Here is a 230,686-nt window from a genome sequence, read left to right as displayed (position 1 = left end):
ATGAGGACAGCGCCAATGCCGCGGTCTCGAACCTGGGGGTCGACGAACACATCGCAAAGCCATGCAAAAGTCACTCCATCCGTGATGACCCGCGCGTAGGCGACTTGCTTGTTCGATTCGGTGTCGTAGACGCCGAAGTTTCGTGAGCCGTCTATGGCTGCATCGTGCCGGGCACGTGACCTCCCTGGCGCCCAATAGGACTGTTCGCTGATCCAGCGGTGCACTTGGTCACGGTCTATATCGGCAACGTCGGCTGAGAACCTATAGTTCGAATCCATCCGCCCATCTAATCGGTCTTGGGCGGACTGCGCCCGACCAATCGCCGTAATGCAAGGAGTATGCCCGCCCGTCGTTCCTGCAATCATTCAATTAGGCGGAGGGTCGTCGCCAGAGTCTCGCGGAGATGCCGGCGCTGAGAGCGACGAAGACGGCGGCTGCCGCAGCTGTGGTGAGGAAAGTTGAACTCACGTTCCAGCTCTCGACGAGGAAGCCGCTGAGCGCGCTCCCGGCCGCAGCACCGACGTTGTGAGCGGTGTTCACCCACGTTGTTGACTCGGTCTGTCGGGTCGTCCCACCAAAATCGTTGGCTGCAAAATACGCCACGATCATGACCGGGGAAAGGAAAAGTCCAGCGGCCGAAATGACCAGTCCCAGGGAGATCGTCGACGTTGCGAGGCCAGCACCGGCAGAGGCCATGATGAACAATATCGCCAGGATCACGAGTTGGCGCTGCGAGGACACCGTGATCTGAAGAGCGCCATAGGCAAGGCCTCCAACGGCGCTGCCGGCCGCGAACAGGGCGAGGACAACCCCCACCGCCGCGGCATTACCGAGGGTGGCAATCATGGCCGGGACCGCAACGTAGATGGTGCCGACCACGAGGCCGACTGCCAGCACCGGCAGGAGCAGCGCGATGAATCGCGGTTCTGTGAGCAGGGGCGCAGCGCTGGCTGCGTCCCTGCGTGACGCGTCGACCGGGGTCGCGGCCATCGCGGGGGAAGACATCATCAGTGCTGTCCCGACCAGAATCAGTGCGGCAGGGATGAGTAGGGCGGTACTCGGCTCGATGATGACCAAGAGCAGGCCGGACAAGGCGGGGCCGACAAGGTAGAGCAACTCCTCGAGGACTGCGTCCAGACTCAAAGCCTTTTTCAGGTGGACTGGAGTCGGGGTCAACGATGCCCAGGCGACCCGCATTGTCGGGCCTAGCGGTGGAGCGAACGCGCCGAGGAGGCCGGCCACCGTCACGCATAACCAAACTGGTGCGCCCGAGGTCGTGAGCAGTGCGAGAGCGAACAAGCTCAACCCGAAAACGCTGCTGAGCAGGAGGAGGACAAGGCGGCGTCCGAATCGATCGATGAGGCGGGCTCTGGCTGGTGCGAGGAAACCGGCACCAGCCCCGTAGGCGCCGACCGCGATACCGGCAGCGGAAAAGGACTGAGTCGCTTCTTCAATAGCGAAGAGAAGAGGCAGACCAACGAGAGGATAAGCGAAACGTCCGGTCAGGGCGCTCGAGAAAACAAAAGGGACGTGTTTGAGTCTGAGAACATCCGCGCAGGTCGCGGACAGAGTCGTTGCGGGCATGGTTAAGCTCCGAGATAAATGGCGCGGCTTTTGCGCGCAGTGAATGAGGACCTGCTAGCTGAAGAAGTCAGACCGGTCTTCAATCACAGATAGGGAGCATGCCGCAACGATATCGGACGGGTGGCCAGACCAACGTCCGCCCACCGACACTGACCGACCCGGCTGGCCAGCGGAGATGCCGCGCAAACCGTTCCCTTATGTGTGCCGTGTATCGTCGAGTGATGCCAAGCTACGAAAGCTCCGACGGTTCAGCACTTCACTACGATGACGTGCGCCGCAAGGGCAGTGACGGCGACGAATGCCCGGTTATTCTCCTTGCCGGAGGAGCGGCCCGCCACCCCAGCTACCTTGGTGATCTGGCCGGGCTCAGCGATCGGCACCGGCTCATCGTGCCCCATCTACGAGGTGTCGGACGCACGGCCGCGCCGGACCAAGAAGAGCGGGGGTCGTTCTGGACTCAAGCCGACGACATCGAGCACCTGCGTGTCCATCTCGGCCTCGATCGCGTCGTCCTGGTGGCTCACTCGGCGGGAACGAGATTGGCCATTGCCTACGCGGCGCAGTTCGCGCTCCGCGTTGCCAGGTTAGTGCTGATCACTCCTCCGGCGGCTTATCTCGTCGATGAGCCATCCGATGCCCACACGCTCAGCGAGAAGCGGCGCGGAGATTCGATTTTCGAAGCCGCTTTCGCAGCTTTGGAAGCGGGGCCCCAGACGGTTGACGATGTCGGGTTCAACGCCTGGCAACAGGAGTCGGCGCCGGCCAGATACTCAAACTGGGGCGCAACCGAGCGCTCCCATGCGACCATCGGGCGTTGGAGCCTGCCCGCCACGAAGGCGTATTTCAGTGTTGCCCCACCTCGCGACCTCACGGTGCGGCTGGGGCAGGTGTTGGCCCCTGTGTTGGTGATTGCCGGAGCCGAGGACTGCCTCACCGGATTAGCGCCGGTGACCGCACTGGCACGCCTCTTTCCCACAGGTGAATGCGTGGTCATCGAAGGGAGCGGGCACTACCCGTGGGTCGAACAGCCGGCGGCCTTCCGGGGAGCGATCGACGCTTTCCTCAAGCAGTCGTCCAAATCGGCTACGACGAGTGGCTGATTGCCCGGAAAAGGTTCCCGACCGAGAACTGGCTAGAGTCCGAAGCCACCGTCCGTCGTCAGGACCTGCCCGACGATCCATCGGCCTTCATCAGTGGCGAGCCATCCGATCAAACGCGCGGGGTCGGCGGGAAACCCGAAACGTCCGAACGGAGTGTTCCGCACGAATTCTTGAATCTCCTCAAGCGGGCGATCCGTCGTTTCCGGATCCAGATATCCCGTATTGACGGGTCCGGGGTTGATGGTGGTGAGAATGATGCCCCGCGCCAAGAGTTCGCTGGCCACGTTGGTGTGACCCCAGCCCGGGCTGCCTTGCTTGCCGCATAGGTAACCTCGCCCTGCATCGCGCCGTGGAGCTGACCCGACGTCATCCAGATGACTCGACCAGTCGCGAATTCGTCGACCGGGACGGCGTGCTCGGGTCGTTCTCCCGGACGTCTTGGTGCGGTGTCTCTGTGACCGGAGAACTGCTCAGCGAACGCTCTTGTCAGCAGAAGCGTGGAGCGGGTGTTGACCTGCCAGTGACCATCGAGCAGCTCCGGGGTCATGTCGAAGATGGAGCCATCGCTCCCGCTGCGGGCGTGGTTACAGGCGAGGATGTCGACTCCCCCGGTGAGCCCGCAGGCAGCCTCCATAAGCAGGCTGGCTGAATCCGGCACGGCCAAGTCGAGGCTTACGTCACCGAAGACTGCGTCTGCAATCTGCGCTGATGTGATGCCTACTAGGACCTCGCCGAGGTCGTCGCTTCCCCAGGGCTGTTCGTCGTCGTGGGGCGAATAGTGCTGAATGAAAACGTTAGCGCCGAGTTCGGCGAAGTGATGGGCCACGGCAAATCCGATGCCCTTGCGACGCGATACGCCCGTCACGAGTGCGGTCTTGCGGAGGAGGGGCAATGAGGAAAACGGCATGTGGAGACTCCAATATGTGTAGTGAAAAACAGCAAGAAGAAGGGATGCTGGCCCGCTGACGCGCGGACTCACTACTGGGCGTCATGCCCTACAAAACCACGTATCTGCCGCACATGCAGTTGAAACTAGCTCTCCCCCGGCCTCGTCAGCAATGGGATCGTCCTGTTTGCCCGCCAACGCAAGGTCAGCACCCTCAACATCGCCACCCTCGGCTCCCTCCTCGAATGGCGCGCCATCGTCTTTAGCTCCAAATGCCAACCCATCATGGTCAACACTGGCCGCTGGTTCCGCGATAATACCCTCACCACCATCATCAACCGCACCCCGACCAGGACACCAAACCCCACGCCAGCGCCGATCCCAGCGCCGGATGACACCACTGCAGCGGAGGCGGCAGCTCATGGCTAAGCACGACGATTACGACTCGGCCCACCCCGAAGACGACGCGGTCGACGTCCGATTGGCCCTGACCCCAGCGAGTCAACAACGAGCTCTTAGCGTTAGGCATAAAGTTCAGATACCTGACCAAACTTTTTATTCGGCGCTGGCCGGCTAGCGCGGCTAGGTTTCTATATCCCGGGTCACGCTGATCATGACCTGGTAATTATCGTCAACGGGTCGGTTGACGATCATTGTGGGTGATGCTGCGCAGGGTCGTGTTCATTTTCGGGCCTATCTGCTTCGTGGCGCGATAGCTCAGCTTGTCGCGATGAAAGTGTCCCCTTCTGATTTGAGCAAGAACGGCACTGTACCTGGTGCGATGTATGCGGCTTCTCCCTGCTTTAGCACCCAAACGTTGCTGCCTTGGGTGACGGTCGTGGATCCAGTAGTCGCGAAGACCACGGCAGATTCGTTCGGGATGAAGTTGACCGTTGTGCCGGCATCGGCCCTCATGAGTTGGAAGTCGGAAACGGGTACGTGGTACTCCACGAAGCCGTCGACACGGGTAACCGGCTTAACGTACGGGACGCGTGTTGGCCGGAAATCCAGCACCCGAAAGAGCTCTGGGACATCGATGTTCTTGCTCGTGAGCCCACCCCGAACGACGTTATCGCTGGCGGCCATAATCTCAACGCCCAGGCCTGCAACGTGGGCGTGGATGTTTCCAGCGGGCAGGAAAAGTGTCTCGTTTTTTCGAAGGCTCACGAAATTGAGTAGGGCCGCGATCGCGATCCCTTGGTCCCCGGGGTAGCACTTGTCGAGGCTTAGCAAGAGCTGGGCCTCGGCTGCCCAGACCTGGCTATCGTTCGATCGTGAGGCGCCGACGAGCGCCCTTACTAGAGTAGCGGGCTGACGTGTGAGGACAGCCCTGACCGTCGGTTCGATCCCGACGTTTTCGAGCTGGTCCCGGAACCCCTCAATGAGGATTGACGGCCTCGCGTCTGCGAGGGCTGCAAGGTGTTGTAGGAGCTTCAGAGACTGGTCAATAGCGCGGAATCCGCAGAGTGCTTGAAACCCATCGGCTAAGGCCACGATGAGCTCAGGCTTGTGCCATTCATCTTTGTAGTTGCGATCTGGGGCGTCTCTCGGTACCCCTCGTCGATTCTCTTCGGCGTAGCCCTCTCGGGCGCGTTCGAGGGACGGGTGTGCCTGCAGGGAGAGCGGCTTTGCGGCGGCGAGAATTTTGAACAGGAACGGCAGCCGGGTCCGTTCGCCCAGCGCTGCCTCCGGTTGTGTTGCGATCCACTCGTTCAGCGTGGCCGGCTGGCCGGCATGAGGATCAAGGATGTAGGTGGTGCTGTCCGGGTGGGCCCCCATCCAGAGCTCCGCCTGCGGTGACCCACCGGGCGCGACGCCGAGACGCTGCGGAAGAGCCGTGGTGGACCCCCAAGCGTAGGTCTTCGGCGTAGCGGTGATTCGGTTGAACATGGTGACTCCAAGGGACGGTAGTTGTACCAGGAGAACTCGAGAGGATGGCGAAGGGAAGCGGACGCTCATCTGCGATGCGTTAGATTACGGAGCGCTCAACTGGGGGATTTGGTCATGTGCGATTCATCGGCCAGTCGGCGAATATTGTCACGCGGGGCGTCTGCCAGCCGGGTGGGGCTGTCAAGAATTAGTGTGCTTCGGCGGTTGGGCTCGTATTCTGGCCAGTAGTCGAGAGCACCTGTCGTTGCAAAAGCGACCCAATATTGGCTAATGACGTCGCGCAGGGAGTATGGGGCGTTGAGCCCCGCTTCAGCGCGGGCCCGTTGCGAGTCATCGACGTGGCGGAAAAGAGAGGGCAATTCGATGGAATGCCCGGCCCCTCTAGCCCACGTTGCGTCCTGTTGTTCCCAAACGAAGAGATATGACCTCGTCGAGCCAGTCGCCTGTGTACGCGCGTCAAGAAGGCGCTGGCTAGGTTGGCGGTATGTGGTGTCCGTAAGGCAGGCTTCGAGTAGTTCAGCGGGTGTTGCGCCGCGGCCGGTGTCGAGTTGAAAGGCATCCCTGTAAGCCTCGAATCGGCTGAGGGATCTTTCCCCGAGTGGTTCTTTGGACAGCAGTGTGCTGAGGGAGCCATCTAGGACTGCTTGTGACGCGTGTGTGCCGCGTTCACGCAGATCCACGTGCCCGCTTGCCTCGTTCAGGTTCGTTCCCACGATCAGGTCAATGGCCGCCGACGCTCCCCCAGCGACAGCGGCCACAGGGTTGCTCAGCAGCAGACGCCCATCGATCGATGGGCGAAAGACCGGAACAGGTTGGGGTCGCCCGGCGGAGTGCTTTGCAAGCAGGTGTTGTTGCGCGCGGATAATAGTGGACCACGGCAGGTCGATGATGCCGGCGGGATCGCCGCCGAGGTGGAGCAGATCGAGCAGTTCGTCGGTTACGGCCTCTCCGTAGGCACGTGAGCCCACCCGTTCGGGATCTCCGCTTTGGACGATGGCGCGGCGCATCAGCCCTGCCGCGCGTGGTGATGCGAGAAGGGTGGCGACCATGGTCGCCCCCGCGGACTGGCCGGCGACGGTGACGTTAAGGGGATCACCGCCGAATTGGGCGATGCTGTCGCGCACCCATTCGAGCGCGGAGATGATGTCGACCAGCGCGAGGTTGCCGGATTGGCTGTAGTCCGGACCGAGCAGGTGGTCGAGAGTGAGGTATCCCAGGGCGCCGAGGCGATAGTTGATTGAGACGACGACGATTCCGCCAGACGCAGCAAGGCGTACACCGTCGCGAAGTGGGTCGGCGTTGGACCCGGAGATGTGCAGGCCACCGTGTATCCAGACGAACACAGGCAGTTTGTGCGCCGACGGATCAGGCGTCCAGACGTTCAGGTTCAGGCAGTCGCGCTCATTGATGAGTAGCCCGCCAGGGTCGTCGACGTGCTGGGGCGAAGCTGGTCCGGCTTGTATGGCGTCTCGAGTGCCTTTCCACGGTTCGACGAGACGTCCGGGTCGGAACCGTTGGGTTGCCACGCGGTACGGGATACCGCGAAACGCAGCCGCTACACCGTCGGGCGTGGTGACGACGCGGCCGCGGAGAATACCGTCTGGTGTGTGGACTAGCGAAGCTGTGGAGTCAGCCACGGTCGATGGCTGATTGATGGAGGACTGGTCCGTGTCCGGGCGACAGCGTGCTTTGCAGGACCAATGAAGACGCGCCGATGGCGGCCGCGTCGCGCGGATTTGCAGAGAGTTCGACGCTGATGGGATGTGCGCGGCGGGCGAATCTCTGCGACTCGAGCCGGGCTCTGATGACGCGGGTGTAAATGGACCCGGCGATGGCGACGCCGGGTCCAGTCAATATGAGGGCGTCGAGATCGAATAGATTCGCCAGAGTCACGGCGCCCTCGGCCAGGTACGCCGCGGATCGTTGTAGGAGTTTGCCGGCTGCAGCGTGTCCGTTGATGGCGGCGAGTCCTATGACGTCGAACTCGCGGGCATTCCGTTCGATTTCGAAGGTGAGGTCCAGGTCGTCGAATGCATGCTTATTCTCCGCTGCTTCCTTGACCACGGCCGATGGGGCGGCGTAGCGTTCCAAGCAGCCGATGTTGCCACAGAAGCACTCGCGACCGCCGGGAACGACCGTTACGTGACCGATCTCAACCGCGTTGGAGCTTGCACCCCGGTACAACGCCCCGTCGAGCACGACCCCGGCACCAATTCCCGACCCGATGTATATGCTGCCGAAAGTCTCGTGCCGGGAGACGCCGCGGCTCCAAAACTCGCCTATCCCCGCCGCAGCGGCGTCGTTCTCGACGAGTAAGGGGACACCGATCCCGGAGCCGATTTCCTCGCGCAGCGGGAAGTCCCGCCAATGTTGGAGCGTCGGAGGGCCAAGCACTCGTCCTGCTTTCTGGTCGATCGGCCCCGGGGCGACGACGGCGGCGCCGGCAATCGTGGTTCGGTCCAGCCCGCTCCCGCGTACAAAGTTTTCGTACCCGCGAACGATGCGGCGAGTGACCTCCTCTGGCGGGTCCAGTGCCGCACCGTCGATCTGTTGGCGTGCGATGACGCCACCCGCGGTGTCGGTGGCCACGAGGGTAATCGCCTCGAAAGCGAGCTGAATGCCGACCGCGATGCGAGCACGGGCGTTGATCTCGAGCATCTGGCGCGGCTTACCGCCGGTTGCGGTGGATCCAGTTAAACGGACTATTCCGTCGGTCAGTAATTTGCGCACGATCAGAGAGATCGCCGGCTGCGTCAACCCGGTCGCCGCAGTCAATTCGACACGACTAATCGGACCGGAGGAGCGGATCAAGTCGACAACTAGGGCCCGGCTGCCCGGCGCCGCCGCTGTGGCCTCAGGACGAGCCATCGTTTCTCCTCTCGATCTGCTCGCTAGCGTACGGTAAAGCAGCAGGCGCACCGGTCTGTCCTCTGGCAACCGGTGTGTCACCATTCTGCCGACTGCTGCTGCGGCGGCATGAGTGCATGAGGCACCTACGCTGGAGATGTCTAACCGAAAGTAGGACCCCGTGAGCGATTTCCCCTTGCTGCGCCCGATCGGCCTCGCCCTCGTTCGGGCGACGGAGATCATGGGCGCAGAGCCGTATTTCCATGAGTTCATTGCGGGCGTGGAGCGGGCCGTGCGACCTGCAGGATATTCGGTTCTCTTGAATGTGCTTCCAGATACGGAAGCGGAGGCGAAGGCGTACCGCCGATGGAGCGCCGACGGCGAAGTGAGCGGCGTCATTCTTGTCGACCTCACTGTCAACGACCCTCGACCCCAGCTGGTCCACTCGCTTGGCTTGCCCGCGATTGTCGTTGGCCCGCCCTCGGCAGCTCCGGGCTTTCGAGCCGTATGGACCAATGACGATATGGCCATGCGCGATGCCGTCGAATATCTTGCCGGACTCGGCCATATCCGGATTGCTCACGTCGGCGGCCCCGCCAATCTGCTGCATAGCCAAATCCGGCGCGACGTCTTCCTCAACGAATGCGCACGTCTTGGTATCGAACCGATCGAGCAAAACGGTGACTACTCCCGCGAATCCGGCGGGCGCTGCATCAGCGCCCTGATCAGGCACAAGAAGCCACCGACTGCCGCCATCCTTGACAATGATCTGATGGCGCTCGGTGCGCTGGACTCGGCGCAAGAGCTGGGGATCTCGGTTCCAGGTGCCCTTTCCCTGCTTGCCTGGGACGACTCCGCGCAATGCCAACTGAGCGAGCCCTCGCTGTCGGCGGTATCGCATGATGTCCAGGTCATCGGAATGCTCGCCGGTCAGGGACTGCTCGAAGAGATTGTCTCGGTCTCGGGGCAATCCATCGCGAGTCCCCCGGTGGTAGTCGTCGCCCGCGAATCGACCGGGGCGCCGATATTGAACGTTTCGAGCTAGCCGTCGAATCTCTTGCATGAAGATACCTCCTCAAAAAGTATTACATAAGTAATTTATATATGTTCTTGACTCCTGCTAACCAATCCGCGACCATGGGTTACGCCACAGCACCGTGCACTCGCTCGGACCGCTCGGCAACAGATACGTCCCCGGTCGAAGGAGCCCTGGCAAAACATGAAATCTGCCACCCACCAGTCCGCGTCACCGCGGCAGCAACATCGCTCATCCATTGCGGGACTAGCTCTCGTTGCGATTACCGCCGCGTCCCTCGTCGTAGCCGCTCCCGCCGGCGCCACCGAAAAGGGGTCCGACTGGAAGAACGAAAACAAGGCCTTCGTGCAACGCGATGGAAGCTCTCTGACCCTCGATGGCGAGCAATTCCGCGCTAGCGGAACCAACATCTACTGGCTCGGTCTCGATGAAAACGTCGGCGGAGTCGACTACCCGACGTTCTTCCGGATCAAGGACGCACTGGATACCGCCGCTGTGATGGGCATCACCGTGGTGCGTTCGCACATGACCACGTCCACCAGTCAGGACAATGCAGATCCGCTGGCGCTCATGCCTAAACTCGGTCAGTACAACGATGAGGCCTTCCGCACCATTGACTTTGCCGTGGCCTACGCCGGAACACTGGGCATCCGCTTGGTGCTACCTCTGACCGACGAGTGGGAGTATTACCACGGAGGCCACCGCGATTTCACAACTCCGCTCGGGCTTAACGCAGACCAGTTCTACTCTGACCCATCCGCCATCGCCGCCTACCAGGACTACGTAGACCACATCCTGACGCACACCAACTCGATCACCGGTACACGCTTCGTTGACGACCCGACGATCATGGCCTGGGAGCTCGGCAACGAACTCGAGGGAATGACCCTCGATTGGATCAACAGCCAGGTCGCCCATATTAAGGATCGGGCTCCGCAGCAGCTCGTCGCAGCGGGTCGCCGCTTCGACATTGACCCGGACACCCTCGCGGCCCCCGACCTCGACATCGTTGACGTTCACTACTACCCTCCAACGGCCGAGCGTGTCTCCGCCGACGCCGCAGTCGTTGCTGCCGCCGGCAAGATTTACATCGCGGGCGAGTACGCCTCCACGGCCGCCACCGGAGAACTCCTGGATGCCGCGGCCGCCGATCCGAACGTCTCTGGCATGTTCTTTTGGTCGCTCTTCGGCAACAACGACCGCGGCGGCCAGGTCCAGCACGACGACGGATTCACCCTTCACTATCCGGGAGACTTGGAGCGGGCGAAAGAAAACGTCGCCGCCATCCAGCACTACAGCGCCGCGACAGGAAGCGAGCCGGGTCGTCTCAAAGTCGGCATTCCTCTCATAACCACAATCGATCAGAATTACGGTATCAACGTGGTCGCCTGGCGCGGGACAGCGGGTGCTGCCGGATACATCGTGCAGCGTTCAACCGACGGGGGAAAATGGGCCGACGTGACTGACGGGCCGGTGTCCGCCTCAGCGTCACCCGTCACCGATTACGAATCTCCGGATGGTGCCGCCTACCGGGTGATCCCGGTCGACGCCAATGACCGACGCCGGACTGCCTCCGACGCGGTCGCGGCACCCAATGAAGGAGCTGTCCTCGTCGACCCGCTTGAAAGCTGGTCACTTACTTCCACACACGACGGGACCGACATCCTCGCCACACCTGCCGGCGGCGTTGCCGCAGGCACAAAGGGCGGCACCGCCAGCATCACCTGGGAGAGCGATGGTCTCCTCAGCGCGACGTTCAAGGTCACCGATTCTAAATCTGTCGTCGTGTCCACGAGCGTCGATGGAGTCAACTGGACTGACGTTCCTACCAAAAACGTGGTGCGAGCAGGGCACCGCTTCGTGATCGCGAACGGTCTCTCCGGAGACGCCGTTCGCCTGAGCTGGAAGGGCAACGGCAAGGTTGAACGCGCCACCATCACTAGCGCAGCAGTGACTATCGCATTGTTCGACCCCCTGAACGACTTCTCGAAGACTGCGCAACACAACGGGAACCTCTCGTTCGACAGCAGCAACCCGACATCATTCGGCGGCGATACCTCACGGGTGAAACGCGACAGCAGTAACCTGGCAAGTCTCTCCTGGGCGTTTGATGACATCAGCGGCGCCGACATCGACGCGTGGTATTGGCCCGACCAAGCCGTGGCCGCGCTCACGGTCGAGGGCTCCGCCGATGGGTCTACCTGGACAACTCTGCAAACGCAGACGCGCGCCGGTGTTGGAAATTGGAAGCCCTACACCTACAGTGTCGAGGACTTGACGGGCGTCAACCATCTCCGAGTTTCCTGGCCCCAGTTCGCGGGCGAAATCTGGACCCCCCAGATTGGCTCGGTCAGTATCTACTCTCCCAACGCAGCACCACTGACTGCACCCGGAGCGGTGGAGCTCGGAACTCCCGCAGCCGCCGCGGCATCGGTCACCGCCACACCAGCCTTCTCTTGGGAATCCGCCGTCTCCGCCGCCTACTACCGGTTCGAGCTCTGGAAGACAAACGCCCCCGGTACGCCCGTTACGTCCGCAACCGGCTTAACCGCGACGGGATATCGGCCGGCTCTCGAGCTGGACCCGGAGACCACCTACTCATGGCAGGTGACCGCGGTGAATGGCGCCGGATCGACAGCGTCAGAACGGCGCGACTTCTTTACCGCAGCCCTACCCACTGAACCCACAGTTGTCGACGACTTTGACGACTACGCAGCTGATTCGGACCTGCAGGCCGCTTACGTCCGAAATGTTGGTGGCGGCGCAATCAACCTCTCGCTCACCGCGAACGACGCCAACGGCACCAGGGCTGCTCAGTTCGATTACGATCTGGGTACCGCGGGCTACGCCGGCACTGTAAAGACCTTTAGCGGCGCACAAAACTGGTGGGGATACTCCGGTCTAACCCTGAACATCGATGCCGACGTCAGCAACTCCCTCTCAGTGCAGTTCGTCGCGAACGGCGCCTACTGGGAAGCGTCTGTGACGCCACTGACTAACGGACCACAGACAGTCAATATCCCCTTCACTGACTTCGCGCCACCGTCGTGGGCACCACAGGCCGATCTTGACCTCACCTCCGTCACCCAGTTCGCGCTGTATATCAACGGGACTGGCACGGGAACCATGACTATCGACGACATCACCACCGTCGTGGTCGCCCACTAACACCAACCTGCTTCTACCCCTCTGTACATCAATCCGAACGCCCCGGCGCCGATGACGGCGACGGCCAACCAAGGAGAATCATCGTGCAACACACGCCACACACCCGACGAAACGCACTGATGGGCGCTACGGCCATCGCTGTGACGGCCGCACTTGCCCTTACCGGATGCACCGGCAACTCCGCAGCCAACGACTCTGGAGAACCGGCCGGCGAGATCACCGTGCTCACCAACCGCACCGACCTCGTTGACACCACCTTCGCCGACTATGCCGAGACCTTCGAGAAGAAGTATCCGGGTACCACGGTGAAGTTCGAGGCTCTCACCGATTACGAGGGCGACACGAAGATCCGCCTCAACTCCAAGGATTTCGGCGACGTTCTGCTCATCCCCAGCTCAAACGTCACCAAAGACAAGTTCGCGAACTACTTTGAGCCTCTCGGCTCGACTGAAGACCTGGCAAAGAAGTACCGCTTCACCAACGAAGGCTCCTTCGACGGCACCGCCTACGGCATCTCCACCTTCGGCTCAGCGATGGGCTACGTTTTTAACCGCGATGTCTGGGCAGATGCTGGCATAACAAGTCCCCCAACGACGGAGGCCGAATACCTGGCGGCTCTGAAGAAAATCAAGGACAACGGCGTCACTCCTTACTACACCAACTACAAGGACGGCTGGCCACTGGCCACGATCGAGGGCAATCTCGGAACCGTTCAGGGCGCCGACGTGCGCAGCCAGATGATCGCTGACGATGCCCCCTGGACGGAAGGTAACGACCAGTTCAACATCGACGGTCTGCTCTTTGACACGGTCGCGGCTGGCCTCAGCGAGGATGACCCCACCACTACCAACTGGGAGGAATCCAAAGACCTCCTCGCCACCGGCAAGATCGGTTCGATGGTTCTTGGTTCGTGGGCCGTCGCGCAGATGCAGGATGCGGCAGAAAAGGCCGGCGAATCGCGCGACCTCATTGGCTTCTGGCCGATGCCCTGGGCGCAGGACGGCACGTTCACCTCGGTGACCGCGTCCGACAAATTCCTCGCGATCAACAAGAACTCCGAGAACAAGGCCACTGCCCGTGCCTGGGTCGACTGGTTCACAGATGAGTCCGGATTCGCCGCGAGCCAGGGCGCGATCAGCCCCGTCATCGACGCCGCTGCTCCCGATACCATCTCCGACTTCACCGAGATCGGCGTTGAGTACCTCGAGCTCGCTCCGGACCCGGTCGGCAAAGAGGCCGTCATCACCGATATCGCCAATGAGGCCGAGATCGACCTCTTCGGCAACTCCTACCGCCAGGGGCTCATTGACGCCGCCCGCGGCGCGGGAGACGGCGACAAGAAGTCACTATTCGATGACTTGAACGAGCGCTGGGCTACCGCCCGCGCCGCCGTCGTCGAATAAACGACTCGACGGGCGGTCCGCCTAGCAGCGGGCCGCCCGTTTCCTCCCACCTTCAACCGCATCCCCCGAAGATGCCGAAAGGATCGACATGTCGATCACCGACACTCCTTCCCTCGAGGTGGGAGCCAGCAAACGGATCCGGCCGGAACGCAAACAGCGGCTGGCCGGCCGACGGATCACGCCGTGGCTGTTCCTGGCAGTCCCGCTTGCGTTCCTCATCGTTCTCACCTACATCCCCGTCGCGAATATGTTCTGGTACAGCGTCACTGACTGGGACGGCCTTGATCCAGAGAAAAGCTTGGTCGGGCTCGACAACTACATCAAAATCTTCACTGAACCGGAGATCTTCCGCGTCTTCTTGGTCAGCCTCTTCTACCTTGCCGGCGCCATCGCCCAACTCGGCTTAGCGCTGTTCTTCGCGGCCCTGCTGAGCTTTCAGACACGGTTCCGTAACTTCTTTAAGGGCGTTATCTTCTTCCCATACCTGATCAACGGTGTCGCGATCGGGCTGATGTTTCTGTACTTTTTCCGTCCTGACGGGACGCTTGACGCCGTCCTCGGCGCTTTCGGCGTGCAGAACACCCCGCAGTGGCTTGGCGATCCGTCGGTTGTCAACACGTCGCTGGCTGCGACCTCAGTGTGGCGATACATGGGGTTGAACTTCGTACTTTTCCTCGGCGCCATCCAATCCGTTCCTGCGGAGCAGTACGAAGCGGCTGATCTGGACGGGGCGAACTCTTGGGACAAGTTCCGGTACATCATCGTGCCGAGCATCCGGCGCATCCTGGGCCTGTCGTTCATTCTCGCCATCGCGGGTGCCCTCTCGGCGTTCGAAATGCCCTACATCATGACCGGCGGTGCCAACGGTTCTGAGACGTTCGTCATCCAAACCGTCGACACCGCATTCCGCTACTCCAAGGTAGGTCTCGCCTCGGCGATGGCTGTTGTCCTCCTCGCAATTGTCCTCATCATTACCGCAGTGCAACGACGCGTCTTCCCCGACGAGAAAGCGGGCCAGGAATGACCAGCACCCAGCCCAGCCCAGTGGACGCCACGGGACTGCCCGTGACGGACCACGCAATCGCAGCGTCTGGGAGTTCGGGTACGAAGAGCCCCCGTCGGCGACGCCGTGCAGGTGGATTTTTCGGCCGGCTTGGCAAGTACGCGTCCCTGGTCATCGCCTGCCTGTTCGCGCTAATTCCGATCGTGACGATATTCATGCTCGCCTTCAAGACGTCTGCGGAGTATCGGAGCACGGGTCCCCTCGTTCCCCCGAGCAACTGGTTCAACTTCGACAACTTCGTCATCGCCTTCACCCAGGGCGACATGATCACCGGATTCGTGAACACGGCAATCATCCTCGTGATCTCGATCACTGGCACTGTGCTCATCGGTACCATGGCTGCGTACGCTATCGACCGGTTCCGATTCCGCGGCCGGTCCCTGGTCACCGCACTGTTTCTGCTCGCGACCCTCGTCCCGTCCGTTACCACCCAGGTGGCGACCTTCCAGGTCATCAACGCCCTCGATCTTTTCAACACCCGATGGTCGGCCATCCTTCTGTTCACCGGCACTGATATCGTCGCGATCTACATTTTCCTGCAGTTCATGCAGTCGATCCCGATCTCCCTCGATGAGGCCGCCACGCTCGACGGTGCCAGTCGATTCACCGTGTACTGGAAAATCATCCTGCCGCTGCTAAGACCCGCCGTTGCCACGGTCGTGATTATCAAGGGCATTGCCGTCTACAACGAGTTCTACATCCCCTTCCTCTATATGCCCTCACGGGATCTTGGCGTGATTTCCACGTCCCTCTTCCGATTCATGGGCCCATTCGGGGCGCAGTGGGAAGTCATCGCCGCCGGAACCATCCTCGTCATCGTTCCCACGCTCATCGCCTTTCTCTTCCTTCAGCGTTTCATCTACAACGGACTCACCTCAGGAGCAACAAAGTGACCGACACCATCACCGATCCGACTCTCATAAGCGCGGCCGTGCGCCCCCTGCACGACGGCTGGAGCGTCCGCGCGCAGCGCGGCCCCATCCCTTCCTCGGTAGCCAGAAAGTCATTCCCCGCAACTGTCCCAGGACTGGTACACACCGATCTGCTTGCCGCGAACCTGATCCCCGACCCCTACCTCGATCAGAACGAGAAGAAGGTGACCTGGATCGGCGAAAGCGACTGGGAATACACCACAACATTCGAGTGGACTGCCGACGGGCACGACCGCCACGAGTTGGTCTTCGAGGGACTGGACACTATCGCCACGGTAACCCTCAACGGTCATCAGATCGCTACCACCCGCAACCAGCACCGCACCTACCGCCTCGCGATTGATGAACTTCTCATCGATGGACCGAACGAGCTTTCCGTGTTCTTCGCCTCCCCCGTTGCTGAAGCCGACCGGGCCAGCCTCGAAATCGGCTACCGGCCGCACACCTACACCCACCCCTTCAACGCCATCCGCAAGGCCGCCTGTAACTTCGGCTGGGACTGGGGATTGGATGCGGCATCCGTCGGCATCTGGAAGCCCGTATCTCTGCACGCCTGGAGCACCGCACGGTTGGCGACGGTGCGACCCGTGGTGGTCGTCGACGAGTCAACCGGGCGAGTCAGCGTGAACGTGGCCATCGACCGCACCTCCGACGAACCAGTCGTCCTCACGGCAAGCATCGCCGGGGAGAGGTCCTCAGCCACCATCCCCGCTGGCAGCACGACAGCAACAGTCGAGATTGCCATCGCCAACGTTGATCTGTGGTGGCCACGCGGATTCGGAGACCAGCCCCTGTATGACCTCGCCGTGGACGCGAGCGTGAGCGGCGCCTCCGTCGACACCTGGACCACCCGGATCGGCTTCCGCACCATCGAAGTGCAACTTGAGCCAGACGTTGAAGGTACCTCCTTCCGATTTGTCGTGAACGGCGAACCGGTATGGATCCGAGGCGCGAACTGGATCCCGGACGACGCCTTCATCACCCGCGTCGACCGCGCCCGCCTGGCACGGCGAATGGACCAGGCGGAATTCGCCAACATGAACCTGCTGCGCATCTGGGGTGGCGGCTACTTCGAGTCCGACGACTTCTACGAACTTTGCGACGAGCGCGGCATCCTGGTCTGGCAGGACTTCCTGTTTGCCTGCGCCTCTTACGCCGAGGAGGAGCCGCTGTGGAGCGAGGTCGAAGCTGAAGTCCGCGACAACGTGACTCGGATCATGCCACACGCGAGCCTGGCTCTCTGGAACGGCAACAACGAGAACATCTGGGGCTACGAGGAATGGGGATGGGCCAAGCGCCTGCAGGGACGCACCTGGGGGCTGGGGTACTACCTCGACCTCCTCCCCCGCCTCGTCTCCGAACTCGACCCCGGCCGCGCCTACACGCCTGGAAGCCCCTGGTCGGGCGACCCGGAAATTTTTGCCAACGACTACAACCACGGATCAGTGCACCTGTGGGAGCTGTGGAACAGAGTTGACTACCCGGCCTACCGCGACATCCACTCCCGATTCGTCGCTGAGTTCGGCTGGCAAGGCCCGGCATCCTGGTCGAGCATCCAACGGTCGATTTCTGACAACCCCCTCACCCCGGAGTCGCCCGGCATGATCCATCACCAAAAGGCGACGGACGGCAACGACAAGCTCACCGACGGCCTCGTCGCGCACCTACCCCTTCCGGACAACACCGAGGACTGGCACTGGGCCATGTCCCTCAACCAGGCGCTCGCAGTCACCCTCGCAATCGAGCACATGCGATCAGAGAGTCCTCGGTGCATGGGCTCTATCGTGTGGCAGCTCAACGACTGCTGGCCGGTCACGTCCTGGGCCGCCATCGACGGTTACGGTGTCGCCAAACCGCTGCTCTACGCGCTCAAGCACGTCTACCAGGACCGCCTTCTGACCGTCCAGCCACGCGCAGACTCTCTCGCAACCGTCGCCGTCAACGACAGCGCCGAGGACTGGGATGGTGAGTACGTGATCCGTCGCCTACGGTTCGACGGGACCGTCCTTGCCGAGAACCGGCAGGACGTGCACGTCGACGCGCGTTCCGCAGCGACGATCGCGATCGATGAGGAGACCGGCACACCTGGAGACGTTAACGATGAGCTGTTGGTCGTCGACTTCGGTGACACGCGTGCATTCTGGTTCTTCGCCGAGTATCGCGACTCCGCCCTCGAAGCCGCCCGCCTGTCGACCACAGTCAAGACGGTCGACGGAGGTGTGGACGTCACGGTGACAGCGGACAACCTCGTCCGCGACATCACTCTGCTGATCGACAAGGTCGACCCCCAGGCAGTCGTAGACGATCAGCTCGTCACCCTGCTCCCGGGCGAGTCCGTCACCTTACATGTCACTACTGACCGCCCAATCGATTTTCGCCAACTGGTGTCAGACCGGGTACTTCGCACCGCCAACCAGCTCGTGGCGGACTGGGCTTAGTTCACCGTCACACACGAGGCCTGACGGATGCCCCCATCCGCCTGGCCTCGTGTGCCCGGATGCGTTACAAACCTAAGGAACACCAATGCCCAACTCACTCGCGCTTGCAATCGATATCGGCGGGACCAAGATCGAGACTGCTCTTGTCGACGATGACGGACACATCGTCGCCCAGAGCAGGCACCGCGTCCCGACCGGCCGGGATATGGATTCACACGGCCTCGGCCTTGCACTAGAGGGCTGCGTGATGGCCTCCACTGCGAAGTCGGGCGGCACGGTGATCGTCGGTGTCGGGATCGGATCCGCAGGCCCCGTCGATCTCGCCGCAGGAATGATCCTTCCGAAAAACCTGCCTCTTCTCCGCGGCTTCCCAGTCCGCTCGTTCGTCGAAGACCTCGTCCCCGACCGTCCTGTCGAGTTGCGCCTCGACGGCACGTGCCTCGCCCTCGCCGAACACTGGATTGGTGCGACCCGCGGGACCTCATCGTCCATGAGCATTGTTGTGTCGACCGGTGTCGGCGGCGGCATCATGTTGGACGGCCGGATAGTCTTCGGCCGCTCCGGCAACGCTGGCCACATCGGGCAGATTCACCTTGACCGCTCGGACGACGGGACCTCGGACGGCGGAACACTCGAAGGGATCGCCTCCGGACTCAGAAGCGTTGACTGGGCTAGGAGGCACGGGTGGTCAGGGCAGACCGGTGAGGACCTTGGACGTTCAGCAGGCGCCGGCGACGCCATTGCTATCGCCGCGGTTCAGCGTTCGGCAGCAGCCGTGGGACGCGCTATTGCGAACGTCGCCACACTCCTTGACCTTGAGGCAGTGGCAATTGGCGGAGGGTTCTCCCATGTGTCCCCCTCCTACCTGGACATAGTCCGCGGATCGGCGCGCGACCATGCGGTGTTCGACTACTCCCGCGACGTCGCGATCCTCTCGTCAGGCTTAGGCAGCGACGGCCCCCTGATCGGCGCTGCGGCCCTCATCCACCGACCACATTTGATCGGTCACCCTGGCGAGGTCACGCTAGCCTCAACCCTCTGACTCTCCGCCATCCATCCCTGGGTAGGTTCTGACATCCCACGACCGGTCACCAACAACATGCGGAGCACCATGGCACCCTTTTGTGAGATCCGACCCGACCAGCTCCTTCGCTCGGCCCTGCGTCCGGCGGCCGGACGCATAATGGTCGCAGCGTCAGCCTTTGTTGTGAAAGAAAGCCCTCTGTGGCTCCTTCCTCTTGTAACGGCGGCAGTCGTCGACGCCCTAGTTGACCAGAAGGCGCCAGACGCGCTGATCCTGCCGGCCGCCGTCGGGGCGGCCACCATCATTGCGAACATCGCCGCCAACAACATCTACGTCCGACTGTATTCGTCCGCGGTGCGTTCGATGGGCTCTCGGCTCCGGGAAGCGCTGGCGGTGCGCCTTCAACTCATGTCTTTCGAATACCACGCCCGCGGCAGCGCGTCGATCGTGCAAACGAAGGTAGTACGCGACGTTGAAAACTTGGAGCTGATGCTTCAACAGGCATCCGGCCCGCTTCTGAATGCCATAACCATCCTCATCGGCGCGGGTGTCGTAACCGCAGCGCGAGTGCCTCAATTTCTGGGGGTGTTCGCACTAACCATCCCCCTTGCAGCCGCTCTCATCATCTGGTTGCGACGCCGAACAGCCGAGAGCAACGCTTCGTTCCGACGCGACGTCGAGACCATGTCCTCGACCGTGGGAGAGATGTCCTCCCTGTTGGAAATCACTCGAGCCCACGGTCTCGAAGGCGTGTCCGTGGGGCGAGTCGTAGATGCCGCACGCCGTGTCGAGACTGCGGGAGTCGCCCTGGATCGGCTCAACGGCCGTTTCGGCGCATTGTCATGGAGTAGCTACCAGCTCATCACCCTGGGGAGCCTATTCGGAGCAGCCATCGTCGCCATGACCGGTCTCCTTCCGATCACCGTAGGCGAAGTTGTCCTCCTCAGCTCCTACTTCGCTCTACTCACTGGATCCATCTCCGGCGCGTTCCAAACCGCGCCTATTATCACCCGAGGGCTGGAATCCCGGCGATCCATAGCTGAGGTCCTGACCGAACCGGACATCGAGGACAACGAGGGAAAGATGGTCGTCCTCGCTACCTCCGGTCGGATCGACTTCGAATCGGTCACCTTCCGCTATGGCGAACACAATGTTCTCACCAATGTGAGCCTTCAGATCCGGCCGGGAGAGACGGTAGCGTTCGTCGGTCCTTCCGGGTCGGGAAAATCCACCCTCACACGTATCGCCCTCGGGTTGCTGCGGCCAACCGACGGCCGCGTATTTCTCGATGGGCTCGACGTCAGCACGCTCGACATGCGCACCGCCCGCCGTTTCATCTCCGTTGTCCCTCAGGAGCCCGTCCTGTTCAGAGGCACCATCAGAGACAACGTTCTTTACGGACTGCCCGAGACGAGCGACACACGGCTCGAGGATGCGCTTCTCGCCGCCAACGCACAATTCGTCCTCGACTTGCCAGAGGGATGGCACACGCCCGTTGGAGAGCGCGGCGCACAGCTTTCCGGCGGTCAGCGACAGCGGTTAGCAATTGCGCGCGCGCTGATCCGTAATCCGCGACTGCTGATTCTGGACGAGGCGACCGCCTCTCTCGACCCAAAAACGGAAGCCGAAGTCCGTGATGCCCTCGAACGCCTTCGTCACGGGCGGACCACCCTTATCGTCGCGCACCGGCTCAGCACCATCCGTGACGCGGACCGCATCGTAGTTCTCGACGCCGGCCGCATCGTCGAAGTGGGCACCCACCAACAGCTCCTTTCCGCGGGTGGAGCTTACGCAGAGATGTCGGCCGCGGCCTAACTAATCTTCCTCGAACCGAATTGCACAAGCAGGGAGGCCCCAGCCTGAGACCTCAACCGGTGCGCCTGTCAGCGCAGAGTCACCTCACCCTGGTTCAGAAAACGCGGATGAAAGTAGGTACTCTATATCGCCGCATTCGTGTTGTTCCCGCATAGCTGCTCAGACCACATCACGAAGTAAGACCAGCGTGTCTGGCTCTAAAGCAAGGCACTATCCGGAACCTTCCCCATTTCCGCGATCGCCGCATAGAGGCCGGCCGCAGCCAGCACATCGCCATCGCCGTGGATGAAGTAGGGCTGTCTCCCGTCTTCCATCTTGCTGCCACTCGTAGTAGCCGGGCATAGGCACCAGGCACCGTTGGCTGGCAAACGGGCTGCGGAACATGCCGTTGCTGGCCACCGATTCCAGGCGTGCGTTGATGGGGGCCGGGCCTCCCGGCTTTGCCCAGCCTCGCTTCAATCCCCACGAGGCCAGGTCCACGTCCCGCTGCACTGTTTCATCACGGGTCCATTCCCGCACGATAGGTGCCGGGTCGGTGGGCGCAACACTGTACGAGGGCTTCCAGTCGGCGGCGTTGGCGCCGGTGGCGTCGAAGAGGCTCAGCAGCTCGTCTGTCGTATTGGGAACCACGTATCTGCCGCACATGCAGTTGAAACTAGCTCTCCCCCGGCTTCGTCAGCAATGGGATCAACCCGGCGCTGTCTGGGTAGTGCGAGGACGGCCAACGTCACACGAAGCGAACGAATCCGCACTCCAGGCAGCATCAGAAAGGGCCTTCATCGGTGCCCAAGATCACCATACGGACCAAGCATCGTTGACAGTTCGGCACACCCAGGTCGTCGTCCATGCCGGTCACACTACGCGCACATCACCCGCCAGCATCTGAGCAGCCGATGCGCCCTCGTTCTGGATCTACAACGAGATCTGGTGCTGGTACATCCCCACCCACGGCGACGACCTCGCCGAACTACGCTCAACCCTGTGGCGCCAACGAATAAATGCCATCTCCGGCCTGCAGCGCCTCACCCCACAAATCGTGGACGCCCTCATCAACCCGCCCCCGAGCCGCCTGACCTACCGGGAGAGTGCGAAAGTCCGCGGTCGGCGTCACCGTTCTTGCACCGTGTAGTAAAAACCAGACCATCAGGAGTTCCGCTATTTTGGAAGCCGCCGCGCTGGAAAGTGTGAAGTCAGTTGTTAATCAGTAGGACGTTGAAATGACCTTGGCAGGAGAGGTCACGTTCACACCCTGCGGGGACCTTGGTCGGGTACGCACGCTCCGAATTCGAAGGGACCACACCTTGACGCGCCCCCTGATCCGACTCCTGTCCATTCCGGCCTTTGCGATAGTACTGGCGGCGTCTGCACCGGCCCAGGCCCAGGCCGCCCCGCCCGATCAGGGCGCCGATGCCGCCAACCCGCGCGCGTCGAATTCCGCGACCCTGCTGTATTTTAACGACGCCCACGAGATCGGACCGGTACTCTCCGGCGGACAGGACCGCGGCGGTGTCGCCCGTCTCTCCGCTGCGATCGACACGGTGCGTGAGGACAATCCAGCGACATCCGTCGTCTTCGGCGGCGATCTGGCCGGAGGCACGCTCTTCGGCGGGCTTTACAAGGGGTTCCCGATGGTCGACGCCTTCAACAAGATCGGCGTAGACCTCGCGAATTTCGGCCAGCACGACTTCGACTTCGGGATCGATATCGCCCGCGAGCTCGTTGCCGCGTCGGAGTTTCCGTGGATCACCTCCAACCTGGTCGACGCTGAGGGCGAGCCGTTCGTGGCGGGAGGCACGTGGGAGGTCCAGCGCATCGGCAAGGTGCGAGTGGGCTTCATCGGCCTGACCGACGCCATCGATACGACCTTGGCCAGCGACCAGCTCGACGAGACCGATCCCGTCGAAGCCGCACGGGCCGCCGTGGCTGACATGACAGCGACAGAGAAGGTGGACGTCGTGGTGGCAGTGACTCAGCACTCGATGGACGACAACCGGGTGTTGGCGCAGGCCGTACCGGAGATCGATGCCATCTTCGGCGAGGAGATGGCTGAGTACGAGTCCGTCATCTCCTATTCCGGCGCGGTCCCTCTGATGGCTCCCGAGGGGAACATCGGCTCGCTCATCCGGCTCGACATCACCAAAGAGGGCGGCGAGTACATCGTCGCCCCGTCCGTGATCGAGGTGGACCACACGGTCACCCCGGACCCGAGTCTGCGCCAGCTCGAGAAGTTCTACGAGGCCGATATGGCGGCCAACCTCTCCACGGTCCTCGCCACTGTCCAGACCCCGCTGCTCAACCCTGAGAACGCCGCCCGCCGCCAGGAAACAGCTCTCGGCAACTGGGTTGCGGATGCCTTCCGCGCGTACCACGGCACCCAGATCGGGTGGATGAATGGTGGTGGCCTGCGCGCAGAGGCACCAGGGCCGGACTTCACCACGCGGGACGCGTACTCCATCGCACCCTTCGATAACAAAGTCATGGTCGTGCAGGCGTCCGGGGCCGGGATCGTCGCAGCACTCGAGCAGGGCGTTGGACACGTGGACATTCTGGGAGGCGGCTTCCCCCAGGTGTCGGGGATTTCCTACTCCTACTCCCCCAGTGCTGCCGTCGGCTCACGCGTCAGCGACGTCCGGGTCGCCGGGGAACCAATCGACGTCGGATCCACGTACTCGGTGGCGGTAACAAACTACGTCGTCGGTGGCGGCGACGGCGTCGCCGGGTTCTCGGGAGGATCAGTGCTGGTCCCAGCTTCGGGAGCGCCAAGCGACGCGGAGGCGATCATGGCCCACGCAAAGTCGCTCGGCGTCGTCGACGCGACGACGGAGGGACGGATCACCGTCCTGCCGTAAGACCGACGCCGAAATCGGCGGCCTCGCGCACGGCGTTCATCAAGGAAGCTCACTACCGCGAGGGCTGGCTCGTGACCAGCGCGCACCCGTTGGCATCAGTCGCCTATGCGATTCTTCGTCAAGCCTGGAAATCGGGCGAGACCACAAACTTCGTTTGGGAAGATCTCACCGTCTGAGGGATAGACCGTCCCGATAAGGGTTCCGAAATGGCACCCCGCCGGTCAACGTCGGCTCGGAGCCCTGGCGGCGAATTCCGTGCCAATGAAGCGTTCGTCTTACGAGCTGCTCCGGATGTTCCCTCCTGGCGAAGCAATCGACGGCATATTTCCCCGAACGACCTCGCGGTCGTAGGCTCGCGCTGAGTAGGGCACTCAGGTGTCCGCGAATCGAGGGCGGGGTCGAAATGGAATTCAGTGCTCTTTTTTGGTGGAACTTCTGGGTGGTAGTCCAGGTTCTCGTTGTGGTTGGGGTCTTCGTGGCTCTGGGGCTTTTCATCCGCTGGGGGCGGCGCAAGAGCGCCATTCTTGAGGCGAGCCAACCCACGGAAGGTCACGGGCCCGCTGCCGGTAAGTAGCGAGTGCAAGTCCCCCACAGGAGGTTCCGGAGACGCATCTTCACTGGGGCCCTATCTTGAAGTATCCAAACGAACGGAACCGTGGTGGACAGTCCAGCCGCACTTGCAGTCGCTCTCGCATCCGTCGTCGCCGTCCTCTACCTCGCTGCGATCGCGTACGCCATCGTCCAGATTGCGCGAACCCGCGACCTGTCCGAGGTGGAGAAGGCCCTCTGGATGATCGCCGTCGTATTCGCGCCTCTGCTCGGCGCGCTCGTTTGGTACCTCGCCGGGCCACACCCATTCGGCCTTCGACTCACACACAAGGTTCGGTAGACCTCGACCTTCATTTCTCTTCGCGGAGGGGGTTGGGTGACTGCCCACGGGGCAGGAAGGGCGTTGTAGCGCGAACAACCTCTGTGAAACTCCTTGTATCCGAATGCGCCGGCAACGGCCGCCTGACCGGTAGGTTCGAGCGCATGCGATTCGCTCTGCGTCAGACATCGGCACTAGTGCTGGCTGGGGTGATCGTGCTCTGCTCCAGCGGCTGTGGCAGCGCCCCGAATCCGAGCATTGAATCGCAAGCTTCAACGCCAACGCCAACGCCCACCTCAACGCCTTCAACGTCTCCGATGACGGAGACGAGCCAAAACAATTCCGCCGGAATGAGCGGATTCGAGCGGCAACTCCCGCTTGCAGGGCAATTCGTGACTCAATGGACCGAGACCGTCGGCTCCGTTGAGATCGAACGTCGCAGCGATGGCACTGTCTGGGCGACCCTCAGCGACTTCAGCACGGGAGCCTCTCCGAACTTGAGGCTCTACCTCAATGAAGGGGAGCTGGTCAAGAACACTGATAGCGCCTGGACCACCGATGGCGGCCTCAGTTATGACATCTCCACCGTCAGGGCATCAGCCAGTACGCAAGAGATCGAGATTCGGGGAAGCCAACACATGGACGAGATTCACAGCGTCACAATTTTCGACTACACAGGTCCCGACTATCTACATTTTGGCTCGGCCCCACTCGGGTAGCGCACTATCTATCCGGCGACACTGCAGTCGCTCCCGTATCCGTTGTCGCCGTCCTTTACGTCTCAGCGGCGCCTCGGCGTGCGGAATTCATGCCAGGTCGCCCAATCGCGCCGCGATGCTGTTGTCGTCCCCGGCTCGACGCTCATAGGTGACGGCGATGATGAGCAGCACGGCGCCGACGACGGCCAGCGTGATCCACCACGGCACCGATTCGATGCCGCGGCCGATCTGCGCCACGAACACGAAGATGTTCTCGATGGGCAGCACGATAATGCCCAGCAGGAAGGGTGCCGCGAGTTTCCGGCTCGAGCCGACGAGAATGGCGACGAGCGCAATCGCGATCACGAGGATGGCCCGCCAGGTCTGGGGGTCGGTGAAAGTCGCGAGGATCGAGGCCAGGAACATCACGCCGAGCCCGGGGGCGAGCAGCGGCCACGAGCCGTGCCAGCGGGCGGGCCAGCTACTGAGCGTGCCGCGCTGGGTGTCAGCTGTATCCCGTTGCCTGCCGCGCATGGCGGCAACGCCGGCGAAGAGTAGGAAAAGGCCCAGGGGCAGCGAGAACCACTCGACTCGCAAGTCACGCGGACTCCAAGCCACGATCGCAGTGACGAACGCGAGCGTGAAGATGAACCAAACGGGAGGCAGGCTTGTCCGCCCGTTTCGCAGCCGCACCGCGACAATGACCATGGCGGCGAGGTAGGCGACCATGAGCGACCACATCAGCCAGATCGTGAACCAGTCTCGTTCGATGGCCGTCCAGGTAGCGAGCCCGACGTACAGGGCGGCGGGGGCATAAAGCCAGCGAGCAGACAGGCGACCGAAAGACCACCCTCGGATGCGCGCCGGTTGAGATATCTCGGCATGGGACAAGATGGCCCGCGCCGCTGCGGCAGCTGGCACGGCGCCGGCCAGGCCAATCCCGAGACACACCACGACCAACGGTATTCCTGCGATCTGGACCACGTCGGCACCGACGCCGAAGCGCACGCCCTGGATAGCCCCGGCAGCCCCGGCGATGATCGCGACCGCGTGGGTCGGCGTGCAGAGTGTGCGCAGCCGTTCGGCGCGAGGCGACACGCACCGGTCGAGCAGCAGGCCGAGCCCGAGCAGCACCCACGACGCGGCGACCAGCCCGAAGCCGCGCCATGCTGCACCGACGGTTTCACCTGCCTCCGACACCGCCAGTACCACCAAGGTCGGCACGACGGCGACGAGGAGCCCGCCGGTGTACAGCGGCACGCCTTGTGCGCCGCGCGCGGTGAGGAGCAGGCCGATGGTCGTGGCTGCGAGGCTCGGCGGGAGCAGGTATGGCTCGAGCAGGCCGATACCGATCAGAGCCCACACACACCACAAGGCTCCCGTGAGGCAGGCAGCCGCGGTCCACCATCCGTAGCGGCGCTTCGCCCAGAACGATGTCGCCGCTGCGCCGAGGGCGAGGATGATGAGGACGAGGAATGTCGTCGGCAAGCCAGCCGCCACCCGAATGAGCGCGAGCCCGACGGCGATTACGCCGGTGAGCATGGCAGACACCTCGAGGGCGATCCGCGCGACCGTGGCGTCCGGTTCGCCGATGCCGCGTCGCTTGAGGGCCGAGCGAATCACCCCAGTGCTCGGGAGCGCGAGAGCGACGATCGCTGCGATGACCGGCAGCGTCACGGGTGAGGCGCTGCCCACAAGCACCTGGGCGCCGAGGCATACGACGACGACGGCCAGGGACGGGATGAGCAGGCCCGCGGCAATCGCGCGCAGCACGATGCCGAGTCCGGGCCGGCGGGAAACGAGGAGGGTCATCGCAAGCAGGAACATGATGCCGGTTGAGAGAGCGGTCCAGCCACTGCGCTCGAAGACCACCTGGATCACGCCGATCACAAAGGGCACGGATGTCACGACCAGGATCGAGTACCAGGCTGCGGGTTTTACTTGCGGAAGGGCGGTCGCGACGATTGCGCCGATCAGCCCGATCGACGTGGTGAGGCACAGGAGCGCGATCGTGCCGATGCCGAGCTGTCCGAGCGCTGTCGCCACGACCACGAGGGCGTAGGCGTAGCCGACAGCGACGTGGAGAAAACGAGTCCCGGCGGGCACGGGTCGCGCGAGCGCGATGATGGCCGTGACGACTGCGATGCCCGCCCACGCCGCGAGGCGAACGTCGGTCCACGAGATGATGCCGGCGAGAAGGACCGCCACATGAGCCGCGAGGATCAGGGGAAGGCGAAAGCGGAGCGAAGCCGCCCGGATGCCCGGGACGAGAACGAGCGCGGCGCTCGTGGCCACCGCGAGCCCAAGGGCGATCGCGATTTGAGCCCAGGGCAAGAGGCCGGGGGCACAGACGACCACGAGCCCTGAGAGCGCCGCCAGCCAGATAGCGAGCGCTGCGCCCCCGTTCGCGAGGGGCGCCTGGGCGATGTCCCGGTGCAGGGTGATTGCGGCGAAGACCCCGAAGCCAATGGCACCGGCGGCGAGGCCGAGCACGACCGCGAGCACGCCGCCTGTGTCAATCACTGAGGCGACGAGATCGGAGCCGTTGAAGGAACCAAGCACCTTCGCGGCGCCGATCAGCAGCGCCACGAGCACCGTCGCCAGGACACTGACCACGGCCATCCCGAACGCGCCGCCGGTGAACCGTCGCCGCTCGATCGTCGCCGGGGTCGGGGCCAGGGCGCCGAGGACGATGAGTCCTGCGGCGCCCGCGACAGCGATGAAGGCGAAGTACCACTGCTCGGCGCCATGGGCCCCGAGGTCGAGGGCGAATGGCAGCCCGGTGAATGCGGCGACGCCGGCAGCCCCGGCGACGAAGCTCCAGAGACCGCGTGCGAGATAGCGGCTGGCGAGGCCGGCGAGCACCGCAATCGCGGCAAGGATGGCGCAGATCCCGAGCCAGTATCCCGTGGTGCTGTCGGCCTCGATCAGTCTCGCCTGAGCGAGCACGATTGCGACGGCGACCACCTGCACCACCGTCAGCGTCACCTGTTCCGCCCGGAGGCGCCCGTCGAATCTGCGTGCCGTGGCGCGGACGAGTGCGACGAGTGCGAGAGCGACGAATGCGGTGCCGAGGTGTCCGATGACCGCCGACAACACGGTGCCGCCCGCGTACCCGAGCATCGAAGGCACCACGGAAAGGCCGAGCAGGGAGATCCAGAGCCAGGTCCGGATGCGCACCACCCGCGACAGTGCCACCATGACCGAGCCGCTGGCGAGTGTGCCGACCGCAGTGAACACCCACGGGCTGAGGCCGCTCACGGTCAGTTCGGAAAGCGCGTACACGTCGAGGGCGACGAACAGCATTCCAAGCGCACCGACGGCCTCCGCTGAGAACTGCAGCCTGCGCCGCGCGAGCAGCCAGGCGCCGCCCAGGAACAAGAGTGTGATGAGGCCGACGATCACGCTGCGCAGCGCACGATCGCTGAGGTCGGGGTTGAAGAAGGTGAAGACGATCGCCGAGATCGCGAACAGCCCGGCACCCGCTACCGCCAGCACCGACTGAACTGTGGCGCTCGAGCGCGGATCAGCGGCAGCTGGGCTGGCTGCGGCGGGCGCAGCGAGGGCGGCAGATGCTGGCGGAGTCGCCGCCGGCGACGGTTCGGTTGCACTGGCTCCAGACGGCTCGGCGAGCAAGCGCGGCACACGCTCGAGCACCGCCTGCCGCGCTCGCAGGGCGGTGGCCGCGTCCCGGGAGGCGCTCCAGAGTTCGAGGCCGATTCTCCCGTTGAGGTCGGCGCCGCAGTTGCGGCAGCGCCTGTTCTGCAGGGCATCGACCCCGCAGGACGGGCAGGACGCATCGTCCAGAAGACGCGCGACGGCGATGTCGCTCCACTGGCTCATCGGGGCAGGCGTGCTCACGAGGCTTCCGCCGCATCGCTCGTTCGCGCCGGGTTGTGCGGATCCGAGGCATCTGGCCCCGAGTCGTCCGGCACCCAGATGAGGATGTCGCCGGGCTGGCACTCGAGTACGCGGCAGATCGCGTCGAGGGTCGAGAAGCGCACCGCTTTGGCCCGGCCGTTCTTGAGCACAGATACGTTCACCGGCGTGATGTCAATCGCGGCCGCGAAGTCAGCGACGGACATCTTCTTCTTGGCGAGTTCGACGTCGAGGTTGATGACGATGGGCATCAGACCACCTCCGACAGGTCCTGCTGCAGTTGTCGCGCGTTTCGCAGGAGTCCCCGGAGCACCAGGATCAGCAGAGCGAGTCCTGCGCCGACGACGACGCCGAGTGCGCACAGCAGCATCACCGATGGGGAGGCGACATTCGCCGATGCGAGGGTGGCCATCGACACCCCGATGAGGAGGGTCGCTAGGACCATGGCGCAGAGGATGACGTCGACCCATAAGAACGCGTTGTCGCTGAAGATGACGGACGTGCGCACCATTGACAGGAGCCGCCACACGCACACGAGCACGACCTGCACGCAGAGCAGGAAGAGCACGGCAACGATGATGCCCGGCGTCTGGAGATAGCCGAGGTCTGCGTAGGTCTCGGCGGACTGCCGTGCCACACCGGGGACCATGAATAGCTGGCAGGCCAGGAGAAGGACGATCATCGCGACGATGAGGGCCTTCAACGAGACGATGGTTGCCTTGTGCATGTGAGTCCTATCGATAATCGGTGCTCTGCTATCGACAAACGATACATCCTGCCTGCGCTGAATGGAAGCCACGGCACCCTGCGGCTTAACCGCAACGCGAGAAGGCGTAACCGTCGACGCCGTGGAGGTGTCCCGGTGAGGGTTCCGCAAAAGAGTTCGGGAGTGCAGAGGGGTGACACTGAACCCAGCAGCATCAGCGCAGGGGGAAAGTTGACGAATCACGACGTACTTATGCGCCTGAGGCGGGACAAGAGAACCCAGGGTGATTCCAACCGTAAGCACGGAATCGTGCGCTTCTTCCGAGACCTTTTCGTCATATTCTTTGTTGCCCTGCTCATATCGTTCCTGATCAAAACATTCCTCATTCGCTCTTTCTATATCCCTTCGGGATCGATGGAAAACACCCTGCAAGTCAAAGACCGAATCATGGTCAACGAACTCGTCCCCGACCTCATCCCCATCGCCCGTGGCGATGTCGTTGTGTTCACAGACCCCGGTGGATGGCTAAGCGCAACCGAACACGGCACTGTCCAGCCGGGCAATCCTGTAGCCGATGGCATCCGATGGTATTTTTCCGAGGTGGGCCTGGGCGCGCAAGAAACGAACGACCATCTCATCAAACGCGTCATCGGCCTGCCCGGCGACAAAGTCGCCTGCTGCGACGCCACCGGCCACATCACCGTCAACGATGCGCCTCTCAGCGAGCCTTACCTCAAAGCATCTCCCGGGACGACGCGTTCTCCTGAGAAGTACTTCACCGTGACAGTCCCCGCAGTTTCTCTATGGGTCGAGGGCGACAACCGCGACAACTCGGCGGATAGCAGGCTCCACACCACCACGCCCAGCAAGGGTTTCGTGCCCATTACCAATGTCGTCGGCCGGGCGTTCGTGATCACCTGGCCCGTCGGTCACTGGTCCTGGCTCGACAACTACCCGAACACCTTCCGAGAGACTGGCCAGGACCGATGATGCACACGACTCAGGGTTTCGTCCCATGACCGAGAGGGATTCCCGATAGCCGTTCCCAAACGCCACTCCCCCGAGATGTCGAAAATTCGGCGGGTTGGCGCCGATTCTGCGTCCATGGACGTCCGCCTTACGGATGCTCGCAGTTCGCGTTGAGCCAGTCGATCGCGCCGGCCCAGGTCGGATCCTCGCCAAGGGCGGCGGCGCCTGTTTGCTGGTCGGGGTCGATACCGTCTGGATAGGTGAGCCCAGTGCGGTCCGCAATGCGGGCTACCGTCAGCACGATAACTGCGCCGTCGGACATCGTCTTTGACGTGTTCCCGGTCGCGAAACCCGCGGTCGTCGTTTCTCCGAAAGTGCGCACGCCCGATTGACCCCGGAATGCCAGGAGTGTCGACTCGCCTGCGCTGGCGGTTTCAGGACCCTGCAGGACGGCGATGTTCCGACCGGCTTGCGATGAGCCGGTCACGGGTGACGTGGCAAGCGTTTCGGTTGATCCGTCCGATTCGTATGTTACGGCGGAGCCATCTATGCGCACGACTTCCGACTTGCCATTCCGGCGGATGAACGACAACACGGTGCCCTAGGAGAGCAATGGCGTCACAGCCCCGAGCATGGGGAAGGAATCTCCGCCCCCATTGCCGCGCAGGTCCACGATCCACCCGCACCGTGCCCGCGTTTCTGCGTCTGAAATCCCCCGCGCACCAGCGTCGATGTAGGACTGGCCTTCTCTCGTGTCGCTGCTACTGAACCAGGGAACATCGATCGCAGCGATGCTACCCGTGGCAAAGCTGACGACTGGCCGGTTCTCGCCCGTCGGCGGCAACTGGACCGAGCCCAACTGGCCTGGGGGCAGGACGAAGCGACTATGCGCTCTTCCTCCGGCGGCCGACACTGCCCGCATCAGTGGACTGTGGGTTTCCGCGATGGTCTCTGCGGAGGACGCGCTCACCGATGCGAGAGCTCGAGCTTCTTTCCACTTCCTGCGAGTGGCGTAGAGGCCGTTTTCATCCATGAAGTCGAGGGCAGACTCCACGTATTCGCGCACCGCGGGATTTCCCGAAGGCGGAGGTTTGCCTGGCACGGCCGGCACGCAACCTGTCACAGGAACAGTCAGGCCGAAGGCCAGTGCGACTAGAACGAGAGAGCGGAGACCAGAGCATCTACTGGCAGCCATGGCACGTCTCCCCAATATAAAGCCCGCTCGCCATGGAGCGACTTGTCCTGTTCTGCCGCAAGCATAGGGGGCACCTACTTGCGCCGCGTCCTAAAACACCTCGACTCGGCTACCCGCTGACCGTTCCCCACTAGGAGCCTCTGGCGGGGGTGCTCCCAGGTCACCGCGAGCGGAACACGATTCGCGGAAATCAAGCTCTCGACAGCCCCCATCCTCCGGCGTCGGTTTCACCGGGCTTCGCATCGCCCGCACCGCAGCAATCGGCGCAGGGCTTTATTATGTTTGGCCGTCGTGCGCTCGGCCACCGCACCACCGCCGTCTAGAAGTCAGTCACTTTCTTGGCATGCCACGCACACCTTGCGGGAATACGATCTTTCTATCGGGCTTCCCGTCACGTCGGCAGCCCGCGACGCACCGCCTCACAGCAGCGTCGAAGCATCGCTGCACCACAGATTGACGCTGCTGCGATGCGGCGGCTGATCGTTAAATTGTGACTCCGACGACACCGTTTCTCATCCAGCTAAAGCACACAGGGAGCATCAATGGGCACTGACGACCAGACCAACACATGCAGTTTCCACATGAGCGGTGCGCTGCCAGCAGGTGGCGACCACCTCGGTGGCACCTTCGGTCAGTCGCCGACCCTGGACAGTTGGTACCCGCAGCGTCTCCGGGTTGAGCTTCTCCACCGGAATGGCGTAGACGCCGACCCGCTCGGCGCGGACTTCGACTACGCGGCGGCTTTCGCCACGATCGACCTCACGACGCTCAAGTCGGACATCAAGCGACTGCTCACCACATCGGTCGACTGGTGGCCGGCGGACTACGGCAACTACGGTCCACAGATGATCCGAATGGCGTGGCATGCCGCCGGCACGTACCGAATTGCCGACGGCCGTGGCGGAGCGGGCACCGCGATGCAGCGGTTCGCACCAATCGGAAGCTGGTGGGACAACGGCAACACCGACAAATCACGACGACTCCTACAGCCGATCAAGCACCAGTACGGCAACGCTCTGTCGTGGGCCGACCTGATGGTCTTGACCGGCAACTGCTCCCTCGAGTTGATGGGCCTGCCGACGTACGGCTTCGGTGGTGGACGACTCGATGCGTGGGAACCGGACGACGGCACCTGGTGGGGCCCGGAGGTCTGGAACCCGCACGCGGTCGCGAGCCCTGACGAGATGGTGAGCCGCGACGAACGCTGGCATGGTCAGAACGGCGACGCGGACTACGACCTGCAGAGCCCCCTGGCCGCGTCGCACCAGGCGCTCATTTACGTCAACCCTGAGGGGCCCTATTCGAACGGCGACCCGCTGGGCTCAGCACGCGACATTCGCATCACGTTCACGCGGATGGCGATGAACGACGAGGAAACGGTGGCATTGATCGCCGGTGGCCACGCGTTCGGTAAGAGCCACGGCCAGGTACCCGCATCCGACATCGGACCGTCACCCGAGAAAGCCCCGATCGAGTCGATGGGGCTCGGTTGGCACAACCCGGTGGGTACCGGCAGTGCCGAGCACACTTCGACCAACGGCATCGAGGGCAGCTGGACTCCGAACCCGACACAGTGGGACAACGCCTACCTCGAGAACCTGTTCGCGTACGACTACGAGCAGACGAAAAGCCCGGCCGGCGCGCTGCAGTGGACACCGACTGACCCGGAGGCGCCGAAGACTCCGGACGCCCACGTACCCGGTCAGATGAACCCGCTCATGATGATGACCTCGGACATCGCACTCAAGGTCGACCCGGAGTACCGGGCCATATGCGAGCGTTTCCTGGCCGACTTCGATCTGTTCACCCTCGCGTTCTCGAAGGCCTGGTACAAGCTCACGCACCGCGACATGGGGCCGAAGCACCGGTACCTCGGCCCGGAGGTCACCATCGCCGACGACCTGCTCTGGCAGGACCCGCTCCCGGACGCAGCAGGATCCTCACTCGACGAGGCCGACGTGGCAGCGCTCAAGGAAGCCGTCCTCGCGACCGGGCTGTCCGTGTCCGACCTCGTCTACACGGCGTTCTCCGCCGCCTCGACCTACCGCGACAGCGACAAGCGCGGAGGGGCGAACGGTGCCCGCCTGGCCTTGTCGCCGCAGAAAGACTGGGCGGTCAACCGACGCACCGTCCCAGTCATCGACGCGCTGCGGAACGTGCAGGCGGCTTTCACGGCGACGTCGGACGGACGGAAGGTATCTCTCGCCGACCTCATCGTCCTCGCCGGCAGCGCCGCCGTGGAGCAAGCGGCACGGGCAGCAGGATCTGACGCCAGCGTGCCGTTTACGCCAGGCCGTGTCGACACGACGCAGGAGTTGACCGACATCGAGATGTTCGAGTGGCTGCGACCCATTGCGGACGGGTTCCGCAACTTCGTGTCGGAGCGCTTCGAAGAGTTTGCTCCGGGCGTCGCGCCCGAGGCGGCATTCCTCGACAAGGCGAACCTGTTCACTCTCACCGCACCGGAGTGGACCGTCCTGCACGCCGGGCTCCGCGTGCTCGGCAGCAACTGGGACGGGTCCGACGTGGGTGTGCTCACGGATCACGTCGGAGCCCTGACGACCGACTTCCTCGTGAATCTGACCGACACCGACCTCATCTGGACGAAGGACGACGAGACCGCGATGACCTTCGCTGGTCGGGTTCAGGCGACCGGCGAGGCTCGCTGGAGGGCATCCCGGAATGACCTGGTATTCGGCTCGAACGCGCAACTGCGGTCGATCGCCGACGCCTACGCGGGCAGCGACGGGCAAGAGCGGTTCGTCCGCGAATTCATCCGCGTCTGGTCGAAGGTCATGATGCTCGACCGCTACGACGTCAAGGGCCACAAGCGTTACGGGGCGATGGCCGCCTGACCCCGGAGGTCGCGTCCCGGCGAGCTGACGGCGTGGAGGCACGGCGCGGTCACGCGCTGAGCCTCCAAGCCGTCGAGGCCTTGACCGAACGACGCTTGAGGCCGCGAGCCGAACGTTGCACGGATTGATCAGGCTGGGGACGGCCAAGGAACCTCCGCGGGCAGCACGTGGTCGACCACACTCGCACCTCGACGGCCTGCGAGGGTGGACGGGCCGCTATGCCCTGGAAGCCGTTGCCCCCACTCGTAGAGACGCCGGCCGGATTTGCTTTGGCCTCGAATCGCGAGAGGGTGCCGCTGATGTTCTCTGTGGCGGCTCGTAAGGCCTGAGCCTTCCGGGGTCATGTCCCGCTGAGGAATGCGCGTGACCGGTAGAGGTTCCCAAGTGACACGGCATGGGACTGCTGACGGTTTGGTTGCGGGGGTTGCAGCACTGTGTCGAAGATCATGAATCGTCATGGGTGGGAGTTCCGCAATGCGGAGTGCGCGCTCGAACCAGGAGCCGTTTTGCTTGGTGGGTGTGATCAGATGCTGACCGAAGCGACCTGGCAAAACCGGGTTGTCTTGGCCATTTCCTATTACAGCCGCATCGAACGCCTCCGCAGAAAGGGGAACGGTACCTGTCCGGTCGGCCTCGTCAATCGAGCCGCTGCTTAAATGCTTCACCCGGTAAATATTCTCGGCCTGCCGGTCGGCGGTACTCATCAAGCCCTTGAAGTATCGGTGGTCTTCCGGTTGACTGATGTCATGTCAAGCAACGGCGCTCGGGTATCCGCGCAGCCGGTGGCGTTCTGCCTTCATGCCTTGGGCGCGAGCTCTGTCGAGTTCGCTCACCTTCGGGATGCCCTGGCTGGTGAGATCGAGGTAGTCGCTATCGATCTACCCGGGTTCGGTGACACGGCGTGGGTCGACGGGGCCTCGGTGGAGGAGACGGTCGAGTTCGTCATCCGCCGGATCCGTGCGCATGATTCTGCGCGATGGATGCTCGTCGGCCACAGCATGGGCGGAAAAATCGCCTCGATCATCGCCGCGCGAACTCTGTCTGGTCGGGCGCCCCTTTTCGGCCTCGCCGGCGTCGTGTTGCTGGCCGCATCTCCCGTGACGCCCGAGCCGATGTCAGAGGACCACCGCGAGTTGATGATCGGCTGGGCTTCAGAAAGCCACTCGGCTTCCGACGGCCACTTGAGCGACGAATCGGCGCGCGAGTTCGTCTACGCCAACATCGCCGAGCCACTCGCCGAGACGGACATGGCAAGTGCGGTGTCGGGCGTGCGGCGCACGGACCCGCTGGCTTGGCGCGCCTGGTTGGAGAGGGGCAGTCGCGAAGACTGGTCTTCAGAAGTCGGAAACCTGGCTGTGCCAGCTCTCATCGTCTCGGGCGCCCAGGATGGGGATCTGGGGTACCCCGCGCAGCGCCGCCTCAACGGGGCGACCTACCCGACGGCGAAGTTCATGACGATCGAGCATGCCGCCCATCTTCTGCCGATCGAGCGTCCTCAGGAAGTCGCCGCCGCGATCCTGACCTTCTGGCATAACCATGCAGGGACGTCTCCGAGGGTTCCCCCGAGCACCGGGCGGGTCATCGCGTCGGAACGGACGAGCGAGCGAACCCGCGGCATCCTGTCCCGGCGGGCGGTGGCGGATGACCCTGGTTACCAACCCTCCGTCTTATCGAGCGAGCAACTAGCGACACTGCGCGACATCGCCGAGCGACTTGTCCCGCAGGGCGATGACGCGATCGACCTCGCCGCTCGTGTCGACCAGCAGCTCGGTCGCGGAGGCGGCGACGGTTGGCGGAACGCGGCGTTGCCCGCCGACCTGGACGCCTATCGCCTCGGCCTCGACGCGCTGGTCGGATTCGGCGTTCACACCCCGGAGCGACAGGCCGGGATGATCGCGCAGCTGATCGACGGCAGCTTCGTCGCCGAGGGCTCAACGCTGAGCTCGAAGCAGCTGCAGCTCTGGTTCGAAGACGCCCGCGTGGATCTGGCTCGTCAGTGGATGGCGCACCCGGCGACCTTCTCACGCGTTAAGTACGACGGCTTCGGCAACGGCGGCGACGGCGTCCGCAAGCAGGGGTTTACCCTTCTCGAAGCCGGCCGCCGAGAAGTCTGGGAACCGAGCGGCGGCGGCACCGAATGAACCTGAGCGGCATGCGCGTGTTCGACCACGCCGACGAGGTCGACGTGATCGTGGTCGGGTCAGGGGCTGGCGGAGCCCCTCTGACCGCGTCCTTGGCGTCGGCCGGATTGAGGGTCGTGGTGCTGGAAGCCGGCCCGAACTTCGAGCCCGGCAACCACACGCCTGACGAGACCGAGGCAGTCGACATCATCTGGATGGATGAGCGGCTCAGCGGAGGCGAAACACCGACCGCCTTCGGGCCCAACAACAGCGGCCGCGGTGTCGGCGGTTCGACGTTGCATTGGGGTGCCTTTACGCCGCGCCCCGACGCGCGTGACATGTCGTTCCGACGCGAGACGGGTCAGGGTGTCGACTGGCCGATCTCCCCCTCAGAGCTCATGCCCTATGTCGCCCGCGTCGAGCAGTACCTCGGTGTTTCCGGGCCGTCCGACTATCCCTGGGACCCTGATCGGCACTACGCGATGCCGCCGGTTGCGCGCAACGCCTCGTCGGAGATGATGATGCGTGGATGCAGGGCGCTCGGCATCCGCGCGACCGATGCGCCCGCCGCTGTCATCAGCCAGGACTGGCAGCAGGAGGGATTCGGACTGCGCCAGGCTTGCGTCAACTGCGGCGCCTGCCACCAAGGATGCCGCAACGGTGCGAAAGTATCGATGGATACCAGTTACCTCCCGGTGGCTTTGTCGCGCGGAGCTGAGATCCGCGCTGATTCGACAGTGCACACCATCGAAACGGACGAATCCGGCGCCGTCACCGCCGTGATCTATCGACGTGATGGTGTCGACCACCGCCAACGGTGCGCGATGTTGGTGCTCAGCGCCGGCGGGATCGAGACTCCGCGGCTGCTGCTGCACAACGCACTCGCGAACAGCACCGGCCAGGTCGGCCGAAATTTCATGGCCCATGGTGGCGTGCAGGTCTGGGGACGATTCGACCAGCTGATGCGGTCGTATCGCGGCTATCCGTCGTCGATCATCTCGGAAGACATGGTGCGGCCGCCCGACGCCGCTTTCGTGGGCGGCTACCTGATGCAGAGCCTCGGGACGATGCCGTTGACCTTCGCGACGACGCTGATCCGAGGCAGCTCACTGTGGGGTCCGGAACTCACCGAGGCGCTCGCGCAGTACCCGTACATGGCGGGCCTGGGGATCAACGCGGAATGCCTGCCTTCCGACTCAAATCGGCTCACCCTGTCTGACGAGGTCGACGAACTCGGCGTGCCCAAGGCGCACGTAAGCTTCACTGCGGGCAAGAACGAGAAGGCGATCGAGGCTCACGCGGTCACGACGATGACCAACATCGTGTCGGCGGCGGGCGGGCGCGACATCCTGGTTCTGCCGCGATCTGCTCACACCCTCGGGACCTGCCGGCTGGGCGAGACGGCCGACGTCGGCGTAGTTGACGCCGACGGTCGGAGCTTCGATATCCCCAATCTCTGGATCTGCGACACCTCGGTGTTCCCGAGCTCGCTGACCGCGAACCCGGGCCTCACGATGATGGCACTTTCGCTCCGCACCGCGGATGCCATCCTCAGCGCAGCGCGGTAGGTTGCCGCATGGCCGCCATGAAAGCCCGCACCGACGGTTATGTCGATCTGCGGGATTATGCCGCGATCGGGGATGGCAGGACGGTCGCGCTCATCGCCCGGGACGGCAGCATCGACTGGCTCCCCATTCCCGATATGGATTCCACCCCGGTCTTCGCCCGGCTGCTGGATGCCGAAGGCGGCGGTCAGATCGAACTCGCGCCGACCGAGCCGTATACCGTTCGACGCAGCTACCTCAGCGGGACGAACGTGCTGCGGACAACATTCACCACGGAGTCCGGGGTCGCACGCGTCACGGACGCGCTAATCACGGGCTTCGCCGGACGCCTGCCGTGGGTTGAGCTGGCGCGTCGCATCGAGGGGATCCGGGGCGCCGTGAAGTTCCGCTGGAACATCGCGCCGGGCACCCGTTTCGGCTCGTCGTCGCCGTGGGTCGAAGATGGCCCCCTCGGCAAGATCCTGCGAATCGACACGGTCAACCTCACCGTGCAAGGCATCCAGCACGGGCCACGCGGCGGCGGCGATCGCACGATAGCGGGTGGATTCACGACGTCGAAGGGGTCGCGACACCTGCTTGTCGTCGCGGGAACGGCGGATGGTCCGCTTCCCATTCCGGTTGGAAAATATACGGATGCCGCCATCGACCGCTCCATCAGCGCGTGGCGCGCCTGGTCGAAGGAGTTCAGTTACGACGGCCCCTGGGCGCTCCACGTGCACCGCAGCGCGCTCGTACTGAAGCTCCTTATGTACGCCTCGACCGGTTCAATCGCTGCGGCGGCGACGACCTCGCTGCCTGAAAGCCTGCGCGGGGGCAAGAATTGGGACTACCGCTACGCGTGGGTGCGTGATCTCGCCTATACCGTCCACTCGTTGGTGCGGTTCGGTCTGCGGGAGGAGACGCATTCGGCGGTGGACTGGCTACTCCGGACGCTCAAGAATCACGGTCCCGAACTGCAGATCCTCTACACACTCATCGGTGAGCTCCCGGGGGAGGTCACCACGCACCAGGTACCCGGGTGGCGGGAGATCGGCCCGGTGGTCTCAGGAAACCGGGCGACCGATCAGGTGCAGCTCAGCGTCTACGGCGACCTCTTTGACGTGATTCGCATCTACGTCACCGCCGGCAACGTGCTGGACGGAGAGACAGGCCTGCTGCTAGAGTCCCTCGCCGAACACACCGCTGGAGTCTGGCGACAGGAAGACGCGGGGATCTGGGAGCTCGAGGAGCAGCACCACAACACCTCCTCGAAGATGGGCTGCTGGCAAGCGCTGGATGCTGCGGCCCAGCTGTGCGAGGCCGGCCACATGCCCGGCGATGTGAAGCGATGGCGAGCCGAATGTGACGAGATCCGAACTTGGATCGACGAGCACTGTTGGTCCGATACGCTCCAAGCCTACGTCGCCCACGCCGGGGACGAGAGCCTGGACGCCTCAGTACTGCGGCACGCTACGAGCGGCTTCGACCGCGGGCCCCGCATGTCGTCAACCATCGACGCCATCCGGAATGAGTTGGGCAGGGGCCCGCTGCTCTATCGCTACAGCGGAGCCGATCAGGAGGAGGGAGCCTTCGTCGCCTGCTCCTTCTGGATGGCGAGCGCATTGGCTTGCGTAGGTCGCCACAACGAGGCCACGGCGCTCATGGACGAACTCGTCCAGCTCTCGAACGATGTGGGTCTTTTCGCCGAGATGATCGAGCCGAGCGATCACTCGTTCCTCGGTAATCTGCCCCAGGGCCTCAGCCATATAGGACTCATCAACGCGGCCATCACCATCGAAGAGCTCTCGGGTGCCGACGGAGCATCCCGCTCGGCAAGGAGACAGAAATGACAGAGCCCACCGCAACACCCGCCCCTGTGAAGCCCGACCAGTACACCTTCGGCGATCCGCGCACCCGCTACCCCGTCATCAGCCCACCCGTTCAGCAACAAGACGAGCCCGGTATCCAGTCGCAGATGACGCCAGTGCCCGACCTCGGCGAGGCGACGTACCGCGGAACCGGCCGACTCACCGGCCGGCGTGCCTTGATCACGGGAGCAGACTCCGGCATCGGTGGCGCAGTGGCTATCGCCTTCGCCCGCGAGGGAGCCGATATCACGATGTCGTACCGCCCAGAAGAGGAGTCGGATGCGCGTCACATTGCCGACGTCATCAAGCGGGCCGGTCGGACCGCGACGTTGGTGCCGGGCGATCTCACCGACCCGGCCTACTGCCGAGCGCTCGTCGACACGGCGGTGAGCGCCATGGGCGGACTCGACGCGGTCGTCAACGTCGCCGGCAAGCAGGTGTGGCAACCAACGCTCGCGGAGCTCAGCGATGAGCAGTTCGAGCAGACCTACGCGACGAACGTCTTCGCACTCTTCTGGATCATCAAGGCGGCCGTGCCCCACCTCGAACCCGGTTCGACGATCATCAACACCGCGTCGCTCGAGGCCTACACCCCCTCACCGGATCGATTGGACTACGCGAGCACCAAAGGCGCAATCAACAATCTCTCTAAGGGGCTGGCCCAGCAGCTCATCCCGCACGGCATCCGAGTCAATGTCGTCGCACCGGGGCCGACCTGGACCGCGTTGCAGGTCACGCGCGGCGTGGACCCGGAGACGCTTCCCGAGTTCGGATCCAGCGAGACGTCGATGGGACGAGCCGCGCAACCGGCCGAGCTGGCGCCGGCATACGTGTTTCTCGCCTCCGCGGAATCCAGCTTCGTCGTCGGGGAGACCCTCAACGTGAACGGTGGGATGAACACGCCCTAAGAGCAGCCGCCGGCCAAATGGCCGAAGATTGTTCCGTTGTACGGCGACCGGTTTTTCCGGCTGATCCCACCGGACCTTCCGCACCCGTGTTTTCGGTGTACCAGACCGACGTGATTATCTACGGCGATGATCTGCTCGACTACGTCCAGCACGAATTCGGCAGCCAGAATATGGCTTCCTCCCGGCTCAACGCGCATAGTCTCGCGCCTTGGACACTTTTCGCCTTCGACATGGACCTGGAATAGTCGACGATGAGATTCGGACGTCCCGCTAACCGTTGGCCAGCTGCGACGAAATCCTCCCGAAGAATTTGGCGCAGGATATCCTCGGGAGGTCCGGCACGGTCGTGCAACTCCACGAAAAGGAGCCTGACGCAGTAGACCCCCCTCGTCGACAGAATGGTCACCGATGGCATAGCCTGCGGTGGCATTGTCACGAGGCCCAGATTAGCGACGGTGCTGTCATGATTGGCCAACTGGCCAACTGGCGAACCAGTAACTCGTCGACATGTATTCCGCAGGCAACGACACCATCGTCCGGGAGCAGAAGGCCGAGAGCTTGAGCGCAAGATTCCCTGAACCAGCCATATTCGATGCAATCGATTCTTGGCTCGCTTCATTCTCCACAAGGCTCGATGAATCGGGCGTGTCCTAGACACCGACTCCCCGCCCAAAGGGAATAGCGACCGGGTCGCTGGCTTCAGCCGTGGCGGCCAAGAGTCCATGTCTTTGGGAGCGGCTCTGGAGGGAGCAGCTTGTGAGTCTTGTGAGTTTGGTCGCACCGACATTCCTGCCGATTGCAGGCAGGCGAGAACTTGTCCGGCCGCGCGCCTGAGCCGTGATGAGTTGATTGACCGATCTTCGCGATCCGTACCGGTCCTAAACTGTCAACATGGCGACGGAACGCAAACTAAACAGCGCCCCGAGAGTCGTTGCACACAAGGTGCTCAACAACAACGTCGTCATTTCGATTGACGTGTCTGGTCAGGAACGGGTCCTGATGGGCCGCGGGCTGGGATTCCAGCTGCTCCCCACCGATACGATCGACCCAGCGAAGGTCGAGAAGACCTTTATCCTCGACCAGGGCGCCGGGGCCGAGCATGCTCGTCAACTTCTGACCACGGTGCCGTACTCGGTCATCGAGGCTGTCACCACAGCCGTCGACGAAGCCGAACGGGCGTTGGGGCGCAGTCTCGGGCGTCGGCTACAGCTCGCCATCATCGATCACATCCAATATGTGCTGGAGCGAATGCAGAAAGGCATCCGCATGCCGACAACGTCGATGCCCGAATTGAGAGTTCTGCACCCGCAGGAATTCGCCGCCGCGACCGTGATGTCCCAGTCGGTGGGCGCTAGCTTGCAGACCGCCCTCCCCGAAGAAGAAGCGCTCTTCCTGACGATGCACATTCTGAACGCGACCCGGGATGAGCCGAACGGGACCGCGGCGCTGCTGTTTCGCCGGGTGCAGCACGTGGTCACGACCGTCGAGGGCGGCCTCGGAGTGAAGCTGGACCCGGTGAGCCCCGATTACGCGCGATTCATCCTGCACATCCAGTTCCTCTTGCAACGGCTGGTAGCGAAGGCGATGCTGCGTGGCTCGGACACGTCGTTTTTCGAGTTCGCCAAGCACAGCTACCCGCGCTCCTACGCCATCGCTGCCGACATCAAGTCCTACGTGAGTGCGGCCACCGGCTCGGACCTCACTGATGAGGAACTCCTGTACGTGATCGTGCACGTGGAACGGCTCGCCAACCAGATTGTTGATGCAGCAACCGCCTGACGGCGTGCTAGCGTTATCGATGCAGGGCGAAGATGCCCTGTGAAAGCACCACGGATTGTTACCGCATTAGCGGGCAAAACCTGTACTCACGTCGCCATCACGGCGGCGAACGAGTTCAGGTCTTTTTTTTGCCCAAAATCCCCGTGAGGTGATTTCTGGAGATGGAAGCCGCGAGGTCGCGGCGGGAGGCGAATGACACGGATGGATTACTCAAAGACCGCTGCTGCGGTCCTGAAAGGCGTCGGCGGCGAGGAAAATGTTTCGTCAGTCATGCACTGCGCGACGCGGCTGAGGTTCGTCGTCAAGGACGATGCAAAGGTGAACAAGGCGGCGGTCAAGGCCGCGCCCGGCGTCATCGCTACGGCCGAGGCTGGCGGTCAGTTCCAGGTCGTCATCGGCAACGAGGTACCAGAGGTCTTTGCCGAGATTGGCAAGATCTCGAAGCTGTCGGGCCCCGGCGAGAACCAGAAGTCGGTGTCCAGTGGCCCGAAGGGCAACCTACTGAACCGCTTCATCGCGATGATCTCGGCGATCTTCACCCCGTTGCTCTGGGCTATGGCCGGAACCGGTCTGCTCAAGGCATTCCTGGCCGCATCGGTCACCTTCAGCTGGATCGACAACACGACGACGACCTACGTGATCATGAACGCCCTCTCCGATGCGTTCATCAATTTCCTCCCACTGGCTCTGGCGATTACCGCTGCGAAGTACTTCAAGGCGGCCGAGTTCACCTCGCTAGCGATCGCCGGTGCCTTCGTCTACCCGTCGATCGTGGCCCTCAACGGCGTGCCCGACATCACCTTGTTCGGAATCCCCGTCACGATGGTCAGCTATGTCTCAAGCGTCATCCCGATCATCGTCATCGTTTGGCTGCAGAGCCACGCCGAGCGGTTCCTCTACGCCAAACTCCCCGCCGCGATCCGCCGTTTCTTCACACCGATGCTCCTCGTCCTCACGCTCGTCCCTCTGACCTTCCTGGTCATCGGCCCGCTGTCAGGTCTGATCAGCGGCGGTCTCGCGGCCAGCATCGGCTGGGTCTTCGCCGTCGTCCCGTGGCTCGGTGGTGCCATCATGGGTGGCCTCTGGCAGGTTTTCGTGATCTTCGGCCTGCACTGGGCCTTCGTACCGCTGATGGCCACTGAAATGCAGACGAGCGGCTTGATCTACCTGGCAGCTCCGCTGTTCGCCGCCGTGCTGGCGCAGGCTGCCGCTGTCACGGGCGTCTGGGTGCGCACGAAGAACAAGGACTTGAAGTCCCTCTCCGCCCCCGCGGCATTGTCCGGCTTCCTCGCCGGCGTTACCGAGCCCGCCATCTACGGCGTGAACCTACCCCTCGAGCGCCCATTTGCGTTCGGGATCATCGGTGGTGTGCTCGGCGGTGGCCTGATCTCGGCCGGAGGCATCGCTGCCAACGCTTTCGTCCTCCCGTCCGGATTGTCCCTTCCCGCCCTGTTCAGCCAGGGCAGCATCGTGATGCTCATCCTGGGCCTCTCCGTTGCCATCATTGTGCCGTTCCTCCTTACGGTCATCCTCGGCTTCAAGGACCCGGTCGATGAGGCGGCAGCCCCCATCGCGAGCAACGATGTCCAGGTACTGAGCCCGCTGGACGGCACCGCGGTTCCGCTTACCGGGGTTCCCGACGCGGTCTTTGCCGGTGGCGCCCTGGGAACGGGCGTCGCGATCATCCCCCGAGTCGGAGCCTTGTACGCACCATTCGACGCGGTTGTGGTGGCGGCCTTCCCAACCGGCCACGCCATCGGGCTCAAGCACGCCAATGGAGCGGAGGTGCTCATCCATGTCGGGATCGACACCGTCAAGCTCGCCGGCAAGCACTTCACCTTGAAGGTCGAAAAGGGCCAGCAGGTATCAGCCGGCGACGTCCTAGTGGAGTTCGACATCGCCGCGATCACCGCGGCGGGATACGACATCACAACGCCGGTCATTCTGACGAACCCCAAGAAGTACCCGACCATCGGCTCGCCCGCAGCGGGCCCGGTGGCGCACGGCGATTCCCTCTTCCTCGCCATTGCCGAGGAAGAACTGGCGCTCGCCTAAACAGCACTTGACGCACGAACCGGTGGAGGAGCGGCCCGTCGGCTCCTCCACCCCATGCATTGAGCAATAAAGGAGTACACGAATGACCTATTCATCAACTTTCCCCGCTGACTTCCTCTGGGGCGGTGCCACGGCCGCGAACCAGATCGAGGGCGCGTATATCGAGGGCGGTAAAGGCTTGTCGATCCAGGACGTCATGCCGCAGGGCATCACCACGCCCCGCACCGAGGGCCCGACCGACGACAACCTCAAGCAGGTGTCCATCGACTTTTATCACCGCTACGCCGACGACATAGCCCTTTTCGCCGAGATGGGCTTTAAGACGTTCCGCTTCTCGATCGCCTGGAGCCGGATCTTCCCGCTGGGCGACGAGGCCGAGCCCAACGAGGAGGGTCTCGCATTCTACGATCGCGTGATCGACGAGTGCGAGAAGCACGGCATCGAGCCGCTTGTGACGATCTCGCACTATGAGACGCCGCTGCACCTGACGGAGACCTACGACGGCTGGGTCAACCGCGACCTCATCGGTTTCTACGAGCGTTACGCGCGGGTGTTGTTCGCCCGCTACGGTGCCCGGGTGAAGTACTGGCTCACGTTCAACGAGATCAATTCGGTTCTGCACGCCCCGCTCATGTCGGGTGGCATCAACACGCTGAAAAAGCAGCTCTCCAAGTCCGATCTTTACCAGGCCGTCCATAACGAACTGGTCGCCAGCGCCCTGGCCACCAAGGCCGCCCGAGAGCTTGCCCCCACCGCCCAGGTCGGCTGCATGATCCTCGCGATGCCGACCTACCCCCTGTCTCCCGACCCGGACGATGTGATGGCATCGCTCACAACCGAGCGCACGAACCTCGCCTTTGGCGACATCCACGTGCGCGGCGAATACCCGGGCTACTACCTGCGGAGCCTGCGCGACCAGGGCGTCGATCTCACGATCACCGAGGAAGACCGGTCACTGCTCAAGGAGAACACGGTCGACTTCGTTTCCTTCAGCTACTACGCGAGCATCTGCGAGACGGCTGACGTTTCGCAGCGTGTCATGGGCGAGGGAAACCTCTTCCCCGGTGTGCGCAACCCGACGCTAAAGGCATCCGAGTGGGGTTGGCAGATCGATCCCGTGGGTCTGCGTATCGTGCTCAACCAGTTCTGGGACCGCTGGCAGAAACCGCTCTTCATCGTGGAAAACGGTCTCGGCGCCCAAGACGAGCTCGTCACTATGGACGGCCGCAAGACCGTCATCGACGACTACCGGATCGCCTACTTCAACGATCACCTTGTACAGGTCGGCGAAGCCGTCGCCGATGGCGTCGCCGTCATGGGCTACACGTCCTGGGGCTGCATCGACCTCGTCAGCGCCAGCACAGCACAGATGAGCAAGCGGTACGGGTTCGTCTACGTCGATCGCAACGATGACGGTACCGGAACTCTGGACCGCTTCAAGAAAAAGTCGTTCGACTGGTATGCCGAGGTCATCCGAACAAACGGTGAGAGCCTCACGCGGTAGCGGCAAAAATTGCGGACATGAGTATTCCTGCTTCCGCCTTGCAGTGAGATCACCGCGTACGAGGAGTCTGTGTGGCCGGATACCGGAGGGATTATCACGGGTCTGCTCGTGTTCGGGTGAGAATGATCGGGCCATCATTTGTGATCGCGATGGTGTGTTCGGAGTGCGCGGTGCGACTTCCGTCTGCACTGCGCAGCGTCCACCCGTCGGGGTCCATCCGCAGCTTGTCCGTGCCACGGTCCTTGACGCTCAGCCACGACGTAACCCGCCCATTCAAGTTCCCGTTGAAGGTTCCAATACGCCACTCCCCCGAAACTTCGGAACCACGGCAAATTGGAGGCGAATCTGAGCCTGTAGACAACACTCCGCGATACCGGCTCAGAGACCAAGTCACTCCCCCGTCGCACTCAACCCCCCCCCCCGCCTGAAGACATCCCTCTGGCGGGCGATGCTCCATCCGCGCCCGAGCTTGATGTGGCTCAGCGGATCGGCTGACAACGACTCCTTTCTCGCCGTCTCTGAGCCTAGAGACATCTGAAACGGCTACACGCACGAGAAGGAAATCAAGCCGCTGGCGCAGCGCAGGCACCCTTCGAGTTCGCGCAGTATGACGGTGTCTAACGACGCCGTCGCCCCACCGCAGAAGCCGGGCCGCATCTACGAAGGCGTGGCCATCTTCCGCATGCCGGAGTTTCACAAGTACATAGGGGCGATCGTAAATACGTAAGCGAGCATGACGACGTAACCGATCCCACAGGTCCAGGTGTAAGGCCACCTGATTCTTTCCTGCTCAGCCAACGGCTTCGCGCGTTGCCCCCGTGCAGGGAAGATTCTGACGCGAAGGCTGAGCAGCTTCAATGGGTATAGGAATAGTGCGCCGATGACCAGCGCGGCAGCAATGTAGGCAAGAATCGGCGCCCCTGCGAATTGAGTAAGGGGTGGCAGCCCAAGAGCAATGAAGGCGACCAGGATGTTGTAAGTCCGGTTGATTCGTCCCAAGACCCTGTGCGTCAAGGAGCTTTTCTTGATGGGAAGCCTGAAGTTTCCTCCATAACCGATCGCGTACGCCACACCGCAGAAGAACACACCTGTCAGGATCTGGATCACTAGCAGTACTTTCGAACGTAGCCGAACGCGTCGTAGGCTGGGCAGTCACGCTGATTTCCTGTTCTTCCTCGCCGAAGAAAACGTACCTGGCCGACAACGTGGACGCGGTCACTGCTTCGTGGGATGGACAGCGCCACGATGATCGGGGCGCCTGCACCCGCTTTCAAGGCTCGTCTTTCCACGGTGACAATGTAGCGCGCAGACTGAAGCGGCCTCGGGAACGGCGCGTTCCCGACTACGAGCGACGGCCGGGACCAGCCGGAAACCACCAACACGTCCCACGTCTGTCCCGGAAAGCGTTCCTAAATGCCACTCCTCCGAGATTTCGGAACTTCGAGGAGTTGGCGTCGAACCTTCGGCCGTAGACGTCCGGTCTACGTGACGTCGACCGGAATCTCTGCCGCTGGAATCATCAGTGGTGTGTCCAACTACAGCACGAACTGCATAGGTGAGCCGGGAGGCGGCGGACGTGTTTGCAGCGCGACGGTTCTCTACGCGCCGGTGACAGAACTGATGGCAAAAGGCTACGGGCTCAACTACGTCACCTAGTTCGATCTCGGGCGAAGTATGTCGGTGATGTGTGGCCATGGCGGAAATATCCGTCGAGGTCACACCCACGTAGTGAACTTATGCGCGCCAACTTAGAAGACTCGAAGCGCGGTCAAGCCCCTGTAACGATCGCCTCTCGTTTCCGTGAGGGGGTATTCATCGCCCGTACATTGTGACCATGAGTCAGAAACGACGGGGGCTGATCGTGATCGCGATTGCCGTAGCAGTCGGCCTGTGTGGGTGCACGACTGAGCCGTCGACGGATATTCCGGAAGGCGTCGCAACGACCGCGTACCCTGGCGAGCCAACACCTCGGCCGAGTGGTCTGGTCGACCCATCTGCGGGCTACGCAACAGTGGTCGATGGGCGGCTGGCGATTGTTCTGTTGGGCAGCTCAAGCTGTCCGCCCCACGCGGACTCGGCCGATCTAGAGACGATGACGTTCGGGTTTTCGGTCGATACCGAAGGACCCTGCACGGCAGATTCTGCCCCAACGACATTCGAGTTCGACGTGCCATCAACCGAGAATTTGACCACGTTCATCACGATAAATCTCACGGCCGGCGACACCTCCAGCTCTCAGCTGCCGGTACTGCGGTAAGCGTCCCCTCTTCAGGACGCACCCTTCGATATCTGCGGCTTTTTCCTGAACTGCGACAACGAATGGGAGGATGCGCAGATGACCCCTGCTCCACCACCCAGCTCTGAACGGGAAGTAACGAAGCAAGGCGCGCGTCTTCAGGACCCTGTGATGTCGGGTTCCGGAGGAAGTCAGTGGCTCGCTAGTCTCTGCGGTCAACGAGGCCCTTCACTATGCGCAGCTGGCATGGAAAGAACAAGTCTCCGAAAGCGTCGGCAGGCGCCAGCATGACATCCGGCAGCACCGCAAAGCTGCATCACTATGTGCCACAGGGTTACCTGCGCGGCTTCGCAACGGGGCAGGAGAGAATCACCGCGATACCACTCGACCGTGCGCGCAAGCCGTTTACGACTTCGGTGAAGAACGTCGCCGCGCAGACGCACTTTCACACGGTCGAAGGCCACGAGGAGCCGGATGCATTCGAGAAAGCACTCGGTTCCGTCGAGGGCGACGCGATCGGGCTGATCCGACGGATGCAGGGCGGAGAGTTCCCACTTCCCGAGGAAGACCGAATGGCGCTCTCCTTCTACCTCGCCCTTCAAGCGGTTCGTGGGCCCGATACTCGACGCACGATGGAAAACCTTCAAGCGAAGATTACTCGCGTCGAGGTAGGCGCGGGAGGACGGAAGAACGTCGGGAAGTGGATCAGAAATAGCCTTGGATTTGATGCCACGGCGGAACAGGAACAGTTCGTTTGGGATGAGGCGACCCAACCAGGTGGCCCCCCGATCAAGTTTTCAAATCTGGCCCACATCCGTCACATGGTCGGAACCGCCGAGGATCTTGCAAAGTATTTTGAAACGCGTCCTTGGTTGCTCGTCCGCTTCGACAAACGTTCGCTCATCACGTCCGACGCGCCGGTGAGTTTGATTGCAAAACCGACGGAGGAGCCATGGCAAGGCGTCGGGTTCGGTACGGCGTGGGGGATCGCCTTTCCGATCACACGTAAGCTCGGGCTGCTAATGAGCGACCCGATGGTCATGATCGAACAGTTTGAGCTGGACGACCCGCGCATTCAGACGGTTCGCGCCGCAGCGATCAGCGGTCGCTTCGACCGAGTCGAAACGGGCTCGACGAAGATGGAACGCCTGTTCAACGAGTACAGTGCGGCCAATGCGCGTGAGTACGTCTACCGACATCCTGATGATGCGGCGTTCGTGCCCGATGAACTCCCCGAGCCGACACTCGTCAACATGGAGGTCGGTGGCTTCACCGACACGGAGTTTGATGGTAAACCGTGGTTCCCTGCGGCCACTTCGCCCGTTCCAGCGGAAGCGGACTGACGTAGCCGTCGCCCAAGCCGCGCCCCGTTTGCAGTCGGTAGACGGCTGGCCCGTAGAGGACGAATGTTCAATTCCGAGTATCACCCGCAGAGACGAAAAAGTATTTGGAGCCCCTTGTGCTTCTAGTAGTCGTCGGGGCCGGCCTTGAGCGGCCTATTCCGGTTATCTGGAATCGGGTGTTCCTCTTTTTGTCCCCCTCATCGCTGCTCTGGTAGCAATCCCGGCGATCGGTCTCCTCTGGTGGGGCCAGGTACGCAGGTGGCCTCCGAAGGACGTCTGAGCTGGGGTTCCCTTTCTTGTGCCGTGTACCGTCGAGTGATGCCAAGCTACGAAAGCTCCGACGGGTCAGCACTTCACTACGATGACGTGCGCCGCAAGGGCAGCGACGGCGACAAATGCCCGGTTATTCTCCTTGCCGGAGGAGCGGCCCGCCACCCCAGCTACCTTGGTGATCTGGCCGGGCTAAGCGATCGGCACCGCCTGATCGTGCCCCACCTACGAGGTGTCGGACGCACGGCCGCGCCCGATCAGGAAGAGCGGGGGTCCTTCTGGACTCAAGCCGACGACATCGAACACCTGCGTGTTCATCTCGGCCTCGATCGCGTCGTGCTGGTGGCTCACTCAGCGGGAACGAGATTGGCCATTGCCTACGCGGCGCAGTTCGCGCTCCGCGTTGCCAGGTTAGTGCTGATCACTCCTCCGGCGGCTTATCTCGTCGATGAGCCATCCGATGCCCACACGCTCAGCAAGAAGCGGCGCGGAGATCCGATTTTCGAAGCCGCTTTCGCAGCTTTGGAAGCGGGGCCCCAGACGGTTGACGATGACGGGTTCAACGCCTGGCAACAGGAGTCAGCGCCGGCCGGATACTCAACCTGGGGCGCAACAGAGCGATCCCATGCGACCATCGGGCGTTGGAGCCTGCCCGCCACGAAGGCGTACTTCAGTGTCGCCCCACCTCGCGACCTCACGGTGCGGCTGGGGCAGGTGATGGCACCCGTGTTGGTGATTGCCGGAGCCGAGGACTGCCTCACCGGATTAGCGCCACTGACCGCACTGGCACGCCTCCTTCCCACAGGCGAATGCGTGGTCATCGAAGGGAGCGGGCACTACCCGTGGGTCGAACAGCCGGCTGCCTTCAGGGGCACGATCGACGAGTTCCTCGAGCAGCCGTCCAAATCGCCCGCGACGAGAGGCTGATTGCCCGGAAAGGGTTCCGCTTACAGCCCTTAGGTTGGAGGAATGGATGAACAGGTTCTAACCGGGGGAAACTCGAGCATGGTCGTGCGGGTAGGCGACACCGTTCGCCGCCCCACCGGACCTTGGACTCCCGCGGTACATCAACTTCTGACCACACTCCGCGCGGCGGGAGTGACGGAAGTACCTGAGCCCTTTGGCCTGGACGAGCAGGGCCGCGAAGTGCTCTCTTACCTTCCGGGAACAGTCGGCAACTACCCAATGCCCAGCTGGATCTGGTCGCCCACGATCCTGCACGAGGCTGGGTCCTTGCTTCGGCGGGTGCATGACGCGAGCGCTCCCCTCGCGCACGCGGCCGCCACATGGCAGCTGCCTGCGCACGACCCAATCGAGGTGGTGTGCCTGAACGACGTCGCACCGTACAACATGGTCTTCCAAGACGGGCACATCACCGGTCTTATCGACGTCGACATGGCTTCCCCCGGGCCTCGGATTTGGGATCTCGCTTACCTCGCATATCGGCTCGTCCCGCTCGGCGAGTACGCAGACGATGACGCTCCAGGCTCGGATGCTCGCCCCGGCCGGCTCGATGCGCTCATTCGCTCCTACGGCCATGAGTTCGACCAGGCTGCCGTGCTCCGGACCGCAGCGGATCTCCTGGAGGATCTTGCCGTTCTCACGGATCAACGTGCCGCCGACACGGGTCGCCGTGATTTCGTGGAGCATGCCGCACTATACCGACGCGATCGCGTCCGACTTCTCGACATGATTGCAAGCCACTAGTCCTCGTGAACGCAGATATCCAGGTAATCCAAGTCAACGATCCGCGCCTGCAACACTCAACCCAGGCGGGGTACGTCGTTGTCGGCGAATCTTGGGGCGCCCGCCTGCGCCTGAGCGATCCGCCCGACCTGACGGTGCTAAATGCGGCGGTCGTGGTGGCAACGGACCAAGGATTCCTGATCGAGGAACTCGACGTCAGCTGGGCGCCTCAGGTCACAGCGCTCGAAGCTTTGAATCACGCCGATTACCCCTACACGCCAGCGACGGCCGTGCCGGAGAGCGACGAGTACGACGTGCTCGAACTGTGGAGATCCGGGTGCCGCCTCTTTGGCGCCATCCATGACGGGCAACTCGTGGCCGCCAGCGCACTTTGCCTGACTACCGCGCGCGCAGAAACCGAATTCACGTCCGTCCACCGCTCTTACCGCCGCAGAGGGCTCGCCGTTGCCGTCAAGGCTGCATCGATCACGGCGTTGGCCAACGACGGCGTCAGGATCTTCGGCACAGGAGGAGCTCAAATCAACGCCGGCAGCATCCGCATGAATGAACATCTCGGCTATGCCATCGAAGAACGCTGGCTCAGCCTCACGATGCCGCAATAGAAAAAGAACGCACGCCCGGATGAGGTTCCCCAAGGAAATGGAGTGATCCTCTGTCTCCATTACTGATGGGCCTCGCCGCGCACACGCGAGAAGGCTTGTCACATTCACTTGACGCAAACTGCAACCTCCTTGTATCGTCAAGTCGACACAAGGAGGATATGTGGAAAACATCGGGATTGCAGAGATGTCATTAGGCCTGGTCGGTCTCTTGTTCGTCCTAACGGTGGCGTTCGCCGGCGTGGCGATGGCTGGACGGCGCGGACAGCCGCAGCCGCTCGTGCGTGCGCGGCGTGTGAGCGCGCTGCGGTCCGTTGTTGCGGTCTCAACGGCTCTCGCGGTTTTCGCTGTGGCAATCCTGGTCCATATTGCCAATCCGGTTCTTGAGCTGGTCCCGTTCTTCCTCGGACCACTCGCGGCGGCCGCGGCCGGCCTCATCGCGTTCACGTTAATGCCCGCACCAACGATCGATGGCGCACTTCGACGGCGGAGTAGTAGCGTCAAGCCGCGTACCCTGAGCAACTATTCGCCGTCAGGTCAACGGACGAGGTTCGGGGTCATCGTCGGAACAACGGTCCTGGCGGCCGTAGCCGCAGGGTTGTTGTCGAAAGCCGCGCCGGATGGTCGGTCTCTCTGCACCACCCTATTTCCGGCCGAGTGCAAAGCGGGCGGGCCGTACCTCTTCCCCGGGTGGATGTTTGCGCTCCCGGTGCTGGTACTCACTGGCGTTCTGGTTCTCGCCACTGTTCAGGCTCTGCGCCGCGTTATTGATGCCCCGGCCACTGCCTGGGCGGAACTCAGCGACGCTGACGCAGCCCTGCGTCGAAGCGGCGTCCGGCTGGTCTTTCGCGTCGCGAGCGCACCGTTGGCACTCACCCTCGGCCTTCTACTCGGAATGGCATCCCTGCCGCTGGTCAACGCGCCCCTTCTGGAGACGGGCCTCGACGTGAACGCGGCCGCGACGTTGCACACGATCGGAATGGTTCTGTTTGGGGCTGCAGCCGTAACCCTCATCTACGGCCTCTCACTCGCCTTTCTCGCCGTCATCGGGGCGATCAAACTGCCTCGGACGGCCTTCGCTGGTCCGCGGTCGGAACTCGCGGGATGATCACAGTCGACGCGGATGATCCGACGCCGCCCTTCGAACAAATCCGAGCCGCGCTAGCAGCGGAAATTACCTCGGGCAGACTCGCGGGCGGTCACAGATTGCCCACCGTACGCCAACTCGCCGGCGACCTACACGTGGCAGTTGGAACGGCGGCGCGCGCATACCGCGAGCTCGAAGAGACCGGTCTCGTCGAAACTCGACGCTCCCAAGGAACCCTCGTCCGCCACGACCAGATCGAAGCGTTCGACCTCGACCAAGCAACGGCCGAACTCGTAAGAACAATTCCCCGCGACAAAGTAGCCCTCGCAGAAGTCCTCAAAGCAGTCGAAACCGCCTGGAACCTCGCCAACAGTGATTGAACGTCCCGCAAAGGATCCTGGGCACCCATCGCTCTGAAGAAGCAGGCCCAGACCGTCCCGATGAAGGTTCCCAAACACCACTCCCCCGAAACTCCGGAACCTCGGAGACTCGGCGTCGAATCTGCGTCTGTGGACGTCCGGCTTGCGGGCACGGATACTGGGTCGCTATCGAGAGTGAGTATTCGGCAACAAGTGCGCATCGTTCGCGCTGACGCACACGCGCCGGACAGCGCCACTAAGCAACCAGGCGACAACTGCGTGGCTGCTTCTGCAGTCGTGACGGCGCTTTCGGACCTGGCTATCGCGACACATTCAGTTGCCAGAAGCGATGCCCCCTCGAACCGGTGACCTCTTGCTATCCTCGGGCCCATGGAGCAGACAAGCACCACAACCCGCGTTTATCTCAGCGCCGCAGCGCTCATCATCGGAGGATTTGTCGTCGGGATAGGGATCGTGGGTGCCGGGATCAGCTCCTCATACGGCGGAATGTTCGATTCTGTTCGATGCACCGACCCGAACGTCCCCGCATGCACTGGCCTGTACTACTACTACGGCATGCCGGGCGTCATCCCGCCCTCTGCCGGCATCTTGGGCCTGGCCATGATCGTCACGGGCATACTGGCTCTCCGTAGATCGTTCCAGCGACAAGGTCATGGCCACGCGATCGGGATGTGACAATCTCCCGCCCGCCTTCGTCTCGCTCATCGTTCGCCTAGCGACACGTCTCCGCTCCCTGGCAGGATGAGCGAATGCGAATCGATCCTGATCCAAACTGCGCGGAATTCGGCATGCTTACGCAGTACCTCGATTATCAGCGTGAGACGTTGCTTTCGAAGACCGACGGCCTGACCCGGGAGCAGCTGGCACAAAAGCACTCCCCGTCCGAACTCACCCTCGCGGGCCTGCTTTGCCATCTGGCGCTGGCGGAAGAGGACTGGATGGAGGTCCGCTTTGCTGGCCTCCCTGATCGAGAGCCATGGGCCAGCGTCGACTGGGACGACGACCCGAATTGGGAGTTCCGCACTGCCGCTCTTCTCGATCCTGTGCAGTTGCGGAGTCGCTACCGCGAAGCCTGTGATCGGAGCCGGGCAGTCGTGTCCGAATCGACAGGCTTGGATCAGCTGTCGGTCAAGGCGCTGGGCGATGGCCGCAACTTCTCGCTCCGATGGGTGCTGCTGCACCTTGTCGAGGAGACCGCTCGCCACGCCGGACACGCCGACTTTTTGCGCGAAGCGATTGACGGCACGGTCGGCGAATAGCGAACCGAGACTTCAGAATCCTCGCCAGAGGAGACGTCTTGGAAAAGCATCGATCCGTTTAGTCATTCGGTGATCGGCCGTTGACCAGTCGCGTTGCGGGTTCCACCTACGGGTGTCCATCTCGACGCTGCCCTGCAGTGACGCCAACCAGCGTTAGCGAAGAGAAGGCTCAGTCGAGCTTCTTGAGCATCTTCACCGAGGTTGTCTCGTAGCCGAGGGAATCGTAAAGTCGCCTGGCGCCGGTGTTGAATCCGAAGACGCTGAGGCCGAGAGAGCGCGCACCGTGGGAGCGTGCATATTCTTCGCCGAGCAGCATCGTTGTTCTCCCATGACCCTGGCCACGCTGGTCGGCGTTGATGAAAACGTCCCAGACCCACCACGCCCCCGGGTCGGTGGTGACATCCTGCCCGATCCACAGGTATCCCACTGCCGTACCAACCTCGTTCGTGACGTGAAAGACCTCATTGCCGGGGCTCTGAGTGCCCTCCGGGAACGAACGAGCCATGCTCTCGACCGCTATTCGCCGAGCTTCCTCGTGTGATCGACCCTGGGCAAGTAAGTCACCGACGTACTCCGCGCTGCTTTGCTCAATCCACGTCGGGAAGTCGCTGGCGAGGATTCGCTGAAGGGTTACGGTCATCTCTCAATTCTTCCAGGCCGACCGTCGAGTTGCACCGACGGATTCCGAGGGCGGGGCGCGGACAGGCACGAGGGCATGAACTCTTGGGTGAGGCACAGGCCCCCGATCTCTCGCGCTTAGCGCGTCCCCGTTGGGGCGAGATCCGCTCCACCAATGGCCCAGGTGATTCGTCCAACCGCGCCTGTGCCATTCTCAGGAGATGGATTGGCCTCAACCTGAACCCGTTTGCTCTGAGCGGCTCCTGCTTGAACCACTCGCGGTGGACCATGCAGCTGGGATGGTCGACGTTCTGGCCGACCCGTCGCTATACGAGTACACCGGCGGCGAAGCCCCGTCATTAGACCTGCTCCACAGCAGATATGCCGCACAGACCGTGGGGCAGTCTGATGACGGTTCCCAATGGTGGCTGAACTGGATAGTCACCTACCGAGACACCGGTGAGCCGGTCGGTTTCGTGCAGGCAACCGTCGAGTGCGACGGTTCAACGCTCGTGTCTGAGATCGCCTGGGTCATTTCGCCGAGGCGCCAAGGCCAAGGCATAGCCTCCGAAGCTACCCAGATGATGATCGGATGGTTGCGAGCACACGAGGTTAACCGTTTCACCGCACATATCCATCCGGAGCACCAGGCCTCGATGGGCGTCGCTCGATCAAGCACTACGCCCGACCTCCACCCAGAAAGACGGCGAGACCCGGTGGGTGTCCTAACAAACGCCGAACGCCGCTAGAACGCTCCGGAGAGGGTTCGCCGATCGGACACGAATGGTCCCGCGCTTACTTGCACTGTTTCGATAGCACAATCTTGTGCTACTTTACAGCACAATGCTCGCGATGCTCGCGAGGGATTCGATCTTCTGGGGGCCTAGATGAACTTCCTCTTTCTCTTCGTGCACGCCGTTCAAGATCTACTACCTCTGGAAGTGGCCATCACCTTCGGCCTGGTCCTCTTCGCTCTGTCGTGGGTTCGACCCCGGCGCATGGTTTCACTCCCCCAGACCGGGCGGCGCACGGCCACTCTCACCTGGGCGGGAGTGGCGGGTTCCTTGCTCGTGGTTGTCGTCGCGACGGCAGTCAGCGCGATCGCCGTGTCAACGCCTGACGTATCCGGGTATGACGGTTGGTGGCGCAAGCCGGCTCCGCTATTCGCGGCGACACTCGTGGTGGCTGCGGCGGCCGTAGCGCTTCGACGGATGCCACTTCCCGCGCCGGGAGAGCGTTCAATTGTTCCCCGCCGCCCGTGGCATGCGTTTGCGTCTCGTACCTTGCTCTGGATCTCCGGAATCACCGCGACGTTGCTCGCACTGACGGCAGCGTGGCAGATTGCGATCGCCAGGACGGCGCCTGCAGACGGACCGTTTTTCGGGAACGTTCCCGACTACACCAACCTCCCGATCTACATGAGCTTCAACAGCGGCTATGGGTACCTGTCCGGAGCAGGATGGCCGAACCATCTCGCCACTCTCGTCGTGCTGGCACTGGCCTGCACCGTCTTTTTCGCCGTGCTGCACACGGACGCCAACCGGCCCGTGTTCGCCCGATCGACCGCCTCCAGCGTGCGCTCGGAACGAGAACTAACCGCTCGACTGTTCACGTTCATCCTGCTCGGTGGACTCATCACAACGCTCGGAGCCGTGTGGATGCACACCGGTTCCTCCGGGCAAGCTCTGGTCGGATTAGACGAGCAGTGGGTATCCGACAATGCGTCCTACCCGCGCATTCTCGTAGCCGGCGGCTACGACGCAATCGCCCGCCCTATGAACCTCCTGGGCTATGCACTCCAGGCCGGCGGAGTCGCGTTCCTCCTCCGACTTGCAGTCGACACCGCCCGAGCCGCACTCGCGACACGACGCTCACGCCTCGCAACACCGGAGCATGAAGTCTCGACCAACGGACCACGGCGATGACCGGGACCACGCCAAGCTCTGCGGATGAAATCGATGCGCTCTTCCGCGGAGCGATCCGCTCCGGACAACTCGGTGACGGCGAACGCCTGCCAACCGTCCGACAAACCGCTCGAGATTTCAGCGTCGCACAGGCCACAGCCGCAAAGGCCTACAAATCTTTGGAACGCGACGGACTCATCGTCACCCGCACCGCCGCCGGCTCCCGCGTGGCCCCTGGCGCATCCCGGGCGCCACAGGCGGTCATCGAGCACGCCCGCGCACTCGCGGAAGCAAGCGAAGGCGCACTCGTCACCCTCGAAGACACCATCGCAATCCTCCGCGCAGTCTGGCGAACAGAGGCGACGCACCCGCCCGCATGACGTTCCCGCGCAGGGCTCAGCAGTCGTCCCCACTGCGAGAATCAGAACATGACCTCAACCGCCGCTCGTGAAGCCATCGCGATCATTCATCTGCGCGGCGGCACCTCATGACCACCTGGTGGGAAGTCGCGCTCGGCGTGTTTGGCGGGTTGCTGGTGCTGTGGCTCGCCCTCGTTCTGGTCCTTTGGATCGAACAGCGCAGGCATGCCGGCGGTGCTTCGCTTCGTGACCTCCTTCGTCTCGCGCCCGACGTCGCACGGCTACTCAAACGCCTCACGGCCGATCCAACCCTGTCGATTGGCGTTCGAATCTGGCTTACCGTTCTCTTGGTCTACCTGCTGTCGCCGATAGACGTCATTCCGGATTTCGTCCCTGTTCTCGGCTACGCGGACGACGCCATCGTTGTCGCGATCGCTCTTCGATTCGCGACTCGTCGGGCAGGCAGCGATGCGGTCCAACGGCACTGGCCAGGAACACCCGAAGGGCTAACGGCCGTTCTCCGTCTGGCCGGTTTGAAATCCTCCGCATAACGCGCGTATTCGCTCGTGGGTCCGCACCCGTCGGGCAAGCACCGGTGCACTCCCATGATCGGTACTACTCAACGGCTCCGGTGCGTCTGTCACGGAATCGATCCTCTGTGGGCGACCGCTGAGGGTTCGTTATTTGGAGAGCCACGACGGGTCGGAAAAGAGCGCTTGCAATTCTTGAACAAGGCGAGCCGTATGGAAACCGTCAGCCGCCGCATGGTGCACCTGAATGGCGACAGGCATCACGGTTCGCCCCCCAGTCTCCCGGTACCGACCCAGGGTGAATATAGGCAAGAGATGCTTCCAGCCGTCGCGTATCTGCAAACTGAACCCAGTGAATGACGTCCACGGGATACTCGATATGTCAAACACATTTGCGGGCATATCCGGCTGCGGCTGAAACGACGTGGCATTACGGTATCTAGCCAAGACGTCGACCGCCTGCTGGTGGAAGGTCGAGAAGTCAGCGTGGAAGGGAGACCAGACGTTGGCAAACGTCTCTCGCTCGGGGTTGAAAACGGTGAACGCAGGGTGCACAACATCCCAGGTCGCCGGGACCTTCTCGCCAGTGAGGGTCATCCGAAACTCGACGTGACGATTCACTACTGAGGCAATGGCCCAGATCTGCGCGATATAACTTTTCCACGGAACGACGCGGAGCGCCGCCACCATCTCCGTGACGTCGAGTTCCACCGTGATGGCGTAAGTGCACTCGACGCGCGTGAGGTAGTGCTCGAAGTGCTCCCGCCGAGGCCACTTGTCCAGATCGATCGCGCGCGCTTCTGTCATGCCCACGAGCCTAAGGCTGGCCCCCCTCCCCATCGGTCAGCCCAGTGAACGTTCGACCTACGGGTAGGTCCTGAGCTGGAGTGGGAGGATCGAACGGTGCGACGTCTTTCCAGTCTCGAGGACCACTTCCGGATCACCGAGATCGAGCGAGCTGCTGGCGAAATGTTCCGCAACATCAACATGGCGATAATCGCCGATGATCAACCGATCAGCAGGCAGGATTTCCAGCACTTCGTCACGAACCATGGAGCGTTTGTATGGCTGGTCGACGATGTGATCGTCGCCTACGTGCTCCTCGAGCAGGTTGACGGAGCTGCCCATATTGAGCAGGTCACGGTCCACCCGGAGCACGCGCGTCAGGGCATCGGAGCGCAACTGATTGCCGTGGCTGACTCGTGGGCACGGGAACGCGAACTCCCCGCCGTGACGCTGACCACATTCCGAGACGTTCCGTGGAACGCGCCATACTACGAGCGCCTCGGCTTCCGTGCTTTCTTGCCACGTGAATGGGGCCCGGCGATGAGCGCTCGAATGAATTCAGAAGCTGCGCGAGGGCTCGAAGCCTGGCCGCGCGTGGCGCTGATCCGAACCGTGAGTAAACTCAGCGCACCAGAAGCCAACGTTCACGAGTAATCGCCCGCACGGCGTCGGGCTGCCGGTTTGAGGGCTATCGCTTTGCTTGGCCGAGCGCCTCAATCAATTGGAACCGCTCCAGCACGACGAGCGTGTCGTCATCGACTGTGAAGGTTGGGCTGTTGAGGAAGGCCCGCATCTCCGTGCTGTGCCAGAAGGCTTCGTGACCGCGACGCCAGGCTGCTATGGAGACGAATCCTTCGCCCTCGTCGTGCGCATGCTCGAGGCCGACGTCAGCGAGTCGGACAATCTCGACCCCAATTGTCTGAATGGTCGCCACGGCGAAATTGTGTGAATCAATGACCGTCTGCTTGTTCCCGATGACCGGCAACGGTTCGTCCTCTATCGAGTACTCCACGCGGGTCGAGCTTGTCGATGTCTTTGTGCCGGCCAGGATTGAGGCGACCAGCCGATCCCGAATCGGGCCTGGAAAACCGAACTCAGCAATCGGGAATTCTCCGTGGTTAGTCATGAGGTGATCCTAGGTGCCGAGACTCGCGACCCTGTGCCGTAGGGCGTTCCTTTCTGACACTCACCAGGTGGGGCCACTACTTCTTCGATAGGAGCTTCGCACCGTCCGACCGCAGCTCCCCCGCAGGTGAGACATGGCGGTACAAGGTCTGCCGGGTGATCCCGAGCTCCTTGCAGAGGTCGCCAACCTTCGTTTCCTTCTGACCCATCGCGGCCATGGCCAGGTGGACCTTGGCCGGCGTCATCTTGAACGGCCGCCCGCCCGTCCTCCCCCGTGCTCAAGCTGCGGCAAGCCCGGCGACAGTGCGCTCAGAGATGAGCGCCCGCTCGAACTCGGAGAGAGCAGCAAAGATTCCGAAGACGAGCTTCCCCGGTGCCGTCGTGGTGTCGATCGCTGCGCCCTCTCCGGTGAGCACCTTGAGGCCGATGCCACGGTCGGTGAGGTCATGCACCGTATTGACCAGATGCCGCAGGTCTCGACCGAGCCGGTCCAGCTTCCAAACCAGGAGCGTGTCACCATGACGCAGCGCCTTCAGGCAAGCCGCCAGGTGTGGCCGGTCGTCCTTCTTACCGGATGCCATGTCCTCGTAGAGATCCCCTGCAGCGACGCCGGCGGCCAGGAGTGCGTCTCGTTGTAGATCAGTGCTCTGCGAACCATCAGCTTTTGACACGCGCATGTATCCGACGTGCATGCTCGACCCCTGTCATTTAAACGTCCGATTGAGCGACCGAGTAATCTCGCCCCTCGAGGTAGGCAGACACTGTCACACCACCCGTCATTTAATCTCCATATCGCAAACAATGCACAACAGACCAACGTGACGCCTGCATAGCCCCCAGCGCTGTCATAGTCCGCCCTATCACCTGGTGCGCCGTGAGCTGAGTCCGCGAGACTCCACAGAGGCCCGAATACCTCGTGTCATGGGTCAAGAGGCGCTGGGGTTTTGAGACACTTCGCATATTGCGGTTGCAGCTTCAGACCACCCGCACTGGAGCATCGTTTGCGGCCCACTCGGGCCGTGAAGAGTTTGAGGTCACATCGGTCCATCCGGCTCCCTCGGTCGGGAAGCAGGCTGGCGGCTCTACGCCTTCGTATTGCCACTCGATCGCGAGATTCCCGTCTCCTCCGACCCCAAAGAACCACCCGCTAGGAGTTTCCCGCCAGGCGTACCAGGCTTGGCTGTCGCTGCGGACTCTGAGCTCAATGCCGTGCTTGAGCGGCAGGCCATCCTTCGTGACGTCGCCGAGGAGCTCGAGCATGTCGGACTTAAAGTGACCAAGGCGATTCCGGTGCCATCCCATTTGCATGTAGAAGAGGTGTTTGAGTACTTTCTTGGTGGCCGCGAACTCGCGTCGATCTCGACGAAGTCCGTTCTCGTCCGTTCCGGCGACACCTGACATGGTCAGCAGCCGCTCAAGTCGATCTTTCTCTGCATTGACGTTGCGTCGAATAGCTCGGCGGTAATCCCGCATTACTTGCTGGGCACCCCGAAAGGTCTTCTGTCGGGCGAGTCGTCCTAGCCATTGACCCGCAAAATGGGCGGCGTAGAAGGTGCTGAAATGGATGCCCATCAGAAAGGCCAGACGAACACGGCGCGGCGGTTCCACCTTGTTGTTGTGCCAGCTAAGGAGGCTCAATACCGTCTCTGCGCTCATGAGGATTGCAAGGGCAATAATCAACGGTAGGAGCATGAGCGGGAGCCAGATCGAGAGCGCAAGCGAAAGCGCGATGTCGCGGATGCTAAGCGCATCCCACGACGAGACCAGCGTGTATGTGGTGAACGCTGCGAGCCCAATCCCGATAAGGCTGAGAAGTACGTCGCATCCCCTGGCGAGTTTGTGTGTTTCCGGCGCGCGCTTGCCGTACACAGAGAGCATCGCCAGTACAACGAGCACTGACTGGAGGAAGAGCTCTCCCGGGATTGAGAATGAAGCGAGCGCCACATAGAAAGCAAGAAAGCCTGACAAGCCGATCGTCTCCCAGCCAACTGATCGGACGAGCTTCACTCCTGACTTCACTTTGGGGGCGCTGACGATTAGAGGAAGGCCAACGAAGAAGATTGTGATGAGGGTGTCCTTAAGGATGCCAACACCCCAGAGATCTAGATGCGCAGCCAACGCGACGCAACCTGTCGCATAGAGGAGATATACGGCCACGACGACAAGGATTTTCCAGTTGAAGAACGCCCCAAACAATTCTCGAACTGCTAACCGAATCTCAGATCGGTTCTTTGCGAAAAGAAGCAGTGCCATCACAGTAAGAGCCCTGAGTATGAGGGATGCGATTTCTCGATTCGATAGCGCCATGGCGCCATGGCGCCAGATTACGGCCCGCAACGACCCCAATCGACGACATCTCTGGTCCGTTAGTCGTACTGACCGCAACAACTTGGCAGCGCAAACGAGACGATATTCGTCCTGCAGTGCCCATACTGCGTGGAGCGTCTCGTTACCCTAGGGATAGGCGTATTCAAGTGGTGTCTGCAACACCGGCTTTATTTGTTGATTTCGAGATTAGCTCGTCGAGGACTTCCGCGGGTGTGAGGTAATCGTGGCGCTTCCGAGGCCGACGGTTGAGTTCCGCGGCGACGTTCTCGAGGGTCCCGGGGCCGTGGAACGAGAGGTCGGTGCCCTTGGGGAAGTACTGCCGCAAGAGACCATTCGTGTTCTCGTTGCTGCCGCGTTGCCAGGGCGAGTGTGGGTCGCAGAAATAAATCGGCATCCCTGTGGCCATGGTGATTTCTCGGTGGCGCGACATCTCGGATCCCTGATCCCAGGTCGTCGAGCGGCGCAGATGTTCGGGCAGGGTGTTAATCGCTGCGATCATTGCGTCGGCGACAGTTCGGGCAGTGTGATCGCTGGGCAGGTGCAATAACATCACGAACCCGGTGGTCCGCTCAACAAGGGTTCCGATCGCAGATGCTGACGCCGTCGAGCCGAGGATGAGATCTCCCTCCCAGTGGCCGGGAACGGCGCGGTCCTCGATCTCGGCAGGACGATCAGAGATCATCACCATGTCCCTGAATCGCTGAGGGCGAGGGCCGTCGGGCCGCTGAGGGCGCCGCACGCTCCGTCCCGACCGCAGCGCGGCCGTCAGCTCCGTCCGCAACGATCCGCGGCCTTGGACGTAGAGGGCCTGGAAGATCGTCTCGTGCGACACCTGCAACTCCGGATTCTTGGGATGCTGAAGCTTCAGCCGGCCCGAGATCTGTTCGGGGCTGAACCGGTTGGCGAGCATCGCTTTGACCTGTGACCGTAACGCTAACCCGTCTAGCTTCTGAGATCTCGGTCTTAGCGCGCGCTCGTTAGTGCGTTCCTGCGCGATGGAGGGCAGATACCGGTCGTTGACGCTGTTCCTCGCCACTTCTCGGCTGATGGTCGATGGTGCCCTGCTCAAGGTGGCCGCGATGTTCCGCACCCCGGAACCACGAGCGATCTGGAACGCGATCTTTTCCCGCTCTCGCAGCGACAGCAACCCGGTACGGGCGATTCCGGGATCTAGAACGAGAGAGAGCGACATGACTCGATGCTTGCGCAGCCAGCGGTACCCAGTAGCGCGCGACACTCCCGCGGTGCTGGCCGCGGTCGCGACCGAGAGACCCGCGTCTAACCCCTCCCAAAACGCCAGACGCATGAACAACGGAGAATCAGGCCGACCCATCGACAACACCCCACAGAACTCAGGGTGTTGCTTTCACCACCTGAACTCGCCCGCCATCCAACCAGCAGGTTATGCGTCGTAGTTATGCGAATCGCCGCGCCCCGAGATTCCGGTCAATTCCGGCGATCTGCAAAGGCGAAAAAAAGCGTCGTGAGACGCCATATATCCCCGGAGATACGAGACACCGATCCGCAGAATGACCTGTTGCAGATATGCGGCAACGAGTGCGAGTCAGCGGCCGGCGGTCTTGCGGGACCCAGCTCCGGAGCGCAGCTGCCACTTCGCCGTCTCCGCTTGGCGGAGTTCCGTTCTGCGGGCAAGCGGGGTGACAGACCCGAGCGGGTGTAAAGTAAGAAAGGACATAGTTCAGTCTTTTCCGGTTCGCTACCGGAGTGTCCACAGAAATGGGAGACCCAGGTTCGATTCCCGGCAACGTACCGTTGGTGCGATGTAGCTCAATGGAAGAGCATCCCATTTTCTTATAGAAGGCGCCGTACCGCCGCAGAAAGCTCCGCATCTGTCAGAGCCAGAGCATCGTGAAGTCCGCGAATATAGCCGCCCACAGACCGCACGGCGGTCGGGTCGCGTGGAGACTTCTTGTGATTCGCAAAGTAATCACTCACCGCGATGTCTGCCCAAGTGTCCCGGGGAATCGCCGATTGCAAACCTGCGTTTATCTCACGACCGAGCCTCTTTCCAATGGCCAGAGTTGCAATCAATCCACCGACTCCAACCTCGGCCGGATCACCAATGGCCGGAGTGCTTAGTGGCTCTTTGATGAGCCTTTCCCACAACGTTGCTTGTGAAGGGGTGAGGGAGGCGTACGCGTTCACTAGTGCATTGCTGACCTCGCCGCCCGCGTGAATATGACAATTGCGTATGAGCCGCGTCAGGTGAAATAACGAAAGCGAATCGGCGTTTAGTAAGGCGCTAGCAGCTTCTTCGAAAACTTCGTGCACGTTGCTGGTCGTCGTGTTCTTGATCTTCGTTGCACTGATCAGTCTGTGTGGCACAAGCAGACAAAGGCATGACTTCACAAAGTCTTCATGTAAGGCAATCGCATAGGCCATACCCATTGTGCATAGATCCTCCTCGGCAGCGTTAAGAATTGCGCGTGCCTCGTTTGTCCGCAGATTGAATCGCTGAATGTGCTCGACAGCAGGAAAAATTTCGCCCAGCGTACGTTCTGAGCCATCGGTCAGCGACAGTGTGTTTGCGGCGACTTTCGAGCCCGCCAGCGTCGCCCATATCGTGTTGCTCGACGCGACGCGCCGCTTTTCCAGTGTGCGGAATTATGGAAACTTGATCTCGACCATCTCGCGAAGTGTAACGCGTCACGGCTCATTGCCCACGCTTTAGTCCGTGACCGGTCATTTCACGCTGCGGGGTGTCTCGAAAGTCAACTGTGTCGAAACACATGGGTTGTGAGACAACGGGATGACGTGCGCGAGCTCGTGCGTATGACGCCCGGTCATCGGGCTTAATGTCGGGACAGTCAAACGGGCACCGTCGCAATCCGGCAGTGTCAGAACCGCCAGCTTCCGGGCGCGTGCCCGTAGGAGGTCCCTCTTGCGGATCGATGGGACTGCCTACCCAAGCTGCGATTGAGCGTTGGATGCGCTGCCTAACGGCGTATCGCTGTGCCGTCGGGCCTCTGGCCAGATAACCTCTGGCCAGATATGTTGCACTGCCCCTACAGTGAAGTCATGTTGCACTCAACTCGGCAAGGCTCCGGTAAGCCACTCCTGCTGATCCATGGGGTCGGTTCCAGTATTGGCAACTGGAACCCGGTAATCCCGGCGCTGGCCGCTGAACGTGATGTCATCGCCGTCGACCTCCCCGGCTGCGGCGAATCCGCGCCGCTGACCGGCGAAACCACCATTGCCACGCTGACCGATTCCGTCGAAGCCTTTATCCGCGACGCGGAACTGGGTGACCTTGATCTGGTAGGCAGCTCCATGGGCGCCCGGATGGTAATGGAAATGGCACGCCGCGGGCACGCTGGCACCACGGTCGCACTGGACCCTGGTGGATTCTGGAATGACCGCCAGGCAGCGATCTTTGGTACAAGCATCAAGGCATCCGTCGCATTGGTGCGCCGCATCCAACCGGCGCTCCCCTTCCTCACGGGCAACCCTGTGGGTCGCACGGCCCTGTTTGCACAGTTCTCCGCCCACCCCTGGAAGCTGCCACAGGATCTGGTCCTGCACGAGCTTCGCGGGTTCAAGACATCGACCAGCCTGGACCCGGCCCTCAACGCGCTGATTCACGGACCCCGCCAGGAAGGCGCACCGGCCGGTTCACTCAAGGGCAAAGTGGTCATTGGATGGGGGCGGAAGGACAAGGTCACCGTTCCCAGTGAGGCGGCGCGGGCCACGGAGCTGTTCCCGGATGCAACGCTGCACTGGTTCGAAAACTGCGGTCACTTCCCGCACTGGGACCAACCAACGGAAGCGGCGCGCCTGATTCTCGATAGCACCGGCTGAGCTGCGGCTGAGCGCCCGGGCGGAGCCACCTACGGCTGAGTTGGCTTCAGACAGGTGGAACCGGCGACGGCTGGGGATGATGCATGCAGGGAACAGCATCAGTTCCCTGCTCGGGCGCGACAGCGGGCAACTTGATCGGAGATGTTGATTCGTGCGCCTCGGCGTCCGGGCCGCCAACCGTGACCGGCACGCCGCCGGAATCTGCAGGGCGGGATGCTGCGGTCGTTGGAGCCGGTGACGGGCTGGTACCGTCCGCTACTTTCTCCACCCGCACAGCCGCATTTTTGAACAGGGGCTGCTTGGATACCGGATCCCACTCTGTCATCGTCAGTTCGTTGGCTGCGGTGGGGTGACCGTCCGGACCGGGTCGTCCCGAATCCCAATAGCCGTAATGAAACGGTGCGAATACCGTACCCTCGCGCACATTGCTGACGCGGGCGGGAACGACAAGTGCACCGCGACGGGAGGTGACTCGTACAGTGTCACCCTCCACGATATCGAGCCGGCCAGCATCCAACACCGAGATCTCTAACCACGCCGACGGTGCCGCGTTGTTGAGCTGCCGGGCACGACCGGTGCGAGTGCGCGTGTGGAACTGGTACGCCGTGCGGCCGGTCGTGTACCGCAACGGAAAGTCGGCATCCGGCTCTTCGGATGGTGGCGCATAGGGTGCAGCCTTGAAAACGGCGCGCCCGTGAGTCTCCAGCGCACGGAACGCCTGCTCACCGGCCGAGGCACCGGTGAGCAGGTCATGGCCGAACGTTTCGCAGTCGTCTGGCTCGGTGGCGAAGACGCCGTCACCGTAGAGTCGAACTGTTCCCTCCGGATGCTCGTCGTTACACGGCCACGGAATGCCGCTTCCTCCTCGAAGTCGCGTGTAGGTGATGCCGGTGTAGTCACACGGGCGGCCTCGGCTGCAGTCCTGCCACGCGCGGAATCCGTCCTCCGGTCCGGCCCAGTCGAGAAGTGGCGCGCCCGAATTCGTGCGAAAATTCATCCGCGCCGAATAGTCAAGAAAAATATCCAGATCGCTCCTTGCCTCACCAGGCGGCTCGACGGCCTTGTCGGAGAGATGCACCGTACGATCCGCGTTGGTGAAAGTTCCTGTTTTCTCGCCCCAACCCGCGGCCGGCAGCACGACATCGGCAAACAGCGCCGTTTCGGTGAGATATAGGTCCTGCACGACGAGGAAGACGTTCTCTTGGCCGAGGATGGCGCGGATACGTTCCAATTCCGGCATCGAAATCGCCGGGTTCGTCGCCGAGATCCAGAGAAACTCGATGTTGCCTTGCTCGACATACTGAAAGATTTGCATCGCATGGGTTGGGGGAGCTTGGTGCGCAATGATCGAAATATCAACGTCCCATAGGGTCGCGAGCTCGCGGACGTGCTCCGAATTCTCCCAGTTGCGGAATCCGGGAAGGTCTCCGTCCGCTCCGCACTCCCGGTTGTTCTGCGCGGTGGGCTGGCCGTTCATCTGCAGCACCCCGCTTCCTGGCGCGCCGAGTTTTCCTCGCAGCAAGTGCATATTGTTCACTTGACACGATGCCGCGGTTGCCTGCGCCGACTGGTAGAAGCCCTGCAAAACGGTGGAGAGCACTCGGGCGCTCGTGCCGAAAATTTGTGCAGCTTCTCGCACATCGTCGACCGAGACACCGCAGGTTTCAGCTACTGCGTCTGGCGTCCATGGTTCCACGACGGCCCGCAATCTGTCGACTCCGATGGTGTGGGCCGCGATGTAGGCCTCATCAATCCATCCGTTCATGAACAGTTCCCGGATCAGACCATTCATCAGTGCCTGGTTCGTCCCTGGACGCACCGCAAGGTGCACGTCCGCGACCCGCGCCACCTCAGTCTCACGCGGGTCGATACAGACAATACGTGGCCGGTCGGGCCCGGCGATCCGATCGAGCACCCTCGCCCACAGCACCGTCTGCGTCTCGGCCATGTTGTGCCCGAATAGAAACATCGCATCACATTCGTCGATGTCGGCGTAGCTACCAGGCTGGCCATCCGCACCAAAGCTCTCCTTCATCGCCGCCGCCGCGGTCGCCGTGCACAATCGGGTGTTGCCATCCATGTGCGGGGTACCGATACCAGCCTTGCCGAGAATTGCCAGCGCGTAGTACTCCTCGAGAAACAATTGGCCGCTGGTATAGAACGCGTGGCTCAGTGGACCCTTGTCCGCCAAGAGTTGTCTGCTTCGCTCGACGATCCGGGACATCGCCGTGTCCCAGTCGGTCTCGACCAACTCGCCACCGATCCGGATGAGCGGACGAGTCAGCCGGTCGCCGTTCGACATACCCTGCCAACTGCCGAAGAGGCCCTTCGGCCCGAGTCGCCCATGATTGACGGTGTCGATGGCTCGACCCCGCACTCCGACCATCCGCCCGTCTTTCACCGCGATGTCGCACGCGCAGCCATTGCTGCACAGCGTGCAAGCCGACTGCACCCAACGATCAACGTCGTCCTCACCGAGGCCATCAGCCAACTTCTGATCAACACGCACCGGCCACTTCTCGCCGCGGCCAAAAGGCGTCCTGGTGCCCCAGATGTCGCCGATCCTGTCCACCATCACAACACCCTCTTCCGCTCCGACTTGTAGTCTGCGCCCGCGAGCAGCCCAGATCAACGTCCAGACGAGACTCATCCACAGTGCTCCGACACCGCCGTCGGTGAAGTGAAGCCGACCGTTTCGAGGGTCAAGTAGGCGAATGCCATGTTCTCGCCCCGCAGGTAGGGAACGATGACCTGAGCGACACGATTCATGTTTCGGTACAGCAACCTTCACCCGCACCACCCTTGGCTCCCTGAGAAGGCAATATTCAGCGGTGGTTCAATGAGCGCGAGCGCGGGGCTAGCCAGCATTATTGAAAGCCCGTGCTGCCGCCATGACGCCGCGCGCTCGACCGGTGGACGGCACCTCGGCCAGGGACTCGTCATCCAACTGGGGGTTCATCCTATGAGCCACGCACGAGCTACTTTGCCCGGTTCCACCGCGGGCGGTAACTCAACAACTTGGAACGTATCGCACAGCAGCTACTCGCTCGTCTACGGCGGATGAACCGTTCCGTTGGCCCACCGTATGAGACCCCGCGCGTTCTTCGTGACGATCACTCCGAGCAGTGCCTGACCAAGTTGGGACTGCAAAGCACCAACGATGTCGCTGACTCCACGTCGCCCTCATCCGCCTGATATCCGCAACCGTGCCGAGGCTCAGAAACTCCAAAGTCGCGCCCGTCATGGGATCAATTGCAATCGGCGTAGATGAAAAGAGAACCCCAGCACCGCGATGGCGAGTGCCCGTAAGACGTTCCTCCAAGAAACACGTCCGGGCACTGGGATCCGTTCGAGGCTCCGCGATCGCGATTCTGAATGGACGAGCTACCGATTCGTTTCCAAGGCGCTGCAGGCTGGCTGTGGTACGTTAATTTCATCACGATCAGCCCGCTCGCCTCACGGCTCGGGCTGATTTTCTTTAACCAGGAGATTCGTGGCTGAGTACATCAAAAAATGGCTGTCGCTTGAAGACCAAATGGCCAAACTCGCGTCTCGCGGCGTCGAGGTGCGAGACCCAGAGAACTGCCGGCAGATACTCCAAGCCGTCGGCTACTACCGCCTCACTGGCTACCTCTACCCGCTTCGCGAATCTGAAGCGTACGTGGATGATGAAGGCCGACGTCGGGTCCGCATCCTCAACCACTATCGCTCTGGTACCTCGGTCGAATACGCCGCCACACTCATAGATTTTGATCGCCGCCTACGGCTGCTCGTCCTCGACGGCATCGAAAGAATCGAAATATCTTTTCGCATGCAGGTCGGGTATGTACTCGGCAGGCAATCGGCGTTCGCTCACCTTGATCCCTCCAACTTCGTGGGTTCATTCACTGAGGCGCAGACCGACACCAGAACGGGCGACACCACGCCGAGCAAGCACCTGCAGTGGATCGAGCGCGTGAATGCGCGTCAGTCAGAGTCTGACGAAGCATTCGTTGCGCACTTTCGCGATAAGTACGACGACGAAATGCCCATCTGGGCCCTCACCGAAATCTTGGAGCTGGGGCAACTTGGGCGACTCTACTCAGGATTGAACAATTCGATCGCGACCGAAATTGCGACTGCCTACGGGGCACCATCCAAGAAAGTAATGAGCAGCTGGATCTCAAGCTTGAACTACGTCCGGAACGTCTCAGCGCACCATGCACGCCTCTTCAACCGCAAACTCGTCAGCGCACCCGCACGCCCCACCCACACACAGGTTCCTCTTCTCGGTCATCTCAAGGAGGCAACGGTCGCGAAGCAGGTGTTTGGCCTGTACAACGCCCTCGCGGTAATGGCTTACCTATTGCGTTCGATTGACCCGGATAGCGGATGGCTCGCCCGCGTAGTCGAGCCCATTCAGGCCTTCCCCGATTCTGATTATCTGACTGCGGAGTCAATGGGCGTGCCCCCAGGCTGGTCGCAACTCGCGCTCTGGTCCTCGGAATAGTCGGCTCAAGTTCATTCCCAGTCGGCGCTCCCCGAGGCTTGTGTTACCAGTAACCGAGCAGGGCAACCTACTGAGCGCACCCGACCGAGCCCTCATCAGCTCACCAAACACAGGCGCGAACGTGTTGATCGTCGTGACCGCTGAGAAGACGTCATCAACTCGGCGGTGGATTCGCCCTTCAGGGTTCCTCGGCTGGCATTCCGTCGCGTGGTGCTCGGCCCCTCAGCGCAGCAATTGAAATCCGTGTCGTGGGGATAAAGTGGGGGCCACTGATGATCGCCTGGTTTCACGCCCACGTGTGAACGGTCGAGGGCGTGGGAGGCAACCGATGGGCACCTTCCTGAGGACGTTTCTCGCCGATTCGGCGGAACTTCCGGAGCTAGCCGATCATGTTCGTTCGGCCGGGCCGGTGCCGCATTCGTCGCCATTGCCTGTCGGGAATCTTGCCGCGGACAGCATCGCGGCGACCAAGCTCATGGCTTCGCTGCTGCACCTTGTCCGCACGGGAGCGCGGGACCCGAAGGCGAGCGAAGTTCCGCAGGTGAGCGTTGCGCCGCAACTCGTCGCCGGCGCCTACCGGAGTGACCAACTGTTCCGGTGGAACGGGAACCCTGCGCCGGCGTGGGCTCCCCTATCTGGTTTCTTCGCCTCGAGCGACGGCTGGGTTCGCACTCACGCCAACTACCCCCACCACGAAGCGGCTTTACGCTCACTTCTGAGACTGGACGGTTCCGCCACCACCGAGACTGTCGCTCACGCGATTTCGCGACGCAGCGCCCTCGATCTGGAGAATGAAGCCGCAGACTCTGGCGCGGTCATCAGCGCGGTTCGCAGCCCGAGCAGCTGGAGAGGACATCACCAAGCCCAAACCCTGGAAGCAGATCCCTTCATCAGCCTGAAGCAGCAGGCAGGAGACTCAGACCTCCATGGCCTGGGGTCGGCCGACACTCAGGCGCCGCTGGACGGGGTTTGGGTGCTCGATTTGACCCGGGTCATAACCGGGCCGTTGGCCACTCGCAGTCTCGCTTTCTTCGGGGCAGATGTTTTGCGCATTGATAGCCCTGGCATGCCGGAACTCTCCTGGCAGTACCTCGATACCGGGCAAGGGAAGCGTTCCGCACTCCTTGACCTCCGCCGCAAACCGGATCGAGACTGCCTCGAACAGCTACTGACGGACGCCGACGTTATTGTCACGGGATACAGGCCGAACAGCCTCGACCAGTTCGGCCTCTCGCCGGTCGAACTCCACAACCGCCATCCAGGGCTCGTCATTGGCCGGGTGAGCGCGTGGGGGCAAAGCGGACCTTGGGCCGAGCGCCGAGGATTCGACAGTATCGTCCAGGCAGCCAGCGGCATCGCCCAGATCCACGCGGACGGCACCGGCAGACCAGGCGCCTTGCCCGCCCAAGCTCTGGATCACTCCGCCGGGTACCTACTTGCCGCCGGGATCATCTCAGCACTTCGACATCGGCACCTCGACGGGCACGGGTGGACCGTCGACATTTCACTGGCCCGGATCGCTCAAGAGCTACTCGCCCAGCCTCATTCCCCGCCAACCGAAGCCGCCCCATACGAGATTCAAACCGTGAACGCGGAAACGCCAGAAGGAACCCTCACCTGCGCCGCACCCGCGATCAGCATCAACGGCGGCACGAAAGGCTACAGATGGATCGGCCGCCCGTGGGGAGCAGACCGGCCAGAATGGGCCGAGCCACGATCCGCCAACGCCCTCCGATAAAGCCCACCCGAAAGGTGCGCCATCGGCAGGTGCAACATGGCGAAAGCCGCCCGCTGAGGGTCCCGCCTACGGGCACGCCAGCTAGGAGTTGGATTCGGTTCGATCCATAGGATTACACTCATGCTCCCAAACGCTGAACTCGCAGTGCCGACGGCCGAAGACCTTGAGCTCGTTGACCTCGCAAGAGAGACCATCGACGCAAACACGGATGCCGGGCCCGATGAAGATGGTGCACACACTATGGGCGCGGCAGTTCGAGACGCCGACGGCCGCATGTTCGCTGGCGTGAATCTGTTCCACTTCACCGGCGGTCCGTGCGCCGAGCTGGTTGCACTTGGCGCGGCGCGTGCACAAGGCGGGCGAGAAATCACGACAATCGTCGCTGTCGGCAATCACGGGCGCGGGGTTGTCGGACCATGCGGGCGTGACAGGCAGGTCCTTTTCGACTACTACCCAAGTATCAGGGTGCTGCTCCCGACCGCCGAGGGCGTTCGCGTCGCCACCATTGAGACCCTGATGCCGTTTGCCGCGGCGTGGACTATGGAAGGTGGCACTCAGAAGTTCGACGAGGAGCGTTTTCGTTGAGGTCCAGGGGAATGGATGAAGTTGGCGGCGCAGTCGGGCCTCCCCGCGGCCCTGCAGCGCGTAGCCTCAAGAGGTGGTCCCCGAAAATGAGAACACGGTCGCGTTGCGTGAATACGAGGCTTTAGACGAGCATGCGATTGTTGATTTTGGCCTACGGGCCTGGGCGCCCGCCTACGACGCTTGGCGGATCATCCTGGGCGATTCGCTCTACAAACATGAGTACCCGAACTGGCGAGCCTCGCAGGCGGCTGCAATCCGACACTCCACTCACGCGCACCACGCCTGGGTAGCGATCGAAAACGGTGCCCCTATCGGTTTCGTGACCGTTGTCGTCCACGACGCCGATCGAGGAGAAATCGACATGCTCGCCGTTGACCCGGCTCGGCAACGCAATGGCATCGGGCAAAAACTTATCGATACTGCCCTGGACTTCATGCGAACTCACGGTGTGACGCATGCTGAGCTGGGCACCGGTGGCGACCCAGGGCACGCCGCCGCGAGGCGCGCTTATGAACGCGCCGGCTTCGTCGGCCTGCCCCTGGTGCACTATTACAAGCAGCTCTGAGATCAACGAACGGAAAATACGCCGTGGGACACGCGCTTCCGACACTCACGCTTTTCTGTGGTCTTCCCGGTTCGGGGAAGACAACGCTTGCGCGGCGTCTCGAAGCTGAGGGCCATGGGGTGCGCCTTGCGACAGACGAGTGGCAAGACTGCATCGGTATCCCCTATTCCGACGCTGAACGCCACGAGCGGCTACAAGCGACGCTCTACCGCCCCGCCCTCGTGCTACTGCGGCGAGGCGTTGACGTGATCCTCGAAGACGGGCTGTGGATGGAAGGCGAACGAACAGAAAAGTTCGCCGACGCTCGATCCTGTGGTGCACTCATCGATCTGCACGTATTCGAAGTGGATTACGACACCCTCTGGGAACGACTCCGAGAGCGGAACAAGCAGTCGCCATCTGGGGCCGCGCCGATCACCCGAGAACAGCTCCTCACCGCCTGGTGCCTATTCCAACCCGTCTCCGACGAAAAACTGAAACGGATTGATTCCTACACCAGGCACCACGGCGGACTCGATTGACAGCAGCAGACGTCCGCACAGCCCTGAACAAGCGCTGAAGGTTCCGCTTGGGAACAGTGCGAACGCACACTCACCAACCTGCCTTCTCCTTGACTTTCGTTGCCGTCACCATGGGTGCGTCTCCCGAAGCGTCCACGACGAAGTGATCGATGGCCGCGGACTGGAGGATGGCTGCGAGCTCTCCTGCTCGCCGCAAGTGCCAATCCAGCTCAGTCGGGCTGTCGGCGTGGCGCGAGCGGAGTCTTCTTCTCAGCGTGGCGGCGTCGGCTTCCAATCGGCAGATAAGAAGGCCGCGACTCTGTAGCGCGGCTTCGTATCGGGGTACTTCGGTGGCGTGCTCGATGACGCCCGCGAGGATGAAGTGCTCGATACCGACATTTCGATAGTTGACAACCACGTCGCGCAGATTCACCAATTCCAGTTCGTGATTGAAGCGGTCGTCCTTCAGGGCTGGCCATGCGCGTCTGATGTGGTCCAGGTCGATCACGGCATGGCGGTACCCACTCTCAGCCGCGAGGGCACTGAGAGCGTTCGCGATGGTCGACTTCCCGACGCCGACCGTTCCGTTGAGAAATACGGCGTCGATCATTTGTCGAGACTGTCACATCGCATGCGCTCCGGCGGGCTTTCGTTGGACTGGGTTGGCCCAAAGGTTAGATTGTCTCGCTCAAGGTTCCTTTGTTACGCAGCATCGGCGCCCTTGGTGATTGGTTGGAGAGGCCGGCTCAAGGCATCGAGCCGTTCCAGTTCTTTCTTCGATGCCACGGCCGATATCTATAGGAAGACCGTTTGCTTCGGCCTGTTACTTTGGACGGCTTCTGCAGGGTCGCTGGCGTAGGACCAGAGAAGCATGCTCATCAGAAACGCCACGAGACCGAAGACCGTCAATACAGCTAACGACAAAATGATCGGGTAATGCACAGCACGCCAGCCAACAATGACGGGGACCAGCCCGCTAAGAAAAGCGGTCAGGCTCAACAGTGGAGCGGTGGGACCGAAGCGGAGAAAGTGCCACCGGCCGACTTCTCGCTGCCTGCCCGCTTCTCGACGGAGGGAATTGACCCTTTGCGCGAGGGCCCACCAGGTGAACATCGCGGGGATGAGCAATAGCGCCACACCGATGATGCCGTAGCACGTGATGGTCTCGCCGAGAGTGCTGGCAATTGGCTCCATCAATTCTCCTCAGTTCCTGTCTGCCCGAGAGCTCCAGCGGAAGGACGTGGGCGCTCATCGTGACGACCCGTGGCTCTGCGTCCTGGGCGGCCCCATCTTCTGTCCTCTTCACCGAATCGTAGAGCAGGTACGACGGACGCTGCGCTTTTGGCGTTTCCCGCTGAGGCGGGAGGGCGCCGTGCGTGTTCGGGTGCGATTCCGGCGAGGCGTGCACCACGGTCGGCTCTCCTGACCGACTGTGCAGTTTCTGCGGCGCGCACGGGTTCTTCGGACACCGCGCGTGCCACGGGGCCTGCCGCACCGCCCTCTCTGTCAACCTTCCTCTGAGGCGAACTTGGCCAGCGCCCTCTCCGAGATGATCGGTTGTCAGCGAACGACCCCAGCACGTCAACATCGCCACCTTGACGAAGAGACCGGCCTGACCTCAGTGGGCGTATCTTCGGTCGGAAGGAGGATCCTGAAGGAAGATGCCTCAGCCAGCCGGGCTTCCGCAGGTGCACTCATCAACTAGGCAAGGACTCAGATGTTGACACACGCGGCTACCGGTTGGCTCATCAACAGCGGTGGAACCTTCGCCTTGATCCCTCGATTCACGCACGATAGATCGCCCACCGATGCCTCGGAGCAGGAGATCCACACCTTCGGCATCCCCCTCGTCCTCATCCCCGGAGTCACCGGTCAACAGCCGGACTCGTGGGTATCAGTTTCAGGCGGCTGGGACGGAACGAAGTTCACCGTCGACGCATTCGGCGCCCCCGAGTCCGATGACGGCTTCACGGTCGAACCGGCCAACACCGAACCCGGACATCGGACACCACCGCGATACGACGAACACTCACGCGCAGTCGAAAGAGCCTTGCTTGCCAGCGGTGCGATCGTCAGTCGCCGCTATCTGAGCGCCCCCGACAAAACCTGGAGAGTAGTCATCTCCGCACCGGACCCCGATGCCGTACGGGAGTCTCTCACCGAGCTACACGGCGATCTCCTCACCCTGGTTCAGTCGAGATGGACCCAACAGCAGTACCGCGATGCCGGCGAACACCTCGCCCACCAGGTCGAGCTCTGGGCGCTCTCAACACTCATCGACCAAATCAACGACGACGGTGTCGACCACATCATTGCGACACCACGGGCGATCACGGCCGAGATCGAAGCGTGGCACCGCGACCTGCCTGCAGGACTCGTCACTCTCAAACCGATGATCCGCCTCACCTAGCGCGACCCAGCGCAAGACCTGCCCGCACAAGGTTCCCCTTGCGGGCGGGGAGCCGCGGTACCGTCGATGACATGATTACTACCGCTTGATTTCGCCTTCGGCGTTGACGCCGTGCTGATGTGGGCCATCCCCGCGCAACAACATCCGGCCGACTTGTGGTTTGATCAACAACGTGCGCCATTCCGTTTCGAACCGACACCGTCCGAGCCCCGTCGCATGGTTGTCCTTCGCGGTGTGCGGCACGCTCACTGGTTGCGCGGGAGCAGCAGTCCCGGCGTCGGACGCGGTGTCGCAAGTGTCGGCGCGCAAGGCAGTCGCTGACGTCTCTCGGGGTCTCTACCGTGAGGGGACGGACGTGATCGATGACTATGCCCGCTGGGCTGACACCGACACCGAGAAATCGACCGTAGTCGAGTTGATCGGCTACGAACAATATCCCGGCGCGATCCACGGCGAACCAGTTGGAGCGCTGCAGTTTCGTGCGACGATACAGCCCACCCCGAACGAAGGGCTGCACGTCGCTTGCTTTGAGTCGCAGTTCGATTTCTGGGGCGTCGCGACCGAGGAGCCCGGCGAATGGAGCGACGACACGGCGGTCGCCCACGACATCGCTTGCCCGCCGGACGCAAAGCGCATCCCCCCTCCGGTCGACACCCGCTTGGTTGACGTTGTTCCCGACGGAGCGGAGGCTCTCGTCGTCGAGGTGCTGACAAACGCGCCGTCCGCGGCATCCGCTGACGACATAGTCGCCGAGATCGTCAAGCGGATGCCGCAGCCGACCGGTGAGCGTGAGGTCGCGTTCGATCCCGAGGCGACGGTAGTCGACGGCGACATCGGCTTCGCGATGGGCGATGGGGACGACTGCCTGCTCGTGAAACGAGGCGTCGACGGCGTGCAGGTGTTGCAGGTGCCCAAGATTCTGCTTCAGCCCGGAGAGCTCGGGTGCGCAGCCGGCACGGCGCTCCAACCGGGCGACCAGCTACGGTCCCCCCACTGACCCAGAATTTGGGCGCTCGGCAATCGGCCCGATTGGCCGCGGATCCGTCGCGCAGGAGTTCCCAAACGCCACTCCCCCGAGGCCTCGGAACTTCGGCGCCGCTAACAAACGACCACCACGACGAACTAACTGCGCTGGACACTAGTTGCCCTTCGTGCAAGTTTGCTCGGCTGCGGTTTGTCCGGTGACGCTGGTCGGCAGCACCGCATCAGTCGGAGCGGGAGCAGGGGCCGCCGCAGGCGTTGACACGGGTGGCGACGTCGAGGTGGCTTGTGGGGTCGCGCTTGTCACGGGACCGGGGACGACCGGTGCGCTGCTCGCGAGTACCGCCCCTGGTCCCGGGTCGCCGGTGAGCTGCAATGGTTGATCCGCGACTAACGCCATGTTCAGAACTTCGGCGGCGCTGGACTCGGCGATGACCCGTCCCCACTCGGCCGGGTCAGACACGGTGGGATACTGCAGGAAAACCATGTTCGAAAGACCGGTGTCTTTGAGCGCAACAGCGATCTGGACCAGGGTCGTCGGATTCGTCAACGTGTCAGAGAGGACCATGTTGTTGGTCACGGCCTTAGCCAGGGAGAACAGCGCGATCGGGTTACCGAGGACGCCGCCGCTTACGACCTTCCGGGCCAAGGCGGCCATGAAGACCTGCTGGTTGCTGATCCGACCCAGGTCGCTGCCATCGCCCACACCCTTTCTGCTGCGCAGAAACGAGAGAGCGTCCGCACCAACGAGAGTCTGCTGGCCGGCCGCCAAGTGCAGCGGCGGATTCGTATACAGGTCGTTGACCGGTGTTGCCAGGCAGACAGTGACCCCTCCGACGGCGTCGGACATGGCGGTTACACCGTCGAAGCTGACTTGAGCGGCGTAGGGAATCTGGATACCAATCAGCTTCTCGATCGTCAGCACTACGCAGGACAGGCCGCCACGGGACAGAGTTGTGTTGAGCATCACCCGGCTGGATGCCGGTGTGGTTCCGCCGTCCGGCTGCGGGCACGCTGGCACGGCCAGCATCAGGTCGCGGGGAAAACTGACTACGCTCACGCTCTGATGATTCTGTGCAATGTGCAGCAGAATTGTGACGTCGTTGTTTCCCGCGCCGGAGCTACCCTCCAACCCGACGCTGGTCTCGAAGGCCGTGCCTTGGCGGGTGCGGGTGTCAGTGCCAGTCAATAGCAGGTTCACCCCGCCGGCGATCGCGCTTACCTCCACGCCGGGAGCGGCCTTGTCTCCGGGCGCCTGGGCCAGGTGAACGCCTGGCTTGACACTGCTCGCAAGGTCCCAGGTGGCAACCGCGGCAACGGAACCCCCACTGACCAGAAGGACACCTAAGGTGAACCCAAGCGTTTTCGCTACCGTCCGCCACGGCCCCCGACGCGTCAACTGTCCATGCCGGATTGGCTGATCCAACTGCCTGCCACGCCGTCTCGCGGACTCACTGTTTTTCACGAACTAACCTCCCGACCGGCCAATGAACCGGCCCCCCTTGGAAAGCGACCGCTTGGGCACGCCTGTTTCCCCCGGAACAGCGGCTCGTCAGTGGTTGTTGTCGTTGCCCATAACGTGGACGGCGTAGCCCCAGCATCCAGCGTCGTCCCAGTGGTAGTCGGCGCCGCCTCCGGTGTCACCGTCGAGTGCGAGGCGGGCGGCTGCCCGCTCGGAGGTTGGAAGAGTGTCCTCCCACATCACTGGAAGCACAGCGCTGTCTCTTTCCCAGAACGGTTCGAAGGTGTACTCGTATCCCTTGTCTTTCATGCAGGCGGCCGTGATCGTCTGCGTCTTCATCCATTCCCTGCCGTTGGCCTGTTCATCGGGGGTCATCGCTTTGAACGCCTCGGATGCCATCGGATCAGCGTTGTCGGCAGCTTCGATAGTGCCCGCGTCCGACGTCACCGACGTGCCCGGGGTGCCGGTTGGTGTGGGGGTAACCGCTTCGGCAGGAACGACGGCGGCTTCGGCCGCGCGTACGGATGGTGAGTCCGGGGCTGCAGGATTGAGCGTCGCCGCCGCGCCCATCCCGAAGACAGTCAGTGAGAGAGCCAGAAGCCCGGCTCCGGCCAAACCGATTCCGAGTGCGAGTTTCTTCTTCATCGAGCCATCTCTCCAATTGTCTTGAGTCGGGTGCCGGTGTCGGCAGGGGCGGTCCGGTGTTCCGGCCACCACCAGATCGCTGCCGCAGTGAAGAACAAGCCAAGTCCTGCGATGAGGCTGTTGCTGGCGAGTCCCCACCCTGGCATCGTGAAGGTCAGGGCACCCACCGTGGCGCTGAGGGAGTAGAGCTGAAAAAGGCCGAAGTGAACGAGTCCAAAGCTAGCGAGCACCATGACGAGCGCACCCAAGATACGTGTCAGGCGCCGAGACAGCAGCACTAGTCCGCCGACAGCGAGGACAGTGAACGAGGCGATGGTCAGTGCGGTTGCGGAGCCCGGCCGGATCTGTTCCCCGATCACGCTGAGCGCAATCCGGGTGAGTACGAAGAGACCCCAGCCGAGCACGGCGGAAGCCACGACCAGAACGAGCGCCGATACGGCGCCCTCGACCCGATGTTGGCGAAAGCCGGTCGGGTCCGTCAGGGCGACTTGTCTTCGCTGCGCGTGACGCCAGCTCAGGTCAGCGGGAGCGCCCCTCAGCGCACGGCTGAGGATTGCGCGAGCCACCGCGCGCGGCGTGGTTCCCGATTCATCGGCCCAGATCGCGTGCTCATACAGGTCCGAGGCGAGTTCGTCGCGACGACCAGCGGCGACCTGGGCATCAACTTCGCGTGTGTACCACGAGCACCAGCGAGAGACCCGGCGAACGGCGTGATGGTAGGGCATAGACGTCAGAACGCTCATGCGAAAGTCGCCCCTGTTTGCGCAATGCGAGGCACGTTTGCCTCTTTGCGGTTCGTTTCCGCCTGCGCCCTGACCAGGGCGCGTGAACCTTCCGCCGTCACGGTGTACAGCCGGCGTCGGGGCCGTCCCTCGGACTCGGCACTGGCCGGGTCTTCCCAGCTGGCTTCGAGGATGCCGGATTCCGCCATCCGAGACAACGCCTTGTAGAGCGTGCCGTGAGCCGTGAGCGCGAAACCATCATGGGAGGAGAGTTGCTTCGCCAGGGCGAAGCCGTAGAAGCTGCCCTCGCTCGCTTGGAGCGTGAGCCCGCTCTGCAGAATGTCCACCTCGATTGGAAAGAGAGTACCTGGTCGTCTGCGTGCCATAGACCTAACTATAGGAAGATAGCTTCTTATAAGAAAACCCCCGTTGAGGGGGCACGAAGCTCATGGCCGGTCCTGGCTGAGAGTCATGATGAGGCGGTGCGCCGAGTTGTCCTCGTCGCCTCGCCGACCCGGGAACGGGGGCGGCCGCGACTGCGAATGGCGCTGCTTGCCGGGCGGCGGATTGGCGCTCTATTGACGGGTCAGTTGCGCCAGCAGAGTCTCAGCCACACTGAAGATGCTGCCGATCGAGGAGAAAGTGACGATGCCAGCAACACCCCAGAACCAGTAGCGGTCACTCCGACCCGCTCTCATCCGGTTCCACGCCAGCCACCACGCGGCCACCGTCGCCAAGGTGGAAGCGATTACGGTACCGAAGGCCATCCGGACGAAATCTGCTCCGTCTGGTGCATCCCAGGAGGTCGTCGCGAGCACAATACAGAGTGGAACGACGATCATCCCGACGAACCCGATAAGCACCGGAGACACAGCACGTCGTTTCTGAGTACTCGTCTGGGTTGTCATGCGGTGAGTCTCTCAGGTCTCGCCCTTGCAGACGACGGAATCACTCCAGCGATCCGTAAAAGTGTTGGGCTGCCGGTATGAGGGCTATCGGTTCGCTTGGCCGAGCGCCTCAATCAATTGGAACCGCTCCAGCACGACAAGCGTGTCGTCATCGACTGTGAAGGTTGGGCTGTTGAGGAAGGCCCGCATCTCCGTGCCGTGCCAGAAGGCTTCGTGACCGCGGCGCCAGGCTGCTACGGAGACGAATCCTTCGCCCTCGTCGCGCGCATGCTCGAGGCCGACGTCAGCAAGTCAACAATCTCGACCGCAACTGTCTGGATGATTGCCACCGCGGCATCGTGGGAATCCACGACCGTCTGCTTGTTCCCGATGATCGGCAACTGTTCGTCCTCAATCGAGTACTCCACGAGGGTCGAACTTGTGGAGGTCTTCGTACAGGCCAGGATTGCGGCGATCAGCCGCTCCCGAAGTGGGCCCGGAAAACCGAACTCAGCAATCTGGAATTCGCCGTGGTTAGTCATGAGGTGATTTTAGGTGCCGAGGCTCGCGACCCTGTGCCGTAGGGCGTTCATCTTACGAGCTGCTCCGGATGTTCCCTCCTGGCTAAGCAATCGACGGCGTACTTCCCCGAACGGCCTCGCGGTCGTAGGCTCGCTCTAAGTAGGGCACTCAGGTGTCCGCGAATCGAGGGGTGGTCGAAATGGAATTCGGTGCTCTTTTTTGGTGGAACTTCTGGGTGGTAGTCCAGGTTCTCGTTGTGGTTGGGGTCGTCGTGGCTCTGGGGCTTTTCATCCGCTGGGGGCGGCGCAAGAGCGCCATTCTTGAGGCGAGCCGACCCACGGAAGGTCACGGGCCCACTGCCGGTAAGTAGCGGGTGCAAGTCCCCCGCAGGAAGTTCCGGAGACGCATCTTCACTGGGGCCCTATCTTGAAGTATCCAAACGAACGGAACCGTCATGGACAGTCCAGCCGCACTTCCAGTCGCTCTCGCATCCGTCGTCGCCGTCCTCTACATCGCTGCGATCGCGTACGCCATCGTCCAGATTGCGCGAACCCGCGACCTGTCCGAGGTGGAGAAGGCCCTCTGGATGATCGCCGTCGTATTCGCGCCTCTGCTCGGCGCGCTCGTTTGGTACCTCGCCGGACCACACCCGTTCGGCCTTCGACTCACACACACGGTTCGATAGACCTCGACCTTCATTTCCCTTCGCGGAGAGGGTTCGATTCCAGAGAGACGAAGTCGATGGCGTGCGTCGCGCAGGGCCCTGATGAGGCCGTCGGGGTCGGCGTCCTTGAGTAGGTAACCCCCGCCCCGGCATCAAGGGCAGACACACCTTGGTCGCAGGCCGAACCGCAAGCACTTCGCGGGTCGCGTCGATGCCGTCAAGACCCGGCATCGACGGGTCCAGCTGCACGATGTCAGGGGAAGCGGCGTCCCCGAACAGGTCGGCCTGGCTGACCTGGTGGCCTGCGTGTTGGAGGTCGGCACGCCGGTCCTGGCTGTCGTCCTCCTGCGTGGCGAGGGGTGGCTACGACGAGCACCTTTCTCCACCTACGTCCGGGCGCTGAGCCTGGTCGCGGTCATCGCCGTCACCACCATCGGACTCTCCGGTATGTTTTGGCTTGACGGTGTCGAAGGCTCCGAGCACCAGAGCACAACCACCTCACCCTGATCGAGGTCGGTGAAGAAATCACGTGCGGACAAGGGCAGAACGGGGGCGTCAAGAGAGGAATTCCGTGCACTCAAACGAACGGCTTAGCCCACTCTGTGTGCGTCAGAGCGAGGCCGGTTATGACGCCCTGTGCGAGCTCCTCCGGAGAGGCCTGCACCCCTTCGCCAGCCAACGTCCCGAATGTTTGCGGATCCCAGTCGAGCGACATGGCCGCGTACACGGCGTCCACAACGGAGCGGAGTCGCATCGCGGGACCCAACGCGACAGACGCCGTGACGAGCCGAGCTCCTCGGGTCACCCTCTGGGCGATTCCGACGAGCTTCACCTCTCCGCGTGCATTCACGCTGTGAGGCCCCGCGCAGTATTCGCGTCGGACCGCCCCCACACGCGCGTCGACGCCCAAATCCACGAGTACCCGCCGCATTGACTCGGACACCACGTCGAAAACGAGTTCATTGGCTATGTGCCGATCGGACGGCGTCAGCAGATCAATGACGAGGCAGCTTTCGTCGTAGGCCACCGCCCTCCCGCCCGCGAGCCGGATCACGGGCGCAAAGCCATGGTCGCGAGCCGCCTCCTGTGCGGCTGCAAACGACGGCATGAGGCTTTCCCGACGGCCAAACGCCACCGTGGGGCGCGGTGCGTACACCCTCAGGATCGGGCTGGGGACCACCACGGCCTGCATCTCCCGCATAAGCGCCAGCGTGTGGTCGATGTCGGATTGCGCGTCGGTACCTACTTGTCCGCACATGGTGATCGGTTTCACGTGAGCGGCTCCGTTGTTTCGCTCCTGCGGTGCGGTGTCCGTGGCCGCTCATCCGTCAACTCACTCAACCTGGCCATCGCGGCGGGGTTCACCCCAGCGTGCGTGGGGTACGGCGGCCGCACTCACTCGGAGTACCTGGCGTCGATCTCCACAAGGTGCCCGTGAGCTTCGTCCTGAGTGCTGACTCGCCGGTAGCTGTTCGTTGGAGGCGCCATGATCATTCGATTTTATCTCTCCACGGGCAGTGTGCTCGGCTGCTGTCCAGCCACCGGCCGATGCATGCCACCTCGGTAGCTTCCGCCCACACGTACCTGACCACGAAATCGGCAGCCGGCCGAACAAACCGTTCTGGCTCCCGCGTCAGTAGCCGGTGCCGAAAACCGAGGCCGCAGCCGCCTGCCGCGACTTCGCCCGAGATACCTTGAGGCCAGGTCACCTGGTCGCGATCATCCACCGCGACAACAGAGCCTCCACATGAGCAGCGGAAAAGATCGGGCTGGAATTCGAAGAGGACGGCTATGGCGGGGCGATCGACGTCCGATCGGTGCACGGCTCACGCCTTTGATGTCCGCTTTCCGTTCGGCTACGGGCCTTGACTCTGTAGGCCGGCGACTTCCTTCGTTCCAGTCTTAAAGCGCTTACCCGGTGTCTGGCAGCACGTAGTTTATTCAGGAGGGGGTAGACGAAATGCAACTGCAAAGACCGGCTTTTCCCGTGCTCCTCGCCGTGACTGCGCGGTCTTGGATCCTCGGCATTTCTTCGATGGCCCTCATGGCCTTGGCTGGGCTGCAGTTCGCGTTCATCTCACATGCGGGTATCGGTGAATCCTGCTATCAGAATCCCGAGCTAGGCAACCTGGCTCTGCCCTCAGCAGGATGGACCGCGGACGGTGCATTTTCGTTCTTTCCCGTTGGAGTCCGATGCTCCTATTTCACGACCGATCACGAACTCCTCCTGGTGCACACCCAGTCGAGCGTGTGGGACTGGGGAATCACGTTCGCCGCAATCCTCGGAGTCATTGGCGTTGCGCTCTTCCTGACCGCACTCCTCGCCACTCGGCGAACCTGGCCGGCATCGCTCTGAAGAATCAGACCCAGACCGTCCCGATGGCGGTTCCGCTTACACACCACGGAGCAGCCAGTCATTGTCAGGGTTCCTGCCACCCTCAGGGTCCGGTGCATCCGAAGCTGGAACGGACAAGCTCTGGTCCTCCACTCGCACCCGAGCTGGCAAGGCTCGCCAACGGTCCAGAGGAACCGCCAGACCTGGGACAGGCTCGTCCTCCCGAACGTCCTCGTCCTCCCGAACGTCCTCGTCCTCGTCCTCCTGAACGCTCTCAGCCTCTTGAACGTCCCGGTCCCGGTCCCCGATCATGTTGCCCACCTTCCGCTTGTAGCCTTCAGCGTCCGACATGGTGCTGTGTCCAGCCGACTGCAAAGCACGCAGGACTGGGCAGACCGTGGAACGGCGCCGTTCAGCCTTGCCGCTAAGTGTAGGCCCGCCCCTGAAAGCCTGCCTGCTCACGAAAGGTTCCCAAACACCACTCCCCTGAAACTCCGAAACCTCGGAGACTGGGCGTCGAACCTGCGACCGTAGACGTCCGGCCTGCGGACAGAATCGGCGAGCAGCTCGTCACGCCTCAAATGCGGCATTGATCGCGTGGGTCGCCGCGACGAGCTGCTGGACGGTCTGGTCCGGCGCCTTCACGTAGCGGTACACGAACAACGGAGCGAAGTGCCCGAAGCGTTCGCGCGGCATGACTTGCCTATCCGGCGATGCGAGGACCTCGTAAAGCGGCGCAAAATCGAACAGCTCCGGGTGCGATGTGGCGAATTCCTCGCGGGCGTCTCTGTCCTCTCCGGAGCGACCCTCGAGGTGTGGCAACACGACACACAACCGAAACTGTCCTTCCTGGTACTGCCACCCCGCTTGGATTTCGACGCCACCAACCCGAACGTGACGTCGCCAGCCGACTAGAGGCTGGCCGTGGCTAATGGCGGCCTCCGTCCATCCCACCGCCGGGCCTTCCGCCGCGATCACAGCCTGCACCCGCCGCGCGCGGAGCTTTCGAAGCGCGGTACGGGTTTGGGTCGAGTCAATCTCTGCGAGTTGCGAACTGTCCAGCCACGCAGACTCCTCCATGGAGTGCACGACAGTGGTGTCGAGTAGCGCGCTCAGGAGCCTCACGACTCGCGAGTACCGTCTGACCGTCTCGACCTCGTAGCTGCTGTCCTCATTGTCAAAGAGGGCGAGGTCGATGCGTTCAGCGAGTTCCTGATAGCTCAGGTAGGTCCAGCCCTCGACAGGCTCATGCGGTGGGGACATGCTCAGCAGGATGTGATGCGCGGGCTCACCCTTCCACCGCCCAGTCTTGGCGCGATATTCGTCGAGCTGGGCTCGCTCGGGAAGCGAGAACACCTTGTTCTCGATGACCAACGGCGCCGCGTCCGGCCAATGGAGCACGAGGTCAAGGTTCTCTCGCTCTCGTTCAACGCGCCGCACTTTGGTGAAGCCTGTGACGTCGTCGGTCGTGAGATCGCGGAACACAGCATCGGCCAGCTTCGGCAGAGCGTCGAAGAACCAAGCGAGGAAGTTGCTGTGGAACAACTCGCGTTGGCCGTACATGATCCGCGCGAGCGGCTCCACGTTCAGTTCCCGGGCGATCGCCTGCACCGGCTTCTCATCGCTCGTTGGGATGCCGTCGAGGTAACGACGCACAGGGTTCGCCGCGCCCCTGGGCGGTGCAAGCCGTTCGACGCTCGTCCCTACGGCGCCGAGTTCTGGCGCAGGCACTCCATCGAAGCCCCACCGCCCCTCTTCGTCACCGGAATGCCAGGATTGGATTCGATATGCGCCTCGGACAACACCGCCTGCGACACCGAGCGCGTAGACCGCACGGTGCCGAGTGTCCGCGCCCACGCGCCAGTACATGCGGGTCGCATCGTACGTCGCTCTCGCGTTTGCGTCGGGGGACCATTCCCGGTTGATCACGAAGATCACCGTGGGCTCGGCGACTGCGGGGATCGAGTCAGGTGCTTGCACGAAAGCAACCTAGCAGTGGCGCGACGCCTCTCGCTATCTGCAACGAGACGGTGGGGGAACTTCGTCGGGAGGCGTTCGCCCGGGAATACGGTCAGCTCATTAGGCGAGCCGTCATCAGACGTCCGCAAGCGGACCGGCTTCCGTGCGGTCACACACTGGTTACGTCGGAACAGTGCCGTTGGCATTCAACGGCTGACAAACGCGCCGCCTACGCCTTGCCCTCCGTAAGGAGTTGATTCATTGCCGTGGCCGCACGCTTAGCCTCCGCAATGGCTTGCTGCGGAGTCAGCGTGCCTGACCGCCACTCCGCGATGGTGCCAACAAGGCTCTGTCCTATGACGATCCCCTTGCGACGACGAGCGCACCGACCTGGCGCGGCTGAATCAGCCGCCGAAAGCGTCCGCAGCAGGTTCCCTTGTGACGCAACATCGGCACGCTCGACCCTTGGGTGGGATCGCACAAGTGCTGCCGCGGTTATCGTCCGTCTTGCGGGACAGCGGATGAGTCCACGCGTGACGGCAGAATGTCACGCTCTTTTAGATGCTGGTGCCACCAGGGAGACGTACAGACGATCTTGTACTTGTGCCTACTGGTCACACGTTGGTCACCCTCGTAGAGTGGCAAGCACGCGCCGAGAAGTAGCTGCGCGATCGTGCAGGCTTTCGACGCCGAGACGCACACGACCTAGAGATCGAGGTACCGCATGACTCAGTCACGTGGCCATGCGGGGCTATGGCAAGTACTTGGGGCAATCCTGTCGTTCCTCGCCAAGGGCATCGGTGCCGGGCTGTCCTCGATCGCCACCATGACTTTCGGAGGCCGAGCTGCGCCAGGCGACCTGCCAACATCGCCGCCGCCCAAAGAGTATCGACCGTAAACGACCAGCACCGCCTCAGCGGATTCGGCTACTGACCCAGACCGAGGAACTTCGGCAGCTGGCTGGCGTCCTGGACCTTCCTCTTGCGGGGAACATCACGACAGTGGGCAATTTACTCTTGGGTTATAGGACGCTGACGCCCCGGAGCGTCGTGGGTGTACAACTCAATGCGCCAAATAGCGATCAAAGAACGCCGCCACAGAGCGCAAAAAGTCACAGTCCTGCCGGGTATATGCGACTGCGAGCACGGTGCTGCCTACTGTCCGGCTTACGGGCACCCCAGCACACCTTGTTGCCTGAATTGCCGGTGCTCACTTGCCGATAGCAAGATTGTCCGCCACCTGGGTCCAGCTATCTGACGAGGGAAGGTTGGACTCGGAGATCAACTGCGCAGATCCAACCCCGGCCAAGTAGAGCTCAATCGGCAACTCAGTCGAGCACGCACTTGTCCACGCAGAGAGTGACGCGAACACGATGAGACAAACCTCCTTGCCGGACGCGGAGCGCGCTGCGAAGTAGTCCACTCCTGTTTGCTCCGAAAGCAGACGAGAGGAGTCGGGTGCCACTCCCAATTCTTCATCGGCGTCGAGGCCGGCCGGCAACTCATCCGTTGAAGTCTGAGCGCGTCCAAGGGCAGTGACCTCAGTACCTGGCTGCTGACTGCACGCCGAAAGCAACGCTGCTGATGTCACGACCAGCAGCGTTGCGAGAGCCCTGATGGAGCGACTTTGCTTATCCATTTCCACATCATTGCAGCCACTGTTCCGAAAACGTTTCATTGAGACCGCGTCGGCCGGCCGCGGTCCAACCACGCGAAGCCGGCCGCGCGGCCGCCCCCGGTGAAAGTCTTCATACGTCTTGGGATGACCACTCACACTGGGTTCCGCTTCCGCAGCGACGTGCTGGTCAGCGTTTCGTGGGTTCCTCGGGTGGGGTCACTCTGGCGAGGATCGTTCCAGATTCGTCACCGATTGAGAGCACGAACGTAGTGTCATTGAGCCAGACGGCACCGTTCGTGTTGCAGGAAAACGGCAAGGACGTCGATTCTTCACCTGTCAGAATTCTGATTCCCTGCTCACTTGACTGCGGGCAGTCGCCCTTCTTGGCCATGACGCCTCTGGCCGGTGAAGACGCGCGAACCATCTTCCAATCGATTGGCCTCTCGGTGGCATCCGTATTCGTCGGTGCCGCTGTGAGCACATAGCCGACCGCGTTCACGGCGAGCACGGGATTTCGAGGCGGGTATGTGGCTATCGGTGAACGAGTTCCATCGGCGCCGATCGCAAACGTTTCCCTCTCCGTACTGACGTAGACCGTGCCGGCGGGATCGATATCGATAGCAACAGCGGCGGCGGTGACCCCCGATTCCGCACCAAGCACAGTCGTTTGCTGCCCGTTCTTCGCCACGGTTCGAATCGCGAAAGGCCTCATGAAAGCCGACTCGAGCGGAGTCATCGCACCTTCGGGCACCATCTCGCCCAGAAAATCGACAAAAACCAGTCGCCCATCAGCCCCGGCCGCCACGTCGCCAATCGTGGTCGCATCGACGTCGACAGGTGTCCACGTCTCAGCATCCGTGTCGTAGAGATAGATTCCCGTCTCGATCTCGGTCCCTGCCTTGCCCGTTCTGGACACAGCGAGGACCGATGGGGAGATGGCTGATATTCCATGAACTCTCGTAAACATCTCGTCATTGAATCGGCGCAGGGTGTCGCCAGCACTATTCAGGTGCAACCAAGACCCGGCGGACTCGGTCCAGAACCCGCCCGCAGTGTCCTGGGTCATGTTCGTCATGGAATAGGTAACGTCAATCCGGTCTTCTGGACCGACGTCCAAGGCGTTGTCGAACTCGATGGGCACGACCCGCCACGAGGTCGACGGAACATAAGAACAGGCGCTGAGGGAAGCCAGAACCACTGCAGCGCCCCAAATCGACAACCAGCTTCTGTGCACCATGCATTCAGGATGGCCTAATTCACCGACGACCTCCCAACGAACACGGCCCGAGGCATCGAACGTTCCGTTCACGGTTCCCTGCGAAGTCCTGTCAGACCTCTCGTCGGCATTCAGCGACGACAATTCGGCCAACAGCACCTCCAGTGCCGCTCGGTCGGTCGGTCGGTCGAGATTTTTTACCACGCTTCGGGGAGATCGACGATCTGGGGGTCATCGAGGTCCCCAAACCGTCCGACGCTGCGGCCCTCTCGCTCCTGATCAATTTGACGGGATCCGTGACCGTGACGTTCCCCGGTCCGCGTGGACGACCTGCGGGGTGCCGTGGATGCCGAAGGTTTCCGTCATCATTTCCGCGGCCAGGACCGCGGACTCAGACGCGTGGACCACGGCGCCGACGATGTAGCGGGAGTAGATATCGATCATGACGTAGCAGTCGTAGTACTTGCCCTTGATCGGGCCAGGCAGCTTTGTAATATCCCACGAGAACACGAGCCCGGGGGCGGTGGCTAGCAGTTCCGGGATCGCCCGCGGCGGGTGGCGGGCCAAGCGGCGGCGTTCCTTGACCTGTTTGTTCTCGGCCAAGATCCGGTAGATCGTTGAGATCGACGCTAGGTAGACGCCCTCGTCCAGCAGCTGCGCGCTGATCTGGATCGGCGGTAAGTCCACGAACCGGGCCGAGTTCACCACGGACAGGATCCGGGCCCGCTTCAGGACGCCCAGCTTGTTCATTGGCACCAACGCCGGCCCGGCAGCCGGGGTTCGTGGCGCCCGGGTTGCCGTCGCCCGCGGTATCCCCACCAACGTGGCAGCGGTGCGGGTCGAAATACCCCGGCGGGTCAGTTCACGGTAGGTGGTCATCACGGTTTCGTCTGCGGTGTTTCGTCCCGCGAGCTCTTCGAAAGATTTTCGAGTAGCTCGTGCATTTTTGACATGATCTCCAACGCCACCTCCGTCGTGGCCAGGCGCTGTTCGGATTGATCGAGCTGGCGGCGGAGCCTGGCGATCTCGGATTGCTCTGGCGTGAGCCGGCCAATCTTCTCTCCGGCTTTCTTGCCCTGCAGCACGCCCGCATCACGAAGCTTTCGCCACTCGGTAATCTGCGAGGAATAGATGCCCTGCTCCCGCAGATACGCCCCGCCCCCATTCCGGGAGATCGCGTCCTCGTAAGCGGCCAAGTGCTCTAGCTTCTGCGCCGGCGTGAACGAGCGCCGCGCGCTCGGGCCACCCGCACGCGGGCCAGGACTGCTGTTCTTACTCATCGAACTATCGTCGCGCACGGCGATCAACGATGGGGCTGGACATGGTGGGACTTCCTGGTTCTCGCCCTACGTCAAACGGCGGACTTGCTCTGAGCTACTGGCCTCAACTCACCCTGACGGTAATGATGAGAAGAGTCTTGAGGCTGCGTGACTCTAACCCTGACTGACGTCCTTCAAGGATTGTCTTTTACGTGATCTGTCCGCGGTCTTGAGGCTGCTCAAGGTGCGCTGACCAGGCGGACATGACTTTATAGGAGCCTGAAGCGAATTCCCATTACCGTCTTGTCTGCCCACCTGGCCAACGTGCTCATCTTTTACCCAGATGGACGCAATGGAAGGGCAACTTCATCATGGCAACAGACCCACCGAATGTCATCGTCGGCGTCGACACCCACTCCGATACTCACTTTGTCGCCATCATCGACGAGCACGGCAAACACCTAGCTGCTGAAGAATTCCTGGCAGTCAGTTCGGGTTACCGGAAGATCCTCGCCTTCATTACCCACTTCGGTCTGATCATCGGCGTGGGCGTCGAAGGAACCGGCAGTTACGGGGCGGAACTGAGTCGAGTTCTGCGAACAGCAGGACTCTCTGTCCACGAGGTCAACCGACCCAACCGTCAAGCACGGCGTCTACGCGGAAAATCGGATCCCTTAGACGCCTATCAGGCAGCAGAATCGGTCTTGGCCGGACGAGGCACGTCGACGCCGAAAACCAAGGACGGCCCCGTTGAATGCCTCCGCGTCCTCCGTGCCGCCCGCAGTTCAGCGATGAAGGCCCGCACAATTGCCATCAACCAGATCAAGGGGATACTCGTCTCCGCTCCGGAGCACGTGCGCAGTCGGTTCCGCCCGCTGACCACCGCGCAACTCATCCCGGCGTTGAAGCGTTCCCGTCCAATGGGAAACCTCACGGACACTGAGATCGCAACGGCCCTCACTTTGAAGAAACTTGCTGTCCGATACCGATTTCTCGAGCGGGAGATTCTTGACACCGATGCAGTGATGGCAGAGATTCTTCGGGACTGCGCGCCTCTGTTACGGAATGTCCCCGGTGTTGGCATAGAAGTAGCCAGCCAGCTCCTCGTTACCGTGGGCGACAACCCTGAACGCATCGCCACGGAAGCGCAGTTCGCAGCACTCGTCGGCGTAGCTCCGATACCCGCCTCGTCGGGCAAGACAAGCCGGCACAGGCTCAGCCGCGGCGGCGACAGAGCGGCCAACGCGGCAATCCACCATGTCGTCGTCTCACGCCTCGCAACCGACTCCCGCACGAGAGACTATGCGGCCCGACGAACGGCTCAAGGCAAGACCAAAAAGGAAATCATGCGCTGCCTGAAACGATACGTCGCCCGGGAGCTCTACCGTCAACTCACCAACCCACAAGCGGCACCCTCGATCACCGACCTACGCACCGCGCGCGAAGACCTCCACATCACCCTCCGCGAGGCGGCCGGACATTTCAATACCTGGCCTGGCACCCTCTCCCGAATCGAACGAGGACTCAGCCGAGACGACTACCTCGCGAGCCAATTTCGGGACTGGCTCCACGAGCAAAAAGCCGTCCAAAATATCAATTGACAATTATAGGGGCATCACGTTGGGACCAGCCGACGCGACCGGGCCGACCACCGTGTGCACTGGGCGGGCTATCAAGGACGGTTATGAGTATCAGCTGACGGTGAACAGCGAGGATCCCCAGGGGAATCCGCGGGTGGCATTGGACGTGCGCCCGTCCTGATTCCTCTTTGGTCTGGGCTGACGCGCCTCCAGGAGTATCGGCTCCGGCTTCGCCCAGCCTTCCCTCGCGGGTCCCGGACGAGATCATCAGCCGCTACCCCACCTCGGGCAAAACGAATGCCGGGAAACGTCCGGCTTGCGAACCCCGCTCGGGGAATGGCCTGAGGCCGGTCTCAGACTCCGTTGCGGACGCTCTTCGCTGATCTGCGCGGAGTGCATCACTCTCAGTCAGAATTGCGGGGACGAAGTGAGTTGTTCCAGCGCTCTGGGCCGTGGCGCTAGGCCGAACGAGTAACCGGGGAATCCACCCCACGCGACGGAGAGCCGGAGGTACTCCACAACGGTGATGCTCGGTCGTCCCGCAACACCAAGAAGCACTGGATCCGCGTGAGTGTCGGGCAACCAGATGTCATGTGTTGCGCCACTGATGTTCGCCTTGTGCAGTTCATCAGGAGCGAATTCGAACGATGAGGTCGACAGCTCTAGCAAGTCATGGCCTCTCTCGTCCCACTCGGACTCGAGCTGATCAACGCACGGCAGCCACAGCGGATCGGGGTAGTCAGAGCCAGGCGGCATCGTGCTCACTCGCGCGGGTGGGGGTTGGTGATAGTAGAGACCAATTGCAGGGCAATCACCCAACAGAGAAACGGCTCCAATCTCTCCCATACTTGCCTTGAGCGCTGCGGGGAGCGGCCCCAACAAAAGTTCCAGTTTCGCGACCCGTTCGCTCACGTCGCACGGTGGCGGGGTGACAACGGGAATACCCGAGGACGCTGGTTCGAATCCGAGAGCGAGGAGAACCTCCACGATGCGTTCGATTTGTATTCCCGCCCGCTTCATGGTCGAACGTGCTACGTCTTCCACCTCGGTCTGACGCGCGTGCGGGACTGGTCCCAGCTGCCTTATCTCAGCCCAAACCTCAGCCCACTCGCCAGACTCATATCTTGTAGCCAGAGACGTCATGTGCACAGGTTACGCAGAAATGCCGCGCCGTCGAGGGCGCGGGGTGACGTCCGTCCAGGGTTCATCTAGCGTGCGTCGGAGCGCCATCTAGGCTCGCGATAGTTGGAGTCTCACTTGCTCGTGCGGCCGGGGCCCTGGCCGGCGTAGGCCGAGCGCAATCAGGATGATGCCGACGATAGCGATGATGAGCCCGATGGAAAGCCACATGCGGCTACCTGTCATGAAACTTCCCGGGATCAGATTTATGCCCTGCCCGGCCCACACTCCACCAAGGATCAGAGCGATCACGCCGCCGGTGATCAGGGCGATTCGCCCATTACGACTAGTCACGTCACCCAACGTACCCTCGACCGACTCACCCATCGCCCGGTAGAGGTTCCCTTGTGACACGAGAGCGCCATGTCCGGCGCCACTCGTTGGCGGCGCCAGAATTCGTATCGATAGGGGTCCGGCTTGCGGGCATCAGAGCGCGTGGATGATCACGGCCGACGCAGAGTTCGTACCGAAGACAGCTACACCTCATGGGTGCGTTGTTTCCTTCCCTCCGCCCAGTCAGTGCAGCGGCGATGTCGAACCGCTGATGGAGATGGTGTTGCCCTCGCGCTCGCCCCTGAATCGGTACTCGCCCCAGCGGATCGTTTGCGACTGCTCGTGCTCGACCGCGGCCCAATCCCACCCGGTAATAGCATGGGAGTCGGCGCCGCATTGGGGCGGGTAGGACTCCATGATCGTCGTGCAGAACACCGGTCCGTCTCCGTCATCGAGCACCATGCCGGCGAACGATTCCTCGGCGGGGCCGCTCAACGCGATCAGCAGCGCGAGGATCGCGAGCGCGAGGGCGACCGGTGTCATCGCATACCGCTCCGGTTTGGACCGGGAGATCGCATTCATCACCACCCCGAGGGTGAGGTATCCAAAGACCACCCAGATCCCCACTTGCGAGAACGCGTTGGGAAACACGTCAGCGACACCCGCCCGGTCGAGGGCGATCAGGGCGATGAACCCGTAGATCAGGATGGAGACGCCGGAGGCGATCCGATACCCGAGCGGCAGCACGCCGGGATGCTGCCCGCCCCACGCGAATCGTCCCCACGGCGCGCCGAAGGCGAGGGAAAGCTGGAAGAGAACCAGCAGGCCAATCAGAGTGACGAAGGCGATGGCGGCGATCACGGATGCAAGCATACGGGGCGCGCAGGTAAACCCACCCTTGCCGGCAGGGAGCACCTCTGCCGCGCTGTGCTTGGTTGCGCTACCAATATGCCCGCAACTGACCAACCGCAGGGGACCGCGGCAGAGCCGAGACCGATCAGCTAACTTATGCCAACTTACTAGTGCGTGGCGAGAAGAGGGCACCCGCTCTATGGCGGTGCGATTGAGCACTACGCCGACGCGATCATCGTCCGGCTTGCGGGCAAGGATGACTTGAGTCGCGTGTGGGAGCATTCTCTAATGCCTGCTACTACTCGACTCATATCCGTCAACGATGTGGAGCGCCTTGCCGACCTTCAGCTAACAGGCCGGCTCTTCTTCGCTCCGTGGGACCCAGTCCGCGCGGACTCCTACTTCACGGTGGCAGGTCAGCAGGCGGAAGTTGAAAACGCGCTCGCTCGGCACAGCCGAGGCGAGGCCTTGCCACACGTGATTCTCGACGAGGATTCGCAGGTTGTAGGTCGGATCACGTTCAGCGGGATCACCTACGGAGCTTTTCAGTCCTGCAACATGGGGTACTGGGTCGCACAGGAGAGCAACGGACGTGGCTATGCCACCGACGCAGTTCGAGCAATGACCGCGCTGGCATTCAAAGAATTGAGCCTGCACAGGATTCAGGCCGAGACGCTGATCCCCAACGCGCGCTCCCAACGAGTCCTCGAACGTGTGGGCTTCGTGGGCTATGGAACGGCACCCGAATACCTGAAAATAGCGGGTCGGTGGCAAGACCACCTCATGTATCAGCTGCTCACCGATTCCCGTTAAACGGGCAATTTCGCCCACGCCGTTCCATCGCATCCGCTACCGTCGCGCACCCGGCGCACAGGTCCTGGCAATCCACAGTCAGAGGCCATGGCGCACCCGGACCCAAGCGCATGCCATGCCGCCCGTAGCAACGTCACCGACTGTCGGGGAGTCTCCGCAGACACAAGCCTGACGTCCCCAGGACGGAGCCCAACGAGCATTCGTTGGGCTCCGGCTTGCGGACAATCGAGCCCAGGCAGATGGCCTGATTCAGCAAGGCCTATCTCCCGAATGAGAAACCGCAAAAGAACGATTTGGGGGTCGAGTCCGGTTCGGAATATCGTGTGAGCATGCCGGATGCCACCACACCCAACAATCTCGATGGCCTGCGGGTCGTGGCCCACCCGCTGCGCCTGCGCTTGCTTTCGATTCTGACGGCGGAGGCTCTTAGCGCTACTGAGGCAGCACGAATTCTGGGTGAGAGCCAGGCGAACGTGAGCTACCACCTACGTCGTTTGGCTCAGGCCGGACTCGTGCAGCTTGTCGAGGAGATGAGCATCCGCGGCGGGACCGCCAAACGCTACCGGCACGACCCAGCCAGCGGCGAAGTGCTCGGCTCGGGACATGCCGACGAGCACAAGGCTCTGATGAGCTCTCTCGCGGCAGAACTGATTGCCCGCAGCGCGCGCTACGTGTCGGAATCCGAATTCGTGTTCACCGAGGCCGAGGTCACGGTCTCCCCCGAGGCATGGAATCGCATCCGCGAGATGTCCCGCGAGGTTGGAAGACTAATCCACGATGAGGCGATGCCCTCTGCCACGCCAGAGGGCATCCGGATCAGTGCAACTCTTGCCCTGTTCGAAGTCTCGAACCATGACACGGCCCCGCGCACATGACTGGCGGCTACCTAGAGGTAATGCGTACAGCCGGCGCACTCAGGGTCTTTGTTCCCGCGCTTGTCGGACGCCTCTCGTTTGCCATGGTGACCCTGGTGCTGCTCTTCGCTGTGCAGCGGAGCACCGACTCGTTCGCTGTCGCTGGCGCGGCCACCGGGGCGTTCGGACTCGCGAACGTGATCGCATCCCCCTACCGCGCACGGTTCGTCGACCGACGCGGGCAGCGGTTCGCACTCAACTCACTAGCCATCGCCTTCGCCGCCGGCCTCAGTGGTATGGCTGCGCTGACAGCCCAGTCCGAGCCGCCAGCAGGGGTGCTGGTTGGCCTCGCGGCCGTGGTGGGGTTGTTTCCGCCACCGCTCGGCGCCTCGATGCGTGTGCTCTGGGGTTCCATTACAGAGCCGGGAGCTGTGCGAACCAAGGCGTTCAGCGTCGACGCGGTTTGTGAGGAATTACTCTTCACGACGGGACCGTTGATCGCGGCTGCGGTCGTGAGTGCGGCATCGCCGCCGGTTGGACTGCTCACGACAGCCCTGGTGGCACTTCTCGGAACGCTCGGCATGACAAGCAGCCCGCTCTCGCTAGGGCACGGCGCCGTCACCACTGCCCCGCGCAACAGTTCACAGCCGCTACGACAGAGCGGGTTCGTCGCAATCCTGATCGCACTTCTCGGCGTGGGAGTCGTGCTCGGAACCGTGGAGGTGGTCGCACCCGCAGTCGCCGACAGCCAAGGATCGGTGGGCCTGGCCGGGATCCTGCTCGCCGCTTTCGCCGCCGGAAGCGCAGTCGGAGGTCTGCTCTTCGGCCAGCGGACGTGGAGGAACTCGCTCGTGAAGCGACTACTCATCTCGAGCACTCTCATGACCGTGCTGTGCGCACTTCTAGCGACTCTTGGGTCTGTCGTGGTTCTCGGGTTCGGGCTCGTCGTGGTGGGCTTCTTCCTGGCCCCTTCGCTCGTCACCGGCTACTTACTCGCCGACGACATCACCGCCGTCGAAGTACGCACCGAGGCATCCAGTTGGATCAACACCGCAGTCAACGCTGGTGCCGCCGTTGCCGCCGTCATGGTGGGGTTAGCCATGGACGCCGTAGAGTCCCGTCTTGGATTCATCATCGGCGGCGGAATGGCCCTCATCCTCGTGATGGCCGCCTCCGTGCCGCTGCTCAGAAACTCCAAAGCCGCGGCCGTCGCGGATCAATTGCAATCGGCGTAGATGAAACGAGAACCCCAGCACCGCGATGGCGAGTGCCCGTGGGACGTTCCCTTAGATCCTTGCTGAGCATCCGGTCTCACACACCGTTTGCTCGAACTCCGAGTGGTCTCGTCGATGCGAAATTCTGTTCGGCGTGAGCCAACTGGATCGAAGTGGTCACAGTCGGTGACGCCAATTGAGGATATGCTACGTCCACGTTTGGCCGCAGCCGGTCGAGTTGCCTAAGTAGGCTCCGTCCGGGAATCTTCTTGGACCACAACCGCACGGTGTCGCGGCGGACACCAAGAAGACGAACCGCGCCTCGCCTCGCCGCGCCGCGCACGAACCTCGCGGAATTCTGAGAGCCATGTTCACAGCCAGACAGATCACGCGTCACACCATGACCGCTTTCGGCGTTGCGCCTTCTGTCGAGCCCAAGATCCTGCTCTCTCCGGGAGGGGAGGAAGGCCTGCCGTCGCTCAACCTGATCGAATGCGATAACATCCCCCAGTTCGGCGTGACCTCCTACGCCACTATCGGAATGAGTCAGTACACGAACCTCTCAACCGGTGGCGGGAAAAACCTCGGGGTAGAACTCCTGGCTGCGGCTGGAACCAATTGGAAAGTGATCCAAAGCGGTTTGATCGGAAGCGCACTCAATATCGCCTCCGGCAAGCATTCAATTTGGCCAGACACGATCTTCCCTGACGTGATGTCGGGATTTGATCAAGCCGTTTCAGTGCCACACGCACTGTTTGTATTGCCTTTTCTCTGGAACGACATTGAGGACCTGGAGTCGGACGACCTGGTCATCACGTGGCTCATGATGGTCCCCGTTTCCGATCAAGAATTTCTGTTTGCCGAGCTGAATGGGGTCCAGGCCTTGAACACCCGGCTCCTCGAGGCCCAGCCAGATGTCTTTAACCTGATGCGACCCTCGGTGATCTGAGTCCAGAGGCCATTGCTGCGCTTGCACAGCACGATTTGCCGAAGGTTCATCAAGGTGGCGGTGGCCCGTGCCAGGCGCTGCGTCTGACAGCTTCTAGGAGGTTCCGTCGGTGGCGTCGTAGAAGCGACCTCACCGGCGTTCCGGTAGAGGGTTCGACGACAGGGCCTACGAGCTGCACCAGCTCCGCACCGAAGTCGCCACCCTCCGGGACAGGGTGGACACCCTCACCCCTGAGGTTGAGTGAGGTAGGGGCGGTTCGGACGCACTTCCAGTGACACCTGCTGGGGCTCCTGCGGACGGTCGCTCACCCAGACCTGGTAGTGGTTCTCACTGCGGACACCGTACAAGGTGCAAACCCCCGTTTCGGAGAACGCCGTCGGCGGCCGCTGGCAGGTGCCCTCCACCGAGAATCTGAGGCCCGCGCCCGTCGCCATGCGCTCCAAGTCGTGGACGCTAACGGGGGTGTCCGTCACCCACCGCCGGGAGATGCTCGGGCACGGGTTCGTGCTCATACACAGGAACTGTTCGCGGCGAACCGTGTCGTTCACCTGCTCCCAGTCGGCGGGGACAGCCAGCTGCGTGGCCTGCGCCTCGACGGCTTCGGTGACCCGGTTTTCCAGGGCGAACACGACGAGAAGCGCGGCGACACCCAAGGCCATCAGCCCGGCCGCGACGGCACCCAGAACCTTCACACCATCCCCCAATGCACTCGGCCCCGCCGTGCCTGCAGCGTAGCGCGCAGGATACGCCGTTGTCACTGCTTCGCTGGCCCACGCTCCCGGGCGGGAGGCACAGCCGACGCGGCCGTGCACGGCTCACCGCTCAGGTAGGAGCAGGGCAGCACCGCCCGCTGACCCTCCGCCTTGCGAGTAAGGCATGCAGGAGGTGCATCCGGTCCAATCCGTAGGATTGCACTCATGCTCCCCAACGTTGAACTCGCGGTGCCGACGGCCGAAGACCTTGAGCTCGTTGAGCTCGCAAGAGAAACCATCGACGCGAACACGGATGCCGGGCCCGACGAAGATGGTGCACACACTATGGGGGCGGCAGTTCGAGAAGCGGACGGCCGCATGTTCGCTGGGGTGAATCTGTTTCATTTCACCGGCGGTCCGTGCGCCGAGCTGGTTGCACTTGGCGCGGCGCGTGCACAGGGCGGGCGAGAAATCACGACAATCGTCGCTGTTGGCAATCATGGGCGCGGTGTCGTCGGCCCGTGCGGGCGTGACAGGCAAGTCCTTTTCGATTACTACCCGGGCATCAGGGTGCTTCTACCGACCGCCGAGGGCGTTCGCGTCGCCACCATTGAAACACTGATGCCGTTTGCCGCAGCATGGACCATGGAGGGCGGCACTCAGTTGTTCGACGAGGAGCGTTTTCGCTAACGTCGAGCGGAATTGAATGGGGATCGATAGTGAGAAGCTGCCACGTGATGCTGACACGCGGGCGCAAGTGGGGTGCTCTCTTGGTGTTCTCAGGGATTGCACTCTCCCTCACCGGTTGCCACACCGAGTACCACGGATACGACAGCGGGATCGATGGCACGCTGTGAAGACAGATCGCCTCCTTCGAAGACCCATTGAGCCGGAGCCTCTACCAGCCTTCAGTAAACGAACCGGTACGCTACCTCGACTCACTCCGGGGCGAGCGATGGAGCGGTTCGGTTGCGTCAACATCCGATCTTGATCTTCGGGAGGGCGGTGTGGTCCTCTACGACATCTCCTCGACGGATTCTGCTGCCGAAGTTTCGGTCTTCATTGCTTCCGGACCTCGACCCGATGTTTTAACCGATGATGGTCAGCACTACAACGGCCCAAGCCAGGTATTCACGTGTTACCGGGTGGAAGCCGCCTTCTCCTCGGGAGCGGCGCCTTCTGTGGGTCGAGTCACGTTTGATGACTGCCCGGCGGCCCTCGTCGAACTGATGCCTGAAGGCGCGGCGTTCGCCAGTGGCGAGGTATTCGACGGCTGAAAACGCATCTAGGTCACGCCCGCAACTCCTAGCCGCCGTGATGATGCCGTTAGATCTTGATGCCGCTGGCCCTCGCGAAGGGTCGGTGCGGCCTCGGGCCACTCGAGGTGTGCGCGTTCGACCTGATGTACATCAGAGTGAAGGACGCCACCGCGACGAAAGCGAGGATGCTGGCAGCGCCACCGAACCCCACGGTCGCTGTCTGGCCGAGGAAGGCGAACAGCCCCAGTCCAGGGAGGACCGCACCGATGCCCGCGATGACCCCCTGCACGACACGTGGACGCTGCAAGCGATGATCGATGATCCAGAGCGCTAAAGAGGCACCAACAACTGCGGCCAAACTGAACACGAGACCACCAAATGTGCTGAGCATAAGTTCAACCATGAGGGAGGGGGCCGCAACTTGGGGATGGGCCAGTGCGGCAACGAGATGTGCCCCGGTGGCCAGGGCTGCGGCTGAAGCCACGCCGAGAATAACCCTCAGCAACATTGTGAACACGACCGCTTCCGGATTGCAGACGGCCGCATCTTGTCGATTCAGTCTCCCCATGGGAGACAGGATCGCACATGCTCGCGGGCCGGGCAGGAATTCCCATTAGACGTTCGCAACTGGCACCCGGAGTGAGTGATGCATTGTTCTATTGGTCTGTAGAACATGTTGTTTCGGGTGGATCATGCGTCCAGGGTTTCGCTTGTGGAGCAGATCGCTGTTCAAGTGCGCGCCGCGATCCTCAATGATGAGCTCAAGCCCGGCGAGCGTCTTCCACCTGCTCGCGAGTTGGCCACCGCGTTGAGGGTCAATATGCACACCGTGCTCCGCGCCTACGGCGAGTTGCGCGATGAACGCATAATCGAGATGCGCCAAGGCCGTGGAGCCTGGGTCCGCCAGGACATCGAACCCGGTTTCGTCCGATTGACCGAGCTCGCCGAACAGTTCCTCACCGAGGCACGGAAACTGGGATTGTCCCAGCCCGAGATCCGTCGACTGATTGAAGGAAGCTAGCTATGGATGCAGGCAGTTCCGGCCAGACACGCGCTCGTGACGTCATCGCTGCGGTCACGCTTTGGGCGCCTCTCGCCGTTGTCGTCACGACTTGGCTCCTCTGGCGCGAGGAGCTTCCGACCGAACTGCCCCGTCAGTGGGACAGCGATGGGGTCAGTTCGACCTGGCCGACGGGGTCCGCGATCGTTCTCTTTGCCTCGGTGTGCTTCGGTTCTGCCCTCATCGCATCCTTCGCGCTCCGTCAGGGCGCGGCCGCCGGGCGCCGCAAGACATATCTGTGGAGAGGGTTCGCGGCCGGCCTGGCATGCGGATCCTGGCTGATGGTTGCCGGATCAATAATCACCTCCGGCACCAGCACCGAACCGCACGTCGGAGCATGGCTCCTGCTTCTCATGGCGTTGATGGGGTACGGCATCATCTTCTTCCTTATCGCGCATCGGTGGGTGAACGCTGAACCAGAACAGCCCCCGGTGGAGGTCGTACTTGCGCCGACAGAGACCGGTGCTTGGATCACGAACGTCACGGTCCCGTTGTTCGAAATGGTGAGCCTTGCGATGCTCGCCGCAGCACTGAGCATCCTCATTTTCACGGCCCGTGAAGACACGGCCGGAGCAGACATCCTTGGCGCAGTGGTCTTACTTGTTCTGGTTGTCCCCATGCTGGCGTTCGCACGACTGCGAATCAGCGTGGACTGGCGCGGGCTGAAAGTCGTCACTTGGACACTGGGCATACCACTCAAAACAGGTTACGTCCCCGTGAGTGGTGTGGTTTCCGGCTTCTGAGTGTTGCTTCGTCAACGTGAAGAGCCACCGTGGGATGGTCAGTGAGTACCGACTAAAGCAACTCACAAAGGACACCACACGATGGCTCTAGACCAGTCTGCCCTGCTTGACCTGCTGGGAGAACTCAAACTCACCTATGTCACCGACCGAATCCGCGTCGCGACCGAAACCTTGTATCAAGAACTGATCGATGCGGAGGCGACCGCGTTCATCGGCGCCGCCCCGTTCGAACGCTCCGGCGACCGCACCACCCACCGCAACGGCACCCGGCCGCGGACGTTGACGACGACGGCCGGGACCTCGACCTGAAGATCCCGAAGCTGCGCGCCGGCTCCTTCTTCCCGGCGCTTTTGGAGCGGCGCCGCCGGGTCGACCAGGCGTTGTTCGCGGTCGTGATGGAGGCCTACGTTCACGGTGTATCGACCCGGAAGGTCGACGACCTCGTCAAAGCGCTCGGGGCTGACACCGGGATCTCCAAATCGGAGGTGTCCCGGATCTGCGCAGGCCTGGACGCTGAGGTGGCCGAGTTCCGCGACCGCACCCTCTCCGCGCAAGACTTCCCCTACGTGTTCCTCGACGCGACCTACTGCAAGGCCCGCGTCGGCCACCGGATCGTGTCCCAGGCCATCGTCGTCGCGGTCGGCGTCGCGGCCGACGGACGCCGGGAAGTCCTCGGCTTCGACGTTGGTGACAGCGAGAACGAGGGCTTCTGGACCAGCTTCCTGCGGTCGTTGAAGACTCGCGGCCTCGACGGGGTCAAGCTGGTCATGTCTGACGCTCACACCGGCCTGAAGAAGGCCATCGGGACCGTGTTCCAGGGCGCCGGTTGGCAGCGCTGCCGGGTGCACTTCATGCGCAACGTCCTCGTCGTGGTGCCGAAGGGATCGCAGGACATGGTCGCCTCGATCATCCGCACCATCTTCGCCCAGCCCGACCGCGAGCACATCGAGAAACAGTTCCGCGAGGTGACCACGATGCTCTCCCGCTCGCACCCGAAGGTCGCGGCGATGCTCGTCGACGCGCAACCCGACCTCCTCGCCTTCGCCGGCTTCCCGAGGCGGCACTGGCGCCAGATCTGGTCCACGAACCCGCTCGAACGGGTGAACAAGGAGATCAAACGCCGCACCGACGTCGTCGGCGTGTTCCCCAACGCGGCGGCCCTGCTGCGCCTGGCCGGGTCGGTGTTGATCGAGCAGCACGACGAGTGGGAAGCCGGCGAAAGACGCTACTTCTCCGAGGCCTCGATGCTCGAGCTGGCCGTCATGAACAACCCCATCGAGGTCCTCGACGAGGCGGTGATCCTCCCCGAACTCGCCGCCGCCTAAACTACTGACCTGCATGGTGTTGAGAAATTCCACCACTCAGCGGGACGTGACCCGGCACGGAAACGCTTCCCCGAGCGATTCAGCACCAATCAGGCACCAAAGATCCTGTCCATTCCCGAGACGGCATGGATCAATAAACCAGCCGACAAACCCACCGCGTGCTCGTCGGCTTCCGTGCCTTCGGGCTCTGGTTCGTACGCCGAGCAGCGCACCGCACAGGCTGACGACGCGCAAGTCGAGAACGCGGAGGCGTTGCTTGCCTAGGTCGAGGCGGAGAGGGCAACCATCCCGCAGTTTAGGGGCCAGTTTCCGGGGCTGTACTCCGAAGTGAGCATCAGCGGATCATTGGAGGAATCCACAGGCGACCGCGGGCTGCCGGCTGCCGGCTGCCGGCTGGAGTTTATTCAGTTGTGTTCTACGAGTACACGTACCTAGAGGCCATGGACTGGTCGTCCACGAAGGACGCTCTCGACGCACAACGATCAACGATCGACGGCCTCTGCAGGACGTCGTTGTTCCCTCCGATGAGGAACGCTGGGATCCCAGGTCCACTCAGCGTCGTCTATTCCTATGAGGATCGAAGAAGCCGGTTTGGGGCGAAGTGGCATCACACTTGAACTGACTACTAGGGCCGGCGTCGAGAACTCCGCCCGGCTGATCATCATCATCGACCGCCCACCGGAATCTGTACTTGCGTGCAGCGCGTGTTCCCAGTGCTCTTTGAGGAACAGATGCGTCCGTTTAGCAGGAGTTCGAGGACGTCGCCGTCTTGCTCCACGATGAATTCGACGATCCGGGAATGAGGTCGTTGTCGCGCAGCCCCGCAGCGGGAACGATCACCGTTCCCGCCTTCCCGTGTTCTACCAGCCAAAAACTCATCAAGAATGAGGCCCGAAAGCAGCTTCTCCAAAGCCTGGTTCCGCGGACATCAGTCATTCTTTGGGGATTGAAAAAACGCCCACGAAATGACCCAGGTAGCTGCATAGGTAGCTGATTTCAAACATGAAATAAACAAAAACAGAAATATGACATCTGACCAGCATATTGCAGTAGGGCGGCCGGGACTTGAACCCGGGACCGACGGATTATGAGTCCGCTGCTCTAACCAGCTGAGCTACCGCCCCAATCGACGCAACTGCTCTGACGAGTGTGCGACCGATTCTGTGGTGATCGGGTTGATCACCGGGTTCAACGATACAGGCTCGAAAGGCGGGCTCGCCCGCCTACTCCGCGCCGCGGGCGGCCGCGTCGGAAGTGACCGCGTCGATAACCGGTTCCCCGCGATACAGGCACTCAAACGTGTTCAGGGTGCGGTTGATGTCGTGCACACCGATGAGCCGGAGGGAACTGTTTTTGAGCGCGTTCAGGTCGTCGGGTGCGGCCGTCAGAACTGTCGTGAGCTTGTCGGCGAGGTCCTGAGCGTTTCCGGGCTCGAACAGGTAGCCGTTCTGGCCATCGTGCACGAGGTGTGGGAGCGCCATGGCGTTGGCGGCCACGATCGGCAATCCAGACGCCATCGCCTCCATAGTCGCGATGCTCTGCAACTCCGCGATCGACGGCATCGCGAACACCGTCGAGCGGGTGTAGGCGGTCGCCAGTTCGGCATCCGTCACATAACCCGTGAACGTGACCCGACCACTGAGTCCGAGCGCCTGCGACAGATGTTCAAGGTTGCGCTTCTGGTCGCCGCCACCGACGATCTCCACCTTCACATTGAGGTCGGGCGAGAGCAGGACCACGGCCTGCAGCAGCACGTCGATCTGTTTCTCGCCGGTCACGCGGCCAACGAAAAGGATGCGGTTCTCGGTGCGTGGCGCGAAAGTCGGCGAGTAGTTGTGGGCGTCGATGCCGCATGAGATCGCCAGCACGCCCTCGAGGCCGGTGTAGCGCTCCAGGAACTGGGCGGCTCGCAGGGTCGGTGTGGTGACCGCTTCCGCCCGGCCGTAGGTACGCCTCGCAGCCCGCCAGGCGGCCTTGATGAGGCGATCGTGCAGGCCCTTTGGGACAAGGGTGAATTCCAGCATGTTCTCTGGCATGAAGTGGTTCGTGCCGATGATGCGGATGCCGCGCTTCGCTGCCTCGATCGTGACGGCACGACCCACGTTGATGTGGGACTGGAAATGGACGACATCCGGCTTGACCGTATCAAGGATTTTCCGGGTCTCTCGCGGAATGAACCACGGCAGGGCGTACCGCAGCCAATCGTGCGGGTACCAGCGCCAGCTCTGCAGACGGTGCACGACCATCGGCTGGCCTTCATGCACCTCGGTCCACGTGCCGAACTTGCGTGACGCGGCTGGAGCCATGATGTGCACTTCGTGCCCGCGGCCCACCATCCCGGCGGCAAGACGCTCGGCGAACCGGGCCGCGCCGTTCACGTCGGGGGCAAAGGTGTCCGCCGCGATCAGGATGCGGAGAGGCTTCTTCGCCGGCTCGCGGGGGCACGACTCGCTCGGCAAATCGGTCAAATCTGACAAAAGACAATGTCCCAACGTAAGTGAGCCGGAGTTCGTCATCCGGCGAGAAATCATGTTTTCGACGGCGCGTACGCTGACGAAGTCTTCTAGAACCCTATTCTAATCCGGTGCTGCAACAGCCATACCGGGGGCGGCGCGCCCACGCGGACGCCCAACGGAGTGCTTGGAGCGCCGTCAGTCGTCGGCGAGAGGGTGATACCGGGCCAACAGGAAGACCCCGACGATGGCGACGACACCCGCGACGAGGAAGGCGACAGCCGCCCACGGCGGAGCCTGTTCGATCTCGCCCAGAACGACGATGCCGATGCCGACGGCGATCAGCGGATCGATCACGGTGAGTCCGGCGATGACCAGGTCCGGCGGGCCGGACGCGTAAGCGTTTTGCACGAAGTAGGCGCCGAGCACCGCCGCCAGCAAAAGCCCGATGACGCAGGTCAGGGTCAGCCACTCGAAGTTGCCGTTCTGGGTTCGGTTGATGACGACCTTGGCCAGCGTCGCGACGAACCCGTAGAGCACCCCGGCGCCGACAATGTAGAACATCGCCTTGAACTGGGTACGCAGCTTGAGGAACGCGACGCCGAAGAGGGACAACACGACGCCGAGCACGATCAGGATCGTGATCAGGTTGCCGTCGGTGACTGGTTTGTCCACGGCGGTGAACGCGGCCACTGTGACGAAAAGGGCCACGCCGCCGACGCACATCGCGATCGCGATCTTCGACGCGCGGTTGACGGGGACCCGGGTGATGCGGGAGTTCAGGATGGACGTGATCACGAGGGCGACGGCGCCGAGCGGTTGAACCATGATGATGGGGGCGAAGGCCAGACTGGAGAGCTGGAAAACGATCGCCAGCCCGAGCATTATCGTGCCGAAGACCCAGGAAGGCCGACCGAGCAGCAGCATCAACTGGCGCGGGTTGAGTCCCCCGGTGACCTCAGCCGTTTTGGCCTCGACCTTCGTGACGCCGCGATGCTGGAATTGAGCTCCCAGCGACAGGAATACGGCACCCACCAGGGCGAGCGGAATCCCGATTGCCTGACGCGGATTGATTGCGATTTCCGCAGCCAGGTCGGTCAGGTCGGGGTTCACTCAAACGAGCCTATCGAGAACCGGCCCGTTATCCTTGAAGAATGGCCGTTCGTTCGATAGCAATTTCAGGAGATCCCGTTCTCCACTTCCCCGCCCTTCCCGTCACTGATTTCGACGATGATCTGCATGAACTCGTGCGGGACATGTTCGAGACAATGGATGCCGCGCCCGGCGTCGGTCTGGCGGCGCCGCAGGTGGGAGTGCCGCTCCGGCTCTTCACCTACAACTACCTCGATGACGACGGCCACCTGTGGCGTGGCGCGGCCATCAACCCGGAACTGTGGATCACCCCGGTTCCCTCGGGCGAGGCCGACGAGAACGAGGACGTCGAGGGCTGCCTGTCTTACCCGGGCGAACGCTTCCCGCTGCTACGCTCCCCCTCCGCCAGCCTGCGCGCGGTGGACCTTGAGCAGAAGCCCTTCGAGATTCACGCCGAAGACTGGCTGGCCCGCATCTTCCAGCACGAGTACGACCACCTCGACGGCACCCTGTACGTGGATCGCCTCGAGCACTTCTACGCCAAGATCGCCTTCAAGGTGACCCGCAAGCGTGGCTGGGGCACGCCCGGGCTCAGCTGGATGCCCGGCGTCGACAACCTTGAAGATTGACTAGGTAGGCCCGGCCTGATCCGCTGGCCCGGCGAAAGAATCAGCCGCGGTCGAGGTCCACTCCGTGGATGCCGTTGTGGAAGCGCAATGACGGGAAGATGGCCGTGACCGTGAACCCGACGCCGGGCACGGTCCCGGCGTTGAAGATGCCACCGAACATCGCGGTGCGCTCGCGCATCTGGGTGATGCCTGCCCCGGCTACGTTCGCACTCAGCGCCTTGAGGTCGTCGTCGATCGTGTACTTCGTGCGCGCGGCGAAGTCGGCGGCGTCGGCACTGTCCCGGCGAGCCACCGCACGGATGCCGTCATCCGCGACCAGCAGCTGCAGCCCGTCCTGAGTCCACGAGATCGTGACCCGAGCCTCCGTGCCTCGTCCTCCATGAGTGAGGGTGTTGGCCAGCGCGCTCTGCAGGATACGGATGACGGCCAGCTCGGCGCCCGGCTTGAGCGGGAACCGCTCGCCTGACTCGGTGAAGACCACGGTGACGCCCGCGTCACGCATGACTCGGAACAGGTCCTTCGCCGACTGCAGGCCCGGCTGGGCGGCGGAGACAGATTCACCCTCGCGCACGATCGTCAGCACGCGGCGCATGTCGGCCAGCGCCACCCGGCCATCGTCGACCAATGCCGTCGCCACCCGCACGGCGCTGGACGGGTCGCTCTCGGCCGTGTAGCGGGCACCTTCGGCACGGGTGATCAGCCGCGCGACGGACAGCACGGCCACGTCCTGAAGATCCCGGATGATGCCGAGCCGGCCCTGTTGTTCGGCAAGAGACAGTTGCAGGTCAATGCGTAGCCGTTCGGCCGCCGTGCGGTCGAAGACCACGCGCCGGGCCCGGACAAGGGTGACCAGCCAGAGGGCGAGCAGCCCGACGACGAGCACGGCCAGAACGGTGCTCACGGTGAGCCAGGACTCCACGGATGCCGCCTTTTCTGCGACCGCGTCGCACGGAAGTGAACGGGATACAAAAAAGGCCACCAGGGGTGGAGCCCTTGGTGGCCTTTCGCTCCCCGACTTGGACTCGAACCAAGAACCTGCGCATTAACAGTGCGCTGCTCTGCCAATTGAGCTATCGAGGAATGTCGCTTGAACAGCTCTATTACTTTATCAAAAGTTGGTGATCTGCCAAATCGGCGTCAACCGTCAGTAGCCGATTTGAGGGTCAACGACCCCGACGTACCGCCCATCCGCAAGGAAGGCACCCACATTCAGGCGAATCCGCTCGGCCAGGAGCGGGGCGGTCATCTCGGGCGTGTCGGCCGAATGCGGCGTGATCAAGCACCGCGCCTCGGCCCAGAGCGGATGCCCCTGCGGCAACGGCTCCGGATCCGTCACGTCGAGGGCCGCGCCGGCGATGGTTCCTGCGGCCAGCGCTGCCACCAGAGCGTCCGTGTCGACGAGCGGGCCGCGGGCGATGTTGACGAGCACGGTCTCGGGCCGCATCAGCTCGAGTTCGGCCCGGCCGATCAGGTGGCGGGTGCCGCCCGTGAGCGCAGCCGCCACGACGACGACGTCGCTGGTCTGGAGAACGCCGGAGAGGGCGTCCGTCACCACCGTCTGAGCCGCACCGGGCACCGGCTCGGTGCTGCGGCGCACCACTGTGACGTGGGTGCCGAACGGCGCGAGCAGGCGGATCAGCTCACGGGCGATCCCACCAGCGCCGATGATGGTCACGTTGAGGCCGTAGAGCGAGCGCCCCTCGGAGAGCGTGCTCCAGCCCTCGGCCCGAGCGCGCTTCGGCAGCACCCGCAACAGCGCCAGGGTGAGAGCCAGGGCGTGTTCGGCGACGGGCTGCGCGTACGCGCCCTTCGCGCTGGTCCAGAGAAGGTCCGGGCGGTCCAGGCCGGCAAGCACCCCACTGAAGGCGTCGACGCCCGCCCAGGGGAGCTGCACCCACCCGATGCCGGGATGCGCGTGCAGGGTGGCGCGCAGCTCGTCGGCCCGGCCGTAGTCCAGCCAGATCAGTCCGCGGGTCTCGCCGGAGAGCTCCGTCACGGTTCCCCCGGCAGCCTCGACCGCCCGGGAGAAGGCCGGTTCCGGCCGCGGCAGGATGGTGATCGGACCGGGGGCCGGTCGTCGGTGCGCCGGAAGGGGCGTGACCTCGTCGGTGAGAACGGCCTGGTGTTGCACGGATTCAGTTTTCGATGACATGTTCGTCGGATTCACTCTCGTAATCGTAGTTGTCGTCGTCGTTCTCCTCGTCCGGCGCCTCCCCCATCAGAGCCGCAGCCAGGCCGGCGACATACGGATGCCACGGGTCGTCGAACACCTCGTCGATCGTGCCCAGCCCCACCAGCACGCCCTGGTGCAGCACGGCGATTCGGTCTGCGACCCGGCGAAGCACGCTGAGATCGGAACTGATCACCAGCGCCGAGAAGGCCCGCTCGCGCTGCAGCTCGCCGATCAGGTCGACCACGGCGTCCCGGACGGTGGCATCGACGCCGGCCGTCGGCTCGTCCGCGATCAGGACCGACGGCCCGAATACCAGCGCCCGGGCCAGCGCCACCCGCTGACGCTGACCATTGCTCAGCTCGTAGGGGAATTTGGTGAGCACCGACAACGGAAGCCGCACCGCGTCGACCATGGTCGCCACTTGCTCGTCGAGGATGTGCCGGTCGTAGCGCCGGTCTCGGTCGAGCACGGGCTCGGCCACGATCTCCGCCACCGTCAGAGTCGAGGGCAGCGTTTCGGCGGCATCCTGGGCGAGGTGCCCCACCCCGAAGGTGAGCCGGGCCAGCTTGCGCCGACGGATGCCGCGGAGCCGGTACCCGAGCACCGTCGCCTCTCCCCCGGTGATCTCTGGTCGAACGTCGCCGGTGCCTCCGCCGCCGTGGCTGAACGCGGCGCCCGACAGAACCCGGGCCAGCGTGCTCTTGCCCGAACCGCTCTGCCCGAGAAGTCCGAGCACCTCGCCGACCCCGACCTGCAGGGTAAGGCCACGCACGGCCGTGAATGCGCCGCTGGCACCGTGGGGCGGGTACTCGACCGTCAGGTCACTGGTGGAGATCGGACTTGTCGGACTGGTCGGACTTGTCGGTGCGGCGCCGCGGATCATGTGTCTATCCTGCCTCACGCAGCCGGCGCAGTCCCTCCCGGCGCAGGGCCTGCTCGGCCGGGTCCGGCACGGGCAAGGAGGCCAGGAGCCGCTGGGTGTAGGGATCCTTGGGTGCACCGAGAACCTCGGCGCTGGTGCCCTCCTCGACCAGTTTTCCTCGGTACAGCACCGCGATCCGGTCCGCGACGAGGTCGACGACAGCCAGGTCATGACTGATGAACAGCGCGGCAAAGCCGAACTCCCGCTGGAGTTCGGCGAACAGCTCCAGCACCCGCGCCTGCACGGAGACGTCGAGAGCGCTGGTGGGCTCGTCGGCGATCAGCAGTGGCGGCTCCAGGGCGAGCGCCCGCGCCAGGCTCGCGCGCTGGCGCTGGCCGCCGCTCAGCTCGTGCGGGTAACGGTCGCCGTAGGCACGCGGCAGCTGCACGGCCTCGAGGAGCTCGTTGACCCGCGGGCGAGCGTGGGCGGCGTTCTTCGCCCGACCGTGCACCACCAGCGGTTCAGCGACGCAGTCGGCGATGGTCAGCAGCGGGTTGAAACTCGACGCCGGGTCTTGGAAGACGAACCCGATGTCGCTGCGGAACTTCCGGAACGCACGCTCCTTGAACCCGTTCATCTCGTGGCCCATCACGGTCAGAGAGCCACCGGTCACCCGGGTCAGGCCGGCGATGGCCCGCCCGATCGTGGTCTTGCCAGAACCGCTCTCCCCCACCAGACCGAGAACCTCACCGGGCCGGATCAGGAAGCTCACGCCGTCGACGGCGGTGAAACCGGACCGGCCGAGCCGGCCGGGGTATTCGATTCGGAGCTGGTCGGCGACGACGACCGGCGCCTGCTGCTCCCAGCCGGCCGCGCGGGCCGTGGCACGGGCGGCGGCGTGCACGACCCCCTGGCCCACGTGAGGCACGGCGGCGAGCAGCTTCTTCGTGTAGTCGTTCTGCGGCGAGCGGAAGAGGGTTTGGGCATCCGCCTCTTCGACGACCTTGCCCTGGTACATCACCGCAACCCGGTCGGCGAGGTCTGCGACCACGCCCATGTTGTGGGTGATGAGCACGATCGCCGTGCCGAATTCATCGCGGCAGCGGCGCAGTAAGTCCAGGATCTCGGCCTGCACGGTCACGTCGAGCGCCGTGGTCGGCTCGTCGGCGACGATCAGGCCGGGGTCGAGCACCAGGGCCATGGCGATCACGACGCGCTGCTTCTGGCCACCGGAGAACTGGTGCGGGTAGTAGTCGACGCGGGTTTCCGCGTCGGGGATACCGACCCGCCCGAGGATCTCGATGGCCTTCTTGCGGGCTTCCTTGCGACTGAACTGGCCGTGCGCGCGGATGCCCTCCATGATTTGCCAACCCACCGTGAAGACGGGGTTCAGCGCGGTCGAGGGTTCTTGGAACACCATGGAGACGTCGGTGCCGCGAACCTGCCGCAGCTGGGCTGTGCTGAGCGCGATGACGTTGCTCTCGCTCGAGCCGTCCTTGCTGCTGAGGATGACGGCCCCGGAGGCGGTCGCCGTCTCCGGCAGCAGCCCGAGGATGGTCTTGGCGGTGACGGTCTTGCCGCTCCCGCTCTCGCCGACGATGGCCAGGACCTCGCCGGGAGCGACCCGCAGGGTGACGCCGTCAACGGCCCGAACGGCTCCGGCGTCGGTCGCGAACGAAATGCCCAGATCGGTGATGGTGAGCACGTCGGTCATGGTCGGTCCTCGAGTCCTTCGGTGGGATGGGTTGCGGTGCCTTCCAGTCCGCCGAGCCCGCCGGGGCCGGCGACGAGGGTGCCACCGGGAACGACCGAGGTCTGCGCGACGATCCCGGCCGACTGGCCGACTGCGCGGCGTCCGCGCAGGCGGGGATCGGCCAGGTCGTTGAGGCTTTCGCCGACCAGCGTAATGCCGAGCACGACGAGCACGATGGCCAGGCCGGGGAACAGTGACGTCCACCAGATGCCGCTGGTGACGTCCGAGAGGGCCTTGTTGAGGTCGTAGCCCCACTCGGAGGCGGCCGTCGGTTCAATGCCGAACCCGAGAAAGCCGAGGCCCGCGAGGGTCAGGATGGCCTCCGACGAGTTCAGGGTGAAGATCAGCGGAAGGGTGCGGGTGGCATTGCGGAACACGTGCCGGAACATGATCCGGCCGCTGCCGGCACCCAGCACGCGTGCGGATTCCACGTAGGCCTCCGCCTTGATCCGCACCGTTTCGGCGCGGATCACTCGGAAGTACTGCGGGATGAAGACCACGGTGATCGAGATCGCCGCCGCCAGCACACCGCCGATCAGGTTGGACTTGCCCCCGGAGATGACGATCGACATCACGATGGCGAGAAGCAGCGATGGGAACGCGTAGACGGCGTCGGAGACGACCACCAGGATCCGGTCGAGCCAGCCGCCGAAATAGCCCGACACCAGTCCGAGGAACACCCCGGCGAAGATCGACAGCAGGACGGCCACAATGATCACGAACAGGGCGGTCTGGGCACCCCACAGCACCCGGGAGAGCACGTCGTAGCCGCTGACGGTGGTGCCCAGCGGATGCGCGCCCCCGGGCGGCTGCTGGGCTCCGAAGGCGCCGTCGGCGTCGCGCAGTTGGCTGAAGCCGTAGGGCGCGAGCACGGGGGCGAAAATGGCGGTCAGCACAAAGAGAGTGGTGATCACCAGGCCGGCGACCAGCATCCCGCGCTGGAGTCCGATGCTCTGCCTGAGCTGGTGCACGACGGGGAGGCGGGACCAGACGCTGCGCTTCTGCCGGGCGGAGATCACGGTGGCGTCACTCATCTCAGTACCTCACTCTCGGGTCGATCAGTGCGGCGATGATATCGACGACGAAGTTGGAGAGGGCGACGATCACGGCGAGCAGGGCGACGATCCCCTGCACGGCCACGAAGTCCCGGGCCTTGAGGAACTCGGAGAGCATGAAGCCCAGGCCCTTCCATTCGAAGGTGGTCTCGGTCAGCACGGCGCCGCCGAGCAGCAGGGCGATCTGGAGGCCGATCACGGTGATGATCGGGATCAGGGCCGGCCGGTAGGCGTGCTTCCGCACCAGGCGGAACTCGCTCACCCCACGCGAGCGAGCGGCGTCGACGTAATCGGTGCCGAGGGTTCCGATCACGTTGGTGCGCACGAGGCGGAGGAAGACCCCCGCAGTGAGCAGCCCGAGCGTCAGCGCGGGGAGCACGGCATGCTCGAGAACGTCCCCGAGCACGGTCGGGTCCCCGGTCAGGATGGCGTCGATCGTGTACAGGCCGGTCTGGTTCGGCAACAGCTGCATCTGCAGCTCGGAACCGGTCGAGGCCCGCCCGGAGACGGGAAGTACGTCGAGGTAGACGGCGAAGACGAGTTTGAACAACAGCCCGGAGAAGAACACCGGCGTGGCGTAGCAGAGGATCGCGAAAACCCGGAGGAAGGCGTCCGCGGATTTGTCCCGCCAATAGGCGGCGACCATGCCCAGGGGAATCCCGACGATGAACGCGACGACGAGGGCGTAGAACACGAGCTCGAACGTGGCCAGCCCATAGGTGACCAGGATCTCGGAGACGGGACGGTTGGTGCTGATGGTCGTGCCGAAGTTGCCGGTGAACACCTGGCCCAGGTACTCGATGTACTGCACGAAGATGGGCCGGTCGTAGCCGGCGGCCTGGATGCGCTCGGCCAGCTGTTCGGGCCCGAGACGCCCGCCGAGAGCGGCCGTGATCGGGTCACCGGTCGTGCGCATCAGCCAGAAGACCATGGACACGAGGATGAAGATGGTGGGAAAGATCAGCAGAAAACGGATCAGGATGTACCGGCCGATCCCGCCGTCAGTTGCGGGACGTTTCTTGCGTCCCGTCGCGCGGGGCGACGGGGGGCGCGTGGTCACAGTGGTCATTCCTGCCTAACGATAGGACTGTGCGATTAGAACGTGACGGGGGCACCCAGCGCGCAAGCGGCTGGATGCCCCCGGGTTTCAAATTAGAAAATGCTAACCGGTTGACGAACTAACCTTTGACCAGTGCCGCGTAACGGAACTTGAACGACGCGTCGAGCGTGTCGCTGGTTCCGGTCACATCGGGGCCGGTGACGGCAACCTGGGCGCCCTGGAGCAGCGGCACGGTCGACAGCTGCGCGGCGACCTTGTCCTGGATCTCCTCGATCAGCTTCGTGCGCTCGGCGGGATCGGCGGTGACGGCCTGCTTCAGGATCAGGGCGTCGACCACCGTGTCGCTGTAGTGGTTCTTGAGGAAGCCGCCTTCGAGGAAGAACGGGGTCAGGTAGTTGTCGGCGTCAGAGTAGTCCGGGAACCAACCGAGCTGGTAGATGGGGTAGACATCCGTCGTGCGGTCCTTCGAGTACTGAACCCACTCGGTGGTCTGCAGGTCGACGGTGAAGAGGCCCGAGGCTTCCAGCTGGTCTTTGACCAGGGCGTACTCGTCGCCGGACGACGGGCCGTAGTGGTCGTTACTGTACTGGAGGTTGAGCTTTACCGGACCGGTCACGCCGGCGGCCTTGAGGGTTGCCGCGGCCTTGTCGACGTCGGGGGCACCCTCACCGTCGCCGTAGAGGCCCTTGAGGGACTCGGTGGCACCGGTCAGTCCGGCGGGAACGTAGGAGTACACCGGGGTGTACGTGCCCTTGTAGACCTGCTCGGCGATTTCGTCGCGGTCGACCAGGTCGGCCACGGCCTGGCGCACGGCAAGGGCCTTGGCCGGGTCGGCCTCGGCGGTCTTGGCGCCGAACGGCTGGGTGTCGAAGTTGAAGACGATGTAGCGGAGTTCGCCGCCGGGTCCGTCGACGACCTTGACCTTATCGTTGCCGCGCAGGTCCTCGATGTCGGTGGCCGACAGGCTACGGAACGCCACGTCGATATCACCCTGCTGCACTTCGAGCTTCAGATTGGAGGCGTCGGCGTAGTACTTCACGTTGACGACGTCGGTCTTGGCCGCGCCCAGGAGACCCTCGTAGTCCGGGTTGGCCTTGTAGCCGACCAGGTTGTTGAAGTCGTAGCTGGTGATGACGTACTGGCCGGCGAACGCGTTGGCGTCGACGATGTCCTGGTCCGGCGTGAGCTTCGTGGCCGAGAAGGTGTCCTCGTCGACGATGGGGCCAGCCGGGCTGGACAGGATCTGCGGGAAGATCTGGTCGTCCGCCTGCTTGAGGGTGAAGACAACCGTGGTGTCATCGGGGGCCGCGACGCTGTCCAGGTTGTAGAGCAGCGAGGAGGGGCCGTTGTCGTCCGCGATCGCCAGCTGGCGGTCGAAGGTGAACTTGACGTCGGAGGAGGTGAGTTCGTTGCCGTTGGCCCACTTCAGACCGGGCTTGAGGGTGACCGTGTACTCGTTGGGGCTGGTGAACGCGGCGGCCGTGGCGATGTCGGGCTCGACGTCCGGACTGCCGTAGGGCGTGTTCATCAAGAATGGGAAGACCTGGTTCTGCACCGCGAACGAGCCGTTGTCGTAGGAACCGGCCGGGTCGAGCGACGTGATCTTGTCGGTCGTGCCGATCGTGATGGCTTCGCCACCCGAGCTGGTCTCGTCGTCGGTTCCGCCGGCGGAGCAGCCCGCCAGGGTCAACGCGGCGACCGCGACAACCGCGGCGGCACTGAGCCCTCTCGCGCGTGAAGTGGATGAGAATGCCATAGCCGTGAGCCTCTTCCTCTAGAAAACCGATGCCGGGCGCAGGAATCGTGCACGGCCAGCATTGCTGTAGGAAAAGAAATAGCACAGAATGCGCGGTGTCCCGGCGCAATACGATGCATCTTTATCGAGCTGCAACCAAGGAGGAGCCGGGCGAGACGAGCCCGGTCTAATCCTCCCGGAGGTTGCGGCGCTCGGCCTCGACTCGCACCAGCTCCCGCTGGAGTGCCACATAGACGTCGCGATTGGTCGCATCCGCGCGCTGGAGCCGACCGAGCAGTTCGGCTTTCTGGCGAAGCAGGTCCCGGTCGATCAGGGCCACGGTGATGTCGCGCACGTAGCGGCCGATTTCGCGTTCGGACCGTTCGGGCAGGGAAGCCATCGCCAACTCCTTGACCAGGTTTTCCAGCGTGGCCGGGACCTCGGCGACGATGCGGTCGAGCCAGTCGACGGCGTCGTGGTGGGGCGCGGTGGCCGCGATGGCGTCGCGCACCACTGCCAGGGAGGTGTTCACGAAGTTCGTGGCCGCGGCGCGCTGGATCAGATCCACCCCGACGACGGTAGGGCGCTGCAGCATGGCCATCAGGCCGTCGCGTTCCAGCCGGGTGACGGGGTCGGTCGCCAGGTCGATCATGGAGAACGGCTGCTCCCGGGGCACCGGCTCGTTCTCCCCCGGCCGAGCTCCCGGAGTGGCCGTACCGATGCTCCGGGAGCGCGACAGGGCGGCGGAGACGGCCTTGCCGACCTCGCCGAGCTCCATGCCGAGCATGCGCGCCAGCTCGTGCGTGTAACCGGGTCGCAGGGTCGGGTCACGGATGTCGCCGACGATCGGCGCCGCGGCGCGAAGCGCGGCGACGCGACCCTCCACCGTGTCGAGGTTGTATTGGCCGAGCAACTGCCGGATCATGAATTCGAACATGGGCTTTTTCGAGTCGATCAGTCGGCGCACGGCGTCATCGCCGCGGTGCAGTCGCAGGTCGCACGGGTCCAGTCCCTCGGGCGCGACGGCCACATACGTCTGGGCGGAGAAACGCTGCTCCTCGCTGAATGCGCGCACGGCGGCCTTCTGGCCGGCGGCATCCGGATCGAACGTGAACACGACCTCGCCGACCCCGCTGTCGTCGCCGAGCACGCGACGCAGCACCTTGATGTGATCGACCCCGAAGGATGTGCCGCAGGTGGCGACCGCGGTCGTCACCCCGGCAAGGTGGCAGGCCATGACGTCGGTGTATCCCTCCACGACGACGACCTGGTGGCCTCGGGAAATGTCGCGTTTGGCGAGGTCAAGCCCGTAGAGCACCTGGGACTTGTGGTAGATCGGCGTTTCGGGGGTATTCAGATATTTGGGTCCCTTGTCGTCGTCGAGGAGCCGACGCGCCCCGAAGCCGATGGTCTGCCCGGTGATGTCCCGGATCGGCCAGACCAGGCGGCCGCGGAACCGGTCGTACACGCCGCGGTCGCCGCTGGAAACGAGACCGGACAGCGTGAGTTCCTCGGTGGAGAACCCCCTGGCGCGCAGGTGGTTGGTGAGCTCGTCCCAGCTTTTCGGGGCGAAGCCGACCCCGAACCGGGCGGCCGCGAGGGAGTCGAAGCCGCGTTCGCCGAGGAAGGTACGCCCGACCAGGGCGCCGGGGCTGCCGAGGCGTTCCACGAAGAAGTCGGCCGCGGCCTGGTTGGCGGCGTACAGGCGGGCCCGATTGGTGTGGTCGGGAGCCTCGCCGGCGCCGCCCTCGTAGTGCAACTCGATACCGACCCGGCCGGCGAGCCGTTCGACGGCCTCACTGAAACTGACGTGGTCCATTTTCTGCAGAAAGGAGTAGACGTCGCCGCTCTCGCCGCAACCGAAGCAGTGGTAGAAACCGACCTGTGGGCGCACGTGGAAGCTTGGGCTGCGCTCGTCGTGAAAGGGGCACAGCCCCTTCATCGATCCCACGCCGGCGGACTTGAGACTCACGTAGTCGCCGACGATGTCGGCGATGTTGGTGCGGGACTTGACCTCTTCGATGTCGTTTTGTCGAATCAGGCCTGCCATAGCTGAATGTTAGTCCTGCCCGTGTCGGTGTTCGGTGTAGTGTCGTCGTTCTGTGCGGTGCTGCCCGTGCTGTCCGTGCTGTTGTTCGCGCGGGTCAGTGCTTTACCAGGCGTTCGTACCAGGCCAGCGCGGACTGGTCGGTAAGGCTGGCGACCTGGTCGACGACGACGCGTTTGCGGGCTGCGGCGTCGGCGGCTGCGTGCCAGTCCTCCCGGTATCCCGCGTCGAGGTGTTCGTCCCCCGTCGCGTGCAGCGTGCGCGCCAACAGGGTGAGCACCTGCCTCTGCTCCACATAGATGGGCTTGCGGGTCTGTCGCGTCATCACGAAGGTCGCCACGATGCCCTTGAGCACGGCGATCTCCGCCTCGACCTCCCGCGGCACGACCACGTGGGCGCCGAACCGAATCAGGTCGCCCCCCGGGTTGGCGTCGCGGGTGGCGCGCACGGCGGCACCGCTGAAGCGGCCGATCAGCTGGCTGGTCAAGTTCTTCAGCAGGCCTTGGTCGCGGCGGCTGCCCGACCAGGTCTCAAGCCAGGCGTTGAGCGAGTCCAGCCGGTCGAAGGCGTCGGCCAGGTCCTCCTCGGAGAGACCATCGCCGGTCCACTCGGTCATCGTGGCCAGAAGCGACTCGTGGTTGGTCCGGCTGCCGAGCTGGCCGACGTCGATGTAGCCGTTGACGACGGCGTCCTCGAAGTCGTGCACGGAATACGCGATGTCGTCGGAGAGGTCCATCACCTGCGCCTCGATGCAGCGCCGGCGCTCCGCGGCGCCGGAGCGCATCCACTCGAAGGCCTCCCTGTCGTCCGGGTAGAAGCCGTACTTGGCGCGGCCGCTCGGATCGGCGACCGACGAGTCGGCCGGCCAAGGGTATTTGCAGCTCGCGTCGAGGCTCGCCCGGGTGAGATTGAGCCCATAGCTGCGGCCGTGACGGCCGAAGACCTTGGGTTCGAGTCGGGTGAGCAGGCGGAGCGTCTGCGCGTTACCCTCGAAGCCGCCGATGTCTGCGGACCAGGTGTTGAGGGCCTTCTCGCCGTTGTGGCCGAAGGGCGGATGGCCGATGTCGTGCGCCAGGCAGGCGGTGTCGACGATGTCCGGGTCGAGGCCCAGCCGCAGAGCGAGTTCGCGCCCGACCTGGGCGACCTCGAGAGAATGGGTGAGTCGGTTGCGCGCGAAATCGAGACCGGCGGCCGGGCTCAGCACCTGGGTCTTCGCGGCCAACCGGCGCAGAGCGCTCGAGTGCAAAAGCCGGGCCCGGTCGCGAGCGAAATCGCTGCGCCTGGAGCCGTGCTCCTCAGGCAGCCAGCGTTCCTCGTCGTGCCTGCTGTATCCGGTCTCATTAGCCACCGCTTGTGTCCCCTTCACCTTCGGTCAGATTGGCGCGTTCCGCCGACACCAGCTCCTGGGAGTCGAGCCAGTGTTCAGGAAGTGAGGTTTTCTTCGGGCTGCCGGCCCGACCCCGGGGCCCCTCGGCGCCCTCGCCGGGGTAGTCCTGATCGCCGTCGAGGGTGCCCAGCAGATCGTCGAGCTGCGCGAGCGAGACGACCGAGGCCAGGCTCGCCCGCAGGTCGCCGCCGACCGGGTAGCCCTTGAAATACCAGGCCACATGCTTGCGGATGTCCCGGCAGGCTCGCTCCTCGCTCTCGAAGAATTCGGTCAAGAGCACCGCGTGGCGGCGGAAGGCGTCGGCGACCTGGCCCAGGTTGGGCTGGATCCTGGCAGCCGCCGCGCCGAACTCGCCGCCGCGGAAAGCCGCGGCGAGGTCACCAAACAGCCAGGGGCGGCCCAGGCAGCCGCGCCCGACGACGACGCCGTCACAGCCGGTCTCCGCGACCATGCGCAGGGCGTCCTCGGCGGACCAGATGTCACCGTTGCCGAGCACGGGCACGCTGGTGACGGTTTTCTTGAGGGTCGCGATGGCGGACCAGTCGGCCTGGCCGGAGTAGTACTCGGCGGCCGTGCGGGCATGCAGGGCGATGGCCGCGACACCGGCGCCCTCGGCCGCCTTGCCAGCCTCCAGATAGGTCAGATGATCGGAGTCGATGCCCTTGCGCATCTTGACGGTAACCGGCACGTCACCGGCCGCGGTGACGGCACCCTCGACGATCTGACGGAAGAGCCCGAGCTTCCAGGGCAGGGCGGCGCCGCCGCCCTTGCGGGTGACCTTGGGAACCGGGCAGCCGAAGTTGAGGTCGATGTGGTCGGCCCGGTCCTCGGCCACAAGCAGGGTGACCGCCTCGGCGACGGTCTTCGGGTCCACGCCGTACAGCTGGATTGAGCGGGTCTTTTCGCTCTCGTGATGGTTGATCAGTCGCATCGACTCCGGCGTGCGTTCGACCAGCGCACGAGAGGTTATCATCTCGCTGACATATAGGCCTGCGCCGTATTCACGGCACAGACGACGAAACGCCGTGTTGGTAATCCCTGCCATGGGCGCGAGAACGACGGGCACGTCGAGCGTGAGCGGGCCGATCGTGAGGTTCGCCGGGCTGGTCTGGGTTACGGAAGTCATCCGTTCAATTCTCCCCCACGCCGGGACGCCTACCTGACGACCCGGCTAGACGCCGCAGGAGCCGCCGCCGCAGCATCCGCCGGCCGCGGCTTGGCCGAGAAGTTCGATCGTGGGAACGGACGCGGCCTCGGCGGGGGCGACCGGGGCGGTGGTATCTGGTGCGTCGCTCATTTGTTCTTCTCCTCGGATTTTTCGGTGCGCGCCTGGCGGAGGGCCTGGGCGAAGGTGTCGGGGTCCTGGGCGCCGGAGATCCCGTATTTGCCGTCGATGACGAAGAAGGGCACCCCCTGGATGCCGTAGGCGTTGGCCTGAGCGACGTCGGCCTTGACATCCGCGAGGAAGTCGTGGGCGGTCAGGGCGCGGATGACGTCGTCACGGTCCAGGCCGATTTCGGCGGCGAGGTCTGCGAGGTCGGCGATCCGGCCGACGTGGCGGCCGTCGACGAAGTAGGCCTTAAGCAGTCGTTCTTTCATGTCGAGCTGGCGGCCGTGCGCCTTCGCGTAGTGCAGCAGCTCGTGCGAGATGACAGTGTTGGTCTGATGCACGGAGTCGTAGTCGTAGTGCAGCCCGACGCTCTCGGCAATGCCGGTGACGCGCTCGAGCATCTGCTCGACCTCGGCGACCGGCAGGCCCTTGCGCTGACTGAGATAGTCGACGGGGCTGCCATCGAAGTCGACCGGGGTATCCGGGGCGAGTTCAAAGCTGTGATATTCGACCTCGACGTTCCCGTCGAACAGGGCCGCCCCGGCCTCGAACTTGCGCTTTCCGATGTAGCACCAGGGGCACTGAACGTCGGACCAGATGTCTACTTTGATGGCTTCACTCACTGTGAGGTCAACCGATGGAGCCCCACGTTGTATTCCCGGCCTAGACGGTCGGCGCGTCCACGGCGCCGCCGTAGCGGCGGTTACGGGCCGCGTAGAGCTCGATCGCCCGCCACAGGTCCCCACGGCCGAAGTCCGGCCAGAGGGTGTCCAAAAACACCATCTCCGCGTAGGCGCTCTGCCAGAGCAGAAAGTTGCTGGTGCGCTGCTCCCCCGAACTGCGCAGGAACAGGTCCACGTCGGGGAGGTCCGCGGTGTACAGGTACCGCTGGATCGACTTCTCGGTGATCCCGGCGGGCTTCAGCCTGCCTGCGGCCACGTCCTCAGCCAAGGCGCGCACGGCATCCGCGATCTCGGTGCGCCCGCCGTAGTTCACGCACATGGTGAGGGTGAGCACGTCGTTCCCGGTGGTCAGCCGTTCGGCGAACTGCAGTTCCTTGATGACGGATGCCCACAGCCGGGGCTTGCGTCCGGCCCACCGCACGCGCACCCCCCATTCGTTGAGCTGATCGCGCCGGCGGTGCAGGACGTCCCGGTTGAATCCCATCAGGAAGCGAACCTCGTCGGGTGACCGCTTCCAGTTCTCGGTGGAGAACGCGTAGACGCTCAGGTGTTTGACGCCGATCTGGATGGCCCCGGCGACGACGTCGAGAAGCGCGGCCTCCCCCGCCTTGTGGCCTTCCACCCGAGGCAGCCCGCGCGCGTTCGCCCACCGGCCGTTGCCGTCCATCACGACCGCCACGTGCTCGGGAACGGCCTGCTTCGGCAGGGCGGGCGGGTACAGGCCCGTCCAGTCCAAGGGTTTGAACGGCACCGCATCCTTGTGGGTCAGGGGCTTCTGGCCGAAGGGATTGAGGAAGGGCGCAGGGGTCATCGACTCACGTGTTCCAACGATCGAAGGCCGCGCCCGAGGTGCCACTGCGTGTAGGCGGCGACAACCCCGGTGGCCTGGGCTCTGGTCTGGGGAGGGGTGGATTTGGTGTGCTCCCAGTCGCCGGTCAGGAGGGAGCCGAGCAGGGTGATGGTGGCCGGATCGAGCCTCGGCGAACCAGGGGCTGCGCAATCGTCGCAGACGATCCCGCCAGCCTGCACAACCATCGCTGAGTGGGCTCCCCGGGCTCCGCACCGTGCGCAGTCCTGGAAACTGGGTGCCCAGCCGGCCATCGACAGTGCTCGGAGCAGATAGGAGTCGAGGGTGAGGCCGGCGCCGTGCTCACGGCGGGAGAGCGACCGGAGGGCACCCACGAGCAGCAGGTACTGCTGCAGCGAACCCTCCGCCTCGGTGAGTTTGTCGGCGGTTTCGACCATGGCGCTGGCCGCCGTGTAGCTCGGGTAGTCGGCCGTGATCAGGGCTCCGTAAGAAGCGATGGACTCCGCCTGCGTGATGACGTCGAGGCTCCGCCCCTCCCAAAGCTGCACGTCGGCGACCATGAACGGTTCGAGCCGGGCCCCGAATTTCGACGCGGTGCGGCGCACACCCTTGGCTACCGCGCGCACCTTCCCGTGCTGGCGCGTGAGCATGGTGACGATGCGGTCGGCTTCGCCCAGTTTCTGGGTGCGCAGCACGACGACATCATCACGGTAGACAGGCACCCCTGAATTCTCCCACCTGGCGGGAGCGCGGGGTCGTCAAGCGCGCCGATACCCACCGTTTCAGTGGTTTCATTAGGGGTGCCCTCCACCTCATTCTTCATCCCGCTCTGGCTCGACCTCACGGCCGTGGCCATCGGAGCCGTGCAGGGCGCCATGTTCGCCGGTCGCTTCACCGACCGCCGCTTCGACCTGCTCGGCATCGCGCTGATCGGCGTCACCGTGGGGCTCGGCGGCGGTTTGCTCCGCGATATCCTGCTGGGCGGCGTGCCGGCCGCGCTGCAGAGTAACTGGTACCTGCCGGTGTGCGCGGGGGCGGCTCTGCTCGGCATGCTGCTGCAGAGCCTGTTCAACCGGCTCGGCCCGTTCATCATCGCCCTCGACGCCGTGACCATCGGGCTGTTCGGCGCCCTCGGCACGAGCAAGGCACTCGCCGTCGGCCTGCCGGAGATCCCCGCCCTGTTCGTCGGGGTCGTCACGGCGGTGGGTGGGTCGGCCCTGCGGGACATGATGCTGAACGTGCCGATCGCCGTGATGCACGTCGGCTCGTTCTACGCCGTCGCGGCCGGGGTCGGCAGCGGCCTGCTCGTGGTGCTCTTCATGCTGCAGGTGCCCATCACCATCGCCGGGATCGCCTGCGTCGTGGTGACGACGGTCATCCGGATCCTCGCTGCGCGGTACGGCTGGAGCCTGCCGCAGCAGCGCGCGATCGGCAGTTGGCCCCGGTGGCGGCGCGACAATATCGTCGCCTTCCGGCGGCGCAGGAACCGCGGGGCCTGAGGCCCCGAACGGGCCCGAAACTGGTCCACAAACGACGGATTCCGCTCTCGCCTTTCATTGCGTCCCGGGTCAGACTGGTAAGAAGATCTCACGTCGTTTGGAGGAACCTCATGAACATGATGAAGGGCAACGTGCCCGATTCGATGCCGGATTTGATGCCGGTCCTGTCCCGAGGCAAGCACAGAAACCCACGTTCCGGCGCCTGTTTCATGGAGTTCGCCTCTTATCTCGCCGGAGTGGCCTGGAGTGATCACCCTGCCTGCACTCATCCGTTACTCGCTTCCGTCGCTCGGATGGTGAACGACTGCACGTCGGACACCGCCCGGGCCCGGCTGGTCCCGCTGATCCCGTCGGTGATCGGTCTGCGCGGGGACAACGCACGGGTGCGCTTGCTGATCGCTCTGCGGGCGGCCACATCCGCGCTCCCGGTCACGAGTGCAGACCACCAACGGGCCCTTGCCGTGGGGATCCTCAACTGCGCACGGTACCTGACCGAGGCCAACGGCACCATTCCCGACGACGTCGCCCTGCGCATCCGCAATTCGTTTGACGCGGCACCGGCGACCGAACGGTGGGCGCGAGACTTCATCGCCTCGATGGGATCCTGGTCTCGGAGCAAGTTCACGGACCGCACGGCGGAGACCATCATCCGGGTGTCCGTGCAGGGCATCGCGGAAGCGTGCGTTCCCGACCCGGACGGCCAGCTCTACGACCTGCTCGCCGGCGCGATCGACGACTGCACGATGGTGCTGACCCCTGCGCCCAAGGCACGACCGGCCAGGGCGACTGCCAACCCGACTCACGTCGCTCCGACGCACCGGGCGAAGACGAAGGACACGGCGCGGGTCTAGAGCCGGACTGACAGCACGCAGCCGAGAACCATCGCTCCGGCCGAGCGCCTCCCCCGGGGAAGGCACTCGGCCGGGCTGACGATTTTCTGCTCACGCGCCGACTGAGTTCACGTGCCGGCTGAGTTCACGTGCCGGCTGAGGCTACCCGGGGTCAGGCGGTCGCGTCCGCCAGAGACCGCTTGCCGGCCTCGGCGCGGATGCCGCGGTTGACCGCCGACACCACCGACTTGAGCGAGGCGGTCGAGATGTCCGCGTCGATGCCGACGCCCCAGAACCGCGTGCCGTTGACGTCGAGTTCGACGTAGGCCGCGGCGAGGGCGTCGCCGCCTGCCGACATGGCGTGCTCGACGAAGTCGTAGAGGGTGATGGCGATGCCGCGTTCGGCCATCACGCCGAGGAACGCCGCGATCGGGCCGTTGCCCGCGCCGACCGCGCTGGACACGGTCGTGTCGTCGCGCAGGTCAACGGACAGTTCGACCGAACCGGAGAGGTCGCTCGAGGTGCGCGTGGCGTGCAGCTCGAACCGACCCCACTTGGCGTCGGGCGTGGTGTGGCTGGCCGGCAGGTACTCGTCGTTGAAGATCTCCCAGATCTGCTCACTGGTGACCTCGCCGCCCTCCTGGTCGGTCTTGGACTGCACGACGCCGGAGAATTCGATCTGCAGCTTGCGCGGCAGGTCCAGGGCGTGGTCGGTCTTGAGCAGGTAGGCCACGCCGCCCTTGCCGGACTGGGAGTTGACCCGGATCACGGCTTCGTAGCTGCGTCCGAGGTCCTTCGGGTCGATCGGCAGGTATGGGACCGCCCAGAGCAGGTCGTCGACGCCGCAGTCCTGCGTGGCGGCATCCACTGCCATGGCCTCGAAGCCCTTCTTGATGGCGTCCTGGTGCGAGCCGCTGAACGCGGTGAAGACCAGGTCGCCGGCCCAGGGGCTGCGCTCGGGCACAGGCAGCTGGTTGCAGTACTCCGCGGTGCGCTTGACCTCGTCGATGTTGCTGAAGTCGATCTGCGGGTCGATGCCCTGGGTGAACAGGTTGACGCCCAACGCCACCAGGTCGACGTTGCCCGTGCGCTCCCCGTTGCCGAACAGGCAGCCTTCGATGCGGTCGGCCCCGGCCAGGTAGCCCAATTCCGCGGCCGCGATGGCTGTGCCGCGGTCGTTGTGCGGGTGCAGGGAGATGAGCACGTTCTCGCGGTGGGCGAGGTGGCGGGACATCCACTCGATGGAGTCGGCGTAGACGTTGGGTGTGGCCATCTCGACGGTCGCGGGCAGGTTGATGATGACCTTGCGCTCCGGCGTGGGCTCGAGGACCTCCAGCACCTGGTTGCAGACGTCGACGGCGAATCCCAGCTCGGTACCGGTGTAGCTCTCCGGGGAGTACTCGTAGTAGACCGTGGTGCCGGGGACGGATGCCTCGGCGGCGCGGCAGAGACGCGCGCCGGCCAACGCGATGTCGATGATGCCCTGCTTGTCTTCGCGGAACACGACCTTGCGCTGCAGCACGCTGGTGGAGTTGTAGAGGTGGACGATGGCCTGCCTGGCGCCCGCGATCGACTCGTAGGTGCGCCGGATCAGGTGCTCGCGCGCCTGGGTGAGCACCTGGATGGTCACGTCGTCTGGAATGGCATTTCCGTCGATCAGGCTGCGCACGAAGTCGAAGTCGGTCTGGCTGGCCGACGGGAAGCCGACCTCGATCTCCTTGTAGCCCATCCGCACGAGCATGTCGAACATGATGCGCTTGCGCTCGGGGCTCATCGGATCGATCAGCGCCTGGTTGCCATCCCGCAGGTCGACGGCGCACCAGCGCGGGGCCGCGGTGATGTGCTTGTCCGGCCAGGTGCGGTCGGGCAGCTCGATCGTGAACTGCTCCTGATACGGGCGGTACTTGTGAATCGGCATCTGGGATGCGGTCTGATTGTTTTTCATGATCTGGGATCTCCTCGCGAATGGTGGGTAGCCAACGACGAACTCCGCGACGAGGGAGGCCTCAGATTAGGACTCGTCGCGGCAGCGAAGAAGCAGCTCACCGAAAAACATAAGTGCAGGCTACCACCCTCGGCAGCACCCTCAGCAGCGGATCGGGTCACGCCACCCGATCGCATCCGGCATTGCACGAATTCGACGGAGAATTTCGGGAAATGGCCGGTTTTCCGGCTGTCCGTGGCCGATACAGGCAAAATCTGCGTCGAATTCGTTCGGGGTGCTGGCGGTTCGGGGTGCTGGCGGAGTGCCGGCTAGAAACCGAGGCGGCCCAGCTGTTTCGGGTCGCGCTGCCACTCCTTGGCGACCTTGACCCGGAGCGAGAGGAAGACCCGCTTTCCCACCAGCGGTTCGATCTGTTTGCGGGCGCGCACACCAACATCCTTCAACCGGCTGCCGTTTTTGCCGATGATGATGCCCTTCTGGCTGTCGCGCTCGACGAACAGGTTCGCGTAGATCTCGACCAGTTCCTGGTCGTCGCGTTCGATGATGTCGTCAATCGTCACGGCGATCGAGTGCGGCAGCTCGTCGGTGACGCCCTCGAGCGCCGCCTCCCGGATGTACTCCGAGATGCGAGACTCGAGGCTCTCGTCGGTGACCGCGTCGGCCGGGTAGAGCGGGGCATCCGACAAGGGCAGCAGGCGCAGCAGCTCTGCGCTGAGGATATCGAGCTGGATGCGGCTGGTCGCCGAGATCGGCACGATCGCCTCCCAGTCACGCAGCTGTGACACGGCGAGGAGCTGGTTGGCGACACTGGTTTTGGAGGACATGTCGATCTTGGTCACGATGGCCACCTTGCGGGCCCGCGGAAAGTTGTCCAGCTGCTCGTTGATGAACCGGTCGCCCGGGCCGATCGGCTCGTTGGCCGGAATGCAGAGGCCCACCACGTCCACGCCGGACAGCGTCGACTGCACGAGGCTGTTCAGTCGTTCGCCCAGCAGGGTGCGCGGCTTGTGGATACCCGGGGTGTCGACCAGAATCAGCTGACCGTTCTTCTGGTGCACGATGCCGCGGATGGCGCGCCGGGTGGTCTGCGGCTTCGACGACGTGATCGCGACCTTCTCCCCGACCAGCGCGTTCGTCAGCGTGGATTTGCCCACGTTGGGGCGTCCCACGAACGACACGAACCCCGCTCGGAATCCTTCTACTTCAGTCATGACCGTTCACTCTCTCATCGTCCGACACTCCGAGGAATGCGTTCTGCGCGTCTATCAGCGCTTGGTCTCGTTCAACCAGCACGGTGCTGATTCGTTTGCGGCGGCCTTCGGTGCGTTCGGCGGTGAGGACCAACCCGCTCGCCCTGGCGACCGAGCCCGCCACCGGCAAGCGCCCGAGGGCCTTGGCCAGCAGGCCACCCACCGAATCAACCTCGTCGTCGTCCAGTTCCAGGTCGAACAGTTCACCGAGCTCGTCGACCGGAAGCCGCGCGCTCACCCGGAAGCGACCGTCGCCGAGTACCTCGACCTCCACAACGTCGCGGTCGTACTCGTCGGAGATGTCTCCCACGAGTTCCTCGATCAGGTCTTCAAGGGTGACCAGTCCGGCGATGCCACCATACTCGTCGACCACCATCGCGAGGTGGTTTGACTCGAGCTGCATCTGGCGGAGCAGCGCGTCGGCTTTCTTCGACTCGGGCACGAAGACGGCCGGTCGCTCGAGCTCCCGCACCGTGAGGCTCTCCGCGTTCGGCGGCCGCTCGTAGACGAGCCGGGCCACATCGCGCAGGTACAGGATGCCCGTGACGTCATCCACTTCGCCGTCGATGACCGGCACCCGGGAGAAGCCCTTACTCAGGAACAGGCCCATCGCCGCGCCGATCGATGAGTCCGCTTCGATGGTGACCATGTCGGTGCGCGGAATCATCACCTCGCGCACGACGGTCTCGTTGAACTCGAAGATCGAGTGGATCAGTTCCCGGTCGTCCTCCTCGAGTACATCGAGCTCGGTGGCCTCGTCGACCATGCTGAGCAGCTGGTCCTCCGACGTGAACGTGGCCAGCCGGGTGCGCCCGGGGGTGACCCGGTTGCCGAGGGCGACAAGCGCGTTGGCGATGGGGCCGAGGAGCACCCGGAGGAAGTGCACCAGCGGGGCGGTCGCGGAGAGCAACTCCACGGGGTGGGCCCGGCCCACGCTGCGCGGGCTGGCGCCGACGAGCACGAAGGAGACCGCGGTCATCAGCAGGGAGGACAGTAGCAGTGCCAGCCACAGCTCCTCGATCGTGGTCGCGAAGACGAGGGTCACCAGCACGGCCGCCGTGGTCTCGGCGATGATCCGTACAAAATTGATCGTGTTCAGGTGCGCCCCGGTGTCGGCGGCGATCGCCGTCAGGGAGCGCTTGGCACGGGACTTCTCGGCCAGGTCAAGAATGTCGGCCCGGGATTGGCTCGTGACGGCGGAGTCCACCGCGGCCATCAGGCCGCCGAAGGCGACCAACAGGATGGCCGCCGTGAGAAACCACCCGATCATCGGTCGCGGAGGCGTTCCTGCAGGGCGAAGCCGATCAGGATGTCTCGCTGGATGCCGAACATTTCCTTCTCCTCGGCGGGTTCCACGTGGTCGAATCCGAGCAGGTGCAGCACGCCGTGCGTGGTGAGCAGCAGGAGTTCCTCGAGGGCGCTGTGCCCGGCTGTCTCGGCCTGGCCCTGGGCCACCTGCGGGCAGAGCACGATATCGCCGAGCAGCCCCGGCGGGGTCTCGGCGTCTTCGGTGCCCGGGCGCAATTCGTCCATCGGGAAGCTGAGCACGTCGGTGGGGCCCGGCTCATCCATCCATTGCACGTGCAGCTGCTCCATCGCACCCTCGTCGACGAGGACGATCGCCAGTTCGGCGTCAGAGTGCACGTGCATGGAGTCCAGAGCGTAGGCGGCCAGACGCAGGATGGCGGCCTCATCGACCGGGATAGTCGATTCGTTGTTGATTTCGATGCTCAAGAGGATCTCCGTTTCGGAAGGCGGTCGCGGGGAGTGTTGGGGCGGCCGGGTCCGCGACCTGCGAATTCCCGCGCCTGATCGCTTTCGTAGCGCTCGGCCTGCTTCTGCGCGTCGTATGCGGTCCAGGCGTCGACGATCCGGCCGACCAGGGAGTGCCGCACGACGTCGGCACTGCTCAGACGCACGAAACGGATGTCGTCGACCCCGTCGAGCACCCGGCTCACCAAGCGCAGCCCGCTCGAGCCCGCCGGAAGGTCAATCTGAGTGATGTCCCCGGTCACGACCATTTTCGAGCCGAACCCCAACCGGGTGAGGAACATCTTCATCTGTTCGGCAGTGGTGTTCTGCGCCTCATCGAGCACGACAAAGGAGGAGTTGAGCGTGCGGCCGCGCATATAGGCGAGCGGGGCCACCTCGATGGTTCCGGCTGCGAGCAGTTTGGGCACGAGTTCCGGGTCCATCATCTCGTTCAGGGCGTCGTACAGGGGGCGCAGGTACGGGTCGATCTTCTCGGTGAGGCTGCCCGGCAGGAAGCCGAGTCGTTCCCCGGCCTCGACGGCCGGGCGGGTGAGGATGATCCGTTCGACCTCCTTGCGCTGCAGCGCCTGCACGGCCTTGGCCATTGCCAGGTAGGTCTTGCCGGTTCCGGCCGGCCCGATCCCGAACACGATGGTGTCGGTGTCGATGGCGTCCACGTATTCCTTCTGCCCGATGGTCTTGGGGCGGATGCTCTTGCCGCGGGAGCTGAGGATGGCCGGGCCCAGACGTTCGGAAGGGCTCGTGGAGCTGTCCGTGTCGAGCATCCGTGAGGAGGTGCTCACCTCGGACTCGGCGAGGTCACGCCCGCCGCGCACCATGAGCAGGAGCTCCTCGATCAGGCGACGCGCCGCCTCGACGTGCTCGGTCTCACCGATCAGGGTGACCTCGTTGCCGCGCACGTGCACGCTGACGCCGGGGTGTTCCTTCTCGACGGCGGCGAGCAGACGGTCGTCGGCGCCGAGCAGGCGCACCATGGCAACGCCGTCGACCGTGATGTGCACCTCGGCCTGGCCCGGCCCGGGCTCACCGGAAACCAAGCGTTCCCTCCCCGAGGGTTCCGCCGGCGGCCTGCGGAGCGAGCAGGTGAGCGTGGACGTGGAAAACGGTCTGCCCGACGCTGGCGCCGGTATTGAACACGAGCCGAAACTGGCCGTTGGACAGCTGGGCCGCCACAGCATCCGCCACCTCGATGAGTTCGGTCAGCAGCCCGGGGTCGCCGGCCGCGAGCTCGACCACGTTGCTGTACTCGGATGTTTTCGGCGTGATGACGACATGCACGGGCGCCTGCGGGGCGATATCGGTGAAGGCGATGATCCGTTCGGTTTCGGCGACGATGGTCGCCGGGACCTCGCGCGCGGCGATGCGAGTGAAGATGGACGGTTCTTGGCCGGTGGAAGACATGTCTCTATCTTAAGCTCACGCGCTACCAGCGGCCGAGCGTCACGTTCAGGATGGAGAGGGCGGCCGGGCCGGCGGTGGAGGTGCGCAGCACATTGTCGCCCAGGCGCACCCGGGTGGCGCCTGCCTGCTCGAGCAGGGTCAGCTCGGCCGGGGAGATGCCGCCCTCGGGTCCGACGACGAGCAGGATATCCCGGTCGTCGGTCGGCGCCGCCTGCGAGGTCAACCGTTCGCTCGCGGTGGGCTCCAGCAGCAGCATCCGGGTGGTGCCGGCCAGCTCGGCCAGCATTTTGGTGCTCGCCGGTTCCCCGACCGTGGGCAGCCACGCGCGAATCGACTGTTTCGAGGCCTCGCGTACGATGCTGGACCAGCGATCCCGGCCCTTCTTGATTTTGGCTCCCTCCCAGCGCGTCACGGAGCGGGATGCGGCCCACGGGATCACCCCGTCGATGCCGAGCTCCGTGGCCGCCTGCACAGCCAATTCGTCCCGGTCTCCCTTGGCGAGAGCCTGGACCAGACGGATGCGCGGCGTCAGCAGCGCGGTCACGGTCACCGTCTCGACGCGCAGGGTCAGCAGCCTCGCATCTGCGTCAACGACGGTGGCGGCGAGCATGAGCCCGGCCCCGTTCCCGATCTGCAGGCGCTCGCCCGGGCGCACCCGGCTGACGGTGACCGCGTGCCGGGCCTCGGCGCCACCGATGCCGACGACCGCCCCCGGCACGCAATCGGCGGCGTGGAGCGCCTCGTCGATGAAGAAGTGTGCCATCGACGCCTAGCCGCGAAACCGATCGCGCAGCTTGGCGAAAAGTCCCTGCTGAAAGGCGCTGAGGGCAGGAACCGGCGCCTTGTGGCGGGCCGCAAAGGCCTCGATCAGCTCCCGCTCCTTGTGGTCGAGACGGGTCGGTGTGACCACGTGCACGCCGACCTTCAGGTCGCCGCGTCCGTTCCCGCGCAGACGGGTTACGCCGCGGTCCTTGACCGTGATGATCTCGGCGCTCTGCGTGCCCGGCCTGAGCTCGACCTCGATGTCGCCGTCGAGCGCCTTGACGGTCGCGGATCTGCCGAGGATGGCATCCGTCATCGGCACCTCGAGGGTGCAGAGCAGGTCGTCGCCGTCACGGCTGAACACGTCGTGGTGGCGCACCTTCATCTCAAGGTAGAGGTCGCCGTTGGGACCGCCGGCCGGACCGGCCTCGCCGCTGCCGGGCATCTGCAGGCGCAGGCCCGTGTCGACCCCCGCCGGGATGTCGACGGGGACCGTGCGACGCGCTCGCACGCGGCCCTGGCCCTGGCAGGTGACGCAGGGAGTGGCGATGATCGTGCCGTAGCCGCGGCAGGAACCGCAGGGGCTGCTCGTCATGACATTGCCGAGCAGCGACCGCACGGCGCGCTGGATGGTGCCGGTGCCGTGGCAGATGTCGCAGGTGACGGGCGCGGTGCCCGGCTGGCAGCACGTGCCGCTGCAGGTCGCGCACATGATGGCCGTGTCGACCTCGAGCTCCCGGTGCGTGCCGAAGATGATCTCATCGAGGTCGAGGTCGACCCGGATCAGGGCATCCTGGCCGCGCTCACGGCGCGACCGAGGCCCGCGGCTGGATCCCCCGCCGCCGAAGAAGGTCTCGAAAATGTCGCCGAAGTTGCCGAAGTTGCCGTCGAAACCGGCGCCTCCGCCGCCGCCCGAGCGGCCGTTGCCGCCACGGTCGTAGTTGTCGCGTTGCTTGACGTCGCTGAGCACGTCGTAGGCGTGCGTGACGGATTTGAAGCGCTCGGATGCATCCGCGCCCGGGTTCACGTCGGGGTGCAGCTGCCGGGCCAGCCTGCGGTAGGCCTTCTTGATCTCGTCGGTCGAGGCGTCGCGGGCAACGCCGAGTACTTCGTAATGGTCAGCCAAAGCTGGCTCTCCTAGGTCTGTTCTGAAATGTGGTGTTCCGCCGGCTTCTGGGCCGAGGGGAACTGGTCAATTCTCGCCGAGAAGGCGTGAAAGGTAGCGGGCGACCGCACGGACGGCCGCCATGTTGTTCGAGTAGTCCATCCGAGTGGGGCCGAGTACGCCGAGGCGCGCCAGGTTGCCGCCCTGCGAGGAGTAGCCGCTGGTGAGCACGGATGTCTCGGCCAGACCGAACGGGGCATTCTCCCGGCCGATACTGACGGACACGCCGTGCTGGTCAGAGGCCATCTCGCCGAACAGCCGCAGAAGCACGACCTGTTCCTCGATGGCCTCGAGCACCGGGAAAATGCTGCCGGTGAAGTCTTCCTCGGTGCGCACGAGGTTGGCGGCGCCGGCCATCACGAGCCGGTCCTGCCTGTTCGCGCCGACCTGGTCCCGCAGGGTGCCGGTGATCAGATCCACCGCCTCCTGCTGCTCGAGCGGGCCGAGGCCGGAGCCGGCGGTGAGAGAGCTGCCGGTAAGGGTGCTGGCGGCCTCGCTCATGCCCAGCCCGACCAGAGCAGAATTCAACCGGGTGCGCAGTTCGATCAGAACGGGTTCAGCCAGAGGCCGGGGCAGGTCGACGACGCGTTGCTCGACCCGTCCGGCATCCGTGATCAGAACCGACAGGAGGCGAGTCTCGGACAGGGGCACCAGTTCGATGTGGCGCACCTTCGCGCGGGACAGCGACGGATACTGCACCAGGGCGACCTGATGGGTGAGCTGCGAGAGCAGCCGCACGCTGCGGGCCAGCACCTCGTCAAGGTCGGCCGACTGACCGAGGAACGTCTCGATGGCTTGGCGCTGCGCCGCCGAGAGCGGGCGCAGATCGGCGAGATGGTCGACGAACAGGCGGTAGCCCTTATCGGTGGGGATGCGGCCCGACGAGGTGTGCGGAGCCGCGATCAACTCTTCCTCTTCGAGCAGGGCCATGTCGTTGCGGATCGTGGCCGCCGAGACCCCGAAGGAATGCCGGTCGACGATAGATTTGGAACCGACGGGTTCGCGGGAGGCTACATAGTCCTGAACGATCACACGCAGGACTTCGAGACTGCGATCGGACACCATGGCGCTCGCCTCCTCCCAGCGTCGCGAGTGCAGCATCGATTGGCACTCGCGGTATGTGACTGCCAATCATACCGCGACCGGCTGGGCTTACCCATTGCTCCCCAATGTTGGGGCGCAGTAACTTAGGCATGTAGCACCTCTTCCCCGGTGCACTGAAAGGCATGATCATGAGTAATTTCACTGGTCCCGGATCCGATGATCCGTACCAGGGCCAACGGCCGCCGCAACCGCCCTACCAGCCTGCCGCCCCGGGACCGTCGGCACCCCTGACGGAGGCGGATGACCGCCAATGGGCGTCCCTCGCACATCTGGGCGGGATCCTCATGTTCGTGCCGTCCCTGGTGCTGTGGCTGCTCTTCAAAGACCGCGGACCTCTGACCAGCGTCGAGGCGAAGGAAGCGCTCAACTTTCAGATCACGCTTCTGATCGGCTACTTCGCGATCAACTTTTTTGCGACGGTTATCGGCTTCCTCACATTCGGCATCGGCGGCGTCATCGGCGGTCTCGCCTGGGTGCTGTACATCCTCGGTGTTGTCTTCTCGGTGCTCGGCTACCTCCAGGCGAAGGACGGCAACCACTACCGGTACCCGTTCGCCCTGCGCCTGATCAAGTAGCCCGGCGCACTCGGTTTTTCTTCAGAAGGAGCACCAATGACCAATTCCACCCCACCACCGCCCGCCAACCCGAACCAGGCTCCCACCCCGATGAACCCGGCCGACGAAAAACTGTGGGCCACCCTCGTGCACGTCGGCGGCATTCTGTTCTATTTCGTGCCGGCCCTGATCGGCTACATCGTGCTCAAGGACCGCGGCCCGTTCATCCGGGCACACACCGCGACCGCACTGAACTTCCAGCTCACGCTCCTGATCGCCTACGCGGTCGGCGGCGTCCTGACGATCATCCTCGTCGGCTACCTCGTTCTCCTGGCTGCCTCCGTTCTGATGGTCGTGTTCGGAATCATGGCCGCCTTGGCCGCAAACCGGGGCGAGTACTACACGTATCCGCTGTCGATCAAGTTCGTGAACTGAGTTCAGTCGGCGAGCAGGCGGCGCACGACGGCATCCGCCAGGAGTCGTCCTCTGAGGGTCAGTTCGATCGAACCGAAGAGGGCTGCTTTCGCATCGATGAGTTCGTCGGCGATGAGTCCCGCCACCTCGTGGCGCCTGAGCGGGCTGAGCGAGTCGATGGGGATACCCTCGCGGATTCGGGTGAGCAAGAGCACCCGCTCCACCTCCTGAGTGGCCGCATCGAGGGTCTCCCGCCCGGCAGCCGGTGAGTCGCCGGCGCGAATCCGATCGCCGTAGGCCGACGGATGCTTGACGTTCCACCAGCGCACCCCACCGATGTGGCTGTGGGCTCCGGGCCCCACACCCCACCAGTCCTGGCTGCGCCAGTAGGCGAGGTTGTGGCGCGAGCGGTGCGCGTCATCCGTCGCCCAGTTGCTGACCTCATACCAGCCGTAGCCTGCCGAGGACAGTAGGTCGTCGGCCAGCTCATAGAACTCGGCCTGAACGTCGTCATCGACAGGGGCCAGTTCGCCGCGCTTGATCTGGCGGGCCAGCTTGGTGCCCTCCTCGACGATAAGCGAGTAGGCGCTGACGTGGGTGGGAGCCTGCCGGATGGCGTGCTCGAGGCTGGTGCGCCAATCGACGAGGGTCTCCCCCGGTGTGCCGTAGATCAGGTCGAGGGACACGTCGAGGCCGGCCTCGCGCGCCCACTGCACCACAAGCGGCACCCGCTCGGGGTCGTGGGTGCGCTCGAGGGTGGCCAGCACGCTCGGTACCGCGGACTGCATGCCGAAGGATACCCGGGTGAAGCCGGACTCGGCGAGGCGGCCGAGGTAGGCGGCGTCGACGGAGTCGGGGTTCGCCTCGGTGGTCACCTCGGCGCCGGGTGCGATCCCCCAGGTGGAGCGCACGGCCTCCAGCATCCGCACCAGGTCGTCGGCCGGGAGCAGGGTGGGGGTGCCGCCGCCGAAGAAGACGGTCGCCGCCTGGCGGGCCGGCACGCCCGACTGAGTCAGGATCCGGCCGGCCGACTGGACCTCGGTGATCGCCTGGCCGGCATAGTCATGCTGGCTCGCGCCCCGCAACTCGGTGGCGGTATAGGTGTTGAAGTCGCAGTAGCCGCAGCGGACCCGGCAGAACGGCACGTGCAGGTAGACGCCGAAATCGCGCTGGGCTGCTCCCACGGCGGCCGAGGCCGGCAGCAGTCCGTCGCTGGGTGCGGGGTCGCCGAGGGGAAGGGCACTGCCCATGCGGTTAGACCGCGCCGATCGGATGCAGCGCGCGTAGGTACCGAGCGGTGATTTTGGCCTGTTGCCGCCGCACGAACGGCCAGCCCAGCCTGTAGAACCAGTTGCCGGGGCGGGAGAAGGCGCGGATGGTCAGCCAGACCGAGTCGTCCTCGCGTCTGTCGACGATGAACGATTCCTCGCCGCTGGCCGGGTGCCCGGCCATGGTGCCGTATGCGAAGCCGAGGCGGTCGGGTTCATCGATCACGTAGACCACGCGCACGGGGGCGTCGATGGTGAAGGGGCCTAACTTGCTCGTGAGGTGCGCGGACATGCCGTTGACGATGTAGGGCGTGCCGTCCTCGGCGAAGACGGCCTCGTCCGGCTCGGGCTTCTGGTCGCGGGCGGCCTGGCCGTCGGCGTCGAAGACGAGTCCCGTGTACTGCTGGCCGGTGCCGTCCAGCAGGTCGGTGACGGTCATTCCGCTCCCCCGCTGCACGCCCCAGGTCATCAGCGACTTCGAGGCCAGCTGGAAGCGCTCCTCACCGCTGCCAAGGCGCACGGTGCGCTCGAGGGGCCGGTAGCCCTTGGGTGGGAACCGGAGCAGGTCCGGGGCGAGGGTGCCGCCGATGGACGCGTAGGTGACGGCGGTATCGGTGAAGGTGGCGCGGCGCATCCGTCTACTTCTTCTTCGGGGGCTCGTCACCGGACAGGGCGGCGATGAACGCCTCCTGGGGAACCTCGACCCGGCCGACCATCTTCATGCGCTTCTTGCCCTCCTTCTGCTTCTCCAGCAGCTTGCGCTTGCGGGAGATGTCGCCGCCGTAGCACTTGGCGAGAACATCCTTGCGGATGGCACTGATGGACTCGCGGGCGATGATGCGGGCGCCGATCGCGGCCTGGATGGGCACGTCGAACTGCTGGCGCGGGATGAGCTTGCGCAGCCTTCCCGTCATCAGCACGCCGTAGTCGTAGGCCTTGTCGCGGTGCACAATCGCGCTGAACGCGTCGACCTGTTCGCCCTGCAGCAGGATGTCGACCTTGACCAGGTCGGCCTCCTGAGAGCCGATGGGTTCGTAGTCGAGCGAGCCGTAGCCGGCGGTGCGGCTCTTGAGATTGTCGAAGAAGTCGAACACGATCTCACCGAGCGGCATCGTGTAGCGGATCTCGACCCGGTCCTCGCCGAGGTAGTCCATGCCGAGCAGGGTGCCGCGGCGGCTCTGGCAGAGTTCCATGATCACGCCGACGTAGTCCTTGGGTGCGAGGATGGCCGCCTTCACGATCGGCTCCTCGACCTTGGCGATCTTCCCGTTCGGGAACTCGCTCGGGTTGGTGACCGTGACAGACTTCTTGTCGTCGGTGGTGACCTCGTAGATCACACTGGGCGCCGTGGTGATCAGGTCGAGGCCGAACTCCCGGTCGAGCCGCTCGGTGATGATTTCCAGGTGCAGCAGCCCGAGGAAACCACAGCGGAAACCGAAACCGAGGGCGACGGATGTCTCGGGCTCGTACACGAGGGACGCGTCGGAGAGTTTGAGCTTGTCGAGGGCCTCCCGGAGGGCCGGGTAGTCGCTGCCGTCGATCGGGTAGAGGCCCGAGAAGACCATGGGCTTCGGCTCGGTGTAGCCCGGAAGGGCGACGGTGGCGGGGCGGAGCGCGGTGGTCACCGTGTCGCCGACCTTCGACTGGCGCACATCCTTCACGCCCGTGATCAGGTAGCCGACCTCGCCGACGCCGAGGCCCTTGCTGGTGGTGGGCTCGGGCGAGGTGACGCCGATCTCGAGGATCTCGTGCGTGGCACGGGTCGACATCATCTGGATCTTCTCGCGCGGGCCCAGCTTGCCGTCGATCATGCGCACATAGGTGACGACGCCACGGTAGCTGTCGTAGACCGAGTCGAAGATCATCGCGCGGGCCGGGGCGGCCGGGTCGCCGACCGGGGCCGGGATGAGGCGGGTGGCGCGGTCGAGGAGTTCGGCGACACCGACACCGGTCTTGCCGGAAACCCGGAGCACGTCGTCGGGACTGCCACCGATCAGGCTGGCGAGCTCCTTCGCGTACTTGTCGGGGTCGGCAGCCGGCAGGTCGATCTTGTTCAGCACCGGGATGATGGTGAGGTCGTTCTCCAGCGCCAGGTAGAGGTTGGCGAGGGTCTGCGCCTCGATCCCCTGGGCGGCGTCGACGAGGAGGATTGCTCCCTCGCACGCGGCCAGGCTGCGAGACACCTCGTAGGTGAAGTCCACGTGGCCGGGGGTGTCGATCATGTTCAGGGCGTAGGTCTGCCCGTCGAGTTCCCACGGCATACGAACGGCCTGGCTTTTGATGGTGATGCCGCGCTCGCGCTCGATGTCCATCCGGTCAAGGTATTGGGCGCGCATCGAACGGTCATCGACGACGCCGGTGATCTGCAGCATCCGGTCGGCCAACGTGGACTTGCCGTGGTCGATGTGGGCGATGATGCAGAAATTGCGGATGAACTCGGGCGGGGTGGCGGCCGGTTCAAGCGCCGTGAGGGGTCTCGGTGACATGGTCTGACAATTCTCCCATAGGTGGCTGGGTCCCGGTTTCGCCGTTGCCGCGCATCGTTCCAGGCTTGCGCGCGGGAACGGCCGCGCCCGGCGGCTCGCAGCGAACCACTGCCGTGGACCACTGCCGTGAACCACTGCCGTGGCTCTTCGGCGGGTAGTGTGGCCATCTCAGGAGATCCGACCGGGCGAGGCCGGACATCCGCACCGGTTCCGCACTGGTCCGCGGTGGCCCGGCCACCCGTGCGACGGATGTCCTGAGTTGGCCACAGACGCAGCGCCCGGCCGAGCACTCACCCACGGAAGAGCCAGAAGTGATTGACGCGAACCGGGTGCTGTCACTGCTGATCTGGTGCGGCTACTCCCTGATGTCTATCATCGGTATCGCCGTCACCCTCTAGTGCGGCTGCTCACCAGGAGGAATGAATGACACCCGCCGTCCCGGTTCTTTTCGTGCACGGGATCCGCACGTCGGGCACCATGTGGCGACGACAGCTGTCCATGCTGGGCGAGGCCGGGCATCCGGCACTCGCGATCGATCTGCCGGGGCACGGCGCCCGCATGGACGAAACGTTCACCGTGGCGGGCGCCCTGGCCGCCATCGACGAGGGCGTCGCTGCTCTGGGCGGCCGGGTGCTGCTGGTCGGCCTCTCCCTCGGCGGCTACTACGCCATCGAGTACGCCGCGCGCCACCCGCAGAAGGTGGCCGGGCTGGTCGCCGCGGGAAGCTGCGCGCTCCCGGCCGGCTGGCTGCTGGACGCCTACCGGGGCCTGGCCCGGCTGATCCGCCGACTGCCCGACCAGGGACTGTGGCTCCACACCACACTCGTGCGGGTGCTCCTCCCATCGGCAGGGGCCGCCGACACGCTCGCCGGCGGTGTGCCGCTGACGGTGATGGATGCCGGGCTCGGCGCCACCGGCAGCCTCCGCCCGCTGGACAGCCTGGCTCGCTATCCCGGCCCGGTGTGGCTGGTCAACGGTTCTCTGGATCAGTTCCGGCTGCATGAGCGCCGCTTCCTCGGCGCCTGCCGGGACGGGCGCCTCGTGATCGTCCCCCGGGCGTCGCACCTCGTCAGCCTGGCCCAACCGGAACGCTTCGCCGCGGTGCTGAGCGGCATCCTCACGGAGGTTGCGATCGACTGGCCCGGGCCGATTGTCGACCTGAACGAATAGCTGGTATCGTTGCCTGTTGGCTTGCGTGTTGGGTCCCACCCCACACGATTATTGCCGTACGGCGCCCTCTACCGCCAAGCGGCCCATCCGAAAAAGAATCTAACGAAAGCGTATAAACGTGGCAAACATCAAGTCGCAGATCAAGCGTATCGGCACCAACAAAAAGGCCCAGGAGCGCAACAAGTCGGTCAAGAGCGAGTTCAAGCGCGCTGTCCGCGCGACGCGCCTGGCGATCGCCTCGGGCGACAAGGACAAGGCTGTTGCCAGTCTCGCCGTTGCTTCGAAAAAGCTCGACAAGGCCGTCAGCAAGGGCGTCATCCACCAGAACCAGGCCGCGAACAAGAAGTCCGCGATCGCCAAGTCGGTCAACGCCCTCGTCTAGTCTGCGCCTGACCGGGATCAGGATCGTTCACCGGCCCTGACCGGCGTACACAACAGCCCCTGCCATCTCGGTGGGGGCTTTCGTGTGTCCGGGCAGAGGCTCGAACCGTCGGGGACCGGTCACCTGAAATTCATCACGGCCGGGCCCGGTCAGGCGCAGCAGCATCGCCCTGACGGCGGTCCTGGCAGCCGTCGTCTCTCTGCCGCTCGCCGCGGTGATCGTGTCGTGCGCGCCGAGTCCGCCCAGGCCCACACCTCTCAGTTCGGACATCAGTCGGCGCGCACCACGGTGAGCGACCCCTCCCTGGCGCGGAGCTCACCGTCGAGGGTAAGGAGGCGCGCGAAAGCCGGGTCTGGTCAGCTCTCACCGCGGCGGGCGATCACACCGATGAGCCGCTCGAGAGCGAAGACGGGGTCGCGCTCGGCACCCTTCACCGCGGCATCCGTTTCGGCCAGCGCCACGACGCAGCGGGCGAGACCCTCGTCGGACCAGCTGCGCAGGTCACGTTGGGCCCGCTCGACCTGCCAGGGGGCGAGGCCGAACTGGGAGGCAAGCTGGGCCGAGCCGCCGCGCACCCCGCAGAGCTTCGCCATGGTGCGGATCTTCATGGCGAACGCGGCCACCACCGGGACCGGGTCGGCGCCGGAGGACAGGGCGTGGCGCAGGATGACGAGCGCCTCCCCCTGATGCCCGGCGATGGCGGCATCGGCTACCTTGAACGCGTTGGCCTCGACCCTACCGCCGTAGTAGCGGTCCACGGTCGTCTCGGTCACTTCGGTGCCGACATCGGCGATGAGCTGCTGGCAGGCCGCGGAGAGTTCGGCCAGATCGCCGGAGAACGCGGCGACCAGGGACCGCAGCGCGCTGGGAGTGACCCGCTTGCCGGCCGTCTTGAATTCCGCGGAGGCGAAGTCGTGCCGGTCGGAGTCTTTCTTCAGCTCGGTGCAGACGACCTCGATGGCGCCGCCGACGCCCGAACGGATGGTGTCGAGCAGCTTCTTGCCGCGCACGCCGCCGCCGTGCCGGAACACGACGTAGGTGTCCTCGGCCGGGTTCTGCAGGTAGTCCAGGGCCTCCGCGAGGAACGTGTCGCTGCACTTCTCGACGGAGCTGACGCGGATCAGCCGCGGTTCGCCGAAGAGGGACGGGCTGGCCATGGTGAGCAGTTCGCCGGGCGCATAGCTGTCGGCCTGCACGTCGCTGATCTCCAGGCTGGGGTCTTCGAGTTTGAGGAAGTCCCGCAGCTGGCGGATCGCGCGTTCGGCCAGGAACACTTCGGTTCCGGAGACCAGGATGATCGGCGCCGGCCGCACCTGGTGCCAGGCCAGCTGCGGGATGGCGGCCGACTTCGGCACAGCGCGGGGCGCGGTCCGGCCGGATGAAGCTGTGCGTGCGGCCACTCGGGGTTCCTTCGATTGAGGCTGTGCGGAATCCATTAAGACTATCCGGGGTCGGTGTCCGGCACGGTCTCGCTCCGCACGGTCTCGCTCCAGACCGTCAGCGCACCAACACCTGGCCCCGGAGCGATCACCAGCAGTCCCTGCTGGTCGGTGCGGAGGGGCAGTGTGCCCGCGGCCGCAAGAATGTCCAGGACCGTGTCGGTGGGATGGCCGTAGCCGTTCTCCCTGCCTACCGAAATCAGCCCCACCGTTGCCCGAAGATCGGCATAGAGCTCCGGGCTTTGGTCTGCCGACCCGTGGTGGGCGACCTTGACGACATCCACCTCGCCCGGGCTGGAGCTGCGCCGGAGCGCGTCCTGGGATTCCTCGCCGAGATCCCCGAGGAACAGGGAACGGATGCCGCGACCGTCGAATCCGATCGTCACGCTCCCCTCGTTTCCGGTCTGCATCACCGCTGAGCCCCGCACCGGCCAGAGGATCTCCCAGCGCAGCTCCCCGAGGGTGCCCGTGTCGCCGCGGGCAGCGCCCCGCAGTTCGGCACCGCCCGCGGCGAGGGCATCGTGCAGTCGCTCATCGTCGGCGTTCTCCGGGATGCCGACCAGCGCCGTGTCGACGCGGCCGATCACGGCGGCGACCCCGCCGATGTGGTCCAGGTCGTAGTGGGTCAGCACGAGGATGTCGATTCGGTCGATCCCCAGCGTGTCGAGGCAGTCGGCGAGCAGGGCCGGGTCGGGCCCCACGTCGACGAGCGCGTACCGGTCGCGGTCGCGCACGACGACCGCATCACCCTGCCCGATGTCGCAGGCCGCGATCTGCCAGTCCGCGGGGAAGGCCACGGCCCGGCCGACGCCTGCCCCGATCAGGCTGCCCGCGTAGCTTCCGGCGGCGAGAACCAGCACCGCGATCGCCGCGATCGGCCAGCGCGCCCGAACCTGCCCCCGGCCCCGCATCACCAGCGCCACCGCGGCCACCGTCAGTAGAACGGTCACGAGAACACCGAGCGGGCCGCCCAGCCAGGGTAGGCGGCTGCCGGGCAGCTCTGCGGATGTTCGGGCGATCGCCGCGATCCAGGCGGCCGGCAGCCAGGCCAGGTAGAGCACTCCCCCGGCGACACCGGGCAGCCAGGGCAAGAGCAGGCACGCGATCAGACCGATGACGGTGGCGGCCGGGGCTGCCGGACCGGCCAGCAGATTCGCGGGCACCCCGTAGAGCGGGAGGGTGGGAGTGAGCAGAACGAGCACCGGCTGACAGGCCAGCTGCGCGGCCAGCGGGATGGCGATCACGGCGGCGAGCCAGGTGGGCAGCCACCGATGCAGCATTCGGGTCAGCGGCCCGGCCAGCACGAGTAGGCCGGCCGTGGCCAGAACCGACAAAGCGAACCCGTAACTGCGGGCCAGCCATGGGTCGGCCGCCAGCAGTAGGATCACGACGAGTGCGAGCAACGGCACACCTCGGCCCGGCCGACCGGAGGCAATCCCGAGCAGCAGGATCGTCGCCATCAGAGCGGCACGCAGCACACTGGGTTCGGGCGTCACGAGCACCACGAACCCGAGCAGGGTGAGGAGCGAGATCGCGATCCGGATGCCGCGGCGCAGTCCCAGAAACCCGGTCAGCAGCATGACGCCCGCGATCACCACGGCGCAGTTCGCTCCAGACACTGCCGTGAGGTGGCTGAGCGAACTGGCACGTTCTAAGATACCGTCAGTGTCATGGCAGTTGCGATTTATACCCGACAGTCCCTCGACAAGACCGGGGACGGTGCCGGCGTGAGCCGACAGCTGAAGGCGTGCCGGGCCCTTGCTGTGAATCGCGGACTAGAAATCGCCTTCGAATTTAGCGATAACGACACATCGGCCACGACCGGTGTACGCCGTCCGGCGTTCGAGAAATTGCTGGAACTCGTGCGCGAGGGCAAGGTCGATACCGTTATCGCGTGGCATAACGACAGGCTGTATCGCCGGTTGACTGACTTGGTTCGGATCACAGAAATTGCCAAAAAACATGGCTTGACGATCTTGACTGTCCAAGCAGGTGATATGGATCTCAGCACGTCAGCCGGCCGGCTTATAGCCTCACTTGTCGGAGCCGTTGCTAGTCACGAAGGCGAGCAGAGAACGGACCGCCAGAAGCTCGCGTATCGCACACGGGCAGAAGCTGGCGAATGGCATTTTTCGCGCCGACCGTTCGGCTACCGGAGGGAGGGACGTGCCGTCGTCCTCGTGCCAGAAGAAGCAGAGGTCTTGCGGGACGTGCTGCATCGCTACTACGACCTCGGTCAGTCACGTCATTCGATCATGCGCGATCTGAACGCCCGGAAGATCCAGACGCCGCAGGGCAAGCCGTGGGGAATAATCCAGGTGCGAGATCTTCTGGGTAATCCACACTACGCAGGCATCTCAACATACAATGGGGAGGTAGTCGGCACGGGTAACTGGGAGCCCATGGTCGACCAGTTCACTTGGAAACGGTGGCAGTCGAGTCTCGCCAAACGCCGCAGAAAATCGACTTTCACGACGGCAACCCACCTCCTTTCAGGGATCGTGAGATGCGGAGTGTGCGGAGGCGTCTGCTACCGAAAGGCGCGCGCGGGCTCGGGGGGTGCCCAGTACACATGCCAAGCTTCGAGTTGCACGTCACGATCAGTGCAGATGCTCGATGAGTATGTCGAAATGGTCATGATTGCACGGCTGCAAAGTCCGGATGCCCTAGCCACACGTGAACCAATCTCGGAACCTGTCGAGCATCTGATCGATGAGGCGCAGGAAACGCATCGAAAGCTTGATGAGCTCGCTGAACTACTCGTTGAAGGCGTATTGACAGCTCAAGGCGTGCGCGACGCCTCGAAGCCGCTGCGGGCAAGACTCATCACGCTGGAACATCGGCTGGATCAGGTGAACGCAGCTACTGCCCGACTCCCATTGACAGGCATGGGTGCCGAAGTGACCCAACAATGGAACGAAACTTTGACTCTCACGGAGAAGCGATCACTCATCCGGTCACTGATGACTGTGACGCTCTTGCCATTGGGGAATGGCGACAATAGGACGTTCCGCCCAGACGCAGTCAGGATTGAGTGGGTGCAATAGAGACAGATGGATGAGGATCATCCTTCGGCCGTTCTAGTCGCTGGGCGGCACGTTCAGTTCCTGCCGCAGCCCCGCGGCATTCACCTCGGCGCTGTCATCCAGGAATTCGAGTTCATCGGCCGACTCGGGCCGCTGCTCCCCAACCTCCACTATGCGTAGACGTCTGCGTTCCGGATCCATGGCGGGATCGTATCGCCAGTGGCGGACTTGGCCTAGGCGTTGGCATTGAGGCCGTCGATTCGGCGCCGTAAATCGACGGGCGTGTTTGTACCCCTGAACAGGATCTCAGCTCATGGGCGCTCCTCCACGCCGACCGAACGGTTCGAGACGTGGTCTGGTCCAGGGGCACGGTGCACCTCCGTTGCCGCCCTAGGAGAGACCCCGACCGCGCCGGGTCGCGGCCCAGTCCATCCAGTATTCCCGTGCTCCGGGACAATCGTGCCTCTGCGTAGGCGTCGGAGCCTGAGTGCAGCGGGAACCCGCCGATCGGGCGAAGACAACGCACCTGTTCTCCGTGCCGCGCATGTACCCACGGCACGGCAACCAGCCGTTTCGAACGAGCACCCACCAGCTCGTGTACGAAACCTGAGAGACCCCGCGCATGTATCACCTGCTGCCGGGCTGAATGACTCAGCCCGGCAGCATCGCTTCTTGAGCACCCCGCACTCGAAGCATCATTGGCCGACTAAAAGCCGGCCCCGCCCTTTGAAGGACACATCATGACACTCATCCCTCGTGAACATGCCTACACGAACCCCGTAGTCTCCGTGGCAATCGGGCTCCCCGCACGGAGTCACTTCATGCTTTTCTGCGAAGACGAGGAGGACGGGAGTCGCTGGACGGCCATCGGCACCGACCGTAAGTACTGGGAAATGGTGGTTTTCGCGGCTCCCAACGTCCGTGCCGGCCTGACGCTGAATCCCCTCAAGTTCCCGCTGAAGCGCTCCGGTTGGCCAGACGAGTGGCCGGAGTCTCTGCCCGTCGAGGATGCCCAACACAACCGCTCACGAGGCTGATTTGACGCGGGGCATCCTCCTCGAGCCATGAAGCTCTCGGTGACTCCTCACTCGACGTGGTTCCCGCGGCTACCCCTGGAGAAGGGCAGCCGCGGGGCCGTAGCGACTCCGAACCCGGACCGCGGGCTTACGGTGCTGGGTCAAGAGCACGAGCCCGATGCTGAACGACCACTGACCCCTGCGGACAACAAGAACTACCTGGTGGCGAACCAGCTGACGCTATCGAACTCGACGGCAAGACTTGCAGATCCGATGGTATTGGTTCAGGGCTCCGCAATTCGGGCACATCGAACCATGCCGGTTGGGGTCCTGTACGAGTGGAGCAGCGACATAGCCGGGCTCCGCTTCTCGGGCCAGCCTCGCCTCTTTGAGCCGTACCTGCTCCAACATGCGCTCTTCTGCCCCGATCAGGGCGTGTGCGGCTTCCCGAGCGAGTCTCTCCGATTTCTGCCGCGCCCTATCCGCACGCCCGATCTCCGCAGCCTGGGCAACTAGATGCTTACGGATCAATTCGTCTTCCGCCCCGGACTCCGCGTCCGCCGCTGCCGCACCTAACATCTGACGTTGATGGCGGAGTTCCTCGTAGAGTGCATCTCGAAGAAAATCCTGAATCTCGAGTGGCGATAACCTCGTCAAATGGCTCTGCCCTCGATAGGAAGACCACTCCGGGTCTGACGGATCCAACGATGCATACAGAGAACTGAGCACGCGACTCAGCCGCAGCATGATCACATTCGGGACGTCCGCCATCTGGAACGGCCAGTCGGCCGAAGTTGAAGTCTCAATCGCCGCGTCCAGGAGCTGGCGCTTGCACTCTTGTCGAGAAACATAGGTCATGCCCAATTATGACGACGGGCAAGCGACCCGGGGTGAATGACGAGGGTAAGAAGCCGCTCACGGATGCGAGGCTCACGGCGGAAGATCGCGCCTCGACCGTTTCGACGCGGATCACCAACAGTGCCCCTCCCCTTCGAGATGTGGCATTCCGATTCCGCGGACGAGGGTGAGATCCACGTTGTCAGGGAAATGCTCGTGATTGGCTCGCGTCAACTTCCACCCTGAATCGGTCATCACCTGTGGGATCGCAGCCGAAAGGACACGAAGCGGAGGTTTCAACCGACCCGGAACGCCAGCCGAACAGGGCTCGAGAGCGGGTGGGAGTCGTGCTGTCTGAGCCAAACCAATTGTGCCGCATGTCTACATGGTGAGGACCGCCAATGGGCCTTTGCAGCGCCGTTCCGCATCATTGCGAACGGCTCGGCCCCACACCACGTCAACCCAATCTCACTGTGACCCCGTCGTTTTACTTGCTGATTCTTCCCCTAATCACTACTATCTGGAGGCACCCCATTCTGAAAGCAGCCCGCCGGCACCCACTGGCGCCGAGCCCGAGCGCCCCGGGCGCCGTCACCCGTCATCGGGACCGCACGTCCTTGGTCTTGGCTGGTGCGGTGCCGCTGATTCCCACAGCGAGCTTGGAGCGCATCCACCACTTTCAGCGAGAGTCCCTGGCGCCAAACACTCGGCGGGCGGTTCGCGGACAATGGGACACATTCAGCCGATGGTGCGCGGTGCAGGGTTTTGATCCTCTACCAGCGGAGCCTCTCATCGTCGCGGCATATCTGACGTACGCGGCTGACCTTGTGGACAGCAATGGAGAGTGGTTCTATGCGCCTTCCACACTCAGCCACTGGCTCTCCTCGATCAATAAGGTGCATTCTTTGGCGGGATTGGCAAAACCGGGAGAGCACAGGGATGTCGCGAACACGCTCGAGGGCATCTGTCGTGAGAGGGCCCGGCCGACCGCGCGCAAGGCGCCTCTTCTCTTGGATGGACTGCGTAGGACTCTGGTTGAAATCGATCGCACGTCATGGCCCCACGCGGTGATCGGCCATCGAGATGCCGCCATCCTTACTATCGGATTCGGCGGAGCATTCCGGCGGTCCGAGCTTGCAGCCCTCGAGCTTCGGGACATCAGCATCCACCCGGAGAACGGGCTGCACATCCGCGTTCGACGCTCCAAGACCGATCAGCAGGGGAACGGTTTCCTCAAGGCCATTCCATTCGGGGCCAGCCCGCTCACTTGTGCGCCGTGCGCATACATCCGATGGCTGATTGCCCTGTCCGCGGGAGCGAGGAGCAGCTCCGACCTTCAGGACGTAGTTCGAGGCACCTCGGTCACGGAACACGCTTGCACACAGAGCGTGCCGGTTCTCGACGGACGACAGCCATTCCTCCGACCTGTAATGAAGAATGGGGCGATCAAAGCGCGCCACATCACCGGAAACGTCGTCAATGACGTCGTCAAGAGAAGGGTGGCAATCATTGGGTTGAACCCTGCGGATTACGGGGCCCACTCGCTTCGCGCGGGCTTCGTCACTGAGGCGTTCCGGGCTGGCGCTACTCACCACGAGATCATGCGTCAAACGGGTCACCGCAGCCCAGACACGGTTGAGATCTACTCGCGGGAGGCGAATCCCCTCGACAGCAATGCTGTCGTTCTGCTCGGCCTCTGACATGGCTGTCGGATCTTGGATTCACTCCGTTAGGGTCAAAGACTCGTTCCCGCACGACGGTGACCTAAGTACTGAGTGCTCGCGCTTTGGCCTACACCAACTGCGACCCCTAGAAGATCAATCCCGAGTCCAGGAGACACTCTCTGTCGCTGGTTCGATCCAAGATTTGCGACCCAGAAGTCTTGCTCCCGGCACCCCCACAGCAGCTCCGGCAGCTTTCGAAGCTGATGTGGCGTTTTCCACTCACCCTCCGCCCCGTGTCTGACCGGGTGAACGGAAGCCGACTCACGAGTACACGAGCCACCCTGTGCTCCAATCGAGCATTCTTTCGGTAGTTCCGCATTCGTCATGCCCGTTCCTGTTGTAGATGACGTGTGCTGACCAGGTGAAAGACGAACCAAGATGAGCGATGTGAGTCGTGGGATACGTGAAGGCCGCATAGCCAGCGCCGACATCCCACGTGTAGTCAGAGATTCTCGTGTCGCCAAGGCTGTGCAGGCCTCCCCACAACGTTGTGCTGATCTTCGAGCCTCCGCCGATGAAAGTCGTCAGGTCGGTGTAACCGTCCTCGCCGGAGAGCGGCTTGAATCCGATGCTGTAGCTAACGTTGTCAGAGCTCGAATAGTGTGTCAGCGCGCTGTACTCCCAACGAACCGTCATCTCATCGCCATTCACCGACAGATCGACACGTTCTAAGTCATAGGCAGTGTCTTGCTCGCTGTCCCCGAGCGCATCCGTACAAGAGTGCGTCACATCGGCAGGCTGCGTTAGTACTCGTGCAGGCGTTGGTGCCGTTTCAGGTGTTTGAACCGATTCAGAAACAACCGGCGAAGCAGCCGTTTGAGATGCGCAACTTGTGAGGGTAATCACTGCTGCGGCCGCGACAAGGAGCATTCGATTGTGATTCACGTCTCATCGTGGCAGACCGCGCACTCGCTGAATCACCAATCGCCGCTGGCGAAGGCAAAGTGCCGCGTCTCCTGGGCCTCCATTGCCGGCCACCATGAGCGAGGCCCTCGAGCGCATCGGGCACCCAACCCGCGTTTCGCTCCGCGTGTCGGCTACGCAACCTTTCGGTAGGTTGCGCGGAAGACCGCATCCTCGAGCCACTTTTTGAAGTCCGCATTATCGGCATACTCCTTGAAGAGCTGGGTCTCGTCCTTTACGAGGTCGAGCATGACCTTCCCGAGGGCATCAACCATCGCCACTTTCGCGTTGGCTTTGTCGTTGTTGCCCATCGCGGTCTTGTAGGTAGGGTCTTCGGCAACCCTGGCCGGAACTTCCTCCGTCACACGCTGACGAATTCGCTCTTCGTCCTGCCACGAGATATTTCCGAACAATGCATTGAAGGACGCGAGAATCTCGCTTAGTCGCTCCAGCTCGGGGTCAGGCCGTCCGCCACTGCCTGCGTCGGGGACGGGATCGATCTCCGCGTCACCGTCCGCCAATGCGATCTTCATCGCCGTCCGCTTTTCAACCCGGAACGAATCTAGGTCGATGCTTTCGAGGACGCCCGCGGAGAGGTCATCGCCCTGAGGCGAGGGCAGCTTCGGCACGAGGAAGCCAAGGTAGATGGACAACTTCTCCCACCAGACGTTTGAGTACGGCAGGATCGCGGAGAGAAACCCGTAGGTTCGCACAAAGGCCTTTGCCGATCCCTTGAACGCTACTTGCTCGTCCTCGTCCAGTGCGTCGACGTACTCTGCCACCGCAGTGTCGAGCAGCGGATGCAATTCGTTGATCGGCGCGTCGGCCAAGTAGCGCTCCGCGAATATGTCGACGTGGTCCTGCCCGAAGACGGCGGCCTTCATAATGTCGGCGGCAAGGTCATTGAGTTTGTTCGGGTCTGTCTCCGCGGCGAGAACAGTGGTCTCGTAGTAGTCCTGAAACGATAGCTGGATCGTGTCGACGTCGTTCGTGAAGTCGAGCACAGCGCAGTCGTGTTTCTGTGGATGTGCTCGGTTCAACCGCGACAGTGTCTGAACCGCCTTGACACCGGAGAGAGGTTTGTCCACATACATGGTGTGCAGCAGCGGCTCGTCGTAGCCGGTCTGGAACTTGTCGGCACAAATCAGAATGCGGTAAGGATCTTCCTGGATGCGGGCCGCGATCGCCGAGCCGGGGAACCCGTTGTATTGCGCCTCGGTGATCTTGTTCCCGGAATCGTCGGTGAAGTCTGAGAACGCGACGATGGCCTTGTATGGCCGCTTCGTTTCGGCGAGGTAGGCGTTGACCGCCTCGAAATAGTCGATCGCCCGCTGAATCGTGCTCGTCACGATCATGGCTCGGGCCTGGCCACCAATCTTGCGCGGCTGATACACCTGCGCGTGGAAGTGATCGAGCATGACCTCGGCTTTCTGCCGAATCGCGTGCTTCTGACCCTCAACGTAGGAGCGCAATTTCTTCGAGGCACGATTTGCGTCAAACTCAGGATCGCCCTCGATGGTCTTGACCAGCTTGTAGTAGGTGTCGACGGGGATGAAATTGGCGAGAACGTCGAGAATGAACTTCTCCTCGATCGCTTGCCTCATCGTGTAGCTGTGGAACGGGCGATGTTTGACTACGCCGTCCACCGTGTAGGGATGACCGAATGTCTCCAGGGTCTTGTTCTTCGGTGTGGCGGTGAACGCGAAATACGATGCGTTGGGCGGCATCTTCTTCGAGTCCATGAGCCGGTTCAGGGCATCCTCTACGTCCTCTACACCGTCGTCCAGCCCATCCTTTGATAGAGCCTGGGCTAGTGCCGCAGAGACTTTCCCCCCTTGGCTGGAGTGGGCCTCGTCGATGATGATTGCGAAGTTCTTATCCCGCTGCGCACCCGCCAGGTCCTGCACGATGTATGGAAACTTCTGCACGGTCGTGATGATGATCTTCTTGCCGGCCTCGATGGCGTCACGCAGATCCTTAGAGCTGTCTGCGTGCTGCACCGTCGAACCCACCTGGGTGAAACCCTTGATCGTGTCTCGGATCTGATTATCGAGAATAACCCGGTCGGTCACCACGATGACCGAGTCGAACGCGCGCACTCCCATATGCTTCACACCGGTCAGCTGGTGCGCCAACCACGCGATCGAATTCGATTTTCCGGAGCCAGCAGAGTGCTGGATCAAGTAGCGTGTGCCTGCGCCATTGGCCGTCACGTCCGTTAGCAGCTTCCGCACAACGTCGAGCTGGTGATAGCGGGGGAAGATCGCCGACGCGGTCTTCTTGCCCGTCTTCGCGTCCTTAGTGCGCACGATGCTTGCGTAGTTCTCAATGATGTTGGCGAGGCTGTGCGGCTCGAGCACGCGCTTCCAAAGGTAGTCCGTCATCACTCCATCGGGGTTGACGGGGTTTCCCGCTCCCCCGTTGTTCCCTTGGTCGAAGGGCAAGAACCACGACGCCGTCCCCGCCAGCTTCGGGCTGAAACGAACGTTGTGGTCATCCACGGCGAAGTGCGCCATGCACCGGCCGAAGGCGAAGATCGGCTCGCGCGGGTCACGATCCGTCTTGTACTGCTTCACTGCGTCTTCGACGGTCTGGTTGGTGATCTGGTTCTTCAGCTCGAAGGTGGAGATCGGCAGGCCGTTGACAAACGCGACTAGGTCGAGGGACTTACCCGCATCGTGTGAGCTGTAGTGCACCTGCCGGGTGATCGTGAGCTGGTTTGCCGCGAACTTCTCTGCCGCCTTCGGGTTCTGAGCGGCTGGCGTCGGGAAGTAGAGGTCGACCTGGTGCGGCCCGTGTGTGATGCCGTCGCGCAGGCACGCAACGATCCCCTGCTTGGTGATCTCTCCTTGAAGCCGGGCAAGGAATTTGTGGGTGATCGGCGAATCACCGTCCAAATCGAGGGCATCGATCAGGGCCGGTTGTGTCTCGTGGATGAATGCGCGAAAAGCCGACAAGTCAAGACAATAGGAAGCGCTGAAAGTCTTTGGGTCGCCCTCGACCCAGCTGGGCGTTCCGCCCAGGGAAACCATCTGGGCGACAACGAGCTCTTCCAGGCTGGCCTCATTCAGGTTGATCGGGGTCATGCACCACTCCCTTGTTCTTGGTCTTCGCTGCTCACTCGACGTCGGTGAGGGCCACGGGCTCCCTTGCTCGGCAGATCACTCATCTGTGCCTGCGAATTCCAGCTCTGACAAGTTCGAGTCGCTCTCGGGCAACTCGTCCTCGGAGGCGGCTAAGACCTCACCAGACAGGTCGGACAGGGTTTCGACAATCTCGCGCACGTCGACCTGTCCGGTCACAACGTCAGACGTGAGACGGGTTCGGAATTCGCGTAGCAACTCGATTTCTCGGCTGACCCGATTCGTGGTTTCGTTTCCTTCCTGCTCAAGCCGCGCGAGCTCGTCGGAGATCTCCATTTGTTCTTCAAGCGGCGGAATCGGCATCGGGATCCGGCCGAAGGCTTCCGAATAGAGCCGCATGAAACCTGACTCGCCTGTTCCAAGGCCTGTCGACTGCTGCCGGAATTGGGTCATCGCCGCACGCGTCTTGAACAAGCGCAGGTAGAAGCGCGCATCGACAACCTCAGCGACCTCCATCGTTGCGTAGTCCGGACTTACCAATCCATCCGTCGACGCAATGGCGAAAAGGCCCGAAGCCGCTCGCATTCGATTCATGACGAGGTGGCCGGGACCCACTTTTTTGTACTTGGTCAGCACCTCAGGACCAATTACTTTGTCCGACACTTCGTCGTGAAACACTAGCCCTGCCAGCGCACGAAGGGAGAGGAGTCGCTCCAGCCCAGTGCCGGAGCGATTGTCAAACTCTTTGAATAGGTACTTCGCCCTACGGACCTCCCAATGGGCGGGGATTTCACCAAACCAAGCGATGCCCGTGCTCTTGAACGGCACGGTCGGGTCGAGCCCGCGAGTCACGGCCCGGTGCATGATGGTCTGCCTCTGCTCTTCGAGCAGCACGATGAGTCTGCGTTTGGCGTCGATGGCGCGGTCGATCCGAGCATGCGCATGCCCGAGGTACTTCACTATGGCTGCCTGCTCGTATTCGGGCGGCACCGGCATGAGGTAGGGAGCAAGACGCGCGTAGTCGATATTCTGGCCTTCGCGAATTCCAGTGATTGTGAGTTTCAGTGCATCGATGAACTCAATCGACTTGAACAAAAGCGCAAGGTAATCACGATCTTCGGGCTTCACCGCTTGAAGGACCGTATAGGCGGGGCTAATGATGCCGCGCGCGTACGCTCGTTCGATTCCGCCCTGGAAAGATCGAAGACTAATAACGAAGTCGTCGACTTCAACGAGCTTGAGCGTCTCAAGAGATTTCTGCGCCTCGACAGTGCGAGCCTCGTAGTCCTTCTTCAAGATGACACCGCGCGACTGAGTCGCAGCAAGGAGTGGCTCATCAGGGAAGCCCTTGACTCTGATTTCCGTAACGATTGTTTTGAGGCGCTCCGAGCCCCAATGTGCGGGAATCGTCGGCAGCCACAGGATGCCGGAGTCTCGGTAGCCAACGTGACGCTCTAAGTTGAGGAACATCAGCCGACTATTTCGCTCAAGAGGTCATCCGTTTCCTCTTCAAGGGCGCGGATGTCTGCGCGAATCTCGTCGAGAGTGCGCATGGGTGTCGGCTTGAAGAAGTGGCGGGTGAAGCTAACCTCGCAACCGATCTTGGTCTTCGCCTCGTCAATCCACGCATCCCCGGCATAGGGAAGCACCTCACGGTGGATGAACGCCTCGATACCGCTCGGATGTTCGCCAGCCGGTTCCGTGAGCGGAATCTGCTCCGTGTCGCTCAGGTCGCTGTCGCGCTCGTACTCCACAACTCTGGTTTTGCCACCCACCTGGGCTTCGAAGAGCCCGCTCAACGGTTTAGGTTGGGTGCCCGGCTTGTGCAGTTTCTTGATAATGGCCGGCGCATCGTCGGCTCGCTCACTGCTCTCCTTGAGCGCCTTAATCTCGGCCGGCTTGTAGACGCGGCCCACCTCAGCGCCCACCAGCCGCAAGGGCCGCTCGACGGAGACCTTGTAGTAGCCGAAGTCGGCGTTGTCGAAGATCTTCGAAACGGCATCGTCCGCCCCCTCGAAAGAATGGAATGTCTTCATGATCGCCTCGGTGTCCACGGAGGACAGCTCGCAGTTCTTGTTGCCCAGGTTCTTGCGCAGCGGAGTGGACCAATTCGTGGCGTCAATGAGCTGCACCTTGCCCTTGCGGCGATCCTCCTTGCGGTTGCTCAGCACCCAAATGTAGGTGGCGATACCCGTGTTGTAGAAGAGGTTCAGGGGCAGCGCGACGATCGCCTCGAGTAAGTCGTTCTCGATGACGTAACGGCGGATGTTGGACTCACCCTGCCCGGCATCCCCTGTGAACAGGGACGAGCCGTTGTGAATCTCGGCGATGCGGCTGCCGGTGACGGTTTTGTGCTTCATCTTTGCGATGAGGTTCGCGAGGAATAGCATCTGTCCATCGCTGGATCGCGTCACCAGGCTGAACTCAGAATCTCCCCTGTGGTCGACCATGAAACGCGGGTCGTTGATCTTCTTCGCCCCGCCCATACGCTCCTGGTCGGTTTTCCACGACTTGCCGTAGGGCGGGTTGGAGAGCATGAAGTCGAACTCCATGTTCGCGAACGCGTCGTTCGACAGCGTCGAGTACTCGGGACCTCCCTTGATGTTGTCGGCGGCACGCCCATCACCCTTGAGGATGAGGTCAGCTTTGGCGATGGCGAACGTTTCGGCGTTGATCTCCTGACCGTAGAGGTGGGTGGAGATCTTCTTGCCTACGGTCAGATCAGCAAGAGTGTCCTCGGCGACCGTGAGCATCCCTCCTGTGCCCATGGCGCCGTCATAGAGGAGGTAAGTGCCGTCCGGGATGGTGTCGGCGATCGGCTCGAACATGAGCCTGGTCATGAGTTTCACGACGTCGCGGGGTGTCCAGTGCTCGCCGGCCTCCTCGTTGTTCTCCTCGTTGAACCGGCGAACAAGTTCCTCGAAGACGCTGCCCATGCCGTGGTTGTCGAGACTCGTCGGCGACAAGTCGAGGGTGGGGTCGAGGAACTTTTCGATCAGCGTGCCGAGCGCATCCGCTTTCGTCAGGCGTGGGAGTTGGTTTCGAAACTCAAAGTTCTCCAGGATCTCCTGCACGTTGGGCGAGAACCCGTCAAGGTAAGCCTCGAAGTTCTGACGAAGCTGCATCTGCGTGTTCGCGGCGCGGAGGTCCTTCAGGAGGAACGCGCTTGTGTTGTAAAAGTCCTGGCCTGCAGCCTGCCTCAGAGCGGCATCCTGGTTGACGATCTGGGCATCATCCAGTCTCTTCTTGGTGTTCAGGACCTCCTGCTTTGTCGTTGCGAGAACGCTGTCGAGTCGTCGAAGTACAGTCATCGGCAAGATCACGTCGCGGTACTTGCCACGCACGTACAGGTCCCGCAATACGTCATCGGCGATATTCCAGATCAACTGCGCGAGACGCTGATTGGTGGTGCTGTTCACTTCGGGACTCTCCATTCGGGACACTGCAATACGACCGGACGCGCCATCACCCTCGACGACGCTGGCGCCCAGATGGGCTTGTTCGACGAAGAATGGGTCATTCTTGTTCTACCGTTTTGTGCCTGCACGTGGCCACAAAACGGCTCTTTCAGGCTATCGGGGTCTACCGACACGCTCAGGCCGATTCATCGACAAGCACAGGAGCCGGAACTGGCATGCCATCGTTCGTGACGCCAAATGGAACGTGGACGCTCGGCACGACGCGGGAAGCCGCCGTGAGATGGCTGGCTTGATCATCGAAGAAGAGGTGCGGCTTCAGGATTTCGAGGACATCCGCCTTCTCAATGCCGCCCAAGAAGAAGGCGTCGTTGACGGTGACGCCCCAGTCCTTCAGGCTTCGGATAGCTCGCTCGTGGGAAGGCGCATTTCGTGCCGTGACGAGTGCAACATGTACACGGATCCGGTAGCTCGGATCATCGCGCTTCAGTTCTTCCTCCCGACGTTGGATACGGTTGATACCCGCCAGGAGGTCGCGCATGAGGCCCGTCGACAGAGGCTCCCGAATGTGCGCAACTTCATGGTCGTGGAAAGCGGCTAAACCGCTCTCCTTCATGACCTTCTCTGATGAGTCGTCCGCCAGGACGCCGTCAAAGTCGAAGGCGATGCGGAGATCGTCGCTGTCGTCGCCGGACGAAGACGTATCGAGAACTTGGCCGGCCGGGTGACCTAGCTCTACAGCACTCCGGACGTCCTTCTTGTCCGCCGAGAGGAAGAGCGCCATTTTAAACGCGGGCATGAACTTGTGCGGGGACCGGCCCTGCATGAAGACGGCCCGAGTTATCGGCAGCCCATGGTGGGCAATGGATCGCATCACCCGAAGGCCGGTGTTTGGATCGTTCTTCGAGAGGACGATCACCTCGACGAATGGGGCCTCACCCGGTGCGGCCAATTCGTTCAATGACAGCAGTCGTCTGATGAACGGGAAGGCGACCCCTGGTAGCAGTGGCTCCGCGATGTTTGTCTCTTGGTACGCCCGGTAGACCTCTTCGCCGTCCTTCTGAAACACGGCGTCTGAATCGGTGAGGTCGAACAGTGCGCTCGAAGCGATTCCGATTACCAGCTGATTGCTCAGGTCATACGACATACAGATTCCCCCCAGAAATATACTTATGAGCGTACGGGGTGTCATCAGGAGTCAGAAATCCCGCTCGCAAATTCATCGTTTCTGCCGGCTTGCGCACGATCCGCGCCTCCGTCCCCCGTGATAACAAGCTGGCTCTGGCTGTGGAGCAGTCATCAACAAGTCCCGGTCGCCATTTCGCCGATCGCGACCGACACCCGCAGCGGCAGTCAAGTCCTTCACGGACCGCAGCCGTCGTTGCAGGCGCGACCCCCATCCTTCGAGAGTTCGATATCCTCACCGGCAAGTACGAGGAGTTCAGAGACGCCCAGCCCTGCCAGGTCTACGCGTCAATGTTCGACCCTGCCCGCCAAGAGATTTGGAGGCAGGAGGAACGGGAACGAACGATGCGACTTTTCCAACGGGTCGCGGACGAGTTGGTAAGTAATGAATCCTGGGATCAAGCAATCGACTGGTACGAGTAGATGCTCGCCTTCGAACTCAAGACGGAGACTCCTCTGCAAATGGAATTGAGTGAGACGCGAAGGAGTCTCCAACGTATCCGCAGCGCTCACCCAGATGCATCGGGCGTTGGCTTCGATGGCAAGTCATAAAGGGAGGGCTGACCGCTTTGGAACTGGTGCAACCGTCTCCCGATCATGTCCGATCCGCGGCTGGGGCGCTGAAGTTCTCCACAGCAGGCCGGCCTGAGGTGCACAGCGGCCTTCTGGCGCGCGTCTGGTGGTAAGTCGACGTCGGGTGAATGATCGGGTCAGAAACGAGTGACGCCCGGTGCGGCCTCCGGCGGATCAGGCTCCGCCCTGGCCCGGAGCCCGGAGCCCGGAGGAGCCGGACGTCCCCGGGCTGGGCCCGATCTTCGATACAAGCGTGTCCACGACATTGGGATAGGTCCCTTTGGCGCGCATCCCGCGCACGCGTTCAGTTCCCGTTGAGCCCATGCTTGCGGGTGTCAAGGGCGTTCTTGAAATGGTTCTCCGCTTCGTTGATCGAGTGAGCCGGCGTCGCTGGATCGAAAACCCTGAGCAGGGAAAACCGGAAGGTGTTCGGGTCGATTTTCAGTAGCTTGACGTTGCCCCCGTGGCCGTTGGCGGCGTAGACGTTCCAGCGCTGGCGAATGCTCTCTGTACCGTCGGCCTTGCCGACGTACTGACGTCCGTCGAGGGTGTCAGTAATTAGATAGATGCCGACTACCGATGAGAGTGCGGTGCGCCACGAGGCATAGCGGTGCTCGCGCATCACCGCCTGAAGCTGTGCATAGTTCAGAACCAGCCGGTCGAAACCGGGAAACGGCACCGGCTCCGCGTCGGCGATCTCCATAACCGGGTATGCGGCGGCGGTGGGGCCGTTGAGTCTCCACGTGCGCGGTGACCTCCAACCGATCACGAGCCTGTTCCGAAGGGCCGTCATGTGCTCTGAGACGGCAAGATCGAAGGTACGGAGTGTGCCATCATTCGAGAGCTCGCCGCGGTTTTCCACCACTGACCAGAGGCGTGCTCGGTCGCCGCCCTCGCGGACGAAGACAACCCAGATTGGCGGCGGGACGGTCGGGAAAGTTCCCGGTTTCGCGGACTGCTGGCTGGTGTAGCTCAGGATCTCCTGGTCGGAAGAGTCGGCATGGATGCCCTGTAGGCCGGTGTCATCGTGCTCGCGCACATATGCGTGACGGATTACCTGCGCCTCGTTTGGATCGATACCAGCGCTGAGAAGGATAGGGCCGAGCGTCAATGTCATGGGCAAGCTGGTTTCCTTGGTCACGGGTTGTACAGCAGGTCAGTGCCCATCCTCGCAGGCGGCGCGTAGTCGCCTGCCCCACCTTCCGCGTCGGTTGTCTTCGAGGCCCCGAGCGAATCGCGCACCGGCACTGCGGTCGGCAGCTGTGCTGAACCTCCTGAGGGTCCTCAGGAGCGACTTCTTGTTGGACAGGCCGGGGGCCTGCTCGAGGTGATGGGGTCTCAACCCCGTCACCACTGGGCCTCGAACTGGGCCTTAGCGGCGGCAAGCACAGAATCAGGATCGTGGAAGTGGTCAGCAGGCCGATCCTGACCCTCGAAAGAGGTCGTCGGCGAGCAGAGCCAGAGCAACAAGTCCTCTTCGTGCCAGCCATTCGCCGCGGCCAGACTGATGAGTTGCTCCATCACCGGAAGAATCGTTCCCTGGGACCGGTCGAACTGGAACCCGGGATAGAGGACAGCGTTGCGCCGGACTACCCCGGCGATCTGATGCGCGGCGCGTCTCCTCGATGCCAGCGTGCGGTTGGACGGACTCGCTCCCAAGAGTTCGGCGACCTGGCCGCTGGTCAACAGACCGTACTCCGCCGAAATGCTTCGCCACACGTTTTCGGTGGCCTGCAAACTGCGAGCGAGCTGCGGCGAAACCGCGGTCGGGTTCGCCGCCATCGCACGCCTCAGCACCCGAATACCGTCCTCGGGCACCGCCGTGGTTTTGTGTTCCGCAGGATGCTCTGTCCCCGGCATGGCTCGCCTCTCGGATTGACTGATTGCGACGCAGCCTAACCCCACGGCAGGTGTGCACGTTCGGTCCCGGCCTCTCGGCACGGAGGCCCGGTCGGTCGGCAGATCTCCGCCCCTGTCGAACCGGTCGCCGACGTCGCTGTCATTTATATCTCGATCCTGCACCCAGTCTTCGCCGACCCTGCAAAACGGCGCTTCATGCATGCCTGCGGGTGGTCCGCGGCGCCTCACGATGCGGCTGCGCGCGTTGCGTGCTCGGCTAGGTACAGCTGGGACCGGGAGGGTCGGCAGAAGGCAATCCTCGACTCGCAATGCGGACTTCTCGTGCACGAAAATACTCGCAGGGGCGCTGTGGACCCGTTGCCCCTAACTGAATCTGCCCAGTTTGGCCCAGTCCCTGGCGGTGCGTGTGGTGTTATCCACGCGTCGCCGGTCGGTCTCGCGGCACTCGAGCCCGGCCCGAGAGACCTGCCACAAGATAGGCACCGGCGCTGCTCCACCGGAGGCTGTCCCGTCCGATAGCCGCTGTGCTCTATATGAGCGGCGCCTGTCGCTGGCGAGGTTGTCCTTCATGATCTGATCCCGCCCCAACCCTCTGTCAGGTGGCGGACAACGGTCGGAAATGTATTCCAGCACGGGAGTTCATTCCCGGCCGTCCCGTGTACCCCAGGTCCAGAAGTCCAGAACGGTCAGAGTCTCCACTCGACTTGGAGACAGTTTGTCGACCCGGTAGGCCAAGCGCGTTTTCGCGGCCCACCCGGCGAGGGTCCGTTCGGACGGGTCTGCGCCGCGGAGTTTCGGCGCGTCCCCGTGTGTCGCGGTGAAATCGGCGTAGGCGGCGCAGTTCGCCTGCCACTTGTCTTCCAACGGATGGAAGCTGAACTCTGGAATACAGAGCAACCGACGTGCCTGGTAGGTGCAGAGGCGCCCCGCAGCGAATGCCCTGCGCTGAGCACGGACGCTGTTGGCACGCTGCCTCTCCTCGGTCGAAATCGCGCCCGCGGGTAGACGACGGTTTTCACGGGGCAGCCGACCCTCACTGCGAACAAAGGATTCTAGCGCGAAGAGGTTTCGGACCCAGCCGACGACGTCCCGAGGGACGTTTGCGGGGCTCTTGCCGGTGCCTAGGGAGGCCAATTCAGCATTGAAGAAGGTCAGAGACCTCCTCTGGTCCGGGGTGAGAGCCGAGGGACGCCGGCGGTGAAGCAGCTGGTACTCGGCGTGGAGCAGTTCCACGGGGCTCTGTTCGGGCATGGGTCCCTTTCCGACCCGCACGTCGTGCGGTGTCGGAGAGGACATGCGCGGGACAGGTCTCGCGGCGCACCAAAACGTGTATTCCTGCACGGACCCGCGGACCGGGGAACCCCGGCTAGCGTCCCAATATCAGTCGTTCACCCGACAGTCGAGTTCATGGGGAGGTTCGCGAATGCCCGCTCAAATAGACAATCCTCAGTCCGCTCCAACCCCTGGCCCAGCACGCTGGACAGTTGCCATCCCGCGCAGCTCCGACATGTCGGGTCGTGCTCGCCACGCCCGCCGCCACGGCTCCACGGAGGTCGGCTCATGCTCTCGATGAGCACCCTGATGGATGAGGTCACCGGCCGGTTCAGGATCCAAACCCAGTCCGGATCGATCTACCTACTTGATCTCGACCGACACGAAATGTGCCGGTTTCCAGCGACGGATGATCCCGACCGGGACCACAACCTACGCCGTGACGGTTCCCCGATCCGGTTGCTGAGGATTATCGAGTGCTCGATCAATCGTTCCATGCACCTACTCATCGACCTCGCCGTTCCGGGTGTGGACGCCACGACGCGCCGCACCACCCCGGTGACCACGATCGAACGCGCAACCCCCAATCTCGACAACTACAGGAGTGAATCATGATCCGCGGGCAGGTGCCGTCGGCTGGGCAGTCAGACTCGTCGGGTATCACCCGGCTGACCACGGAGCACGGAACGATTCTCCTCGTGGCCCGCGACCTGCGCGCTTACCGGCGGATCCCGGGCCCTCGGGCACGGGAGCTTCCCGGAGATCAGGAGTGGTTGAGGTTTACCGACATCGGCCCGATCGAGATCGGCAGCCCCTTGAGAGTCGTGTCGGCCAGCCAGATTGCCGGCCACTACGTCAGCTCTCCCCTCGTGACCGTCGAACCGGTGCGGCCACCGCGGGAACTCAGTGCCGCCGAGATTGAAACCGTTCGATTCGTCGGTGGCTACATCAATTACGGCGTGATCCCGCGCATCCGGTTTGAACCATGAATGCCAGCGAGGCGACTCCGCCGACCATTGATTCGCGCAACGACCTGTCTCCGCTCTTTCAGACGCACCGCCCGGCCCCAAGCTCCTCGTATGCGCCTTACGCTGTGCAGACTCTTTCGACGGTGCGTCGGATCGGAGTCATGGGAGATCTGCATGGGGACATCGAACACGCGCTTCAAGCCTTCGTGACCTTGGCGGACCGCGGCGTGCATGTGATCTTGCAACTGGGCGATTGGGGCGTGCTCTGGCCTGGCAGAAACTGGCAGATCGACCTCAACAAGGTCTCGCGCGCCCTGGCCAGACATCAAATGACCATGTTCTTCGTGGAGGGCAATCACGATTGGCACCCCAAGCTCTCGGAGTATCCCCTCGATCCCGACGGCGTCCGGTGGATCACGGCCAACATCGCCCACCTCCCCCGCGGATACCGCACCCAGATCGGCGGACGGTTCACCTTGGCTGCCCTCGGCGGAGCCAACAGCATCGATCGCAGGCTCCGGAAAGAGGGCCTGTCGTGGTGGCCCGAGGAACAGATATCCGACTCAGATCTCCGCCGTCTCGGCCCCCAGCACGTCGATGTCCTCGCGGGCCATGAGGCACCGCTGATGGACGAGGCCGATCTGGACAGACGAGCCCAGGAATTGGGCTTCTCGACCGACGACATCGCCTACGCAACGGGAAGCCGGGTGATGTTTCGTTGTGCAGTTTTGCAGACCCGTCCCCGGCTGACCCTCGGAGGGCATTACCACCGGTTCTACGACCAAGTTCTGCCCCTGCCCGGGGAGACGCCGCATCCCACCCGGGTGGTCGTGCTCGACATGAACGGCCCCCGCCGCGTGAACTTGGCGATCTTGGACACCGCCACCCTCGACCTGGAATTCCTCTACCGAAACGGTGCCCCCGCCGAGTCGACATTCTCCGCACCAGAAAGGACTGCTGATGACCGACTCGGAAGTTGAACCGGTCCGCGTGATCGAACTCTCTGGCGATGAAGGTGGCGCGTGGCGCGTAATCACGCGGGACAGCAGCCATTATTTTGACCTCGATCTGGGCACCGTCACCAGGGTGCCTGGCACCGGCGCCCCACCGACGATCAACGACCGGACCCGACCGCTCCGGTCGATCGACACTCTCCGGGTCGGCGTCCGCGGCCGATGGACGATGTACACCGACGGCTGGGAGGATGACATTGATTTCTTCTGGGCAAGTACCTCGATCGTGTCGTCGATCGAAGCGATACCACGTGACAAGCTCCCGGAAAGCTCCGCTGGTGAGCCGGAATAACTCCGAGACCACGGACGCCCGGTGCCGAGGTCCTCCCCGCAGAAGAGCGGACCCATCCAGCTCTTTAGAGAGGCACACAGCGCCGAGAGGTGCATGTGTTGCTTCCTCCGCTTGGCTAGTGGTCGGTACAGCAACTTCGTGAACCCCACCTCGCAGCCTTCCCACTACAGACGACCGTCACTGCGCCGACGGACGGTCCGATCCCTCACGTTTTCAGTAGCCTGAGCAAACCACCCATTGCTCAGTAGGCTTCGGCCATGCGCATCTCGAAAGTAGTCTTCGATTGCAAAGCACCTGCTGAAAGGCCGCCGGTGCCGGCTTCCTGCAACGACGATCAGGCGCCGGTCACCAGGTGGCTCGAGCGTCGTTGAGACCTACCCGATGGAGCAGATCCCGAGATGCGGCGTACAAGCTCTAGCTCGAAGCCTGGAAACCGGTGCCGAAGGTCCACGCCACCGACGGGGTCAAGAAAAAGACCGTGGACCTATCGACGCACCACGTCACCGCGTTGGCGCCAAGAGGTAGACACCGGCAACTATTTGGGCGAGCGATTCGGTCCCGACGGCAAAACCAGGTCAATCTCTTCGGTGCGCGTCTAGTTATACCCGAATGCTTCCCGCATCCGAGATCGCCACTCGTAGTAGGCCGTGCGGTCAATTCCAATCTCGGCGAGTGCCGCTGCCTTGGCGTGGCCACGTGCGACCAAGCTGTCGACCTCGATGACTTGTTGAAACCGGCGTGCCTGATTCTTCCGCCGCCCGTTTTCATAGGCTGCCTTGCTTTCCATGCGGCGCAGCTGTGCGCGCGGAGACTGGTAGCTCCCGCCCAATCTTTTTTCAACGATCAGCCCCGAGTCGACCGCCTCCCAACCTGCTATTAGAAGCGGGTGCCCTGGCGCCAGCTCCACAAGCGCGATTGTCAACTTTTCAATCCTTCGCAGAAGGGCGTTGCGTGTAGACCGTTCAATGTTGTTGATCAGCGCCGTCGTGGGGACCAAATGTACGGGGTTGACGCACGTCGGGATCCCGCACACGTGATGGACATGCGGGAAGTCGGCAAGCTTCCCGACCCACCCACAGACCGCCCAGGCCACCACTCTGTGCGTCAAGCGATTCGTTCGAGCCCGGCCAATATACGGATAGCCATCCATCCGCTTTGCCCCAAGCCAAATCCAACATATTCCCGCGGGAGTCGAAGCCATTTTGCATCGCGATCGAACAGTCGTGATCAACAGTTCGGTGTCCCGCGTTTGAATTGCACGCTCGAGTGGACCTAGATTGGCGTTCACAGTCACTACGAATCCCTTTCCTCAGCAGCACCTCGGCGCTTGCCTCTCGACGGGCGCCCACCAAGATGTGCTCGCGGCCAGGCGCTAGATGCCAATTGATTTTTGCGGCTCTCTGCCTTCGTCACTCCGCACAACGCCCCTCCACAGTGCGAATCGATAGCGAACACATCTCTTGCTAGAAAATGTACTGATCTCGGTCGCGCAAGCGTTCCCGTGCCGGAATACAATCCCGCCTCCATCGGCGTCACGACCTACCAAGTGCAGCCCCAAAGAGGGCCAATACACCCGGAGTCGGGGTCAGACCGCGCCACACCCCTGACCAGGTCTCCGTTAAGCAATTTGCGACAAATGTGCGGCGTCTCCCCTACGTGCTGAAGCAGGCCGCAAGGGCGACAGCCTCCTTTGCAGGTAGCATCACACTGATACGTTCCATGAGGGGATCTAGATTTGAAGGCAACATCAGAGGTGGCTAAAGGGAAGGTGGCTAAAGGGGAGAAGGTTTACTCGACCCTAGCCTCAGCTATTCTCACTGGTCAGCTGCCAGCAGGCACCAAGCTTCCCCCACAGAGAGGCTCCTCAGAAGCGCCATCGGGCTCATCCAATACCAGGCGTGCGGCGTACTCGAGACTCCTGGATCAGGGCCTCGTCCGCAGAGATTCCAGATTCTATTTCGTAGGAGATCACTCAACCCTCCCGAACGCGGTCCTCGCCGCCACAAGTGCTCTCATCGAAGTCTCACGTCAACACGGCGTCGAACTCGGAGATACTGTTCTGTCTATTCAGGGTTTGTGGCCGGCAACAGAGGACCAGCGCGAACAGTACCGCGATGACGCCGCCAAGCTAGAGTACGGTTCCAGTCTTGATGATGCGATTGTCGAACGGCCTCAATGGCAACTAAATTCTCGCACCATCGGCCGCTCCGCGAATCGGAGCACGGACAACGCGAACGCTGGGAGCGCCACCAAACCCGGAGACGCCCACGATCCCAGCAGCGCGACCGGCCAGCCACCGACTGACCATGACCCTTCCGTTCCCTACTGGAGAGCTGACGGCTGGGTCGACCATCCCCCGGGATCTCAGGATCGCTCTCGCGAGGTCGCTCCGGCCGAGGACGACACCACGGAAGATTACGCGCCCGACTTCTAGGTAGACGCATTCCAACCACGTGATGCGCGGCAACTTCGAGTCCAACCGGCCTGATGGGCCAGATTTTGTATCACAGGGATGATACAGCACTGGCACGTGTCATGTGACTGATACGGATTGCACCCCGTATCACCCGAGTGACACAGGGTTTTCTGTATCACTTCGTTGACACAGGAGGCCCCCCGTATCACTTGATTGACACAGTTTTCGGGCGGATCTTCTGGACATTGGGTGACTTGACGGCCACTTCCGGCCCAGATTACCAAGTTACCAGCCGATTACCACGTCTTGGTAACTCATTTTTCCCTGGTCAGAAGACAAATTCAACGCAACATTACCAGATTACCAAAATGTGGAGGGTGCATATATAGATAGAAGAAACATACTTCCCTCTAGACAGAGGTGTCTCTCTCTTTCTCTATATGTATATCTATATCTGGGTAATTTGGTAATTAAAGTTAAAAAGGGGCCTGGTGGCCAGTGTTTATATGGGATCGGGAGATTACCATTTGCTGGTAACCATTGGTAATCTTGGTAATGAAGAGGGAATCTCATCTTTCCGGATCCTGGGCACCCGTCTCTGGCCCCTGCCGCGGGGCGCGGGGACTGCCCGCCCCCGAGAGCAGGCTTTTGAGGCTAGGAAAGAATGTGAGCCAACACCGCCGGCGTCTTCCACCGCATTGCAAGTCAGGTCAAGGTGGGTGCGCAGGTGAATTGCGGTGCGGGTAGGACTGCCCGCTTGAGCGAATTCACCCAGTTAACTGTCCACGACGAAGCCTCCTGACCCACTCACCGGTCACAGAATGGATTCTAACGGCCCCAATAGCAATTGGCGCACCCACGCTTGCACGGCCCCTTCAGCTCGTTAGCGAGGCGCACAGCGCCGTGAACTACATTATTTGGCCTCCGCCTTCTGGCTCATGACCGGTACAACAACAACTTCGTCAACTTCACCTCGCAGCATCCGCACCATAGACAACAACCGCTTCACGGATGGCCGGTTCACTCGCTTATCTTGCCAATGGACGAGAAAACCGTCCATTCCTCCGTAGGCTCCGGCCATGGGGATCCTGGAACTACTATTCGGTCGCAACCCACATGCGGAACGGCCGGCGGTGGCGGGCTACCAGCAATACGACGATCAGGCGCCGGGCACCGGACGGCTCGATCGTCGTTGAGACCTACACGCCGGAGCAGACCGCGGCCCGAGTCGCGGCGTACCGGATTGGGCTCGAAGCGCGGGAACCGGTGCCGAAGCCGTACGAACGCCGGGGTCAAGAAGAAGACTGTGGACGTAGCGACGCTCCGCGTTTTGGACCTGCGGTCGATCCCCGCCACCCAGTACCGCATCGTCGGATCCGCCTTTTCGGTGACGCAGGCTGGGCGGTACGCACACGGCGCCGACCAGTACCTCCTGATCCGCGAGCCGCGAAACAAGCATGATCCGAATGCCGTGGCCGTCTACGGCAAAGGGCGTCGGGTCGGTTACGTATCCAGGACGAAAGCCGCGATGCTCGCTCCGATACTCGATCCGCTCCCCCAGGACGCGTTCCTCGTCAATGGCACCGGGATGGGCGCTGAAAAGCAGATGCAGGTCGGGATACCCGCCGCCGCGGGGTTGCAGAAATTCCTCAAGGCCCTCCCGGCCGAATAGGCATCTGAGCGAAGCCCCGCTCGACACGTTGCCGCCGCGGTACCGGCCCTTCTGGTCGTTACCGAAGCCGATGGGCTTGTCAGCTTCTGGCGGAGGCGTGCGACTCGGGTTCGACCATCATCGAGGCGATCCACGCATAGGCAGACGCATAGGCATAGGCAGCCGCACCCGATTCGCGCCGTACGGACGGCTCCCTGCTCCGGAGTGAGAATACCAACGCGCGTGAGCTGCCGATGTATGACCCAGTGTTTCCCGTTCGAGGCTCTTGTCAGGTGCCGCCCTCCCTGTGACGGTCGGCACGGTCGCGCCAATCTGATGCATGCGCACGCAGGTGGAGCCGGTCGACGTCACTCTGCCCCAGGATGGCCCGCAAGACGCAAACGGACATCGGGTCAGGGTCCAAAGCACGTGAGGTTGCGCACCTCGCGCGTGGCGCGGGCGGGGCAGGCACGGGCCGGAAACGTGGTGCCCGGGTGGCCGACGAAGGTGAATGAAATCCGAAACAATCAACCACGACATGTCGGAGGCGAGCCTCCGTTCCAGCCGATCTGAGATGTTGCGCATAGACCTTGTATGCACACACCAGCCAAACCCAAGTCCAAACCCGCTCGCACAACCGAGGAACTCGATGCGTATATCGCCCTCATTGTCTCCGGCGCGCCGCCGCTCACGCCCGGACAGCTGGGAAGCCTCAACCTCCTGCTCCGTCCTCTGGGAACGGAGATGCTTGCACCAGCCGCTCAATAAGCTCTTGCTCCGAGGTAGATAGACCATGACAGTTACCGCCTGGGATTACAGCAGACCTCGTTTGCTCCCCTCCTCGATCAGGTCAATATGCACACCAAGGACGTGCTCGCCGAGCAGGTCACAGCGCCCACGTTCAAGGACGCCATCGAGCTGTACGACTGGGCAGCTGTGATCGAGCTACTAACGCTCGATCACAGCTGAGCCGCTGTCAAGGCTGTCGGAGCGACAGTCCCTCAGCGCAGAGCGCGCCATTCTGCAATGGCCTTGTGAGCGATGTCGACAATGTCGCCAGACGCACCATAGGAAGCCAGGAGCCCCAGGAAATCCTCCGGCGTGCGGGCAATCGGATCCTGACTCTGCTCAGTTCCGTACTTGTAGTCGCCCAAGACGTCACCGACCGGATCGGGACGTCCCGCCTGGCTGACCAGCCAGTCATGAAACCGCAGGTCACCGTCAGCGCGCTGCAGCGACATCTGATTCTCCCCGACGTCGCCGACGTCACCGGTGGCCGCGAACTGATCGAGAGCGCCCCGGAGGTGGGTCCAGCGCGGAGGCTGGTAGTCATGGGCCTTCGGGCGCTGGCTACTGACACCGCGCAAAGCACCCCGCGCGTAGCTGTACTCGAGTTCCGATACACCGATCTCGACGTTCGGATTGTCCCGCTCCAGCCGCGAGATCGGCAGCCCGATGGCAGCGGCCGCCCAGATCAGCTGTCCGTTCGTGATGTACGAGCGCACCGGCTTGAGAAATTCCTCGGCCTTGTGCTTGAGACTGTAGCTGCCGGTCGCCGGCTCGGCTGCGGGCGTGAACATCTGTAAAAACTCAGCAGCCAGAATCACGTCGGAGTACAGTTCTTTGCCCCCGAAGATCAGGCCATCAGCGTTACGATACGGCTTATCTGCGTTCACGCCGAACTCACCGAGGTCGGGGTACGTGTCCAGTGCCTGCATCAGCTGCGCAACCGTGATGCGGTCACCCAGGATCCCCTGGGTCAGAGGCGATGCGACTTCGCGAAGTGCTGTCGTGTAGTTCGTCCCAGTCAACTGGGCCCACGTGCGGGCATCCCGCTGAACCTGGCGACGGTTGTCGTGATTTGAAGTAGTCATACTCATTCCAATTCATGCTCCAGATCCCACGCTCCGGAGCACTGGGAAGAGTGACTCGAAGAGGTCTTGCTTCTGCTGGACGGGCGACCCTTATCCTCAGCATCTGCATCGCGTGGGCGATGAAGATTCGGAGATTGGCAGTCCAGACTGCACACGATTATCTTACGGCCAGTGCTGCAGAAACTTCCAGAAAAGTTCAGAATCGGTCTGGTTTGCCGTTGTGGCGGGGTAGCTCTGCTGGTACTTCAGGCAGGTGAGCAAGATCCCCATGCAGGCGCTGCTACCGTTCTGCCGGCGGGGCACCCGTGTGCGCTCCGGCGCTCGCGCTACGGTCGAAACATGTCGCTGACGAGCCATCTCAAGGACCCAGTATCGCCAGTTCGACAGTTCATATATGAGAGTGCCCCAGACCTCGCCCTGGCGGGCACCCGCGGAGCGCAGGGCAAGGCGATGGCGACGCGGTTCGACTTCGACAAGCTCACTGTGCTCGAGACGCAGATCCCCATTCCTGCGGAGGTAACGCACTCCCAGCGGAAGAGCCACGCGGTCGCGGCGGGGATCGCGCTCGACTACCGCATCCGGATGAGCCTGCCTAGATTCGAAGTTGCTGAGACCGCTGCGTGGAAGGGCCTCGAACGCCTCCGGGCGAACCCAAACACCGTGCACCGCGGCAGGCACATCGCGCGTCTGTTGCAGGATGCGCTGAACTTCGCCTATCTGACCCTCAGAGAAAAGGACCCGCATCCGCTGAGTCTTGCCCGGGTGTCGGTACCGCTTGCATGGTGCGAAGCGATCTACCGCGCCGGGCCCATCACGGCGCTCACGAACGACCTGGGGCGACAGATCAAACGCGCGAAGACTGCCGCCGAACTGATGATGAGCATCGACGATGCGCTGATCTTCGATATCGCGAAAATGCACAAGTCGCTCACCCCGCTCCTCGAGGAGTGGAATGGAGCCGTGTCCGACGGCTTCGACTACACGCCGAACCCGACCTTCCCCGGGGCTCTGGCAATCGGCGGCGCGGACGCTGACCTTGCGATCAACGACCTGCTCGTCGACTTCAAAACCCGTGAGGAGATCACAAACCCGTGGCTGCGGGACACCCTGTTCCAACTGCTCGGCTACACCCTCCTCGACCTCGACGACTCGCTCGGCATTCGCCGCGTAGCTATCCTGCTTCCACGTCAGCCGTACATCGCGATCTGGACGCTGGACGATCTCTTAGGCCGAGACGCCGACGAAGCCCTACCGAAGCTCCGCGAGGCATTCGCCGGCCTGCTCACCACGATGCTTTCTAGCCAGCTCGTCGAGGACGAGACGGAAGACGAAGAGACCGATGTAGAGCCTGACAGAATCACGACATGATCGATGACTTTGTCCCCCAGAGAGACGAGCTCCGGAGGTCTGCGGAACAGCTTCGACGCTGGGACACTCAGCGGAGGTGGACTAGCCGCACGGCTACAGCAGACATTGGCAGAAGGTTCTCCGGATCTGCGGAAGGTCAGACTCCACGGGCACGCCCTGGAGAGCGGAACCCAGAGATCCCTATCACCTGCATCGCCAGGTCGATGTACTTGGAATTAGCCTCATCGTGGAACTGATCGGCGAGTAGATCACTATGTCAGATCCCGTTGGTCCATTCATGATCGGGCTTGTTACCCACGACGAAATGTTCGTCACCGCAGATTGCGCAGTCGTCGTCGTCGGATGAGAAGTGTCCATGGGGGTCAAGTTCATCGGCGTCAGCCTCTTCGCCGCAAACGGAACAAGATTCACTCGTCATGTTTCTCCTTCGACAATATTCGGTTCGGTTACCTCCGCACGAATTGCTTTGTGGGAGGCCCGTGAGAGCGATTCTAGGCCCCAGCCAGTCGCTGAGCCGGCAGGTACCACAATGACGCCGCGCAGCGTAGAGAGGGTCCCAGACGCGACTCGCCGGCATCGCCAATCTCCCGCGGTGTCGGCGAGCAGATCCACGTTGAGATTCCCGATAGTTGGGTTGATAGGAGCGTAAACGCCCAAAGGCTGCCCGAAGTGGTCGAAGCATGGCGGGTCGGGGTTGACCCTCGAATGGTGGTTCTTAGGCTTGCCGGGCTCCCCTCGCTTGGCACGAGGGACATGCGCGGTCGACCGCCCGGTGGCTCCACTACGGTTAGGGCAACATGCCAATTCCAAAGTTCGACGCTGGCTCCCCACGAGAGCTTGCCTCGGTTATGCACGGTGACGCATGGGACCTGTTGAGAAATTTCCCAGCGGCAACATTCGACTCAGTCCTGACCGACCCGCCCTTCGCCATCGGACTAACGAAGAATGAGTACGGTCGTCCCCATTGGGACCGCTCCAAGATTGCGTTGGACCCAGCCTTCTGGCAGGAGGTACGTCGGGTTATGAAGCCCGGAGCGAATCTCCTGGCGTTCGGCCATCCCAAGACTTTCGCACGCATGTCCGTTGCCATCGAGGATGCCGGTTTCGAAGTCGTCGATTGCCTGGCGCTCATCCACGGGCAGGGCTTCCCCGCCGGGTTCCGTCATCTTGACGGGGAGTTGAACCGGGTGGGCGCCACCGACATCGCCGGTGATTACGCCGGGTTCGGCAACATGATGCGTCCGGCGTTGGAACCCATCCTCATGTTCCGCAACAAGTCCTCCAGGGAATCGTTGGCGAGCGTGATAGCGGCCGGCGGTGTCGGCGGTCTAAACGTTGAGGCATGTCGGATACCCGCCGGCACGGAGGACCGCAGCCGAACGCCAGGCCTCGTGAACAGCAATCAGACATGGCGGGTTGAACGTCCCGCCGGAACAAAGTCCACTCCCCCGAGCGCAGGCCGTATGCCGAGTAACGTGTTGCTGCACCACGCGGAAAGCTGTGCCGAAGACCAATGTGTCGCGGAGTGCCCAGTAGGCCAGGTGCACGAGCAGGGTTTGGCGTCGCGCGGTCGCAACGAGGACGCGACGCGTTTTTACCAGACCTTCTTCCACCACCCCAAGGCGACGAAGGACGAGCGACCCGAAGTCGATGGGATGTCTGGGCCCACGGTCAAGTCCTTGGCTGTCATGGATTGGCTCGTGCGACTGGCCACGCGCCCGGGACAGCTCGTCCTGGACCCGTTCGCCGGCACGGGTACGACGCTGGAGGCGTGCGCTCGAGCTGGCGTGAGGTCAATCGGCTTCGAAAAGGAAACGGCGTACCTGCCTCTCATTAGCCAGAGGCTTGATCGCTTGGTCTGATCGGCCTATCCGTCTGCGCCTCCCGAGGGTTTGTTGGTGCGATTCGCGTTTCTCAATACGCCCATCTACGTGTTTCTTGAAGCGCCTGAACCCGTTCCGGCGATTGTTCGCCAGCAGCCCGGGACCTCAGCCAGTGTCCCAGCGCTTCACTTGTGCGATCTCGAGAGGAATCGCCATTCGCCCTAGTAGAACGGGTCGTGCCTCAGGCCGTTCCCCAGCTCGTTGATGCGGTCGAAAACCTCAAGAGTGTCGACGCCTGCAAGTCCCAGCCGCAGATGAAGTGTCGCGCGGTCGTGAGCGTCCTGACGCAGCGACGCTCGGACCCCGACCGGGAGCCATGACACTCCGACCGCGCCGTCCGGCTCAAGTGCGAGGTCCGGCGCAGAGGGTGCGTACGCTAGGAATTTCCCCTGGGGTGTTCGTGGCTGGGCCGACGGCAAGAATTGGGTCGGGTGTTTCATCTTATTCGGGAGCCCTTGCTATCGCTGGGCAAGGAGGGGCAGTTTCCGGTGCCGCGAATGCGCGAGTCCAGGCTAAGCCCGGATTCGTTCCAGCAACTCCCCTACTTCCGCTCTATCACTGGGAGTTCCGGCCATTTGAGGCGACGCGTCCTTGCCGGATCAAGCAGACAATGTCAGCCGTGCCGGGTCCGGCTGGCTCGGACAGTGACGTTTCCTGAGAGACGACTTCAGCGCTTGCCGATTGTGAGGCGCAAGTCCGCCTCTCGGAGATTCCCCGCAGCAACGAGACGGTCGATCGCTCCGGCGATCACCGCCGCTATCGCAACTGACGTACGGTTCCACCCCAGGGCCCGTGACACTGCTTCGACCACATCAGGCCGGCTTGCGCCGGCCGCGTCACGAACGACGCAGTGCACCGCTAGTTCAAGTTCACGCGGATGAACTTGGTCGATGGATCGCGCTTGGAATGGAGATGACGTCCTGACTTCGCTCAACGGCGTCGTTCCGAACATCAGGAAGTCTCCGTCCACATCAACATCAGCCAATTGGACCGCACGCTGCAACGTTGCCCGAATGCGGTGCCCCACACGTCCAATGCCCGCAGTCTCGCGTAAGCGTGTACTCAGCACTTCAAAGTGAACTGGGCTCTCGGCCTCGACGACTCGTTGCACGAACGGAACGATGTGGTGCGCGTTGGCCGTTTCGCCCAGCTCAATTCCCAAGGGAAAATGCTCACGTTCCGCCGTTTTGTAGGGCACGAGCCACTCCGGCACGCTGACAGGCGAGGAGTCACGCTCTTCGACGACATTAGGCAGCTTTCGAAGCTGCTGCCGGGCCACGAGCCGCCCGGAAATCGGCGCTTTGCTGCGCGATTCGAGGAGTTCCTTCAGTCGCGCAATCTCGCGGTCCCTGTTTCGATACCACGCGGTTCCCCAAATGTGGTGGATCTGCCAGCCGAGCCCTTCCAACACCTCGTGCCGAAGACGATCTCGATCTCGAGCCGTTCGAGAGGAGTGGTACATGGCACCGTCGCATTCGACGCCAAGCATGAATACGCCCGGCGCATCCGGGTGCTTCACACCAATGTCGATGCGGAAGCCCGCCACCCCGACCTGGGGCTGCACCTCATATCCCCAGCTCCGGATGGCATCGATTACCGAGTCCTCAAATGGCGAGTCGGTTCCGCGGCCCTCAGACCCGAGTTCAAGCGTTAGCGCCTTCGTCCCTCGCTCTGCAAAGTCAAGGTACCGCCGCAGGTGCCGACTGCCTTCGCTGGCAGTCTCACCGATTTGAGAGGCTGTCATCGACGAGACAACCTCAACGAGCCGGCGGGCTCGGGTGATCGCGACATTCAGGCGCCGTTCCCCACCCTTTCGATTGATGGGCCCGAAGTTCCGATAGACCTTCCCCGACTCATCCGGGCCGTATCCGATCGACAGGATAATGACGTCGCGTTCGTCGCCCTGCACCTCCTCGAGACTTTTGACGAAAAGGCCATCGAGGCGATCGTCCTGGAAGAATCGATCGAGATCTGGGCGCTCGGAGCGGGCAACAGTTATGGCGTTGTCGATACTGTCCCGCTGTGCGGCAGAGAAAGCGACAACTCCCAGGCTCGCTTGAGGTCGCGTGTCGAAGTGGTTGATCACTCTCTGGGCCACGGCTAGGGCTTCTTTGGGGTTGTCCTGCCCGTTCGACCTCCTGTACACGCCGTCGATCAGGTAGAACTTGACTCCGAGGTTCTCGTCTTCATCGATTGCCCCGGGGAAAGTTACGAGACGCCCCTCGTAGAACGAGTGGTTGCTGTACGCGATCAGGTGCTCATGGCGGCTACGGTAGTGCCACCGCAATGTCATGGTGTTGAAGCCCCCACTTGACTTCATCAAGTCCAGGATCGATTCATAGTCATTGGCTAGGTCGTCTTCATCGTCATCCTCGTCGATCGCGATACCGGCCGCGAAGAACGATGTCGGCGGAAGCTGACGTTGGTCGCCAGCGGTAATGAGCGCCTTCCCACGGTAGATGCAGTTGATCGCGTCGCCGGGAGTGACCTGACTTGCCTCGTCAAAAATGACGACGTCGAATTCAATGTCACTTGGGAGATATTGCGACACCGCGAGCGGACTCATCATGAAACACGGATGAATCGCCTGAATAACGTCCCGCGCCTGGTCGACGAGTTCCCGAACGGCTATGTGGCGCCGTTTCTTCTCCCCCTCGCGTCGGATGAGGGCGGACTGGCCATAGCCCGTCTTCGGGCGTCTGGAGACCGCCAACTGGACAATTTCATTGCTCGCGTCGTCGATGAGTTCACGATCGATCTTCCGAAACTCGGTGACCAAATCGTCACGATTCTCGCCGAACTTGCCGACCAGTCGGGAGTCGTGCCTCAGGAAATGGTTAACCCAGTGACGCAGCGTTGCCTGCTCGATGCGGTCAGCGACGACTTCGGCGGCAACGTCGGATCTCAGAAGGGCGTCAACAACATTGCCGAGGCCAAGTTCAGTGAGCCGTGTGCGCGCGGCGTTCGCGGCGAGCCATGACTCCGGTCCGTTCCTGTCTGCGAGGAGTTCGACCAGATGCAAGTCGCCCCGAAGTCGATCCTCCAACTCCGATTCCAACAGGTCAGCGCGTGGAGAAGCGAAGTGGTTCTTGAGAGCAGCAAGTCTCAGCTCCCACTCGCCACCGTCGGCCGCGACGCCATCAGGTGTGTTCGCTGTGCTCAAAGCAGCAAGTTGGTCATTCGTGAGGACTCGGACAGCGCCGTTGTCAGCGACGGCCGCTTGGACGTCGCGCGTCCACTTGAGTTTGTCCTTGAGCGCCGAAACCTGTCCTGTGCCGAAGTTGGTCCCGGCCAGGGCAAGGGTTGGCGCGAGTCTGGCCCGGATGGCTTCGAATTGCTGGACTTCCGCGTCGGCGTCGATGCGGGCCTGAGCTGAGTCCCAGGCTTGGCCTATCGGTGGATCGATGTCGAGCCCCGCCACGATGTGTCGAAGTTCGTCTTCGATTCTGGAGGCTTCTCGTTCGCTCTTCATCATGAGGAGGCGAGCCGCATTGGGAGCGCCTTCGCCGATTTCAAGCGGGACGTGGAGGATGCCGGCAGAAGCGACAGTTCGCCAGTGCGCCAGCTGCCCGATGAGAAGTTCAGCCTGCGCTGCGCTCAACGCGCGCGTGGCGTCGTCATTGAGGGACCGATGGAGAGCGATTGGATCTGAAATTTCCGCCGACGAGAGGATGATCTGGGCGGCCTCAAACGCTTGTTCGGTTTCGGACCAGCCCTTATCTGCCACCGAATATCTCCCCAGGAGGTGGGCGAACTGGGTCTCGAGCGAGGAACGGGTCTCTCTGGCGTCTTGCCAGGTGGAAGCGAGTGGAAGCTTCAGCACAGACATCTTGGCGGATCCGGACGAGACTCCAGCTATCGTTCGGCGAACTTCCTTTGCTTCGCGACCAAAACGCCGGGTGAAGGAGGCACTGGCTTTGACGGTGACGCTGAGGGCTGTAGCGTCCAGTGCTTGGATACCGTCCGTGAAATATTCACGTGCGGATGCTGCCGCCTCCAGTTCGTCCTGAATTGACTCTCGAAGACCTCGTGCTCCGTCCCTGACCGAGTCAAGAGCGTCTTGAGACGTCAGCCATTCAGCGTTTGGCCTGTTCTTCATGAGCACCGCGTGGATGGCCGCACCAAATGCATCGAAGCCCGCGATGAATTGCGGAGCTCGAAGCCCGACTAGTTCGGACAACACCGCCGCGGTTGCGATCAGAGCAGACACTATCGCTGCACCATCCGCGGAGGCGCTTCTGGCCTGCTCCAGCTCGCTCAGCCGCAACGTCTCAGCTCCCGGCAGGACAGTTGCCAAACTGGTGTCGATGCGGCGGTTAATCGTTGGAATTGGGCTGTCGCGCCAATTGGGACCGCAGAGTACCTGAGTGGCTGAGTCAACAGCCATGAACTCCACCACCGCTCTGGCGTATTCATCCACCGAGTTGGAGAGCCCCAGAACATCCTGGTTCAGAAGCCAATCTGGGCTGTGAACTCCCTCATTCCGATTCCAGACTGCGAGGAGTTCGACCGCACGCTTCCACTTCGATGTTGCCTCAAGTCCGAAGTATCGTCGTCCAGGCAACACCGCCTCAAGGGATTGGTGAAGGGCGCGGAGTGCACCACGCGCGGTATCGAGGTCGTAGCGAAGCGATTCCGTCTCTTCAAGGCCCCACCAAGGGTCATTATTACCCCGTCGGATTACGTCCCAGTAGTCGGCGGCCTTGACTGCTTCCATTTTAATTTCAGCCAGTTGGGTTGGATGAAGTTCTTTGGCCGCAAATACAGGGGCCGGCGATTCGCCGGACGCTGCAATCGCTTCTAGCGAGCCGAGCACCTCGTGGACGGTCAATTCAAGCGGAGCTCGAACCTCGTTCATAGCATCGGCGTAGTCGTTGAGTGTTCCCCGGAGCTCCGTGGACCGCATCCGCGTGATCGGTTTGGGGCGGCCGACAGGAACCGGTTTGACGTCAAGCGCTCCGGCAAGTCGCGCCGCTACTTCACTTCTGACGGCCCGATGGCTGTGCAGTTCAAAAAGGAAAGACCCGAGTCCACGCTCATTGAGCCGATCACGCACAACATCCAACGCGACGACCTTCTCAGAAACGAAGAGAACCCGCTTCCCGTCGCTGATGAGTGCCGCAATAATATTCGCGATCGTCTGGCTTTTTCCCGTCCCTGGAGGGCCGTCCAGGACGAAACTCTTCCCCTCACGCGCAGCGGCGATCGCTGCCCGTTGGCTCGAGTCTGCATCTAGCACTAAGGGAGCGGACTCCGGCGGAGCCGACTCGTCAATTCGATCATCTCCGAGCATGTCAAAAGCGAACTGTTCCACTAGTCCCGATTGTGAACTCGCGATGACATTCAGAATGGGGCTTTCAAGAATCCGGTCCTCATTGTTTTCGAGATCCCGGAACATCGCCTCCTTCGCAAACATGAAATTCGACAGCGCGGCAAGTTCTTCGACTTCCCAACCTTCCGGAAGCTGGAGGGCACGGAAGAGATCCAGCGCAGCAGAAAGGCCGCTCGCCTCGATCGCCTCGTCAAGGTCTTCGATCGCAGGCAATCCCAAACCGAACTCGCGAAGTTTCAGGGCAAGCGCCGGATTCCCGGCGCGATCTTCCGAGGAGAAGTAGAGACGATGCGGCTGCCTGGGGCCGTCGCTTCGCAGCTCGACCGGGACGAATAGGAGTGGACTTCTCCGCGAGTCTCCTGAGTCATCCACCCACTTCAGCGCCCCGAACGCAATGTAAAGGATGTTCAGGCCCTTGTCCAAGAACTCCCGCTTGGCCGCGTTTGCCAGGTTCTTGAGAGCGCGGTCCACCTCGCGCTGCGTCTTGTCAGCGAACAGTTGCGCGGGAAACGCCTCGTAGTTGAAGGACTCGATGACGTCGAGCACCTGGTCCTCTAGTTGAGATTCATCATCATCGCTCTCGTCCACAACTACTGCGACCCTTGCGGGGGCAGGCGGTTTCGTACCAAGTGCGAAAACACCATCGTTACCCGAGACAAGATCGAAGACCTCTTCCGGTGTGTGACGGACGAATTCGAGGGTAGAAGATCTCGTCGGTCGGTAGTTGAGGAGACGATTCCGCCCACCCATATTGACGAGAGATTCCCGCCATTGACGCAGTGCGCTCTTCAGCTTCTCCTGATTGTCATCCACGGAAAGCTCCTAACCCCTTGGTTGCCCAGCTAGACCTGACGATAGTGCCAGCCAGCCAACCCGCCGGACGACCACGCCACCGGCGGCATGCATACGCACCGCCAAACGGCGCATGCTGCTAGTTAGTACGAGTGTTCGTCAGGTGACGGCCCACGTATCCAACATAGATTTTTCCGGTCCCAGCAGTGTCGTCGAAGTAGTACAAGCGGGGCGCAAAACTGTCGGAATGCGTCGGCTTGAAATGGGCGGTCATCATCATTTGTCCACTTCGATCTACTTGCTTCGGCACCGGGAAGACACGCTCTCTGCTCATCCGGGCGTTTCCCATAACCGATTCACTCTCCCCGGCGGCGTGCCGCTGAGGTGAGCACTTGCGACCTATCGTCGCCGAATCGTTCAAGTACTGGTGCACTGATCCTTGGAACCGTCCGTCTGTTCGTAGTTCCGCGTAGTCGTGGAGAATCAGCACGAATTCCCACATCTTCGCCACAACACGTCCGAAGGGATCTCTCTTGTCTATCTCAAGGGCTGACGATTCATCTCCCGTGAACTCAACGCGTGCCACAACAGGCACGTCGGAGACTCCCGGGGTCAGCCGGAGAATGAACTCCTCGATATTGTCTGGCGGTTCCCAGGCCGCCTCTTCCGGCTCTACGAAGGCATCCGCATATTGTTCGGCAGCCTGCAGTCGCTCACGAAGGATGCGCGCTTCGCGCGAGGCCTTTCTTGCCTCGTCACTGTCGATTCGTGCGGAGAGCTCTGCCTCCTCAACCTGCTCCCGCAGCCGGTCGATCTCGCCCTGTAAACCGCTTTTTGACGCAAGAAGGGACTCAATTTGTTCGCGCGCTACAGAATATCCATCAGCGTTTCGAGCGATGAACGAATCCAGCAACGCGACGGACTCCAGAGACACATCGGTTGCCCCGGTCCATCGACTTATCAGGCCAGCGATTGCTCGTCGGGTCCAATCCGCAACAGCGTTTGCCGCACCGCGACCCCTAGCCGGTCGCGTTTCAACGTTGTTATTGACAGATTTAGGAGTCTCAAGCTCAGGGCTCGGAGCGAGGGCCATCTGGCCGATTCGAGCCTCGCGCGTTATACGAGCATCTTCGCGAACCAGAAGCTCAGTCGACCGCCGAAGGTCGGCCGGCAACTCAAGCTCCACCAGCCGGCGCCTGGCTTGATGAGCATGCACAATTGGCAGCAACCCCGACACGCGCCCATTGTTTATCGATCTCGCAAATGTCGCTGCACCGAGAATTCGATGCCGGATCCCGTCCTGTGGATCCTCCAAGTCCACCTTCGGCGCGAAAGTCCGCACAGCACCACGTGGCACAGCATGGGAACTCGGCAGAAGTCGAGATAGTAGCTCAACCGCACTGTCGGCAATGACGAACGCTGTAGCGACGCCCACACTGTCGCGCATGAGCTGACCAACTATCGACTGCCATCGTTGGTCGGACACTTGGCCCGGCGATGAGGCGACCACGACGGACGCCGATCGGCCGGCATCCGCTATCGCGCTCAAGACCTCGTCGATGTTGTCTTCACGTACGACAATCGGGGATGGTGACAGCACCGTGCTGCTATCTCTCACGAGAGTGCTCTCAAGGAGATTGCGAACAAGGCGAGGAGGCCGGGCTTCACGCAGCGCATCGTCGACGCTCACGCCAGCCTGTTGGAGTTCGATAAGCAGGACCTGCTTGTCCCGCCTCGCGTTGGGAAGAGAACAGGCAGTCACTGACACGATCCATCGACCGGTGGGATTAGTCTCTTCCAGCCTGATCAACTGACGCGCACTCTGGTCGCGATCATCACTCAGCGTGACCACAGTCAACGTTGTACCCGCACCTAATTCGAAGACCCCGGCACCGTCCCACTCTGCAGATTCAAGTGAACCCCGGCTAGTCCGCAGCTTCGTTCGCAACCAGTCACGAACCTGATCCTCAGCGACTTTCACGGCATTCTCGCTGTCTTCAAGCCGAAGAATGGCACGATACCCAAGGGACATGACCCGCGGGCTCTCTCCCCAAATGTCGTTCTGGTCTGCCCCCACCGTCGCGGCTATCGTCGTATAAGTCATGTAGCGAACTCCCCCAAGTGGATCTGACCGACTCGCCGGTCACAGATTCAGGCTATTAGCAGAAACCCTCACGCCGGCCGCGTACCTCATCCCCACTTCGGGGCGCACTGCCCCACATCGTCGGAGGCCTGCGAGCTCGCCGAGCTGCAGCAGTCAGCATTGGCCGTACCCCACGAATACCTGGCCGAGCAGTCCCTTGCTCTGGAAAGCTTTGAGACCGAGCAGGCCGGCGCAGGCGGAGAAGTCACGCCCGGGAAAACGCTCATTGATGTGTTGCGCAGACACTGACGGGGGCTCCGGCCTGCGCCGGAGCCCTCGTCGCATCTACTTCGTACGGTCGTTGAGACGGTACGTCATGCCAGGACGGGGCGACGGAGGGAAAGGCTCGCCCCGCACGGACGTAACCTCGTGACCGGTGGTTCCACCGCGCGGACCGAAGAGACCATACTGGCCGCTGGTCGGGACGGTCTGGCCGGGCCGGAACTGTTGGTTATTGCGCTTGAAGGCTTCAACAGATAGTTATCCGGCAAGACTTAAGCCGTATGTCGGAACTCGAGGAAGCTCGCTCGCTCGCAAGTAAGCGAGCGACAACAGCATCGGATTCACGCTGCGATTGGCGCCGCCCGCGGGGCCAACACCGAACGTAGGACACCTGCTTGCGCGGGGGTAAGCGGCGGGGCGCACGCTATCAATCTAGCGACGTGCTCTTCAACGGTCATGATCTGCTCTGGCGTGTTCATAGCTGGTCCATGCGCGGTATCGTCAGAGCACAGGGTCAGCCCTCTGTACGACTGGGATCTCGCGACGTTCAATTTCGAGGGGCACCGCAATGACGACAACTGGAGCAACCCAAAGAATTGCCGTTGCGGGGACAGGGTTCCGGGGCGACGAGTACTCCGGCACGCTAAGGGTGTTGGACTAACAACGAGCAACTGATCGCGGAAGCCAATCGATTGGCCACCCAGTTGGCCACGATCTCAACTGCTTGCAGCAATAACGCACAAGAGGCAGCGCAACTGTCCTCAAGGATTGACTGGGCACGTCCTAGCTGGGCTACTGCCACTAGTCCCACCTGGGCTGCTCCCGCTGGCTCTGATTGCAGCGTGAACGACTGAACTCGGGCCGCTGTGGCCCGTAGCTCAGGGAGAGGGTCACGCGACCGAACCCAATGAACGTTCCATCCACGCTGCCCGAAAGGGGGATGGCAGCCTTCCGTCGGTTCGGCATGGCGCATCTCTGCTCGACTGCTTCAGGGTGCCACACTGACGCAAAGAGTCGACAGTCGGCTCCGACAGAGGGGGAAAATATGTCCAGTGCGTCGAGTGAAGTAGCCAGGTCAGGACATGCTCCCACAGCCCAAAATAAGGCTCTTGCGAACCTCTACGTATTGGGTGGCGCACTCTTCGCCGTCGGCTTTGTCACAGCACTCGTCAGCTTCGGCGGTCTGGGAAGTTCCGACCTCAATGACTTCGGCCCCGCTTATCTTGCGTTCTGCCTCGGGATTTGCGCAGTCTCCCTCGGGACGACATTGCTAGTGGCTGGTGCCGTTGTCGACGCGATCAACTGGCAGATTCGGGCTTCGTCCAAGTCAGGCAGTTAGGGATCGTCGAACGCCGCCGCCGCGCTCCTACCCGCAAGTCTTCGGTGCGCTATAGCTTCACCAGCCCACACTCTGGGCACCGCCACAGCGTCGTGGTCATCCCCTCGACCGGCTCCATGCGCATCAGGCAGGCTGGACAATTGGGGGTATCGAGGTAATCCATGCGGCCAGTTTAGGCACTAGGTCAATGACGGTACCTTATGACGTACTAGCGAACTCGTCTTCATGGCCGCGTCGAGGTCTGACTCGACCGAGCTCGTGTCACCAATGGCCAAGCCGGGCAGCAGGTCACCGCCGTCGCCGGGCAGATCGCCCGCGGCGGTCGTGAACAGGGTGCGCAGTTCCCCGGCCCAGCCGAGCCACCAGGGTGGTGTCACGAGGAGCTCGGGCGGACCACGCCCAAACACCAGGGCGGATGCCGCATCCCCGGCCGCCGTGAGCCGAAGGGTGGCGTCCAGCCGCACGACACTGCCGATCTGAAGCGCGGTCGTCTGTCCGCTCGCAGTCTCCGCGAACACGACCACCGGAACCGACAGACCCCGCCCAGCACCCTTCCGGGCGACCTCGCCCTGCTCGATCCCGGTCAGGGTGCCGCGGAAGCGCACCCGGGCGGACGCTCCGGAGTCAGAGCCAGCCGGGCCGAAGAGTGCGGGAGCACCGAACGACTGGGTCTGCACCGGGATTGACGCCACCGTGAGGAGCACGGTCACTGACTCCTGCCGGGCGGCGCTCTCCCGCACGGTTTCCGGCAGCCGCCCGGGCGCAGCGACCGTGACCGCGGATGCCATCAGCGCGGCCGCAGCGCAACAGACCAGGCCGACACCCCAGGCCGACACCCCCCGGGCGCGGACCAGTCGACGCGCCACAACCAGACCCACGCCCAGGGCGGCGGCCCATAACGCAGCCTGAGCGCCGGGTGCCCACCCGGGGAAGGCGATGAGCAACCAGGCCGCCAGCCAGGCGGTCGCCGCGGGGAAAACCAGGCGCAGGTCGAGCCCGGTCATGCCGTGATCCGGGCGGCGAGCTACGATGTCGCGCGTAAAATCCATATCGGGAGGCTAGGTGCGCCCGCGGCTCCCCCCGGTGGCCACCGGAATCTGTGCCCGGTTGACGCGGGACCGGGGGTGTGGAGGCGTGCCCGGTGACCTCGCCGCCGGTCCGCGGCGACGGAGCGGCTCGTCAAAAACGACACGCTTCAGCCCGCGAGCAGGCCGCCGACAGCGCCCATTGCCGCCAGTCGGTCAGTTTTCAAGCACCGGATACGCCCGCCGCACCGATGCGTCAGGACTTCAGGCACCCTCCGTTCACGGCCACTCTCACACGGTGATCAGGGCTCTGAGCCCCTCGAACGTCTTCTCACCGATACCGGTGACATTGCGCAGGTCCTCGACGGCCGCGAACGGCCCGTTGGCGTCGCGGAAGTCCAGAATGCGCTGGGCCATGGCCGGGCCGATGCGCGGCAGGGTGTCGAGGTCGGCCAGGCTGGCCGTGTTGAGGTTGACCAGGACCGCCGGGCCGCCGCCACCTGGGTCGGATGCGCCGCCGAGGGATGCACCGCTGCCCGGCGGCGGTCCCTCGGGGACTTCGCCGAGCTGGGGCAGGTAGAGCTGCTCGCCGTCGCTGACCTTGCGAGCGAGATTGGTGCCGGCCGGATCGGCGGTCTCGGTCAGCCCGCCGGCGGCGGCCACGGCATCCATCACCCGGGCGCCGGTGGAGAGTTCGAAGAGACCGGGACGCCGCACGGCGCCGAGCACATGAACGAAGATGAGGGCACCGGATGCCGAGGCTGCCCCCGAGGAACTCGGGTCCGGGCCGCTGTCGGCTCCACCGGAACCCGAACCCGCGGTCGGGTGCGCCGGGGACACCACCTGGTGCCCGGCCTGCTGACCGAGCGCGGACACGATTACCGCGGTGGCCAACGCCAATATCAACAGCACGACGGCTGCGCCCACCCCGATGCGCACGCGCGCAGGGGCGCGCCCCTGCGCGCTCGGGGCCAGGCGGTCGAGTGCCGCGATTACCGGGTCAGGCTCCATCCCCGCAGGCTAAGCCGACGGGTGCCGGTCCCCCAGCGGACGGCCGTACACTGTGGGCGGCGCCGCGAGGTGCCGCCCTGGGGAGGCGAGGCAGGCGGTGTTACTGGCCGCGGGTGACGATGCTGACGAGTTTCGGCGCGCGCACGATCACGTTCATGATCTCGCGGTCACCGATCCGGCGGATGACCTCGGCCGAGGTACGTGCGAGGCGTTCCAGCTCGTCACCGGAGATCTTCGGGGACACCTCGATGCGGTCGCGCACCTTGCCGTCGACCTGCACGACGGCCGTGACCGACTCCTCCACGAGCAGGGTTCGGTCGGCCTTGCGCCACTGCACGAGAGCGACACACGGCTCATGGCCGAGGAGCTGCCACATATCCTCGGCCGCGTACGGAGCAAACAGGTTGAGCACCATGGCGGTGACCTCCGCGGCCTCGCGTACCGCGGCATCCGCGGGGCCGACGCCGGTGTCGATCACCTTGCGAGTGGCGTTGACGAGTTCCATCAGTCGGGCGACGACCACGTTGAACTTGAACGATTCGACCAGGCCGGGCGCATCGGCCAGGAAGCGGTGGGTGACCCGGCGGAGACCGGCGTCGCCGGACCTCCAATCGATGTCGGGCGTACTCGTGACGTCGCGGGCGACGCGCCAGGCGCGGGCCAGAAACTTGGCGGAGCCGACCGGCGAGACATCCGCCCAGTCGATATCGTCTTCCGGCGGTCCGGCGAAAGCCATGGTGAGCCGTACCGCGTCGACGCCGAACTGGTCGACCTCCTCGGTGAAGTAGACCAGGTTGCCCTTGCTCTTGGACATCTTGGCCCCGTCAAGGATGACCATGCCCTGGTTCAGCAGAGCCGTGAACGGCTCGGTGAAGCTGACATAGCCGAGGTCGAAAAGCACCTTGGTCATGAAGCGCGCGTAGAGCAGGTGCAGGATGGCGTGCTCGACGCCACCGACATACTGGTCGACGGGCGCCCACTTCTCGGCTTCCTTCGGGTCGAACGCCTTCGTGTCGTCGGTGGGGTTCAGGAAGCGCAGGAAATACCAGGAGCTGTCGACGAAGGTGTCCATGGTGTCCGCGTCGCGGCGTGCGGGGGTGCCGTCGATCGGGTTGGGCACGTTGACCCAGTCGGCCGCGCCGCCCAGCGGCGACGTGCCCTTGGGCTTGAGGTCGAGGCCGTCGGTGGGCGGCAGCAACACGGGAAGCTGGTCTTCCGGCACGGGGATCTCGGCGCCGTCCTGGCCGTGGATGATCGGAATCGGCGTGCCCCAGTAGCGTTGACGGGAGATGAGCCAGTCACGCAGACGGTAGTTCTTGGCGGCGCGGCCGGTACCGTCGGCGGCCAACTGCTCGATCATGCGCTTGATCGCGGTGTTCTTGCTAAGGCCGTTGAGCGCGCCCGAGTTGATCAGGCGGCCTTCCCCGGTCAGTGCGATGCCAGTGCGAGCCGGGTCGAGGGAGGTGAGCTCCTCGGTGCCGTCGATCATGTCCTGCGTGATCACGGGGATCATGCCGGTGACCGCGGCGGTCGTGTCGACGACCACGACCACGGGCAGGTCGAAACGGCGGGCGAAGTCGAGGTCGCGTTGGTCGTGGGCCGGCACTGCCATCACGGCACCGTGGCCGTAGTCGGCGAGCACGTAGTCCGCGGCCCAGATCGGCAGGCGTTCGCCGTTGGCCGGGTTGACCGCGTAGCGCTCGAGAAACACGCCGGTCTTCTCCCGGTCGGTGGCCTGACGCTCGATCTCGGTGCTGTTCTGAACCTGTACCAGGTATTCCTGGAACCGTTCCTTGACGGTGGGCGAGGCATCCGCGACCAGCTCGACGGCGAGGTCCGCGTCGGGGGCGACGACCATGAAGGTCGCTCCGTAGAGGGTGTCGGGGCGGGTCGTGAAGACGCTGATGCGCTCCTCGCGGCCTTCGATCACGAAGTCCACGTCGGCGCCGATGGAGCGGCCGATCCAGTTGCGCTGCATGTTGAGCACCTTCGCCGGCCAGGTACCCTCGAGCTGATTCAGGTCGTCGAGCAGGCGGTCCGCATAGTCGGTGATCTTGAAGTACCACTGGGTGAGCTTCTTCTTGACCACCACGGCGCCGCTGCGCTCCGAGGTGCCGTCGGCGAGCACCTGCTCGTTGGCGAGGACGGTCTGGTCTACCGGGTCCCAGTTCACCCAGCTGTCCTTGCGGTAGGCGAGGCCCTTCTTGTACAGCTGCAGGAACAGCCACTGGTTCCACTTATAGTATTCGGGGTCGCTGGTGTGCAGCTCGCGGGACCAGTCGAAGGATGCCGCGTAGAGCTTCATGCTCTTCTTCTGCTGCGCAATGTTGTCGTAGGTCCAGCCGCGCGGGTCGATGCCGCGCTTGATCGCGGCGTTCTCCGCGGGTAGCCCGAAGGAGTCCCAGCCGATGGGGTGTAGCACGTTGAAGCCCTGCTGACGCCAGTACCGGGCGACGATGTCGCCGAGCGCGTAGACCTCGGCGTGGCCCATGTGCAGGTCGCCGGAGGGATACGGGAACATGTCGAGCACGTACTTGCGCGGACGAACGTCGTCGGGATCGTTCGTGCGGAAGGGGTCGAGCTCTTCCCAGATCGGCTGCCACTTCGCCTGGATGGCGGCGAAATCGTAAACTTTTTCTTCGCTGTCCTGGCCGGTGCGGGTGTGGTCGTACTCGTGTGCCACGTGACTCTCTTCGTTGCAGTGGGGATTGCGCCAGCAGGCACAGGGCCGCGCGGAGGCGGCGTCCAAGCTCTTAGGTTACTAAACCTGGCCCCGGCCCGTGGCGGCGCCGGATTGAGGAACGCCGAGGACGGCCAGGAGCGCCGCCGCTTTCAGCCGGGTTTCCTCGATCTCCTCCAGCGGATCGGACAGCGCCGTGATGCCGCCGCCCGTGCCGATGGAGGCCCCGTCCGGACTGAGCACGATGCTGCGGATGACCATGGCCAGGTCGACCGCGCCGTTTCGCCCCAGATAGCCGAAGGCCCCGGCGTAGAGCCCGCGCGGTCCGCACTCGAGGGCGTCGAGGATGGTCATCGCACTGATCTTGGGTGCCCCGGTCATGGACCCGGCGGGGAAGCAGGACGCAACGGCATCCACCCCGGTCAGCCCCGCGGCCAGGCGCGCCTCGACCGTGCTGACCAGCTGGTGCACGTGCGCGTAACTCTCCACGGCGAGCAGGTTCGTGACCTGCACGCTGCCGAGCTCGGCGATCCGGCCGAGGTCGTTGCGCATCAGGTCGACGATCATCAGGTTCTCGGCGCGCTCTTTGTCGCTGCCCTCGAGCTCGTCGCGGAGCTCGCGGTCCCGGTCGGCCATCCGGGAGCGCGCCCGAGTGCCCTTGATCGGCTTCGTGGTGATCAGGCCGCCCGGGGTCACGGTCAGGAACTGTTCCGGGGAGGCGCTGAGCAGGGCGGTGTCCCCGAAACGCAGCAGCCCGCCGTGGTGGCTGGGACTGCCGGCGCGCAACGCCAGGTAGGCGTCGACCGGATGCGGCCGCACGTCGACCAGGATCTCGTTGGTGAGGCAGAGCTGGTAGGCGTCACCGGCCCGGATGAACGCCTGGCATTCCTCGATCAGCTCGGCGTAGTGGTGCACGTCGTGCCGCCACCGGGCTGCGCCGGCAGCGGCAACGGGGCCGGCAACGGCAACGGGGCCGACAACGGGGCCGACAGGCCACGTGACCGGCCGGGTCGCGGATGCTGCGGGCGGCGGCTCCGACGTGGCGAGAGCCTTGAGCACGGCATCGGCCCACACCTGCGGGGCATCCGTCGCGTCGCCGGAAGCGCGGCGAGCGAGCGCCCTGACCGTGCGTGCCGCGTGATCGAACACCAGCACTTGGTGCACCTCGAGCAGGGCGGCATCCGGGTAGTGGGAGTCGTGCACGGGCGTGCCGAGGGTCTGGGCGCCGAGTTCGTAACCGAGCCAGCCCACCCAGCCCAGCCGAAAGCCGCCGGTATCGTCGGTGCCGGTATCCTCGGTGGCATCGTCGGGGAAGCCGGCCGGCTCCGCTCGCAGGAACTCGAAGATCGTCCCGGGTGAGAGGTGGCCCGGCACGGACGGATCGCCGGCGACCGAGACCGTCACGGTCCCCTCCGGCACCGAGGCGGTGACGAACCGGGACCCGGGCGACGCAGACCCAAGATAGCTGAGGCCGGTTTCGGCGCCGTTGCCCGCATCCAACCAGAACGCGTACGGGCTGTTGCGGTAGAGGGTGTCGAAGACGCGGGCCGGATCCCACCACTCGGGCAGGAGGATGCTCTGAGTCGGCCCGGTCACACACCCAGCCTAGGTGCCCTGATTCTCCCCGGAGTGCAGCGATCTGCCGCCCCGGCCGCACGCTTGCCGAACTCGGTGCCGTGTCTCGAACGAATTCGACGGAGATTCTCCGGAAAAACGGCTTTTCCCGTGTGTCTGCGCCCCATCCGGGCAAAATCTCCGTCGAATTCGTTCGGACCCACTCATCTGGGTGCCGGGACAGCGCCCACGACCCCACCGGGGACGCAGTGGGGACGCCGCCCGCGGGCGGCGTCCCCACCTTTCTCCGTCAGGTGCTGCAGCGTGGCTACTTCACAGCGAGGCTGCCCTTGAACTGGAGCCCCGTCGAGCCGGAGCCGCCGCCCCTGGTCGTGCCGTTGACCGCGGAGGTGGTCTCGCCGAACGTCATCGTCGTGTGGGCGATGGCATCGGCCATCTGCTCCAGCACCTCCGCATTGATGTTCGTGATGTCGTCGCATGCGGCGTGGTAGCAGGCATCGTACGGTGCGCCGGCGACGCCACCGTAGGTGACCGCCTCAGCCTCCGTCATCAGGTCTTCCGCACCGGTGAAGAGCCCGCCGGCGGGAATGCCGTTCTCGATGAACCCGAAGTAGTCGGACCGACCGTCGAACTCGGTGGGTTCTACGGCCAGCCCCTGCGAGGCGAAGTAGTCCAGGAAGACCTTCTCGACCAGCGCCGACCCGTTCGGGCCGGTGGTGCCGAAGGACGAGCCGTCACCGTCGTAGACGAAGCGCACAAAGTTCGGCGACGCGACCATGTCGAAGTTCAGGTTGACGGCATGCGCCTTGATCTGGCGTTTCGTCAGCTGTGACACGTAGTACTCGGAACCGACCAGTCCATCCTCCTCACTGCCCCAAAACGCGAACCGCACCCGGTTGGTGGGTGCGCTGCCGGAGGCGGCGAGCTGGATGGCGGTTTCCAGGATGGCGGCGCTGCCGCTGCCGTTGTCGTTGATTCCCGCGCCCTCGGCGACGGAGTCGAGGTGCGCTCCGGCCACGACCGTACGGTCCGCGCGACCGGCCGAATCGGCCAGGATGTTGAAGGATTCAGTGACGGTGACCTCAGCATCCACGGCCAGCCGCACGGTCGGGGCAGGCTGCCCGGCCAGAGCCGCGCCGAGCGCGAAGGTCGTTCCGATGACCGGAACGGCGGTCTGCGGGGCGTCCAGAGTGCCGTTGACGATACCGAGGCGGTCGTCGGCGTTGCCTTGGTTGAAGATGATCACGCCGGCGGCGCCGGCCGCGATCGCATTGTCGGCCTTGACCCGGAAGGTGCAGGTGCCGCGTTGGATCAGGGCGACATTCCCGGCCGTGAAGCCCGCGAAGTCCGCGGCTTCACAGCCGCTGGTCGAGGCCCGGTCGCCGACCAGGTTGATGTCGACCGCCTGTACCGCCGCCGAGACCGTGCCGGAGCCGGAGTAGCTCATCGTGGCAAAGTCGGTGCCGGCAGCGTAGGTGGTGGGGGTGGGCGTGAACTGCGCGAACGACTCCGCGTTCAGCACGAACTGCTCATAGGAGTAGGCCTGACGGATCGGCGTGTAGCCCGCGGCCTTAAGCCGCTCTTCGACGTAGACGGCAGATGCCTCGTACCCCGGCGTGCCGGACGCACGCGTGCCGCCGTTGGCGTCCGCGATCTCCTGGAACTTCTCCAGGTGGTCGATGATTCCGGCTGCCGTAACGGCTTCGCGCAGCGCGCCGGTGTCCGTTCCGTTATCGGCGTAGGCGGGCAGCCCGACGCTGACCGACAGGGCCACGGCCGTGCCGATGGCGGCGAGACGAATATTCCGATTCTGTTTCATGAGGGTCCCTCAGACTGGATCGAACGTGGGCCGGTCGTCCTTGAGCGGCCCTGCAGTGACGCTAGCGTATCCCCCAGTCGCGGGGCAAGGGCAGGTCCCCAGCCCCGCTGCGGGTGCACGGCTTAGGCTGTGGGTCGTGAACGATATCCTCAGCTGGATCCTGGATACGGTTTCCAGCGTGGATCCGGTGCTGCGCACCCTCCTGGCCGGACTCGGCATGCTGCTGGAGACATCCGTTCTCGTCGGCCTGGTCGTGCCGGGCGATTCCATCGTGATCGTGGCGAGCACCGCGGTGAGCAACACGGCCGAGTTCCTGGGGCTCGTCGCCGCGGTGATCGTCGGAGCCCTGATCGGCGAGAGCATCGGCTTCGCGCTCGGCCGCCACTTCGGGCCGTGGATCCGGATGAGCCGCCTCGGGCGCCGGCTCGGGGAACGCAACTGGGCCCGGGCCGAGATCTACCTGGCACGGCGCGGCGGCATCGCCGTGTTCCTGTCGCGGTTCCTGCCCGTGCTGCACTCGCTGATCCCGCTGACCGTGGGGATGAGCCCGATGCCCTACCGCACCTTCATGAAGTGGACCGTGCCGGCCTGCGTGATCTGGGCGGTGGCCTACGTGTCGATCGGTTCGGCCGCCGCCGAAGGCTACCGCGAGCTCTCCGACCGGCTCCACTTCGCCGGATACCTCTTCGTCGGCGCGATCGCGCTCTTCGTGCTGCTCGTGTTCCTGGTCAAACGCTGGCTGCACCGCCGCGAGGAGCGACACATGGAACAGCCGGAGCCTCCGGTCGTCTGACCGCATGCTCGGTCGGGCGACCCCTCGTTCGGCTGTCAAGTTCAGCGGGCAGGTCCGGGCACGACGACCCTCGCGGTGATCAGGTCGTCCGGCACCGGCGTGTGTGAGATGAGCAGCACCGCACGGCCGTCCTCCGCCGCCGTGACCAGGATGTCCCGCACGAGCACGTCGCCCTGCGCCTCGTCGACGTTGGCGGTGGGTTCGTCGACGATGAGCACCGCGAAATCCGCCAGCAACGCCCGCGCCAGCGCGATGCGCTGGGCCTGACCGCCGGAGACCAGGGCACCCCGCTCGCCGACCCGGGCGTCGAGGCCCCCACGCTTGGCGGCCCACTCCCCCAGTCCGACCCGGGCGAGCACGGCCTCGAGGTCGTCGTCGGTGGCCGTCGTGCGGGCGAAGAGCAGGTTCTGACGGATGCTGTCGTCGAAGAGCCAGGGACGCTGTTCGCACAGTCCCACCCGGCGACGCACCTCGGCCGGGGCCAGCGTGCGCGCCTCGACGCCGTCGAGCCGGTACGAGCCCGTGTAGTCGAGGAAGCGCACCAGGGTCTGGGCCAGGGTGGTCTTGCCGGCGCCGCTCGGCCCTGCCAGGTGCACGCGGTCCCCCGGCGCCAGGCGCAGGGTGATGCCCGTGACCGCCGGGGTAACGGAACCGGGCCAGCGGGCACCCACGTCGGTGAGTTCGAGCACCGGGTGGGCGCTGACGCTCGTGGTGGACATCGCATCCGCCGGCGCATCCGTCGGCTCGGTTACCGACTCCGCCGGGATCTCCGTGGGGACGCTGGTCGGCACCGCCGTCGCCACCCGCGCGGCGCTGGAGCGCACCTGGCGCCAGACGCCGAGCGCGAGCGGGATCATTCCGAACACCTCGAACACCGCCATGGGCACGAGCACGACCACGACGAAGCCCGGTCCGCTGAGGCCAGCCGGCCCGGAGAGGGCCGGAATGCCGACCTGGAGCGCGGCGACCGTCGCCAGACCCGCGAACAGTGACAGCACGGCTCCCTGCACGCCCACGCCCAGCGACCGGCGCAGGGAGGCCCGGCGCAGCCGGTCGTCGGCCGCCGCAAGGGTGGCCAGGCGGGCATCGAGGGCCCCGAAGGCGCTCAGCACGTCGAGGTTCTCCACCACCTCGAGCACCTCGCCGGCGAGGGCTCCGCGGAGGGGTGCAAGCTGGCGCTCCGACCGGGCGGACAGCGCGCTGGAGGTGACGGTGGCGAGCAGACCGGCAACGAGGAGCGCCAGCGCCAGCGTGACACCGGCGGCGGGGAGAACCAGCCAGACCCCGACCACGCTCACGCTCAAGAGGATCCCCGCCGTGGCCAGAGGCTGCACCACCCGCAGCGGGAAGTCCTGCAGGTCGTCGACGTCGCGCACGAGGCGACTGAGCAGGTCGCCGCGGCTCGTGCCTCCGAGGCCGGCCGGGGAGAGCGGCAGGATCCGGGAGAAGATGCCCACGCGCAGGTCAGCCAGCTGGCGGAATGCGGCGTCGTGGCTGGCCAGACGCTCGAGGTAGCGGAACGCAGACCGGCCGAGGGCGAACGCACGCACCCCGACGACCGCCATCGAGAGGAACATGACCGGCGGTTGCTCGGCGGCTCGGGTGATCAGCCACGCCGACGACGCCAGGAGGGCCACCGCGAAGACCGCGCTCAGCACGCCCGCGGCCAGGCCGGGGGCGAACCGGCGGGCAGGCGGCTGGGCCAGGCGCAGGACGGCGCGCACCTCGGCCCGGCCGGCCGGCCGGGGGCCGGCGATCCCGCTCGCGCTGGGTCCGGAATCAGACATGGGCCACCTCGTGCAGGGCAACGATCTGATCGGCGGCGTCCCGCAGGGCAGGCCGGTGGCTGACCACGATCACGATCCGCCCCTCGGTCGTGAGCCGGCGCAGGCCGGCGACGAGAGAGGCCTCCGCAGCCTCGTCCAGCGCCGAACTGGGCTCGTCGAGAACGACCACGGCGCAGTCGTGGCTCTCAGCGCGGTAGATGGCGCGGGCCGCTGCGACCCGCTGGGCCTGTCCGCCGGAGAGTCCCTCGCCGGCGATGCCGAGTATGGTGGCCGGCTCCAGATCGCCCGCTCCGGCGCACTCCAGCGACCGGGCCACGGTGTCCCGATCGACGGACGCGTCACCGAGCGCGAGATTGTCGGCAATCGTTCCCTGGAACAGTCCCGGCCGTTGCCCGGCCCACGCCAGCCACGGGCGCGGTGTGCCCGGGGTCTGCTCCGCACCGTTCAGCAGGATCCGCCCGTCGAAGGGGACGAATCCCTGCAGGGCGGCCACCAGCGTGGATTTTCCGGTGCCGCTCGGGCCCACGACCACGGCGAGTTCGCCGGGGCGGAAGACGGCGCTGAAGTCGTGCACGGGGGCATCCGTGCCCCGCTGGATCGTGACCTGCTCGAACCGGAGCACGCCGGTATCCGCGGGGCCTGCTCCGGTGCGCGCGCCAGACGGGGCAGTCGAGGCAGCCGGGGTCGCCACGGCCCGGGGCCCGGCACCGTCGTCGAGAATGGCGAAGACCTCCTCGGCCGCCGCCAGACCGTCGGCCGCGGCGTGGAACTGGGCGCCGACCTGCCGCACGGGGAGAAAAGCCTCCGGGGCCAGCAGCAGCACGAACAGGCCGACGCCGAGTGCGAGGCTTCCGTCAACCAGGCGCAGCCCGATGGAGACGGCAACAAGGGCCACCGACAAGCTGGCCGCCAGTTCGAGCACGAACCCGCTGAGGAAGGAGACCCGCAGCACCTTCATAGTGCGGCCGCGGTAGTCCTCGGTGATGGAGCGCACCCGGGCGAACTGGCGTCGCTCCCGACCGTAGATTTTGAGCGTGCCGAGCCCGCCGACGAGGTCGAGGAACCCCGTCGACAGCCGCTGCAGGGACTCCCACTGCTGCCGCTGCACGGACTGGGTGGCCTGGCCGATCAGCACCATGAAGACGGGGATGAATGGCAGCACTACGATGACTGTGATGCCGCTGGGCAGGTCCTGCCAGAGCATCACCAAGATCAGCAGGGGCGTGCTGATCGCCGCCAGCAAGAGCTGGGGCAGGTAGCGGGCGAAGTAGTTGTCCAGCGCGTCCAGCCCCTGGGTGGCCAGGGTGGAGACGCCCACACTGGCCCGGCCGCTGAGCCAATCCGGGCCGCGCTCGGCGACGCGGTCGAGAACCTGGCGGCGCAGCTGGCTCTTGACTTGGGCTGCTCCGCGGGTGGCGGCCACCTCGAGGAGCCACACCAGCGCGGCCCGCACCACGATCACGCCCGCAAGGGCGGCCGTGGTGAAGGCCAGCGAATCCTGAGAGGCCCCAGTCAACGCGAGGGTGATGCTCTGGCTCAGCAGCCAGGAGAACGCGATGACCGTGACAGTCTGCGCCAGTCCGAGCAGGGCACCCACCGACAGGAACCACCGGGCGGCGGACGCGTAGCGGAGGAGCCGAGGATCGAAGGGGCGCATTCCGTTTAGTGTCCGGCGGACTCTACGTGGGCCGAGACGGTCGTGCGGCTGACCCGCTTGCGTAGAACCCAGTAGGTCCAGCCCTGGTACAAGAAGATGACGGGCATGGCGAACAGGGCGGTCCAGCTCATCACCTGCAGTGTGTACGGCGTCGAGGAGGCGTTCTCGATGGTCAGGCTGTTGGCTGCATCGTTGCTCGCCGGCATCACGTCGGGGAACAGGGACGCGAAGAGCGTCAGCACCGCGAGGGCGATCGTCGCGGCCATCAGCGTGAAGGCCCAGCCTTCGGCGCCCCGCAGGTTCGCCAGGAACGCCCCGATCAGGGCAACCGCGGCGAGGGCGGCGAAGGCACCGGTGGCCAGGCTGCCGAAGGCAAGGGTGGTCCAGACCAGGAACGAGGCGGCCACCACGATGGTGGCCAACCCGGCCTTGACGGCTAGCCTCTGAGCGCGCTGACGGATGTCCCCCTCGGTCTTCAGGGAGATGAAGACCACGCCGTGGGTGAAGAACAGGAGCAGCGTGGTGAGCCCGCCCAGGAGGGCGTATGGGTTGAGCAGGTCGAAGAAGGAGCCGATGTAGTTGAAGTCCGCGTCCAACTGCACGCCCCGCACGATGTTGGAGAAGGCGACACCCCAGAGCAGAGCGGGAACGGCAGACCCGATCACGATCATGAGGTCGAAGCGTTTCTTCCAGGTTGCTTCCGGGCGTTGGTGCCGGTACTCGAATGACACCCCGCGCAGGATGAGGGCGAGAAGGATCACCAGCAGGGCCAGGTAGAACCCGCTGAACAGGGTGGCGTACCACTCCGGGAAGGCGGCGAAGAGTGCTGCGCCGGCCACGATCAGCCAGGTTTCGTTGAGGTCCCAGACCGGCCCGATGGTGTTGATGATGACCCGGCGGTCGAGGTCGTCCTTGCCCAGGAAGGGCAGCGACATGCCGACGCCGAAGTCGAAGCCGTCGAGAACGAAGTAGCCGATGAAGAGTGCACCGATGATCCAGAACCAGAGAATGTTGAGATCCATCATGCGCTCCTAGTAGACCGTGACCTGTGGCTTGACCTTGCCGGAAACCGGGTCGGGTTCCGCCAGCGGGGCAGGTCCCTTCCGCACGGCCTGCAGGATCAACTTGAATTCGACGACAGCGAGGGCGCCGTAGATCAGCGTGAACGCGATCAGCGAGATCAGGATCTCGACGCCGCTGACGTTGGGTGATACGCCGTCCTCGGTGCGCAGGAGCCCGAACACGAGCCAGGGCTGCCGCCCCATCTCGGTGAAGATCCAGCCGACGCTCATGGCGAGAAGCGAGAACGGGAAGCTCCAGATGGCGATCTTCCAGACCCAGGTGGCCTGGGGGCTGCGCCCGCCGCGGGTCAGCCAGAGGCCGACGACGGCAACCAGGATATGGGCGATGCCGAGACCGATCATCCAGCGGAAGGCCCAGTAGGTGATCCAGATGGTCGGGGTGTAGTCGCCGGGGCCGTACAGGCTCACATACTGCGCCTGCAGGTTGTCGATGCCTTCGACCGTGCCGTTGAGGGTGTGGGTCGACAGGAACGACAAAAGGTATGGGATACGAATCGAGAATAATTCGCTGACGCCGTCGGGGGTGCCGAGGGTGAAGATCGAGAAGGATGCCTCGGCGCCCGTCGCTGTCTTGTACATCGCCTCGGCCGCCGCCATCTTCATGGGCTGGGCCGCGGTCATGGCCAGGCTCAGCGAGTCGCCGAAGAAGGTGGTGAGCGCACCGGAGACAACCATCATCCACATGCCCAACTTGAGTGCGGGACGCATGGATTCCTCGTGCTGCTTGCGCAGCAGGTGCCAGGCGGCCACCGAGATGACGAGGCCTGACGACACCATGAAGCAGGCGAAGATCGTGTGCGGGAAGGAGGCCAGGGCGATCGGGTTGGTCAAAAGCTCGCCAATACTGGTGAGCTCGGCCCGGCCGCGCTCCTCGTTGATGCGGAACGCGATCGGGTTCTGCATGAACGCGTTCGCCGCGAGGATGAAGTAGGCCGAGGCGATCGAACCGGCCGTCGTCAGCCAGATGGTGGCGAGGTGCAGGCCGCGGGGCAGCTTGTCCCAGCCGAAGATCCACAGTCCGATGAACGTGGCCTCCAGGAAGAAGGCGATGATGCCCTCGAAGGCGAGCGGGGCGCCGAAGACGTCACCGACGAAGCGGGAGTAGTCCGACCAGTTCATTCCGAACTGGAACTCCTGCACGATTCCGGTAACGACGCCCATGGCGAAGTTGATCAGGAAGATCTTGCCGAAGAAGTGGGTCAGCTCGAGGTACTTGGCCTTGTCGGTGCGCACCCAGGCGGTCTGGAAGAGCGCGACCGTGAACGCCAGCCCGATCGTGAGCGGTACGAAGAGAAAGTGATAGACGGTAGTCAGACCGAATTGCCATCTCGACAGGAGTAACGGATCCAGCCACTCGTTCATGCGCCCTCCAGCGTCATCGGGTATTTCTACACTGTGTAGAACATCTCTATTCTACGAGAGGTAGAAGAGTTGATTGCCGCCCGCTAGACTCCCCAATATGGGGAGTTTGGGAGAGCTGGAACGACTGCTGATGGATGTTTTGTGGGAAGCCGAGGAGTCTCTGCCTGCCAACGATCTCCGGGATCGGCTACTCACCCCGACGACCGCCACCGCTAGGCGCAAACCACTCGCCACCACGACCGTGCTCACGGTGCTCTCCCGCCTCGAGACCAAGGGCTTCGTCACCCGCGACCGAGACACCCGACCGCACCGCTACCGGGCCGTGTCGACCCGGGCGGAACATACCGCGGAGCTGATGCACAAGGTGCTCGGCTCTGCTCCTGACCGGCAGGCGGCCCTCGCCCGGTTCATCGGGGACGTCACCCCGCAGGAGGCCGACGTTTTGCGCCTGCTCCTCGGCACCGTACCTCTTGGTCGCGAGTGACCGGCATCCAGTCCCCGCTCCAGTCCCTGCTCCAGTCAGCACGCGTCAGAGCGGCCAAGTCGTGTTCGTCACGGCCGTAGCGCTCATGATCGTGGCCGTGCTGCTCGCCGGTCCGGTCCCGATCTGGCTTGCCACCGCCGACTGGCCGGCCCGCTCCCCCGCGGTCGCCCTGGTGTTGTGGCAGGCCATCGCCCTGGCCGGCGGGCTCTCGATGATCGGCTCGCTGCTCAGCTTCGGGTTGATCCCGTTCGGCGAGAACCTGTTCGAGGGCATCCGCTCGCTGGTGGGCCATCTCGTCACCGGCACATTGCCGGCCGGCACGTCGTTCGGCTCGGTGCTCCTGCTGTGCGCGGCGCTGATCCTCGGCAGCCATCTGCTGCTCAACCTCGCCGCGACCTTTTCCCGCGCGGGGCGCCAGCACCGCAGGCACCGGCACCTGATCGGACTGCTCAGCGACCCTCTGCCGAGCCACTCCGGCACCCGTGTGATCGAACACGACGCCCCGGTCGCGTACTGCCTGCCTGGCGCGACCCGGTCGGCGACCGTGCTTTCCCGCGGCCTTCTGCAATTGCTGAATGCCGACCAATTGCGCGCAGTGATCGCACACGAGCGCGCCCACCTGTTGCAGCAGCACCACCTCGTGCTGCTCGCCTTCAAGTCCTGGCACAGCGCACTGCCGTGGTTCCCGATCGCGAACCGCGCCGAGAACGCGGTCGCCCTGCTGGTCGAGATGCTCGCCGACGACCAGGCCCGGCGGGTCGTCGACGACCGCACGCTGGCCACCGCGATCGCACTGGTCGGGTCGGCACACCAGGTGGACCCGCTGGGAACGGATGTCGAACTCGCCGACGGCCCGGACCATCCGTTCGACCTGGTGACACCCCGCGTTCGCCGCCTGATCACCCCGCTGGCGCCGCTGACGCCCTCCGCCGTGCTTTTCGTTGCAGCCGGCGCCGCCGCACTCCTGCTGCTGCCGACGCTGCTCCTGTCCCTCGCCTGAGCCCGGGCCTACCTGAGCACGCGCCTACCTGAGCACGCGCCTGCCCCAGCCCCAGCCCCAGCCCGGGCCTACCTCTGCCCCTGCCCCAGCCCCTAACGAATTCGACGGAGATTCTCGGCCCCAGAGCCTGTTTTGCTCCAAAACCGGCCCGTAGGCGCAGAATCTCCGTCGAATTGGTCAGGCAGCGCCTGTCAGCTGGTGCCTAGAAGAGGTTCGCCTGTTCGAGCCAAGCGGCCGCGATCTTCTCGGCCGAGAGCTGGTCGTTCACGCTCTCGGAGTTGAGGCCCACCAGGTCCTCGGCGGTCAGAGCGGCACTGACGGCGTTGAGCACGTCGGCGGCCTTCCCGCCGACCTTGTCGGACACGACGGGCACGACGTTGTCCGCGAAGAACAGGCCGTCCGGGTCGTCGAGGGCGACGAGGCTGTCCGACTTGATGTTCGGGCTGGCCGTGTAGACGTTCGTGATCTGGATGTCGTTGTCGACGAGAGCCTTGATCGTGAGCGGGCCGCCACCATCCTCAATGGGCGTGAAGCCGGCGATGGGGATGCCGTACTTCTCCGTCAGGGTCGTCGGTCCGTAGGGGCGGGTCTGAAGTTCGGACGGTCCGCCGACGGTGATCGGCTCGGTGACATCGGCGAGCGACGCGATGTCGGTCAGGCTGTACTTGTCGGCGAAGGCCTGCGTGACGGTCCAGGAGTTCTGGTCCGTGGCCGAGGCCATGTCGAGCACGCTCAGCCCCTCGGGCAGCTCGTCCTGCAGCTGCGCGTAGGTCTCGTCGGCGGTGCCGCCGGCGGCATCTGCATTCAGGGCCTGCAGCAGGCTGCCGCTGTACTCGGGGAAGACGTCGATGGCACCGGATTCGATCTCGGGCAGGTAGACCTCGCGCTGGCCGATCTTGAACTGGCGGTCGACCGTGAAGCCGTTCCCCTCCAACGCCAGAGCGTAGATTTCGGCGATGATCTCGTTCGAGTAGTAGTCCTGCGAACCGACGACCAGGGTGGCGGACCCCTCGTCGGCGTTACTTCCGCTGTCCAGCGGGTCACCGGACGCACACCCTGCAAGGGCTACGACGGCCCCAACCGCGACCGCGGCGACCGCCGCGAGCCGGCCTCTGTGAGCTGTGAACATTAGTGGGTTCCTTTCGTGATGGCGGGATCAATCCCCGGGACAGGTCGGGCTGACCTGGCACGGTCGACTGGGGGACGTTGGGACGCGACGCCTCTGGGAACAACAAGTCGCTGAACAACAGTGAATATTCCCTCGAGGACGAGGGCGAGCAGGATCACGAGCAGTGACCCGCCCAGCATCTCCGCGTAGTCGCGGGTTTTCAACCCGGCGAACAGGAACCGGCCGAGGCCGACATCTGCCACGTAGGCAGCCAGGGTCGCCGTGGCGACGACCTGCAGGGTGGCCGAACGGATGCCCGCGATCAGCAGCGGCAACCCCAACGGGATCTCGACCGTGCCCACGATCTGGCTCTCCGACATCCCGACCGACCGGGCGGAGTCGATGACGGACCGGTCAATGGCCTCGAACCCGGCGTAGGCGCCCGCGAGGATCGGCGGGATCGCCAGGACCGTGAGCGCGACGTACGGCGCACCGAGCCCAATCCCGACCCACAGCGCGACCAGTGTCAACAGGCCGAGGGTCGGAATGGCCCGCAGCCCGCCGGAGGTGGCTACAGCGAGGCTGCGTCCCCGACCCGTATGCCCGATCAGGAAACCGACCGGAATCGCGATCACGGAGGCCATCAGGACCGCCACGAGGGTGAACACCAAGTGTTCGATCGTCCGCGCCGGAATGCCGCCCGGCCCGGCGAAATTGGCCGGGTCGAGGATCCAGTTCACCGCGTCAACGAACAGGTTCATGCGGATGCCTCTGCGATCCGGGCGACCCGGACGGCCCTCCGGTCGGTCGCCGCCAGGCGGGTCCAGGGCAGCAGAACCCGCCCGAGCAGCACGAGGGCGCCGTCCAGCAGCAGCGCCAGCGCCACGGTCAGCACGATCCCGGCGATGATTTCGGCCTGGATACCGCGCTGGAAGCCATCCGTGAACAGGCTGCCGAGGCTCTGCGCGCCGATCACGGCCCCCACCGTGGCGAGGCTGACCGTGCTGACGGCCACGACCCGCAGGCCGGCCAGGAGCACCGGCCCGGCCAGCGGCAGCTCAACCTGCCAGAAGATGCTCCAGCCGGAATACCCCACGGCGACAGCGGACTGGCGTACATCCTTGTCCACGGATGCCAGCCCGTCGGCCACCACGCGTACCATCAGCGCGACGCCGTAGATCGTCAGGGCGATGACCAGGTTGAGCGGCGAGCGAAGGCTGGTGCCGACAATGGCCGGGATCACGAAGAACAGCGGCAGGGACGGGATGGCGTAGAGCAGCCCACTGGCCGTCAGGATCACGCCGCGGCCGGCACGGTACCGGTTCGCGAGCCAGCCCAGCGGCACGGCGATCAGGAAGCTGAGAAGGATCGGCGGCACGCTGAGGATCAGGTGGTCCAGGGTGCGATCCCAGAGCAGGTCGAGATTCGACCAGAACCAGGTCACCGCGGAGCCTGGGGATCCGGGGAGTGCGCGGTCTGCCGCGGCTCCACGAGCACACCGGCCAGGCGGCCCTCACTGTCGAGCAGCAGGTCGGAGTCGCCGCGGCGTTCCAGATGCAGGGCACGCTTGCCGCGATCCGCTCCGACGAAGCTGGCCACGAAGTCGTCGGCCGGGTTCGCCAGGATCTCGGCTGGCGCCCCCACCTGGGCGATCCGTCCGCCGTCACGCAGGATGACGACCTGGTCACCGAGGAGGAACGCCTCCTCGATATCGTGGGTGACGAACACGACCGTTTTGCCGAGCTCGCTCTGCAGCCGGATCAGTTCTTGCTGGAGCTCGGCCCTCACGATCGGGTCGACGGCGCCGAACGGCTCGTCCATCAGCAGAATGTTTGGGTTGACAGCGAGCCCGCGCGCCACCCCGACCCGCTGCTGCTGCCCGCCGGAGAGCTGGCTGGGGTACCGGTCCGCCAGGGTCTGGTCCAGGCCCACCGTGTCGAGCAGGGTGAGGGCCTCGGCGCGGGCCTTCTTTCTCGGCACCCCGCGCAGCAGCGGAACAGTCGCGACGTTGTCGATCACCGTGCGGTGCGGGAGCAGGCCGGAGTCCTGCATCACATAGCCGATGCCGCGCCGCAGCGGCACCGGCTCGAGCTGGGCGATGTCGGCCCCGTCGATCTCGATCGTGCCGCTGCTCGGGTCGACCATCCGGTTGATCATGCGCAGCAGGGTGGTTTTGCCCGAGCCGGAGGAGCCGACGAGCACCGTCGTCTGGCGCGACGGGAGGGTCAGGCTGAAATCGTCGACGGCGAGTGTGCCGTCCGGGAACTGCTTGCTCACCGAGCGGAACTCGATCATGGAAATGGCTCATTTCTCGACCGAAGTCGACACAACACGGGAAGCACGTATACCACCCAACCATCACACGGCGCCGCGAGCCACCGGATCGCGGAATTCCTAGCGAACGCTCGGCCCGTAGTATCCGGCGAGGTAGTCATGCGTGACCACGCGGCACTCTTCGATGAACCGCTCATCGCCCTGCGGGTCGGAGCGGAACGCCCGCGACAGAATCGAGTCGCCCATCTCAACGGCGACCTCAAGCCGGAAGATCAGTTCGTCGCCGCCCTCGAGGCCGAACTCCTCGACCAGCATGCCGGCCACCCGGCGGGCGAAGTAACCCGTGTCGGGGTCTACGACGACAGGCACACCCTGCCGGTCGTCGAAATGCATGATGCGAAACCCCGGCTCAGAGCGGTACAGGTCGACGAAGGCCGTGATGGCCACGTCGACGGCCTCCCACCAGCCCTGGGGAGCGTTCGTCTTCAGCTGCTCCGCAACCCGGCTCCGGAATCGCAGCACCGCGCGCTCGCGCAGAGCCTGCAGCACCGCGACGCGATCGGGGTAGTACCGGTACACGGTCCCGATCGACGCGCCCGCGCGCTCGGCCACCATCGCGGTCGTGATGCGGTCGAAGCCGACCTCGTCCACGACGACGGCGGCGGCGTCGAGCAGACCGGACAGTCGTGCCGTGCTGCGCTGTTGGATCGGCTCGGTGCGGGCCTGCTGGGCCGGCACAAAAGGATCCCCACCAAAAAGGTCACTGAGTGACACTTGTCCTCCTTGAGACTAAGTCACTAATACTAGGCGGCAATGTCCCCCTCGTTGTGACGTGACAGCGTGTCTCGCCCGATTGGGCAGGAATAACCTTCGGCTCTCCGGGCGACCCGACTTCGATGCCGGGTAGCGTCATGCGCGTGCCAGACTAGGGACGTGCCGACATATCCTCGAATCCCGCCCACGGGCACGCCAGCGAAGATGATGCATCGCGCAGCCCGCATCGAGGACTGGCTGCACTTCAAGCGCGAACGCCACGCCCGCAAACGCGGCTACCTGCCCACGGTCATCCCCTATGCCGGCTACGGCACGACCGAGTGGGTGCGCATTCTGTGCCGGGTGCTTCTGGCCAAACCGGCCAAGCCCGGCTCCAAGCTGGCACGGCGCCACTGGCACGCCGACCGCCGCGAGGCCGGAATTCGCGGCTGGCACAGCTTCACGAGCGTTCCGGTCAACGATGTGACGGTGACCATCGAGATCAACGGTTTCTCCCACCGGGTGCAGGCCGACCGCGGGGGCGTGGTCGACACCGTCATTCCGGTCACGCTCACCCCGGGCTGGCAGATGGCCCGGCTGCACACCGACGACACGGCCGCGCCGGTCGAGGCCCCGCTCTTCATCGTGGCCCCGACGGTACGCCGCGGGATCCTGTCCGACGTCGATGACACGGTCATGGTGACCACCCTTCCCCGCCCGCTGCTCGCCGCCTGGAACACCTTCGTGCTCGACGAGCACGCCCGAGTTCCCACGCCGGGCATGGCGGTCCTCCTCGACCGCCTCGCCGCGGTCAACGAGGGTGCCCCGATGATCTACCTGTCGACCGGGGCCTGGAACGTCGCCCCGACCCTGACCCGGTTCCTGAACCGCAACCTGTACCCGTCGGGGGCTCTCCTGCTCACCGACTGGGGTCCGACCCACGACCGCTGGTTCCGGAGCGGCCAGGACCACAAGAGGGCCAACCTGCGCCGTCTGGCCCAGGAATTCCCGGAGATCCGCTGGATCCTGTTCGGCGACGACGGCCAGCACGATGAGGCCATCTACAGCGAGTTCCAGCGAGACTTCCCCGACAATGTCGAGGCCGTCGCGATCCGCCAGCTCTCCCCCAGCCAGGCCGTTCTGGCCGGTCGCCGGGCGAAGGATGCCGCGCCCGCGCCCCGCGATCCCCGCTGGGTGTACGGGCCGGACGGCTCGGCCCTGGCCCGGCAGCTCGCGGACCGCGGTCTGATCTAGGCGCGACGGCGTGTTGCGGGCTCGACGGCCTGTCTCAGTTCTCTACAGTTCTGCGGCGAGGATGCGGTCGAGGCCACGGTTGATCTGGCGAGCCCAGAGCGGCCCTCGATAGAGGAACCCGGTGTAGCCCTGAACGAGCGTCGCGCCCGCGGCGAGGCGCTCGGCCACGTGTTCCGCGGTCTCCACGCCGCCGACCGAGATCACGCACAGCTCGCGGGGCACAGCGGCCCGGATCACGCGCAGCACGGCCAGGGACCGCGCCTGGAGCGGGGCACCGGAGAGACCGCCGGCGCCGGCAGCCTCGACGGTTGCGGCATCCGTTTTCAGTCCGGCGCGGGAAATCGTGGTGTTCGTGGCGATGATGCCGTCGAGACCCAGCTCCACCACGAGTTCGGAGATTCGGGTCACTTCAGCATCGGCGAGGTCGGGGGCGATTTTTACCAGCAGGGGCGTGGCGCCGGCCTCGGTCTTGACCGCCCGAAGCAGCGGGGCGAGCCGGTCGAGTTCCTGCAGTCCGCGTAGCCCGGGCGTGTTGGGCGAGCTGACGTTCACGACGAGGTAGTCGGCCAGGGGCGCGAGCAGCGCGGCGCTGACCAGGTAGTCGGCGGTGGCGTCCTCGACCGCGGTGACGCGGCTCTTGCCGATGTTGATGCCGAGGACCGGGCGACCGGCAGCGGTGCGAACGTGCGCGAGGCGCACCCGGGCGGCGCGGGCACCGGCGTTGTTGAAGCCCATCCGGTTGACGACCGCGCGGTCGGGGATCAGGCGGAACAGGCGCGGTTTCGGGTTTCCGGGCTGAGGAACGGCGGTGATGGTGCCGACCTCCACGTGCCCGAACCCGAGCTGGCCGAGCCCGAGCACGGCTTCACCGTCTTTGTCGAAGCCGGCGGCCACGCCGAACGGCGACTGGAATCGCAGACCCAGGGTTTGGACACCGAGGTCGGTGCGCGGGCGCGTGAAGCGGTGCACGACCCGGCCGACACCGAACGCGGGCAGCGCCCGGATCACGGTGAAGGCGAGGTGGTGGGCTCGTTCGGGGTCGAGGCGGGTCAGGAACAGCGAGAAGATCAGCGGGTACACGGCGCCGCCTACGACTCGGACGGGTGTGCGGCGCCCGCGCCGCTGCCCTGCTCGGGGCGGGAGCCGTGTTCGGTGCGGGATCCGTGTTCGGTGCGCAGCCGGGCGATCGCGGTCTCGAAATCCTCGAGCGAATCGAATGCCTGGTAGACACTCGCGAAGCGGAGATAGGCCACCTCATCAAGTTCGCGCAGCGGCGGCAGGATCGCGAGGCCGACCTCGTTCGCCTTCACCTGCGACGCGCCGGTCTGCCGGATGGTCTCCTCCACCCGCTGGGCAAGCATGGCCAGGTCGGAATCCGTTACCGGACGACCTTGGCAGGCCTTGCGCACGCCGGCCACGATCTTGTCGCGACTGAACGGCTCGACGACCCCGCTGCGCTTGACGATGTTCAGGCTGGCGGTCTCGGTGGTACTGAACCTCCGGCCGCATTCAGGGCACTGTCGACGCCGGCGAATGGAAAGTCCGTCGTCGCTCGTGCGCGAGTCGATGACTCGGGAGTCCGGGTGGCGGCAGAACGGGCAGAACATCGTGTGACCAGCTTACAGCGCCGTCGTGAAACGGGCCGTGACGGCGTCGCCGTGCGCGGGCAGCGCCTCCGCCGTGGACAGGGCCGCGATGTGGTCCGCGACCTCGCGCAGTGCCTCCCGGCTGTACGTGACGACCTGCTGGGGCCTCAGGAAGGTGTAGGCGCCGAGTCCGGAGGAGAACCGGGCCTGCCCTCCCGTCGGCAGCACGTGGTTCGAGCCGGCCACGTAGTCGCCGAGGCTCACGGGCGAATGAGGGCCGAGGAAGATGGCGCCGGCGTTCTCGATCAGCGCGAGCACGGCATCAGGGTCGCTCGTCTGGATCTCGAGGTGCTCGGGACCGAACGCGTTGCTGAACGCGGCCGCGGCGTCGAGGTCGTCCACGAGCACGATCCCCGACTGGCGCCCGTTCAGGGACGCGGTGACACGGATGCTGTGGGTCGTGCTCTGCATCAGGTCGACCAGGTGCAGATTGACGGCGTCGGCGAGCTCGGCCGAATCGGTGACCAGCATGGCGGCGGCCAGCTCGTCGTGCTCGGCCTGGCTGACCAGGTCGGCCGCGACGATGCGGGGGTCGGCGGTCTCATCCGCGATGACCAGAATGTCGGTAGGGCCGGCCTCGGAGTCGATGCCGGTCACCCCGCGCACGAGCCGCTTGGCGGCGGCCACATAGACGTTGCCGGGGCCGGTGACGAGCTGCACCGGGTCCAGGCCGAGCCCCGGAACGCCGTAGGCGAAGGCGCCGACCGCGCCGGCCCCGCCCATGGCGTAGATTTCGTCGATGCCGAGCAGGCTCGCCACGGCGAGGATGGTGGGGTGCACGCGTCCGTCGAAGTCGCTCTGCGGCGGCGACGCCAGCGCGATCGAGGAGACGCCGGCGATCTGAGCCGGAACCACGTTCATCACGACGCTCGACGGGTAGACGGCCTTGCCGCCGGGAACGTACAGGCCGACCCGGTTGATCGGCTGCCAGCGCTGCGTGATGGTGGCGCCGTCTGCGATCGTGGTGGTCACCTGCGGCGGCACTTGGGCCGCGCTGGCGATGCGCACGCGACGGATGGTCTCCTCGATGGCCGTGCGCACCGTCGGGTCGAGCCCGGCCAGTGCCTCGGTGACGTGGGACGCAGGAACCCGCACATGGGACGGACGCACCCGGTCGAGGCGTTCCGCCTGGTCGCGGAGGGCATCCTCGCCTCTGGCCCGCACATCGTTGATTAATTCGGCTGCGACGTCGCTGGCCGCGGTCACGTCGGTGAGCGCACGCGGGACGGCTGCAAGCAATTCCGCCGGAGTGGGCCGGGTCCCTCGGAGGTCAATAGTCTGGATCATCGCGTTCCAGCCTAGCCATCAACTCCCGTGCACCGGGAATAGGCTCAATGGCGAGGAGATTGATTCAGTCACATGAGCGACACCGAAGTACCCCAGCCCGCCACCGTACCGCTGGCCGAAGATCCCAATGCACCGTTGGACCTGGCCGCCTTCAAACATTCCTTCCGGCGTCACGCCGCCGGTGTCGCGGTGATCACCGCGCTGCGCCCGGACGGCGCCCCGGTGGGATTCACCGCCACCTCGCTGGCGTCGCTGTCGTCGGTTCCGCCGCTGGCCACCTTCAACATGGCCCGGTCAGCCAGCACCTGGCCGGCGATCGCCGAGAGCGACCGGGTCGTCATCCACATCCTCGGGGCGCACAATCGTGCCGTCGCCGAGGTGATGTCGGGTCCCGCGAACCAGCGCTTCATCGGCGACCACTGGCAGCCCGGACCCCACGGCCTGCCTGTGCTGAAGGGCGTCACCTCGTGGATGGTCGGGCGAATCATCGAACGCACACTGGTGCACAACAGCGCCGTCGTGGTCGTGAAGATCGAGGAAGGCGGCATGGGCGAGAACGACGAGGCCCTGCTGTACTACGAGCGCACCTACCGCGTGCCCGGCGCCCCGGCCTAGCCCCTGGACGGGGCTGCGCCGGCCTCGTCGCGACGCCGGCGCCGCTCGGCCTCGGCAACGGCGGCCTCCTCCGGTGTGGGCGCGGTGCCGCCCAGGTGCCGCGGCTGCCACCACTGGCCGGCGCCGTCCACCGGATAGGCTTTCTGTAGTTTGTCGACGAGACCCTGCAGTGTGTCGTGGAGTGCCAGCGTCATCGGCTGCGTGCCCTCCCCCGCCGCGACCGTGAACGGCTCGCCGACGGCGAAGCGGATGGGCACGTCGAACAGCTCGCGCAGGGCCGGCTTGTGGTTCTTCGTGAGCACGCGGTGCCCGCCCCAGACCGCGATCGGGATCACGGGGACCCCGGCCTCGGCGGCCATCCGGATGGCACCCGACTTCAACTCGCGTACGGTGAAGGAGGCGTTCACGCCGCCTTCCGGAAACACGCCGAGCAGTTCGCCCGCCCGCAGCGCGGTCACGGCTTGGCCGTAAGCCTCCGCCCCTGCCTTCATGTCGACCGAGATATGACGCATGCCGCGCAGCAGCACGCCCACGAGCTTCTGGTCGAACGCGCCCTTCTTGGCCATAAAACGGATGTGACGTCGGTTCTTTTGCCACAGCATCCACTCGACCAGGGCGAAGTCCATGTAGCCGAAGTGGGTGATCGCCAGCACCGCCCCCCCGGTGTCCGGAAGATTCTTCAGACCGGTCACGGATGGCTTCAGCCGCAGCAGGCCGAACACGGCCCGCCCGGCCAGAATCGCCGTGGTGTACAGAGGTTCCCGAGTGCCTGTGCTCATACCTCAAGGCTACGACCCGCGTGCGGGTTTCCGCGTCCGTCCCACGAGCCTTTCGGGACCCGGCTCGCACTCGCGGCGCACCCGTAAACGTGGGCGCTCGTTCTAACGCTCGCCCGCTCCAGAACCTGCGCCGCGAACTTCCACCCCCGTCTGTGTCGTCGGTTATGGAGCTTGCACACAGCCTCGACCGCACTGACACTGGAATCATCCACGGCGGAACCGCAGCAACCGGCCTTGAAGCTGGTTGACTCGACCAGGCGACGACCACCGAGACCACGTGGGCAACCCGGCCACCAGAGGGAGACACGATGAGCACTGACCTGAGCAGCGCCGCGAGCACGAGGATGCCCGCGCCGCACGTGGCCGACAGCCACGACCGGATCCGGGTGCGGGGCGCGCGCGTGAACAACCTCAGGGATGTCAGCCTCGACATCCCGAAGCGGCGGCTGACGGTGTTCACCGGCGTTTCCGGCTCGGGCAAGAGCTCACTGGTGTTCGGCACGATCGCCGCCGAGTCGCAGCGGCTGATCAACGAGACCTACAGTGCGTTCGTGCAGGGATTCATGCCGGACCTGGCGCGCCCCGAGGTGGACGTGTTGGATGGTCTGACCACGGCCATCATCGTCGACCAGGAGCGAATGGGGGCCAACTCCCGTTCCACGGTCGGGACCGCCACCGACGCCAACGCGCTACTGCGCATCCTTTTCAGCCGGCTCGGTCAGCCCCACATCGGATCGCCCCAGGCGTTCTCGTTCAACGTCGCCTCGATCAGTGGGGCCGGGGCGGTGACGCTCGAGCGCGGCGGGAAGACCGTGAAGGAGCGGCGCAGCTTCAGCATCACCGGCGGCATGTGCCCGCGCTGCGAGGGCATGGGCACCGTCAACGACATCGATCGTTCCGCGCTATACGTCGATTCCAAGTCGCTCAACGAGGGCGCGCTCACGATCCCGGGCTACACGATGGACGGCTGGTACGGCCGCATCTTCCGCGGCTGCGGCTGGTTCGACCCGGACAAGCCAATTCATCGGTACAGCACGAAGGAACTGGACGACCTGCTCTACAAGGAGCCGACCAAGATCAAGGTCGACGGGATCAACCTGACGTATCAGGGCCTCATCCCGCAGATTCAGAAGTCGTTCCTGTCCAAGGATGTCGCCGCTTTGCAGCCGCATATCCGCGCGTTCGTGGAGCGCGCGGTCACGTTCGCCACCTGCCCCGAGTGCGGCGGCACCCGCCTCAGCGAGGCGGCTCGCTCGTCGAAGATCTCCGGAGTGAGCGTCGCCGACGCCTGTTCCTGGCAGATCAGCGACCTGGCCGGGTGGGTTCGCGGCCAGAGTGAGCCGTCGGTGGCCCCGCTCACGCAGGCGTTGCGCCAGATCCTCGACTCGTTCGTGGAGATCGGGTTGGGTTACCTTTCGCTCGACCGGCCGGCCGGTACTTTGTCGGGCGGGGAGGCCCAGCGCACCAAGATGATCCGGCACCTGGGCTCCTCACTCACCGACGTCACCTACGTCTTCGACGAGCCCACCATCGGGCTGCATCCCCATGACATCGAGCGCATGAACACACTGCTGCTGCAGCTGCGGGACAAGGGCAACACGGTGCTCGTCGTGGAGCATAAGCCGGAGGCGATCGTGATCGCCGACCACGTCGTCGATCTCGGACCCGGCGCCGGCGCGGCGGGCGGCACCGTCTGCTTCGAGGGCACCGTGGAGGGTCTCCGCACCAGCGGCACCCTCACCGGCCGCCACTTCGACTATCGCGCGGCACTCAAGCCCGCGGTGCGCGCCCCCACGGGCACGCTGGAGATTCGCGGCGCGACGAAGAACAACCTGAAGGAAGTGGACGTGGATATCCCGCTCGGCGTGCTCGTCGTGCTGACGGGGGTCGCGGGATCCGGAAAGAGCTCGCTCGTGCATGGGTCGATCCCCGCTGGCGCGGGCGTGGTGTCCATCGATCAGGGCGGCATCCGCGGTTCCCGCAGAAGCAATCCGGCGACGTACACGGGAATGCTCGACCCGATCCGAAAGGCCTTCGCGAAGGCCAACGGCGTGAAGCCCGCGCTGTTCAGCTCCAACTCCGAGGGTGCCTGCCCCAACTGCAACGGTGTCGGCGTCGTCTACACCGACCTGGCCATGATGGCGGGCGTCGCCACCACCTGCGAGGTCTGCGCGGGGAAGCGGTTCGAGGCATCCGTGCTGGAGTACCGCCTCGGCGGCCGCGATATCAGTGAGGTGTTCGCGATGTCGGTGACCGCGGCCCGGGAGTTCTTCGGCGCCGGTGCGGCGCGCACGCCGGCCGCCCACGCCATCCTGGGCGGGCTTGCCGACGTTGGGCTCGGCTATCTCAGCCTCGGCCAGCCGCTCACGACGCTCTCGGGGGGCGAGCGCCAGCGGCTCAAGCTGGCCACCCACCTGGCTGCGCAGGGCGGCGTCTACGTGCTCGACGAGCCGACCACCGGACTCCACCTCGCCGACGTCGAGCAGCTGCTCGGCCTGCTCGACCGAATCGTGGACTCCGGCAAGTCGGTCATCGTCGTCGAGCATCACCAGGCCGTGATGGCTCATGCCGACTGGATCATCGACCTCGGACCCGGCGCCGGTCACGACGGCGGCCGGATCGTCTTCGAGGGCTCACCGGCCGACCTGGTCGCCGACCGCTCCACCCTCACCGGCCAGCACCTCGCGGCCTACGTCGGTAGAGCCTGACGGCAGCGCGCCTCACGGTGCTGCCAGTCAGCTCTGTCCCGAACGAATTCGACGGAGATTGTGGCCGAATCGGCCCCATTCCACCCCGAGAAAGCGGTTTCACACGAGAATCTCCGTCGAATTGGTTCGACACCGGGCACTTCGCGTCACGGGTGAGGAACAGCGTCCACGGCGTGCCGTCAGCTCTGACTTGCCGAGGGCGACACCAGCGGTCGGCCAGGACTCGCTCCTTTAGGTCAGGCAGTTCGGCCCGAGCAGGCTCTTGAGCTCCCCGAACAGGTCGGCGCTGATCTTCACATGATGGGGCAGCTCGAACACTCGCGCCGTATGGCCCTTCACCAGCTTGATCCGCACCTCGGAGCTGCCGATGTGGCGGGTGATGACTTCGCCCAGCGCCGTCACAGTGTCGGTCGTGGCCCGGGATTCTGCCAGCGTGACGGTCAGCGTGCCGGTGTCCGAGGCCAAGCCGAGTTCGGGCGCGAAAATGCTGTACGCGTGCAGGTTCATGCCATCGTCGCGCAGGCTCACCCGGCCCCGCACGACCACGACCGAGTCGCTGACCAGGTCGGACGAGAACTCCTGATAGGCCTTGCCCATGAACATCACGGCGATCTCCCCACCGAAATCCTCGACCTGGATGATGCCGTATTGGTTGCCCGACTTCTTCGCGATCCGGTGCTGCACGCTGGTGATCAGCCCGGCGATGGTGACGGTGTCGGCATCCTGCGTCTGCTCCGATCCCACCAGGTCCACGATGGTCGTGCTGGCGTGCTTGGCCAGCGGGAGCTCTAGCCCGGCCAGCGGATGGTCGGAGACGTAGAGCCCGAGCATGTCGCGTTCGAGCGCGAGCTTCTCCTTCTTGCTCCATTCGGGACGGTCGGGAACCTGCTCGCTCTCTTGCGGGTCGTCGAAGAGGCTGTCGAAGTCGAAGCCGACCATGCCGTGCTGCTCGTCGCGCTTGATCTTGACGGCGGATTCGACCGCGGCTTCGTGGATCTCGAACATGGCCCGGCGGGTCGCGCCGAGCGAGTCGAATGCGCCGGCCTTGATCAAGGACTCGACCGTGCGCTTGTTCGCCACTGGGATCGGCACCTTGCGCAGGAAGTCGTGGAACGACTCGAACGCGCTCTTCTCGGTGCGGGCGGCGCGGATCGCGTCGACCACGTTGAATCCCACGTTGCGCACCGCGCCGAGCCCGAAACGGATGTCCGTGCCCACGGCCGCGAAGTACCCGATCGATTCATTCACGTCGGGCGGCAGAACCTGGATGCCCATCCGGCGGCACTCGTTCAGGTACAGCGCGAGCTTGTCGCGGGAGTCGCCGACGCTGGTCAGCAGCGCGGCCATGTACTCGGCCGGGTACTTCGCCTTGAGGTACGCGGTCCAGTACGAGAGCACCCCGTAGGCGGCCGAGTGCGCCTTGTTGAAGGCGTAATCGGAGAACGGCAGCAAAATGTCCCAGACGGTTTTCACCGCCTCCATGGAGTAGCCGTTGGCGACCATGCCGCCGGAGAAGCCCTCGAACTGCTTGTCCAGCTCCGACTTCTTCTTCTTGCCCATCGCGCGGCGCAGCAGATCGGCCTGGCCGAGAGAGAACCCGGCCAGCTTCTGCGCGATCGACATGACCTGCTCCTGGTACACGATCAGGCCGTAGGTGGTGCCGATGACGTCGGCCAGCGCCTCCTCGAGCTCCGGGTGGATCGGGATGATCTCCTGCTGGCCGGTCTTCCGCAGCGCGTAGTTGGTGTGTGAGTTGGCACCCATGGGGCCGGGCCGGTACAGCGCGATGACGGCCGAGATGTCTTCGAAATTGTCGGGTTTCATCAGGCGAAGCAGCGATCGCATGGGCCCGCCGTCGAGTTGGAACACCCCGAGGGTATCGCCACGGGCGAGCAGTTCGTAGGCGGCCGGGTCTTCGAGCCCCAACTCTTCGAGTACGGGCCGGTGCCCGCGGTTCACGGCGATGTTGTCGAGGGTGTCGTCGATGATGGTGAGGTTGCGCAATCCCAGGAAGTCCATCTTGATCAGGCCGAGGGCCTCAGAGGCCGGGTAGTCGAATTGGGTGACGACCTGGCCATCCGCTTCACGCTTCATGATCGGGATGATGTCGATCAGCGGGTCGGAGCTCATGATCACCCCGGCGGCGTGCACGCCCCACTGACGCTTGAGGTTCTCCAGGCCGAGGGCGGTGTCGAAGACGGTGCGGGCCTCGGGGTCGGACTCGATCACGGCGCGGAAATCGGCGGCCTCGCGGTAGCGCGCGTGGTCCTTGTCGAACATGCCGGTCAGGGGCACGTCCTTGCCCATGATCGCCGGCGGCATGGCCTTGGTGAGCTTGTCCCCCATACCGAAGGGGAAGCCGAGCACCCGGGACGCATCCTTGAGGGCCTGCTTGGCCTTGATCGTGCCGTAGGTGACGATCTGGGCGACGCGCTCCTCGCCGTACTTCTCGGTCACGTAGTGGATGACCTCGCCGCGGCGTCGCTCGTCGAAGTCCACGTCGAAGTCGGGCATGGAGACGCGGTCAGGGTTCAGGAACCGCTCGAAGATCAGCCCGTGCACGAGCGGGTCCAGATCGGTGATGCCCATGGCGTAGGCGACCATCGAACCGGCGCCCGACCCACGGCCGGGACCTACCCGGATGCCCTGCTGTCTGGCCCACATAATGAAGTCGGCCACGACGAGGAAGTAGCCGGGGAAGCCCATCTGGATGATGATGCCGATCTCATAGTCGGCTCGTTTGCGCACATCGTCCGGGATGCCGTTCGGGTAGCGCTTGGCCAGCCCGATCTCGTTCTCCTTGACGAACCAGCTCTCCTCGTTCTCCCCCTCCGGGCAGGGGAACCGGGGCATGTAGTTGGCCTTGGTGTTGAACTCCACCTGGCAGCGTTCCGCGATCAGCAGCGTGTTGTCGCAGGATTCCGGGTGCTCGCGGAAGAGATGCCGCATCTGCGCGGCGGTCTTCAGGTAGAACTCGTTCGAGTCGAACTTGAAGCGGTTCGGGTCGTCGAGGGTCGAGGCCGACTGCACGCAGAGCAGGGCCGCATGGGCGGTCGCGTCGTGGGCGTGGGTGTAGTGCAGGTCGTTGCTGGCCACGAGCGGCAGGTTGAGTTCGCCGGCGAGTTTGAGCAGGTCGGTCATGGTGCGGCGCTCGATGTCGATGCCGTGGTCCATGATCTCGCAGAAGAAGTTCTCCTTGCCGAAGATGTCCTGGAATTCCCCGGCCGCCTTCTTCGCCTCGTCGTACTGGCCGAGGCGCAGGCGGGTCTGCACTTCGCCGCCCACGCACCCGGTCGTGCCGATCAACCCGTCCGAGAACTCGGCGAGCAGTTCCCGGTCCATCCGGGGCTTGAAGTAGTACCCCTCCAGGCTGGCCTTGGACGACAGCCGGAACAGGTTGTGCATACCGGCCGTAGTCTCCGAGAGCAGCGTCATGTGCGTGTACGAACCGGCGCCACCGACGTCGTCACGGTTCTGACCGCTGGTTCCCCAGCGCACCCGGGTCTTGTCTCGTCGGTTGGTTCCGGGGGTGATGTACGCCTCGGTGCCGATGATCGGCTTGATGCCGGCCTCCGTCGCGGTTCGCCAGAAATCGAACGCACCGAACACGTTGCCGTGGTCGGTGATGGCGACCGCCGGCATCCCCTGCTCGATGGCCGCGTTGATCAGCGGTTTGACCCGCGCCGCGCCGTCGAGCATCGAGTACTCGCTATGCACGTGCAGGTGCACGAAGGAATCTGTCGATCCACCCGACTTATTCTGAGAGGACAAAACGGCTCCGAGGTGTTGTAATTGGGCGCTACGCGTCAGGCGTCGCGCAGCACGTCGAGGGCGTGCGCGAGGTCGGCCGGGTAGTCGGTGGTGAAGGTGACCCACTCCCGAGTGTCCGGGTGGTGGAACGCCAGCTGCTTGGCGTGCAGCCACTGGCGGGTCAGGCCGAGGCGCGCCGTGATCGAGGGATCCGCGCCGTACATGGCGTCACCCACGCACGGATGTCGCTGGGCGGCCATGTGCACCCGGATCTGATGTGTGCGCCCCGTCTCCAGGTGCACCTCCACCAGTGACGCCGAGGGGAAGGCCTCGAGCGTCTCGTAGTGCGTGACGGAATCCTTGCCGCCGGCGATGACCGCGAACTTCCAGTCCGACCGCGGGTGGCGCCCGATCGGCGCGTCGATCGTGCCCGTGCTCGGATCGGGGTGACCCTGAACGACGGAGTGGTAGATCTTCTCGACCTCGCGGTCGTGGAAGGCGCGCTTGAGCGCCGTGTACGCGGTCTCCGACTTGGCGACGACCATCAGACCGCTGGTACCCACGTCGAGGCGGTGCACGATCCCGGCCCGCTCGCTGGCCCCGGAGGTGGCGATGCGGTAGCCGGCCGCGGAGAGCGCGCCGACCACGGTGGGACCGGTCCAGCCCACACTCGGATGCGCGGCCACCCCGGACGGCTTGTTGATGACCACGATGCTCTCGTCGTCGTGCACGATCGTGAGATCCGGCACTGGGATGGGCACGATCGCCAGGGCCTCCTTGGGCTGCCAGGACACCTCCAGCCACGCACCGCCGTGCAACCGGTCGGATTTACCGGCCACGACCCCGTCCAACGTGACTCCGCCGGCCTCGCAGACTTCGGCCGCGAAGCTGCGCGAGAAGCCGAAGAGCTTGGCGATGCCGGCGTCGACGCGGACTCCGGCGAGTCCGTCCGGAAGAGGAAGGGAGCGTGTTTCCATGGCGAGAATCAGGATGCTATCTGGGTGGGGGTGGATTCGGACGGGTCCGAGGCGTCGGTGCGGCGACCGTCGAGGCCGATTCCGCGAATGGTCAGATACATGAAGATGATCATGCTCGACACGATCGCCATGTCCGCCACGTTGTAGATGGCGGGGATCAGCCAGGGCGTGGAAATGAAGTCGATCACGTGACCGAGGCCGTAGGACGGCTCCCTCAGCAGCCGGTCGGTCAGGTTGCCGAGCACGCCGCCGAGCAGGAGCCCGAAGACGACAGACCAGGCCAAAGAGCGGATGCGCCCGGCGAACCAGACGATGAGCACCACCACGGCCACGGCGATGATCGAGAAGATCCACGTCATGCCGGCTGCCAGGGAAAAGGCAGCGCCCGGATTCCGGACGAAGTGCATTTGCAGCACGTCTCCCAGAACCCGGACGATGTCACCCTCGGTCAGTCTGCTGACGATGAGGTACTTACTGATTTGATCCAGAGCGTAAATCCCCAGGGCCACGACGGCCAGGAGGATCAACGCACCGGGGCGCTTCTTCGTTCGAACCTTAGGCGCCAAAGCTCTGGAAGCTCGACTTCGAAGCGTTGCTCGACTCGACCGGCGAAGTGGCGTCGAGGTCGCGCAGCTGGGTCTCGATGTAGCTCTTCAGCTTCTGGCGGTACTCGCGCTCGAAGGTGCGCAGATCGTCGATCTTGGTCTCGAGGACGGAGCGCTCCTGGTCGAGAATGCTGAGTTGCGCGCGCTGCTTGGCTTCGGCCTCGGCGACGAGACGGGCTGCGGTGGCGTGGCCTTCGGCGATAAGTGCATCGCGCTTCTCGGCACCCTCCTTGACATGCTCCTCGTGCAGGCGACGAGCCAGCTGGAGAAGGTTAGTCGTGCCGGCGGTCTCGTCGATGGGCCCGGCGACAACCGGTGCGGCCACGACGGCGGGAGCCACGACGGGCTCCGCGACGGCCTCGGGCGCCGGTGCGACCTCCGCTGCGCCGCCAGAGCTGACGCGAGCCTTGAGCTCCTCGTTTTCCGCAGTCAGTCGGCGAAGTTCAACGACGACCTCGTCGAGGAAGTCATCGACCTCGTCCTGATCGTATCCTTCGCGGAACTTAGTCGACTGGAACCGCTTGTTGACTACATCTTCCGGAGTTAGCGCCATGGCTTTCCACCCTTAAAACTCGAGTTGCGAACATTGTGTTTGCGTTCAACTAACGCTATCAAGGTCCGACGCGTAGTCGGACCGCGTCAGCCCGGCACGCCGTCGGACAAGAATACATGCCCAGTCCGGGGCGCGAGGTATCGGTCAGCGCATGAGCCCGGTGATCGACATGCCGACGATGACGCAGAGCATGGTGATGCTCCAGCCGAAGTCGAAGGCGATCGGGCCGACCCGAAGCGGCGGCAGGAGCCGGCGGAAGAACTTGATCGGCGGGTCGGTCAGGGAATAGGCCAACTCGATCACGACGAGCAGGGGGCCCTGCGGCCGCCAAGACCGGTTGACACTGCGTACGAGGTCGATGATGAACCGACCCCACATCACGAAGAAGTAGAGCAGGAGGGCGTAGTAGGCGATCGCACCGATCAGGCTGACGGCAAACACGGCGGTAACTACGACTGCGCGAAGAAGGACGCCTCGGCATCGGAGTCCTCCGCGGCATTGTCGCCGGACACGACAACGTGGGACGGGGAAAGCAGGAAGACCTTCGCCGTGACGCGCTCGATCTTCCCGTACAGACCCTGGGACAGTCCGCTGGCGAAGTCGATCAGGCGGCGCGCATCGGCGTCGCTCATCTGAGACAGGTTGATGATGACCGGGATTCCATCGCGGAAGGACTCCGCGATCACCTGAGCGTCCTTATACTGACGCGGGTGGACGGTGAGGATTTCATTCATGTCTGAGGCAGCCACATTCTTCGGAGCGGAGGTCTTGCGCAGCGGTGTCACCGATGCGCGACCGGCCGAGGCGGGTGCGCCGGCGGTGTGTGACGACGACGCGGACGACGCGGCGTGCGAGGAATTCGGGGCGGAGTGGGGAGCAGCGGACTTCGATGCCGCAGCGCCGGTCGCCGTCGAGTGAGTGGCCGTCGATGCGGGCGCAGCAGTGGGCGCCTCGTACTCGAGTTCCTCGTCTGCCAGACCCAGGTAAACCATGGTTTTCTTGAGCGGGTTGGACATCTCGACCTCCGTGTTGGTGATTCTTCTTGTCCAGATTAACCGGATACCGGGCGATTCCCGGTGATTGCTGTGCCAATTCGAAGGTGTGTCGCCCCTTCGATGATCGCCTCCGCGTAGTCCTGGGACATGCCCATGGACAAGGATTTCGCGTTCGGCGCGAACTGCTGAATCTGCTCGCCCAGTTCGCGAACCCGGGCGAAGGACGGGCGCGGTTCGGCACCGAGCGGGGCCACCGCCATCAGCCCGATCAGCCGCAGTCCGGCCGTGGAGAGCACGTGCTCGACGAGCTTGGGCAGCTCCCCCGGAGCGACTCCGCCGCGAGACGGGTCATCCGTGAGGTTCACCTGCACGAAGCAGTCGACGACCGAATCCTCCGACGCCAATGCATCGACCAGTGATGCTCGATCCACGGAGTGGATGACGTCGGCGTAGGCCCGCACCTGCCGGGCCTTCTTCCCCTGCACCTGGCCCACGAAATGCCAGGTGAGGTCGAGCTGGAGGAGCTCGGCGGCCTTGGCCTGGGCTTCCTGGTGGCGGCTTTCCCCGAAGTTGCGCACGCCGAGGGCGGCAAGTTCCTGGAGGAGCGAGACGGGCTGGAACTTGGTCACGACGATCGTGGTGAGCTCCGCCGGGTCGCGCCCGGCGGCGGCAGCCGCGGCGACGATCCCACCCTGAACGGCGGTCAACCGTTCCGCGAGGCCACCGGCCCCAGGCCTGACCGACTCACTCATCTGGTTGCCATCGGCATTCTCGCTGCCTGCGGCACTACTTGAGGAAGTCCGGGATGTCCAAGTCGTCCGGGTCTTCCTCGAAGGCCGGGTCGGCCACTGCCGCACCGGGCTCGACGCCGGACCAGACCGACGAGGCCGCGGCATCCGTGTAGGGAGCCGAGTCGGTCGCGCCGACCGCCGCAGCACCCGCCGTGCCCACGCCCGCGCCGACCGCGACACCGGCGGCGACCAGGTCTGCGCGGCGCACCTCGACCGCCTTGGCACCGGGCTCACCGCCGTCGAATCCGGCAGCGATGACGGTAACCCGCACCTCGTCACCCAGGGTGTCGTCGATGACGGCACCGAAGATGATGTTGGCTTCCGGGTGCACGGCTTCCTGCACGAGGCGAGCGGCGTCGTTGATCTCGAAAATTCCGAGGTTGGAGCCACCCTGGATCGAGAGCAGCACGCCATGGGCGCCGTCGATCGAGGCCTCGAGCAGCGGGGACGCAACGGCGAGTTCGGCCGCCTTGATGGCTCGGTCCGCGCCGCGGGACGAGCCGATACCCATCAGCGCGGAGCCGGCACCCTGCATGACCGACTTGACGTCGGCGAAGTCGAGGTTGATCAGACCGGGGGTGGTGATCAGGTCGGTGATGCCCTGCACGCCGGCCAGGAGCACCTGGTCAGCCGTGGCGAAGGCCTCGAGCATGCTGATTCCGCGGTCGCTGATCTCCAGCAGGCGGTCGTTCGGCACGACGATGAGGGTGTCGACCTCGTTCTTGAGGGAGGCGACGCCGGCCTCGGCCTGAGCCTGGCGGCGCTTGCCCTCGAAGCCGAAGGGTTTGGTGACGACACCGATGGTGAGCGCGCCGATGGACTTGGCGATGCGGGCGACGACCGGCGCACCGCCGGTGCCCGTTCCACCACCCTCGCCGGCCGTGACGAAGACCATGTCCGCGCCGGCCAGAGCCTCTTCGATTTCTTCGGCGTGATCCTCGGCGGCGCGGCGGCCGACCTCAGGGTCGGCGCCGGCGCCCAGGCCGCGGGTGAGATCGCGGCCCACGTCGAGTTTGACGTCGGCATCGCTCATCAACAGCGCCTGGGCATCCGTGTTGATGGCGATGAACTCGACTCCGCGGAGGCCGAGCTCGATCATGCGGTTGACGGCGTTGACACCGCCGCCACCGATTCCAACAACCTTGATGACTGCGAGGTAGTTCTGATTTGTTGTTGACACGTCCGGCCTCCGGTGGAACCCTAAACCTCTTGTCGAAGTTTAAAGTTATGCTGAGTATGCAATTCCTGCTTAGAAAGTTATGCGCCAGCCGAACAGGCTCGGGGAGGCGCGCCCGCGTGTCGCGAAGATCCAACCAAGATCTCAGCGGAGAACGGCGCTATCCGGGGAGGAAACGTCGTACTCGCCGACGCTGCCGACCGGGTGGCTCACGATCAGGGCCGCGAGCACGACCGCCTTGAAGTCCGACTTCTCCGCACTCCCCCACACAACGCGCGCGCCGCCGACGAGCGTGAGGGTGACGTCGTCCGTGGTGGCGGCGGTGACGGTGTCGAGGGTGGAACGGATGTCTGCCGGCAGGGCCGCGATCACGGCAGCCGCCGCCCGGAAGCCGGCACTGCCGACCCCGGCCCGCGCATCGATCGTGGCGTACCCGGCGGGGCGCTCCGCGCTGCTCTGGATCACTACCCCGGCCGCGTCGACCAGGTCGAACCCGGACTCGGTCACGAGGGCGCCGACGGGCTCCCTCTCGACGACGCGCACGACGAGGGTGTTCGGCGGGCGGCTCTCGGTGACGTAGCTCTGGATCAGGGTGAAGGCGGACAGCTCCTTTTGCACCGCGTCGAAGTCCACGAGCGGCAACGGCGTGCCCAGCTGGTCGTCGAGGGCCGATCGGATCTTCTCGGAGGGCACCCGGTTCGCCCCGACGACCTCAATGGAGCGAAGCGCCATCAGGGGCGAGAAGGTGCCGACGAGCACGAAAGCGACGAGCGCGGCCAGGGTGCCGAGCGCCGCCAGCCAGACGTTGCGCCGCCGACGGGAGCGCCAGGTGAAGCGGCGCACCTCCTCCCGTTCATAGAGTTTGCGGGCACGACGGGCGGCCCGGAGCTTGCGTCTGGCCCCGGCCGGAGTCAGCGCAGAGTCGCGGGGCTCCGTGGGTGCGGGCGCGGACGAAGGGGAAGAGTCCGGCGCCCGCAGCCGGGACACGGATGCGATCGTGTCGGCGGCGGGAAGCGTGATCGGCTCGGTGTTCGTGTGGTCGCTGTGACCGCTCGACTGGCGTCCTCCCGGCTTGGGACGGGCTGTCTTCGCTGCGGCAGGCTTCGCGCCGGCGCTCTTCGCGGCGGTCGTCTTCGGCCCGGCGGCCCGCTCAGCGCCTGCCGGCGGGCGGTCGTAGCCCTCGGGCCGCTTCATGATCGTCGGCGGGTCATCCGCGCGCCTGCGTGAGCGAGGCGAGCAGCTGGGGAACGATCCGGTAGACGTCGCCGCAGCCGAGGGTGACGACGAAGTCGCCGTCCCGGGCGATCGAGGCGACGTAGTCGGCGGCCTCCTGCCAGTCGGGCACGTAGACGACCTTGCCGGCATCCGTGAACCGTTCGGAAACGAGGGCGCCGGTCACGCCGGGCTCCGGGTCTTCTCGGGCGCCGTACACGCCGAGGACGACGGTCTGGTCCGCCTTCTCCTCAAGCGTCTGGGCGAATTCCTGGGCGAACAGCCGAGTGCGGCTGTAGAGGTGCGGCTGATGCACGGCGATGATCCGGCCGCGGCCGACCACCGTGCGGGCGGCGGACAACGCCGCGGCCACCTCGGTGGGGTGGTGGGCGTAGTCGTCGTAGACGCTGACCCCACCCACGGTGCCGTGCAATTCGAAGCGGCGCTCGGTGCCGCCAAAACCCGAGATGGCGGCCAGGGACGCCTCCGGGGCGAAACCGAGGCCGACGAGCACCGCGAAGGCGCCGGCGGCGTTGATGGCGTTGTGCCGACCTGGGATTCGGAGGGTGGCGAAGTAATCGCTTCCGGCCCAGGCCACGCCGAAACGTACCGGTCCGTCGGTGACGACCGAGTGCACGCGCACGTCGGCCGCGGCGTCCTCGCCGAAGGTGATGACCCGTTTGCCGGCGAGCTTGCCCGTCACGCTGACCGCGCCGGCGTCGTCGGAGGAGATGACCACGAACTCGGTCGCGTTCTGTGCGAATTCGACGAACGCGGCCTCGAAGGCCTCGAGCGAACCGTAGTGGTCGAGGTGGTCAGGGTCGACGTTGGTGACCAGGGCGACGGCCGTGTTGTAGAGCAGGAACGAGCCGTCCGACTCGTCGGCTTCGACCACGAAGAGGTCGTCGGTGCCCGCGCCGGCCGACACGCCGAGCGATTCGATCACACCGCCATTGACGAAGCTGGGATGCGTTCCCAGGCCGAGCAGGCCGGTCACGATCATGCCGGTCGAGGTGGTCTTGCCGTGGGCGCCCGCGACGGCCACGAGGCGGTGCTTCTCGATCAGCCAGGCAAGCGCCTGGGAGCGGTGCAGCACGGGGAGGCCGCGTTCGTTCGCCAGCACGTATTCCGGGTTGTCCTGCCAGAGTGCCCCCGTGACGACGAGGCTGTCGGCTTCGCCGACATTCTCAGCGGCGTGGCCGATCGCGATGTGGGCTCCCAGCTCGCGCAGGGCGAGCACGTTGTCGGACTCGCGCACATCCGAGCCGGTCACGGTATGCCCGGCGGCGAGGAACAACCGTGCGATCCCACTCATCCCGGAGCCGCCGATGCCCACGAAATGCACCGTGCCGAGGTCACGGGGAATGGTGAGGTTCAGGTCGGGCTTGATCACGGTTGCTGGCTCTTCTCAGTCGGAGACGAATGCTGGTGTGCGTTCGGTGCTGGTGTGCGTTCGGTGCTGGTGTTCTGGTGCTGGAACAACGTTAGCCGCTGTGATCAGGCGAGGGCGGCGTGGATGAAGTCGGTCATTCGCACCGAGCCGTCGAGTCCCCCGACGGATGCCGCCGCGACGCCCATCCGGCGCACGCGCTCCCGGTCGGTGAGCACGGGAACGAGCTCGCGCTGCACCCAGTTCGGCACGAAGTCCGCATCGTCGACGAGGATCCCGCCGCCGGCGCCCACGACGTCCGCCGCGTTGAAGCGCTGCTCGCCGTTGCCGACGGGGTACGGCACGTAGACGGCCGGGATGCCGAGGGCGCTGAGTTCGCACACGGTTCCGGCGCCGGCCCGGGACACCGCGAAGTCCGCCGCGGACAGCGCCAGGTCCATCCGGTCGCAGTAGGAGATCAGGCGGTAGTGGTGCAGACCTGGGTCTGTCACCTCCGACTTCTCACCGGTGATGTGCAGCACCTGCCAGCCGGCCCTGATCAGACCGGGAGCCGAGGAAGCGATGGTGTTGTTCAGGCGCCGAGCGCCCAGGGATCCGCCGGTGACCAGCAGGGTGGGGCGGTCGGCGTCGAGGCCGAAGAACGCCAAGGCCTCCGGGCGCGCCTGAGCCCGGTCAAGCTCGGCGATCTCGAATCGCAGCGGCATCCCGACGACGGTCGGGTGGCGGATCCGGGTGCCGGGAAAGGCCACCGCGACATGGCGGGTGAACCAGGCGCCGAGCCGGTTGGCCAGCCCGGCCCGGAAATTGGCCTCGTGGATGACGATCGGCACCCCCGCCCGGCGTGCCGCGAAGTAGGCCGGGGTCGAGACGTAGCCGCCGAACCCGACGACGACGTCGACCGTGCGGAACCGGATCAGATCGGCCACGTCGCCAATGGCACGGTTCAGCCGTGGCAAAAAGGAGAGGGCCTGTCGGTTCGGCCGGCGTGGGAAAGGCAGTCGGGGAACGAAGACGAGCTCGTAGCCGCGGGCCGGCACCAGGCGGGCCTCGAGGCCCTCCCTGGTGCCGAGAACGATGACTGTCGCATCCGGTTCCCGGCTCATGATGGTGTCGGCGACGGCCAGCAACGGGTTCACGTGGCCGGCGGTTCCGCCCCCGGCCAGCAGATAGGTGGTCACTATCGGGCTCCTGACGTGTCGGTCGACATGGCGGTGCGTCGTGGCGGCTCCGCGTGGTCGCCCCGGGTGAATGAGAGCACGATGCCGATCGCACCGAGGGTCGTGAGCAGGGCGGTGCCGCCGGCGGACACCAACGGGAGCGGAACACCCAGCACCGGGAACACGCCCAGGACCACGCCGATGTTGACGAAAGCCTGGCCGATCAGCCAGACGAGCACGGCGGCCGTCGACACGCGGGCCTGCAGGCTCGTACTGGTGCGCATGATGCGCAGGAACGCGAAGGCCAGCAGGATGAACATGAATAGGACGACGATGGCCCCGATCAGTCCGAGTTCCTCGCCGACGATGGCGAAGATGTAGTCGTTGTCGGCCGCGGGCAGCCAGGACCACTTGGCTTTGGAGTTGCCGAGCCCGACGCCGAAGATCCCGCCGTTAGCGAGTGCCCAGGTGCCGTGCAGCGGCTGCCAGCAGGGTGCCGAGATGGGGCCGTCGAGCTCTTCGCAGCCGGCTCCCATGAAGCTCAGGATGCGCGTCATCCGGTTCGTGCTCGTCAATGCCATCAGAACCGCGAGCACGACCCCGGCGCCGAGAGGCACTGCCAGGAGGCGCAGTCGAACGCCGGCGAAGAACAGGGCTCCGAAGAGGATACCGGCCATGATCAGGACGGTTCCGAGGTCACCGCCGATGAGCACGAGCAGCACGGCGCCGCCGCCCACGCCGAAAACCGGAATGTACACGTGGCGCCAGTCGTCGAGCCGTTTCTCCTTCTGCGACAGGATCATGCCCAGCCAGACGACGAGGGCGAGTTTGATCGCCTCGGAGGGCTGGAACTGGACTCCGCCGACCGACAGCCAGTTGGTGTTGCCGGCCACCTCGACGCCCAGCGGCGTGAACACGACCAGGCATTGCAGGAGACAGGCGACGATGAGCAACGGCCACGCCACACGCCGCCAGAACTTCAGCGGCAGGTGGCTGATCATCAGCATCACCGGAACGCCGATCAGCGCGAATCCCCCCTGGCGCAGGACGGTGCCGAAGAAGCCGGTGTTCTCCAGGTAGGAGTCGACCGAGGAAGACGACAGCACCATGACCAGGCCGAACACGACGAGGAACAGGGTCGTGCCGAGCAGCAGGAAATAGCTCGCGGACTCGGCCTTGAACACCCGGCCGAAATGAATTCGGGTGGAGGCGACGGGCGCGGCCTGCCTAGGCGCCGGGGTTCGAGGCGGAGTCTTCATCCGCCTCACCTCCCAGGTGGTCCCGTACGGCTTCTGCGAACAACCGGCCCCGCTGGGCGTAGTCGGTGAACTGGTCCATAGACGCCGCGGCCGGGGCCAGCAGCACGACGTCGCCGGTTTCTGCGAGACCGGCCGCGAGGCGGACCGCCCCGGGCATCACCTGACCAGTGTCGTCGGCGTCGATCTCGAACACCGGCAGCTCCGGCGCGTGTCGCGCGAATGCGTCCCGTAACACGGAGCGGTCGGCTCCGATGATCACGGCCCCGCGCAGGTGGCCGACGTGCCGGGCTACCAGGTCATCGACATCGACGTCCTTGAGCAGGCCGCCGACCAGCCAGACGACGGTCTCGAAAGCGGTGAGCGAAGCATCCGCCGCATGCGGGTTGGTGGCCTTCGAGTCGTCGATCCAGCGGATGCCGGCAAACTCGGCAACGATCTCGATCCGGTGCGCGTCGAGGCGGAAACCCTCCAGGGCGTCGTGGATGACGCCGGGCGCGACGCCGAAGGACCGGGCCAGAGCGCTGGCAGCGAGGATGTCAGCGAGCAGGTGCGGCGCGCTGAGCCCGTGGGCCCGGAGTTCCGGCGCGGTGGTGATCTCGATGGCGGTCTCGAACCGGTCCTCGTGGAACGCGCGGTCGCAAAGGATGCCCTCGACGATGCCGAAGTCGCTGGGCCCGGGGGCGCCGAGGCCGAAGCCGATGGCCCGGGCACCCTCCTGCACGTCGGCGTCCTCGACCATACGGATGGTCGCGGCATCCGCCTTGTTGTAGACGCAGGCCACCTGGGTATTGGCGTAGACGGTGGCTTTCGCATCGCGGTACGCCTCGGCCGAACCGTGCCAGTCGAGGTGGTCGTCGGCGATGTTGAGGCAGACGCTGGAGAACGGCACGAGGGCGCCGGGACCGGTGCGGGGCAGGTGGTGAAGCTGGTAGCTGGAGAGTTCGACCACGAGCACGTCCCAGCCCTGCGGGTCGCGCACGGCGTCGAGGACGGGCACACCGATGTTGCCGCAGGGTGCGACGCGCAGGCCGGCGGCGGCGAGCATGGTGGCCGTCAGCTGCACGGTGGTGGTCTTGCCGTTGGTGCCGGTGACGAGGATCCACTCGGCCGCGGGCCCGACCTTGTCCCGCAGGCGCCAGGCCAGCTCGATGTCTCCCCAGACCGGTACCCCGGCCCGAGCGGCCCAGAGCAGCAGAGCGTGGTCGGGGTGGTAGCCGGGCGAGGCGATCAGAACCTCCGGCCGGTGCCGGGTCAGTTCATGCGGAACGACGCCCGGCGCGGCCTGCACCAGTCCCGCCCCGATCACGTCGAGCAGGCGGATGGTGTCGGCAGGAGCGTCCCCCGCCACGACGAGCACATCCGCGCCCAGTTCGACGAGGGTGTCGGCGGCTGCGAAGCCGGTGACGCCCAGACCGAGCACGGCGACACGGAGGCCGGACCAGTCGGAGTGCCAGCTGGTCAACCCGTCGAGGCGCGCGGCGTCAGCCCCAGCGGGCCCGACCTCATCGGCGTGGCGACCAGCCACTAGCTGGCCAGCCATTCGAGGTAGAAGGTGCCGACGCCGGCGGCCACGAACAGCCCGCCGATGATCCAGAAACGCACCACCACGGTGACCTCGGCCCAGCCCTTGAGCTCGAAGTGGTGATGGATGGGGCTCATCAGGAAGATGCGCTGGCCGCGGGTCACCTTGAAGTAGGCGCGCTGCACGATCACCGATCCGGCCTCGATCACGAACAGGCCGCCGATCAGCACGAGCAGCAGTTCGGTGCGGCTCAGGATGGCCAGGGCGGCGAGGGCGCCGCCGATGCCGAGCGAACCGGTGTCGCCCAGGAAGATCTTGGCCGGCGAGGTGTTCCACCAGAGGAAGCCGATCAGGCCGCCGACGATGGCCGCGGAGACGATGGCCAGGTCGAGCGGGTCCCGAACGTCGTAGGCGCGGTAGAGGTCGGCGATGTCCGCTCCCCCGAAGCGGGCCTGGTTGGACTGCCAGAAGCCGATCACGATGAACGCGCCGATCGACAGGATCGACGACCCGGTGGCGAGCCCGTCGAGGCCGTCGGTGACGTTGACGCCGTTGGACGTGGCCGTCACGATCAGACAGATCCACAGCACGAACAGGGAGATGCCGATGATGCTGCCCAATTGCATGAAGTCCAGCGGCAGATCTCGCAGGAACGAGATTTTAGTCGACGCCGGCGTGACGCCGTTGGCGTTCGGAAACTGGATGGCCAGGATGGCGAACGTGCCGGCCACGAGAACCTGGCCGGTGATCTTGGCCCAGCCGCCGAGCCCGAGGCTGCGCTGGTTCCGCGTTTTCAGGAAGTCGTCGACGAAGCCGACCATGCCGAGGCCCACCATCATGAACAGCACCAGCAGCGGCGACGCCGTGACCGGGGACCCGGTCAACCACATCGCCGAGAAATAGCTGACCAGGGCGCCGAGGATGATGATGATGCCCCCCATGGTGGCCGTGCCGCGCTTGGCGTGGTGGCTCTGCGGGCCGTCGTCGCGGATGAACTGTCCCCAGCCCAGCTTCTTGAACAGCCGGATGAACAGCGGCGTCAGCGACAGGGTGAAGACGAGGGAGAAGGCTCCGGCCATCAAAAGTGCTCTCACGAGAACCACTCTCCCAGACGGTCGCCCAAAAATCTCAGGCCGGCGGAATTGGAGGATTTCACCAGCACGGTGTCCCCCGGTTGCACTGTGGCGCAGAGCAGGTCGAAGGCCTCGTCGGCATTCTCGACGAAGGCCGACTCCCCGTCCCAGGATCCCTCGTTGATGGTGCTGATGTGCATGCGCCGCGCGCCGCGCCCGACCACGATGAGCTGGGAGATGTTGAGGCGCACGGCGAGCAGCCCGACGCGGTCGTGCTCCTCACCAGCCAGTTCGCCCAGCTCGCTCATCTCGCCGAGAACCGCGATGGTGCGCCGGCCGGGAACACCGATCTGAGCGAGGGTCTTGAGCGCCGCCGTCATGGAGTCCGGGCTGGCGTTGTAGGCGTCGTTGATGACGGTCACCCCGTCCCGGCCGCCCATGACCTGCATGCGCCAACGTTCGGCGGTCTGCACGGATTCGAGGGCGGAGACGATGTCGTCGATCGCGACTCCCAGGATCTCGGCGGCGGCGGCGGCGGCCAGAGCGTTCATGACATGGTGTTCGCCGAGCACCTGAAACGCCACCGGGCGGGACTGGCCCGAGGCCAGGTGCAGCGTGAACGTCGTTCCGGACGCGGAGGCGTGCACCGCGGTCGCGCGCACTCCCTCGTCGCCGTACTGGCCGAACCAGACGATCCGGGCCCGGGTGGAGGCGGCCATACCGGCGACGCGCGGGTCGTCGGTATTCAGCACGGCGACATCCGTCGCCAGCAGTTCGGTGACCATTTCGGTCTTCGCGCGGACCGTGGCTTCGATGCCTCCGAATTCGCCGGCATGGGCGAGGCCGACCTTGAGCACGATCCCGATGTCGGGACGGGCCATCCGGATGAGCCGGGCGATCTCTCCGACGCCGCTCGCACCCATCTCCGCCACCAGGAAACGGGTGTCGCGGGTCAGTTCGAGCATGGTCAGCGGCGCGCCGACCTCGTTGTTGAAAGATGCGCGGGCCGCGACGGTCGGGCCGACGCGCTCGAGCACGGCGCGGAGCAGGTTCTTCGTCGTGGTCTTGCCGTTGGATCCGGTGACGGCGACGATCTTGAGGTTGCCGGCTTCCCGCACGCGGGCCACGACGTCGGTGGCGAGGGCGCCGAGGGCGAGCACGGTGTCCGGCACGACGATCTGCGCCACGGGGAGATCAAGGTGTCGTTCGACGATCAGCAGGGTGGCGCCGCGTTCGACGGCGGCCGGGGCGAAGAGGTGGCCGTCAGTCACCGCACCGGGCTTGGCCACGAAGATGGAGCCGGGAACGGTGTCGCGCGAGTCGGTGTGCACCATTCCGTCGGTCACGGAGTCGATGCTCCGAGAGGTTCCGTCCAGGTGGAGCGTGCCGTCGACGGCCAAGGCGATCTGGCCCAGGGTCAGGGCGATCATCTACAGCCACCCCGCATCGCGCAGCGCCTGGCGGGAATCGTCCCGGGCGGAGTACGGAATCTTCACGCCGGCAACCTCGTGGTAATTTTCATGGCCGGGTCCCGCATACAAGATCGCGTCGCCTTCTTTCGCTAGGGACAGCGCCGTCCGGAACGCCGTCCGGGGGTCGGGCACCTCATGGAACTCTCCGCCGGGCACGGCCTCCCGTGCGGCAGCGAGCAGAGTGGCACGAATGGCCGCGGGGTCCTCGAACCGAGGGTGGAAGTCGGTGATCACGACGACATCCGCCCCGCGGGCAGCGATCGCCCCCATGTCCGCCCGTTTCGTGGTGTCGCGGTCGCCGTCGGCGCCGAAGACCATGATCAGTCGGCCGGGAGTGAACTTACGGATGGCGGCGAGGGTGTTCAGGAACGCGTCCGGGCTGTGCCCGTAGTCGATGTAGACGAGCGGTCCCGTGTCCCCGGAGATGCGCTCGGCGCGCCCGGGGATGTAGACGTCGATTCCGCCGTCACGATCGAGGGAATGGGCGATCGCCTCGAGGTCGTAGCCGGATTCGACCAGCATCAGGATGGCCAGGGCGGCGTTGGCGGCCATGAACCAGCCGACCAGGGGAACCCGGGTCTGCAGGCGGCGCCCTTCGGGGCCCTCGAGCAGGAACTCGGTGTACAGCGCGCTCTCGGAGACGATGGACATGTGCCAGTCGGCGGCGACGTCCGG

The 230,686-nt window shown here is 64.0% G+C and carries 192 protein-coding genes, 2 tRNA genes and 4 pseudogenes (2 of these 198 running past the window's edge); 80 read left to right on the top strand and 118 right to left on the bottom strand.

Features of this window, described 5'->3' with window-relative positions; all coding sequences use genetic code 11:
* On the bottom strand, positions 1-278 hold the 5' portion of the coding sequence (locus E3O28_RS04605) for a GNAT family N-acetyltransferase (RefSeq protein ID WP_134415301.1). Its footprint begins 151 nt before the window's first position; the window shows 278 of its 429 coding nt (coding positions 1-278); the start codon lies at positions 276-278; its stop codon lies beyond the left edge, outside the window.
* A gap of 91 nt (positions 279-369) precedes the next feature.
* Positions 370-1,584, bottom strand: a complete 1,215-nt coding sequence (locus E3O28_RS04600; protein WP_134415300.1) for an MFS transporter — start codon at positions 1,582-1,584, stop codon at positions 370-372.
* 221 nt (positions 1,585-1,805) lie between these two features.
* Here E3O28_RS04600 and E3O28_RS04595 point away from each other — a divergent pair, with 221 nt between their 5' ends.
* Entirely contained in the window at positions 1,806-2,684 is an 879-nt protein-coding gene (locus tag E3O28_RS04595) for an alpha/beta hydrolase (protein ID WP_134415299.1), read from the top strand.
* Positions 2,685-2,716: 32 nt separating this feature from the next.
* Here E3O28_RS04595 and E3O28_RS16875 read toward each other — a convergent pair whose 3' ends face one another.
* From E3O28_RS16875 to E3O28_RS04575, 5 genes and pseudogenes are all read right to left on the bottom strand, one after another.
* Positions 2,717-2,968 carry an SDR family oxidoreductase gene (locus tag E3O28_RS16875; RefSeq protein WP_241973010.1) on the bottom strand — a complete coding sequence of 84 codons (252 nt, stop codon included), beginning with the start codon at positions 2,966-2,968 and terminating at the stop codon, positions 2,717-2,719.
* A gap of 236 nt (positions 2,969-3,204) precedes the next feature.
* Positions 3,205-3,591, bottom strand: a pseudogene (locus E3O28_RS16870) (3-ketoacyl-ACP reductase); the annotation flags it as partial.
* Positions 3,592-4,287: 696 nt separating this feature from the next.
* Positions 4,288-5,460, bottom strand: a complete 1,173-nt coding sequence (gene manA / locus E3O28_RS04585) for a mannose-6-phosphate isomerase, class I (protein ID WP_166784742.1) — start codon at positions 5,458-5,460, stop codon at positions 4,288-4,290.
* A 95-nt stretch (positions 5,461-5,555) separates the two neighbouring features.
* Positions 5,556-7,097, bottom strand: coding sequence for a carboxylesterase family protein (locus E3O28_RS04580; RefSeq protein ID WP_166784741.1), 1,542 nt, complete (start codon positions 7,095-7,097; stop codon positions 5,556-5,558).
* Positions 7,090-8,379: an ROK family protein gene (locus E3O28_RS04575; RefSeq protein WP_198411498.1), complete on the bottom strand. Its 1,290-nt coding sequence runs from the start codon at positions 8,377-8,379 to the stop codon at positions 7,090-7,092. The genes E3O28_RS04580 and E3O28_RS04575 overlap by 8 nt, the downstream gene beginning before the upstream one ends.
* Before the next feature lie 109 nt (positions 8,380-8,488).
* Here E3O28_RS04575 and E3O28_RS04570 point away from each other — a divergent pair, with 109 nt between their 5' ends.
* The 11 genes from E3O28_RS04570 to E3O28_RS04505 all read left to right on the top strand — a co-directional run bounded on the left by E3O28_RS04570 (position 8,489) and on the right by E3O28_RS04505 (position 25,622).
* A complete protein-coding gene (locus tag E3O28_RS04570) occupies positions 8,489-9,352 on the top strand; it encodes a substrate-binding domain-containing protein (RefSeq protein WP_134415296.1) in 864 nt (287 codons plus the stop codon).
* Between the two features lie 489 nt (positions 9,353-9,841).
* Complete coding sequence (locus tag E3O28_RS04565; protein ID WP_347232366.1) at positions 9,842-12,511, top strand: carbohydrate binding domain-containing protein; 2,670 nt, start codon at positions 9,842-9,844, stop codon at positions 12,509-12,511.
* A gap of 83 nt (positions 12,512-12,594) precedes the next feature.
* Positions 12,595-13,914: an ABC transporter substrate-binding protein gene (locus E3O28_RS04560; protein WP_241973009.1), complete on the top strand. Its 1,320-nt coding sequence runs from the start codon at positions 12,595-12,597 to the stop codon at positions 13,912-13,914.
* Positions 13,915-14,002: 88 nt separating this feature from the next.
* Positions 14,003-14,938 carry a sugar ABC transporter permease gene (locus E3O28_RS04555; RefSeq protein ID WP_134343074.1) on the top strand — a complete coding sequence of 312 codons (936 nt, stop codon included), beginning with the start codon at positions 14,003-14,005 and terminating at the stop codon, positions 14,936-14,938.
* A complete protein-coding gene (locus tag E3O28_RS04550) occupies positions 14,935-15,870 on the top strand; it encodes a carbohydrate ABC transporter permease (protein ID WP_134343075.1) in 936 nt (311 codons plus the stop codon). Before E3O28_RS04555 ends, E3O28_RS04550 begins: the two co-directional genes overlap by 4 nt.
* Complete coding sequence (locus tag E3O28_RS04545; protein WP_241973008.1) at positions 15,867-18,347, top strand: glycoside hydrolase family 2 protein; 2,481 nt, start codon at positions 15,867-15,869, stop codon at positions 18,345-18,347. The genes E3O28_RS04550 and E3O28_RS04545 overlap by 4 nt, the downstream gene beginning before the upstream one ends.
* 85 nt (positions 18,348-18,432) lie before the next feature.
* Positions 18,433-19,389: an ROK family protein gene (locus E3O28_RS04540; protein WP_134343076.1), complete on the top strand. Its 957-nt coding sequence runs from the start codon at positions 18,433-18,435 to the stop codon at positions 19,387-19,389.
* Between the two features lie 141 nt (positions 19,390-19,530).
* Complete coding sequence (locus E3O28_RS04535; RefSeq protein WP_198411497.1) at positions 19,531-21,186, top strand: ABC transporter ATP-binding protein; 1,656 nt, start codon at positions 19,531-19,533, stop codon at positions 21,184-21,186.
* Positions 21,187-22,487: 1,301 nt separating this feature from the next.
* Positions 22,488-24,035 carry a 5'-nucleotidase C-terminal domain-containing protein gene (locus E3O28_RS04520; RefSeq protein WP_134343079.1) on the top strand — a complete coding sequence of 516 codons (1,548 nt, stop codon included), beginning with the start codon at positions 22,488-22,490 and terminating at the stop codon, positions 24,033-24,035.
* 655 nt (positions 24,036-24,690) lie between these two features.
* Positions 24,691-24,924: a PLDc N-terminal domain-containing protein gene (locus E3O28_RS04510; RefSeq protein ID WP_158250188.1), complete on the top strand. Its 234-nt coding sequence runs from the start codon at positions 24,691-24,693 to the stop codon at positions 24,922-24,924.
* A 296-nt stretch (positions 24,925-25,220) separates the two neighbouring features.
* The gene (locus E3O28_RS04505) at positions 25,221-25,622 is read left to right on the top strand and encodes a DM13 domain-containing protein (protein ID WP_166784739.1); all 402 of its coding nucleotides are present in this window, start codon (positions 25,221-25,223) and stop codon (positions 25,620-25,622) included.
* Between the two features lie 87 nt (positions 25,623-25,709).
* Here E3O28_RS04505 and E3O28_RS04500 read toward each other — a convergent pair whose 3' ends face one another.
* The 3 genes from E3O28_RS04500 to E3O28_RS04490 are packed head-to-tail and all read right to left on the bottom strand — an operon-like array spanning position 25,710 to position 30,207.
* Complete coding sequence (locus E3O28_RS04500) at positions 25,710-29,444, bottom strand: hypothetical protein (RefSeq protein WP_166784738.1); 3,735 nt, start codon at positions 29,442-29,444, stop codon at positions 25,710-25,712.
* A 14-nt stretch (positions 29,445-29,458) separates the two neighbouring features.
* The gene (locus tag E3O28_RS04495; protein WP_104099214.1) at positions 29,459-29,731 is read right to left on the bottom strand and encodes a helix-turn-helix transcriptional regulator; all 273 of its coding nucleotides are present in this window, start codon (positions 29,729-29,731) and stop codon (positions 29,459-29,461) included.
* Complete coding sequence (locus tag E3O28_RS04490; RefSeq protein ID WP_104099213.1) at positions 29,731-30,207, bottom strand: DUF2975 domain-containing protein; 477 nt, start codon at positions 30,205-30,207, stop codon at positions 29,731-29,733. Before E3O28_RS04490 ends, E3O28_RS04495 begins: the two co-directional genes overlap by 1 nt.
* A 288-nt stretch (positions 30,208-30,495) precedes the next feature.
* Here E3O28_RS04490 and lepB point away from each other — a divergent pair, with 288 nt between their 5' ends.
* Positions 30,496-31,176: a signal peptidase I gene (lepB, locus tag E3O28_RS04485; protein ID WP_241973007.1), complete on the top strand. Its 681-nt coding sequence runs from the start codon at positions 30,496-30,498 to the stop codon at positions 31,174-31,176.
* 127 nt (positions 31,177-31,303) lie between these two features.
* Here lepB and E3O28_RS04480 read toward each other — a convergent pair whose 3' ends face one another.
* Positions 31,304-31,747 carry a S41 family peptidase gene (locus E3O28_RS04480; RefSeq protein WP_166784737.1) on the bottom strand — a complete coding sequence of 148 codons (444 nt, stop codon included), beginning with the start codon at positions 31,745-31,747 and terminating at the stop codon, positions 31,304-31,306.
* Between the two features lie 1,184 nt (positions 31,748-32,931).
* Between E3O28_RS04480 and katG the strand changes: the two genes are divergently transcribed.
* From katG to E3O28_RS04440, 9 genes are all read left to right on the top strand, one after another.
* Entirely contained in the window at positions 32,932-35,205 is a 2,274-nt protein-coding gene (gene katG / locus E3O28_RS04475; protein WP_198411531.1) for a catalase/peroxidase HPI, read from the top strand.
* A gap of 746 nt (positions 35,206-35,951) precedes the next feature.
* A complete protein-coding gene (locus E3O28_RS04470; RefSeq protein ID WP_166784736.1) occupies positions 35,952-37,346 on the top strand; it encodes an alpha/beta hydrolase in 1,395 nt (464 codons plus the stop codon).
* Positions 37,343-38,893 carry a GMC family oxidoreductase gene (locus E3O28_RS04465; protein ID WP_134415290.1) on the top strand — a complete coding sequence of 517 codons (1,551 nt, stop codon included), beginning with the start codon at positions 37,343-37,345 and terminating at the stop codon, positions 38,891-38,893. Before E3O28_RS04470 ends, E3O28_RS04465 begins: the two co-directional genes overlap by 4 nt.
* An 8-nt stretch (positions 38,894-38,901) precedes the next feature.
* Positions 38,902-40,719, top strand: coding sequence for a glycoside hydrolase family 15 protein (locus E3O28_RS04460; protein WP_134415289.1), 1,818 nt, complete (start codon positions 38,902-38,904; stop codon positions 40,717-40,719).
* Positions 40,716-41,645 carry an SDR family oxidoreductase gene (locus E3O28_RS04455; RefSeq protein WP_134415288.1) on the top strand — a complete coding sequence of 310 codons (930 nt, stop codon included), beginning with the start codon at positions 40,716-40,718 and terminating at the stop codon, positions 41,643-41,645. The genes E3O28_RS04460 and E3O28_RS04455 overlap by 4 nt, the downstream gene beginning before the upstream one ends.
* A gap of 95 nt (positions 41,646-41,740) precedes the next feature.
* A complete protein-coding gene (locus E3O28_RS16235) occupies positions 41,741-41,890 on the top strand; it encodes a hypothetical protein (RefSeq protein ID WP_166784735.1) in 150 nt (49 codons plus the stop codon).
* A gap of 646 nt (positions 41,891-42,536) precedes the next feature.
* Positions 42,537-43,424, top strand: coding sequence for a PRD domain-containing protein (locus E3O28_RS04450; RefSeq protein WP_134415287.1), 888 nt, complete (start codon positions 42,537-42,539; stop codon positions 43,422-43,424).
* Between the two features lie 201 nt (positions 43,425-43,625).
* A complete protein-coding gene (locus tag E3O28_RS04445; protein ID WP_134415286.1) occupies positions 43,626-45,479 on the top strand; it encodes a beta-glucoside-specific PTS transporter subunit IIABC in 1,854 nt (617 codons plus the stop codon).
* 82 nt (positions 45,480-45,561) lie between these two features.
* Entirely contained in the window at positions 45,562-46,983 is a 1,422-nt protein-coding gene (locus E3O28_RS04440; RefSeq protein WP_134415285.1) for a glycoside hydrolase family 1 protein, read from the top strand.
* Positions 46,984-47,676: 693 nt separating this feature from the next.
* Here E3O28_RS04440 and E3O28_RS04430 read toward each other — a convergent pair.
* A complete protein-coding gene (locus tag E3O28_RS04430) occupies positions 47,677-48,090 on the bottom strand; it encodes a hypothetical protein (protein ID WP_134415284.1) in 414 nt (137 codons plus the stop codon).
* Between the two features lie 727 nt (positions 48,091-48,817).
* Here E3O28_RS04430 and E3O28_RS04425 point away from each other — a divergent pair.
* The 9 genes from E3O28_RS04425 to E3O28_RS04385 all read left to right on the top strand — a co-directional run bounded on the left by E3O28_RS04425 (position 48,818) and on the right by E3O28_RS04385 (position 55,864).
* Complete coding sequence (locus E3O28_RS04425; protein ID WP_134415283.1) at positions 48,818-49,240, top strand: hypothetical protein; 423 nt, start codon at positions 48,818-48,820, stop codon at positions 49,238-49,240.
* 266 nt (positions 49,241-49,506) lie between these two features.
* Positions 49,507-50,562, top strand: coding sequence for a DUF4238 domain-containing protein (locus tag E3O28_RS04420; protein WP_166784734.1), 1,056 nt, complete (start codon positions 49,507-49,509; stop codon positions 50,560-50,562).
* Positions 50,563-50,880: 318 nt separating this feature from the next.
* Positions 50,881-51,759, top strand: coding sequence for an alpha/beta hydrolase (locus E3O28_RS04415; protein WP_134415281.1), 879 nt, complete (start codon positions 50,881-50,883; stop codon positions 51,757-51,759).
* A gap of 42 nt (positions 51,760-51,801) precedes the next feature.
* The gene (locus E3O28_RS04410; protein WP_134415280.1) at positions 51,802-52,539 is read left to right on the top strand and encodes a phosphotransferase; all 738 of its coding nucleotides are present in this window, start codon (positions 51,802-51,804) and stop codon (positions 52,537-52,539) included.
* Positions 52,540-52,544: 5 nt separating this feature from the next.
* Complete coding sequence (locus E3O28_RS04405) at positions 52,545-53,141, top strand: GNAT family N-acetyltransferase (RefSeq protein WP_166784733.1); 597 nt, start codon at positions 52,545-52,547, stop codon at positions 53,139-53,141.
* A 223-nt stretch (positions 53,142-53,364) separates the two neighbouring features.
* A complete protein-coding gene (locus tag E3O28_RS04400; RefSeq protein WP_134415278.1) occupies positions 53,365-54,246 on the top strand; it encodes a hypothetical protein in 882 nt (293 codons plus the stop codon).
* Positions 54,243-54,605, top strand: coding sequence for a GntR family transcriptional regulator (locus E3O28_RS04395; RefSeq protein WP_134415277.1), 363 nt, complete (start codon positions 54,243-54,245; stop codon positions 54,603-54,605). Before E3O28_RS04400 ends, E3O28_RS04395 begins: the two co-directional genes overlap by 4 nt.
* A 369-nt stretch (positions 54,606-54,974) precedes the next feature.
* A complete protein-coding gene (locus E3O28_RS04390) occupies positions 54,975-55,280 on the top strand; it encodes a hypothetical protein (protein WP_134415276.1) in 306 nt (101 codons plus the stop codon).
* A 74-nt stretch (positions 55,281-55,354) separates the two neighbouring features.
* A complete protein-coding gene (locus tag E3O28_RS04385; protein ID WP_134415275.1) occupies positions 55,355-55,864 on the top strand; it encodes a DinB family protein in 510 nt (169 codons plus the stop codon).
* A gap of 169 nt (positions 55,865-56,033) precedes the next feature.
* Here the strand turns inward: E3O28_RS04385 and E3O28_RS04380 are convergent, their stop codons facing one another.
* Positions 56,034-56,504 carry a GNAT family N-acetyltransferase gene (locus E3O28_RS04380; RefSeq protein WP_104099208.1) on the bottom strand — a complete coding sequence of 157 codons (471 nt, stop codon included), beginning with the start codon at positions 56,502-56,504 and terminating at the stop codon, positions 56,034-56,036.
* 277 nt (positions 56,505-56,781) lie between these two features.
* Here E3O28_RS04380 and E3O28_RS04375 point away from each other — a divergent pair, with 277 nt between their 5' ends.
* From E3O28_RS04375 to E3O28_RS04360, 4 genes are all read left to right on the top strand, one after another.
* On the top strand, positions 56,782-57,231 hold the full coding sequence (locus tag E3O28_RS04375; protein WP_241973006.1) for a GNAT family N-acetyltransferase: 450 nt from the start codon (positions 56,782-56,784) through the stop codon (positions 57,229-57,231).
* Between the two features lie 138 nt (positions 57,232-57,369).
* Positions 57,370-58,407 carry a hypothetical protein gene (locus E3O28_RS04370; RefSeq protein ID WP_134415273.1) on the top strand — a complete coding sequence of 346 codons (1,038 nt, stop codon included), beginning with the start codon at positions 57,370-57,372 and terminating at the stop codon, positions 58,405-58,407.
* Positions 58,404-58,766, top strand: a complete 363-nt coding sequence (locus E3O28_RS17195) for a GntR family transcriptional regulator (protein WP_134343394.1) — start codon at positions 58,404-58,406, stop codon at positions 58,764-58,766. Before E3O28_RS04370 ends, E3O28_RS17195 begins: the two co-directional genes overlap by 4 nt.
* 107 nt (positions 58,767-58,873) lie before the next feature.
* Complete coding sequence (locus E3O28_RS04360) at positions 58,874-59,296, top strand: YkvA family protein (RefSeq protein ID WP_134415272.1); 423 nt, start codon at positions 58,874-58,876, stop codon at positions 59,294-59,296.
* Positions 59,297-59,425: 129 nt separating this feature from the next.
* On the opposite strand, the gene E3O28_RS04355 is transcribed toward E3O28_RS04360, so the two are convergent.
* A complete protein-coding gene (locus tag E3O28_RS04355; protein ID WP_134343392.1) occupies positions 59,426-60,082 on the bottom strand; it encodes a CatA-like O-acetyltransferase in 657 nt (218 codons plus the stop codon).
* Positions 60,083-60,178: 96 nt separating this feature from the next.
* Here E3O28_RS04355 and E3O28_RS04350 point away from each other — a divergent pair, with 96 nt between their 5' ends.
* Complete coding sequence (locus E3O28_RS04350) at positions 60,179-60,715, top strand: GNAT family N-acetyltransferase (protein ID WP_134343391.1); 537 nt, start codon at positions 60,179-60,181, stop codon at positions 60,713-60,715.
* Positions 60,716-60,749: 34 nt separating this feature from the next.
* Here E3O28_RS04350 and E3O28_RS04345 read toward each other — a convergent pair whose 3' ends face one another.
* From E3O28_RS04345 to E3O28_RS04325, 5 genes and pseudogenes are all read right to left on the bottom strand, one after another.
* Complete coding sequence (locus E3O28_RS04345) at positions 60,750-61,187, bottom strand: ASCH domain-containing protein (protein WP_134343390.1); 438 nt, start codon at positions 61,185-61,187, stop codon at positions 60,750-60,752.
* Between the two features lie 76 nt (positions 61,188-61,263).
* A pseudogene (locus tag E3O28_RS04340) lies at positions 61,264-61,878 on the bottom strand (recombinase family protein).
* A 283-nt stretch (positions 61,879-62,161) separates the two neighbouring features.
* Positions 62,162-63,442, bottom strand: coding sequence for a hypothetical protein (locus E3O28_RS04335; RefSeq protein ID WP_134415271.1), 1,281 nt, complete (start codon positions 63,440-63,442; stop codon positions 62,162-62,164).
* A gap of 214 nt (positions 63,443-63,656) precedes the next feature.
* Positions 63,657-64,706 (bottom strand): IS30 family transposase, encoded by a 1,050-nt coding sequence (locus tag E3O28_RS04330; protein WP_134415270.1) that lies wholly within the window; start codon positions 64,704-64,706, stop codon positions 63,657-63,659.
* A 620-nt stretch (positions 64,707-65,326) separates the two neighbouring features.
* Positions 65,327-65,923, bottom strand: a complete 597-nt coding sequence (locus tag E3O28_RS04325; RefSeq protein ID WP_134415269.1) for a hypothetical protein — start codon at positions 65,921-65,923, stop codon at positions 65,327-65,329.
* A gap of 630 nt (positions 65,924-66,553) precedes the next feature.
* Between E3O28_RS04325 and E3O28_RS04320 the strand changes: the two genes are divergently transcribed.
* The gene (locus E3O28_RS04320; RefSeq protein WP_241973005.1) at positions 66,554-67,333 is read left to right on the top strand and encodes an alpha/beta fold hydrolase; all 780 of its coding nucleotides are present in this window, start codon (positions 66,554-66,556) and stop codon (positions 67,331-67,333) included.
* A gap of 46 nt (positions 67,334-67,379) precedes the next feature.
* Here E3O28_RS04320 and E3O28_RS04315 read toward each other — a convergent pair whose 3' ends face one another.
* Both E3O28_RS04315 and E3O28_RS17190 read right to left on the bottom strand, forming a co-directional pair.
* Positions 67,380-69,908, bottom strand: coding sequence for a nitrate reductase (locus E3O28_RS04315; RefSeq protein WP_134415322.1), 2,529 nt, complete (start codon positions 69,906-69,908; stop codon positions 67,380-67,382).
* A 71-nt stretch (positions 69,909-69,979) separates the two neighbouring features.
* Entirely contained in the window at positions 69,980-70,102 is a 123-nt protein-coding gene (locus E3O28_RS17190; protein ID WP_255409036.1) for a hypothetical protein, read from the bottom strand.
* A 724-nt stretch (positions 70,103-70,826) separates the two neighbouring features.
* On the opposite strand from E3O28_RS17190, the gene E3O28_RS04310 reads away from it, so the two are divergent.
* From E3O28_RS04310 to E3O28_RS04290, 5 genes are all read left to right on the top strand, one after another.
* Positions 70,827-71,822 (top strand): Abi family protein, encoded by a 996-nt coding sequence (locus tag E3O28_RS04310; protein ID WP_241973004.1) that lies wholly within the window; start codon positions 70,827-70,829, stop codon positions 71,820-71,822.
* A 328-nt stretch (positions 71,823-72,150) separates the two neighbouring features.
* Positions 72,151-73,560 (top strand): CoA transferase, encoded by a 1,410-nt coding sequence (locus tag E3O28_RS04305; RefSeq protein WP_134415268.1) that lies wholly within the window; start codon positions 72,151-72,153, stop codon positions 73,558-73,560.
* 120 nt (positions 73,561-73,680) lie between these two features.
* A complete protein-coding gene (locus tag E3O28_RS04300; RefSeq protein WP_198411529.1) occupies positions 73,681-74,145 on the top strand; it encodes a cytidine deaminase in 465 nt (154 codons plus the stop codon).
* A 73-nt stretch (positions 74,146-74,218) separates the two neighbouring features.
* On the top strand, positions 74,219-74,710 hold the full coding sequence (locus E3O28_RS04295) for a GNAT family N-acetyltransferase (protein ID WP_198411528.1): 492 nt from the start codon (positions 74,219-74,221) through the stop codon (positions 74,708-74,710).
* Between the two features lie 23 nt (positions 74,711-74,733).
* Positions 74,734-75,231, top strand: coding sequence for an ATP-binding protein (locus tag E3O28_RS04290; protein WP_166784732.1), 498 nt, complete (start codon positions 74,734-74,736; stop codon positions 75,229-75,231).
* A 70-nt stretch (positions 75,232-75,301) separates the two neighbouring features.
* On the opposite strand, the gene E3O28_RS04285 is transcribed toward E3O28_RS04290, so the two are convergent.
* Entirely contained in the window at positions 75,302-75,820 is a 519-nt protein-coding gene (locus E3O28_RS04285) for an AAA family ATPase (protein ID WP_134415266.1), read from the bottom strand.
* 185 nt (positions 75,821-76,005) lie between these two features.
* The gene (locus E3O28_RS04280; RefSeq protein WP_134415265.1) at positions 76,006-76,404 is read right to left on the bottom strand and encodes a hypothetical protein; all 399 of its coding nucleotides are present in this window, start codon (positions 76,402-76,404) and stop codon (positions 76,006-76,008) included.
* A 523-nt stretch (positions 76,405-76,927) separates the two neighbouring features.
* On the opposite strand from E3O28_RS04280, the gene E3O28_RS04275 reads away from it, so the two are divergent.
* Together E3O28_RS04275 and E3O28_RS04270 are read left to right on the top strand one after the other, a co-directional pair.
* Positions 76,928-77,620 carry a hypothetical protein gene (locus E3O28_RS04275; protein ID WP_134415264.1) on the top strand — a complete coding sequence of 231 codons (693 nt, stop codon included), beginning with the start codon at positions 76,928-76,930 and terminating at the stop codon, positions 77,618-77,620.
* A 355-nt stretch (positions 77,621-77,975) separates the two neighbouring features.
* Positions 77,976-78,617 carry a hypothetical protein gene (locus E3O28_RS04270; RefSeq protein WP_134415263.1) on the top strand — a complete coding sequence of 214 codons (642 nt, stop codon included), beginning with the start codon at positions 77,976-77,978 and terminating at the stop codon, positions 78,615-78,617.
* A gap of 141 nt (positions 78,618-78,758) precedes the next feature.
* Here the strand turns inward: E3O28_RS04270 and E3O28_RS04265 are convergent, their stop codons facing one another.
* The 6 genes from E3O28_RS04265 to E3O28_RS04240 all read right to left on the bottom strand — a co-directional run bounded on the left by E3O28_RS04265 (position 78,759) and on the right by E3O28_RS04240 (position 82,859).
* Complete coding sequence (locus E3O28_RS04265; protein ID WP_134415262.1) at positions 78,759-80,066, bottom strand: LCP family protein; 1,308 nt, start codon at positions 80,064-80,066, stop codon at positions 78,759-78,761.
* A gap of 87 nt (positions 80,067-80,153) precedes the next feature.
* Entirely contained in the window at positions 80,154-80,708 is a 555-nt protein-coding gene (locus E3O28_RS04260) for a hypothetical protein (RefSeq protein ID WP_134415261.1), read from the bottom strand.
* Entirely contained in the window at positions 80,705-81,451 is a 747-nt protein-coding gene (locus tag E3O28_RS04255; RefSeq protein WP_134415260.1) for a hypothetical protein, read from the bottom strand. Before E3O28_RS04255 ends, E3O28_RS04260 begins: the two co-directional genes overlap by 4 nt.
* Positions 81,448-81,816 carry a PadR family transcriptional regulator gene (locus E3O28_RS04250; protein WP_134415259.1) on the bottom strand — a complete coding sequence of 123 codons (369 nt, stop codon included), beginning with the start codon at positions 81,814-81,816 and terminating at the stop codon, positions 81,448-81,450. The genes E3O28_RS04255 and E3O28_RS04250 overlap by 4 nt, the downstream gene beginning before the upstream one ends.
* A 189-nt stretch (positions 81,817-82,005) precedes the next feature.
* On the bottom strand, positions 82,006-82,338 hold the full coding sequence (locus E3O28_RS04245; protein ID WP_134374888.1) for a hypothetical protein: 333 nt from the start codon (positions 82,336-82,338) through the stop codon (positions 82,006-82,008).
* 233 nt (positions 82,339-82,571) lie between these two features.
* Positions 82,572-82,859: a hypothetical protein gene (locus E3O28_RS04240; RefSeq protein WP_241973003.1), complete on the bottom strand. Its 288-nt coding sequence runs from the start codon at positions 82,857-82,859 to the stop codon at positions 82,572-82,574.
* A 434-nt stretch (positions 82,860-83,293) separates the two neighbouring features.
* On the opposite strand from E3O28_RS04240, the gene E3O28_RS04235 reads away from it, so the two are divergent.
* Both E3O28_RS04235 and E3O28_RS04230 read left to right on the top strand, forming a co-directional pair.
* The gene (locus tag E3O28_RS04235; protein ID WP_134415258.1) at positions 83,294-83,524 is read left to right on the top strand and encodes a PLDc N-terminal domain-containing protein; all 231 of its coding nucleotides are present in this window, start codon (positions 83,294-83,296) and stop codon (positions 83,522-83,524) included.
* A gap of 276 nt (positions 83,525-83,800) precedes the next feature.
* Positions 83,801-84,010 carry a hypothetical protein gene (locus E3O28_RS04230; protein ID WP_134415257.1) on the top strand — a complete coding sequence of 70 codons (210 nt, stop codon included), beginning with the start codon at positions 83,801-83,803 and terminating at the stop codon, positions 84,008-84,010.
* 70 nt (positions 84,011-84,080) lie between these two features.
* On the opposite strand, the gene E3O28_RS04225 is transcribed toward E3O28_RS04230, so the two are convergent.
* Positions 84,081-84,776, bottom strand: coding sequence for a lipoate--protein ligase family protein (locus tag E3O28_RS04225; protein ID WP_134415256.1), 696 nt, complete (start codon positions 84,774-84,776; stop codon positions 84,081-84,083).
* A gap of 687 nt (positions 84,777-85,463) precedes the next feature.
* Here E3O28_RS04225 and E3O28_RS04220 point away from each other — a divergent pair.
* Positions 85,464-85,859 carry a hypothetical protein gene (locus E3O28_RS04220; RefSeq protein WP_134415255.1) on the top strand — a complete coding sequence of 132 codons (396 nt, stop codon included), beginning with the start codon at positions 85,464-85,466 and terminating at the stop codon, positions 85,857-85,859.
* 549 nt (positions 85,860-86,408) lie between these two features.
* On the opposite strand, the gene E3O28_RS04215 is transcribed toward E3O28_RS04220, so the two are convergent.
* The 4 genes and pseudogenes from E3O28_RS04215 to E3O28_RS16850 all read right to left on the bottom strand — a co-directional run.
* Positions 86,409-87,494 carry a PD-(D/E)XK nuclease family protein gene (locus E3O28_RS04215; RefSeq protein ID WP_166784731.1) on the bottom strand — a complete coding sequence of 362 codons (1,086 nt, stop codon included), beginning with the start codon at positions 87,492-87,494 and terminating at the stop codon, positions 86,409-86,411.
* A 1,512-nt stretch (positions 87,495-89,006) separates the two neighbouring features.
* Entirely contained in the window at positions 89,007-89,435 is a 429-nt protein-coding gene (locus E3O28_RS04210) for a hypothetical protein (protein ID WP_134374902.1), read from the bottom strand.
* 166 nt (positions 89,436-89,601) lie between these two features.
* Positions 89,602-90,834 carry a hypothetical protein gene (locus tag E3O28_RS04205; protein WP_134415253.1) on the bottom strand — a complete coding sequence of 411 codons (1,233 nt, stop codon included), beginning with the start codon at positions 90,832-90,834 and terminating at the stop codon, positions 89,602-89,604.
* A 99-nt stretch (positions 90,835-90,933) separates the two neighbouring features.
* Positions 90,934-91,910: pseudogene (locus tag E3O28_RS16850) on the bottom strand (DDE-type integrase/transposase/recombinase); the annotation flags it as partial.
* Positions 91,911-92,260: 350 nt separating this feature from the next.
* Here E3O28_RS16850 and E3O28_RS04190 point away from each other — a divergent pair.
* Positions 92,261-93,490 (top strand): IS110 family transposase, encoded by a 1,230-nt coding sequence (locus tag E3O28_RS04190; RefSeq protein WP_134415250.1) that lies wholly within the window; start codon positions 92,261-92,263, stop codon positions 93,488-93,490.
* Between the two features lie 1,209 nt (positions 93,491-94,699).
* Here E3O28_RS04190 and E3O28_RS04185 read toward each other — a convergent pair.
* The gene (locus tag E3O28_RS04185; protein ID WP_134374912.1) at positions 94,700-94,942 is read right to left on the bottom strand and encodes a hypothetical protein; all 243 of its coding nucleotides are present in this window, start codon (positions 94,940-94,942) and stop codon (positions 94,700-94,702) included.
* 222 nt (positions 94,943-95,164) lie between these two features.
* The gene (locus E3O28_RS16845) at positions 95,165-95,782 is read right to left on the bottom strand and encodes a hypothetical protein (protein ID WP_241973002.1); all 618 of its coding nucleotides are present in this window, start codon (positions 95,780-95,782) and stop codon (positions 95,165-95,167) included.
* 165 nt (positions 95,783-95,947) lie between these two features.
* Here E3O28_RS16845 and E3O28_RS04175 point away from each other — a divergent pair, with 165 nt between their 5' ends.
* The 4 genes from E3O28_RS04175 to E3O28_RS04160 all read left to right on the top strand — a co-directional run bounded on the left by E3O28_RS04175 (position 95,948) and on the right by E3O28_RS04160 (position 99,603).
* On the top strand, positions 95,948-96,586 hold the full coding sequence (locus E3O28_RS04175; protein WP_241973001.1) for a GNAT family protein: 639 nt from the start codon (positions 95,948-95,950) through the stop codon (positions 96,584-96,586).
* Between the two features lie 329 nt (positions 96,587-96,915).
* Positions 96,916-97,461, top strand: coding sequence for a helix-turn-helix domain-containing protein (locus E3O28_RS04170; protein WP_134415249.1), 546 nt, complete (start codon positions 96,916-96,918; stop codon positions 97,459-97,461).
* 20 nt (positions 97,462-97,481) lie between these two features.
* Positions 97,482-98,675, top strand: a complete 1,194-nt coding sequence (locus tag E3O28_RS04165) for an MFS transporter (protein ID WP_166784730.1) — start codon at positions 97,482-97,484, stop codon at positions 98,673-98,675.
* 379 nt (positions 98,676-99,054) lie between these two features.
* Complete coding sequence (locus E3O28_RS04160) at positions 99,055-99,603, top strand: suppressor of fused domain protein (protein ID WP_166784729.1); 549 nt, start codon at positions 99,055-99,057, stop codon at positions 99,601-99,603.
* A 224-nt stretch (positions 99,604-99,827) separates the two neighbouring features.
* Here the strand turns inward: E3O28_RS04160 and E3O28_RS04155 are convergent, their stop codons facing one another.
* On the bottom strand, positions 99,828-100,295 hold the full coding sequence (locus tag E3O28_RS04155; protein WP_134415246.1) for a hypothetical protein: 468 nt from the start codon (positions 100,293-100,295) through the stop codon (positions 99,828-99,830).
* A gap of 225 nt (positions 100,296-100,520) precedes the next feature.
* Between E3O28_RS04155 and E3O28_RS04150 the strand changes: the two genes are divergently transcribed.
* Together E3O28_RS04150 and E3O28_RS04145 are read left to right on the top strand one after the other, a co-directional pair.
* Positions 100,521-100,985: a cytidine deaminase gene (locus E3O28_RS04150; protein WP_198411527.1), complete on the top strand. Its 465-nt coding sequence runs from the start codon at positions 100,521-100,523 to the stop codon at positions 100,983-100,985.
* A 317-nt stretch (positions 100,986-101,302) separates the two neighbouring features.
* On the top strand, positions 101,303-101,572 hold the full coding sequence (locus tag E3O28_RS04145; RefSeq protein WP_134415245.1) for a hypothetical protein: 270 nt from the start codon (positions 101,303-101,305) through the stop codon (positions 101,570-101,572).
* A gap of 49 nt (positions 101,573-101,621) precedes the next feature.
* Here E3O28_RS04145 and E3O28_RS04140 read toward each other — a convergent pair whose 3' ends face one another.
* Entirely contained in the window at positions 101,622-102,122 is a 501-nt protein-coding gene (locus E3O28_RS04140) for a hypothetical protein (protein ID WP_134415244.1), read from the bottom strand.
* A gap of 144 nt (positions 102,123-102,266) precedes the next feature.
* Here E3O28_RS04140 and E3O28_RS04135 point away from each other — a divergent pair, with 144 nt between their 5' ends.
* The 3 genes and pseudogenes from E3O28_RS04135 to E3O28_RS04125 all read left to right on the top strand — a co-directional run bounded on the left by E3O28_RS04135 (position 102,267) and on the right by E3O28_RS04125 (position 104,682).
* Positions 102,267-102,575 (top strand): GntR family transcriptional regulator, encoded by a 309-nt coding sequence (locus tag E3O28_RS04135; RefSeq protein WP_241973000.1) that lies wholly within the window; start codon positions 102,267-102,269, stop codon positions 102,573-102,575.
* Positions 102,576-102,577: 2 nt separating this feature from the next.
* Positions 102,578-103,357 (top strand): hypothetical protein, encoded by a 780-nt coding sequence (locus tag E3O28_RS04130; RefSeq protein ID WP_134415242.1) that lies wholly within the window; start codon positions 102,578-102,580, stop codon positions 103,355-103,357.
* 81 nt (positions 103,358-103,438) lie between these two features.
* A pseudogene (locus tag E3O28_RS04125) lies at positions 103,439-104,682 on the top strand (IS256 family transposase).
* A gap of 1,050 nt (positions 104,683-105,732) precedes the next feature.
* Here the strand turns inward: E3O28_RS04125 and E3O28_RS04120 are convergent.
* The 3 genes from E3O28_RS04120 to E3O28_RS04110 form a co-directional block, all read right to left on the bottom strand.
* Positions 105,733-105,806: transfer RNA gene (locus tag E3O28_RS04120), tRNA-Ile, on the bottom strand.
* 99 nt (positions 105,807-105,905) lie between these two features.
* The gene (locus tag E3O28_RS04115; RefSeq protein WP_233191246.1) at positions 105,906-107,159 is read right to left on the bottom strand and encodes a glycosyltransferase; all 1,254 of its coding nucleotides are present in this window, start codon (positions 107,157-107,159) and stop codon (positions 105,906-105,908) included.
* A gap of 174 nt (positions 107,160-107,333) precedes the next feature.
* On the bottom strand, positions 107,334-108,248 hold the full coding sequence (locus E3O28_RS04110) for a DMT family transporter (RefSeq protein WP_104099975.1): 915 nt from the start codon (positions 108,246-108,248) through the stop codon (positions 107,334-107,336).
* A gap of 41 nt (positions 108,249-108,289) precedes the next feature.
* Between E3O28_RS04110 and def the strand changes: the two genes are divergently transcribed.
* Positions 108,290-108,856, top strand: coding sequence for a peptide deformylase (gene def / locus E3O28_RS04105; protein ID WP_104099976.1), 567 nt, complete (start codon positions 108,290-108,292; stop codon positions 108,854-108,856).
* 40 nt (positions 108,857-108,896) lie between these two features.
* Here the strand turns inward: def and E3O28_RS04100 are convergent, their stop codons facing one another.
* The 15 genes from E3O28_RS04100 to recO form a co-directional block, all read right to left on the bottom strand.
* Positions 108,897-109,775: an ATP-binding protein gene (locus tag E3O28_RS04100; RefSeq protein ID WP_134343382.1), complete on the bottom strand. Its 879-nt coding sequence runs from the start codon at positions 109,773-109,775 to the stop codon at positions 108,897-108,899.
* A gap of 88 nt (positions 109,776-109,863) precedes the next feature.
* Positions 109,864-109,936: transfer RNA gene (locus E3O28_RS04095), tRNA-Asn, on the bottom strand.
* 64 nt (positions 109,937-110,000) lie between these two features.
* Entirely contained in the window at positions 110,001-111,008 is a 1,008-nt protein-coding gene (locus tag E3O28_RS04090) for a D-isomer specific 2-hydroxyacid dehydrogenase family protein (RefSeq protein WP_134415241.1), read from the bottom strand.
* Positions 110,992-111,912 (bottom strand): ATP-binding cassette domain-containing protein, encoded by a 921-nt coding sequence (locus E3O28_RS04085; RefSeq protein ID WP_134415240.1) that lies wholly within the window; start codon positions 111,910-111,912, stop codon positions 110,992-110,994. Before E3O28_RS04085 ends, E3O28_RS04090 begins: the two co-directional genes overlap by 17 nt.
* A 4-nt stretch (positions 111,913-111,916) precedes the next feature.
* A complete protein-coding gene (locus tag E3O28_RS04080) occupies positions 111,917-113,605 on the bottom strand; it encodes an ABC transporter ATP-binding protein (protein ID WP_104099980.1) in 1,689 nt (562 codons plus the stop codon).
* Entirely contained in the window at positions 113,602-114,678 is a 1,077-nt protein-coding gene (locus E3O28_RS04075) for an ABC transporter permease (RefSeq protein ID WP_104099981.1), read from the bottom strand. Before E3O28_RS04075 ends, E3O28_RS04080 begins: the two co-directional genes overlap by 4 nt.
* A gap of 1 nt (position 114,679) precedes the next feature.
* A complete protein-coding gene (locus E3O28_RS04070) occupies positions 114,680-115,759 on the bottom strand; it encodes an ABC transporter permease (protein ID WP_233194008.1) in 1,080 nt (359 codons plus the stop codon).
* Positions 115,760-115,877: 118 nt separating this feature from the next.
* Positions 115,878-117,515 carry an ABC transporter substrate-binding protein gene (locus E3O28_RS04065; protein WP_134343379.1) on the bottom strand — a complete coding sequence of 546 codons (1,638 nt, stop codon included), beginning with the start codon at positions 117,513-117,515 and terminating at the stop codon, positions 115,878-115,880.
* A 166-nt stretch (positions 117,516-117,681) separates the two neighbouring features.
* The gene (dnaG, locus tag E3O28_RS04060) at positions 117,682-119,544 is read right to left on the bottom strand and encodes a DNA primase (RefSeq protein ID WP_134415239.1); all 1,863 of its coding nucleotides are present in this window, start codon (positions 119,542-119,544) and stop codon (positions 117,682-117,684) included.
* A gap of 94 nt (positions 119,545-119,638) precedes the next feature.
* Positions 119,639-120,889, bottom strand: coding sequence for a deoxyguanosinetriphosphate triphosphohydrolase (locus E3O28_RS04055; RefSeq protein WP_174721875.1), 1,251 nt, complete (start codon positions 120,887-120,889; stop codon positions 119,639-119,641).
* Positions 120,882-122,054 carry a tRNA dihydrouridine synthase DusB gene (dusB, locus tag E3O28_RS04050; RefSeq protein ID WP_104099986.1) on the bottom strand — a complete coding sequence of 391 codons (1,173 nt, stop codon included), beginning with the start codon at positions 122,052-122,054 and terminating at the stop codon, positions 120,882-120,884. Before dusB ends, E3O28_RS04055 begins: the two co-directional genes overlap by 8 nt.
* Before the next feature lie 45 nt (positions 122,055-122,099).
* Positions 122,100-122,225: a hypothetical protein gene (locus E3O28_RS17185; protein ID WP_255409015.1), complete on the bottom strand. Its 126-nt coding sequence runs from the start codon at positions 122,223-122,225 to the stop codon at positions 122,100-122,102.
* Positions 122,222-122,881 (bottom strand): DsbA family oxidoreductase, encoded by a 660-nt coding sequence (locus tag E3O28_RS04045; RefSeq protein ID WP_134415238.1) that lies wholly within the window; start codon positions 122,879-122,881, stop codon positions 122,222-122,224. The genes E3O28_RS17185 and E3O28_RS04045 overlap by 4 nt, the downstream gene beginning before the upstream one ends.
* Before the next feature lie 40 nt (positions 122,882-122,921).
* Entirely contained in the window at positions 122,922-123,752 is an 831-nt protein-coding gene (locus E3O28_RS04040) for an isoprenyl transferase (protein WP_104099988.1), read from the bottom strand.
* Positions 123,749-124,471 (bottom strand): DNA repair protein RecO, encoded by a 723-nt coding sequence (recO, locus tag E3O28_RS04035; protein WP_104099989.1) that lies wholly within the window; start codon positions 124,469-124,471, stop codon positions 123,749-123,751. The genes E3O28_RS04040 and recO overlap by 4 nt, the downstream gene beginning before the upstream one ends.
* A 78-nt stretch (positions 124,472-124,549) precedes the next feature.
* Between recO and E3O28_RS04030 the strand changes: the two genes are divergently transcribed.
* Positions 124,550-125,248 (top strand): TRIC cation channel family protein, encoded by a 699-nt coding sequence (locus E3O28_RS04030; protein ID WP_233191248.1) that lies wholly within the window; start codon positions 124,550-124,552, stop codon positions 125,246-125,248.
* A 293-nt stretch (positions 125,249-125,541) separates the two neighbouring features.
* Positions 125,542-126,099, top strand: a complete 558-nt coding sequence (locus tag E3O28_RS04025; RefSeq protein ID WP_174721874.1) for a hypothetical protein — start codon at positions 125,542-125,544, stop codon at positions 126,097-126,099.
* A 151-nt stretch (positions 126,100-126,250) separates the two neighbouring features.
* Here E3O28_RS04025 and leuA read toward each other — a convergent pair whose 3' ends face one another.
* The 9 genes from leuA to hrcA form a co-directional block, all read right to left on the bottom strand.
* Positions 126,251-128,023 (bottom strand): 2-isopropylmalate synthase, encoded by a 1,773-nt coding sequence (gene leuA / locus E3O28_RS04020; protein ID WP_134401608.1) that lies wholly within the window; start codon positions 128,021-128,023, stop codon positions 126,251-126,253.
* Between the two features lie 308 nt (positions 128,024-128,331).
* A complete protein-coding gene (gene era / locus E3O28_RS04015; protein ID WP_134415237.1) occupies positions 128,332-129,234 on the bottom strand; it encodes a GTPase Era in 903 nt (300 codons plus the stop codon).
* Positions 129,227-130,543, bottom strand: a complete 1,317-nt coding sequence (locus E3O28_RS04010) for a hemolysin family protein (RefSeq protein ID WP_134401609.1) — start codon at positions 130,541-130,543, stop codon at positions 129,227-129,229. The genes era and E3O28_RS04010 overlap by 8 nt, the downstream gene beginning before the upstream one ends.
* On the bottom strand, positions 130,540-131,007 hold the full coding sequence (gene ybeY, locus E3O28_RS04005) for an rRNA maturation RNase YbeY (RefSeq protein WP_104099994.1): 468 nt from the start codon (positions 131,005-131,007) through the stop codon (positions 130,540-130,542). The genes E3O28_RS04010 and ybeY overlap by 4 nt, the downstream gene beginning before the upstream one ends.
* Positions 131,004-132,020 carry a PhoH family protein gene (locus E3O28_RS04000; RefSeq protein ID WP_104100031.1) on the bottom strand — a complete coding sequence of 339 codons (1,017 nt, stop codon included), beginning with the start codon at positions 132,018-132,020 and terminating at the stop codon, positions 131,004-131,006. The genes ybeY and E3O28_RS04000 overlap by 4 nt, the downstream gene beginning before the upstream one ends.
* A 49-nt stretch (positions 132,021-132,069) precedes the next feature.
* Positions 132,070-132,447: an HIT domain-containing protein gene (locus E3O28_RS03995; protein ID WP_134415236.1), complete on the bottom strand. Its 378-nt coding sequence runs from the start codon at positions 132,445-132,447 to the stop codon at positions 132,070-132,072.
* Positions 132,448-132,469: 22 nt separating this feature from the next.
* Entirely contained in the window at positions 132,470-133,210 is a 741-nt protein-coding gene (locus E3O28_RS03990) for a 16S rRNA (uracil(1498)-N(3))-methyltransferase (RefSeq protein WP_134375022.1), read from the bottom strand.
* 6 nt (positions 133,211-133,216) lie between these two features.
* Positions 133,217-134,335 (bottom strand): molecular chaperone DnaJ, encoded by a 1,119-nt coding sequence (gene dnaJ / locus E3O28_RS03985; RefSeq protein WP_104099997.1) that lies wholly within the window; start codon positions 134,333-134,335, stop codon positions 133,217-133,219.
* 66 nt (positions 134,336-134,401) lie between these two features.
* Positions 134,402-135,439: a heat-inducible transcriptional repressor HrcA gene (gene hrcA / locus E3O28_RS03980; RefSeq protein ID WP_134375024.1), complete on the bottom strand. Its 1,038-nt coding sequence runs from the start codon at positions 135,437-135,439 to the stop codon at positions 134,402-134,404.
* A 167-nt stretch (positions 135,440-135,606) separates the two neighbouring features.
* On the opposite strand from hrcA, the gene E3O28_RS03975 reads away from it, so the two are divergent.
* A complete protein-coding gene (locus E3O28_RS03975; protein WP_134401611.1) occupies positions 135,607-136,053 on the top strand; it encodes a DUF4870 domain-containing protein in 447 nt (148 codons plus the stop codon).
* 36 nt (positions 136,054-136,089) lie between these two features.
* Positions 136,090-136,467: a DUF4870 domain-containing protein gene (locus E3O28_RS03970; RefSeq protein WP_241972999.1), complete on the top strand. Its 378-nt coding sequence runs from the start codon at positions 136,090-136,092 to the stop codon at positions 136,465-136,467.
* A gap of 2 nt (positions 136,468-136,469) precedes the next feature.
* On the opposite strand, the gene hemW is transcribed toward E3O28_RS03970, so the two are convergent.
* Genes hemW through lepA form a run of 3 tightly spaced genes read right to left on the bottom strand, consistent with a single transcriptional unit; the run spans position 136,470 to position 140,200 of the window.
* A complete protein-coding gene (hemW, locus tag E3O28_RS03965) occupies positions 136,470-137,696 on the bottom strand; it encodes a radical SAM family heme chaperone HemW (protein WP_104169679.1) in 1,227 nt (408 codons plus the stop codon).
* A 4-nt stretch (positions 137,697-137,700) separates the two neighbouring features.
* Positions 137,701-138,348: a DUF1990 domain-containing protein gene (locus tag E3O28_RS03960; RefSeq protein WP_104100000.1), complete on the bottom strand. Its 648-nt coding sequence runs from the start codon at positions 138,346-138,348 to the stop codon at positions 137,701-137,703.
* A 4-nt stretch (positions 138,349-138,352) separates the two neighbouring features.
* Positions 138,353-140,200, bottom strand: coding sequence for a translation elongation factor 4 (gene lepA, locus E3O28_RS03955; RefSeq protein WP_104100001.1), 1,848 nt, complete (start codon positions 140,198-140,200; stop codon positions 138,353-138,355).
* A gap of 423 nt (positions 140,201-140,623) precedes the next feature.
* Between lepA and E3O28_RS03950 the strand changes: the two genes are divergently transcribed.
* Positions 140,624-141,370 (top strand): alpha/beta fold hydrolase, encoded by a 747-nt coding sequence (locus E3O28_RS03950; RefSeq protein WP_134415235.1) that lies wholly within the window; start codon positions 140,624-140,626, stop codon positions 141,368-141,370.
* Between the two features lie 118 nt (positions 141,371-141,488).
* Positions 141,489-141,752 carry a 30S ribosomal protein S20 gene (gene rpsT / locus E3O28_RS03945; RefSeq protein WP_104100003.1) on the top strand — a complete coding sequence of 88 codons (264 nt, stop codon included), beginning with the start codon at positions 141,489-141,491 and terminating at the stop codon, positions 141,750-141,752.
* Between the two features lie 356 nt (positions 141,753-142,108).
* On the opposite strand, the gene holA is transcribed toward rpsT, so the two are convergent.
* Entirely contained in the window at positions 142,109-143,152 is a 1,044-nt protein-coding gene (gene holA / locus E3O28_RS03940; protein WP_241972998.1) for a DNA polymerase III subunit delta, read from the bottom strand.
* Between the two features lie 41 nt (positions 143,153-143,193).
* On the bottom strand, positions 143,194-144,849 hold the full coding sequence (locus E3O28_RS03935) for a ComEC/Rec2 family competence protein (protein ID WP_277874684.1): 1,656 nt from the start codon (positions 144,847-144,849) through the stop codon (positions 143,194-143,196).
* A gap of 12 nt (positions 144,850-144,861) precedes the next feature.
* Here E3O28_RS03935 and E3O28_RS03930 point away from each other — a divergent pair, with 12 nt between their 5' ends.
* The gene (locus E3O28_RS03930) at positions 144,862-146,238 is read left to right on the top strand and encodes a recombinase family protein (RefSeq protein WP_134415232.1); all 1,377 of its coding nucleotides are present in this window, start codon (positions 144,862-144,864) and stop codon (positions 146,236-146,238) included.
* Positions 146,239-146,271: 33 nt separating this feature from the next.
* On the opposite strand, the gene E3O28_RS16230 is transcribed toward E3O28_RS03930, so the two are convergent.
* On the bottom strand, positions 146,272-146,418 hold the full coding sequence (locus E3O28_RS16230) for a hypothetical protein (RefSeq protein ID WP_166784728.1): 147 nt from the start codon (positions 146,416-146,418) through the stop codon (positions 146,272-146,274).
* Positions 146,419-146,957: 539 nt separating this feature from the next.
* On the opposite strand from E3O28_RS16230, the gene E3O28_RS03925 reads away from it, so the two are divergent.
* Entirely contained in the window at positions 146,958-147,254 is a 297-nt protein-coding gene (locus E3O28_RS03925) for a hypothetical protein (RefSeq protein WP_134415231.1), read from the top strand.
* A gap of 219 nt (positions 147,255-147,473) precedes the next feature.
* Here the strand turns inward: E3O28_RS03925 and E3O28_RS03920 are convergent, their stop codons facing one another.
* Entirely contained in the window at positions 147,474-148,091 is a 618-nt protein-coding gene (locus E3O28_RS03920; RefSeq protein WP_134415230.1) for a hypothetical protein, read from the bottom strand.
* A gap of 806 nt (positions 148,092-148,897) precedes the next feature.
* Here E3O28_RS03920 and E3O28_RS03915 point away from each other — a divergent pair.
* Positions 148,898-149,770 carry a site-specific integrase gene (locus E3O28_RS03915; protein ID WP_166784727.1) on the top strand — a complete coding sequence of 291 codons (873 nt, stop codon included), beginning with the start codon at positions 148,898-148,900 and terminating at the stop codon, positions 149,768-149,770.
* Between the two features lie 285 nt (positions 149,771-150,055).
* Here the strand turns inward: E3O28_RS03915 and E3O28_RS03910 are convergent, their stop codons facing one another.
* The 7 genes from E3O28_RS03910 to E3O28_RS03880 all read right to left on the bottom strand — a co-directional run bounded on the left by E3O28_RS03910 (position 150,056) and on the right by E3O28_RS03880 (position 160,814).
* Positions 150,056-150,664, bottom strand: a complete 609-nt coding sequence (locus tag E3O28_RS03910) for a hypothetical protein (protein ID WP_166784726.1) — start codon at positions 150,662-150,664, stop codon at positions 150,056-150,058.
* A 167-nt stretch (positions 150,665-150,831) separates the two neighbouring features.
* Entirely contained in the window at positions 150,832-153,783 is a 2,952-nt protein-coding gene (locus E3O28_RS03905) for a DEAD/DEAH box helicase family protein (RefSeq protein ID WP_134415227.1), read from the bottom strand.
* A gap of 75 nt (positions 153,784-153,858) precedes the next feature.
* Complete coding sequence (locus E3O28_RS03900) at positions 153,859-155,250, bottom strand: restriction endonuclease subunit S (protein WP_134415226.1); 1,392 nt, start codon at positions 155,248-155,250, stop codon at positions 153,859-153,861.
* Entirely contained in the window at positions 155,250-157,199 is a 1,950-nt protein-coding gene (locus E3O28_RS03895; protein ID WP_241972997.1) for a class I SAM-dependent DNA methyltransferase, read from the bottom strand. Before E3O28_RS03895 ends, E3O28_RS03900 begins: the two co-directional genes overlap by 1 nt.
* Positions 157,200-157,374: 175 nt before the next feature.
* On the bottom strand, positions 157,375-158,343 hold the full coding sequence (locus tag E3O28_RS03890) for a 5'-nucleotidase (RefSeq protein WP_134415224.1): 969 nt from the start codon (positions 158,341-158,343) through the stop codon (positions 157,375-157,377).
* Between the two features lie 915 nt (positions 158,344-159,258).
* Positions 159,259-160,095 (bottom strand): GIY-YIG nuclease family protein, encoded by an 837-nt coding sequence (locus tag E3O28_RS03885; protein WP_241972996.1) that lies wholly within the window; start codon positions 160,093-160,095, stop codon positions 159,259-159,261.
* A gap of 206 nt (positions 160,096-160,301) precedes the next feature.
* Entirely contained in the window at positions 160,302-160,814 is a 513-nt protein-coding gene (locus E3O28_RS03880) for a hypothetical protein (protein WP_134415223.1), read from the bottom strand.
* Between the two features lie 1,560 nt (positions 160,815-162,374).
* Between E3O28_RS03880 and E3O28_RS03870 the strand changes: the two genes are divergently transcribed.
* The 4 genes from E3O28_RS03870 to E3O28_RS03855 all read left to right on the top strand — a co-directional run bounded on the left by E3O28_RS03870 (position 162,375) and on the right by E3O28_RS03855 (position 164,359).
* Complete coding sequence (locus E3O28_RS03870; RefSeq protein WP_134415221.1) at positions 162,375-162,701, top strand: hypothetical protein; 327 nt, start codon at positions 162,375-162,377, stop codon at positions 162,699-162,701.
* Complete coding sequence (locus E3O28_RS03865) at positions 162,698-163,075, top strand: hypothetical protein (RefSeq protein WP_134415220.1); 378 nt, start codon at positions 162,698-162,700, stop codon at positions 163,073-163,075. The genes E3O28_RS03870 and E3O28_RS03865 overlap by 4 nt, the downstream gene beginning before the upstream one ends.
* 140 nt (positions 163,076-163,215) lie before the next feature.
* The gene (locus tag E3O28_RS03860; protein WP_166784724.1) at positions 163,216-164,034 is read left to right on the top strand and encodes a metallophosphoesterase; all 819 of its coding nucleotides are present in this window, start codon (positions 163,216-163,218) and stop codon (positions 164,032-164,034) included.
* Positions 164,015-164,359, top strand: coding sequence for a hypothetical protein (locus E3O28_RS03855; RefSeq protein WP_134415218.1), 345 nt, complete (start codon positions 164,015-164,017; stop codon positions 164,357-164,359). The genes E3O28_RS03860 and E3O28_RS03855 overlap by 20 nt, the downstream gene beginning before the upstream one ends.
* A 595-nt stretch (positions 164,360-164,954) precedes the next feature.
* On the opposite strand, the gene E3O28_RS03850 is transcribed toward E3O28_RS03855, so the two are convergent.
* Positions 164,955-165,281: a hypothetical protein gene (locus E3O28_RS03850; protein WP_134368874.1), complete on the bottom strand. Its 327-nt coding sequence runs from the start codon at positions 165,279-165,281 to the stop codon at positions 164,955-164,957.
* Between the two features lie 2,407 nt (positions 165,282-167,688).
* Positions 167,689-167,856, bottom strand: coding sequence for a hypothetical protein (locus E3O28_RS16220; RefSeq protein WP_166784723.1), 168 nt, complete (start codon positions 167,854-167,856; stop codon positions 167,689-167,691).
* 225 nt (positions 167,857-168,081) lie between these two features.
* On the opposite strand from E3O28_RS16220, the gene E3O28_RS16215 reads away from it, so the two are divergent.
* Positions 168,082-168,447: an HIRAN domain-containing protein gene (locus tag E3O28_RS16215; protein ID WP_166784722.1), complete on the top strand. Its 366-nt coding sequence runs from the start codon at positions 168,082-168,084 to the stop codon at positions 168,445-168,447.
* A gap of 980 nt (positions 168,448-169,427) precedes the next feature.
* Here E3O28_RS16215 and E3O28_RS03835 read toward each other — a convergent pair.
* A complete protein-coding gene (locus E3O28_RS03835; RefSeq protein WP_134415215.1) occupies positions 169,428-170,300 on the bottom strand; it encodes a hypothetical protein in 873 nt (290 codons plus the stop codon).
* A gap of 339 nt (positions 170,301-170,639) precedes the next feature.
* Between E3O28_RS03835 and E3O28_RS03830 the strand changes: the two genes are divergently transcribed.
* Both E3O28_RS03830 and E3O28_RS03825 read left to right on the top strand, forming a co-directional pair.
* A complete protein-coding gene (locus tag E3O28_RS03830) occupies positions 170,640-171,668 on the top strand; it encodes a hypothetical protein (RefSeq protein ID WP_134415214.1) in 1,029 nt (342 codons plus the stop codon).
* 797 nt (positions 171,669-172,465) lie between these two features.
* Positions 172,466-173,530 (top strand): DNA methyltransferase, encoded by a 1,065-nt coding sequence (locus E3O28_RS03825; RefSeq protein ID WP_134415213.1) that lies wholly within the window; start codon positions 172,466-172,468, stop codon positions 173,528-173,530.
* A gap of 688 nt (positions 173,531-174,218) precedes the next feature.
* On the opposite strand, the gene E3O28_RS03820 is transcribed toward E3O28_RS03825, so the two are convergent.
* From E3O28_RS03820 to E3O28_RS03785, 7 genes are all read right to left on the bottom strand, one after another.
* The gene (locus E3O28_RS03820) at positions 174,219-179,696 is read right to left on the bottom strand and encodes a DUF3320 domain-containing protein (RefSeq protein WP_134415212.1); all 5,478 of its coding nucleotides are present in this window, start codon (positions 179,694-179,696) and stop codon (positions 174,219-174,221) included.
* Positions 179,697-179,814: 118 nt separating this feature from the next.
* A complete protein-coding gene (locus E3O28_RS03815) occupies positions 179,815-181,779 on the bottom strand; it encodes a hypothetical protein (protein WP_134415211.1) in 1,965 nt (654 codons plus the stop codon).
* A gap of 1,779 nt (positions 181,780-183,558) precedes the next feature.
* Positions 183,559-184,428, bottom strand: coding sequence for a hypothetical protein (locus tag E3O28_RS03805; RefSeq protein WP_134415209.1), 870 nt, complete (start codon positions 184,426-184,428; stop codon positions 183,559-183,561).
* Between the two features lie 267 nt (positions 184,429-184,695).
* Positions 184,696-185,415 carry a helix-hairpin-helix domain-containing protein gene (locus E3O28_RS03800; protein ID WP_134415208.1) on the bottom strand — a complete coding sequence of 240 codons (720 nt, stop codon included), beginning with the start codon at positions 185,413-185,415 and terminating at the stop codon, positions 184,696-184,698.
* 100 nt (positions 185,416-185,515) lie between these two features.
* Positions 185,516-188,098, bottom strand: coding sequence for a leucine--tRNA ligase (gene leuS, locus E3O28_RS03795; RefSeq protein ID WP_104100007.1), 2,583 nt, complete (start codon positions 188,096-188,098; stop codon positions 185,516-185,518).
* A 78-nt stretch (positions 188,099-188,176) separates the two neighbouring features.
* A complete protein-coding gene (locus E3O28_RS03790) occupies positions 188,177-189,691 on the bottom strand; it encodes an anthranilate synthase component I family protein (protein ID WP_134415207.1) in 1,515 nt (504 codons plus the stop codon).
* 286 nt (positions 189,692-189,977) lie between these two features.
* Positions 189,978-191,489 carry a M20/M25/M40 family metallo-hydrolase gene (locus E3O28_RS03785; protein ID WP_134415206.1) on the bottom strand — a complete coding sequence of 504 codons (1,512 nt, stop codon included), beginning with the start codon at positions 191,487-191,489 and terminating at the stop codon, positions 189,978-189,980.
* Between the two features lie 136 nt (positions 191,490-191,625).
* On the opposite strand from E3O28_RS03785, the gene E3O28_RS03780 reads away from it, so the two are divergent.
* Positions 191,626-192,282: a DedA family protein gene (locus E3O28_RS03780; RefSeq protein WP_104100010.1), complete on the top strand. Its 657-nt coding sequence runs from the start codon at positions 191,626-191,628 to the stop codon at positions 192,280-192,282.
* Between the two features lie 41 nt (positions 192,283-192,323).
* On the opposite strand, the gene cydC is transcribed toward E3O28_RS03780, so the two are convergent.
* From cydC to E3O28_RS03760, 4 genes are read right to left on the bottom strand one after another with little or no spacing between them, the layout of a single operon-like run.
* Positions 192,324-194,069 (bottom strand): thiol reductant ABC exporter subunit CydC, encoded by a 1,746-nt coding sequence (cydC, locus tag E3O28_RS03775; protein WP_134415205.1) that lies wholly within the window; start codon positions 194,067-194,069, stop codon positions 192,324-192,326.
* Entirely contained in the window at positions 194,062-195,726 is a 1,665-nt protein-coding gene (gene cydD, locus E3O28_RS03770) for a thiol reductant ABC exporter subunit CydD (protein WP_134415204.1), read from the bottom strand. Before cydD ends, cydC begins: the two co-directional genes overlap by 8 nt.
* 5 nt (positions 195,727-195,731) lie before the next feature.
* On the bottom strand, positions 195,732-196,748 hold the full coding sequence (cydB, locus tag E3O28_RS03765) for a cytochrome d ubiquinol oxidase subunit II (RefSeq protein ID WP_134343361.1): 1,017 nt from the start codon (positions 196,746-196,748) through the stop codon (positions 195,732-195,734).
* A gap of 9 nt (positions 196,749-196,757) precedes the next feature.
* Complete coding sequence (locus E3O28_RS03760) at positions 196,758-198,170, bottom strand: cytochrome ubiquinol oxidase subunit I (RefSeq protein ID WP_134343360.1); 1,413 nt, start codon at positions 198,168-198,170, stop codon at positions 196,758-196,760.
* A gap of 97 nt (positions 198,171-198,267) precedes the next feature.
* On the opposite strand from E3O28_RS03760, the gene E3O28_RS03755 reads away from it, so the two are divergent.
* The gene (locus tag E3O28_RS03755) at positions 198,268-198,654 is read left to right on the top strand and encodes a BlaI/MecI/CopY family transcriptional regulator (protein WP_134372965.1); all 387 of its coding nucleotides are present in this window, start codon (positions 198,268-198,270) and stop codon (positions 198,652-198,654) included.
* Positions 198,655-198,715: 61 nt separating this feature from the next.
* Positions 198,716-199,654 (top strand): M56 family metallopeptidase, encoded by a 939-nt coding sequence (locus E3O28_RS03750; RefSeq protein WP_134415203.1) that lies wholly within the window; start codon positions 198,716-198,718, stop codon positions 199,652-199,654.
* Between the two features lie 202 nt (positions 199,655-199,856).
* On the opposite strand, the gene E3O28_RS03745 is transcribed toward E3O28_RS03750, so the two are convergent.
* From E3O28_RS03745 to E3O28_RS03725, 5 genes are all read right to left on the bottom strand, one after another.
* Complete coding sequence (locus E3O28_RS03745) at positions 199,857-200,783, bottom strand: ABC transporter substrate-binding protein (protein WP_104100017.1); 927 nt, start codon at positions 200,781-200,783, stop codon at positions 199,857-199,859.
* Entirely contained in the window at positions 200,783-201,523 is a 741-nt protein-coding gene (locus E3O28_RS03740) for an ABC transporter permease (protein ID WP_104100018.1), read from the bottom strand. The genes E3O28_RS03745 and E3O28_RS03740 overlap by 1 nt, the downstream gene beginning before the upstream one ends.
* Positions 201,520-202,206: an ABC transporter permease gene (locus E3O28_RS03735; protein WP_104100019.1), complete on the bottom strand. Its 687-nt coding sequence runs from the start codon at positions 202,204-202,206 to the stop codon at positions 201,520-201,522. Before E3O28_RS03735 ends, E3O28_RS03740 begins: the two co-directional genes overlap by 4 nt.
* Positions 202,203-203,057: an ATP-binding cassette domain-containing protein gene (locus E3O28_RS03730; protein ID WP_104100020.1), complete on the bottom strand. Its 855-nt coding sequence runs from the start codon at positions 203,055-203,057 to the stop codon at positions 202,203-202,205. The genes E3O28_RS03735 and E3O28_RS03730 overlap by 4 nt, the downstream gene beginning before the upstream one ends.
* 99 nt (positions 203,058-203,156) lie before the next feature.
* Entirely contained in the window at positions 203,157-203,810 is a 654-nt protein-coding gene (locus tag E3O28_RS03725) for a TetR/AcrR family transcriptional regulator (protein ID WP_104100021.1), read from the bottom strand.
* Between the two features lie 204 nt (positions 203,811-204,014).
* Between E3O28_RS03725 and E3O28_RS03720 the strand changes: the two genes are divergently transcribed.
* Complete coding sequence (locus tag E3O28_RS03720) at positions 204,015-205,043, top strand: phosphatase domain-containing protein (protein WP_233191253.1); 1,029 nt, start codon at positions 204,015-204,017, stop codon at positions 205,041-205,043.
* Between the two features lie 42 nt (positions 205,044-205,085).
* Here the strand turns inward: E3O28_RS03720 and E3O28_RS03715 are convergent, their stop codons facing one another.
* The 3 genes from E3O28_RS03715 to hisD are packed head-to-tail and all read right to left on the bottom strand — an operon-like array spanning position 205,086 to position 207,976.
* On the bottom strand, positions 205,086-206,123 hold the full coding sequence (locus tag E3O28_RS03715; RefSeq protein WP_104100022.1) for a quinone-dependent dihydroorotate dehydrogenase: 1,038 nt from the start codon (positions 206,121-206,123) through the stop codon (positions 205,086-205,088).
* 8 nt (positions 206,124-206,131) lie between these two features.
* Positions 206,132-206,650, bottom strand: a complete 519-nt coding sequence (gene nrdR / locus E3O28_RS03710; protein ID WP_104100023.1) for a transcriptional regulator NrdR — start codon at positions 206,648-206,650, stop codon at positions 206,132-206,134.
* Between the two features lie 12 nt (positions 206,651-206,662).
* Positions 206,663-207,976, bottom strand: a complete 1,314-nt coding sequence (gene hisD / locus E3O28_RS03705; protein ID WP_104100024.1) for a histidinol dehydrogenase — start codon at positions 207,974-207,976, stop codon at positions 206,663-206,665.
* A 72-nt stretch (positions 207,977-208,048) separates the two neighbouring features.
* On the opposite strand from hisD, the gene E3O28_RS03700 reads away from it, so the two are divergent.
* The gene (locus E3O28_RS03700; RefSeq protein WP_104100025.1) at positions 208,049-208,591 is read left to right on the top strand and encodes a flavin reductase family protein; all 543 of its coding nucleotides are present in this window, start codon (positions 208,049-208,051) and stop codon (positions 208,589-208,591) included.
* Here E3O28_RS03700 and E3O28_RS03695 read toward each other — a convergent pair.
* Positions 208,588-209,370 (bottom strand): lysophospholipid acyltransferase family protein, encoded by a 783-nt coding sequence (locus E3O28_RS03695; protein ID WP_134415202.1) that lies wholly within the window; start codon positions 209,368-209,370, stop codon positions 208,588-208,590. The genes E3O28_RS03700 and E3O28_RS03695 overlap by 4 nt on opposite strands.
* A gap of 308 nt (positions 209,371-209,678) precedes the next feature.
* On the opposite strand from E3O28_RS03695, the gene E3O28_RS03690 reads away from it, so the two are divergent.
* A complete protein-coding gene (locus E3O28_RS03690) occupies positions 209,679-212,078 on the top strand; it encodes an excinuclease ABC subunit UvrA (RefSeq protein ID WP_134415201.1) in 2,400 nt (799 codons plus the stop codon).
* A 231-nt stretch (positions 212,079-212,309) separates the two neighbouring features.
* Here E3O28_RS03690 and dnaE read toward each other — a convergent pair whose 3' ends face one another.
* The 16 genes from dnaE to E3O28_RS03610 all read right to left on the bottom strand — a co-directional run.
* Positions 212,310-215,849, bottom strand: coding sequence for a DNA polymerase III subunit alpha (gene dnaE, locus E3O28_RS03685; protein WP_166784721.1), 3,540 nt, complete (start codon positions 215,847-215,849; stop codon positions 212,310-212,312).
* A 35-nt stretch (positions 215,850-215,884) separates the two neighbouring features.
* Positions 215,885-216,805, bottom strand: coding sequence for an RluA family pseudouridine synthase (locus E3O28_RS03680; RefSeq protein WP_104099511.1), 921 nt, complete (start codon positions 216,803-216,805; stop codon positions 215,885-215,887).
* Positions 216,806-216,813: 8 nt separating this feature from the next.
* Positions 216,814-217,371, bottom strand: coding sequence for a signal peptidase II (lspA, locus tag E3O28_RS03675; RefSeq protein ID WP_241972995.1), 558 nt, complete (start codon positions 217,369-217,371; stop codon positions 216,814-216,816).
* On the bottom strand, positions 217,361-217,963 hold the full coding sequence (locus E3O28_RS03670; RefSeq protein ID WP_104099513.1) for a DivIVA domain-containing protein: 603 nt from the start codon (positions 217,961-217,963) through the stop codon (positions 217,361-217,363). The genes lspA and E3O28_RS03670 overlap by 11 nt, the downstream gene beginning before the upstream one ends.
* Before the next feature lie 144 nt (positions 217,964-218,107).
* Entirely contained in the window at positions 218,108-218,404 is a 297-nt protein-coding gene (locus E3O28_RS03665; RefSeq protein WP_104099514.1) for a YggT family protein, read from the bottom strand.
* Positions 218,405-218,412: 8 nt separating this feature from the next.
* Positions 218,413-218,979 carry a cell division protein SepF gene (gene sepF, locus E3O28_RS03660; protein ID WP_104099515.1) on the bottom strand — a complete coding sequence of 189 codons (567 nt, stop codon included), beginning with the start codon at positions 218,977-218,979 and terminating at the stop codon, positions 218,413-218,415.
* Between the two features lie 35 nt (positions 218,980-219,014).
* Positions 219,015-219,710, bottom strand: a complete 696-nt coding sequence (locus E3O28_RS03655) for a YggS family pyridoxal phosphate-dependent enzyme (RefSeq protein WP_104194790.1) — start codon at positions 219,708-219,710, stop codon at positions 219,015-219,017.
* 34 nt (positions 219,711-219,744) lie between these two features.
* Positions 219,745-220,929, bottom strand: coding sequence for a cell division protein FtsZ (ftsZ, locus tag E3O28_RS03650; protein WP_104099517.1), 1,185 nt, complete (start codon positions 220,927-220,929; stop codon positions 219,745-219,747).
* A 141-nt stretch (positions 220,930-221,070) separates the two neighbouring features.
* Positions 221,071-222,120: an FtsQ-type POTRA domain-containing protein gene (locus tag E3O28_RS03645; protein WP_134415200.1), complete on the bottom strand. Its 1,050-nt coding sequence runs from the start codon at positions 222,118-222,120 to the stop codon at positions 221,071-221,073.
* 13 nt (positions 222,121-222,133) lie between these two features.
* Positions 222,134-223,531 carry a UDP-N-acetylmuramate--L-alanine ligase gene (murC, locus tag E3O28_RS03640; protein WP_104099519.1) on the bottom strand — a complete coding sequence of 466 codons (1,398 nt, stop codon included), beginning with the start codon at positions 223,529-223,531 and terminating at the stop codon, positions 222,134-222,136.
* Between the two features lie 104 nt (positions 223,532-223,635).
* Positions 223,636-224,706, bottom strand: a complete 1,071-nt coding sequence (locus E3O28_RS03635) for a UDP-N-acetylglucosamine--N-acetylmuramyl-(pentapeptide) pyrophosphoryl-undecaprenol N-acetylglucosamine transferase (protein WP_134415199.1) — start codon at positions 224,704-224,706, stop codon at positions 223,636-223,638.
* Positions 224,706-225,944 carry a putative lipid II flippase FtsW gene (gene ftsW / locus E3O28_RS03630; protein ID WP_134415198.1) on the bottom strand — a complete coding sequence of 413 codons (1,239 nt, stop codon included), beginning with the start codon at positions 225,942-225,944 and terminating at the stop codon, positions 224,706-224,708. The genes E3O28_RS03635 and ftsW overlap by 1 nt, the downstream gene beginning before the upstream one ends.
* Positions 225,913-227,469, bottom strand: coding sequence for a UDP-N-acetylmuramoyl-L-alanine--D-glutamate ligase (gene murD, locus E3O28_RS03625; RefSeq protein WP_241972994.1), 1,557 nt, complete (start codon positions 227,467-227,469; stop codon positions 225,913-225,915). Before murD ends, ftsW begins: the two co-directional genes overlap by 32 nt.
* A complete protein-coding gene (gene mraY / locus E3O28_RS03620) occupies positions 227,469-228,560 on the bottom strand; it encodes a phospho-N-acetylmuramoyl-pentapeptide-transferase (RefSeq protein WP_134343348.1) in 1,092 nt (363 codons plus the stop codon). Before mraY ends, murD begins: the two co-directional genes overlap by 1 nt.
* Positions 228,557-229,969 (bottom strand): UDP-N-acetylmuramoyl-tripeptide--D-alanyl-D-alanine ligase, encoded by a 1,413-nt coding sequence (murF, locus tag E3O28_RS03615; protein WP_134415196.1) that lies wholly within the window; start codon positions 229,967-229,969, stop codon positions 228,557-228,559. Before murF ends, mraY begins: the two co-directional genes overlap by 4 nt.
* Positions 229,970-230,686: the final stretch of a UDP-N-acetylmuramoyl-L-alanyl-D-glutamate--2,6-diaminopimelate ligase gene (locus tag E3O28_RS03610; protein ID WP_134415195.1), read on the bottom strand. The gene runs 828 nt beyond the window's last position; 717 of the gene's 1,545 nt are visible here — the last part of the coding sequence; its start codon lies off the right edge, out of view — the gene reads right to left on this strand; it ends in the stop codon at positions 229,970-229,972.

The sequence above is a fragment of the Cryobacterium sp. TMT2-14 genome (genome assembly GCF_004402465.1).
GTDB lineage: Bacteria > Actinomycetota > Actinomycetes > Actinomycetales > Microbacteriaceae > Cryobacterium > Cryobacterium sandaracinum.
The sequence above is the reverse complement of the archived record's forward strand: the minus strand, read 5'-3'. Positions and strand labels throughout refer to the sequence as shown.

Bases quoted from the DNA above. Each gene is read 5' to 3' on its own strand.
- E3O28_RS04600 (WP_134415300.1), bottom strand. From the start codon at position 1,584: ATGCCCGCAACGACTCTGTCCGCGACCTGCGCGGATGTTCTCAGACTC.
- E3O28_RS04595 (WP_134415299.1), top strand. From the start codon at position 1,806: ATGCCAAGCTACGAAAGCTCCGACGGTTCAGCACTTCACTACGATGAC.
- manA (WP_166784742.1), bottom strand. From the start codon at position 5,460: ATGTTCAACCGAATCACCGCTACGCCGAAGACCTACGCTTGGGGGTCC.
- E3O28_RS04565 (WP_347232366.1), top strand. From the start codon at position 9,842: ATGGGCATCACCGTGGTGCGTTCGCACATGACCACGTCCACCAGTCAG.
- E3O28_RS04555 (WP_134343074.1), top strand. From the start codon at position 14,003: ATGTCGATCACCGACACTCCTTCCCTCGAGGTGGGAGCCAGCAAACGG.
- E3O28_RS04550 (WP_134343075.1), top strand. From the start codon at position 14,935: ATGACCAGCACCCAGCCCAGCCCAGTGGACGCCACGGGACTGCCCGTG.
- E3O28_RS04540 (WP_134343076.1), top strand. From the start codon at position 18,433: ATGCCCAACTCACTCGCGCTTGCAATCGATATCGGCGGGACCAAGATC.
- E3O28_RS04535 (WP_198411497.1), top strand. From the start codon at position 19,531: ATGGTCGCAGCGTCAGCCTTTGTTGTGAAAGAAAGCCCTCTGTGGCTC.
- E3O28_RS04505 (WP_166784739.1), top strand. From the start codon at position 25,221: ATGACGGAGACGAGCCAAAACAATTCCGCCGGAATGAGCGGATTCGAG.
- E3O28_RS04500 (WP_166784738.1), bottom strand. From the start codon at position 29,444: ATGAGCCAGTGGAGCGACATCGCCGTCGCGCGTCTTCTGGACGATGCG.
- E3O28_RS04495 (WP_104099214.1), bottom strand. From the start codon at position 29,731: ATGCCCATCGTCATCAACCTCGACGTCGAACTCGCCAAGAAGAAGATG.
- E3O28_RS04490 (WP_104099213.1), bottom strand. From the start codon at position 30,207: ATGCACAAGGCAACCATCGTCTCGTTGAAGGCCCTCATCGTCGCGATG.
- katG (WP_198411531.1), top strand. From the start codon at position 32,932: ATGAGCGGTGCGCTGCCAGCAGGTGGCGACCACCTCGGTGGCACCTTC.
- E3O28_RS04470 (WP_166784736.1), top strand. From the start codon at position 35,952: ATGTCAAGCAACGGCGCTCGGGTATCCGCGCAGCCGGTGGCGTTCTGC.
- E3O28_RS04465 (WP_134415290.1), top strand. From the start codon at position 37,343: ATGAACCTGAGCGGCATGCGCGTGTTCGACCACGCCGACGAGGTCGAC.
- E3O28_RS04460 (WP_134415289.1), top strand. From the start codon at position 38,902: ATGGCCGCCATGAAAGCCCGCACCGACGGTTATGTCGATCTGCGGGAT.
- E3O28_RS04455 (WP_134415288.1), top strand. From the start codon at position 40,716: ATGACAGAGCCCACCGCAACACCCGCCCCTGTGAAGCCCGACCAGTAC.
- E3O28_RS04450 (WP_134415287.1), top strand. From the start codon at position 42,537: ATGGCGACGGAACGCAAACTAAACAGCGCCCCGAGAGTCGTTGCACAC.
- E3O28_RS04445 (WP_134415286.1), top strand. From the start codon at position 43,626: ATGGATTACTCAAAGACCGCTGCTGCGGTCCTGAAAGGCGTCGGCGGC.
- E3O28_RS04440 (WP_134415285.1), top strand. From the start codon at position 45,562: ATGACCTATTCATCAACTTTCCCCGCTGACTTCCTCTGGGGCGGTGCC.
- E3O28_RS04425 (WP_134415283.1), top strand. From the start codon at position 48,818: ATGAGTCAGAAACGACGGGGGCTGATCGTGATCGCGATTGCCGTAGCA.
- E3O28_RS04420 (WP_166784734.1), top strand. From the start codon at position 49,507: ATGACATCCGGCAGCACCGCAAAGCTGCATCACTATGTGCCACAGGGT.
- E3O28_RS04415 (WP_134415281.1), top strand. From the start codon at position 50,881: ATGCCAAGCTACGAAAGCTCCGACGGGTCAGCACTTCACTACGATGAC.
- E3O28_RS04410 (WP_134415280.1), top strand. From the start codon at position 51,802: ATGGATGAACAGGTTCTAACCGGGGGAAACTCGAGCATGGTCGTGCGG.
- E3O28_RS04395 (WP_134415277.1), top strand. From the start codon at position 54,243: ATGATCACAGTCGACGCGGATGATCCGACGCCGCCCTTCGAACAAATC.
- E3O28_RS04390 (WP_134415276.1), top strand. From the start codon at position 54,975: ATGGAGCAGACAAGCACCACAACCCGCGTTTATCTCAGCGCCGCAGCG.
- E3O28_RS04385 (WP_134415275.1), top strand. From the start codon at position 55,355: ATGCGAATCGATCCTGATCCAAACTGCGCGGAATTCGGCATGCTTACG.
- E3O28_RS04380 (WP_104099208.1), bottom strand. From the start codon at position 56,504: ATGACCGTAACCCTTCAGCGAATCCTCGCCAGCGACTTCCCGACGTGG.
- E3O28_RS04375 (WP_241973006.1), top strand. From the start codon at position 56,782: ATGGTCGACGTTCTGGCCGACCCGTCGCTATACGAGTACACCGGCGGC.
- E3O28_RS04370 (WP_134415273.1), top strand. From the start codon at position 57,370: ATGAACTTCCTCTTTCTCTTCGTGCACGCCGTTCAAGATCTACTACCT.
- E3O28_RS17195 (WP_134343394.1), top strand. From the start codon at position 58,404: ATGACCGGGACCACGCCAAGCTCTGCGGATGAAATCGATGCGCTCTTC.
- E3O28_RS04360 (WP_134415272.1), top strand. From the start codon at position 58,874: ATGACCACCTGGTGGGAAGTCGCGCTCGGCGTGTTTGGCGGGTTGCTG.
- E3O28_RS04355 (WP_134343392.1), bottom strand. From the start codon at position 60,082: ATGACAGAAGCGCGCGCGATCGATCTGGACAAGTGGCCTCGGCGGGAG.
- E3O28_RS04345 (WP_134343390.1), bottom strand. From the start codon at position 61,187: ATGACTAACCACGGAGAATTCCCGATTGCTGAGTTCGGTTTTCCAGGC.
- E3O28_RS04330 (WP_134415270.1), bottom strand. From the start codon at position 64,706: ATGTCGCTCTCTCTCGTTCTAGATCCCGGAATCGCCCGTACCGGGTTG.
- E3O28_RS04325 (WP_134415269.1), bottom strand. From the start codon at position 65,923: ATGGGTATGGCCTATGCGATTGCCTTACATGAAGACTTTGTGAAGTCA.
- E3O28_RS04320 (WP_241973005.1), top strand. From the start codon at position 66,554: ATGTTGCACTCAACTCGGCAAGGCTCCGGTAAGCCACTCCTGCTGATC.
- E3O28_RS04315 (WP_134415322.1), bottom strand. From the start codon at position 69,908: ATGGTGGACAGGATCGGCGACATCTGGGGCACCAGGACGCCTTTTGGC.
- E3O28_RS17190 (WP_255409036.1), bottom strand. From the start codon at position 70,102: ATGAATCGTGTCGCTCAGGTCATCGTTCCCTACCTGCGGGGCGAGAAC.
- E3O28_RS04305 (WP_134415268.1), top strand. From the start codon at position 72,151: ATGGGCACCTTCCTGAGGACGTTTCTCGCCGATTCGGCGGAACTTCCG.
- E3O28_RS04300 (WP_198411529.1), top strand. From the start codon at position 73,681: ATGCTCCCAAACGCTGAACTCGCAGTGCCGACGGCCGAAGACCTTGAG.
- E3O28_RS04285 (WP_134415266.1), bottom strand. From the start codon at position 75,820: ATGATCGACGCCGTATTTCTCAACGGAACGGTCGGCGTCGGGAAGTCG.
- E3O28_RS04280 (WP_134415265.1), bottom strand. From the start codon at position 76,404: ATGGAGCCAATTGCCAGCACTCTCGGCGAGACCATCACGTGCTACGGC.
- E3O28_RS04275 (WP_134415264.1), top strand. From the start codon at position 76,928: ATGTTGACACACGCGGCTACCGGTTGGCTCATCAACAGCGGTGGAACC.
- E3O28_RS04260 (WP_134415261.1), bottom strand. From the start codon at position 80,708: ATGAAGAAGAAACTCGCACTCGGAATCGGTTTGGCCGGAGCCGGGCTT.
- E3O28_RS04255 (WP_134415260.1), bottom strand. From the start codon at position 81,451: ATGAGCGTTCTGACGTCTATGCCCTACCATCACGCCGTTCGCCGGGTC.
- E3O28_RS04250 (WP_134415259.1), bottom strand. From the start codon at position 81,816: ATGGCACGCAGACGACCAGGTACTCTCTTTCCAATCGAGGTGGACATT.
- E3O28_RS04245 (WP_134374888.1), bottom strand. From the start codon at position 82,338: ATGACAACCCAGACGAGTACTCAGAAACGACGTGCTGTGTCTCCGGTG.
- E3O28_RS04240 (WP_241973003.1), bottom strand. From the start codon at position 82,859: ATGACTAACCACGGCGAATTCCAGATTGCTGAGTTCGGTTTTCCGGGC.
- E3O28_RS04235 (WP_134415258.1), top strand. From the start codon at position 83,294: ATGGACAGTCCAGCCGCACTTCCAGTCGCTCTCGCATCCGTCGTCGCC.
- E3O28_RS04220 (WP_134415255.1), top strand. From the start codon at position 85,464: ATGCAACTGCAAAGACCGGCTTTTCCCGTGCTCCTCGCCGTGACTGCG.
- E3O28_RS04210 (WP_134374902.1), bottom strand. From the start codon at position 89,435: ATGGATAAGCAAAGTCGCTCCATCAGGGCTCTCGCAACGCTGCTGGTC.
- E3O28_RS04190 (WP_134415250.1), top strand. From the start codon at position 92,261: ATGGCAACAGACCCACCGAATGTCATCGTCGGCGTCGACACCCACTCC.
- E3O28_RS04170 (WP_134415249.1), top strand. From the start codon at position 96,916: ATGCCGGATGCCACCACACCCAACAATCTCGATGGCCTGCGGGTCGTG.
- E3O28_RS04165 (WP_166784730.1), top strand. From the start codon at position 97,482: ATGCGTACAGCCGGCGCACTCAGGGTCTTTGTTCCCGCGCTTGTCGGA.
- E3O28_RS04160 (WP_166784729.1), top strand. From the start codon at position 99,055: ATGACCGCTTTCGGCGTTGCGCCTTCTGTCGAGCCCAAGATCCTGCTC.
- E3O28_RS04150 (WP_198411527.1), top strand. From the start codon at position 100,521: ATGCTCCCCAACGTTGAACTCGCGGTGCCGACGGCCGAAGACCTTGAG.
- E3O28_RS04140 (WP_134415244.1), bottom strand. From the start codon at position 102,122: ATGGGGAGACTGAATCGACAAGATGCGGCCGTCTGCAATCCGGAAGCG.
- E3O28_RS04130 (WP_134415242.1), top strand. From the start codon at position 102,578: ATGGATGCAGGCAGTTCCGGCCAGACACGCGCTCGTGACGTCATCGCT.
- def (WP_104099976.1), top strand. From the start codon at position 108,290: ATGGCCGTTCGTTCGATAGCAATTTCAGGAGATCCCGTTCTCCACTTC.
- E3O28_RS04090 (WP_134415241.1), bottom strand. From the start codon at position 111,008: ATGTCATCGAAAACTGAATCCGTGCAACACCAGGCCGTTCTCACCGAC.
- E3O28_RS04085 (WP_134415240.1), bottom strand. From the start codon at position 111,912: ATGATCCGCGGCGCCGCACCGACAAGTCCGACCAGTCCGACAAGTCCG.
- E3O28_RS04080 (WP_104099980.1), bottom strand. From the start codon at position 113,605: ATGACCGACGTGCTCACCATCACCGATCTGGGCATTTCGTTCGCGACC.
- E3O28_RS04075 (WP_104099981.1), bottom strand. From the start codon at position 114,678: ATGAGTGACGCCACCGTGATCTCCGCCCGGCAGAAGCGCAGCGTCTGG.
- E3O28_RS04065 (WP_134343379.1), bottom strand. From the start codon at position 117,515: ATGGCATTCTCATCCACTTCACGCGCGAGAGGGCTCAGTGCCGCCGCG.
- dnaG (WP_134415239.1), bottom strand. From the start codon at position 119,544: ATGGCAGGCCTGATTCGACAAAACGACATCGAAGAGGTCAAGTCCCGC.
- dusB (WP_104099986.1), bottom strand. From the start codon at position 122,054: ATGACTTCCGTAACCCAGACCAGCCCGGCGAACCTCACGATCGGCCCG.
- E3O28_RS17185 (WP_255409015.1), bottom strand. From the start codon at position 122,225: ATGAGCGACGCACCAGATACCACCGCCCCGGTCGCCCCCGCCGAGGCC.
- E3O28_RS04040 (WP_104099988.1), bottom strand. From the start codon at position 123,752: ATGACCCCTGCGCCCTTCCTCAATCCCTTCGGCCAGAAGCCCCTGACC.
- E3O28_RS04025 (WP_174721874.1), top strand. From the start codon at position 125,542: ATGGTGAACGACTGCACGTCGGACACCGCCCGGGCCCGGCTGGTCCCG.
- leuA (WP_134401608.1), bottom strand. From the start codon at position 128,023: ATGAAAAACAATCAGACCGCATCCCAGATGCCGATTCACAAGTACCGC.
- era (WP_134415237.1), bottom strand. From the start codon at position 129,234: ATGACTGAAGTAGAAGGATTCCGAGCGGGGTTCGTGTCGTTCGTGGGA.
- E3O28_RS04010 (WP_134401609.1), bottom strand. From the start codon at position 130,543: ATGATCGGGTGGTTTCTCACGGCGGCCATCCTGTTGGTCGCCTTCGGC.
- E3O28_RS04000 (WP_104100031.1), bottom strand. From the start codon at position 132,020: ATGGTGCGCCTGCTCGGCGCCGACGACCGTCTGCTCGCCGCCGTCGAG.
- E3O28_RS03995 (WP_134415236.1), bottom strand. From the start codon at position 132,447: ATGTCTTCCACCGGCCAAGAACCGTCCATCTTCACTCGCATCGCCGCG.
- E3O28_RS03990 (WP_134375022.1), bottom strand. From the start codon at position 133,210: ATGGCACACTTCTTCATCGACGAGGCGCTCCACGCCGCCGATTGCGTG.
- hrcA (WP_134375024.1), bottom strand. From the start codon at position 135,439: ATGGTGTCCGATCGCAGTCTCGAAGTCCTGCGTGTGATCGTTCAGGAC.
- E3O28_RS03975 (WP_134401611.1), top strand. From the start codon at position 135,607: ATGAGTAATTTCACTGGTCCCGGATCCGATGATCCGTACCAGGGCCAA.
- E3O28_RS03970 (WP_241972999.1), top strand. From the start codon at position 136,090: ATGACCAATTCCACCCCACCACCGCCCGCCAACCCGAACCAGGCTCCC.
- hemW (WP_104169679.1), bottom strand. From the start codon at position 137,696: ATGGGCAGTGCCCTTCCCCTCGGCGACCCCGCACCCAGCGACGGACTG.
- E3O28_RS03960 (WP_104100000.1), bottom strand. From the start codon at position 138,348: ATGCGCCGCGCCACCTTCACCGATACCGCCGTCACCTACGCGTCCATC.
- lepA (WP_104100001.1), bottom strand. From the start codon at position 140,200: ATGTCACCGAGACCCCTCACGGCGCTTGAACCGGCCGCCACCCCGCCC.
- E3O28_RS03950 (WP_134415235.1), top strand. From the start codon at position 140,624: ATGACACCCGCCGTCCCGGTTCTTTTCGTGCACGGGATCCGCACGTCG.
- E3O28_RS03930 (WP_134415232.1), top strand. From the start codon at position 144,862: ATGGCAGTTGCGATTTATACCCGACAGTCCCTCGACAAGACCGGGGAC.
- E3O28_RS16230 (WP_166784728.1), bottom strand. From the start codon at position 146,418: ATGGATCCGGAACGCAGACGTCTACGCATAGTGGAGGTTGGGGAGCAG.
- E3O28_RS03925 (WP_134415231.1), top strand. From the start codon at position 146,958: ATGACACTCATCCCTCGTGAACATGCCTACACGAACCCCGTAGTCTCC.
- E3O28_RS03920 (WP_134415230.1), bottom strand. From the start codon at position 148,091: ATGACCTATGTTTCTCGACAAGAGTGCAAGCGCCAGCTCCTGGACGCG.
- E3O28_RS03910 (WP_166784726.1), bottom strand. From the start codon at position 150,664: ATGCTCCTTGTCGCGGCCGCAGCAGTGATTACCCTCACAAGTTGCGCA.
- E3O28_RS03905 (WP_134415227.1), bottom strand. From the start codon at position 153,783: ATGACCCCGATCAACCTGAATGAGGCCAGCCTGGAAGAGCTCGTTGTC.
- E3O28_RS03900 (WP_134415226.1), bottom strand. From the start codon at position 155,250: ATGTTCCTCAACTTAGAGCGTCACGTTGGCTACCGAGACTCCGGCATC.
- E3O28_RS03890 (WP_134415224.1), bottom strand. From the start codon at position 158,343: ATGTCGTATGACCTGAGCAATCAGCTGGTAATCGGAATCGCTTCGAGC.
- E3O28_RS03880 (WP_134415223.1), bottom strand. From the start codon at position 160,814: ATGCCGGGGACAGAGCATCCTGCGGAACACAAAACCACGGCGGTGCCC.
- E3O28_RS03870 (WP_134415221.1), top strand. From the start codon at position 162,375: ATGCTCTCGATGAGCACCCTGATGGATGAGGTCACCGGCCGGTTCAGG.
- E3O28_RS03865 (WP_134415220.1), top strand. From the start codon at position 162,698: ATGATCCGCGGGCAGGTGCCGTCGGCTGGGCAGTCAGACTCGTCGGGT.
- E3O28_RS03860 (WP_166784724.1), top strand. From the start codon at position 163,216: ATGGGAGATCTGCATGGGGACATCGAACACGCGCTTCAAGCCTTCGTG.
- E3O28_RS03855 (WP_134415218.1), top strand. From the start codon at position 164,015: ATGACCGACTCGGAAGTTGAACCGGTCCGCGTGATCGAACTCTCTGGC.
- E3O28_RS16220 (WP_166784723.1), bottom strand. From the start codon at position 167,856: ATGGCCGGAGCCTACGGAGGAATGGACGGTTTTCTCGTCCATTGGCAA.
- E3O28_RS03835 (WP_134415215.1), bottom strand. From the start codon at position 170,300: ATGACTACTTCAAATCACGACAACCGTCGCCAGGTTCAGCGGGATGCC.
- E3O28_RS03830 (WP_134415214.1), top strand. From the start codon at position 170,640: ATGTCGCTGACGAGCCATCTCAAGGACCCAGTATCGCCAGTTCGACAG.
- E3O28_RS03825 (WP_134415213.1), top strand. From the start codon at position 172,466: ATGCCAATTCCAAAGTTCGACGCTGGCTCCCCACGAGAGCTTGCCTCG.
- E3O28_RS03815 (WP_134415211.1), bottom strand. From the start codon at position 181,779: ATGACTTATACGACGATAGCCGCGACGGTGGGGGCAGACCAGAACGAC.
- E3O28_RS03805 (WP_134415209.1), bottom strand. From the start codon at position 184,428: ATGGATTTTACGCGCGACATCGTAGCTCGCCGCCCGGATCACGGCATG.
- E3O28_RS03800 (WP_134415208.1), bottom strand. From the start codon at position 185,415: ATGGAGCCTGACCCGGTAATCGCGGCACTCGACCGCCTGGCCCCGAGC.
- E3O28_RS03785 (WP_134415206.1), bottom strand. From the start codon at position 191,489: ATGAAACAGAATCGGAATATTCGTCTCGCCGCCATCGGCACGGCCGTG.
- cydC (WP_134415205.1), bottom strand. From the start codon at position 194,069: ATGTCTGATTCCGGACCCAGCGCGAGCGGGATCGCCGGCCCCCGGCCG.
- cydD (WP_134415204.1), bottom strand. From the start codon at position 195,726: ATGCGCCCCTTCGATCCTCGGCTCCTCCGCTACGCGTCCGCCGCCCGG.
- cydB (WP_134343361.1), bottom strand. From the start codon at position 196,748: ATGGATCTCAACATTCTCTGGTTCTGGATCATCGGTGCACTCTTCATC.
- E3O28_RS03760 (WP_134343360.1), bottom strand. From the start codon at position 198,170: ATGAACGAGTGGCTGGATCCGTTACTCCTGTCGAGATGGCAATTCGGT.
- E3O28_RS03755 (WP_134372965.1), top strand. From the start codon at position 198,268: ATGGGGAGTTTGGGAGAGCTGGAACGACTGCTGATGGATGTTTTGTGG.
- E3O28_RS03745 (WP_104100017.1), bottom strand. From the start codon at position 200,783: ATGTTCACAGCTCACAGAGGCCGGCTCGCGGCGGTCGCCGCGGTCGCG.
- E3O28_RS03740 (WP_104100018.1), bottom strand. From the start codon at position 201,523: ATGAACCTGTTCGTTGACGCGGTGAACTGGATCCTCGACCCGGCCAAT.
- E3O28_RS03730 (WP_104100020.1), bottom strand. From the start codon at position 203,057: ATGATCGAGTTCCGCTCGGTGAGCAAGCAGTTCCCGGACGGCACACTC.
- E3O28_RS03720 (WP_233191253.1), top strand. From the start codon at position 204,015: ATGATGCATCGCGCAGCCCGCATCGAGGACTGGCTGCACTTCAAGCGC.
- nrdR (WP_104100023.1), bottom strand. From the start codon at position 206,650: ATGTTCTGCCCGTTCTGCCGCCACCCGGACTCCCGAGTCATCGACTCG.
- hisD (WP_104100024.1), bottom strand. From the start codon at position 207,976: ATGATCCAGACTATTGACCTCCGAGGGACCCGGCCCACTCCGGCGGAA.
- E3O28_RS03700 (WP_104100025.1), top strand. From the start codon at position 208,049: ATGAGCGACACCGAAGTACCCCAGCCCGCCACCGTACCGCTGGCCGAA.
- E3O28_RS03695 (WP_134415202.1), bottom strand. From the start codon at position 209,370: ATGAGCACAGGCACTCGGGAACCTCTGTACACCACGGCGATTCTGGCC.
- E3O28_RS03690 (WP_134415201.1), top strand. From the start codon at position 209,679: ATGAGCACTGACCTGAGCAGCGCCGCGAGCACGAGGATGCCCGCGCCG.
- E3O28_RS03680 (WP_104099511.1), bottom strand. From the start codon at position 216,805: ATGGAAACACGCTCCCTTCCTCTTCCGGACGGACTCGCCGGAGTCCGC.
- E3O28_RS03670 (WP_104099513.1), bottom strand. From the start codon at position 217,963: ATGGCGCTAACTCCGGAAGATGTAGTCAACAAGCGGTTCCAGTCGACT.
- sepF (WP_104099515.1), bottom strand. From the start codon at position 218,979: ATGTCCAACCCGCTCAAGAAAACCATGGTTTACCTGGGTCTGGCAGAC.
- E3O28_RS03655 (WP_104194790.1), bottom strand. From the start codon at position 219,710: ATGAGTGAGTCGGTCAGGCCTGGGGCCGGTGGCCTCGCGGAACGGTTG.
- E3O28_RS03645 (WP_134415200.1), bottom strand. From the start codon at position 222,120: ATGAAGCGGCCCGAGGGCTACGACCGCCCGCCGGCAGGCGCTGAGCGG.
- ftsW (WP_134415198.1), bottom strand. From the start codon at position 225,944: ATGAAGACTCCGCCTCGAACCCCGGCGCCTAGGCAGGCCGCGCCCGTC.
- murF (WP_134415196.1), bottom strand. From the start codon at position 229,969: ATGATCGCCCTGACCCTGGGCCAGATCGCCTTGGCCGTCGACGGCACG.